Genomic DNA, 230,686 nt, shown 5'->3' on the forward strand with positions numbered 1-230,686 from the left:
AAGCCTATTAAAAAAGAATTGATTGGCAAAATATCATCAGTTAAGGCAGATGAATTGTATCTACTGGCATTTCATCGTTGGTTGAATTTGACCTATCAAAATGACAATTTTGCCAATCTATCCGCCAAAATCAATGGGCGATTATTTACAGGATTGGCATTGGGTCAAACGCTAGAAACAGGGGCGATGACACACCACACCTACGGTATGCCGATGATTGCAGGGTCTAGTATTAAAGGGGCAGTACGTCACTATACCGAGCAGTTATTTGCTGAGCGTGATGAAAATAACAATATCCATTACCGTGATGGTCAAATTGTTATTCAAGAGAACAAAAAGCACATTTTGGATATTTTGTTTGGTACAGATGACAGCAGCAATGCTGGGTATTTGATTTGGCATGATGCGTGGTGGATTGCTCCTGTTGATACTAAGATGAACCTATTGCAAGGTGAAAATGCCAGACCATTTATTGGCGAAATCGTAACCGTACATCATCAGGAATATTATCAAGGCAAAATGAAAGAAGCCTTAGATATTGAAAATCCCATTCCCAACCAACAAATCGCGATTCAAGGGGAGTTTTATTTTAGCATTGAAGGCGAACCACAATGGGCAAAATTTGCCAAAATGCTACTCACCAAAATGCTACAAGAGCAAGGCGTGGGAGCAAAAGGGAGTAATGGATATGGGTATTTTGAAATTGATGAAAAATTGAATGACGAGATGACCAAACGCTTTAATGCCATTAAACCTATGGATAAAAATGACCCATTGGCACATATTAAAAAAGAGATTTCTATATTGAGTGATGAGCAATTAACAGAAAGTTTAAGTAAGGATATTAATAAATTTCTTGAAAAGTTAGAATTGAAGAAAGGGGATGACGAGCATTGCCAAAGTCTAGTTAAATGTATATTAGCTGAAAAGGAAGAATTTGTTAAAAATTTGGCTGATGATACAGGTAAAAATGCTAAAAAGGCTTTTAAATTTATTGAAAAATATCGTTAAACAAGGTGTGTAAAAATGACAACATTAATTAGTTTTTTAGGCACGGGTCTAAAAGACCAAAATGGTAAAAGTCGGGGCTATCAAGAAACTACTTATCGGCTTGATGGTGTGGATTATCCCCAAAAATATGTCAGTATTTCTCTAATAAAAGCCATAAAGCCTAACAAGGTAATCCTGCTTGGCACGACAGGTAGTGTTTGGGACGTATTTTTGGAGAAAGGTGGCGATAGTGGCTTGGAGCAAGAATGGTTGTCTTTGAGCGAAAAAGTAGAAGAAGTCAGAGTAACTAAGCAGGATTTAGAACCATTTGAGCTATATTTGAGCGAGCAATATCAGGCACAAGTGAAATGTGTACTTATCCCGTATGCCAGAAAGTTAGCGGAACAAGTAGAAGTTTTGTCTGTCATAGCTGAGAATTTGGCGGATAATGAAAATGTAGTCTTAGATGTTACGCATGGTTTTCGCCATTTGCCTATGCTGGCATTGGTTGCATCTAGATTTTTAAAAACCATTAAAAATATCAGGTGGTGTTTCAAAAAGTATGCTGACATTAAATGAAGCCATTATTGATGTAAAAAAAGGTTAAGTCGAAAGCTTTAAAATGGTTTTCAATCTTTTTTGAAAAATTACAACTCCTTCTAAAACCGCGCCTAATTCGATGCCTTATTTTGCAATTATTACCTTCAATACCTACAGTAAAAAATTTACCAATACTTTGCTTGCAGTTTTTAAAAGCAGTTATGAAACTGTCCCAATGATCACTTGCAATTCGGGTGTAGTGAATACCTAATTGTTTAAGCTTTGCCTTCAATCGTTGAACTGTAGCTAAGTCTCTTTTACCCCAAACATAAGCAACAATCTCACCTGTTTCTCGATGGTAGGCGTAAATAAGCCATTGTTTATTATTTTTATTTCCCACAAAAGTCCAAAACTCATCAACTTCAAGAGACTCATAATGACTTTGTTTAGGCTGAATTTGGTAGGTCGATTCGGTTAAAGTACGTAAAACTTTACCGATACTGATTCGCTCAACTTCAGCGATATCTCGTATACCACTACCTCTGACCATCAACTGTAATATTTTTCGAGTAATGCCTGAATGACATCCTAGATAGCTCAGAGCATGGTCACCAATAAACTGACGTTTACAGTCTTTGCACTGATAGTTTTGTTTCCCATCTACTTTGATGCCATTTTTCTTTATACTGTCACTGAGGCAGGTTGGACATTTGATTTCTAGAGTTATTCGCATTTCTCTATTTTATCAAAATTCAACCTGCTTTGTTTCAGCATACTTTTTGAAACACCACCAAATATCAATGTACAAAATATTTATTATGGTGCATTTGATATGAAAGATGAAGACGGCACTTGTCCTATTATTGATGTCAATGGCATGTTGTCTATGTTGGATTGGATTGATGCACTCAATACTTTTGATAAGGACGGCGATTACGGCGTATTTTTTGAATTATTAGTTAAAGAAGGAATTGAGCAATCTAGTGCCGATTTATTAAGGCAAGCGTCTTTTTATGAAAGAACAACCAATGCCAGTAATGCCAAGCAAAAACTAGATACCATTTTTAAGGAGTTAAATGCGTTTGATGACTCACCATTGTTTAATTTATTTAAACCACAATTAACCAAAAGATTGCAATGGTTTAAAAAGAGCAATCGGGGTCTTAGAGAGCAAGAATTGGCAAAAGAATATTTAAATCGTAGAGATTACGTTCGTGCCGTTGTTTTTGCTATGGAAGGTATGATTTCAGCAAAAGTATTCTCGGAAAAGCAAGATGAAAACCGCTATGAAGACCGTGAAGAAGCAAGAAGCACACTAAGAGAGGCAGACGGTTTTAAATTTTTGTCTAATATTCGTAATGCTTTGGTTCATGGTTTGGGCAATCAAAATAAAGACATTAAAAGAGTCTTGGATAAAGAAAGCAGTATTCAGCAGAGTTTAAAAAAACGCTTCTCAAACCTACTAGATAACAAAAAATAAGCTTACATTCCCCACACTCCACTCAAAAAACGTCATAATATCCCATTATGACGTTTTTCACAGGATATTTTATGGCTACTTATTTTATTACTCGCCATATTGGTGCATTGGATTGGGCAGGTGCTAATGGTGTGCATTTTGATGTGCATTTGCCCCATTTGTTAGATTTTGATGAATTACGGTCAGGTGATGTCATCATCGGCACATTGCCTATCAATATTATCAGCCAAATCAACGATCTGGGCGTGCGTTACATTCATCTGTCATTAACCATACCGCCCCATTTGCGTGGTGTGGAGCTGACCGCCGAGCAGTTGGATGAGTGTCAGGCAGCCTTGGAAGAATTCCATGTCAAAAAACTGGCAAAAATCATCAATTAGGAAAAATCATGAACGAATTTGAACTGGCGTTTCATATTGATAAAATCGCCCAATTAAAATATTTGGGCAAATATGAAGAATTGCGAGCCTATATCTCAAAAACAACCCAATGACATAAAAGCCCAACTAAATATTTGGGCAAGTCAACTATTGTCTAGATTGCAGCAAGATGATATTAAGGATAAATTACCACTCGCCAACCAACATAGCATAGACGGCTGGCAGGCGTTTTATGGTCATGATTATCATCGGGCTCTCGACTCTTTAGGCAGGCGATGAATGAGCCAAACTGGCAACAGAGCGCCCTTGATAGTAGTTTGGGCATGGCAAAAGCCTATACCCGTACAGGGCATTGGCAGTTGGCAAAAGCGTGGTGCTTGTATTATTTGGCATTGGCTAGGCGGTTTTTATGTCATTTTGATGTAGCAAAGGGATATGGGGCGTTGGCAGAGATATTTTTACGAGCCAATACACCCAAAGAAGCGTTAGGCCGTTTTCAAATGGCGTATCATCTCATGCCACTACAAAGCGGGCAAAAGGCACGCCAATATAACTTTATGGCGTCAGCATTGTAGCGTCATGGTGAGTTTTTGCGAGCGTAAGCTTTGCTATATTCTAGTTACCAGGAGATTGAGCGGGCGTTGTCGTTAGAGCCTGAACTTGTGGAGTATCACGCAGGATGCTACATTCGCAAATGCGTTTTTGTTTTTTTGGCGCTGTTGTCAGATAGGGTGTTATTGCCGTTTGTGGATTTGAACGGTATCAATCAAACGTCCGCTGTGGGTCTAAAAACCATGCCAAGCGGTATATTGTGGGGGGGGTACACGGCATTCATAGCCCAAACCAAAATGACCTAAAAAAGGCAAGCGATGAATTTTATGAGGCGATGATGATTTTTGAGGGTCGGTTATTGTTTGAATATCTGTGGGCAAGCCGTCTGTATCAATATTGCCAAAAAATCCAAGGCGTGGATTATCAGGTATGTGATGAAACTATCAAAAAAGCCCAAGCGATATTTAACATAGAGCAAATCAATCCGCCTTACTCCTATCGTATTTGACCAAACGTGGCAAAAGGTAGAGTTACACAATCGAGGGTTTGTGCAATTACTGCAAGATGACTTGAATAAGCAAGCATTGATTAACGTATGGCAACAATTTGTTTATTTGACAAACAAAGGGCAAAATCATGAAATTTAATGATATAAATAACAAAACAATCATCGTAACAGGTGCTGGCGGTGGCATGGGTAGGACGTGCTGTGAATATCTAAGCGGTCTAGGGCTACACGTTTCGGCGATTGATTGCCAGGATGAGAGATTGCCATTGGTGGCAGATGACAAGACAAAAACCCTGTGTGTGGATTTATCTGATCATTCGTTGGTAGAGCAAGTGGAGCAAGCGTTGGCAGGTTTACCGCCTGTGTGGGGACTTGTCAATCTGGCAGGCATTTCGGTGGGCGATACGGTGGATAAATTGTCGCTTGATGATTGGCAGTTGTCTTTCGATGTCAATGTAACGTCTGCCCTGCGCCTAATTCAACTGGTCGCCCCGATGATGAAACGAGCTGGTGGGGGCAGCATCGTCAATGTCAGCTCGCCTGTCGGCTATATCGGTGCTAGAAAGCCAAGCTATGCCGCCAGCAAATCTGCCTTGCATGGCTTAACCGCAAGCTGCGCCAGAAATCTAGGGGTAGATAACATCCGTGTCAATCTGCTGCTACCAGGTACAACCATTACCGAGATGGCCAAAGATTGGAGCTTGGAGCGTCAAACATCCATTGCTAAAGAAAGTCTACTTGGTAGATTATGCACACCCCAAGAAACCGCCGAAGGGATTGCGTTTTTGTTAAGTGAGCATAGTCGCTATATGTCAGGGGCGATTTTGGACATGACTTGTGGCAGTATGTGGGGGCATTGATATGAATACACCGATTAAGGCGGTTATTTTTGGATTGGGCAATCAAGCGTTTGAACATTTGGATGCGAGTGTGGGTCATCAAGATGTTCAAATTATTGCAGGAATTGACGGTAATACTGACCGCCACAAAGAAGTGTGCGCGCGTTTTGGCGAGTTAAACTTACAGTGCTTTCAATCGCTTGATGAGTTAAAGGCGAGCGGATTGGCGTTTGATGCATTGATTTTGGCACTCCCCCACGATGTCTATGGCGGTATTTGGGCGGATATTTTGGCTTTGGGCAAACCCTTGTTAAAAGAAAAACCATTGGGGCGAGACTATCAAGAAGCCAAAACCTTTATGGATACTGCCCACAATGCTCATTGTGAATTACAAACTGCCATTCAACGCCGTCAGCACGCCAGCTATCAGTTTTTGGTTAAATTTTTACAAAAACATAAAATCAAAATCCAAGAGTTACACGCCCATTTGCATTTGGGTAAGGGATTGCAAGCTGCGATTGATAAGCCTGATTTAAAATGGCGCGGCGACCGCCAAAAAGCAGGTGGTGGGGCGCTGCTTGACGTTGTCTATCATTTGGTGCATTATATTGTCGGTGATTTTGATGTGGTATCTGCAACCATGTACAACGGCATGCAGGTGGATAACGGCATTGATATAGAAGACAGAAGTTGGCTGGTTGGGTGTAAGCCTGATGTGTGGATTATGCTTGATACATGGGTGAAGGGCGAGCCAAATGGCAGGGGCGGATTTACCAAATCTGAAGCGGTGGAGCTATTGACGGATAAGGGGCTTTTAAAGGCAAATCGTGAAGGCGTATGGCAAGACGGCGTACAGATTTTTGCGACCCAAAGCAAATGGCAAGATGCGATGAGAAGGCAGCTTACTGATTTTGCAAATAATATCCGCACCCAAAACTGGCATACAGACGTGATATGGCACCAGCTACCCGCCATGCGAACGATTGATAAAGCTTACTGGCTATCAAAAAGTTACTAGGGGCAAGTATGATTAATATCACCCGCTACCGTATCAGTTTTTGCGCTGATAATGACATACATTTGCAAAGCTATGCAGGTTCTGCACTACGTGGAATGTTTGGGCACGCCCTAAAATCTATGGCTTGCCCCACTGCCAATGGTAGATCTTGTCGTTGTCAGGGGGATTGTCTATACCGCACATTGTTTGACCCACCCCAAACCCACACGCATGACCGCAAGCAAGACACACCGCCACCTTTTATTGTAGAAGCCCACAGCTTGCCGCGCCATATCAAGGCAGGGCAGACGGCTTATTTTTATATGACGCTAATTGGCAAAGTCGCCCACAGCGAGCAGATGATGATAGAGCTGGCTTGGAGACGAGCTTTGTCGGTGGGATTTGACCAAAAAGACAAAACCAAAGCGACTGCCAAATTCATCGGCATGAGCAAATTTGACAGCCCTTTCGGTAGCCCTATCAAACCCATGCCGCCCACCGCGCTTATCCTAGACCTATTTACGCCCACGCGGATACAGCATCACGGCAAGCTCTTGAATTCACAGGATTTGGCCGTCTCACTATTTTGTCAGGCATTGATGCGCCGTTATGTGCAGTTATCGGCGGTATATGGAGATAAGCCAGATGATGATGAGCTTAAATCCGTTTATCAGGATATTGAGAATGTCACTGGTGAGTGTTATTTATCCTATCGGGCTTGGTCTCGCTTCTCTCATCGCCAACATCGGGTTATTCCTCAGGATGGTTTGGTGGGGCGGATTGAGCTGCACGGTGTGAGCGAGCGACTATACCATTATCTGCATTTAGGGCAGTGGCTGCATATCGGCAAGGGGACGGTGTTTGGGCTTGGACAGTACCAGCTAAGATAAGCTTACAAAACCCTAAAAATCTATAAGCACACGGCATAATACGCATCAAATTTAGATAACTTAAAAAGGTGTGTATTATGTCAAATCAAATCCAAAACACTCAAGCTGCTAACTTCACTTCTTTTCAGGGCTACTACGAGCAGTCGGTTCATGCGTATCAAAATAACCGCTCTCGTCTAACGTACAATGCATTTGTTAATAGAACGAATCGTGCTAAGCGTCCTTTGAGTTGCGATATTGAGACTCAGTTTTATACTGCCGCCTACGCCATGCAGCACTATCAAAGCATGATGGCTGCTCTTAATGAGCAAATCAGCATGGATGACTCTTCGCTACACCTAAATATCGTCGACTATGGTTGTGGTCAGGGTGTGGCGACGTTGGCAGTGCTTGATTTTATTGCCAAAAATGTCAGCTGTCACGTCAGCTTGAATGTCCACCTTTTGGAGCCATCTAACTTGGCGTTACAAAATGCCAGAGAGTTGATCGCTGCTCGTGCGGACGCGCTCGGCATGGATTTGACGTTAAGTGTTCAATGCGTGGAGATTGCCCAAGTGCATTTACCAAACCATATCAAGAGCAATGTCAGTACTACTTTGCATCTGTTTTCGAATGTGCTAGATGTGGTGGGCGTGCAAGTGAGTCTAGGCTCGGTGGTGCGTGAGATTCACGCCACGCAAGGTGAGAATATTGTCATCGCATCTGCTCCCAACTATTCGGACAGCTATAAGGGCTTTCGTCAGTTGTCTGCCTTGCTTGTGGGTAATGCCAATCCTACCATCTACGCTCGCACGGTGGAGCATTATTCTTATCGTGTTATTCAAAACCGCTGGCAAACCAGTACGGCACTATCCATTCATATGGCGCTAAGTGCCAACAATGATTATTACAATCATCAAGTGGCTTAATCTTATAAGGAAAATATCATGGATTTATTTTTTGATACACCTGCCCCAACAGATCTGATTACGAGTGGCAAATTCCAAGGCACGCCTTTTGACGCTCATCCCCACGATGATGGCAGGGGTATTGTCATTGACGTGCCTTATGGACGGCTATACTATGCGCCTGCTTATTTTGACAAGCAGGCGGCGGACGAGTTTGTGGATTATTTTTTAGCGTGTGATGGGGTTAATCATCATACTCACGACTGGCAAAACGAGCCAAATATCAATGAGATGCCCTTTACCAACATCCAATGGCACCAAGACACCATCAAAATGTACGGCAAAGAACATCGCCTGCCACGCATTTCGGCATGGTATGGCGACAGTGATAAACCCTATACTTACTCGGGCATTACCTTAGAGCCTAAGGCATGGACGGACAAACTATTGTCGTTAAACGATGAACTTGGCAAAATCTGCAAACGTCGTTTTAATAGCGTACTACTCAACTGGTATCGCACAGGGGACGACCACATCAGTTGGCATACCGATGCCGAGCGAGAACTGGGCAAAAACCCCATGATTGCGTCCGTTAATTTTGGCGAAAGCAGGCGATTCCTATTGCGTCTAACAGACGACCATGCCACCAAACTAGAAATCCCACTCCACCACGGCAGTGTGTTGGTCATGGCAGGTGAACTGCAGCACCATTGGCAACACAGCGTCCCAAAACAAGCCAAAATCAGAAATAGCCGTATCAACTTAACGTTTAGAAATATTGTATCATAGGAGGGGTGATGTCAGATTATTTGGTGGCGTATGATATCAAAGATGAGCGTATTCGTGGGCAGGTATGTCAGCTTCTAAAGAATCATAGCATAACCCATCAAAAATCTGCCTACGAGTGCCAGCTTTCACCACTTCAAAAGAAGCAATTGATCTTGGATGTCAATGACGTCATCGAGGATGATACTTTTTGTTTGTTTGTCATCAAGAGCAGCTATTGGAGTCATCAGTCAGTCAACCGTATTAGTATCGATGATGACTGGATGTACATCGGCTGATCAGGTTTGAGATGGAGTGCGACGATGATCAAAACACTTGTCATAGATCAAAAGGATGCTCACCTATACAGTGAACGTAATCGTCTCATGGTGTGTCATGAGAGTTTTGTGCATCCCATCAGCGTGTCATTCACTCAGATGGATTCATTGGTGATAGGGTGTGGTGTTACGATGAGTAGTACGCTACTGACCAAGCTCGCCAAGTGTGATATCACTGTTAGTGTGTTACCGACACATCGCACGGGGCAGGCGTGCCGTCTGATCGGCAATTTTAGGGGTAATGTATCAAGAAGAGTTCATCAGTATCAACTATGCCAGAGTGAAGCGCTTAGATTGGCATGGGCGACTCGCCTGATTCGTTTAAAGCTACGCCGTCAAGCACTGCTGTTGGTTAAGCTGTCTGGACACATATCGCTGTCGGAGGATGCTATGCTACAGGCAGTGATGGATAAGCTGATTCACAGTTATCAAGGCATAACACCGACCAGCCTTGACAGCCTGCGAGGAGTTGAGGGCAGCTCAGCGCAGCTATTTTTTGGCGCATATCGTAGATTTTTTGATCAAAAATGGCGATTCGTCACTCGTAACCGCAGACCGCCAAAAGACCCCATTAATGTTCTTTTGTCATTGGGTTATACACTCATGACGCAGCTTTATGAGCAGTCGCTCTATGCCATCGGGCTAGATCCGTTCTTGGGGATTCTGCATGACGAGACTTATGGGCGACAGTCATTGGCTTGTGATTTTGCCGAGATTGGGCGGGCGGACATTGAAGCGTGGGTTTGGCAATTGGTTCAAGATGAGGAATTTGACTTGGAGATGTTCGACTTCGACGGTGAGTATGCTTGTACCATGAATAAAGCAGGGCGAGCAGTGTTTTATCGCCATTGGGTAAAACTAAAACCAAAGTTGCAGCGTCAAGCCCATAGACATGCTCATATATTCTTAAAAAGACTAACCAAAACCCAAACCAAACTCATGTTTATGCAAGACTTAACCAAAAGCGGAGCGTAATCAGCCATGCCATACAAACAAAAGACACCTAAGAATTTTTTGATATGCTACGACATATCTTGCAAAAGACGTCTTGCCAAAGTCTATCGGCTTATTAGCAGCCATGCAATACCCATACAGCGTTCGGTGTATTTTGCCACGCTCAGGGCTGCCGATATGGACGCCATCATCGCACGACTAAAGACAATCATCACAAAGGAGGATGACGTTAAGATATATGAAACGGAATCATTAGAAAATGCACACATTCAAGGCAACCGCTCGCCAAACATACAGCTGTTCGGCGAGAATGGGGGTCAAATCATGTGGTAAAATGCTTGTGGATTGCGATGATTCTTGTTAAAATAACCGATAATTTGACGTTGGTCGACTATTTAATAACTTGGTTTTATATAAATAATCCTAATCGGTGTCAAATTTATAAGTTATTGTTTTTTAAGGATTTTTAATTATTTAGGCTTCCTTAATCTACATTAACTTTTATTAAACAATTTTTGAACAAAAATTTGATCTGCAAACGTTTGATTTTACTTGTTATTTTTAAATGAGTGCAGTTCAAAACCTTCCCTGTTATAAAAGGGATTAAGACGTATAGATACATTGCTAGTCCTATGTTAAGTTAGTTCAAAACCTTCCCTGTTATAAAAGGGATTAAGACACTGGCGGTGTAACTGCTTGCACTTGTTGCATAAGTTCAAAACCTTCCCTGTTATAAAAGGGATTAAGACAGCTGTAGCTGGTGCAATGTGGATTGCCATTGGTTCAAAACCTTCCCTGTTATAAAAGGGATTAAGACGTTATCTGGTAATACCCATGTATGGCTATCTAGGTTCAAAACCTTCCCTGTTATAAAAGGGATTAAGACGGTTGGAGTGGCACTCATCGCAAGCCCTGAGTTGTTCAAAACCTTCCCTGTTATAAAAGGGATTAAGACAATACTCCAAAGGGTAGCTCATCTTCGTCTAACGTTCAAAACCTTCCCTGTTATAAAAGGGATTAAGACTTATGGCGGTTATCGTCATTGGTTCGTTTGTGAGTTCAAAACCTTCCCTGTTATAAAAGGGATTAAGACTAGATTAGCCGAGCAAGCTGAACAAGCCATTTACGTTCAAAACCTTCCCTGTTATAAAAGGGATTAAGACTTACTAGCTAAGCCTTTAACTTCATCTGGAGAGTTCAAAACCTTCCCTGTTATAAAAGGGATTAAGACGATTATCAAGGCAATCAAGCCTACGAAACTAAGGTTCAAAACCTTCCCTGTTATAAAAGGGATTAAGACACCGCTTCAATCTCTGCTTCTGTTGGCTTGTGAGTTCAAAACCTTCCCTGTTATAAAAGGGATTAAGACACGTCAAATGTGACAGACTTACGAACAAGGTTTGTTCAAAACCTTCCCTGTTACAAAAGGGATTAAGACGTATTCACACGACCGTTTGCCAGCTCACTCATGTTCAAAACCTTCCCTGCTATAAAAGGGATTAAGAAATCTGTAGATTAAATACATATCTCCATCTAATACGTTCAAAACCTTCCCTGTTATAAAAGGGATTCGTGCTTGTCTGCAATTATTTATAGAACACCATTATTAACAAATCCCGCCCTAATCTTGAGATGGTTTATAAATCTCAGGGTTGGGGCGGGTATTTTGGCTGTTTAGGCTATCGGTGAACTGCATTTAGGCATGATAAACTCCTTAACCATTTTTTAAATAAATGTTGGTTATGAGAGATAATTTTTTGAATTTATGCCAAATTTCAGTTATTATAATTAAGAGTAAATTTAGGCGAAAATGCCTGTAAAATCAACGTCTAGGCACTTGATAATTGTTTGTATAATGATAACCACTATCAAGCACTTATGACCTCACATGGAGATAAAGCTATGTCGCAAATGCTAACTGAATACAGAGCCCACGTCGCTGAGCGTGAAGCGCTAGGTGTGCCACCACAGCCATTGACCGACGCACAGACAGCAGATCTGGTAGAACTACTAAAAAACCCACCAGCTGGCGAAGAAGAATATTTGGTTGATCTATTAGAGAATCGCGTACCAGCAGGTGTTGACCAAGCTGCCTACGTTAAAGCTGCTTTTTTGAACGCTATTGTTAAAGGTGAAGCAAATTCACCACTAATCACCAAAGAGCGCGCAGTATATCTACTAGGCACGATGCTTGGTGGTTATAACGTTGCGCCATTGGTTGACCTACTAGACAATGCTGAGCTTGGTGGATTGGCTGCCGAAGCACTTAAGAAGACTCTACTGGTATTCGATGCGTTCCATGACGTAGAAGAGAAAGCCAAAGCAGGCAACGCCAACGCCAAAGCAGTACTAGAATCATGGGCAGAAGGCGAGTGGTTCACCAGCCGCCCAGACGTGCCTAGCGAGATGACCATTACTGTATTTAAAGTAACTGGCGAGACCAACACAGACGACCTATCTCCAGCCCAAGATGCATGGAGCCGTCCTGACATTCCACTACATGCCAACGCCATGCTAAAAAATGCCAGAGACGGCATTAACCCAGAAAAAAATGGCGAAGTTGGTCCACTAAGCCAAATCAAAGACCTAATCGCTAAGGGTAATCCTGTTGCCTATGTGGGCGACGTTGTGGGTACAGGCTCTAGCCGTAAATCAGCGACTAACTCTGTGTTATGGTTCTTCGGTGACGACATTCCACACATCCCTAACAAGCGTGACGGCGGTGTGTGCCTAGGTGGCAAGATCGCTCCGATTTTCTTCAACACCATGGAAGATGCAGGTGCGCTACCTGTTGAGATCGATGTTGCTGACATGAACATGGGTGATGAAGTTACCCTAAAAATTGACCACGATACCGCAACTGTAACTGCATTCAAAAACGGTTCACAAATTGCTGAGTCTAAACTAAAAACTCCTGTACTATTAGACGAAGTGCGTGCTGGCGGTCGTATCAACCTAATCATCGGTCGTAACCTAACGGGTAAGGCGCGTGAAGCACTAGGTCTAGAGCCATCTACTCTATTCCGCACCCCAGATCAACCTGCTGACACAGGAAAGGGCTTTACTTTGGCTCAAAAAATGGTTGGTCGTGCATGTGGTCTGCCAGAAGGTCAAGGCATCCGTCCAGGCACCTACTGCGAGCCTAAGATGACTACTGTTGGTTCACAAGACACCACAGGTCCGATGACTCGTGACGAGCTAAAAGACTTGGCTTGCCTAGGCTTCTCATCTGACCTAGTGATGCAGTCGTTCTGTCACACCGCAGCTTATCCTAAGCCGATTGACGTGGTAACTCATCATACGCTACCTGATTTCATCATGAACCGTGGCGGTGTGTCTCTACGCCCAGGTGACGGCGTTATCCACTCATGGCTAAACCGCATGCTACTGCCTGATACTGTAGGTACCGGTGGCGACTCACACACTCGCTTCCCGATTGGTATTTCATTCCCAGCGGGTTCTGGTCTGGTGGCGTTCGCTGCTGCAACGGGTGTGATGCCACTTGACATGCCTGAGTCTGTACTTGTCAAGTTCAAAGGCAAAATGCAACCTGGCATCACGCTTCGTGACCTAGTACATGCTATCCCTTACTATGCAATCCAAGCAGGCGACTTGACTGTTGAGAAAAAGGGTAAGAAAAATATTTTCTCTGGCCGTATTCTAGAGATCGACCTAACCGAGATGGAAAACGACCTAACTGTTGAGCAGGCATTCGAATTGTCTGATGCATCTGCTGAGCGTTCAGCTGCTGGCTGTGCGATCACGGTATCAGAAGAGAAAGTGGCTGAATACCTGCGTTCTAACATCGTCATGCTAAAATGGATGATCGCCGAAGGCTATGGCGACGCTCGCACCCTAGCTCGTCGTGCTGAGAACATGCAAAAATGGTTAGACAACCCAAGCCTACTAAAAGCCGACGCTGATGCAGAATACACTAAAGTGTATGAGATCGATCTAGCCGACATCAAAGAGCCAATCCTATGCTGCCCGAACGACCCTGATGATGCCAAATTGCTATCAGAAGTTGCAGGCGATAAGATTGATGAAGTATTCATCGGTTCGTGCATGACCAACATCGGGCATTTCCGTGCCGCAGGTAAGCTTCTGTCTGAAGTACCAGCAGGTAGCCTAACCACTCGTCTGTGGATCGCGCCACCGACCAAAATGGACGAACGTCAGCTGATGGACGAAGGGTACTACAACACTTACGCCCAAGCAGGTGCACGTACCGAGATGCCAGGCTGTTCACTATGCATGGGTAACCAAGCTCGTATCGCTCCTAACTCTACAGCGGTATCGACTTCTACTCGTAACTTCCCGAACCGTCTAGGTCAAGGTGCAAATGTATACTTAGCTTCTGCTGAGCTTGCGTCTGTCGCTTCTGTACTTGGTAAATTGCCAAGCGTAGAAGAGTACATGGCGTATGCAGGTAAGCTTGAGTCTATGGAAGCTGAAGTTTATAACTACCTAAACTTCGACCAAATGGCTGAGTACACCGAGAAATCAGACAAAATCAGCGTAGCACAACTTGCCTAATCTGATTTGATTAAAAAAACACCGTCAAGCGATTGGCGGTGTTTTTATTTTAGTGTATTTTGAGCAACCTTTTTTAGATTTTGATCATAAAATCCTTGCCAAATTTTCCCTGTGTGTTATAATTTGCCACTTTTTTAATTTTAATGATTTTACATTTGTTTTAATTTTCAAAAGTATTGCCGTGCAAGCGGTTGAATTGCCTTATTTTATCTCCATAAAGACAGTAGGGTAATTGCTCTTGCAAAACTGGTGTGCAATGGATTTTTCTTAACTATCATTCCTAACTTCATTGAACCACACGCCGAACGTCGCCAAACCTTGTTAAACCCAAATTTTAGTTGATAAATTGGGTTTGGGTTTAGGGATGCAGTCATCAAATTTTCATATGTGATTGATAAGATTGAGATTGTATTCATAGGTTTTTCTTTTAACCCTTATCTGAGATGGTAATCCGATATGAGCGTTCATTTTGTAAATCATGCCCCAACAGCCCCCAAAGACGGTGCAACCAACGACTACTATTTGACTCGTCAAAACCAGATGGAGTCAAATGTCCGTAGCTACCCACGCAAACTCCCCCTAGCCATTGCCAAAGCACAAGGGTGCTGGGTTACTGACGTAGAAGGCAACGAATACCTTGACTGCCTAGCAGGAGCAGGTACGCTAGCCCTAGGACACAATCACCCTGCCACAATCAACGCCATTAAAGACGTGCTAGAAAGCGGTTTGCCACTGCACACCCTTGACATCACTACGCCAATCAAAGACGCATTCACCGAAAAATTGTTATCATTCTTTCCAAAAGATTTTGTCTTGCAGTTTTGCGGTCCAACAGGGGCTGACGGTACAGAAGCTGCCATCAAGCTTGCCAAAACCTACACAGGGCGTGATAATGTCATCGCATTCTCTGGCGGTTATCACGGCATGACGCACGGAGCGCTTGCCATGACAGGCAACTTATCCGCTAAAGAAAAAGTGGGCAATCTCATGGCAGGCGTGCAGTTTATGCCTTATCCACACGAATACCGTTGCCCACTGGGTCTGGGTGGTGAAGCGGGTGTGGACGCTTTAACTTATTATTTTGAAAACTTCATCGAAGATGTGGAAAGTGGTGTGGTAAAACCCGCTGCCGTTATCCTAGAAGCCATTCAGGGCGAAGGCGGTGTTGTCCCTGCGCCCAAAAAATGGCTACAAAAAATTCGTGAGGTTACTGCCAAACACGACATCGTGCTTATCCTAGATGAGGTGCAAGCAGGCTTTGCTCGCTCTGGCAAGATGTTCGCCTTTGAACACGCCGATATTGTCCCTGATGTGGTCGTTATGTCTAAGGCGGTGGGCGGTGGTTTACCCCTTGCCGTGCTTGCCATTAACAAAAAATTTGATGCGTGGTCGCCAGCAGGTCATACAGGTACTTTCCGTGGTAATCAGCTAGCCATGGCAGCAGGCTATAATGTTCTAGAACAAATCACCAACAATAACCTTGCCGAAAACTCACGCATCCAAGGTGAATTTTTGCGTGATGAACTGCGTAAAATTGCACAAGAATTCCCCTGTATCGGTCATGTGCGTGGACGTGGTCTGATGACTGGTATTGAGATTGTAGACGAGCGTAAGCCTGCCGACCATATGGGGTCATACCCTGCCGACAGTGAGCTTGCGGTCGCTATCCAAAAAGCGTGCTTTGACAATAAACTACTGCTAGAGCGTGGTGGTCGTGGCGGTACGGTGGTGCGTTTGCTGTGTCCAATCACCATCACTCGTGAAGAATGTCAGACGGTCATTGATCGCTTCAAAAAGGCGGTGGGTGAAGCGGTAAAAGCGGTTCGTAGCTAGGCGTTAATTGTAATTTAAAAATAAAGGCGTGCTAAATGGTACGCCTTTATTTTTTGCCAAAAATGGGCTTTATGTTTATCAAACAATTTGTTAGAATAAAAAATTTTACTTGACAATTGCTATGGAAAATCGCAAAATGAACCAACCAACCAACCAACCAACCAACCAACCAACCAACCAACCAACCAACCAACCAACCAACCAACCAACCAACCAACCAACCAACCAACCAACCAACCAACCAACCAACCAACCAACCAACCAACCAACCAACCAACCAACAGCCTAAAAACCGCCCATAATACCGAATTTTTTGGTGAAAAATTAGCCAAACTTCGTCAAATTCTGCCTGAAATTTTTAGCGAACACGCCCTAGACCTAGAAAAACTCAAAACCCTACTGGGCGACCACCTTGCTCAAAACGAGCGCTACGGCTTGAATTGGGCAGGCAAATCAACCGCCTATCAAGCCCTACAAGCCCCTACCAATAACACGCTTATGCCTTGTCCTGCCGAGAGCGTGGATTTTGATACCACACAAAACATTTTTATTGAAAGTGATAATTTAGAAGCTCTAAAAATATTACAAAAATCCTATGCAGGCAAAATCAAAATGATATACATTGACCCACCTTATAATACGGGCAATGATTTTATTTATCACGATGATTTTAGCCAAAGCAAAAAAGATTATGAAATTGCCACAGGCGATAGAAATATCAATGGCGAATTGTTAAAATCTTTTAAAAAGAATAGCAAAGACAATGGGCATTATCATTCTAATTGGCTTAATATGATGTTGCCAAGATTGCATTTGGCCCATACTTTACTTTCTGATGATGGCGTGATATTTATCAGTATTGATGATAATGAACAGGCTCAATTAAAATTATTATGTGATGAGATTTTTTCTGACGATAACTATGAACAATTAGTTTGGAAAAAGAAAGGTGGTGCAGGAAATACGGAAAAAGTATTAGGTTGTTTAACTGAATATATTTTATGTTATTTTAAAAATAAAAAAGCAGGTGTTTTAAACTATAGAGATATTGAGCGTAATTACAGATATAAAGATAATATTGGAGAATATAATCTTGAAGGTATGGAAAAAACCAATTCTGGCGGTTATGCAAGACCTACCATGCTATTTGATATTGTTAATCCTGAAACTGGTACTATATTTAAACCAAGTTCAGGCAAGCGGTGGACTATTGGCAAAGAAAGAGTTGAACAACTCATTTTAGAAAATAAACTTTATTTTGATGAAAGTAAGAATAAAGTTTATTATATTAAAAGAGCAGATGATTATGAGTTATCTGAAAATGTGTATTTAAATCTATTATTGGAACATGGAAGTTTATCTGTTGCAAAAGATGAAATTAGTGATTTAGGAATTGGTAGAGAATGTTTTGATACTCCAAAACCAACAATTCTTATCAAACATTTATTGGAAATAGCAAGTAACAAAAACTCTATTATCCTAGACTTTTTTGCAGGTTCGGCAACCACTGCCCATGCTGTCATGCAATTAAACGCAGAAGATAACGGCAATCGTCAATTTGTAATGGTGCAATTACCTGAACTCACCGATGAAAAATCTGAAGCCCATAAAGCAGGATTTAAAACCATTAGCGATATCTCCAAAGAACGCATTCGCCGTGCAGGAGCAAAAATCAAAGCTGAAAATCCCGATAAAATGCTAGATACAGGATTTAAGGTTTTTAAATTAAGTGATAGTAATTTTAAAGCGTGGCAAATTGACGATGACGATATTGCCAAGCAATTAGAAATGTATATTGACCCCCTAAAAGATAATGCCAATGAAATGAATGTTATCTATGAATTGCTATTAAAAATGGGATTAAAATTAACGGCGGATATTAAATTTGATAACGGCATTTATTGGCTAACTTGTAAAAATAAATCATACGCCATTGTACTAAATTCATTATCCCAAGATGAGTTTAACGCCATTATTGACAAAAAACCTGCCAAAACCGTTGTCCTAGACAAAGCATTTTTAAATGACAGCGAAAAATCCAATGTGATTTTGCAATTTAAAGATGCTGGACTAAATTTTGAAAGCATTTAATTATTGGGGGAATGGATGATGCAAATTCAATACGAACAGTTAGATTATCAAAAACAGGCGATTGACAGTATTGTGGATTTATTTCAGGGCGAAATCACACATCATCAAGATGATTTTAGCTTGTCGGATAAAGACAATATGCGTGTCATTGCCAATGAATTATCATTATCCAAAGATGATATTTTTGATAATTTAAAAAATATCCAAACGCAAAATCAGCTTTCTTTGTCTGATAAATTGGATAATTTGTATTTTAGTGTAGAAATGGAAACGGGTACAGGTAAAACTTTTGTTTATTTAAATACCATTTTTGAGCTTTATCAACGCTATGGCTGGCGAAAATTTATCATTGTTGTGCCAAGTGTCGCCATTCGTGAAGGTGTATTGCAGACTTTAAATAGCACAAAAGGATATTTTAAAGATGAATTTAATTCGCCGATTTATCATTATGGCGAATATAGCGGACGCAAAACAAACTTATTAAAACATTTTGCGACAAGTACACATATCGAAATTTTGGTGATGAATATTCAATCTTTTGAAAAAGAAAGCAATATCATCAATCAAGAACGAGAAAATGGCGTATTGATGGAGTTAATCCAAGCAACGAATCCAATCATTATTATTGACGAACCACAAAATATCAGCAGTGATAAACGAAAAAATGCCATTGATAATTTAAATCCATTATTCACGGTCGGTTATTCAGCAACGCATAAAGAAATTATCAATAAAGTATACAGCCTAAATCCTGTACAAGCATTTGAACAAGGATTGGTAAAACAAATCGTGGTCAATTCTGTGGTGTCGCAGGATAAAAATAATGCCTTTATTGAATTAAAAGAAGTCGTTAATAAAGGCGGATTAAAAGCCAAAATTATCATTGATATCAATGAAAATAAAGAATTAAAACGCAAATCAGTTACTATAAAAACAGGCGATGATTTGTATGAAAAATCAAAACAAAATCCCAATTATCAAGGATTTATTGTTAATGGTATTGATTTGGAAAACCAGATAGTTAGATTTTCTAATGGTATAGAAATTGCCCGTGGCGTCAATTTGGATTATCTTAAAGATGATATTATGAAACAGCAAATTCACGCCACGATTAAAGTACATTTACAGCGTGAAAAGCAGTTAAATCCATTAGGTATTAAAGTATTATCGCTATTTTTTATTGATAAGGTAGAAAACTATCGCACCAATGCACAAGGCGAAATCGGTAAATTTTATCATTGGTTTGAAGAATTGTATGAATTAGAAACCAAACAATCAGCAAGTGGCGTACATAGTGGCTATTTTAGCCAAGACAAAAAAGGCAATGCCAAAAATAGTAACGGCACAACCAAAGATGATAATGATGCTTATGAATTGATTATGAGGGATAAAGAGCGGTTATTGTCGCTTGATGAACCTGTACGCTTTATTTTTAGTCATTCAGCCTTAAAAGAAGGTTGGGATAATCCCAATGTTTTTCAGATTTGTACTTTAAATGAAACCACATCTACCATTAAAAAACGCCAAGAGCTAGGGCGTGGTCTAAGACTGTGTGTCAATCAAAATGGCGAGAGAGTTTATGATGAACAGGTTAATATTTTGACCGTGATTCCCAATGAAAGCTATGAGCAATTTGCCAGCAGTTTACAGCAGGAATATATCGATGATTGTGGTGTGAAATTTGAAAAAACGCATATTAAAAATGCCGAAAATGAACGCACGGTAACTTACCGTTTTGATGCGTTTACCGACCCACTATTTTTACAAATTTGGGAGCGTATCCGTCAAAAAACCAAATATCGTGTTGCATTTGATAGCGATGAATTGATTAAATTGGCAAGCCAAGCATTAAACAAAATGCCAACCATTGCCAAACCAAAAATTGAAATTAAAAAAGCACGACTCATTCAAAACAGTGAAATGGGTGTACAGACAGAAGAGGTTTATTCTGATTATCAGTATTTGAACAAAAAAATTGCCATACCTGATATTTTAAAGGCATTGCAAAATAAAACGGGATTGACTCGTCAAACTTTGGTAGAGATTTTAAGGCAATCTGGCAGAATTGATGAGATTAAAAATAACCCACAACGCTTTATTGAAATTGTGGCAGAACTCATTAATAATGAACTGTACGATTTGATGAAAAACGGCATTTATTATCAAAAATTAGATGAAATCTATGAACAAAATCTGTTTGAGACTTATCAAATTTATACCAATCAATACACTTTTGATGTGAATAAAATGGATAAAACCATTTATAATGGTGTGCTGGATTTGGATTCAATCACCGAACATCAATTCGCCACAGATTGTGAAAATTATGATGAGCAAGTAGATTTTTATTTTAAATTACCCAAAAAATTTAAAATCCCAACACCAATCGGTAATTATAATCCTGATTGGGCGATTGTCATCAATAAAAATAGCGAGCAGGTTTATTTTATTGCCGAAACCAAAAATACAGGCGATAAATCCATTCAAGATGGGGTGGTGGTTGATAAATTGAAGTGGGAAGAGCGGTTTAAAATTGCTTGTGCCAAACGATTTTTTGAAATAAATGATGAAGTAGGCTATCAAGTGGTGCAAAAGATTAATGAATTAACCGAAAATAATAAGGTATATTAAATGATGCAAATATGCTAAAATAAAGCATTTTTTACTTTTAGGATGTAGCCATGCTAACTCTTGAACAACATCGTCAAGCCTTACTTTGTAATGATAGCCAGTCCATAGCAGACTATGAACGTGCGATGACGGACGCTGTCAAAGCGGTAACGGCATGGCTTAAAAACGACAAAATGTACACAGGCGGTAGCATTAAAGAGTTACGCTCACAAATCGCCTTTAACCCTGCCAAAGATGGCTTGGGTGCGGATAAGGCGTTGGAGCGGTTGGTGGAGCTTTTTTTAAACAAAAGTTTAAAAGTTCATCATCCCCACTCGCTTGCTCATTTGCATTGCCCAACCATGGTAACATCGCAAATTGCTGAAGTGCTGATTAACGCCACCAACCAATCCATGGACTCGTGGGACCAGTCGCCAGCAGGCTCGCTGATGGAAGTACAGCTCATTGACTGGCTACGCCAAAAGGTCGGCTATGGGGCAGGGCAGGCAGGCGTGTTCACATCAGGAGGTACGCAGTCCAATTTGATGGGCGTGCTATTAGCAAGAGACTGGGCAATTGCGAAGCACTGGAAAAATGCAGACGGCAGAGAATGGTCGGTTCAACAAGACGGCATTCCAGCAGACGCCATGCAAGCAGTCAAAGTGATTTGCTCAGAGAATGCTCATTTTAGCGTGCAAAAAAACATGGCAATGATGGGCATGGGCTTTCAATCTGTCGTTACCGTGCCTGTGGACGATAATGCCAAGATGGATACAGATGCCCTTGCCAAAACCATGGCGGATTTAAAAGCAGATGGCAAAATCGTGGCGTGCGTGGTGGCAACAGCAGGGACAACGGACGCAGGGGCGATTGATGACATCAAGGCCATTCGCAAGCTGTGTGATGACTTTGGGGCGTGGCTGCATATTGATGCGGCATGGGGCGGAGCATTGATTTTATCCAATGAATACCGTGATATGCTTGACGGCATTGAGTTATCCGACTCGATCACGCTTGATTTTCATAAGCATTTTTTCCAAAGCATCTCATGCGGTGCGTTTTTATTAAAAGACGAACAAAACTACCGCTTTATGCACTATGAAGCAGAATATCTAAACTCAGCTTATGATGAAGAACACGGCGTGCCAAATTTGGTGTCAAAGTCTTTGCAGACCACTCGCCGATTTGATGCGTTAAAGCTGTGGATGACCATTGAAGCTCTGGGTGAAGAGTTGTATGGCTCAATGATTGACCATGGCGTGAAATTAACTCGTCAAGTGGCGGATTATATTAAAGCAACGGACGGTTTGGAGTTGCTTATTGAACCGCAATTTGCCAGCGTGCTGTTTCGTGTTGTGCCAAAAGAGTATCCAACGCATTTGATTGATAGTCTTAATCAAAATGTCGCAGATGAGCTGTTTGCTCGTGGTGAGGCAAATATTGGGGTAACTCGTGTGATTGACAAAAATCGTGATGTACAATCTTTAAAAATGACCACGCTTAGCCCCATTGCCACGCTTGACAATGTTCAAGCGTTGCTTACCCAAGTCTTACAAGAAGCAGAACGCATCAAAGACGACATCAAAAACGGCACTTACACGCCACCGATTGATTAAGTTGGTGAAGCGTATTCATATTGGCACAGGCGGATATGGCGACAATGATTTGATTGGAGTGCTGTATCCGCACAATGCACGGCCGAATGACTTTTTACATCATTATGCCAATCATTATGATTGTGTAGAAATAAACAGCAGTTTTCACGCACCCATTGGTCAAAAGACTGTGCAAGGTATGTTTGCCAAAGCTGATAAACGGCTAAAATTTTCGTTCAAACTACACCAAGATTTTAGCCATGCTCGTACTGCCACCGCCCAATCCGCCAAAAATTTTTTACACATTTTAACGCCTTTTAGCAAGCAGTTGGCTCCGCTGTTATTGCAATTCCCCCACAGCTTTGAACGAACCATCACCAATCGTCGGTATTTGGGCGAGATGGCAACATGGTTTGATGGACATCTGCTTGCCATAGAGTTTCGCCACCCCAGTTGGCATGTCGACCCTGTATTTGCCCATTTTGCCAAATCGCCCAATTTGATTTGGGTAAACGCTGATTATCCAAAAAATATCGGACTGCCAAACACGCCTTTTTGGGCGAATGCACGCACGGCGTATTATCGCCTACACGGCAACAATCCACGCTGGTGGGACGAAAAAACTGCCAAAGAGCGACACGATCATCGTTATAGCGATGATGAACTTAGTAAAATCGCCGATGAGATTTTTGCCAATAGGCAATACTTTGATGAATTGTTCATTTATTTTCAAAATACGACCAACGCCCATTCTTTTTATAATATCGTGATGTTAAAAGAAAAATTGGCACGGTTAGGTTTTGAAACAAAGCTGCCTTGTCTGAGGGGTCAGGGCAGCTTGTTTTAATCATTGGTCAGGTAGGGGTTGGGTGTCATTTTACCATCATAAAATCATTGATTTTGAAACCAATGATTGGCGCTGTTTTTGGCTTTTTCGATGTCGCTTGATGATAGGTTTAGGGCGAGCTGACCGATCTTGGCTTGAGCTTTACCGCGGATGTTATCGTCTAGCATACCGTCGCGGCTAGATAGGTCGTACCATTTGTAGGCATCAACAAGGTGCTGTTGTCTTTCGTCGATCATCGCTAGGGCGTAGCTTGCACGATTGTCACCTAGGTGTGCTGCGCTCTCTAGCCATTTACGACCAGTTGCCATGTCGGCCTTGACGCCTTCACCACGCAGATACATGATGCCAAGGTTTAGCTGTGCAGGAGCAATATTCTGTTCGGCGGCACGCGTGTACCAGTAGGCAGCGCGATTGGCGTCTTTTTGTACGCCTTCACCTTTTTGTAGGCGTTTGGCTAAGAAAAACTGTGCGTGATGATTGCCTTGAGAGGCTTGTGAAGTTAGGCTTGCGATGTCCATGGTCTCAAAGCGCGAAGTAGATGATGGGTTTTGTGCGCTTGCAAGCGTCGCTGATCCTAGAATGGTTGAAAGTAGGATAGCTTTTAGGACTTTCATGGTAACTCCACTGATTTTTTAAAACAAAAATGACTTAATGGATGATAAGTCATTAAAATGGGGCGCTCTAGATATTTAAGCATACCCGAACTATATTAACATCTTGATTAGATAAACTCAATCAAACAGATGTTACAAAATGGCAAATAAACTTACTAAATTGCATTTCTATGCTTACTAATTTTTTATTTTAGGTGCGCGCCACTCGAAACACCGCCACGTCCGCCAACAGGTTGGGGGCTTTTTTGACTATTTTATCACGAACAAAGGCAGGGATTTTGGGATTGGGGTTGTCCCATAGGGCGACCGTATCTAAAATGCGAATGTTGTTGTCGTGGCACAGTCGTTCAAAATCCTTAAAGGTGCAAAGATGAATGTTGGGGGTGTTGTACCATTGGTGGGGCAAGGTCTCACTCATCGGCATAATGCCTTTAATGCCAAGATAAATGCGGTTTTGCCAATAGGCGAAGTTTGGAAAAGTTACAATGCCAAATTTAGCGACTCTTAGCATATCGTTTAGCAAGGTTTCAGGATTTTTGACCGCTTGCAAGGCACGAGCCATCACCACGGTATCAAAACTGTTGTCGGAAAAGCGAGCCAAGCCGTCATTTAGGTCTTGCTCTACGATGTTTAGCCCTTTGGTAATGCCTTCATTGATTTTGTTAGGGTCAATCTCAATGCCATAGCCAAACACGCCCAGACGTTCTTGCAGATGAGCCAATAGTGTGCCGTCCCCACAGCCCAAATCTAGGACCTTTGAGTTGGGTTTTATCCATTTTTCGGCAAGTTGGTGGTCGATGTTGTTCATGAGTTTCCTTATTTTATTGTCTTGCCAATTGTGAAATCTCTTGGGGTGTGATGTCGCCTGTTTGTCGTTTGATGACAGGAGCGTTCAAAAAGCCCCGAACGGCAGTCGTATAACGGGGAATGTTAAACAAAAACGAATCATGCCCGTGCGGTGCGTCCACATTGACAAAGCTCACTCGCTTGTCGTTTGCAATTAAAGCGTCCACAATCTCAACCGACCGCTCAGGCGTGAACCGCCAATCGGTGGTAAACGAGACGATGAGAAATTGGCACTTGGTGCGAGCAAGCGTTTGTTTGAGAGCTTCTTTTTCGCCCAGCTCATCTTTCGTATAATCCCGTGTCGGGTCAAAATAATCCAGTGCTTTGGTCATGAGTAGGTAAGTATTGGCATCAAAATTTTTGCTAAACCGTTCGCCTTGATAACGCAAATAGCTTTCTACTTGAAATTCCACATCATAGCCGTACATGAATTTACCTGATTTTAAGTCCCGTCCGAACTTGGCTTTCATCGCCTCTTCGGTGATGTAGGTGATATGCCCCACCATACGAGCTAAAATCAGCCCACGTCTAGGATAAGTGCCGTGTTTGAGATACCAGCCGTCATGAAAATCGGGGTCGGATAGGATAGACTGGCGAGCGACTTCGTTAAAGGCGATGTTTTGGGCGGAGAGCTTGGGTGTGCTTGCGATGATGACGGCGCGTTCTAAGCGGTCGGGGTAGTCCACCGACCATTGCAACGCCTGCATACCGCCCATACTTCCACCGACAATGGCGTGCCATTTGGCAATCCCTAGGCGGTCTGATAGCATGACTTGGGTTTTTACCCAGTCTTTTATCGTGATGAGTGGAAAATCCGCCCCCCAAATCTCGCCTGTGGCAGGATTGATGGTGGTGGGGCCTGTGGAACCGTGGCATGAGCCGATGTTGTTTAGGCACACCACAAAAAATCGGCTCGTGTCTATCGCCTTGCCATTGCCAATCAGATTATCCCACCAACCTGCTTTGGTGTCGCTCTCACTGTGATAGCCTGCGGCGTGGTGTGAGCCTGATAGGGCGTGGCAGATTAAAATGGCGTTGGTTCTGTCGGCATTTAGCTCGCCATAAGTCTCGATGACTAAGTCAAATGACGGCAACACCCGCTTGCATTCTAAGGTCAATGGCTCATCAAAATGCAAGGTTTGGGGTGTTACGATACCGACTGATGCGGGGTCTAAAAGGGTGGGTGTGTTATTATCCTGTTCGCTCACGATCGTTCCGTTCATTGTTGTTTTTGTTAATAAAATAAATAGGTGCCAGCTAGTAACTGGCACCTATTTATTTTAGCATAATTTTGACAAAAATTCTTGTCGCTAAAATGCCAAACTCTCTACACCAGACTAACGATAATCCGTCAGATCCACCACCGTATCACAGTAATGCCGTGTCAAATCGTGGCTATGACTGACCATAACCAGTGTGCAGTTTTGGGTGCGACAGGCGTGCGTGAGTAAATCTAATGTGGTTTTTTGGGTAATGGGGTCTAGGCGGTTGGTAACTTCATCGGCAAACAGTAGCACAGGTTTCACCATCAAAGCTCGCATGATGGCAATGCGTTGAAGCTCGCCCCCTGAGACGCTCTCACTGGTGCGGTGCAGAAGGTCGGGGTGGAGCTGTAAGGCTTCCATGAGCGGGGCGATTTGGCTTTTATCAAGGTGATGACGTTTGACCACGTCATCGATGAGCGTGCCAAGCGTGATGTTTTGGGCGAAAGCGGACGGTGGGTCTTGGTAGAGTTTTAGCACTTGGTGGCGTTTGGGTTTGGTGTGCCATGTCATCACCCCTTTGGACGGGTTGATAAGCCCGCAAATGGCGTCCCCGAGCGAGCTTTTACCGATACCGCTATCGCCGATAAGTCCCACCACCTGCCCTGCATGGAGCGTGATGTTTAGCCCACTAAACAGCTCTTTGTTGCCACGACTGATGGCCACGTCTTTTAAGGTCAAAAGGGGCGTCTTAGCAGGCGTGATGTCCGCCTTTGTCCATGTGGCAGGGTTGGCACTCATCAGCTCTTTGGCGTAGTCGGATTTGGGATTTTGTAGGACATCGGTGGCTTGCCCTTGCTCTAAGAGCTTACCTTTTTTCATGACAATAAGCAGGTCGTTATCAGTGCTTAGACGGTTGGCGACTTCGATGTCATGCGTGATGGTCAAAAGGCAGCCGCCTTGTTTGGCGACTTGGCCAAGCATGTCCACGACAGCGATTTTATTGGTGTGGTCAAGCCCTTTGGTGGGTTCATCGGCGATAACCATGTACGCCCCACTCACGGTAGCAGACGCAAAGGATGCACGTTGTGCCATGCCCCCTGACAGCTCATGTGGATAGCAGTCTTTGGCGTGGACTAAGGAGAGTTGCTCTAAGGTGCGTAAGGTGGTGTCTTTGGCGGCAGAGTTATCGACTCGTTTGACAAAATGCAGACTCTCCCAAATCTGGCGAAACACCGTCATGGTGGGGTCAAGCGAACGCACTGGCTCTTGGGGGAGCATGGTCAAATCACGCCCCCACAGCTTGGCAAATTGATGTTCATCAAGCTCGCCTTGTCCGTCATGGAGCGTTTTGCCGTTGATGAGAATTTGTCCTTTGACCGTCAAGCCCTTAGGCAATGCCCCCATGACCGCTTGGGCAAGCAGGCTTTTGCCCGACCCTGTCTCACCTAAGATGGTTAAATTTTGCCCCTTTTTTATGCTAAGGCTAATGGGCTCGACTAAGGTAGCACCGTCTTTAGTGTGGACAGATAAGTTATTGATTTGAATTAAGATATCTTGTGATGATTGGGTGTTTTGCATGACTAGCCGTCCTGTTTGCCTGATAATAATTGAAAAGAAAGCACGAGTAAAAACACGGTAATAATCGGCAAAAAGAACACCAAAGGCGCTTCATAATAATAAGGAAATAGTTCGGTCATCATCAGACCCAGCTCGGCGGTCGGTGGTTTAAGACCGACATTGACAAAGCCAAGCGTGGCAAGGGCTAGCACCGCATTACCCGCCCCAAATGCTGAGAGTGTCCACATGACAGGGGCGAGCCGTGGCAGATAGTGGCGTTTGATGATGTACCACAGCCCCATGTCCATGAGTGTACTGGCTTGTACTTCGCTTGATTTGCGTAAGGTTAGGCTCATCGCACGGGTCATCTTAAAAAACTCCACCCACATGACAAGTGATACGCCCAGATACAGCGACCAAAAACTGTTGGGGGCGATAGACGCAAACAGTAGGATAAACAATAAACCAGGCAATGCCATGATACAATCACAGATAAAGTTAAAAAAGTTATCCAAAATCCCTCCAAAAATTCCCGCCAGCAAGCCAAACAGTAGCCCAAAGATGAGCGACACCCCCACCGAGCCAACAATGAGCGAAAAAGACAAGCGAATGGCGGACGCAAGGCGAGCCATCATATCACGCCCTAGATGGTCAGTACCAAAGGGGTGCTTGCCACTGGGGGCAGATAGGATAACATCTAGGTTTTGCAGTGCCATGTCATGGGGGCGTATGAGTGGACTACCATAGGCAAAGATGAGGAGTGCCGCCAAGATGCTAATTCCGATAAGCTGAGTGGGGGTTAGGTTTTTTAAGTATTTCATCATAATATTGGCAAATTGATAACGAAGTTTGGCAAGTACTGATAAGGCTTAGTGAGCTTGATAACGGGGGTCAATGTAGCGATTGATGACATCCAAGACAGCATTTAACACCACGAACAGCCCACCCATGACCAAAGCCGAGCCTTGTATCATTGGAATGTCTCGGGCGATGATGGCGTGAACTAGGGCGTGACCGATACCCGGCCATGCAAACAGGCTCTCCACAATGACCACGCCTTCGATGAGATAGATGAGCTGTACCCCATGATAGGCGACAATGGGAATGGCAATGTTACGCACGCCATGTCGTCTAAATGTCTGCCAAGGGCTTAGCCCCTTTAATTTGGCAAATTCATAAAATGTAGAGTCAAGCACTGCCACTGCCGCATTACGACTGACCCGAATGGAGACCGCCGACAGACCCAAGGCGAGTGTGAGAGCAGGCAGGATGTAGTTAATCGGCTTGCCGTAGCCGATGGCAGGTAGCCATTTTAAATGCACCGCAAAAATGGTGATGAGTAGCACGCCAATGATAAAGGCAGGGGCGGAGCGGAGCAAGGTGGCGATAAATAAGGTAAAACGGTCAAAGACCCCATTAGGTCGCAGGGCAGAGAGTATGCCTATCGGTGGGGCGATGATGAGTGAGATAATCAAAGCGACAAACGCCAGCGACAGCGTGTGCCCAAACTGGTGGGCTATCTCGTCCCACACGCTTGCCCCACTGACGAGCGAGTTTCCCAAATCTAAGCGGAGCAGGTCGCCAAACCATGCTATATACTGCTCATACCACTGCAAGTCAAGTCCCAGTTCGGCTCGCACTTGGTCGGCAGAGCTTGCGGTGACTTGGTCGTAGCCATAGCGAGAGCTTGCGATACGATACGCCATGTCGCCGGGCAGGCTTCGCATAAGAACAAAGGTCAAAGTGCCGACCGACCAGACGACCAAGAGCAGTTGGATAAGCCGTGATGTGAGTAGTTTTAGCATGATAATAATGATAAGCAAAATTGGGCTATTATAATTTTCATTGATGATGAAAGCAAATGTAATAACATAATATTTTTCTAAAATAGAAAACCCCACGCATGACATGGGGTTTGGTGTTTAGATTTGGGTGGGTGGAGTGTTGGGATTTGCAGGGGTAAAGACCTGTTCGTCCAAACGCTCCGTGCGACTTGCCAGACCGCATTTAAAGCAATAATGATTAAAGGTGCTTTTGCGAGTGGTGCAATTTGAACAATATTCAAACAAATGTATCCCAAAATGCGGACAAAAGTCCAAATTGGTGTTATTAAAATCGAGCGAGCGTTCACAGCTTGGACAAATGCCCTTGCCGATTTTGACGTGGGCTTCATCATAATCCATATGTTGTTGGTGTTCGTTGCTAGATAAGGCTTCTTCGACTCGTTTGCGTTCTAGATAGGGGCTCATCGCCCCAATGGCGTATTTGCCGATGACGACCGTTACGATAATCCCCATGCCATAGCGAACATAACCGCCATAGTTGGGTAGATATGGCACCAATTCCACAAAAAACACAAACAAGGCAAAAAATACAAAGCCTCACACAAACGGCCATGCGTTGGTATGGCGGTAGCGTTTAAACAGATAACCTGCCAACAACAGTGGCAAGGTAATCATCAAGCGACAAATAAATACCTGCAATTCGGTGCGGTTATTATGGCGGTTGTAGCCGTCCATAGCGTCCGCTTCCATGAGCATGATTTGGGTTTCGATGTTCTCTGCCGTCTGCCTAGTTGACGTTTTTCTATGGTGGACAGCTCACTTTGTAAGGCTTGTTCTTGGGCTTTTAGCTCATCAAGCTCGCTTGTGCGTTTGATGACTTCAGGATTTTGGTCAGATTGTTCGGTAACAGAACGAGTGCCAAGCCAGTTGTCAAAAGTCTCACGGGCGTTTGTGTTTTAACTTTGTTTTTGGGTTAGCTCATGGCTTTTTTGTTCCCATTCGTGAATGATGTCTTGCTCTTGTTGTTCGGCTTGGGTCAGCTCGTCTTTAGCTGGTCGCAGGCAGGACGGTCGGCGACAAAATCAGCTAATTCCACAGGGTCGGTACTAATCATCAGCAAATCCGCCACGATTTTACTCCCCAGCCCAATTAAAAAGCTGGCAAAAATTATCGCCACAATCCACAAAAGATATTAAACCATTTTTTCAGGTTGTCGCCCTGCGGTTTTGGCTTTGGGGGTGGGCTTGAATTTGGCTCTGCCTTTTTTGTTCACGCTTTACTCACTCATGACAAGCTCCAATGATGAAAAAAATGACGAGATGATCAGGGTGTTTGATGTTTTTTAAGTTGCAAGGGCAGGAATACAATTTACCCTTGATAGGTCAATCGCTGATATAAAGCTGAGAATGGGGCATCTTTAAAGAAATTTTAAACAAAATTTGCAACATTGACAATATAAAAAGACCGCATAACACGGTCTTTATGGACTTACCATTTAAGCTGATTTAGGTTGTATTTACGCTCAAAGGGGTCAAGAGTCAAGCCTTTTAGAGACTTGTGAGCGGACACACTTTGTTGGTAGTACACGACAGGGATAAGCGGACGCTCATCTGCCAAAATGGTGGCGACTTGTTTTTTGAGTTCATCTCGCTTGACATCATCGGCTGTGGTGGCGATGTCATGCAAGGCTTGGGTAAGCGCAGAGTTTTGGTAATTCATCACGCCCCAGTCGCTGCCTTGTGGGCTTAGGTCGGATTGTAGTGACGCCAATGGGTCTGGGGTGTTGCCGTAGTTACGAGCGTACAGAGCCATTTGCAGTGAGCCGTCTTGATGAGCCTTGGGAATCTCTGATGAGTTGGTGATATTAACTTGCAAATCCACACCGATTTTACGCCATTGGTCTTGTAAGGCGGTGGCGATAAGCGGTAACTCTGGGCGGTCGGAGAACGTGATGAGCGATATGGTAAAGGGCTTGCCGTCTTTTTGTAGCACGCCGTTCGCCCCTTCGGTAAAGCCATTGGCGAGCAGTTTGGCTTTAATGGCAGGATAATCAGGGGCGGATTTTGCCACGCCTGCCTGCCAACCGCCAAACATGGGCGGTAGTAGCTCATACGCTCCCGCATCGCCAATGCGTAGCACCGATTTGGCAATGGCTTCACGGTCTATGGCATCGGATAGGGCTTGACGAGTGGTCTTATCGGCAAAGAGCGGATTGGCGATGTTCATCTTAATGACAATGGTGCGAGCGAGCGTTTGGGTTGCCACTTGTAGGTCGCTGTTGTTTTGTAGGCGTTTTAGGCTGGCACTGTCTAGGGTGTACACCAAATGGTCATCGCCGCTCTCGACAAGCAGGGTGCGGGTCTCACTGCGAGAGTTGGCAAGGTAGTGAATGCGATTAATGTGGGCTTTTTGTCCCCAATAGTCGGCATAAGCGGACTGCTCAATCTTTTGTGGTGGCTCAACCTTATCCGCCTGATACGCGCCTGTGCCGATGATTTTGGTGGCTTGCCCTTTGTCATCAAAAGACGCAGGGGCTAGGATAATGGCGGTGGCGTGTGTCAAATAAGACGGTAGGGTGGTCAAAGGATCGGCAAGAGTGAATTCTACCGTTTTATCATCAACTGCCTTGATAAGCTCGATATTAGCACTTTCTAGGGCGGTGGGCTTGTTTAGGGCAAGCGTCAGGCTGTTTACCACTTCTTTGGCGGTCATCGGTGTGCCGTCATGGAATTTGACATCATCACGCAACGTAAACACCCATGTTTTGCCGTTGTCGGCTGTCTCCCATTTTTCGGCTAGGGCAGGGATAATCGCCCCTGCCTCGTCCACGTCTACCAAGGTTTCGCCAATACCCATACGCTGATAGACAAAGCCTGACGTGCTAGGGTCAGCATTGGTAATCTCCCAAGGGGTAACGACCGTGAGTGTCTTATCGCTCGTGGCAGGCGTGGCATTGTCTGTGGTGGTAGTTGCCTTGTCGTCATTGCCGCAGGCGGTCAAGCCGATGAGCGCGATGGCAAGGGCGGTGGGGCGTAGCCAAGCGTTGGTTTTCATAAAAACATCCTGTGAGAGTATAAAAAATTTGGCTTATGTTATTCTATAACAATATAAATTGCAAGCAGAATGTGATGCTACTTAACAATGCAAATAAGAATATTTTTTATCTATAAATTCTTTAATTGAGAAAATTAACTGCTATTTTTTGCCAAAAAATGCTAAACTAAGCCAAATTTTTAAATGATGAACATTCATGAAAACTGCCATTATTCTTGTGAACTTAGGTACGCCAGACGAGCCTACGCCTCAAGGTGTGCGCCGCTATTTGCGTGAGTTCTTGTCCGACACTCGTGTGATTGAGATTCCGCCATTCATTTGGCAAATCATCCTAAATCTATTCGTATTGACCACACGCCCCAAGCGAGTGGCTCATGCTTATGAGAGTGTGTGGACGGCAGACGGTTCGCCGCTGTTTGCAATCCTAAAACAGCAAGCCGCGTTACTACAAGACAAACTCATCGAAAATGGCACGCCAACCCCTGTGTTCCCTGCTACCACTTATGGTAATCCGAACATTAAGCATGTGATGAAGGAACTTCAAGATAAAGGCTATGATGACTTTATCATCTTCTCTCTTTATCCACAGTATTCGGCGACCACTACGGCAGCAGTATTTGATAAGGTGGCGGAATACTGCATGGATAAGCGCAACATGCCTGCCATTCAGTTCACACGCGATTATCATGATCATCCGCTATATATCAAGGCGCTTGCCGATAGCATTCGTAAGTTCTGGGCGGAGCATGGGCGAGCTGATAGACTATTAATGAGCTTTCATGGCATTCCTAAGCCTTATGCAGATAAGGGCGACCCCTATGCTGAGCAATGCCGTAAGACTGCCGTGCTGGTCGCCAGCGAGTTAGGATTGGGCGCTGATGAATGGGCGGTGAGTTTCCAGTCACGTTTCGGTGCGCAAGAGTGGCTTAAGCCCTATACCGATGAGCTGCTTGGTGAGTGGGGGGCTAAAGGGGTGTCTGTACAGGTGCTAAGTCCTGCTTTCTCGGCTGACTGCTTGGAGACCTTGGAAGAGCTCGCGGTGGAGAACCGTGATAACTTCATGAATGCAGGCGGCAAGTCTTATGAGTATATCCCTGCGCTGAACACCGATGCGCTACACATTGAGCTGATGGCGGATGTGGTCGGACGATATTTGTAATAAAGAAAACCTGCTAAATTTGGTAGGTTTTCTTTATTATACGTCGGAATTTAGGCGAATGGAGGGCAAATGCCAATCAAAGCGAATCGCCAGCATTCGAACCCCGAAGATGGTAACGAGTGTTAAGGTGTCTTGGATGACATCTGATGCGCCAATTTGCTCAAGTGCAAAATACAGCAAAGCGCCTGTGATGCTTGCGCTGATGTAGATTTCTTTTTGTAGAACGAGCGGAATCTCATTACAAATCATGTCGCGCATGATGCCGCCGGCGATGCTGGTTAAGACCGCCATCATCACAGCGATCATCGGATGTGCCCCGAGTGCAAGTCCGACTTTGAGCCCGATCACGCTAAATGCCGCCAACCCGATCGCATCGAAGAACTTGAGCGTCCAATCGATTTTTTGATAATAATTAAAAAATACCTGGCAAATAAGCGATGTCAATGTAATCACGATGACATAGTTCAAATCAGTCATCCAGAATAGCGGATGGCGATCGAGCATGACGTCACGAATCGTACCGCCACCGATGGCATTCACCATGGACACCAAGATACAACCAAAAAAATCAAACTTCTTATGCAGCGCCAGTGTCGTGCCTGCGATCGCACATGCCACCACGCCCACCATATCCAGCAGGTAAATCATAAAATCAGGCGTGATGTTCTCAAAGATAATATTCATCATGACTTAAGTCTGCACCTTGGCAAAGCCAAATAATCCCACCATGATCATCAATACCCCAATCATACTAATCAGCGACGGTGCTGATGCACCTAATAAAGCCATGCCACCTAAGATGGCAAATAGCACTTCGCTTGCTTGTGTGGCATCGATGGCGGCGATCTGTGGTTGTGGCTTTGCAGCGTGCTAACAGAAAAATACTCGTTGCGATCACACCTGCAAATAACGCCACCAAAAACGTATTAAATACTTGAGATGTACTTGGCAAATCTAGCTGTATGACAAAGCCGAGCACAAGCCATAGCGACAAAGAGCCTGTGGTCAGCAGCCATGCTTTATTTAAGGCGCTGCGCATGAGTGGCGATGTGATGCGTAGGATGGCTTGGGTGAGTGCGATGTGATGCGTGGGCTTAGTAGCACCATACCAGACCAGCTGATTACCCACAGGGAAGCAAAATCCTGCAATGAATGCTGGCAGTGCACTCATCAGCAATAAAGTGCTTGTGCTACTTGTCGTGTGGTTCGCTCCCTCACCAAGGTTGGCAATTAGAACACCGATGAATATCAGCAGACTTGTGCCAATGATGCGCTTGCTCAGACGCTCGCCAAATACAGCCAAGACAATCAAGCTTGCCACAGCGGTGAATTGAAGAGTCGCAGCGATGATCCAGCTGGGTGCGTGATCTGCACCAAAGCACAAAAATGCATAAAACCCACCAAAGCCAATGCCGCCTGCCACACACCAGAATTTCCAATAATCCATGAACAGCGCACTAAGACCAACCAAGGTCTTAACGCCGTCTTTTAGGGCGATGAGCGCGCTTAATATGAACCACATAAAGATGTAGCGACCACTTGCCGACCAGAACCAATGACCGTTTTGGCTTGCCATCAGTCCGTTAAGTACAAACATTGTACTAAAAAATAACCCTGCAAGCAGCCCAAGCAGTACCAAGCGAGCCATCATGGGCGATCAGTCGCTTAGCAATGATTTGATGAGTGCGTTTTGACGAGCTGTCTGCTGCGTTAGGGTTAGGCGCTGTGCTTTGATGATGGTTTGTAGATCGCCCAATGCGGTACTAAAGTCATCATTAATCACAACATAATCAAAGTGGTGGTAGTTCTTCATCTCAGTGACCGCACCCGCCAGACGTGTCTCGATGACATCTTTGCTGTCCTGCCCGCGATTAGACAATCGGCTGCGCAGCGCGTCACGACTTGGTGGCAAGATGAAGATCATCACAGCTTGCGGGGATTTTTCTTTGACTTGTAATGCGCCTTGCCAATCGATCTCTAAAATGACATCGATGCCCTGGTTAAGTAAATCATCTACAGCTTGCTTGCTTGTACCATAGTAATTACCAAAGACTTCAGCATATTCGAAAAAAGCACCTTTTTCGATCAGCTGCTCAAAAGCCGTCTTGTCAGTAAAATAATAATGCACGCCATCAGATTCAGCAGGTCGTGGCTGTCTGGTGGTGTGCGAGATGCTGACCTTTAGGTTGTCCGTAGTGGCAAGTAGCTCTTTGACGAGGCTGGTTTTGCCGGTGCCTGATGCGGCGGTGATGATGAATAATGTGCCTTGTACGCTCATGGGGTGCTCTTGATGAATAAAGAATAAAAACGATTATTATAACATAAGCCTAAAAAAGCCGCCTAATATTAATCTCATTAAAGGCGCGCCATCCAAAGCCTTAATTTTAACGACCAAAGTGGCGCGATGCCGGTAAAGCTTTGATGGATTTTACCGTCTTTTAGGATGACGAACGATGGCGTTACTTTGCCTTGCCAGTCCTGAAAAACCTGACCATCCAAGTCATTAATCACCATAAAATCAAGCTGTTTTTTGGTGAGATAATCTGCCAACTCGGCCGTGCTGTCCGATCGTGTGGCAACCGTAATCACAGGCGTGCCATTCTCGTGTAATGTCTCGACATTCGGCGTGGTGATGCGACAGATTGAGCACCATGTACCCCAAAAATACACCAATACAGGTGCATCATGACTTTGGGCGACGGCATCAATGATCTGACCTTGATTGGTCTGATAGCGAAGCTCTGGCGTGTCGGGCAGAGTGGGTGCGCGCCAAAGATTCACCGCCATATAGATGACGATGAAGATCAGTAAATATTTTAATGTGCTTAAGGTGATGTTTTTCATAATACAGAAATAAAAATGCCACCTAAAAAGATGGCATTTTGTGAGGATGAATTAAAGTTGTGCAATGATTTGATTAAATGTTGCACTTGGGCGCATCGCTTGGGTCAGTACGTCACGATCGGCTGAGTAGTAGCCTTTGGTGTCAATGGCTTTGCCTTGAACGCTGTTGAGTTCATTCACGATGGTGGCTTCATTTTCGGTCAATGCCTTGGCGATCGGTGCAAACTCAGCCGCCAACTGCGCATCGGTATTCTGCGCTGCCAACTCTTGCGCCCAGTAAGTTGCTAGATAGTAGTGGCTGCCACGGTTGTCAAGCTCGCCTGCTTTACGCTTAGGTGACTTGTCATTTAGTAGAAGCTTCTCTGTGGCGGCATCTAGTGCGTCAGCCAGTACTTGAGCTTTGGCGTTGCCAGTTTTTTGTGATAGGTGCTCAAGCGATACTGCCAATGCCAAGAATTCGCCTAGGCTGTCCCAACGTAGGTGGTTCTCTTCGTTGAACTGCTGAACGTGCTTAGGTGCAGAACCGCCTGCGCCAGTCTCGAACATGCCGCCGCCATTCATTAGCGGTACGATAGACAGCATCTTCGCTGAAGTGCCAAGCTCTAGAATTGGGAATAAGTCGGTCAGATAGTCACGCAATACGTTGCCAGTGACGCTGATGGTGTCTTGACCTGCTTTTAGGCGCTCTAGCGTGAAGCGAGTAGCATCAGCTGGCGCTAGAATGCGGATGTCTAGACCTTCAGTGTCAAGCTCAGCCAGATATGCATTAACTTTCTTGATAAGCTGAGCGTCGTGTGCACGGTTCTCATCCAACCAGAACACAGCAGGAGTGTCAGACAGACGAGCGCGGTTCACGGCAAGCTGTACCCAGTCTTTGATCGGAGCGTCTTTGGTTTGGCAGGCGCGCCAGATGTCGCCAGCTTGTACTTCGTGGCTTAGTAGAACGTTGCCAGTTTCATCGATCACTTCAACTTTACCGTCAGCAGGGATCTCAAAGGTCTTGTCGTGTGAGCCGTATTCTTCAGCTTTTTGGGCCATTAGACCAACGTTAGGTACAGTACCCATGGTAACAGGGTCGAATGCGCCGTGTTCTTTACAGAATGATACTACGGTCTCATATAGTGGCGCATAAGTGCTGTCAGGGATGACGATCTTGGTGTCTTGTAGTTCGCCATCACGGTTCCACATGCGACCTGAGGTACGGATCATCGCAGGGACAGATGCATCAATAATAACATCACTTGGTACGTGTAGGTTGGTGATGCCTTTGTTAGAATCAACCATGGCGATGCTAGGACCTTCAGAGTAAGACTTGGCGATCAGCGTCTCAACATCGGTGCGAGTCTGGGCATCTAGCTTATCTAGGTTGGCAAATAGGTTGCCTAGACCGTTGTTCACGTTCACGCCTGCTGCGCTTAGCTTGTCGCCGAATTTTTCGAAGACTGGTGCGAAGAATGCTTTAACCGCGTGACCGAAGATGATTGGGTCAGAGACTTTCATCATGGTAGCTTTCATGTGTAGGCTAAACAGCACGCCTTTGTCTTTAGCGTCTTTGATTTCACGCTCTAGGAAAGCTACTAAGGCGTTCTTGTTCAGTACGGTCGCGTCGAATACTTCGCCTTCTAGTAGTGCAACAGGCTTACGAAGTTCGCTGCGGTTGCTAGCGTTGTCGGTAAATACGATAGATACGCTGCATGCGGTCGGTGCGGTGAACGATTTTTCGTTATGGAAGAAATCATTGTCCGTCATCGTCGCTACGTGCGTCTTAGAGTCGGCAGTCCATGCACCCATAGAGTGTGGGAATTTCTTAGCGAAGTTTTTAACAGCTTTAGGTGCGCGGCGGTCAGAGTTACCTTCACGAAGTACAGGGTTTACCGCAGAGCCTTTAACGCGATCATAACGTGCTTGGATTTCTTTTTCTTCGTCGGTGGTTGCTTCGGTTGGGTAGTTTGGCACGTTATAGCCATCGCCCTGTAGCTCTTTGATGGTGGCCAGTAGCTGTGGTACAGAAGCTGAGATGTTAGGTAGTTTGATGACGTTGGCGTCAGGTTGTTTTACTAGCTCACCAAGCTCAGCCAATGCGTCAGCTGTGCGTTGTTCTTCGGTCAGATATTCTGGAAATTGTGACAAAATACGTGAGGCTAGAGAGATGTCGCTGGTTACAAATTCGATGTCAGCACTTTTAGTGAAGGCTTGTACGATAGGTAGTAGTGAATGGGTGGCTAGGGCAGGGGCTTCATCAGTATAGGTATAGATGATGGTGGATTTGCTCATAAAAACTCCGATGTTATTGTCTCATAAATAGGGTGAATGATTGATGCGCCCAATGTCACACATCATTCAATCGCTGCAAGCGGATGACTTGCAACTAAATCCATTTGTCGCGTAGCTATTATACCACCTTTGACGAATGTATAACTATATTGCTTGGATTATAAAACTGCTATTATCATTTATTTAAGAAATACTATCATTTAAATTCTCTATCATCATTCAGTTGTTTAGGGTTTTTGGATGTTTTCTAGTAAGCTTAGAAAACCTTTCATATAAGCCAGTTCCTGACTGTCGCTACGAATCGCGGCGTACAGTTGGCAGTACACGCCAGCGCCCAGTGGGCGGCTGACCACCCAGCCTTTCTTCTCGTATTCGCTTGCCACCCAGTCAGGTAGTGCCGCCACACCGCGTTCACTGGCGACCAGCTGTATGAGCATGGCAGTAAGTTCAGTTGTGCGGATTTGTTTTGGCATGACGCCATTAGGCTCTAAGAATTTAGCGATAATGTCTAGGCGTTTTTGTTCTACAGGATAGGCGATGAGAGTCTCATCGATGAGGTCCTTGGGTTCGATGGTGTTATGACTGGCGAGCAGATGTGAAGGCGAGAGCACCAGACGGCTTTCATAAGTAAATAGCGGCTCGTACAGGATGCCTTCAATGGGCAAATTGCTTGCGGTGATCAGTAAGTCAATATCACCATCAATGAGCATCTGATGTGGTTCAGGCTCAAACCCTGAGGTAAAGTCCAGCTCAACATCGCTGTATTCTTTACGATAAACGTTTAAAATTGGCATTAGCCAATCAAAACAGCTATGGCACTCACTGGCAAGCCTTAATTGCCCTGCTTGACCGTGCGCCAGTCGTTTGATGTCGGATTTGGTGCGGGCGACCTGCGGTAGAATGCTGCCGGCCAGCTGCAGTAAGAGTTTGCCTGCAGGCGTGAAGCTCACAGGGCGCGTGCGACGATTCACCAAAGATATGTCATAAAAACTTTCAAGTTCTTTGAGCTGATGAGAGATCGCCGATGCGGTCAGATTCAGCTCATCGGCGGTGGTCGCCAGCGAGCCATGACGAGCCAGCGTAGAGAGCATTTGTAGGTGACGGATTTCTAGCATGATAATCTTAACCTAGTGATTTAAAATTATTCAATATTTTAGCATAAGATTTAAAATTTTTTCATGTTAAAATGACGGTAGTTTGTGGTATCAAACCATTGCAAATTGTTCTTAAATTTTATTTAAAGATCATGGGGGTGGGTGAATAATGAACCGTTCAGATGAGACTTATAAGCGCATTCTTGACGCTGGGCGCGGGCTTGGCATGCGCTTCATGCGTTGATTATGTTTGGCGGTATTTGGGATGGTGTCAGGATATCTGACGAGGCGCTGGAATGCGATAAAATTAGAGCATGACGTGGATTTAACCAAGATTGATAAATTTGCAAAGCGACTGGAGTGGGTGATGCTGGCGATTGTTTTTGTGAGTGTTATTGTTAAGGCATTTAATACTTAATATCAAGTAGCTTGGTTGAGATTTAAGAGTTTATAATTTCCCCATAAAGAGCAAGGTTGCAAAAATCATCTGCAAACGAAAAACCCCAATGAATACCATTGGGGTTTTGTATGGATCAATAAAAATACCAAGGCAAAAACGGATAACCACCGTAGTAGCCATGCCCATAAGGGTGGTGAATGCGCTGACTCATCTCATATTGTTGAAGCCCCATCATGTTGGCATGGTGCAGCTCTTCTAAGTTATGATCGCAGACACCGGTCAATTCATAGCCACGCCTGCCCATCTCGTAGGCATTCGACTTCGTGCAGTAGCTTCTTAAACCGATTTGACGACCTTCTTCCCAAGCGGCTCGGTTTGGGCTGATGCCAGCTGCTTGGCAGATTTTTTGATGGCTTAGAATGCGTTGGGCGCTGTAGCCGTTTTGACCGTCTTTGATGCCGATATTCTGCCAGTCTGCACTTGCGCAGTCATTGACGTTGAACTGTGGCTGTTTGGTGGTGCAGCCTGTCATGGCGAGGGCTAGGACGAATGCAGATAGCAGTATTGGTTTTTTCATGATGTCACCTAAGGGTGGGATTATTTTGTTATTATAATACGATTTTTAAGGAAAATTGTATGATTATCTTAACAAAAAACCCTGCCAACTTGACAGGGTTTTTGGATGCGAAACATATTACACGTCTTCACGGTATTGAGGTACTGGCTTTTTGAAGCCGCCTGTCTTGATGCCTAGCCAGATAAAGCCAAGAAATGCCCAGAAGACACCCACACCAAAGGTGGTGCTGTCCACTTCTAGCCACATCAAGAAGATGCTGATAAAGCCAACCACAGGTACGATCACGTAGCTTAGGATTTGCTTAGGTGTCTCAACCATCTTATCACGCACCGCATAGCGGAAAATTACCGATAAGTTCACAAAGCTAAATGCAGTCAACGCACCGAAGCTGATTAGATTTACCACTGTCTCTAGGCTAATAAAGCCTGCGGTCAATGCCACGCCACCTGCGATCAGGATGTTGTTCACTGGAGTGAAGAATTTCGGGCTTAATTGACCAAAAATCTTATTGCTGATCACGCCGTCACGACCCATCACATACATCAGACGAGATACGCCAGCATGAGCTGAGATACCAGACGCCATTACTGTGATAATCGCAAAGCCCAGTACGATCGCTTGGAATGCCGAACCACCCACAAGTAGCAAGATCTCTGCTTGAGTCTCATCCACCGCTTCAAAGTACAGTTCAGGTCTACTTGGTAGGTAGGCTTGCATGAAGTAGCCGCTGATGATGAATACAATACCTGCGATCAGCGTTGTTAGAATCATTGCTTTTGGCAGGGTGTTTTTAACGTCTTTGGTCTCTTCAGCAAGGCTAGAAATCGAGTCAAAGCCTGTGAACGAGAAGCATAGAATGGTCGCACCTGTGATCAACGCACCAACGCTGGTCATCTCATCCCAAAATGGCTTCAAGCTCCACAGCTCATAGATGTCTTCAGGGCGAGTGTTGGCAGCGTACTGCGCCATTTGTAGCTTGCTATAGATCAAATAGGTGAATACAGCAATAACCACCAACTGCACCGCTACAATCCAGCTGTTAAAGTAGGCAACGGTCTTTGAGCCAAAAATATTGACGATGGTCATCAGACCTGTCAGACCAATTACCCAAACCCAATGGTTCACCGAAGGGAATAGAGCTTCAAGATATAGCACCGCCAAGATGATATTAACCATCGGCGAAAGCAGGTAGTCTAGCCAGCTTGACCAGCCAACCATAAAGCCCATTGATGGGTTGATTGCTTTTTGGGTATAGGTGTAGGCAGAACCTGAAGAAGGATACGCTCTGATCATGTGACCATAGCTGATGGACGTAAGCAAGATAGCAAACAGTGCAAAAATATAAGACATCGGCACATGACCACCACTGTCGCGAGATACCATACCAAAGGTATCAAGTAGTGTCATCGGCTGAATGTAGGCAAGACCAATAATGATGACGTGCCATAGACCAAGATTACGCTGCAACTTGGCAGCATTAGCAGGAACAGGTGAAATACTCAACGTATTATCCTCCAAAAGCGTGCGTAAACGCAAAAAAGAGAAAAGGCGTTAGGGTGCGTAATACTGTTTCAAACGTGCTAATGACAGATTGGGGCAATCTGATTTGGGCGTGTTTGAGATTTGATTAAGCTATCAACTCCAAGAATTTTTTACAAAATAAAACCCAAAAACGCCAATGTGGCAGATTTGGGATTTTTCAGATGAAAAATAGAAGCGCATTGTACCGCAAAAAAATAGCATTGTCAGCTGTTTTTGATAAAAATAAGCCACATTTGGCAACAATTTTGTAACTTGAGCCAGATTTTTGCTTATTTTAAATCCTTATTTTTACAAAGGTTTTACAATTTTTGGACATTTTAACCGATGAAGCTGATAGGATAATTTTAATCAACCACCTTTTAAGGTTAAGCTGCGACCGCCATCGATGGCGAGTATCTGACCTGTGATGTAGTCTGCGCCTGCCAAGAACGCCACAGCATTTGCGATGTCTTCGGGCGTGCCGATTTTACCGAGTGGCACAGAGTCGGTCAGGGCTTGTTTTGTGCTGTCATTTAATTCGCTGTTTTGGTTATCGTGAGGAAAAATGTTCACGCCTGGCGATACGCCATTGATGCGAATGTTGGGCGCAAGCTCAAGCGCAAGGCTTTGCACCATCATGTGGTGGGCAGCCTTTGCTATGTTATAAATCGGGTAGCCGACAAAGGGCTTATCGCGCGCATGAATGTCCAGCAGGCTGATGATGGCGCCGTGTTGCTTGGCAAGCTCATCTTTAAAAGTTAAGCTCAAAAAAAGCGGCGCTTTGGTGTTGGTCAAAAATAAATCATCCCAGTGCGACTGCCAAGTTGCATGATCGTCATTCAGTGAGGTCGAATAGAAGCTAGACGCGTTATTTACCAACAGATCCAGCCGCCCGAACAGTGATATGGCATCGTTGGTGAATTGATTCAGTAGAACACTGTCATTAACGATGCTAAGGTTGGCTTGGATGGTGTTGGCAGAATTTGGGCGGATGGCGTTTAACTCATCGAGAAGTGCTTTGGCAGCATCTTGACTGTGGTTGTGATGAATGATGACATCATAGCCCTGTGTGTGCAATGCCTGAGTGATTGCGCGCCCGATACGCTTGGCGCCACCTGTGATTAAGGCGACTTTAGATGAATTCATGAGTGCTTCCTTGTTGTATCTTCTAAATACTGATCTATATCATCTGCGAGCTGGATTTTTCTTAAGCGTGTCAGCTCATCACCGATTGCTTTGCCTTTTAGGTTGGGATTGACGTCATTAATGCCAATTTTATTGTAGATTTTGATGGCGTTTATCATGAAATCCATTGATATGTTGGTCTTATGAAGTGCATTTACTGTCTGTATCAATAGGCGTATCGTCTCATCATCTTTGTGCGCGCGTGTCTGCTCGATCAAAGACAGCAGGGTGTCTGCATCGATATTTGGCAGCTTTAGGATGTTGCCATGATGCGTAATGAACGCCTTGGCAAAGTTCTTGATGTGATTGGGCGTCATCAGGCGATTGGTGGTGTGTTGTAGTTTGTCCAAGGCATCAGGGTCGCCCAAAAATACCGACATGAGCAAGGCGAATTTGATTGTTAAAGACGCATCTGAATGGTATTCAAGTGCAGCAAAGGCGGATTCTCGTCGCGCTTTGTCTTGTAGGCTGTCAGACAGTTCTGGCAAGATGTGTTTTAAAATACCAAGCTCTAATAGCAGCTTAAAATACGCGTATCCGTGCTTCTCGCCTAAGGCGCGCGCAGATTCGCTCCATATGCGTTCGCGACTTAGGTGGTTTAGCTCGCCATCTTTGGCGATGCTTTGCATGAGTGCGGCGGTCTCATCTGCCACCACAAAGCCTATGTCATAAAAACGCGCATAAAACCGTGCTACCCTAAGCACCCTAAGCGGATCTTCGCTAAAGGCAGGCGAGATGTGGCGTAAGACTTTTTTGTCAAGATCGTCTTGCCCGCCATAAGGGTCTACAATCTGACCTGTCAATGCATCATCAAAAAGCGATCGCACAGGCATCGCCATTGCATTTATGGTAAGGTCTCGGCGCATGAGATCACCTTCTAGGCTGACGTTATTCGTGCTTACACTAAAGCCTTGATAACCGTGTCCGCTTTTTCTTTCGGTACGGGCTAGGGCATATTCAGCGTGGGTGATGGGGTGTAAGAATACAGGAAAATCTGCACCCACCTGCTCAAAGCCTTGCGCCAGCATCTGCTCAGCCGAACCGCCCACAACCACAAAATCCTTGTCTTTAATAGGGAGGTTTAGCAGGGTATCGCGCACCGCACCGCCTACCAGATAAATTTGCATCGATGAATCACCATTGAAATTTGTTTGATTGTACTGTTTTTTTGACACAAAAAAAAGACCCTGTGTGGCAAGGTCTTTTCGTCTATGGGTATGCTTAAGCTTGCATTTCTTGAACATCGTTCACAGTCAGTGCCGTCATGTTGACGATACGACGCGCGGTGGCTGATGGGGTAAGAATGTGTACAGGCTTGTCTGCGCCTAGTAGAATCGGACCCAGTGCGGCCGAACCTGTGGCAGTTTTTAGAAGGTTGAAAGCAATGTTTGCAGCATCTAACGTCGGTAGGATCAGCAGGTTCGCTGAACCTTGGAGTGAGCTAAATGGATAGCTTTGCTTACGCATGCGTTCATCCAATGCGATGTCACCGTGCATTTCGCCATCAAATTCAAAATCAACATTCATCTGAGTTAGGATGTCATGAACTTTACGCATCTTCACAGCAGATTCACGGTCTGACGTGCCGAAGTTTGAGTGTGACAGCAGGGCAACTTTTGGTGTGATGCCAAAGCGGCGCACGCTCTTGGCTGCCAAGACGGTCATCTCAGCCAACTCTTCTGCGGTTGGGTCGTCATTGATGTAGGTATCGGCGATGAATAGGTTGCGGTTTTGCATTAACACGGCGCTCATCGCGTAGAAGTTGCTGATGCCTTCTTTTTTGCCGATGACTTGGTTTAGGTATTTTAGATGCAGATGGTAGAAACCAAACGTACCACAAATTAGACCGTCAGCGTCACCAAGCTCTACCATCAACGATGCGATCAGTGTTGTCTTACGACGTACATCACGACGAGCCAGTTCTAGGCTGATGCCGTTGCGCTGGTTGGTAGTGTAGTGATGCTGACTGTACTCTTCGTAGCGTGGGTTGTTGTTCGGATCGATGATGGTGATGTTCTCACCGTCGATCAGACGCAGACCAAGTGCATTGATTTCTTGCTTAATAACCTCAGGACGACCAACAAGAATTGGCGTAGCGATCTTCTCATCAACCACAACTTGCACAGCGCGCAGTACGTTGATGTCTTCGCCTTCTGCATAGACGATGCGTTTTGGATTGCGTTTGGCCTTATTGAATACCGGCTTCATCGCAAGAGCAGTGTTGTACACGAATTCAGACAGCGTCTGACGATACGCATCGAAGTCTTTGATAGGCAGTGTCGCAACGCCTGTATCCATCGCCGCTTTTGCAACGGCAGGGGCGATCTCTAGGATTAGGTTTGGCTCTAGCGGACCAGGGATTAGGTACTCACGACCGAATGATTTGGCAGATTTGCCGTCATCTTCTAGTTCGGTAGATTCTGTGTGTGCCATGGCTGCGATGGCGTGCACGCAGGCAAGCTTCATCTCTTCGTTCACAACTGTTGCGCCTACATCTAGCGCACCGCGGAAGATGTACGGGAAGCAAAGTGCGTTATTTACTTGGTTTGGATAATCTGAACGACCTGTCGCCATGATCACGTCTGAACGTACCGCGTGGGCAAGCTCTGGCATGATCTCTGGGGTTGGGTTGGCTAGGGCGAAGATGATTGGATCTCGTGCCATCGAACGCACCATGTCTTGAGAGACGATGCCAGGACCTGACAGGCCTAAGAATACGTCTGCATTGACCATGACTTCTGCCAAAGTGACCTTATCTGTGTCGCGTGCGTAGCGTTGTTTTGATTCGTCCAGGTTCTCGCGGCTCGAGGTGATGACGCCTTTTGAGTCTAGTACGTAGATGTTTTCTTTGCGTACGCCCAAAGCGACTGCCAGATCAAGACATGAGATGGCTGCTGCGCCTGCCCCTGAACAGACCAGCGTGATGTCGCTGATGTTTTTACCGTTTAATTTTAGGGCGTTAAGTAGAGCAGCTGCTGAGATGATCGCTGTGCCATGTTGGTCGTCATGGAACACAGGGATGTTCATGCGGCTACGAAGTTCGCGCTCAATTTTAAAGCATTCTGGCGCCTTGATGTCTTCTAGGTTAATACCGCCAAAGGTTGGCTCTAGGCTTGCAACGGTCTCGATGAATTTATCTGGATCGTTTTCGTTGATTTCGATGTCAAAGACATCAATGCCTGCGAATTTCTTAAACAGTACGCCCTTACCTTCCATCACAGGTTTTGATGCCAGTGCGCCAATATTGCCCAAGCCAAGTACAGCGGTACCATTGGTGATGACGCCAACCAAGTTAGAGCGAGCGGTGTATTTAGCGGCAAGTTTTGGATCTTTTTCGATCTCAAGACATGGCACGGCGACGCCAGGAGAGTAGGCTAGAGCCAGGTCGCGCTGGTTGGCGATTTGTTTGGTTGGAGTGACAGAGATTTTACCTGGGCGAGGGTTTTCGTGATAATGCAGGGCGTTTTGTTCAAATTGTAAACGCTGAGCGTCAACGTCAGATTGAAATGCGGTATCTTGTGTTTTGTCCTGATTTGAGACATTTTGTTGGGACATGGAGTTTTCCTGATTTTTTGTGAAAATTAACGGGTTTATTCTAGCATGATTTTTGGGGTGGTGCCAGGTCTGATTGATGAGTGTTTTTTGTTAATAAATGAGAAAAAAGTTAAGAATTGAATGAAAAAACCACCTGTAAATGGTGGTTTTGGAGTATGGTGTTACTAGTCATTCAGTAAGTCTATCCCGCCACCCTCAGTGTTATATTCTGAGCATGTTATGGTCTTGGCTTTTTTATTAAATACTAAACTCACAGAGGAGTTTCCTAATAACATTTCATACCCAGTGGGGTTGGTCATATAAGTGTCAATTCTGTAACTTGAACTGGATTCACTATCAGAGTCAGTATAAGATAAATTTGTTTTGACGATTTTTTTCAGTAAATCTCCTTGGTGCTGATAAAAACCTCTTTTATTGAGTTTGTTCTTAATTTCAATCGTTTCTGCAGAGAAATAGTCCTCAATTTGATACTCATTGGGGCTCTGATCTTGATAAGCTAATCGGTTTTCTAGATTAAAAGCCGTGTGTATTTCTCTGTCGGCACCTATTTTGTAAGGTAGCACGTGAGTGGCCAATATTTTTTCTTCCACTCTAAAATCTATAGGATCTTCGCTTTCAAAATCAAAGTTTTCAAGGTTGTCATCGCTATAAAAGTATTGGTACTCTACTTCATTTACCCAGTAATGTTTTGTTCCTGCTTTTTCTGTTTTCCTGCCATCGCTAAGTGTAAAGGTAGGCAAAAGATCGAAAAATTTAGTGTTGGCAAACTCTATAGTAATGCCGGATCCATCTCCAACTGCCAAAGGAGGAGATATTTTTTTGATTGGATGTCCAAAAGCTACAGCATTTTTAAGGTTTAAATCCCCATACTGTGAAATGCTAGAAATACTCGACCTCAATGATTTTGGCAATCTTGGATAGCTAGGTTTTAAGGTAATTTCATTATAGGTGGGTTTGAACATGGTTTCTATAGCTCTAAAATCACAACTATTCTGCATCTCTTTCAAGTAAGGTGTCCAGTCAATAGGAGTAGCATTTGCGACTGTTGTTATTGTTGCTAGTGTGAGAAAGGGTAGTGTATTTTTTATCCACATGATATTTTATCCTTTTGAAAATGATTAGGTGCTTACACACCTATATCTTATGTTTTGTCTTAATTTGAGACATTTTGTTGGGACATGGAGTTTTCCTGATTTTTTGTGAAAATTAACGGGTTTATTCTAGCATGATTTTTGGGGTGGTGCTAGGTCTGATTGATGGCAAAAAGATGCCACTTGTCCAAGAAAGTAGCACATCAAAAATACAAAAATCAACGCATTCACCCCAGCTTTTGGCATGATGACAGTGATTGATGGGTTTGGCATGACAAAGCCGCCGTGTGTCAGACGCCATGATGCGTTTGTTCTTTTTTGAAAACCTCAGGCTTTAAAAAATCCCCCATCAGCACTAGGCCGTGGGGGTGATACAAGCGTGAACTGATAAGCTACGTGATTCGCAGCTGAATCAAAACAGATGCTTCATCGCCAGTTCTTCTTGACGAATACGAATAAAAAGCAGCACGCCATAGATGGGCAAGCCGATGAATAAAACCCACCAAGCCTGACAAAGCAGGGCGATGCCAATGAGTTCTGGTATGATGTTCAAAAAATAATTGGGGTGTTTGAAAGTGCGAAACAACCATGAGCGGTTGATGGTGTGATTGGGCAAAATGTAGACTTTGACCGTCCAAATCTCGCCAAGTGCCTTGATGATGAACCAAAGCACAAGCAAAGAAGCGCTTACCATCACTGCACCAACGGCAGAGATGACATTAAACTGTACGCCAGCGACGACAGCACTCACCAACGCAGAAAAATAATAAACGATGTGTGCAGTAGCAAGCAATTTGGAGTGGCGTTCACCAACTTGGGTTGCACCTTTTTTGATGAGAGCCTTTTCATGTTTGATGGAGATGTTCAAAAAATACAAACGAATGGCAAAAAAAATCACAAAAAATACCACGATGGCGGTCATGTTTCTTTCCTAATAAATAAAAAAGTAGAGGTGATGTGGGTATAAGTCTGGCTCATTCAGACCAGCGAAGGATAAATCAAGTGAGTAGGGCTGACGAATCAGACAGCTTGCAAAAGCTGGTGTGCCATCAGCACCCATCGTGAAAATCAGGCATTCATCATGCGAGCTGCTTTTAGGGCAAAATAAGTCAAAATGCCATCACAACCTGCACGCCTAAATCCCAGCAGGCTTTCTAAAATCACGCTATCAGCCAGCCAGCCGTTTTGAATGGCTGCCATGTGCATGGCGTATTCGCCAGAGACTTGATAGGCAAAAGTCGGTACACCGAAGTTGTCCTTGACCTCACGCACGACATCTAAATAGGGCTGACCAGGCTTGACCATCACCATGTCTGCCCCTTCACTGATGTCCAAAGCCACCTCGTGCAGAGCCTCGCTTCGATTGGCAGGGTTCATCTGATAGCCTTTTTTATGCCCTTTAAGATTGCCAGCACTGCCGACAGCATCACGGAATGGTCCATAATAAGCAGAAGCATATTTGGCAGAGTATGCCATGATGGCGGTGTTGTGATGACCCTCAGACTCCAGTGCCTCACGCATCGCACGAATGCGACCGTCCATCATGTCGCTTGGCGAGATTACATCTGCCCCTGCTGCTGCATGAGTCAGAGTTTGTTTGACCAAAGCTTCTATGGTCTCATCATTTAGCACATACCCTGTGGTGTCGATGATGCCGTCTTGACCGTGTGTGGTATAAGGGTCAAGGGCGACATCGGTCATGACAATCATATCAGGACAGGCGTCTTTAATCTTGCGAACGGCGCGCACAGCAAGCGTGTCTGAGTGATAGGCATTTTCGCCATTAGGGCTTTTTAATACAGGGTCAATCACAGGGAAAATATCCACCATGCGCACGCCCTCATTATATAGCTGCTTGACGTAATCTATGGTCAGATCAATCGACAATCGCTCAACGTCAGGCATGCTTTTGATGCTTTGGCGTTCGTTCTTGCCCTCGATCACGAACAGCGGCGCAATGAGATGACAAGGCTTTAGGTGTGTCTCAGCGACCATGTCTCGAATGCCATCAGACACGCGCAGGCGTCTCATGCGAGTCAGGGGGAATTGACGATTAAAGGTGTGATTTGACATGATGATTCTCAGTATTGTTATGTAATTATTTTTTGCTTATCTTATCAAAATTTTGACAAATAAAAAAGCCGACTTTTAGACGGCTTCTTATAATAATAGATTTAGAATTCAACTTCAGCGAACTGTAGGCATAATTTGCGATTTTGGGCTTTTGGATAGCTTGCTGTCCATGCGCGCACGCTATTTAGGGCACTGCGATAATTGCGCTGTGAATGCATTCGGCGCAGTGTGTCGTTTGGGCTGGCGGATGTTGGAATGAATGAGCGTAATTGTTGGTTATAAGCGCGGGTAAATGCAATGCGCTGATTGGCAGTCAGCATGGGCGGACAGATCTCAGACAACACCTGCACCAAAGCAAGCTCATAATGCGTCACCGCCAAATCCGGCTCAGATGACTGATAAGACGTGCCGTGAGTCGCCATGAAGCGTGGATTGGCGTGGGCAAAATTCATCACGCTCGCCAAAGCCATCATCATGCATATGATTGACTTCAAATTAAGATGAGTACGAACAACGCCGAATGAGCACGCGATGGATGGCGATGACAAGGCGTTTGAGACTTTAGTGATGACCATGCAAAAAATACGCTAAATTTAAGCTGCGTATATAATAAATCTTCACGCCAAAAAAGTCATATAAAATCCTTGGTGAAAGTGTTGTGTTATTGTTTATTTCCTCAAAAATTAGCAACACGAGTGTAAATTTGGTAATATTAACTTTAATAATTTATTGATAAATCATTGAAAGTTATGATTATTTTGTGATTTAAAAATAATCACCATGGCGACAATCTGTCTTATACGTTAACAGATGATTACAATTTGACAGATTTGACTTTATCTATAAGGTGCGATACGGACAATGCCTTGACAAGAATGGTGGCGACAAAAAACCAAAAATCCTTTATACTATTTGTTATTTTTACAACACCCTAAGAACAAGAGTCACAATGAGTCAAAACCGCCTAATCGACCCCAATCCAAAAAAAGACGACGCATTAGATCGTGCGATACGCCCTGCAACTTTGTCTGATTATATCGGACAACCTAAGGTTCGTGAGCAGATGGAGGTCTTTATTACGGCGGCCAGACAGCGCCAAGAAGCTCTTGATCATACGCTTATTTTTGGGCCGCCAGGGTTGGGTAAGACAACGCTTGCCAACATCATCGCGCGTGAAATGGGCGGTAATCTACGTTCAACATCAGGTCCTGTACTTGAGCGGGCTGGGGATCTGGCGGCGATGCTGACCAATCTTGAAGAAGGCGATGTGTTATTCATTGATGAAATTCATCGTCTAAGTCCTGTCATCGAAGAGATACTATACCCTGCGATGGAAGATTATCAGCTTGATATCATGATTGGAGAAGGCCCTGCCGCGCGTTCGATTAAGCTTGATTTACCGCCTTTTACTCTAGTGGCAGCGACCACGCGTGCAGGGCTGTTGACCGCGCCTTTGCGAGATCGATTTGGTATCGTGCAGCGACTTGAATTTTATAATGTGGCTGATTTGACGACCATTGTTGAGCGTGCGGCGAGACTGATGGGTATTGCCATGGACAAGGGTGGGGCGATCGAGGTGGCTCGGCGAAGTCGTGGCACGCCTCGTATCGCCAATCGTCTGCTGCGTCGTGTTCGCGACTATGCAGAGGTGAAGGGCGATGGTTTGGTAACCGAGTACATGGCAAGTTCAGCGCTAGACATGCTGTCAGTGGACAAGCAAGGACTTGATCATCTTGATAGACGCTATTTACTCATGCTAAAAGATCGCTTCGATGGCAGACCTGCGGGCGTGGAGGCGATTGCTGCGGCGATGGCAGAAGACAGAGGGACGCTAGAAGATGTGATCGAGCCTTATTTGATTCAGCAAGGCTACATTCAGCGCACACCAAAAGGGCGAATCTTACTTGATAAAGCACTGTCAATCGACATTCAAATGTAGTGATTTGTTAAAAATCTTTAAATTTTGATATAAAACTGATAAAAATCAAGCTAAAATATACCTATTTTACCCAACGATGACATGCCTATGAATGTAATGGCTAAGGTGTTGTCTGTATTTGTCCTAGGCGTATTGACGCTATCAGGCTGTGAATTAGACAACCCAACCCAAAAGCAACATGTCGCTGAGTCAATTTCTGCCAAGACTCAGCAATCATCTGCACAGCAATTTTGCAATAATCAGCTTATCATCGATAGCTATCATCAGCAGCGTTCAGACGTCCAAGTGCGAGGCTGTGGTGGTGTGGCAGCGATATTGCCTGATGACAATAAGGGTTCTCGCCATCAAAAGTTCATCGTCCGCCTAGAAGACAGCAAGCACACGGTGCTGATTGCGCATAATATCGACCTTGCACCGCGAGTGGCGAAGCTCAAAAAAGGCGATGACGTGGGGTTTTATGGTGAATATGAATACACCGATAAAGGCGGTGTGGTGCATTGGACGCATCATGATCCAGCGGGTCGTCATCAAGGTGGCTATATCGAACATCAAGGTGAGCGCTTTGAATAAGCGTAATCAAAGATTTTTTAAAACTAGGTATCATTATGAATACTCATATCTTTACAAAAACAGCGCTCGCAGCGACGCTATTGATTGCGATGAATGCGATTGCTAACGATGGTGTTGAAACCGTACTAACTGCCACGCCTGAAGTAGCGACAGAGGTTGTTGATGTTGCGGCGACCGACGTCATTGATGCGCCGATTAAGAGTCGTGTTGAGGGCGATTCTTTGTTTTATGAGTGTATGGCGGTGGTCAGTGGTGCGGCGCGTTTGGCGTGTTTTGATTCGATCGCTAAAGGCAACACGCCTGCCGTGCTTCAACAAAAACAACCAATCGCATTGGGTGAGACCATCCGTAGCATTACTGGTAAGCGCCAAGTGGTGTTCGCTGAGCCATTCGCCCAAGATACTGTTGAGCACACGACTGATAGCAATGCCAATGTAGCAATCAATGAAGCCGAAGTGCAGCGTCTGGCCAGCAAACATACACCGCTGTCACTAAGCTATGATTTGGACAAAAACAGTGAAGCAGGACTGTGGCGTGCACGCCCACATAACCCTGTGTATATCCTGCCGATGTATCTTCATGGCAAGCCAAACCGTCATCCTGGCACACCAACTCAAGAAACCTGGCATTATACACCTAATGAGCAGCGCGCCCTGGAGCTAAAATTCCAATTGTCATTAAAATCAAAAATGATGGAGGATGTCTTTGGGACGAATGCAGACCTATGGTTTGGCTATACCCACCTGGCGCACTGGCAGGTTTATAATGAGGATAATTCTCGCCCATTCCACGCCCATGACTATGAGCCAGAAGTATTTGTTACGCAGCCTGTATCGGCGGATCTGCCATTTGGTGGTCGTCTAAGAATGCTTGGTGGTGGCTTGGTGCATCACTCTAATGGCGAAGGGGAGCGGTTGTCACGCTCATGGAATCGTGCCTACATGATGGCAGGCATGGAATGGGGCAAGCTGACTGTCATGCCGCGTCTATGGGGTCGCATCCTAAAAGAGGGCAATGACGCGCAGCCTGACGACAACCCAGACATCCTAGATTACTACGGCTATGGCGATGTAAAATTCCTTTATCAACTGGATAATAAAAAAAACATCTCAGGCACAGCGCGCTACAACCCAAAAACAGGAAAAGGTGCGCTACAGCTAGACTACGTACATCCTATCGGTAAAGGCATCAGCGGCTATGTGCAGCTGTTCCAAGGTTATGGTCAGTCGCTGATCGACTACAACCACGAGGCCACATCGATCGGTGTGGGTGTGATGTTAAACGACTGGATGGGTCTATAAATAGGCGCCTAAATCACTCTGCGCGTACCACATTGGTGCGCGTACCTCCTTATTTTTTGGCAGTACAGGCGCAAAGATGGCATCGCCTTTGTGCCTTATGTCATGAACCTGTTTATTCTTATGTATGCCATGCATCTAAAGATGATCGCGCTAAGCTTGGTAGATTTAAACTGTTCAAAAGTATGGCTAATACCCACCTGTTGTGTGATACTTGCCATCAACTAATGACATGGCGACTGCCACCGGTTCGTCTAAAAGCATTAACTGGCGTCTCTGGCAATCCTTCATTTTTTCATTTATATTTTGCCACGTATTATCAATATCCTACCAATCAAGCGCTTAATCAATTTAAAGATCATGAGAGCCTCTCTGCGTTAATGATATTGATTCATGCGCTGCGCCAATTGCCAAAACCCGTGGGCTGTCATGCCAAGAACACCGCCATCGTTCCCATGCCGACCACCGATAAGCGCTTGGTCAAGCGTGGTTTTTATCCTGTGATGGTGCTCGCCAAATGGCTGGCGCACCATTGGGGGTTGTCGATCTGGCAGGGCTTGGGTCGTATCGCTGACAGTAATCGTCAGCGAGGTCTGAATCGGCAGGCGCGACTTGACAATATTCAAGATGCTTTTGTGTTAAATGATGCGCCGCCTGTCAGACAGCTGATATTATTTGATGACGTGGCGACCACGGGTACGACGATTCAAGCGGCTGCAGGTACAATCATGCGACATTCCCCAGATACAAGAATCATCGCAGTGTGTGCCGCACATGGCACGGCACAGATGTCGCTGCTACAGACCAAGGAGGGATGATGCGCGCGCAGAAGGGCTTTAGTCTAATTGAGGTGTTGGTGGCGCTATTGATTCTGTCTATGGTAGTACTTGGATTTTTGATGGTGCAAATGAAGTCGCTGCACCAGAGCCAGAGTGCTACCATGCGCGCACATGCGGTATCAGCGATGAGCGCTCAGGCAGAGTTGCTAAGAGGTGTGTCAGATGATGCTCGAGATGGGCACGAGCGACTGCTCAATCACTTAAACCAAGGCACAGGGATTGATCAGATGAACCATTATCAAAAATCCATCCTAGCGGTGAGCCTGCCATGTCATGTCAAGAGCTGTAGCGAAGAGATGTTTATTCGGCATCAAGGATTGCAGATCGCCAAGGCTGCCGCCGTGCACGGCATTCGCCTTAATATCTTACCATGCGATAATCAGCGATGTCTCATCGCAGCGTGGGGCGAGACACCTGCACGTATTGCCGCTGATGGTTGTATGAATGCAAACGGAAGCATCAACCCAGGTGCGACGTGCATGGCCATGGTGGTGTACTAGATGAAGCATGCGCGTGGATTTACCTTAATTGAGATGATGGTGACGCTATTCATTGGTGTGGTGATTGCATTGATGGCAGGGCAATTATACATATTAAGCATGCGCACAGCGATAAGCCAAGAGCGCGCTGCCGAAGAGATTAATCATCAGTCCTTTGTGCTGCCCAACATGATTAGTAATGTGCGCTTAGCTGGGTTGGGTATTGATGGCTCGGTGCTAGATCGTCCGAATCCTATGGGCGTGCTGATCGATGCAGATCAGCTTTCAAGACAAGAAACCCCTAACAACATCGACCGCTATCTGACAGGCGCATCTAGGGCAGGCCGACTCAATCGGATCAATATCCCATCTGAACAGCTTACCATCATCTATCGTGCACCGCAGGACATGTGGGACTGCGAGGGTGATATTGCGCTAGGTCCTAGACGTGTGCGTCTAAAGGGTGGCGAGATGGCGCAGGTGGATGGGCAAGTGGTGATAGAGCGGTATTTTGTGCAGGCAGATGATGGTGTGATGAATCTACGCTGTGATGCCGCTCGGTTTGCACCTGAGAGTATTAAGCGCGACAGCACAAGAGATCGTAAATTCTCCCAAAGTTCAACAAGCTACATTAATGCCATCATTGACTCTGATGCCAAAGATACCAAAAAGGCTAACGTCGTATACGGACTGGGCAGGCAAGGTGCAATCATGGCGAGTCATGTGGAGGGATTGTGGGTGCAATTGGGCGTCCAAATGCCCGACGGCATTCGCCTGATGACCATAGCAGATTATCAAAAATCAAAAATACAAGAACCGATTGTAACGATCAATCTGGCACTGCTGAGCCGTTCGGTAACGCCATTGTCTGATGGTGAGGCCCCAACACAATCGTTTGATGTATTTGGCACGATGGTTCATGTAAACGAGGGCGGCGCCAATTACGACAGACAGCTCCATCAGATAAGTATCGCCCTAAGAAATGTCAAGTATGCAGGAGATGCACCATGAGATATGGGTATCGCAGGCAAGAGGGCGGGTTTGTGCTGTTAATTGTACTGGTGGCGGTGCTGCTGGTTGTCGGTATCTCTGCGCTAGCCATTCGCCAAAGCCTTAATGATGCGCGATTGTCTTTTACCACAGGTAAAGCGAATGAGCTGTTTGTGGCGGCAGATGCGCCATTGGCGATGGTAAAAGATGGACAGATATTAACCGTCGATCAAGGCATGCTTGATAAGCTCATCTCTTACCATCAGAATCTACCAAACGATGACAACCTTGTGATTGCACATTTATGCTATGACCTAGCGTTAGGTCAGGGTAATTTTGTGCCATCTAGAATGGTGATAGCGCCTGCTTCCATGACATGCCAAGATAATCAAGTATTGCTTTGGCTGTCTTTGCGTGCAGATACGGGCGATGCGGATGATTTTAGTCATGTGCCATCAGGTGTGCCATTGGATGATTTGCAGATGGTGGATGGTGTTGATTTGACTAATTATCATCTTACGGTGCATGCGTTTGCAGCTGAGCGACAGATAGGTGCTAGCTGTACTGCCGAGCCGATACAAGTCAAGCGATGTCTTATAGATGAAGGTGTCATGCATCAGATGTTGGTGCAGGAGTTTTATTATGGTTATGAATAATCGTCTTGTTAAGGCTGTTTTGGCGGTCTTGATAATGATCTTTGGCATCTCAACGAGTTGGGCGCAGTTATTCACCCAAAGTGTATTGGCGGATGAATCCTGTCTGAGCGCTCCGTCGCTAACCAGTATGATGACGCATGACAATCATGCCTATATCACTACAGTGTATCCTACAAAATATGGTCCACAGGGCAATCTTCTAAAATATCGAACCCAATCAGGCGTTATTATGGATAGAAATAATCTACCCATTTATCGTAACGGATCCGTATTTTTGAGTGCTGACCTTTGGGCGGCAGGCGCGAACTTTGATCAATTTGGCGCTAAAGGCATGCTGTCGCGGCATAAGTCGGATGGTCATTTGTGGATGTCTGCTGATAAAAGTAGCAACAAGCTTATCAAGGTGTCCCCCAACAATGTCAATCTGCCAGCAGGCTATACAGATGATGAATTGCAACACATCAGGCGCGCTATCGGTATTGATTCGTCCACCGTACCGATTGGTGCGGTTATCTACCCGCCGAGCATTCATATGCCTACAGGTGTAATGATCTATGGTGATTCATTGGGCGTGCTGCGCATGGTGGATGCGTCGACAGGCGGGCAAATCATGGCGTACATGCCTCGCCGAATTCTTGGTGCGCAACTTGGTTTGGATGCGCAATGGTCGCTGCATGAGGTGCGCATGGATGGTAAAGCAAGACTGATTGCAATTGGTGGTTTTGGTCGGAGTGCCGCAGGAATGATGGCATTGGATGTAACTGATGTCACCAAAGGCGGTTCGCCCAAGGTGCTCTATGACATCGCACCAAATGCTAGCTTCGATCGTCTAAGCTATATTCATGCGCCCATTTCTTTGGGATATATTAAACAGACGGATCAGAGCCGTGCGGTATTTGTCTTTGGTGGCGGCGTGGATGGCTGCTATGAGAACAATGTAGCGAGTTGCCAAAAGTCTGCCGCGAATGGTGCCGTCATTTATGTTATCGATGCACTAACTGGCCAAAAAATAACCAAATGGCAAAATGACAGCTTGAATCTTCAAGACATGCGCCACAGCTTCGGCGGTGAGCTGACCTTGGTGGATCGACAGCGCGATGGTATGTTTGACCATGTCTATGCCGCAGATTTGGGCGGGCAAATTTTTCGTATTGATGTCGGTGCTGATTTTATGAATGCGCAAGCAGTGCGTATCTTTCATGCCAATAATAACAACTTGCCGATATTTGATAAAAATCGCACCCATTTTTATCAAAAACCCGTCGTCAGCATTTACCCCTCTGGCGATTACGCTGCACAAATGGACGCTAGGCGATTTGCGCTGATAACCATCGCTTCAAATGATCAAAGTATCGTAGATGGCAAGCCAAATCATGTTTATGGCATCTTTGATAAAGGATTGATCAATCGTAAGCGTTATTCTACCATCTCAAAAAATCAGCTCGAACCCATCAGTCCTGCAAGCGCACCATCACAAAGATCCATCGCACGTTCTGCAGGCTGGTATCATAAGCTTCAGATTAACGGCAATGATGCGGTGACTGTTATGGGCGGAGGGGTTGTTGTACCAACATCCAAACGCTCATCTAAGCGCGGCGTGCATGGTATGTATCAGTTAAGTGTGATTCAGCCTAAGACTTGCCCGTCTGACACGATAAGTCAGCTACAGACTTATTGTTTGCCATTTGGTGTGTGCTCGCGCGATACGTCGTTACTTTCCAATCAGAATGATGCACCAATCAATAATCAAAGTGCATTGATATCACCCATCATTCAAGGCGGTTGGACGGCAGGCGTGATGGTAAATGCCCATAGCGGCGTGATGTCTTGGCAGTTATTGCATCCAAGTGCGGATGATCGATTGAATATTGATGGCGTTAATATGAATGATTTTGATGAGTCCAATGCTGAGAATAACTCGCTTGCCATACAAATACTTCGCACCATTCGTCCGACACGTTGGTATGATGTACGAAATATAGGCGATAATTATTAAGAATAGATTTTTTGACTGGTTGAATTTTAAACAAAGGCTTATTGGGTTATAAAAAATATAATTTTCTGATAGCGATCGCGGTAGGCTTGAGTATTATGAACTTTGTATAGCTTATGTAAGTAATTTAGCTTTTGTTACCCGACTGCGTACAACAGTGGTTATAAATCATACAAAGCTATACAAAACTATACAAAACCATCAATAACATCGCTGGACAAATCCGCTGAAATCGTTTTAAATAAGCCCACAACAAACAACACGCTAAATGTAAGTTAAATGAGTTAGTCTTACATGGTTTGTATTTTAGGAGAAATCTATGAAAACCCTTAAACTATCAATGTTTGGTGCAGCTGTACTGCTATCAACCAGCGCGATGGCAAATATTGTGACCGATACTGGTGCAACTTTGGTGGATGGCACTAAGACATTCTTTAAAACTGCAACCAACCCTGCAGCAGTGAGCCTAGAAGTAGGTTCGTTAGGCTATGGTGCTAACATCGCTTGGGCTGCCAACGATCGCGTTGAACTGCAAGCAGGTTGGGCTGGTGGTAACATCGCAGAAGCCATCAACGATAACTTCGACGCTAATGGCGTAAACTACCAAGTAGAGACTGATTTTTCTAACCCATACTTAGGCGTACAGCTTCGCCCAGCGGCGAACTGGTTTACGGTTGGTGCAGGTGTGATTGTCCCTGATAACGAAATCAAAGTACGTGCTAACCCAAATAGCAATGGTACTTATCGTATCGGCGGCACTGATTATAACCAAGATGAAGTTGGCACTTTGGAAGGTACCCTTGAGCACCGCAATAAATTAGCGCCTTATTTGACCTTTGGCTTCCGTCCAAACATCGGCAATAACTGGGGTATATTTGGTGAAGTTGGAGCTACCTATCTAGGCAAAGCAGATGCTAATATCACTGCAAACGGAACAGGTCGTGCAGCTGATGTTAATGGTCAGAATGAGATGTCCGTTGATTCTTTGGCAGCTCAAGCAGAGCGTGACATCGAAGCTAAAGACTATGCAAACTGGTTCCCAATCGTAAAAGTTGGTGCAACTTACCGCTTCTAATCAGATTTCTGATAAAAAACAGCCCGTTTATTCGGGCTGTTTTTATTTTGATATTTTAGAAGTAAAAAGTACACTTCCGTAAAGTTAAATAAATAAGCCCAAGATATCTCTTGGACTTATTTATTGTTATTTTAACTTAGTAAGACAATTCAGCGCGGCGGTTCTGTGACCAATTAGCTTCACCAGTGCCCACAGCTACAGGGCGCTCTTCACCAAAGCTGACGATCTTAATGTGTGAAGGATTGACACCTTGAGCAGCTAGGTAAGCACGCACCGCAGCAGCGCGACGCTCGCCCAGTGAGATGTTATATTCACGTGAACCGCGCTCGTCAGTATGACCTGCGATCAGCACGCGAGCACCGCTATTGGCTTTCAAAAAGTCAGCTTGGGAGTTTAATGTTTGTGCGGCAGAAGCGCGGATGGCATCTGAGTCAAAGTCAAAATACACCACGCCTTGTAAGTTGGCAGCGACAGCTTTGATTTCATCGCTGTTATCAACAAGTTTGCCGCCATGATAGGCAGGACCAGTATAGCCTGAGATGCTGATAGGGGCAACGAGAACTTCTTGGCTTTTTGGCTTGCTGGCACAGCCTGCAGTTAGTGCAATGATGGCTGCGCCCAGTAGGGCTGCCTTAATCCGTGATGACATGGTAACTCCAATGTGAATGAATGTTTAAAGTGGTATGCTTATGATGACAAAGTTAAGAAAATTTTACAAGTGACTTTTTTGTGGTGGTTGGTGATTGGCATGGATTTGTATTGCTGTTAGGTGCTGATCTTAAAGATAAAATTGATCGTAGTGATTAATAAAATAATAACAATGAGGGCTTTTTTTGGTGTTGGATTTTTGGTAGTATGGTGGGATTTTGATGATGGAGTTTATGATGACTGACAACGCTTTGACCAAAGTTTATCTTAAAGATTATACGCCACCTGCTTATCAGGTGACGGCCATTAACCTTGACATTAAGCTGTATGATGATCATGCCACCGTGGATGCTCGCTTATCCGTAAAGCGTGAACATGATGGTAAGCTTGTACTATTGGGTCGCGGACTTGAGCTATTAGAGATATCAGTAGATGGTGCGCCATTGTCTGATGACCAATACAGTTTGGACGATGAGCAGCTGATTATCCATGAGTTGCCTGATGAGGCGATGATTGAGACTTCGGTAAAAATCTGGCCGCAGACCAATACCGAACTAGAAGGCTTGTATCAAGCGGGTACGGGCGATGAGGTGATGTTCGTCACACAGTGTGAGCCTGAGGGTTTTCGCAAAATTACCTTCTATCCTGACCGCCCTGATGTACTGGCTGAATTTACCACTCGCGTGGAGGCTGACAAAAAATACAAAACTTTACTTGCCAACGGAAACTTAATTGAAAGTGGTGAGCTGGGTGATCGTCATTATAGCATCTGGCACGATCCTACGCTAAAGCCAAGCTATCTGTTCGCCTGTGTGATCGCTAATCTTGAGGTCATGCAGGATCATTATACGACCAGTGAAGGTCGTGAAGTACTACTAGAAATCTATGCCACCAAGCATGATTTGGATAAGTGCCACATTGCCATGCAGGCACTTAAGGATTCGATGAAGTGGGATGAGGATAATTACGGCTGTGCGTATGATCTAGATCGCTATATGATTGTGGCGACAGGTCAGTTTAACATGGGTGCGATGGAGAATAAGGGCTTAAATATCTTTAATACATCATGCGTGCTTGCCAGTCCCGAGACGACCACGGATGAGCGAATTTTTCAGGTGAAGTCTGTCATTGCGCATGAATATTTTCATAACTGGACGGGTAATCGCGTGACGTGTCGTGATTGGTTTCAGCTTTGTCTCAAAGAGGGCTTGACTGTATTTCGAGATCAGAGTTTCTCGGGCGATTTTCGCTCAAAGGCTGTGCAGCGCATCGAAGATGTTGCTGTATTGCGCGCGCATCAGTTCGTTGAAGATGCAGGTCCATTATCGCACCCTGTGCGCCCCGAGAGCTTTGTGGAGATTAATAACTTCTACACCTTGACCATCTACGAAAAAGGCGCAGAGATTGTACGCATGATCGCGAATCTGCTGGGCAAGGATGAATATCGCCAAGGCACGGATGAGTACTTTCGTCGCCATGATGGGCAAGCAGTGACGATTGAGGATTTCTTATCAGCGCTATCAATCGGCGATGAAAGAGTGCTCGACTTTTTGGCTTGGTATCGTCAGCCTGGCACGCCCGAGGTGTCGGGTGGCTTTGTGGTGAATGACAGTCGTGTGATTGTCAATCTATCCCAAAAAACTCGCCATGTGGCTGGCTATGATGCACCTGTGGCATTACCAATCCCTGTGGATACAGCGATTTTTGATGGCAATACTGGTAAATTATTGGCGCAAAAAATGCTGTTATTGACCAAAGAGCGCGACAGTTTTGTCTTTGAAGACATTAACTTATCATCGGGTGCGCGTCCGATTGTCTCAGTGCTGCGCAATTTCTCTGCGCCTGTGAAGCTTGACTTTGAATATAGTGATGAAGATCTGGTGAAGTTGGTGGCTTTTGAGACCGAAGGGTTTAACCGTTGGCAGGCGCTGCAGACATTGGTCAATCGCCTATTGCTTGGCAAATCTGATAATGTATCACTACTAACCCAAACTCTGCCCAAGGTCATCCCTGAGCTTATGAAAACGGATGCCATGCTGGCGGCGCGTCTGTTTGACATACCAAGTGAGCAAGAGCTTGCGGCAGCTTACGAGTCGAATTATCAGCCGACACTCGTCAAGCAAAAACGCGACGCTCTTAAACAATCAATCGCGGCAAGCCTAAAAGACTTCGTTGGTGATTGGTATCAGGCACTACCTATTGAGACTTATCAAGATGAGCCTGAAGCGAGAGGACGTCGTCAACTAAGAAATGTCCTGCTAAACATCGCCCTAGCGGCAAGTGTGGCAGAGGCAGAAGACTGGGCGTATGCGCAGTATGACAATGCCAGCTGCATGAGTGAGCGCTTAGGCGCGCTGTCCGCGATGGTCGAATTTGATTTGGCGCGCAGTGATGATTATGTGGCTGATTTTTATGATCAATTTAGCGATGAAGATTTGGTGATTGATTCATGGTTTAGTGTGCAGGCGCGCGCTGACAGTCGTGATGTACGATTCATTAAGCAGCTCATGACCAGAGAGGATTATGATTGGAATACACCAAACCGAGTCCGTAGCACACTGCTGGGCTTAGCAGCCAAACCAACCCAACTATGGACAAAAGAAGGCATTGAGCTATTCTTGACCGCGATAGCATCACTGGATGCATTGAACCCAACATTGGCAGCGCGTATGGTGTCATCACTGTCGCGTTGGTACACGCTTGGCGAACCTGATAAGGCTATGGTAAAAGAAGCACTCACAAATCTGCAAAAATTCGTAAAATCTAAGAACGTTCTAGAGTCGCTGAGCAGCATCATTAATGCATGATAAGCCAGCGAGACTCATTTAAAATATACGGCAGGTCATTCTTGCCGTATATTTTTTGCTTATTGGTGAAGTTTCTTTTACAATGACATGGTTTACAGTAGAATGAATAACATAATGAAGCCGCCCATTTATTACCCCATCGCCATACGTCTTGCCATGCCGATTTACCGCCAGATGGTCAAAAAAAAATCACGCCATTTGCCGACTTTGGATAGAGAGTTGAATGAGCGTTTTGGCGAACATTATCAACCTGTGCCAAATAGTTCATCGCAAACTATTGTTGATAAGGCTGTGGATAAGTCTGGTTCGGATGCCATCAATCAAGACTTTTCAAGAGGTGTCATCTGGTGTCATGCGGTGAGTCTTGGCGAGCTAAACACCGCTTACCCACTATTAAAAAACCTAATAAATCAAGGGTTTAAACTATGGATTACGAGTACCACGCAGACGGGATTTAATCGTGTATCGCAGTTGTTCGCAGATAAGCTGGGCGTGGTAGTCAATCATAGCTTCGTGCCTGTGGATAACTTAGCTGTTGTGCAGAGATTCATCAATCATGTCTGTCCTGTGATGGCGATATTTATTGAGACTGAGCTGTGGGCGACGATGCTACATGAGCTAAGCCAGCAAGACATTCCTAGTGTCATGGTGAATGCACGACTGACCCAAAAATCCTATGAAGGCTATGCCAGATTCAGCAAATTAAGCCGTAGCATGATGGCAAACCTTAGCGCCATCATCGCCCAAGATGAAGAATCTGCTAAGAGATTCCGACAGCTTGGCGCATCGGATGATAAGGTTGTTGTGATTGACTCTTTAAAATGGTCTAGCTTTGGTCAGCTTGATGATAAGCATGACGAGCTGGCAGCCGAGGCGAACACTTGGCAGCTAAGTGATCATAAGGACGGGCGCAGACCCATATGGATCGCCGCCAGCACCCATGAAGGCGAGGAACGTTTGGTGCTACAGGTGTATCAGGAGCTGATGGCGATGAATGCATCAGCTTTGTTGATCTTGGTGCCTAGACATCCTGAGAGATTTGATGAAGTTGCGCGCCTGTGCGATGAGATGGGATTTAACACAAAAAGACGCTCAAAGAATGACACCATCCATTATGACACCCAAGTATATCTAGCGGATAGTATGGGCGAGCTGCTAGGGTGGTATCAGGTGGCTGATGTTGCGCTCGTGGCGGGGTCTTTGGTGGATAAAGGCGGACACAACCCAATCGAACCTGCGAGCCTTGGCAGGCCTGTGGTTATGGGTCGGTATACCAAGAACTGTGAGATATTGGTGCAAGAATTATCAGGTGTTGGCGCACTAGTACAGACGGATGATTCTGTGGATGATATTGCCAAAGCCTTAAGCAAATGGTTATTTGACAAGGACTTAGCGGTCAAGGCCGGTCAAACCGGCAGGGATCTTGTGATGGATAAGCAGCACGCCGCTGATAAGCAAGCTCAGGTTCTGCTTGACATATTGGCGGGTGTAAGGTGAATGTATTATTACTAAGTGCTCATGACATCGATGGTCAGACAGCTATGATGCAAGATGCCGTCCAAGTCGAACACATCAAGCACGTGCTAAATGCAGATGTTGGCGACACCTTAAAGATTGGCGAGTTGGGCGGACAGCTTGGTACGGGTGTGATTGACTTTATTGATGATAAAGTTGTGTTAAGGGAGGTGCGCCTTGATGCACCGCCTCCTACAAAGCTAGGTGTGACGCTCGTGCTTGCTTTGCCGCGTCCTAAGGTGCTAAGACGCCTAATCATGGACATGACCGCCATAGGTGTGAACCATATCGTGCTGGTGAACAGCTATCGAACCGATAAGAGCTATTGGGGGTCGCCATTATTGGCGCGCCTAGATGAATTTGTCCAAGAAGGGTTGCAGCAGGGTGTGGACACCATCGCACCGAAGATTACTCTAGCGAAGCGTTTTAAGCCCTTTGTGCAGGATGAATTACCCAGCCTGATACGAGATCGTGCGGTGGTGTGTCATCCTTATGCGGATGAGACCTTTTATGCATACAGTCAGGTGCATGGGTTACCAGACTTGATCGTCATCGGCGCTGAGGGCGGATTCATCCCTTATGAGATTGAGCTGTTGGCGTCGGTTGGTGTGACAGCGTTAGGGCTAGGACAGCGCATACTTCGCACCGAAAGCGCGGTCAATGCCGTGCTTGGTCGGTATCTGTCTTAGTAAATTTGGTGGCGATGATGTGCAGATATCGCCCCATTAGGCGAAATGGCAGCTGCGTTGAGTATTTCAGCTCCATCGCGATGACGTCGTCAGGGTTGTTCAGACCGCCGCGCTTTAAGGGTGCATAATCGGAAAACACGCGAATGCCAGAGCGTGCTTGCACATGATAATGGCGAGCGGATAGCCATGATTCAACGTCATCGCTACTGACAGGATTATTCGGGGTGAGAGACTTGTTGTCAGCGGGTTTTGGTTTGTCCAGCTGATAAAAATTACCCATCACCAAATTACGATAAATCAAACTGGCAGGATTATAAAAACACAAAGACAGCGCGCCACCATCCACCAAAAATTCATCAAAAAAATCCATGATCTGCTCAGGCTCCCCGAGCCACTCCAATACTGCATGGCATAAGATGAGGTCAAATTTCTCACCCTGAATGGCAGATGGCAGCTCTTGATAAGGACAGACGATAAAGCGAATGTCATTTAGGCCTTGGTCGGCAGAGCTTTGTTTGGCCTTATCGATCATGTTGGCAGAGATGTCATTGATCGTGCAGTGATGATGTTTGGCGAGATTTAGACTGATTTGGGCAAGTCCTGCGCCCACATCCAGTATTCTAAGCGGACGATTTAACGCGCCAGCCAGCGCACTTACCATTTGGTTGATGTCACGCTCAAGGACGGCAAGGCGGATCTGTCCTTTTAAACCGCCATAGACTTTTTTGGCGAAATGATCGGCGATGGGGTCAAAATTGCGATCAGAGTGGTGCAAATTGGTTGATTGAATTGTCATGATTTGGTAGTATTTTGTAGAAATGAATAAAAAATAATTGGATAACTGTTAAGCAGACATACTTTTGCTTTGTTGTTTGCTTAAAAAGTGACAATAGCTGTGATATAATGCCGACAATTTTGTTGGGCGATTGATGCGTTATTTTATCATAAAAATGCCAAGATGCTTGCAGACTTGCCCAACTCCATGCTTAAATTTAAAGATTCAGGTATTCTATGAAAACACTAAGCGCAGTAAAATATGCGGTGGGTGCCTCTGTGGTGGCGCTTGCTTTGACCGCTTGTACCAAAAATGAAGAATCAAACAACGCCCAAGAGGCGGACATCGTGGTGGCAGAGCCTGTCATCCAAGAGATTCAAGCGGTATGTGATGAGCCAAGCCTGCGCAATCGCTTGGTGGATTCATTGCAGGTTGGTCTGCTTGACAGCGCACTACTTGAAGTGCAAGGTTATGATGATGCGACACGCCTAGGACTTGAGCAGCAGGTTCGCCAAAAGCTCACTGGCGTTGACATCAATCTGCAGAATGTCACTGCATCGGGTGCGACGTGCCGTGCTGACGTGCATTTTACACTGCCAGCTCAAGACATCGCTTATGCCAACAGCGCATTCAAGAATAATGGTCTGACTGAGCTTGATGAGCAGGCGGCAGAAGCAGGTGCTGCATTGGTCGGTGGTAACCGCTTGATTGCCAAGGACTTTGCATATACCATCGAGGATAATAAAGCAGTCATAGGTACCGATAACGCGGTGCTAAGTCTGGTGGCTAAGACTTTGGTGGCGGCTGTTCATGGCATGGCAGATGAATCACACGCCAATGCACAAAATGCCCCAGCTGTACGCCTAGAGCCTGTCCAACCGATCGCTGCGCCACGCATCCAAGAGCGTGAAGAGACGACGCCAACAGCAAGACCTACCCAAACGGTTTATCAAGAACAGCCACAGCAGCGTCCAGCCCAAGCAGAGCCACGCACCCAATCTCGTCCTGAGCCACTACCACGCGCTCAAGCAGAAGCACCAAAGAAAGAGACGCCGCGCCCACAAAGAACCCAAGAGCAGGCACGTCCTAAGGCTGAACCAGCTGCACCGAGTCAAGTTGCACGACCACAGAAGCAAGCTGAGCCAGCTCCTGCACCTGCACCGGCTCAGCAGTCGGTTGCTGATGAGAATGTCGAACTGACAATCGTTGAGAGCAACGACACTTATTGATTTAGCAATGCCAAAAATCCCGAATAATATTCGGGATTTTTTATGGGTGTTTTTAAAATTGTCTTAATAATATGATAAAATGGCAGTTTGTCAAAACGTATTAGCACAACGGAATAATTTCATAGTGTCGAATTTGCCTAGGCAGATTCCTTTTGGAGAAAAAGATGCAAACTTTTAAACTGCAATTATCAGCCATTGCATTATCAGCTCTCGCTTTGGCTGGCTGCAATCAAGAAAAAACAACCGCCCAACCAGCCGAGGCGGACAAAACCACCCAAGACAACACCAAACAACCCAAAACCATCGCCATCTCTGCCATCGTTGAGCATCCTTCGTTGGATGATATTCGTCGTGGCATCGTCTCAGGCTTGGCGGATTTGGGCTATGAAGATGGTCAGAATCTAACCGTCAATTTCCAATCAGCTCAAGGCAACATGGCAACCGCAAGCCAAATCGCCAAGCAGTTCGCCTCCGAGAATCCTGATGCGATCGTCGCTATCTCTACGCCAACCGCGCAGAGTCTGGCCGCTGCCACTCAAACCATTCCTTTGATATATACTGCTGTGTCAGACCCTGTCGCGGCTAAGCTGATCGATAACAACAACGTCGCCACACAGGCGAATATCACAGGCCTATCAAGCCAGCTACCACTCGAGCCACAGATTGAGCTGTTCACTAAAGTTAAGCCTGATGCCAAGCGTATCGGCTATGTCTATAGCCCAGGTGAGGCGAATTCGGTCGCTCTAAAAGATCAATTGATCAAGATTCTGCCTAAGTATGGCATGAGCTTGGTGGACATTCCTGCCAACCGCTCTGCTGACGTGGCAAGTGCGACACGCGCATTAGATGGACGTGCTGATCTTATCTATACGTCTTTGGACAATAACGTCGCGTCAGCGATGGAAGCGATGGTGCAGGTGGCTAATGAGCTTGATTTGCCGATCATTGCGTCCGATGAATTCTCAGTACGTCGCGGCGCAACGGCTGCCTTGGGCGTGAATGACTTTGATTTTGGGGTGACGACCGCTAAGCTGGTCGCAGGCATCCTAGATGGAAAAAACCCAGCAGACATCACGCCTGAAGTCATGAACACACTAACACTGTACATCAGCCCAAAACATGCTGTCGATCAAGGCGTGACTCTTACCGATGAAGTTAAGAAAGACGCGATCGACGTGGATGCGACACCACGTTCACACTAAGACATCCATGAGCTGGCGGCGGATTGTAGGTTTTTTTAACAAATGTTCGTCGCCTTAGCTGCTTTACGAGTGATTTTGCTGATCGATGATTGAAATTTCGTGATATTTTGTTTATCATGAATCACTTTTTGGTTAACAGCCCAAGTGGGCAAAGCTATGGAGATGAAGATGTTCAACCCAAATCGTATTAATGGATTTTCTAAATTATTGGGCGTAACTTTATTAAGTGCGGCATTGTTTGGCTGCGGTAATGATGACAAGGCAGCTGCACCTGATGCCAAAGCAGATGCAAAAACTGTCGCCATTACTGCCATTGTTGAACATCCTGCCTTAGATGCGGTGCGTCAAGGTGCCATCGAAGAGCTTGGTGCGGCAGGTTATAAAGAAGGTGAGAACCTAACCATCAACTTCCAATCAGCCCAAGGTAACATGGCAACAGCAGGTCAGATCGCTAAGCAGTTCGTTGCGGATAATCCCGATGCCATCATTGCCATCGCTACACCATCAGCGCAAGCAGTTGTATCAGGCACGAGCGACATTCCTGTGATTTTCTCAGCGGTGACAGAGCCAGTTGAAGCCAAGCTTGTGCCAAAACTAGACGGTTCTGGCACGAACGTAACTGGCGCGTCAGACGTATTGCCACTTGAGCCACAAGTTGATCTGATCAAAGAACTACTGCCTAACGTTAAGAACATCGGCTTTGTATATAGCCCAGGTGAAGTCAACTCAACCGTAACTCTTAAAAACCTAAAAGCCATCACAAGCAATCAAGGCATTAACATCGTTGAAGCACCTGCCCAAAAATCAAGCGACGTCGCCATGGCAACCCAAAGTCTGGTGGGTAAAGTTGATGTGATCTACACCTCAACTGACAATAACGTCATCACCGCTTATGAAGCATTGGCTCAAGTTGCCAAAGAAGCTAAGATTCCACTTTTGTCATCTGAGCCAAGCACGGTTGAGCGTGGTGCTGCTGTGGCGCTGGGCGTAAACTATCTAGACCTAGGGCGTGAGACAGGTAAAATCACAGCGCGCATCCTAAAAGGTGAAAAAGCAGGCGACATCCCTGTATATGCAGCCCAAAAGCTAGATCTGTTCGTTAGCAAAAAATACGCAGCTGAACAAGGCGTCACCGTGCCACAATCTATCATTGATCGCGCGCAGAAAGTTGTTGAATAATATTTTTGTATGACGATGCGTGACATGATAGACAAGTCATTCGTGCATCTAATAAATTTAACATACAAAAATATGTCGTAAAATGGTAAAATATTGCACGTTTTTTAAAGAACACACGCCCGAAGACGCTCGTGGTGTGTGTTTTTATTTAGTTTAGGGGCGTTTTTATGTCGATGATTGCCTTTTTTGGGGCGTTAGAAAGTGGCTTGATTTATGCGCTGATGGCGCTTGGCGTGCTGATTTCTTTTCGAATTTTGGATTTTCCAGATTTGACCGCTGACGGCAGCTTTCCTTTGGGCGGCGCGGTGGCAGCGCTTGCCATCGTCTCGGGCATCAATCCTTGGATGGCTTGTATCCTAGGGATGTTTGCCGGTGCGGCAGCGGGAACAGTCACGGCATTATTAAACGTCAAATTAGGCATTTTGCATCTGTTGTCGGGCATCCTTGTGATGACGGCATTGTATTCGGTGAATTTGCGCATCATGGGCGCGCCAAACCTATCGCTCTTGGGTGAGCCGACCGTATTTGCGCCGTTCATCCAAGGCAGTAATGGCGTGTGGGTGCGAGTGCTTGTGGCGCTGGGTGTGGTGGTGATTGCTAAGCTGTTCTTGGATTGGTTCTTTAGCACCCAGACAGGTCTTGCCATGCGCGCCACAGGTTCTAACACCAAGATGGCACAAGCGCAAGGCATTAACACCTCATGGATGATCGTGCTTGGTATCGCGATCAGTAATGGCCTGATTGCGCTGTCGGGTGCGTTATTCGTACAGACTCAAGGCGGTGCCGATGTGTCGATTGGTATTGGTACGATCGTCATTGGTCTGGCTGCGGTCATCATTGGTGAGACTGTACTGACCGCGAAGCGTACTTTTTGGATTACCTTAGCAGTGATAATTGGTGCAGTGCTTTATAAGCTGTTCATTCAGATTGCATTATCTAGCCAGACACTGCGTAGCATTGGCTTTGGGCCACAAGATTTGAACCTTGTCACGGCATTGCTTGTGGTGATTGTGCTCATGTTGCCTAAGTTTCGTGCCAGACTGTTTGCAAAATTTGGCAAAAAATCAATCCAATAAATGAATGTTAACGGAGAAAATTCTTATGATGCAAGCAAGTGACTTACGTTTAACGTTCAATAAAGGCACACCGATTGAGAACCCAGCTTTGCGCGGTATTAGTTTAAACATCGCTGAGGGCGAGTTTGTGACCGTCATCGGCACCAACGGTGCAGGTAAATCCACCTTCTTAAATGCTGTGAGCGGGGCGATTCGCCCTGATAGTGGTTCTGTGGTGATCGATGGTGTTGATGTGACCAATCGACCAACACATAAGCGCAGCCATCTGGTTGCAAGAGTGTTCCAGGATCCAATGGCGGGTACGTGTGAAGCACTAACCATCGAAGAGAATATGGCGCTTGCCTTCAAACGTGGTAATCCTCGCACCCTAAAAGGCGCGCTAAATGGTCAGAACCGTGATATTTTCCGCGAAAAATTATCCGTGCTAAAGCTCGGTCTTGAGAATCGTCTGACCGACCGCATGGGCTTGTTATCAGGTGGTCAGCGTCAAGCGGTGAGCCTGCTAATGGCAAGCCTACAGCCTTCGAAGATTCTTCTTTTGGATGAGCACACCGCTGCACTTGACCCAAAGACAGCGGCTTTCGTGCTTGATTTGACTGATAAGATCGTCAATGACAACAAACTAACCACGATGATGGTAACTCACTCCATGCAACAGGCGCTGACTCATGGTACGCGCACAGTCATGCTGCACCAAGGTCAGGTCGTGCTTGACGTCTCAGGTGAAGAGCGTCGCGGCATGACGGTTCAGGATCTATTGGATATGTTTGAGCGCACGCGTGGTGAGAAAGTGGCGGATGATGCGCTATTGTTAGGATAAGCGAGCGATAAAAGGATTTTTATGAATAAGCGTTTTGCCAATGTGCTGTCTTTGACTTTGTTCTTTATTGGCGTGATGGCGATTGCAATTAGCATCACCCAGAATAATGGCTATGCCTATCATGCGTTCGCGCTGTGCGGGGTGCTGTCGGTGCTGGCTGATTTTATCAGCATCAAGACAGGTAATAAAATGGTGAATGCTAACCAAGGTCAAAAACGCTTCGTGCTAATCTTTCAGGCATTAGTGTGGGCGATCGGCTTGGCGCTGGTTTATCATTTTGAGCTTTTTCATCCGCACTGAGCGTGAAATGTGATGAGATTTTTCCAAGGATTAGGTTTGGTATTTGCCAAACCTAATTTTATTTTTATGATTAACATAGCCAAAAAATAGAGTAATTATGACGAATTGTTTTGAATGTGATGACAATCTCGTGCGTCTGTTGGTGACTTGTCAGGATCGTTCTGGCATCGTGCAGGCGGTATCGGGATTTTTGTATCATCATGGGGCGAATATCGTTTCATTGGATTAGCACACGACCGAAGCTTGTGGCGGTAAATATTTCATGCTTGTAGAGTTTCATTTAGAAGATTTGGCAAATAAAAAAGCCACATTGTCTTAGACTTTCGTGCGCACTGTCGCTGCGCCTTCCTATCAATAAAGACGACAAAGAATCAGCCTATGATAAGATCACTGAGGTGATGCAGGGTAATGATCTTTTGGTCTTGGCGCGTTATATGCAGATCCTAAGCTCAAAATTCGTCGATACTTGGGCGGGTAGAGTGATTAATATTCATCATTCGTTCTTACCTGCCTTTGTGGGCGCCAATCCAGATAAGCAAGCATTTGATAAAGGGGTGAAGCTCATCGGTGCTACCGCGCGCTATGTGACGAGCGAACTGGATAAAGGCCCCATCATTGAGCAGGGCGTGCAGCGTGTGAGCCATGCTTATAGTGTGCCTGAGCTTCGTGAGATCGGGCGTGATATCGAGCGTGATGTATTGGCGCGCGCTATCAGATGGCATCTAGAAGATCACATCATCGTCGATGGTAATAAGACTGTCGTATTCGACTAAAAGTACACAAAAAATAAACCTGCCAATGAGCAGGTTTATTTTTTAGTTAAATGTATTGATAAATCAATGAATTAACGGTTTGGGCCAAAAGCGGCCAGCTCTGGGTTGATGTCGGTCTTAGCAACGGTGTTAGCGTAGTTGCACAGGGTAGACAGTGCCACGCCCATGATGACATCTAGGACATTTTGGTCATTGTAGCCGGCTGATTTAAAGGCTTCTAGCTCTTCGTCAGAGACTTGACCACGTTTGTCGATAAGTTGCATGGTGAACTGGGCTAGGGCTTGGTATTTGGCGTTTTCGTCAATATTGGTGCGAGTACGCAGAGCTTCTACGACCTCAGGCGACATTTGTAGGCGAACTTCGGCGATCTTGGTGTGTCCTGCCACACAAAAATCACAGCCGTTATGAACAGCAGCGGTGATTTGGATGACTTCAATCTCTTCGTCAGTCAGCGAGTTTTTGCTGTTTAGTTTACTCACTTCTTGATACATTTCAAGGGCTTGCGGTGAGTTGGCAAGTACGCCGATAAGATTTGGAATAAAGCCGTTGGCTTTTTGTACCGCTTCAACACGCTCTTTGGCTTTTTCGGGGGCGGTATCAACGGTATGTAGGGCTAGACGAGTCATGTAGTTCTCCTAATTCATTGCTTCTTAACTTTGGCAGAAGCAATTCATGTTTTGAGTTGAGTTAAAGTAACAAAACCTATATGGGAATGGGTGTAAAAATTACAAGGGATTTTTAAAAATTTATAAATTTATATAAAAATCAATAGTTTATAGAAATTTTATGGTTTAGATAATTTTTTGTTATTGAAAATTTTGCATTTGTCAAGCATATATTTGACAAGCGGGAAAAACTTTTCCCAAATGCAAAAAATAAACGACAAAAGGTAAAACATGAATTTTGATAAACTCACCCAAAAAGCGCAAAAAACTCTGCAATCCGCCCAATCCCTAGCGGTGGGGCGTGATAATACAGCGATTTTTGCCATGCACGTATTGTCCGTCATGCTCCAAGATGAGAGCAATGTCACCATGCTAAGCCAAGCAGGGGCGGACATCAACAGGCTAAATCATGACACCGCCAAAAAATTAGACGATTTGGCGACCTTATCCACGCCCACAGGTCAAGCGAATCTTGCTCCTGATTTGGCACAGGTGCTAAACCTTGCCGATAAATTCGCCACCAAGGCAGGCGACAGCTTTGTGCCAAGCGAATGGGTGCTGTTCGCCCTAAGTCAGACAGGCGACACCAAAAAAGTCTTGACAGATGCAGGCGTAGATACCCAAAAATTACAAGCTATCATTAATCATATCCGTGGGGGAGATACCGTGAACACTCAAAATGCCGAAGACACCAGACACGCCCTAGAAAAATACACCGTCAATCTCACCGATAGAGCCCGTGACGGCAAACTTGACCCTGTCATCGGGCGGGACGATGAGATTCGCCGTACCGTGCAAGTTTTGTCAAGACGCACCAAAAACAACCCCGTTTTGATAGGCGAACCAGGGGTGGGTAAAACCGCCATTGTCGAAGGCTTGGCAAGCCGTATCGTCAATGGCGAAGTACCTGAAAGCCTAAAAAATAAAGAAGTGCTATCGCTTGACATGGGTTCGCTCATCGCAGGGGCGAAATATCATGGCGAGTTTGAAGAGCGTCTAAAAGGCGTGCTAAATGACCTTGCCAAACAAGACGGCAACATTATCCTATTTATTGACGAGCTACACACCATGGTGGGGGCAGGCAAGACCAGTGGGGCAATGGACGCAGGCAATATGCTAAAACCTGCCCTAGCCCGTGGCGAGTTACGCTGTGTGGGGGCGACAACCCTTGATGAATACCGCCAATACATTGAAAAAGACCCTGCCTTGGAGAGACGTTTTCAAAAGGTGCTGGTGGACGAGCCAAGCGTAGAGGATACCATTGCTATTTTGCGTGGGCTAAAAGAACGGTATGAGCTACATCACGGGGTCAAAATCCTTGATAGTGCCATCATCGCCGCCGCCAAAATGTCGCACCGCTACATCACTGACCGTAAGCTCCCTGATAAGGCGATTGATTTGATTGATGAAGCAGCGTCTCGCATAAAAATGGAGCTTGACAGCAAGCCTGAAAGTCTTGACAAGCTTGAAAGACGTATCATTCAATTAAAAATGCAGTTAGAAACTGTCAAAAAAGAAGACGATACAGGTAGCCTTGCACAGGTTAAGCAGTTGCAAACCCAAATTGACGAATTAACCAAAGAATACAATGACTTAGAAGAGATTTGGAAAAGCGAGAAAGCCCTAGTAGAAGGCACCAAGCACGCCCAAATTGAGCTTGATAAGGCACGCATTGCCCTAGAAAAAGCCCAACGTGAGAGCAACTGGGAGCAGGCAGGGCGTTTGCAATATGAGATTATTCCTAATTTGCAAAAACAGCTTGCCGATGAACAGCATGATGACACAGGCACGCCAAAGCTCCTAAGAAATAAGGTAACGGACAATGAGATTGCCGAAGTGGTGTCGCACGCCACAGGCATTCCTGTTGCCAAGATGCTCCAAGGCGAGCGTGATAAGATGCTTGGCATGGAGACGATTTTGCATGAGCGTGTGGTCGGTCAAGACGAAGCGGTCAAATCGGTTGCCAATGCCGTCCGCCGTAGCCGTGCAGGGCTGTCCGACCCCAACCGCCCAAGTGGCTCGTTCCTATTTTTAGGTCCGACAGGCGTGGGTAAAACCGAGCTTACCAAATCGCTTGCCAATTTCTTGTTTGATGACGAGACGGCCATGGTACGAATTGACATGAGCGAGTTTATGGAAAAGCACAGCGTGAGTCGTCTGGTGGGAGCTCCCCCCGGCTATGTTGGCTATGAAGAAGGGGGTGTTTTGACCGAAGCGGTTCGCCGTAAGCCGTATAGCGTGGTGCTATTTGACGAAGTAGAAAAAGCTCACCCTGATGTGTTTAATATCCTACTACAAGTCTTAGATGACGGGCGTTTGACCGACTCTCAGGGGCGTGTGGTGGACTTTAAAAACACCGTGATTATCATGACATCAAACCTTGGCAGTCATAAAATCTTTGACATGGCAGGGGGCGAGTACGAAGAGATAAAATCGGCGGTCATGGAGTCGGTGAACGCTCATTTTCGCCCCGAGTTTATCAACCGTATTGATGAGATCGTGGTCTTTCATCCGCTTGGGCAGTCGCAAATGGCAGGCATTGCGTCCATTCAGCTTGACCGCCTAAGAGCCAGACTAAAAGAGCGTGAGCTTGTTCTTGTCTTATCAGACGAAGCGATGAATGAGCTGGTGTCGGTGGGGTACGACCCTGTGTTTGGGGCAAGACCGCTCAAACGTGCCATTGTCCAAGAGATTGAAAATCCCCTTGCCCAAAAACTCCTAGCAGGTGAGTTTGTCGCAGGCGATACCATTTCGGTGGGGGTAGAAAATGGGGTATTGACGTTTGATAAGCTACGGTTAAATTAATCAACCTAACCAAAAAAGCAGACTTCACGGTCTGCTTTTTATTGGCTAATCAAGTGTCACTTCAAATATTATCGGGTAAAATTTCCCTGTGACATAGAAGCGATTACCCTCAATGTGGGCGATTCCGTTGAGCACGTCCATGTTTTGACGGTCGTGGTCGCTGATGTCGGCATTCGCCAATAGGTTGCTAACATCATAAAATTTAACGACTTTACCAGTATTAGGGTCGATCTTGGCGATCAGATTGCTTTGCCAGATATTGGCATAGATAAAGCCGTTGGCAAATTCAAGCTCGTTTAATTGCTCGATGTTCGCGCCTTGATGGCGGACGTTGATGCGTGATTTTATTTTAAAGGTTTTGGCGTCTCGTACTGTGATCATTGATGAGCCATTTGACATATAGATAATGTCTTGATCAGCGCGATAGGCGAGCCCCCAGCCCTCGCCCCCGTAATAGGCGGTATCTACGATGGCAAAATCATCAGCATCTCGTAAAAAAGCGACGTTCTCTCGCCAAGTTAATTGCCAAATCCCATAAGGGGTCTGCGTGATGCCTTCGCCAAAAAATGCCCGCGGCAGAGTGTCCTTGATGGTGTATTCGCCTGTTTTGACATTCAGAATGCCAATGCTGGACCGCCCATACAGCCCTGTCGCCAAGACTGCCCGATCATCGCCCATGTATTCAAACCCTTGCGTGAAGGCGGTCGGATCGCTTGGGTGTGTCTGTATTAATGTCAGCGAATGGGCGGCGCAAATGCTAAATATTAAGCTTAGAATTAAAATGGTGAAGTAAATTTTTGGCATGAGAATGGAGGTGGGATGTTTTTGGATAGTGTAGTGTATCTTTGATGTTTTCCCAACACTCCATCATAAAATGACTGAAAAAACCCAGCAAAAATACTTAACCGCTACATTAAAATACCTTATAATTATTGCTAGATATGTAACATTTAAAGGGGTGTGCGATGATTTATCTGATTTCTTTGGTGGTTTATGCGATTGTATTGACGGCGGGAATGTACATCGTAAGAAAGCATCCCTATCAGGTTGAGCGTTTGCTCGGGCGCATTTGTCTTGTTGGTTTTGTTTTACAGCTGCTGGTCAATTATGTGTTCTGGGGACAGGCAGCGAACTTTAACCCACTGTCTGGCTTTGTTAGCCCTGAGCGCAGTGCGGTGAATTTGATGTATTTGGCGCTGATCAGTATTTTTTGTTATGCAGCGCTGCTTGCTTTGTTGTTTAAGGCGAATGATTTTTATAATGACTGAATTGGCGTTTAGCCTTCAAAGTCTATTTTGGAGAGTTACAAACCAATACCAAACTTCACATAAAATTACACTAATTGACTGCTGCTTTTGATAAAGTGGATTTAGCGTGAATGATGCGCTGTACCAATCACAACTTTAACTCAAAAAGGGATTAAGTATGACCAATCAAAATCGCAACGAGCAATTAAAAACAATCAATGACATGGTAAAAGATGTGAAATTTGCCATGCTAACCACAGTAACTTCAGAGGGTCATTTGCACGCTTGCCCAATGACGACCAGCGATTTTAATTTAGAAACAAAGGAAATTTGGTTTATTGGTGATGCTAGAACCGAAACCGTTAAGGACATAAAAAATAACCCACAGGTCAACCTTGCCTATACATCAAATAATGCCAAGGATTATCTGTCAATTAATGGTAAAGCCCAGTTGATTAATGATCCTGTTAAGTTAGAAGAACTTTGGTCTGCGGTTTACAATGCATTTTTTGAAAACGGCAAAGAGGATAAGAATGTTCAATTGATTAAAGTTATTCCTAATGGCGCTCAATATTGGCTAAGTGGAAACGCCATTGTAAATATGTTCAAGATGACCGCAGCGGCAGTTGGCGGTGAAAAAATTGCTGATAGTTTGGGTGAAAATAGCTCAATTGAATTTTAATCGTAAGAGAAATACAAATTAAAAAACCACTCATTTTTGAGTGGTTTTTGTTGTTATTTTCCTAGTTTTAGAAGCTCTGGTACGTGCAGCAGTATGAGCTCGTTGTCATCAGCGACGTTGGGCGATCAGCTGCTTGAGAAGGGTAGGTTGTTGTCATTGCCAACGACGATATGCTCGCCATCGACGATGTCCACATTCTCGATGGTGAAGAATGGAAATTGGAAGCGACCTTGGCTGTGTGGTGTCTTGGCGATGCTGTTGGGATCTTTGATGTCTAATAAATCAATATAGCCTAATTTTTGGACGAAATTACCTGCATTAGTATCGTTGAATTTGATCAGATACACTCGCTTGAATTTGGGTAATTTGTCAAAGCAAGTCGTCTTGTCCGCGCCATCCTTGCAAGCGTACTCAATGACGCCTTCACCATCGTCACGCTCGATGACTAAGGCGCGCTCATCGTCAATCATGTTAAAATCACCAATGGCATGAGCGGCATCTTCTAGTGGGTAATACCACACCTTATCCGTCCACGACTGCGCCTGTGTGTCGAATTGTAGAATGTTCAGATATGGCTTTCCGTCTTTACTCTGGTATTCTTGACTTGCTGAGTCCCATAGCACGCCTTCGAGCATTGGGTATAGATATCTGCCATCGTTTGCCATGCCTTCATAGCCTTTGGAGCGCTTGACATTAAAGCTAACGGTGTCCTTTGGAGTGTTAGGCGTACGAACACTGTGATGGTCTGGCGAGATTAATGGTGTGTCGCCAAGCTTACTTTCAAACACTCCAAGCACTTTGCCTGTTAGATCCGCTTTAATCAGATAAGGGCCGAATTCATCACCAATCCATAAGGTATCGCCGATAATCTGAAAACTCTCTGGGTCAAAGTCAGCACCCGTCAAATAGCGACTCTGAGTGGTCTCGTTAGTGATGTGAAACGGGACTTTTTTGTCGAGGTCATGCAAGAAGATGGTTTGTTTTTTGTGGAATTGACCATCATTAAAATCAATGTCGTATTGTGACAAATGCAGCATAAAATCAGGCGAATTGGCTTTTGAGCCAGCACCATTATCCGTTAAAATCCAAAAAGTCCCATCTGGCATACGCTGAATGCCTGAATGACCTTGGATGGGCTGATCATCAAAAGGAAGGGCGACACCTGTCGGACGACCGGCGGATTTACCCATGATTGAGCCAAGCGCTTCGGTACGTGTAGCGGTGGTGTGTTTGCCGCTGTATCTGAGCGAATTGGGTGCATCTTTTGGTGCTTGTACGAAAGTTTGCGCAGGTTGTATGGCATGACCCGCCAAGATGGCTGGGACTTTGACTGTGGTGTCGGCATGAGCGAACGCGCTGCCAAGTAGCATTAAAGGAAGTAAACTGCGAGCAAATTTAAATCGATTCATAAAAAACCCATAATAAAAAGAAGGTGGCAAGATTATAAAAAGACAATGTGACCAAAATATGACCTAAGTTCTCAAACTTGCGCTAAATTCATTGAATAACCCAAAGGCTTTTAGTATGATGTATATTTTAAGCAGTAGATAATCATGACCGCCAAAACACCCGCTTATCTTCGCATCAAACAGGACATTCTGACCAGAATCCACGCAGGGGAGTGGGTTGTCGGCTCAGCCATCCCAACAGAGATGGTGCTGACGAAGGAGTTTGGTGTGGCGCGCATGACGGTGAATCGCGCCTTAAAGGAGCTGACTGATGAGCGAGTGCTTGAGCGTCGCCAAGGTTCAGGGACGTTCGTCGCGCAGCAAAAATTCAACCGAGCCTATGTCAATATCCGTAACATCGCTCATGACATTGAGCAGCAGGGCAAACGTTATACCGCCAAAGTCCTTTCTAAATCCATCATCTGCCATGCTGACATAGAATCCCACCTAAGATCGGCATTATTAAATGAATTTGCACTTATCTCCGATGGCTTGGATGGCGATCAGCCGGCAATCTTCGAGGTAAAGGTTCTACACTTAGCGGATGATACGCCTGTGCAGTATGAGGAGCGCTGGGTGAATGCTGAGCTTTTGCCTGAGTTTATTGAGCAGGATTTTAGTCAGGTGAACACGAGTGAATTTCTGATTGCTAATTTGCCGCTGGAATATGGCAGCTATACCATCAGTGCTGTCAATGCTGATGATCAGGTAGCGGCTGCTCTACAGATCCAGTCACATGATGCGGTGCTATTACTAGGTCGTAAGACGCACTCGCGTGGGCAGGTCGCTACGGTTGCGCAGCTGTGGCACGCAGGCGATCAGCATCAGTTTAGTGGGATGTTGTGATGATACTAAACAAAAGGCCAAACTTCTTAGTTTGGCTTTTTTGTTTTTATGCTGGTTAAGCGATTGCGCGTTTTGACATTTTGATATTCAGGCCAATCATCAGCACAACCACGACGACACCAATAAGGTCAGTCATGGTCTCAGGAATGATTAGGCAGAATGCACCTGCAGCCAGTACGATGCGCTGCCATGATGGCATATTGGTCTTAAAATAGCCTTCAACAGCGGCTGATAACGCCAATACACCAACGATCGAGGTCGCGGCCACAGTGGCAATGACGTGCCATGCAGGCATTGCAAATTCTTTGGCAGTAACTGCTGCGTCTGCCACATCGATCATCATCATGTTGGGGTTATACACGAACATGAATGGCACGATGAAGCCTGCTAGCGCAAGTTTCAATGACTGCCAACCTGTCTTCATCGGGTCGCCACCCGAGATGCCCGCACCTGCAAAGGCTGCCAGAGCGACAGGCGGAGTGATGTTAGCAAAGATGCCAAAGTAGAACACAAACATGTGAGCCACCAACACAGGCACATCAAAGCTTGCCAAAGCTGGCGCCGCCATCGTTGCAGTGATGATATAGGCAGGAATTGACGGTAGACCCATGCCAAGCACCATTGAGGCAAGCATGGTCAATAGCAATGTCAAAAATAGCGAACCTGCGCCCAGAGTTACGATCGATGATGTCATCACCGTGCCAAAGCTAGTTAGGTTAACCACACCAATAACGATGCCGACCACCGCACAGGCCGCCATGACAGACAGCGATTGTTTTGCGCCATCTACGAGTGCCGCCACGATGTCGGACAACCCCATGCGCGTCTCAGGGCGAAGCCAGCTGATGACAACCGTTGCGCCGATCGTGTAGGCAGCAGCATAGCCAACAGGCACATTGTTCGCCAGTAAATACACCAAAAAGGCGATAGGCAGCAGCATGTGACCGCGAGCTTTTAGCACTTCTTTGGCGCGTGGTAAGTCAGCTTTTGGGACGCCGCGCAGGTTGTTTTTACCTGCTCGAAAATGCACCTGAGCGATGACACCTAGATAATAAAGCAGTGCAGGTAGTACCGCCGCCAAGGCGATGGTGCTGTATTTGACACCTGTGGTCTCTGCCATGATGAAGGCAGCTGCGCCCATGATTGGCGGTAGGATCTGCCCGCCGACGGAAGCACTGGCCTCAACCGCGCCAGCAAAGTCCTTGCTATAGCCCACGCGCTTCATCAGCGGAATGGTGAATGCACCTGTACCGACAACGTTAGCAACCGCAGCGCCATTGATTGAGCCCATGAAGCCACTTGAGATGACCGCGACTTTTGCAGGACCGCCTTGCTTATGACCTGCCAAAGCAAGTGCCAAGTCATTAAACAGCTGCCCCATGCCAGAACGTGCTAAGAAAGCGCCGAACAAGATAAACAGAAAAATAAAAGTCACGGAGGCGCCGATGGCGGTCGAGTACAGACCTTCGGTTTTTAGGTATAATTGCCCAAAAATATCACCCAGATCATACGGTCTGGTCAGCAGTCGATTGGGCATAAAGTCCATGTGACTGACAAATGGATATGCCAAGAATATCAGTGCAAATGCCGGCAGAATCCAGCCGGTGATGCGTCTTGCGCTCTCTAATACGACAAGCACCGTGATGGCTGAGAATATAATGTCAAGCTGATTCGGTATGCCACCGCGCACGGTGACGATGTCTTGATATTGCCAAATCAAATAACCTGCCGTTGAAAATGATGCGATGAGCCACACCCAATCGATAAGCGTGACTTTATTACGCACTGATTTTTTGGTGGCAGGATAGATAAGAAAAATCAGACCCACGCCCACAGCGACGTGAACAGAGCGCTGAATCAGCTCAGGCAGGGGGTTAAAAGTGATATAAAGGTGAAAAATAGAATAAGCGATGGCGATGGCGGCGATGATGTAATTGGTGGTCTTGCTAAGACCATTACGCGTGACCGATTCACGATCGTATTTTTCTAGAATTTCTTGTGCATTCGCCTCAGGCGATGGCGTGTTGTTACTCATAAATAAAATCCAGTGACTGACTTACAATGCCATAAACTTGGCGTGATAAATGCTTGCCGATCAATTCAGTATCCAATTAACCATTCGTACCATTCGACATGGCCTTGCACTGTGGTAGGGTGATATATTGCCAAGCGGTTAGCTTCTTAGGGCGAATGTTCACCACGCTGCGATCCTCTACCATCTGATGAATTGGCACGATGGCGGAGTGTGCTTCTACAGCATCGCCCATGACAATCTCGCCTTGCATGTTATGCGATACAAGCCAATTAAGTTCATCCATGGGTAGATTGACGAGCTGCCCTAGATAGCCATCAGGTGCGCGTGTCGGTTCACCAAGATTGGGCGTACCTGCACCAAAGGTCTGTAGATAGGTTTTGGTTAAAATAAGATCAGGATAATGTAGTTGATATACTTCTTGCCAATACTGTTTTTCGACCGAGTGTCGCCATTTTAGACTAAAGGTGTCAGGCAGTTGGCAATGAATGGGCTGTGCATGAATCACAATGGTTGGCTTGATTGGCAGTGTTATGCCAATCGCCATTAAAGCAGCTGCCATCACGACAGCTGCTTTAATGTAATGAGTTGCCATAATCGATTAATGATTATTTAGCGACTTCATCATAGTAGCGTTTAGCACCTGGATGTAGCGGTGCAACAAGACCGTTTTGGGCGTTCTCAACGCTGATGTCGTTAGCAGCTTGGTGAGCGCTTTTTAGTGTCTCAAGGTTTTCAAAGAATGATTTGGTTAGCTTGTACACGTCGTCATCGCTCATGTCAGAGCGCACCACCAGAGCGTTCAAGATGGCTGCGGTCGGTATGTCAGCTTCGTTGCCATAAGTGCCTGCTGGGATGTCCATCGGGATAAAGAAAGTCTTGGTTTGAGCGATTTGTGCCAGTTTGTCGGCAGGAACGCTGACGATCTGTAAATCGAAGCCTTGTTCTAGCTCCATGAGTGATGAGTTTGGCAGACCACTGGTTAGGAATGCTGCATCCAGTTTGCCTGATTTTAGGCTGTCGGCAGCTTCTGCATAGCCCAGATAATCGACTTTGATGTCTTTATAAGTGATGCCAAAGCCTTCAAGTAGGGCGCGAGTTGCCACTTCAACGCCAGAGCCTTGAGCGCCAACTGCCACACGCTTGCCTTTTAGGTCTTCGATGGATGTGATGCCTGATGCGCCTGATGCTACGATTTGCACGTAGTTAGGATATAGGCTGGCAATTTGAGAGACGCCATCGATCTTGGTGGTGAAGCTATTTTGACCATTAATGGCATCGCTTAGCGCGTCGCTCATGACGAATGCCATCTCTAGTTTCTTTTGAGCCAGTAGGTTTAGGTTCTCAACTGAAGCGCCTGTGGTCTGGGTTTTGGCATTCACGCCAAAGGCTTTGGCATATTGTTCGGTCATCGCCGTACCAATGATGTTATAAGGACCAGATGCACCGCCTGTACCAACGGTTACGAATTTGGTTTCTAGCTTATCAGCAGCTGTGGCCGCAGCAGCATCACCTGCTTTCGTTTCGGCTTTATCGCCGCCACATGCAGTTAGTAGCGCAGCAGATAGACCAAGCGTCATTGCTAATGCCAAAGTTTTTAATGTCATTGCCATGGTGATTTCCTTTAAAAATCTCTAAAAATGAAGCCGTCGCCAAATGCGTCTCGGCACAGCATAAGATGCGCATAGGGCGCAAGTTAAAGTCGCAATTTAACTAAATTGAAATAATTTGTCAATATATCTTACGCATATGATTTTATTGATAATCAAAAAAATCGCCAAATCTCAACAAGATTCGTTCAAGTGATGAATCTTGTCGGAGCTTGGCGACTGCTTGGGTGTGTTAGGAGATTATCTTAAAATCGACTGTGCGTCTTTATTGATCTTATCGATCAGGGCGGTCGCTTGACTATTCTCGTGTCTGCGGTTATGAGCGTCTTGAGCTAAGGTTTGTACTTGGTCGTATAGATCTAGACAGACGAGCACTAGAAGCTCTTCGTTATTAGGGGCTTTGCCTTTGATCTCACGGCGGATGTCGCGAATTTTTTCATTCAACTTCTCAGCGGCTGCTTCAAGAGACTTTACTTCATTGACAGGGCAGATGATGCGATGCGGCGTGCCTGCGATGCTGATGTGAACAGGCTTAAATTCAGGTTGGTCTTTTACGATTAGCTCGCTTGGGTTTGTGTCTTGGATTTGGTCTGTCATGGCGATGTCCTTTTATTTGCTGTTATTTTAGTGTTGATTGTCGATGCGAGTTAGCCATTCTTGGATTATTTCGGCGCGCGAGATGGCAAGTGCATTTTTGTCTTTAAGTTCTCGGTTGTGCGTGTTAAGAGATTGATTTTGTTCAACCAATTCTTCAATCTGAGCCTGTAGGGCATTGCGAGACTGCTCAAGAGAATTGGCCCGATCTGTCTGTGAGTGTAGCTCTTGGGTGGTTTTCTCAAGGCGAAGCTGCAAATCGCTGATGATGGCAGGGCTGGTGTCATTGGCAAGCTTATGCTTTAGGTTGGCAAGCTCGGTTGCGGTGACGTTGTACTGCTTTTTCATCTCTAAAATGGTTTGTTCAAGCGCTTGAAGTTGTCTGATCATGGTATGTCCTTGTAAGTCATCGGAGCAATTTAAAAATATTTCTCCCATATTATCACGCCAGTGCACACAGCTGTCAAATTTTTCTTTTAATTGAGCGAATTTGCGTGAAATACGTCCAAAATCATCGTCCAGCCCTTGTGTTTTTTGAAAATGATGGCATAAATAGGGTTATTTTATCGGAGATGGCTATGAGTGATTTTTTGTCAGGTTGGGATGATTGGTCGGCAGCATTTGCTGATTGGTCTGATGTGTCGATCAGTGAGCTGCACGGCATCATGACGGGTGTCATGACAGCATGTCATGCGACCGATGAAGAGGGCTGGACTCGACTGCTAGAAGAACTTAGCTTTGCATTGCCAAATCAAAAGGCATTGGAGCTATTAACTGAGTATGGCGAGGATGTCAGCTTCGCCCTTAAAGACAAAGATGATGCCTATGCTTATGAGCCGCTGGTGCCAGATGATGAGCATGACCTGTATGAACGCGTGCTTGCCCTAAAAGATTGGGCGGGTGGCTATATTACAGGTATCGGTGTGACGGGTGTTAGCCTGACCGCCGAAGAGCGCGAAGTGATCAAAGATCTGTCGCAGATCGCCGCCATTCGCCTAGATGACGAAGAAGAGATTGAGGTGGGCGAGGAGATGTGGCTGCACCTGTTCGAGTTTGCGCGTATGGTGCCTGTCAGTTTATCCACCAAAAAACGCATTGATGTCATGAGCCTGCCCATCATCAAGGGGCTTGATATTAATGCAAAAACCGCCCAAGAAGTTGCCGCACAGAAGGATGGGGCGCTGTTCGTCGATGCAATGGCGAAAAAACAATAAGCCAAAGACCGTTATCAGCATGACAAAATGTGCTAAAATAGCCATTTTGTCAGCGTATCGCTCATTTTATGAAAGTCATTGATCTAAATATCGCCCATCCTGCTAACCTGCCACCCTTGGCGCTTACCATCGGCAACTACGATGGCGTGCATCAAGGACATCAGGCAATGCTTGGCGCACTTATCAAAGACGCACAACAAAAGGGTCTGGCATCTGCGGTGATGGTGTTTGAGCCGCAGCCTCGAGAGTTCTTTTGCCCTGATGATCCACCACCGCGCTTAACCAGCCTGCTTGAGAAAGCACAAATCATGACAGGCTTAGGTGTTGATTATCTGATCGTGGCGCGATTTGATGATGAGTTACGTCAGCTGTCAGCAGATGCCTTTGCTGAGCTTTTGCGTAAGCTGAACACCCAGCATCTGGTGCTTGGCGATGATTTTCGCTTTGGTCATGATCGCACGGGTGATACAGATTTTTTGATTCGGGCGGGGTTTAGCGTTGATCATCTATCAACGGTATCGAACGATGATGTTCGCATCAGCTCGACAGCGGTCAGAGAGGCATTGTCTGAGCAGAATCTTGCGCTGGCTAAGACATTGCTTGGGCGAGATTATGCGATCACAGGCGAGGTGGTTCATGGTGATAAAATTGGTCGAACGCTTGATTTTGCCACCGCGAATGTTAGTTTGAACCGCCTTAAGCCTGCCGTCAATGGCATCTATGGCGCGGATGTTTTTGCTTATAAAGAAGGCAAAGTGATTGATCTGTCCGCGCTTGGTGGTGTATTAGGCATGCAAGCGGGCAGTCTATTCGGTACGGTCAATGTCGGCACACGCCCAAGTGTCAATGGCTCAGATTATCGTCTTGAGGTGCACTTGCCTGATTTTAATGCTGATCTGTATGGCATGACCTTAAAAGTGGTGTTCTTAACCTATCTGCACGGCGAAAAAAAGTACGCCAATCTTGATGAGCTAAAAGCAGGCATCGCTAAAGATGTTGCGGATTTATTGGCTTGGCGCGCTCAGATTGTCTGATTAATCTATCATGCCAAAATAAAAGCACCTCTATTGGGTGCTTTTATTGAGCTTCATGTTGTACTTTGCATTAGTTTTGCATGTTGTCCGAGTGCAGGCGTGAATTTAGCTCATCAATTGGGCCTGTCCAAACCGCATCAAGCTTATACTCTTCTTTTAAGAAAGCGCGCTGCTGCTCTGTCCAAAATGGTGCTTCCACTAGTTTTACTTCTTCAGGTAGCTGATTGGCCTTGATGAAGGCGTCCACTGCTTCGTCAGAGCATTCTAGTCCTAATTGTTTGAATAGTTCGTTGATGTTGTATTCGATGTCACCTAGCATGATTTTCTCCTTGTTGGCTGTGTGATCTCGACAGGCTTTTTGCTTATCGATGGATTGATTGTAACACAGTTAAAAAATTTTATAAGGCTAAAATCTTGCTAGAGTGTACGGCTTTTGTAGGCGAGATTTTGGACAGATTAATCCAAAATCTCAACCAATTCACCTTCCACTAGATGCATGCTGATGGCGCGTGTCACGTGGATATTGACAAATTTGCCCAGCAGCTCATCACTGCCTTTGAAGATCACAGAGCGGGTGTTGTCTGCCGTACCATGAAGGTAGCCTTCGCGGCGGTTGGCGTGCTCTTCGACCAGTACGCGTACAGTCTGACCGACCATGGCGTACGTCTTGGCAAAGGTGGAGTCTTTGATGACTTCTTGGAAAGCGGCCAGTCGTGCTTTTTTGGTGTCTAGGCTGACATCATCAGGCAGATCTGATGCAGGCGTGCCAGGGCGCTTTGAGTAAATAAAGCTATAAGAATGATCAAAATCCAAATCTTTGGCAAGCTGCAGCGTGTCATTAAAATCTGCATCCGTCTCACCTGGAAAGCCGATAATAAAGTCGGAGGATAGGTGTAGGTCGGGACGGATCGCTTTTAATTTGCTGATTTGATTGATGTAAACATCGATGGTGTGGTTGCGCTTCATCGCTGCCAGCACGTTGTTTGAGCCGCTTTGGACAGGCAAATGCAAGTGTGAGACGAGCTTTGGCAGTGTCTTATAGGCATCGATGATATCATCGGTGAATTCAAGCGGGTGGCTGGTGGTGTAGCGAATGCGCTCAATGCCATCAATGTGCGAGACGTAGTGCAACAGCTCGCTGAAGCGGCAGATGCTGCCGTCGTCTTTCTCGCCGCGGTAGCCGTTCACGTTTTGACCCAGAAGGTTGATTTCGCGGACGCCTTGTTCGGCAAGGCTGTCAATCTCGGCAAGTACGTCATCTAACGGACGAGACAGCTCTTCGCCACGCGTATAGGGAACGACGCAGAATGAGCAGTATTTTGAGCAGCCTTCCATGATGGAGACGAATGCCTTATAGCCTTCGACACGTGGTTCTGGTAGGAAGTCGAATTTTTCGATGCTTGGGAACGACACATCCACGACACCGATGCGATTGCGTGGCACTTCATCGACTTGTTTGGTGGATTTATTATAAAGTTCTGGCAAGCGGTGTAGGGTCTGCGGACCAAATACCATGTCCACAAAAGGCGCGCGCTTTTGGATGTTGTCGCCTTCTTGGGATGCCACGCAGCCGCCCACGCCGATGATGAGGTCGGGATTTTTAAGTTTTAGTTTGCGCCAGCGACCCAGTTCGGAGAAGACTTTTTCTTGGGCTTTTTCGCGAATGGAGCAAGTGTTCATGATGAGCACATCTGCTTCATTGATGTCGTTGGTAACTAGCATGCCATGACTGTCGCCAAGCACATCACCCATTTTTTTGGAGTCGTATTCGTTCATCTGGCAGCCTTGCGTGACGATGTAGACTTTTTTTGGTGCATCGCTTGACTTGATGTCGCCAGAATTTGCCATGACTGACAACTCTTGGTGTTCTATGGTTTGGGTGGGTTTTTGATGTGCTTTGGGATTGAAGGTAGCAACGGTCATGGTTTTCTCCAAGGGATTGCTGACAAAAGGAATTTCAAAAAACTCATCATTATAACATGGGTTGGTGCATTGAGCGAATTTTTTGTCAAAAAACGCCCAAGATTTAGCTAAAAGCAGGGAATTTACAACTTTTATACAAGGTTGTTAGATGAATTTGTTAGGCTATGTTGCATTTGTCTGTTTTGCGATGTTCAAGGTGTTGAGTTTGGCGAGATGGATTGATTTTAAGACTTAAAGCAGATTGAAGAAGGGTGTTATGCCAAAATTTAGCAAAAATGGTCAAAAACTGGGGTTGTTATCGGCGCTGTGCGGAGCGATCTTAATGCAGGTGGCGTGTGCACAGGGCAATGCTGGTGATGGAAGTATTTATCAGTTTATCGATGCTGAACGCCAAAAATCAAGCCCCAACGCGATGCGCCAATACGAGCAAAGCATGCAAGGATCACTGTTTGCTGCCTACCCTGAATACTGGCGACTCAACTATAACCTATCTGCTCAAGATCCACAGACGGTGAATAACTTTGTCACCAAGCACCCCGGTCAGGTGATGAGTGAAAAACTGGTCGCTGACTATGCCGAGGTCAAGGCGCGTGAGAGTGATTATGCGTCAGTGCGCGCGGTCGCAGCCAATGTGGAGAATGCTGATGCGTCGGAGGCTTGTGCGATTGCATTGGGCTTTAACCAAAGTAGTGAGTCTTATCGCGCATTAGAACAAAAACCTAACGTCTGGCTAAACACCAACATTAAGCAATCACTGTGCGATAAGCTTGCCCATGAGATGGCAGCGAACCCACGCATCACGCGCACTGACCAGCATGAGCAGCTGATCCGAATGATGCGCATCGATCGTAGACAGCTGTCAAGTCGTCGAGCACCACTGGACAAAGTGAGCGAGATTTTAGATTTGTCATCACGATTGGGTCTGCCGATTTCTTTTGAGACGTTGCGCGGGGTTGCCAATAATCCAAACGGTTTCTTTGGGCAATTTAGCAGTCAAGGCTATAGCGATGTGAATCAGTATCTGTACATCTATGCCATCAGTCAGCTGGCGCATCGCTCATACAATGAAGCGATCATGCAGCTAAACTATGACATCAGCCAAGACAACAACCGCTCAACCAAGCTGCTGTCTGACATGGCGCGCCGTTATGCTTACCGTAGTATCGCTGTTAAGCGCATGAACATGAATACTGATGACGGCTTTAGCATGGATGCGGTGACTTGGTTTAGAAACAGCATGGGCGAGCCATTCAACCTAGAAGAAGCTGAAGACTATGCACAGGCGGCGATTTATTTTGGGCAATGGCAGGACGTGGTGTCAGCCATCACTCAGATGAGTGCCATCCATCAAGGTGAACGCATTTGGCAATACTGGCTGGCGCGCGGCTATGAACAAACCGGCAAACAAAACGACGCCCGTAAAATCTACCAAAGCCTAGCCACAGGTGTGGATTATTATGGACTGCTGGCAAAAGATAGATTGGGTCAGCAGCTAAGCCTATCTGAGATTGGCGGTAATGCACTGCCGAACATCAGCGCCCAAGACAGCGCACGCGTGATGAGGGATCCACACTTTGCGCGCGCATTCGTCATGATGAGCAATAATGTCAGCCCTGAGCATTCAGGGCGTGAGTGGAACTGGGCGGTCAAAAAAGCCCGCGATGCCAACGATAACACGCTGGCATTGGCTGCTGCCAAGCGCGCGCATGATCTAGGACTGTATCATCGTAGCATCTACGCCATCGACAACATGCCAAACCTAAGAGCTGCCGCGCTGTCTCACCCGATGCCTTATCAGAATAGCGTCATGTCATACAGTCGCAATGTCGGCATCGACCCTGCGTGGGCATATGGCATCATGCGCCAAGAAAGTCGTTTTCAACCGACGGCACGCTCAGGAGTGGGTGCAGGTGGCTTGATGCAAATCATGCCAGGTACTGCCAATCAAATTGCTCGCAGCATGGGTGAGTCATCAGGCAACATGAATCGCCCAGAGACGAATATTCGCTATGGTACCTGGTATCTCAATGATTTGGCAAATAAGTCTGGTGGGCAGATTACGGTGGCCACCGCAGGTTATAATGCTGGGTTGGGTGCGGCAAGAAAATGGTTGCCATCGCATGGTGCGATCAGTGCGGATCAATATGTTGAGGCGATTCCTTATTTTGAAACTCGTGATTATGTCAAGCATGTCATGGAAAATGCAACGATTTATAGTACGCTACTTGGCAACCCAATACCCATCAGTCAGCGCATGGGTACGGTATCGCCCAGATACTAGGCGAATCAGCATCGATAGTAAAACACCGTCTATCATAAGCAGTGTTTTTATTTATCCACCTGGGTCATTATTTTATGTGGTTTTTATTGGATGAATGTTTTATGATGGGTGTGTTTTAAGATATTGCTAGGGTTTATGAAAATTATAAAATACATGGTGGCGGCGATTGTATTGCTATTGGCATTGCTGGTCATGGCTGCCATAATAAGCTATCGACCGCTTCCACAGAATGATGCACGCACGCCATCCACGACGCTGCCCATGGATGAATCAAGCTTGCTTGTCCATCACATCATGCAAGAGACAAGTCAGCATCCTGATAAGACGGGTGTTTATCCTTTTGCTAATGGTCTTGATTCTTTTGTGGCGCGATTGTCCTTGGTGGAGACGGCAAAGCATTCGCTCGATATTCGTTACTATATCTGGAAGAATGACATCTCGGGCGCGCTGCTCACTCAGCGGATATTCGCGGCAGCCGATCGTGGGGTGCGCGTTCGAATACTGCTTGATGATAATAGCATGGCGGGCATGGATGGCGTGCTTAAGGCGCTGGATAATCATCCTAATATCGAGGTGAGGTTATTTAACCCATTTATGCATCGTCGTTTCCGCTGGATTGGGTTTTTGAATGATTTTGATCGGCTTAATCAGCGCATGCATAACAAATCATTCACCGCTGATAGCGCAATCTCGATCGTGGGTGGGCGCAATGTCGGCGATGAATATTTTGGTGCAGGCGATGGCATGATGTTCGCTGACATGGATGTGGCGGTGGTTGGTAAGGTGATGCCAGCGCTGAATGAGGATTTTGATCGTTATTGGGCGAGTGAGCGTGCTTATCCTGCCAATGCGATCATTCCAGATGACACCAAGCCCGCCGCCATCAGCGCCAAGCCGATCAATACACAAGCTACCAAGCAGTACATCGATAAGCTTAGACAGTCGGATTATACCAGCAAACTGATTCATCATACAATTGAATTTTATTGGACGGATGCCAGATTGATTAGTGATAATCCCATGCGTGCGGATGAGGACTGGGAGAATACTGTTACGTCTCAGATTACGCCTTATTTTCAAAAGGCTAATAGCACCTTGACTATTGTTTCACCTTATTTTGTGCCGACTGATGGCGGCGTGGTGTTGTTTAATAACATCGCCAGAGATACCGATGTTAAGATTCTTACCAATTCGCTCGCTGCCAACGATGTCGCTGCCGTGCATAGTGGCTACGCCAAATACCGAAAGCCGTTATTAAATGGCAACGTCGGTCTGTACGAACTTAAAACCGAAGCCGCGCCACTCATCCAAAAGAAAAACCAAGGCTTGGGCGGTAGCTATAGAGGTGGCAGTGGTTCGAGTCTTCATGCTAAGACTTTTATTGTCGATGAGCGTTATTTATTCGTCGGCTCGTACAATCTCGATCCGCGTTCTGCGATACACAACACTGAGATGGGGATTATTTTTGATGCACCAGAGATGGCAGCCGTCGCGGAGCGTCAAATTCGTGCGCGCTTGCCCGACATGGCATATCAGCTAAAGCTTGAACAGGATAAGCTTGCTTGGCATAGCCAAGATGGTCATGGTACTCACACTGTTTATTACCAAGATCCTGATACCAAGTGGCACAAGCGCTTTGCCGTGTGGCTCATGTCGTGGCTGCCGATTGAGACGCTGCTTTGATTGATGTAATAATCTTACGGTCAATGATGAGCGACATCAAGAACAGCACCTAAATAAGCGCGTTAATTTTATGGCAAAAAACTTTGTCAATGCCATCAAAAAGTGCTACACTAAGATGATTTTGTGATTTTTGAAATGGTTTTGAAGTTGCAAAATTACCAAAATTTTACTTCTGTATAAGGATAATATCATGAGCAAACAACCTGTCCGTGTTGCGGTAACTGGTGCCGCTGGTCAAATCGGTTATAGCCTACTGTTCCGTATTGCTTCAGGCGAGATGCTTGGCAAGGATCAACCTGTCATTCTACAACTACTAGAAATCCCGAACGAAAAAGCACAACAAGCTCTACAAGGCGTTATCATGGAGCTAGATGACTGCGCATTTCCACTGCTTCAAGACGTGATTGGTACTGACGATCCAAACGTGGCATTCAAAGATGCAGACTATGCCCTATTGGTAGGTGCGCGTCCTCGTGGTCCTGGCATGGAGCGTGCTGACCTACTTCAAGAAAACGCAAAAATCTTCACCGTTCAAGGTAAGGCACTAAACGACGTAGCTAGCCGTGACGTTAAAGTATTGGTGGTAGGTAACCCTGCAAACACCAACGCATACATCGCCATGAAGTCAGCGCCAGATCTACCTGCTAAGAACTTCACCGCAATGCTTCGCCTAGACCACAACCGTGCGCTAACTCAAGTAGCTAAGAAAACTGGCACTGCAGTTAAAGACATCAAAAACCTGACTGTATGGGGTAACCACAGCCCAACCATGTACGCAGACTATCGTTTTGCGACAGTCAATGGCGAATCTGTAAAAGACATGATCAACGACCAAGAGTGGAATGCTAACACTTTCCTACCTACCGTTGGTAAGCGTGGCGCAGCAATCATCGAAGCGCGCGGCCTGTCATCAGCAGCGTCAGCAGCGAACGCAGCCATCGACCACATGCGTGACTGGGCTCTAGGCTCAAACGGCGAGTGGGTAACCATGGGTATCCCATCTGACGGTTCATACGGTATCCCAGAAGGCGTAATGTTCGGCTTCCCTGTAACGACCGAAAATGGTGAATACAAAATCGTTCAAGGTCTTGAGATCGACGAATTCAGCCAAGAGCGTATCAACATCACGCTTAACGAGCTAGAAGAAGAGCGTTCAGCGATTGATCACCTATTTAACTAATCCTTGGATTGTTGAATCAAAAACACCCTTAATATTAAGGGTGTTTTTTTGTGGCTGCTATGATGGCGGCTTAATCTATTCTGCGTTTGGTATTTTTATTGAACTGTATGAATTCTAAGCTGAAATTTGTTGTGTTTTTCTGATTTTGGTGTGGTTTTGTGGGGGAAATTATGGCATTTTGGGTAAATTTTCGGTATGATAATGCGTTTAAATTGACAATTCGGATTTGCCATGAGTATTTTTGCCAACCATCAAGACAATCTAAAACTCTACAACACCATGACCGCCGATAAGCAAACCTTTGTTCCGCTAGAAGCGGGTAAGGTTGGCATGTATGTGTGCGGCATGACGGTGTATGATTATTGTCATATCGGTCATGCGCGCGTGATGGTGGCGTTTGACGTGATTTATCGACACTTGATGTCGCTTGGCTTTGATGTGAGTTATGTGCGCAACATCACTGACATTGATGATAAGATCATCTACCGCGCCAATGAAAATGGCGAGAGCATAAATCAGCTCACCGAGCGATTCATCAAAGCCATGCATGAGGATGCAGATGCCTTGGGCTGTCTGCGTCCGAACATTGAGCCTAAGGCGACCGAGCACATCAATGAGATGCAGAATATCATCAGTACTTTGATGGACAAAAATCATGCCTATACTAAGGGCGCCGATGTGTATTATGCGGTTGATAGTTTTAAGGATTATGGCAAGCTGTCCAAGCGAAATCTTGATCAGATGCAGGCGGGTAGCCGCGTGGACGTGGCAGATGATAAAGCCAATCCCTTTGACTTTGTGCTTTGGAAGCGCGCCAAAGCGGGCGAACCTGCGTGGGAAAGTCCTTGGGGTGATGGTCGCCCGGGTTGGCACATTGAATGCTCGGCGATGAGCGGCTGCTGCCTTGGTGAGACTTTTGACATTCATGGCGGTGGACATGATTTACAATTTCCCCACCATGAGAATGAAATCGCCCAGTCCGAAGCTTGCACAGGTAAGACCTACGCCAATCATTGGCTACATGTTGGTTTTATCAATGTCGATGGCGAGAAGATGAGTAAGTCTTTGGGGAATTTCTCAACCATTAAAGACGTGCTTGCCAAATTCCACGGCGAGACAGTGCGATTCTTTATCTTATCCAGTCATTATCGCAGTCAGGTCAATTTCTCTGATACGTCACTTACCGAGACCCATACTGCCATCAGCCGCCTATATCACGCCCTAAAATCAGCCGAGAGTGTGGGTGAGATTATCGTTGATGCCGATATCGTTCAAGCGGACTTCGCCAAAGCTTATGCTGATGAATTCGTGCAGGCGATGAATGATGACTTTAATACGCCTAAGGCGATCAGTACGCTATTCTCGGTGGCAGGCGAGATAAATAAAGCCATCAATGCGGGCGATAATGAAGCTGTCAGAAACTACGGCGTACTGCTTAAGACGCTGGCAAGCGGGCTTGGTCTGCTTGAGGTATCTGCCAATGAGTTCTTGCAAGCAAGCCTATCGGATGATGGTCTAAGTGCCGATGAGATCGAAGCATTAATCCAAGCGCGTGCTGATGCCAAGGCAAATAAAGACTTCGCCAGAGCGGACGCCATTCGTAATGAACTAAAAGACAAAGGCGTGGAATTAGAAGACAGTCGTGCAGGTACGACCTGGCGCCGAATCTAATGATTGCTTGAATAATAAAAAAAGAGCGCTGATGACGCTCTTTTTTTATTGAGTTGATTTATTCTTCTAGGCTTTCTAGGCGGATGCGCACCACAGGCTCGGTAACGGCATTTAGCCGTTCGATTTGCTTGATGGCTTCGTTCATTTGCTTTTCAAGCACTGGAAAGGTCAGGATAATGATTGGCACCAGTCCTGATTTATGAGCATCGCGCTGTAAGATTGCATCGATGTTAATGCCATTGTCACTTAGGATGCGTGTGGTGTCAGCAAGCACGCCAAGCTCGTCTTTAACCGTTAGGCGCAGATAGTAGCCAGAAGTCATCTCGTCGCTGGATAGGATGCGCGTATCTGATAGCTCCTCGGGGACGAATGCCAAGTGGGGCACGTCGCTTGGCGTGGCGGCGGTGATGACATAGATCAGATCCATCACGTCAGCCATGACTGCTGATGCGGTCGCACCTGCACCTGCACCATCGCCATAATACAGGGATTGACCCAGTGGATGAGCATCGACCATCACAGCATTTTTTACGCCATTCACGTTAGCTAGTAAGGTGCTGTCTGGGATAAGAGTGGGGTGTACACGTAGCTCAAAGCCATTTTCGCGGCGAATGGCGAAGCCTAGGTGCTTGATGCTATAACCAAGCTCTTTGGCGTACACCACGTCTTGTAGGCTGACCTTAGTGATGCCTTCGCAATATACTTTATCAAACTGAATCGGGATACCAAAAGCGATCGATGCCAGCAGTGATAATTTATGCGCAGCATCAACACCTTCAACGTCAAAAGTAGGATCAGCTTCAGCATAGCCTAGCGCTTGAGCTTCTGCCAAAACATCACCGAATTTGCGGTTTTTGGTTTGCATTTCGGTCATGATGAAGTTACCAGTGCCATTGATGATGCCAGCTAGCCAGTCGATTTTGTTAGCGGCCAATGCTTCACGGATAATTTTGATGATGGGGATGCCGCCTGCGACCGCCGCTTCATAGCGTACTTGTACGCCGTATTCTTCGGCTAAGGCGAAGATTTCATTGCCGTGCTTGGCAAGCAACGCCTTGTTGGCGGTAACGACGTGTTTTTTGTGGCGGATGGCGTGCATTATGACATCCTTGGCAACATCAGTGCCACCAATGACTTCAATGACGATGTCCACATCATCAGCCTCTGCGATGGCAAGCAGATCAGCGCTTTGTTTGATGTTACTATCAATGTCATCGCGATGACGGCGCGTGCCGACGTGAGTGATGTTGATGATGTGTCCGCTGCGGCGTGCCAGCTCATTGGTGTTATCTTTTAGAAGATTAACCACGCCAGTACCAACGGTACCCAGACCTAATACGGCAAGATTGATTGACTTATTCACGGTATCGTTTCTCAAAAGTTGTCAAGTTTGATTTTATAAGTTTAATAATAATCACAATCGGCGCCGATCGAATCATCCATTTCTTAATTAAAATTGGCGTTTATCGGCTGATGGATTGTATATAGGATAAAGAAGATTGCTTAACTTAGCATAACTTTATAAAACTTACCAACAATTTTTACGTGATTTTGTGAAAAATTTTATGAAAGTATTAAAAAGCAGTCACTACCTATCAGCGATGTTTGATTGCCAGCTTAGCGAGCTCATCAGCAGGTAGATACCCGCCGATTTGATAACCGGATTCGCTAAAGATCGCAGGCGTGCCACTCACACCAATTGCATGACCAAGCCCCATGTGTTTTGCCACAGGGTTGTCACAGGCGGGCGCAGTGATGTTTTGACCCTTTTTGGCGCGAGTGATGGCGTCTTTTTGATCCGCACTACACCAGATGGCCTCGGCTACGGGAACGAATCGCTCAGTTCTAGGCCATGCCAAATAACGAACCTCAACGCCCTGAGCTGTGATGTCATCGATCTCGCTGTGCAGCTTTTGGCAATAATGACAGCTTGGGTCGGTGAATGCATACACAGCAGCTTTGGTCTCGCCAACAGCAGGATAGATGATCATCTCATTCTTATCGACCGCTGATAACATCTCTTTGGCAATGGTAGATTGCATGGCGGTAGTGATATCAACTGGTTTTTCGCCGCCGACTTTGGCGATCTGACCTTGAATGATGTATTCGCCGTTGGCATCAACGAACATCGGCGGCGCTTCATCGAACATCACCCAGTACATATTGGGCATGTCGGTCGGCATGGCGGATTTAACGGTGAGGTTTACACCTGACGCTTGTAGGTTCTTTTGAAGGGCGCTGACCACAGCATCATCAGAGGGTAGGGCTGTGCTTGATGCGATGGTCGGCGTGGCTGTGTCGCTATTTGCCTTATTGTCGCATGCACTTAATACAGTTAAGCAGGCAAGGGCGCCAACCAAGCCAAATTTATTAAAAATACGGTTTGTAAAAATGCTCATTATAATGCCATTATATAACCAAATAAAATTTATTCATTATGCCAAAAATTACCTGCCTTTGCTAGCAAATTTTAGCAAGTTTGACAAATTAGCCAAAAATTACTTGCTTTTTTCTTAGAAATTTTGATACAATACGGCGTTATTTCATAACCTGCTTTCATTGAATGGCGGTCATTTTCCGTGATTCATCGCAGGGCAACCACCAAGGAAATAACCTATGCTACGCATTGCCTACGACGCTTTAACTTTTGATGACGTGCTACTCCTGCCTGCCTATTCAGAAGTGCTTCCAAAAGAAACAAAACTAACCACCCGACTTACTACTGACATCAACCTAAACTTACCAATCATTTCCGCTGCAATGGATACCGTGACTGAGTCTAAGATGGCGATTGCCATGGCGCAGCTTGGTGGTCTGGGCATCATCCACAAGAACATGGACATCGAGCATCAAGCCAGCCGTGTGCGTCACGTCAAGAAGTTCGAGGCGGGCACAGTGGCCGATCCTATCACAGTACATCCTGAGGCGACCGTGGGTGAGCTATTGCGCATCACTAAAGACCATAAAATCAGCGGCGTGCCTGTGGTAGAGCGTGGTACAGATCGCGTGGTGGGTATTGTGACGCATCGTGATTTGCGTTTTGAGACTAATTTAGATCAGCCAGTGGCGAATGTGATGACACCAAAAGACAAGCTGGTCACTGTCAAAGAAGGCACGCCACAAGAACAAATCAAAGCACTACTACACGAGCACCGCATCGAGAAAGTGGTGGTGATTGATGATGATTTTCGCCTAAAAGGTCTAATTACAGTTAATGACTTTACCAAAGCAGAAAATAATCCAAATGCATGCAAAGATGATAAAGGTCGTCTGCGTGTGGGTGCGGCAGTGGGCACGGGCGCAGATACCGAAGCACGAGTTGAGGCATTGGTTGGTGCGAATGTGGACGTGATCATCGTAGATACCGCTCATGGACACTCAAAAGGCGTTATCGATCGTGTGGCATGGATCAAGAAAAACTATCCAAACATCCAAGTAATCGGTGGCAATATCGCCACAGGCGATGCCGCACTTGCCCTGATGGATGCGGGTGCGAACGCAGTTAAAGTGGGTATCGGACCAGGCTCTATCTGTACCACCCGTATCATTGCAGGCATTGGCGTACCACAGATTAGCGCGATTGATAACGTTGCCAGCGCTCTTAAAGATCGCATTCCGCTAATCGCTGACGGCGGCATTCGCTTCTCAGGCGACATGGCAAAAGCTATCGCAGCAGGTGCTTCTTGCATTATGGTGGGTAGCCTTCTGGCAGGTACAGAAGAGGCACCGGGCGACGTTGAGCTGTTCCAAGGGCGTTACTACAAAGCATATCGTGGCATGGGTTCATTGGGCGCGATGAGCGGACAGAACGGCTCATCAGATCGCTATTTCCAAGATGCCAAAGATGGCGTTGAGAAGTTAGTGCCAGAGGGAATCGAGGGTCGCGTTCCTTATAAAGGCCCAGTGACTGGCATCATTAACCAGTTGGCGGGCGGTCTAAAATCATCAATGGGTTACACCGGCTGCCACACCATCGAAGAGATGCGTAAGAACACCACCTTTGTGAAAGTAACGTCTGCTGGTATGAAAGAATCACACGTGCATGATGTTCAAATCACTAAAGAAGCACCAAACTATCGCCAGAACTAAAAACAAAAAATCACTCGATGTCATCATCGGGTGATTTTTCTTGTATTTATAAAATGGCGCACCTAGCGGGAATCGAACCCACGACCTTCAGCTTCGGAGGCTGACACTCTATCCAACTGAGCTATAGGTGCAAAATTTTGGATGTATTTGGATTTTTCAAGCGCAAATTCTACCAAGTTTTTGTTAAAAATACCACCCGCTCACTCAAAAAGTAGCTTATTTTTAAAAATATTACCAAAATTTTACCGATTTATTGAGATATTACATAAAAATCGTGGCATTTTACTCTGCTTTTCCCTTATAATAGCAGGGAGAAAATTTTAATTCGTTGGGGTGTGTTCGCGAATTTGCCAAACTACCCAACATACCCAGAGTGCATATTGCTCAAGGCTAAGACGAGATGATGACAATGAAAAAAATTGTAATGTTATCTGCCGCCGCTACGTTGGCGATTTTTACCATGGCGACCCAAGCTCAAGAAGCTACCACGCCTGCAGCCGCAGAAGCTGCCGCTGAAACGAATCAACCTGCTACAGAAGCTGCTGCAGAGGCTGCACCTGCTGGCGAAGCCATCCCAGAAGACAGCGACCATGTCAAAAAACTAATCGCACTACACCCTAAACTAATCTCGCGTATCGCCCCTTATGGTAAGGTTTGCTTTGATGGTGAAGAATGTGACATCAACATCACCGTTCTAGCACCTGCTGTAGAAGGTGAGGCTCGCCCTGGTGATCAGCTCTATAAGGCAATCTGTGCTACCTGTCACGATGCTGGTCTCGTAGGTGCGCCAAAAGTTGGTAATGCTGGCGATTGGGGTTCTCGTATCGGTAAAGGTAAAGCGACTCTATACGATCACGCCATCAATGGCTTTGGTGCTATGCCAGCGCGTGGTGGTGCTGACATCTCTGATGACGAAGTTAAGAACGCTGTTGATTACATGATCGAGCAGTCTAGCTAACATCATTCGTCAATACCCATAAACATCGAATGGCTTAAATTCAATATTTGGGCTGTTTGGTGTTTTTGTGTTTTATTTTATTGATGTTGTTCATCGTTGGTCTTTAAAAATAACGCGATTAACCTTATTAACAGCTTTTTAAACGCAAAGAAAATTTAAAATGACAATGAATGAAATGCCTGCCCTAAAAGTCCGCAATCTAAAGAAAACCTATCCCAATGGCACTGCCGCCCTAAAAGGCGTGGATTTGACCGTGCCACAGGGTGAATTTTTTGCCTTGCTTGGGGCAAATGGAGCGGGCAAATCCACGATGATTGGCATCATCAGCTCATTATTTCCCCAAACAGACGGCACGGTGGAGATTTTTGGTGTGGATTTGCACAAAAATCCAAGCCTTGCTAAGTCTTATTTGGGCATTGTTCCCCAAGAATTTAATTTTAACCAATTTGAGAAATGCTTGGACATTCTTATCATTCAAGCAGGCTATTATGGCATAAAAAAGAAAGACGCCTTGCCACGAGCCGAATTTTTATTAAAAGAATTGGGGCTGTGGGATAAGAAAGATACAAAGGCTCGTTCGCTCTCTGGCGGTATGAAACGCCGTTTGATGATTGCCCGTGCTTTAATGCATCGCCCTAGACTTTTGATATTAGACGAGCCGACCGCAGGGGTGGATATTGAATTACGCCGTTCTATGTGGGATTTTATGGAGCGTATTAATAAAGATGAAGGCACAAGTATTATTTTGACGACCCATTATTTAGAAGAAGCCGAGCAGTTGTGTAAATACATCGCCATATTAAATCATGGTGAAATTTTAATTAACACCGAGATGAAATCATTGCTTACGCAGTTATCATTAGAAACTTTTGTTTTTGATTTAAAAGATGAATTAAAAAATACCCCAACTCTAAATAACATTAGCCATGTCACTTTGGTCGATAATAAAACTTTAGAAATCACGCTTAATAAAACCCAACATTTAAATAACGTATTTACGCAATTAAATCACCTAAATATCCAAATTGTCAGCATGAGAAATAAAGCCAATCGCCTAGAAGAATTATTTATGGGTGTGGTAGATAGCCATTTTCATAAAGGCAAAATGAAAGACGAGAATAAATTAAATAATGGGGAAAATCATGAATAATCAATTAACTGCCTTTAACACCCTATTATTTAAAGAAATCAAACGCATTGTTCGTATTTGGCCCCAAACCTTATTACCGCCTGTCATTACCATGACGCTGTATTTTGTGATATTCGGACAAATGATTGGCTCTCGTGTCGGAGAAATGGGCGGGGTCAGCTATATGCGGTTTATCGTGCCGGGTCTTATCATGATGTCAGTCATTACCAACAGTTATTCTAATGTCGTATCATCATTTTTTAGCACCAAATTTCATGGCAGTATTGATGAAATGCTGGTGTCGCCCATATCCAAGCACGCCATATTATTGGGTTATGTGGGTGGTGGCGTATTTCGTGGGCTTGCCATTGCGTTAATTGTCAGCATTGTGGCGTTATTTTTTACTCAATTAAGCATTAGTAATTTGCCAATCATGCTGATTACCATCATTGGCACGTCCGTATTATTTTCATTGGGCGGTTTTATCAATGGGGTGTTTGCCCGCTCGTTTGATGATATTTCTATTGTGCCAAGTTTTATTTTAACGCCTTTGACTTATTTGGGCGGGGTATTTTATTCGTTAGAAAACCTATCGCCATTTTGGCAAAATTTATCTCTACTTAACCCCATTGTTTATATGGTCAATGCCTTTCGTTATGGCATATTGGGGCATTCTGATGTCAATGTCGGTTATTCGTTATTGGCGATTTTGATATTTTGTGCGGTGTTTTATGGCGTGGCATATAAAATATTAAAAGACGGTAAAAGAATTCGGCTTTCTTAATTTAATATTAAATTTAAATTTGTAGGGGTGAATTGCAATTTGCCCAATAAAATCAAATAAAAGGCAAACATAAATGAGCATTCACGGCGTACTAGGCGAAAGCACCACTTATTCAAAAACCTATGACCCTACCATTTTATATCCCATATCTCGGCAAATCGGACGAGATGAGATTTTAAAAGACGTGGGATTTGATTTTAATAATTACCATCATGAATTAAAAAATGGCGTGGATATTTGGCAAGCCTTTGAATTGTCATGGCTAAATCCGATTGGCATTTCACAAGTGGCAATGGCTCGTTTTACCATTCCTGCCAATTCGCCAAATATCGTAGAATCCAAATCCTTAAAGCTATATCTAAATAGCTTAAACTTTACTAAATTTAGCAGTATTGATGAATTAAAAACCACTTTACAAAAAGATTTATCTGCTTGTGCGGGAGCGAATGTGGGCGTGGAAATCATTGGTCTAAACGATGATGGGCTAGATATTCATGCGCCGGTGGGCATCTGTATTGATGACGTTTTAGATAACACCAAAAAAGAAATTCCGCTGCTGGATGATATTGATAATACATTCTTGAAAAATGCCAAGAGGAGCGCGCTAACTCAGTATAAATTCTACTCTAATCTACTGCGGTCGAACTGCCCAGTGACCAATCAGCCTGACTGGGGGGCGTTGCAGATTGAGATTACCACCGAATATGAATTAGATTTTGGTGAGTTCTTAAAATACATTTTGTCATTTAGACAGCATAACGGCTTTCATGAACAGTGCGTCGAGCGGATATTTGCCGACTGTATGATTCATTATCGCCCTGTGTTCTTGAGAGTGCTTGCCAATTACACTCGTCGTGGTGGCATCGACATTAACCCTGTGCGCGTCTATCATCGTGATGTGGGCGAGGTTAAGCGTCTGGTGCGTCAGTAAGCTTAACTGTATAAATAAAAGAGCGGGCGTTCATGCCTGCTCTTTTATTTTCATTGTTAATAAATAAATAATAAAAAACAGCCCTTAAAATTAAGGGCTGTTTTTAGAATATTGGCACTCCATAGGGGATTCGAACCCCTGTTACCGCCGTGAAAGGGCGGTGTCCTAGGCCTCTAGACGAATGGAGCACAAGGACTGTAAAACTGATTTTATTCAAATCGCTTTACCAACTTTTGAACGCTTTCACCGTGTTTCTCAAAAGTGGCGCTATTATAGCAAATTATTTTTATCCGTCAAGCGATTATTTTTCAAAAATTTAAAATAATTTGTAAATATTTGATTTATATAAAAAAATTATTTTAAAAAATCAATCTTTGAAGTTGTTGAATTGCAGTGGCACGCCAAATGATTTTTCTTTTAGAAATGCCATGCAAGCTTGTAGATTGTCGCGCTTTTTGTCATTGACGCGAATCTTGTCGCCTTGAATGCTGGCTGATACTTTTAAATCGCTTTCTTTGATGGCTTTGCTGATCTTTTTGGCGGTGTCTGAGTCTAGTCCGTCTTTTAGATTGATGACTTGCTTGACGGTTTTGCCTGATTGGGCTTTATCTTGTGGGTCGAGGACTTGTAAATCGACGCCGCGCTTGATGAGCTGCTTTTCGAAGATGGCGTAAACGTTGTCTGATTGAAGCTCGTTATCGCAGGTGATGGTTACAGTTCTGGCTTTTTCGTTCAGCTCGACGGTGATGTCACTGCCTTTAAAGTCAAAGCGCGTGGCGATCTCTTTGTCGGTGTTGCCAATGGCATTACGCACTTCCTGAACGTTTAATTCTGATACGATGTCAAATGATGGCATGGTTACTCCTAGGGTTGGGTGGGTGCGCAGTTATCATCTGCGCTGATGTTATCTGTAGTGTCGTCGCTGCCTTTGATGGCCAGCATGGGCAATTCATTAAAAATCTTACAGAACAGCTCGGCAGTTTTTTGGGTGTCGTATAATGCAGAATGGGCATGATTGTTGTCAAATTCGATGCCCGCCATCACACAGGTTCGCGCCAACACGGTATGCCCATAAGCAAGGGCGGATAGACTTGCCGTGTCGAGCACGCTAAAGGCGTGAAATGGCGAGTGATTCTTTGAATTGGTGCGCGCGATGGCAGCATTCAAAAAACCCAAATCAAAATGCGCATTATGCCCGACCAGAATGCATTGACGGCATTCGTATTGTCTACGCACTTCTTTTAACGCCTTAAAGATGCGGCGCAGGGCGACTTTCTCATCCTCGCTGATCGCCTTTCGAAAGGGACTCTCAGGATTGATGCCGGTGAATTTGAGTGCGGCAGGCTCAAGATTCGCTCCGATGAACGGCTCGATGTGGGCGTTTAGTGGTTCGCCTTGGATGAGCTGACCTTGTTCATCCATTACAATGGGAATGCAGGCAATCTCAAGCAAGGCATCTGTCTGCGCATTAAAGCCTGCTGTCTCGACATCCACGACCACGGGCATAAAACCGCGAAAACGCTCCTTTAGGGTGATAGGCTTATCCGATGTCATCACGACACCTGTGTCCAAGCTAGGCTCTGACCTGCCATTAGTGGTGTTAAGGTCTTGCCGTCTAGGTAGTCGTAGGCTTCAGGGATGGTTTGTTCTTGCTTGATGAGTGTGATGGTGCTGGTATTGACAGGCAAGCCATAGAACTGAGCACCAAAGACGCTAGAGAAATTCTCAAGCTTATCAAGCGCGCCAACGCTTTCAAAGGCTGTTGCATATAACGGCAGGGCGTGTACGGCAGAATAACAGCCAGCACAGCCACAAGCATTCTCTTTGGTGTGAGTGGCATGCGGTGCTGAGTCTGTGCCTAAGAAGAATTTGGGGTTGCCACTGGTCGCTACTTCTAATAGGCGCTTTTGGTGGTCGGCACGTTTTAGGATAGGTAGGCAATAATAGTGCGGCTTAACACCACCAACCAGCAGATGATTACGGTTAAATAGCAGATGCTGCGGTGTAATGGTCGCACCGATGTGACTGCCCTGAGCCAAACAAAAATCGGCCGCATCAGCGGTTGTGATGTGCTCCATGACAATTTTTAGCTCGGGGAAGTTTTTGATAATAATCGACAGAATCTCATCCAAAAAACGCTTTTCACGATCGAAAATATCCACATCACTGTGCGTGACTTCGCCATGTACCAGCAGTGGGATGCCATGTTTTTGCATGGCTTCAAAGACTTCTGCGCGCCCTAGAATGTCGGTAACACCATCAGCTGAATTGGTGGTGGCGCCTGCTGGGTAGAGCTTAACAGCGCGTACTACACCGGAAGCCTTAGCGGCAGCGATCTCATCAGCTGTGGTGTGATCAGTGAGATATAGTACCATGCAGGGGTCGAAGCTCTGCTTGCGTTCGGCGCTGATGTTAGCATTGGCCAACGCGTCCAAGATACGTCCACGATAGGCGATCGCCTGCTCGGTCGTCTTGACAGGTGGGACGAGGTTTGGCATGCAGATGACGCGGTTAAAGCTCTGTGCGGCGTGTGTAACGGTGGTGCGCAGGGCGTCACCATCGCGCAGATGGATGTGCCAATCGTCTGGCTGAATCAGGGTGAGTGTGGTCATGATCTGGCTCGCTAAAGTATGATTTGACTATTTTAGCATGAAACGGGCATTTGCCAAAATGATTTCACGGCTTAGGTTGCTAACGTGAGCGCATGGCGTACTAGCGAAAATGCAATCGCCCACATGACGATGCCGATAAACGTGTCTAGCACTCGCCAAGTGGCAAACTTTTTGAATAATGGCGTAAGCAGTCTTGCGCCATAACCAAGCCCAAAGAACCAAGTCGCTGAAGCCAGCACTGCCCCGATGAGAAAGTAGTATTTGTCGCCCAAGCTAAGTGGGCTGGCAATGCTGCCTACCAGAACAAAGGTGTTGAGATAGACGTGTGGGGTTAATAATGTTCAAGCATGCGTGGTGGCAATGGTCTTGCCCAGTGCGTGGGTTTGACGCTGATCGTCTAATGCCAATGCGCTCGTGCCTTGATGGGCGGATTTGAAGGCACGAAAACCGCACCAAAATAAGAATGCAGCACCCATGAGACAAAGCATGAGCGTGGCAGTGTGACTTTGGCTAATCAGGCTTCCTAGACCAAGCATGCCCATGCTCATCAAAATAAAATCGCATAACAAACAAATCAAGCACACCCAAAAGACATACTGGCGCAATAAACCTTGCTTTAGTACACAGGTATTCTGAGCGCCGATCGCGACAATCAAACCAAACGAAACAAAAAACCTTTGCAAGGCAATAGAATTCATCATTTATTCAAAAATAGCACATGAAAAACACGCCCATTTGAGCGTGCTTTTGGTGAATATAAATGCTTACTTATTCTCAAGCTGTGGTACGGCATTGCCACCGCCCACGCCCAGAAGGCCGCTTTGGGTGTAGACGCCAAGCTTGTGACGAGTGTCAGCGATGTCAAGGTTGCGCATGGTTAATTGGCCGATGCGATCAAGCGGAGTGAATGCAGCATCTTCAACCTTCTCCATAGACAGACGTTCTGGCTCGTAAGTTAGGTTCTCTGATTTGGTGTTTAAGATGCTGTAGTCGTTGCCACGGCGTAGCTCTAGCGTGACTGTACCTGTGATGGCGCGCGCCACCCAGCGCTGAGCGGTCTCTCTTAGCATCAGGGCTTGAGAATCGAACCAGCGACCTTGGTACAGTAGGCGGCCTAGACGAAGACCGTTAATTCGGTATTGCTCGATGGTGTCTTCGTTATGGATGCCAGTCACCAGACGCTCATAAGCGATGTGCAATAGCGCCATGCCAGGGGCTTCATAGATGCCGCGAGATTTGGCTTCGATGATGCGGTTCTCGATCTGATCGGTCATACCCAGACCGTGACGGCCACCGATCTCGTTGGCTTTTAGGATAAGATCAACTGGGCTTTCGATGCGCTCGCCATTGATTGCCACAGGCGTGCCTTCTTCAAACGTGATGCTAACTTCTTCAGCATCAATCTTTACATTCTCATCCCAGTACGCCACGCCCATGATAGGCTCTACGATCTTGTGACTGACATTAAGAAACTCAAGGTCTTTGGCTTCGTGGGTCGCGCCCAGCATGTTAGAGTCGGTTGAGTAGGCTTTTTCTTTGCTCATCTTATAGTCAAAGCCATTGTCGATGAGGAATTGACTCATCTCAGCACGACCGCCCAGCTCATCGATGAATGTTTGGTCTAGCCAAGGCTTGTAGATTTTTAGTTCAGGGTTGGCCAGCAGACCGTAGCGATAGAAGCGCTCGATGTCATTGCCTTTATAGGTTGAGCCGTCACCCCAGATGTTCACGTCATCTTCACGCATGGCAGAGACGAGCATCGTACCAGTTACAGCGCGTCCCAGCGGTGTGGTGTTGAAGTAAGGCATGCCACCTGTGGTTACGTGGAATGCGCCGCACTGAATGGCAGCGATACCTTCTAGGGCGAGCTGTAGTCGGCAATCGACAAGGCGTGCCTTGACTGCGCCGTATTGCTCTGCTTTGGCAGGGATGGCGTTATAGTCGTCTTCGTCAGGCTGACCTAGGTTTGCGGTGTAGGCATAAGGTTCTGCGCCTTTTTGTTTCATCCATAGTAGGGCGGCAGAGGTATCAAGACCGCCAGAGAAGGCGATACCGACTTTCTTGCCGGTAGGTAGGTTTTGTAAGATGGTGGCGTTTGACATGAACATTCCTTAAAAAACTTAAAAATAAGAGCCAAATGAATCTCTAGGATTATAGCACTTTTGGGCATGGTTTGGCTGATTTGCCGAAAAATATTTTAATAGCATCATCAAAAATTCGCGCAAAATTTCCCCCAAAGCTTAAATTTTTTGATAAACTAACAATTTATAAAATATCCATCATTTTTTAATTTGATAACCCATGAGCCAAGCGACTTCCAAAGTTCATTTATTGATTGATACCGCCAATCAGACCCTTGATGTCTATGATGGCGATGAATTGATCAAGCAGTTTAGCGTATCCACCGCCAAAAATGGCACAGGTCAGCTTGAGAACACGGGCTGCACGCCGCTGGGCAGACACACCGTCGCCCAAAAAATCGGCGGCGAATATCCCATGAATGCCGTGTTCGTCGGTCGGGAATTTACGGGCGAGATCTATGATGATGAGCTAGGTCGTAAGAACCCAGATCATGACTGGATATTGAGCAGAATTCTGTGGCTTGATGGCTGTGAGGATGGCGTGAATAAGGGTGAGAATGCCGATGGCGTCTGCGATACTTTTTCGCGTTACATATATATCCATGGCACGCCCGATACCGAGCCGATGGGCAAGCCTATGTCGCATGGCTGCGTGCGTATGCGCAATGAGGATATCGTGTGGCTTTATAATGTGGTGGATGTCGGTACGGCGGTAAATATTGTATGAGTGACGTTAAATTGATGGATGATGTATTAAAATCATCAGGTATGGTTAAGGTGCTATCGGTGGCGATGTTGACGCTGCTGACCGCTTGTGCGAGTCTGTCAAATACTAAGCAGGCGAATAGCACAAATCTGATGTCTATACCTGATAAGCAGACGGGCGTGTACATCATATCGTACGATAAAGACAAAAAAGACAATCTCATGCAAGCCATCCACCATCATGCAGATGAGGTGCTATATGAGTACAAGAATTTGGGCAGTATGCTGGCGATTAAGATCAGTGCTGAAGATATGAATGGGCGCATTGATGACTACAAGCGGATCGATGGCGTCATTCAAATCACCAAAAGCCAAACGGTGTACACACAATGATTGACCGCCATCGGTCAAAATAATAAAAGGGTAAAGCGTGAATTTGCAAAAAGTTGATTTAAATTTATTGGTGTATTTGGATGTGCTGCTGCGTGAGAAGAACGTAACGCGCGCTGCTGAGCAGCTTGGCATCACACAACCTGCCATGAGTAATATCTTGCGTCGATTGCGTTCTTTGTTTAATGATCCTCTTCTAGTGCGTTCATCAGAGGGCATGACACCAACCGAGCGCGCAGGCGAGCTACAGCCGCGCATCAGAGAGATACTCTCGGATGTCAGTGCGCTATTAGAGCCGCGTACCGAGTTTCGTCCTTATAGCACCTCGCGCGTGTTTCGCATCATGACGAGCGATTACGCTGAGGCGACCTTGGTACCTAGACTGGTCAAGGCACTGCGTAGCGAAGCACCGAACGTAATTTTGGACTTTTTGACACCGTCGGATGTCTCTTATCGTGACATGGAGCAGGGGCGTGTGGACTTAGCGATTAACCGCTTTAACGAAATTCCCCAGAGCTTCCATCAGGTGCTGGTATGGCGCGATACGTTCAGCTGCCTGCTGTCAGCGGACAGCCCGTATGTGGGTCGATTTAACCTTAAAAATTATCTAAAGGCTCAGCACGTCTGGGTGTCTAAGACAGGCATGGGCGTGGGCTTTGGGGTGAATCCTGAGAAGTCGGGTGGTCTAGGTTCGATCGACCAAGCGCTACAAAGACTGGGTCAAAAACGCCAAATCAGCGTCTTCACCCGTCATTATCAGATGCCTGCGATGCTCGCTGCGAATAAGGATTTGATCGCTACTCTGCCCACGCGTGTCGCCAAGCTACAGGCGCATAATAACCCACAGATTGTGGTGAAAGAGCCGCCATTCTTCATCCCTGAATTTGAACTGACAATGGCGTGGTCGCCACTGCTACAGCATCATCCGGCGCACCGCTGGCTAAGACAGCTCATCCTACACGTCGCGCGCCAAGTCATCGCTGAAGAAGAAGCGGCATTACAATCCGCCAGACTCATCAAAAGCAGCACATAATCACAGTAATAATAAACCGCCCAAATCATCCATTTGGACGGTTTATTATTGACTTCTTAATGGTGTCATGCCAGCGCAATCCTAACAGGATTATTGATTTTGAGCAGGACGCAGATCGCGTTGATCAGGCAGGACTTGGCGCTCTTCATCGAAGCTATCAAGCGGTGAGAAAGCAACGTTCTTAGCAGGTAGCTTTTGAACATGAACGAGACGCCAGTTATGGATGCCATCGTTGCTTACCTGTAGATAGTATTTGGCAGGGGTTTCATCCAGCGTGACTTTGCCCTCATAGCGATTCTCGCCAACGTAGCGAATGCTTAGATCCTTATCCTTGGTACTGTCGGTGGCGTGCGAGATGCTGACAGCGAGCATCTTTGGATATTCTAATGGTGTACTATCGCGTAATTTACCCGATGACAGGGTGTCGCTAGGGTAGCGCAGCTCAAAGCTGACATTGTCACCATCGAAGCGCATGATACCAAAGATGCCTAAGTCATGCGCCAACTGGTCGCGCGTGGCATCTTGATAGAGCATCTTGCCATCCATATACCAATCATCACGCACAGTGCTGTCTTGAACTCGAATGGCATAGATAATGAAGAAAATACATATCACCACCACGAGTGCAGGCAGACCGATGACGAATATAGTCATGAAGGGGTTTTTGTACCAAGGTTCTTTTCGAGTATTGGTCATGAAATCAGGCTGTATGATAAATTTGACCAGTATTCTAGCATATTTTAGAGTGGGGCTAAAGGGCGGGGCACCCAAAATATACAAGATAAGCTGACAGTATGCACAAAAAAATTCCCAAAGCAGACTTTGGGAATTTTGGTTGATGTGCCATCTTATTTCTTGGGCTCGTAGATGAAGATATCTTGAGCGCTGGCACTGTATTTACCATCTTCGGTATATACGGTGATGGTAACAGGTGTGTTACCTGGCTTGATGACATTGGCATCACCAATGATGCTGACAGGCAGATCATAAGGTTCATTGGCTTGTAATGGCAGCCTGTCAAATCGTGAACGCAAGGTCATGCCAGCATGCTCACCATCCAGACGTACTCGGTACACCTGACGCTCGTCGGTCTTATTGACGATTTTTAGGACGTAGCTGTTCTCGACTTGACCGTTCTTGACCGTGCTTAACTGCTTACGATCATGGCGAATCTCCATCTCTAGCGGTGCACGACCTGTCGCAACCAGTATCGCAGCAGTGATGGCAGCACTTAGTACGAATATGTAAGCGAAGATACGCGGGCTGATGATTTTGGTCTTTTGCTTTTCAAGCAGTTGGCGTTCGGTGGTATAGCGAATCAGACCGCGCGGGTATCCGACCTTATCCATGATTTCATTACACGCATCCACACAGGCAGCACACTGGATACATTCTACTTGTAGACCGTCACGGATGTCGATGCCTGTTGGGCAAACCTGCACACACATGCTACAGTCCACACAGTCGCCATAGCCTGCTGGATGATCGCCACGCTTTCTGGCGCCACGAGGCTCACCGCGTTCATAGTCGTAGGAGACGAGTAGGGTGTCTTTGTCAAACATCACCGACTGAAAGCGACCATAAGGACACAGATGCACACACATGTGTTCACGCATGTAGCCAGCATTCGTCTGGGTAACGAAAGTGATGAGAATGAAAAACACCCATGTCATCTTACCCCAACCCATAAAGAACGGGGTTTGCCCATTGAAGAACAGATAATCCGTACCGACGATGAAAGCAATAAAGGTCAGCGCTGTCACCGCTGAGATCACACCCCAAACGGCGTGCACAGCCAGCGTCTTGATGATCTTCTGAGCGCCCCAAGGCTGCTTGTCGAACTTCATGCGCTTATTACGATCACCGATGATCCACTTCTCAACGTGCTGATACAGATGCACGTATATGGTCTGCGGACAGGCATAGCCACACCACACACGACCAGCATAGACGGTTACCATGAACAACGTCATCGCCGCAATGATGAACACAAAAGCGAAGAAATAAAAATCCTGCGGCATGAAAGTCGCCCCAAAGATATAAAACTTCGGCTCAATCACATCAAGCAGTATCGCCTGCCTGCCATTCCAGCGTAGCCAGGGAGCGACCAAAAACCCCACCAAGATGGCATACATGACCACCAGACGGATGCTTTGATATTTGCCCTTGGCAAAGCGTGGGTGGACACGATGCTTGGTGGCGTCCATGTCCTTAGAATGTGGAATGAGTTTCTCTGGTGGTGGACGCTGTTTTTTGGGTCGTTTTGGTGCTGGCTTGGACGTAGGATTCGCCTCATCTGCTGGCACGGTAGGCTTGGTTTGTGAGTCTGACATATAGACACCTTTTTTGGCTGGTTTGGCTGGTATGCCAAGCGATGACAGACCAGCTTATCTTAATCTATTATAACATCTTTTGATGACACAAAAACCAAAAAAGTCGCAAGCTTTAGCCCATCATCATAAGGCATCACCATGGATTTGGCAGTAGTCATTGTGTACACTTGTAAACATTTTGTTATTATATTACATAAAAATAACAATACATCTGGCATTGGGCGGATGAATTATAGTAGAATACGAAAGAATGAATCTTTATCATTATCATTTGTTGCAATAAGGTATTGACAATGTCCAGCAGACCAGTCATGCTGATCGCATCGCATATTTTACGCCTTAAAAAATCGCCACTATTGTTTATTTGTTTATTGCTCTGGCAGTAAGCGATAGGGTAATTTTTTGTGCGATTTGTCACTTGCTTTGTGATTTTTCCTATTGAAATCTGATTATGAAGGCTACAGTCATCATCCGATGATGTGGATATCGCCTGGATGCTTGCATCAATGAATCACTTCTTTAAAGCTGTGGTATTTCCCATGATGTAAAGCTTCTTTGTAAAATCTTAAGGTATTGTATATGAACAGTATATATAAAATTGTTTTTAATAAGGCAACCGGCACCTATCAGGCGGTCTGTGAATATGCTCGCTCTCAAGGCAAGGGTGCTGGCTCTCAAGGCAAGGGTGCTGGCGGTCAAGTCGGTTCTGTCGGATCGTCACGCTTTGATACGCTGACAGGCAAGGTTTTTGCATTCAGTGCTTTGGCTTTAGGGGTGTTTTTGGTAACTCATCCTGCCTTGGCAGAGATCACAGGGACAATGCCTGTTAGTGATCAAAATAATAAAAACTATTGCTATTTTGATACTAATTCAAAATCAGTCATATGCGGTAGTGGCGAAACCAAATCAACAGTAAAAGGTGTGGTTGTTCTTGGTGATGGAGCAAAAGCTGCCAACTATTTGGGTGGCGTGGCTATCGGAGAAAATGCCAAGACAGATTCATTGAGTAGTAACTCTGGACAGTTAAATCATGCAAACTACCGAAATCCTTATAGCTCTTTCAATGAGAAAGGTGTTGTAAAAGGGCCAGTTTCTAGGGACGGAAAGGCGATTTCGTCCTCAGGTGTGGCCGTGGGCAGAAATTCTTATGGTCAGGAGGCAGGCGTAGCGATAGGAGATAATGCTAGAGCGATTTCTGGTCAGAACAGGAGCTTTGGTGTTGCTATTGGTACAAATGCTTTATCCAGTGGTGGGGGTGTGGTAATTGGTGGTTTTGCGGAGGCAGTTGGTATCAACTCTGTTGCTTTTGGTCGCCAAGCTGTCGCAAAAGGTGGCTCTGCACAGGCGTATGGGGCTGCCTCATCAGCAGTGGGTGAAAAATCACTTGCTCTGGGCCATTCGGCAGAATCCATCGGTGCCAGATCAATTACCATTGGTGGATCATTAGGTAGGTCTACTGAAAGATACGATGGGACGACCAATACTAAGACTGAGGCGGAAGATTCAATTGCCATTGGTCCAATGGCTAGAACAACAGCGGATGCAAGATGGGCGATGGCACTAGGCGTTGAGTCAAGAGCGGAAAAGGCTGGCAGTGTGGCATTGGGCTCAGAATCGGTGGCCGATCGTGATCGTTTTACACAGCCTGTAGTTGCTACTCATACAGCAACTTTTACAGGTGGCCAAGTCTACACACCGATCAGTGATGCAGTCATCAGAGATGCTGAAGGCTTGGCAGACCAATTAAATCAGCATAAAGAAGACATCGTCGCAACAGTCAAAGGTAATAAGGGTGCGGTATCCGTGGGTAATGGCAAGAATACACGCCAAATCACCAACTTAGCCGCTGGCTCTGAAGATACCGATGCGGTGAATGTCGCACAGCTAAAATCATTAGCGGCCATGCCAATGATTTTCCAAGCGGATGAAAACGGACAAGTAGAACGCAAACTAGGCGAACGCTTGCCAGTTAAGGGTGCAACGAACGGCGGTATCATTACAAAAGCTGATTTGGCTACTAATGGACTGACCATTGAGGTTAAGCCCAATATGGCAAAAGGCATCAAGGTTGATGAAAATGGCGTTGGTATCAATGTCAATCAACAAGGTCCATTGACTGTCGATGATCAAGGTCTAAGCTTAAAAACCGATGGGGAGATCTTGGAGATTACTGGTGCAGAAGGCAACAAGAAACTGAGTGCCAAAGCACCCAAGTTCTTCGCTGACACAGGTGATGCCACGACGAAAGATAATGCCGTAGAGTTTGATGGCGAGAAAAATAAGCTGGGCGTAGTTGGTGGTCAAACCATCGTTGGTGGTCAGCAGGTTCAAAATGGCAAAAATATCGAAACCAAAATTGACAAAGCGAACAATAAGATCGAAGTCGCTCTAAAAACCGATGTGACCAATTTAACCAGCTTGCAGTTCGCTGATGGAAAGGGTATTCAGATTGGTGATAGTAATACTCAAGTAAACCACAATGAAAATGTAGTGATTGGTAAAGGTGCCGTAGCGAAATCCAGTTCTCAAGTTGGTTTGGGTTTGCGTAAAGCACCTGGTTTTGATGAAAAATTGACAGGTTCACCAACTGGTAAAAATCACATTGGTACTTATTATCAAATGATGCAAGGTGTCGCTGTTGGCGATCATGCCTATTCTGGAGATTCTTCAACTGCTGTCGGTGCTCGCTCTAAAGCTGAAGGAACTTACTCTGTCACAGTAGGAGCTAATGCCTTTACCAAGAATGAAGGTGGTGTTGCACTGGGTGCGGCCAGTTTTGTGACTGGAGCAAGTGGTGTGGCGATCGGTCGTGAGGCTGTTTCAACAGGTGCTTTTGCACAAGCCTTGGGTAGCGTGTCTTCTGCCACAGGTGAAAAATCCTTTGCGGTAGGGCATTCTGCCACGGCCAGCGGTAAGCGTGGTATTGCGATTGGTGCATCGTCGAATGGTTCAGACGGTATGAATAAACTGTATCAAAAAGATGCCAATCAAGGTGCACATGCCACTGCCGATGACACCATTGCTTTGGGTTCAAACAGTAAAGCCACTCAAGACAAAGCGATTGCCATTGGTCGTGCTGCACAAGCAACCGTAGCTGATGGCGTGGCTTTAGGTTCAGAATCGATGGCTGATCGTGCTGCCATTGATGCAAATGCAGTTCAGACGATCGATAGACAGATTGTCAATACTGCCACCAATCAAGTTTATACACCTCTACCTAATGACGCTCAGACCAATCCAGCCACTCAGCCTTTTAATCAGGCTATCAGACATACCGTCAAAGGCAATAAAAGTGCGGTATCCGTGGGTAATGGCACGAATACTCGTCAAATCACCAATGTCGCGGCAGGCTCTACTGACACCGATGCGGTGAATGTCGCACAGCTAAGAGCATTGGCAAATCTACCGATGACTTTTGAAGCTGATGAGGGCGGACAAGTAGAACGCAAACTGGGCGAGCGCTTGCCAGTTAAGGGCAAGGAAAATGGCGGTATCACCACCAGCACCAATCTAAAAACCAATGGCATTGACATTGCGGTAAAAGCAGGTGATGGCATTGAAGTTAATGCTACTGGTGTAAAAGTTAAGCCAAAAAATGACGGTGCGTTAACCGTCAATGAAAATGGCGTGGCGGTTAATGTCAATAACCAAAAAGGCATCGAGATTGGCACTGACAATAAACTTGCGGTGAAAGCCAATACCAACAAAGGCATCAAAGTTGATGACAATGGCATTGGCATCAACCTAAAAGCAGGTGACAATCCACTACACTTTGATGATCAAGGTGCCTTAACCTTCAATGCACAAAATGTGGTAGAACAAGCCCAATTGCCAGTGGTGTATACTGACAAAGCTGGTAATAAGCTGACTAAGGTGGGTGATGAATTCTATCAAGTGATTAATGGTGGAAGAGCTAGAGTTGCTACGCCAAAAGAACAAGTCATCGCCTCAATGAACAATGGCAATGGCGAAACCAAACAAGCCCCAATGACCTTGGCTAATGTTGCTCACAACATCACGCCTAAGACAGCTTTGGGTGATAACACGGTATTGTATTCAGATAAGCCCGTGGAATTGTCTGGTAAGACTTTAAGCAACGCAGCCACTGTGGGCGATGTACTAAACGCAGGCTTTAACCTAAAACAAAGAGGTAATAATAAAGACTTCGTCCAAGCCTTTGACACGCTAGACATCATTGATGGTGCTGGTACTACTGCACAAGTCACAACCGATGACAAGCATCAGGTCAATCAAATTACCTTCAATGTTAAAGCTGATCACCAAACAGGCATCAAAGTGACAGATGAAGGCGTTGGCATCAACATTGATGACAATGCTGGTCTTGAGTTTAAGCCAATGACCGACAAGTCAGCATCTAAGCTTGCGGTGAAAGCTGATGGCACCACCATCAAGGTTGAAAACAACACAGTCAAAGCCAAAACCACCAAGCTTCAACCAAATCAAACTGGTAAGATTAACACACCAGCTGATGGTGAAGGTAATGCCCTAGTCACCGCCAACACCGTTGCCAATGCCATCAACAACTCAGGCTTTACCCTTGCAACTTCACAAAGTGGTACAGGTCAAGCAGTTGGTGAGTCAGAGCTGATTAAGACAGGTGAAAAAGTCATCATTGATGCTGGCGATAACATGAGTGTTATTCAAGCAGGTGGTCGTGTTAGCATTGCAACCAAAGATGATGTTGTGTTCAAGCATGTGCTTGCTGATGACATCATGGCTAAAAACAGCCTAACTGTAGGTGATACTACAGATGGTAGAAAAGCCGTCAAAATCACAAGTACTGGTAAGGCAGGTAGTGAGAAAAACATCATCACTGGTCTAAGCGACACCTTACCACGCCAAGGGGGCACTGCGACACAACAGGCCATCTCTGCAGACTTGGACATCTCAAGTAAAGATGCTGATTCACTCAAACTGTCTCGTGCAGCCACTGTTGCAGATGCTCTATCAACAGGCTTTAACCTACAAGAAAATGGTAATTCTCGTGACTTCGTTCGTGCTTATGACACGGTCAACTTTGTTGATAGCGATTCGGTACAAACCAAAGTTGCAACTGACAAAGATGGTAAGATTAGCCGCATCAGCAATGAGATTAAGGTCAATCCAAACCAAGGTCTAGAAAGAACCCAAGCAGGTGTTGGCATTAAGCTTAAACCATCGGCTGGCAACCCATTGAATGTCAATGAGTACGGCTTGGGATTGGATTATGATGTTGACAAACTGGCTGTTAAAGACCAAATCTTGACGGTTAATACCACTGACTTGTTTGTGTCTGATGACCCAGACAATGAAGATGGCAATACTGGCAGAGTTCAACTTGATGATCCCGCCAAAGGCAAAGCATTGGTAACAGCACAAGGGGTGGCTGACGCCATCAATGAGTCAGGCTTCTTGTTAAAAGCAGAAGATGAAACCGTCAAACTGGTATCACCTGGCGACAGCGTTAACATCAAAGCAGAAAAAACCGACCAAGGTAATGGCAACATCCGTGTCTTTGAAAACAATGGCGACATTGTGATCGGCACAGCAGATGATGTGAACTTTAATACGGTGCAAGTTGAAGAAGAGCTCAAAGTTGGCGATGTGAAGATTGACCAAGACGGCATCAACGCAGGTAATAAGCAAATCACCAATGTTAAAGAGGGTGAAAAAGACACTGATGCGGTCAATGTCAAGCAGCTAAAAGACTCAGCAACCAAATACTTTGCTGATACTGACTTTGATGAGTCACAAACTGCTGCCACCAGCAAAGATAAAGCCAAAGCTGCCAAAGACAATGTGATTGGCATCAAAGGCGGTGTGACTGGCGATGAGGGGCAAGATGGCGCATCCAACATCACCACCAAGCTGATCTCTGACAAAAACACACTAGAAGTGACACTAAACCCAGTCCTAAAAGGATTAAAGAGCATCCAGTTTGCCAAAGATCAAGGCATCACCATGGGTGATACTCGTACGCTTGCTTCTAACCCAACTGCTACTGCCATCGGTCGTGGTGCCAACGCCACTGCCTTTGGTAGCCAGGCCTTTGGTCGTGATGCGATGGCAAGTGCTGATTATGCCAATGCTTTAGGTAATCGTGCGATTGCCACGGCACAAGGTGCCCAAGCGATGGGTGCGTTCAGCAGTGCAGACGCTGACTTTGCCCAAGCCTTAGGCATGGCTGCAATAGCAAATAAAGAGGGGGCCTTGGCACTGGGTGCAGCAGCAGAAGCTAAGACAACTGGCGGTGTGGCATTGGGCGCATTGTCTGTGGCAGATCGTGCGGCGATTGTTGGTGCAACCACAAGCCGAACAGCTAATGCAACCAATCAGGTGTACTCACCTACTCAAAACGAAGAGTTAAGCACAGCCATCACAGCCACCGTCAAAGGCAACCTAGGTGCGGTGTCTGTGGGTGATCAAGACAACACCCGTCAAATCACCAATGTCGCGGCAGGCTCTAGCGATACTGATGCTGCCAACATCGCACAGCTTAAAGCGGTGGCAGAATTGCCGTTTACCGTAGAAGCTGACCAAGGCGATAAAGCAACTGTTAAGTTGGGAGACAACCTACCTGTTAAAGGCAAAGCCAACAGCGGCATCACCACTTCTGTGAATGCTGATAAAAACGGCATTGACATTGCGGTAAAAGCAGGCAATGGCATTGAGGTTGATGCTACTGGTGTGAATGTCAAACCAAAAGATCAAGGTGCATTAACGGTTAACGCTGATGGCGTAGCGGTTAATGTCAATAATGAAAAAGGCATCGAGATTGACACTGACAATAAACTTGCGGTGAAAGCTGATACCACAAAAGGCATCAAAGTTGATGGCGATGGCATTGGCATCAACCTAAAAGCAGGTGATAACCCACTACACTTTGATGATCAAGGTGCCTTAACCTTCAATGCACAAAATGTGGTAGAACAAGCCCAATTGCCAGTGGTGTATACTGACAAAGCTGGTAATAAGCTGACTAAGGTGGGTGATGAATTCTATCAAGTGATTAATGGTGGAAGAGCTAGAGTTGCTACGCCAAAAGAACAAGTCATCGCCTCAATGAACAATGGCAATGGCGAAACCAAACAAGCCCCAATGACCTTGGCTAATGTTGCTCACAACATCACGCCTAAGACAGCTTTGGGTGATAACACGGTATTGTATTCAGATAAGCCCGTGGAATTGTCTGGTAAGACTTTAAGCAACGCAGCCACTGTGGGCGATGTACTAAACGCAGGCTTTAACCTAAAACAAAGAGGTAATAATAAAGACTTCGTCCAAGCCTTTGACACGCTAGACATCATTGATGGTGCTGGTACTACTGCACAAGTCACAACCGATGACAAGCATCAGGTCAATCAAATTACCTTCAATGTTAAAGCTGATCACCAAACAGGCATCAAAGTGACAGATGAAGGCGTTGGCATCAACATTGATGACAATGCTGGTCTTGAGTTTAAGCCAATGACCGACAAGTCAGCATCTAAGCTTGCGGTGAAAGCTGATGGCACTACCATCAAGGTTGAAAACAACACAGTCAAAGCCAAAACCACCGAGCTTCAACCAAATCAAACTGGTAAGATTAACACACCAGCTGATGGTGAAGGTGATGCCCTAGTCACTGCCCAAACCGTTGCTGATGTCATCAACGAATCAGGCTTTACCCTTGCAACTTCACAAAGTGGTACAGGTCAAGCAGTTGGTGAGTCAGAGCTGATTAAGACAGGTGAAAAAGTCATCATTGATGCTGGCGATAACATGAGTGTTATTCAAGCAGGTGGTCGTGTTAGCATTGCAACCAAAGATGATGTTGTGTTCAAGCATGTGCTTGCTGATGACATCATGGCTAAAAACAGCCTAACTGTAGGTGATACTACAGATGGTAGAAAAGCCGTCAAAATCACAAGTACTGGTAAGGCAGGTAGTGAGAAAAACATCATCACTGGTCTAAGCGACACCTTACCACGCCAAGGGGGCACTGCGACACAACAGGCCATCTCTGCAGACTTGGACATCTCAAGTAAAGATGCTGATTCACTCAAACTGTCTCGTGCAGCCACTGTTGCAGATGCTCTATCAACAGGCTTTAACCTACAAGAAAATGGTAATTCTCGTGACTTCGTTCGTGCTTATGACACGGTCAACTTTGTTGATAGCGATTCGGTACAAACCAAAGTTGCAACTGACAAAGATGGTAAGATTAGCCGCATCAGCAATGAGATTAAGGTCAATCCAAACCAAGGTCTAGAAAGAACCCAAGCAGGTGTTGGCATTAAGCTTAAACCATCGGCTGGCAACCCATTGAATGTCAATGAGTACGGCTTGGGATTGGATTATGATGTTGACAAACTGGCTGTTAAAGACCAAATCTTGACGGTTAATACCACTGACTTGTTTGTGTCTGATGACCCAGACAATGAAGATGGCAATACTGGCAGAGTTCAACTTGATGATCCCGCCAAAGGCAAAGCATTGGTAACAGCACAAGGGGTGGCTGACGCCATCAATGAGTCAGGCTTCTTGTTAAAAGCAGAAGATGAAACCGTCAAACTGGTATCACCTGGCGACAGCGTTAACATCAAAGCAGAAAAAACCGACCAAGGTAATGGCAACATCCGTGTCTTTGAAAACAATGGCGACATTGTGATCGGCACAGCAGATGATGTGAACTTTAATACGGTGCAAGTTGAAGAAGAGCTCAAAGTTGGCGATGTGAAGATTGACCAAGACGGCATCAACGCAGGTAATAAGCAAATCACCAATGTTAAAGAGGGTGAAAAAGACACTGATGCGGTCAATGTCAAGCAGCTAAAAGACTCAGCAACCAAATACTTTGCTGATACTGACTTTGATGAGTCACAAACTGCTGCCACCAGCAAAGATAAAGCCAAAGCTGCCAAAGACAATGTGATTGGCATCAAAGGCGGTGTGACTGGCGATGAGGGGCAAGATGGCGCATCCAACATCACCACCAAGCTGATCTCTGACAAAAACACACTAGAAGTGACACTAAACCCAGTCCTAAAAGGATTAAAGAGCATCCAGTTTGCCAAAGATCAAGGCATCACCATGGGTGATACTCGTACGCTTGCTTCTAACCCAACTGCTACTGCCATCGGTCGTGGTGCCAACGCCACTGCCTTTGGTAGCCAGGCCTTTGGTCGTGATGCGATGGCAAGTGCTGATTATGCCAATGCTTTAGGTAATCGTGCGATTGCCACGGCACAAGGTGCCCAAGCGATGGGTGCGTTCAGCAGTGCAGACGCTGACTTTGCCCAAGCCTTAGGCATGGCTGCAATAGCAAATAAAGAGGGGGCCTTGGCACTGGGTGCAGCAGCAGAAGCTAAGACAACTGGCGGTGTGGCATTGGGCGCATTGTCTGTGGCAGATCGTGCGGCGATTGTTGGTGCAACCACAAGCCGAACAGCTAATGCAACCAATCAGGTGTACTCACCTACTCAAAACGAAGAGTTAAGCACAGCCATCACAGCCACCGTCAAAGGCAACCTAGGTGCGGTGTCTGTGGGTGATCAAGACAACACCCGTCAAATCACCAATGTCGCGGCAGGCTCTACTGACACCGATGCGGTGAATGTCGCACAGCTAAGAGCATTGGCAAATCTACCGATGACTTTTGAAGCTGATGAGGGCGGACAAGTAGAACGCAAACTGGGCGAGCGCTTGCCAGTTAAGGGCAAGGAAAATGGCGGTATCACCACCAGCACCAATCTAAAAACCAATGGCATTGACATTGCGGTAAAAGCAGGTGATGGCATTGAAGTTAATGCTACTGGTGTAAAAGTTAAGCCAAAAAATGACGGTGCGTTAACCGTCAATGAAAATGGCGTGGCGGTTAATGTCAATAACCAAAAAGGCATCGAGATTGGCACTGACAATAAACTTGCGGTGAAAGCCAATACCAACAAAGGCATCAAAGTTGATGACAATGGCATTGGCATCAACCTAAAAGCAGGTGACAATCCACTACACTTTGATGATCAAGGTGCCTTAACCTTCAATGCACAAAATGTGGTAGAACAAGCCCAATTGCCAGTGGTGTATACTGACAAAGCAGGTAATAAGCTGACTAAGGTGGGTGATAGGTTCTATCAGGTTAATCCGTTAAACGGTAATCCAACACGCCAAGAAGTTGCACCAAATGAAGTGATCGCTTCAATGAACAACGGTTTAGGTCAAACTCAAAATGCCCCAATGACCTTGGCGAATGTTGCTCACAACATCACGCCCAACAAAGACTTGGGCAGTGAGGTGATTTCATACGCCAACAAACCAACCAGATTGCAAGAGAGCAACGCAGCCACTGTGGGCGATGTACTAAACGCAGGCTTTAACCTAAAACAAAGAGGTAATAATAAAGACTTCGTCCAAGCCTTTGACACGCTAGACATCATTGATGGTGCTGGTACTACTGCACAAGTCACAACCGATGACAAGCATCAGGTCAATCAAATTACCTTCAATGTTAAAGCTGATCACCAAACAGGCATCAAAGTGACAGATGAAGGCGTTGGCATCAACATTGATGACAATGCTGGTCTTGAGTTTAAGCCAATGACCGACAAGTCAGCATCTAAGCTTGCGGTGAAAGCTGATGGCACCACCATCAAGGTTGAAAACAACACAGTCAAAGCCAAAACCACCGAGCTTCAACCAAATCAAACTGGTAAGATTAACACACCAGCTGATGGTGAAGGTGATGCCCTAGTCACTGCCCAAACCGTTGCTGATGTCATCAACGAATCAGGCTTTACCCTTGCAACTTCACAAAGTGGTACAGGTCAAGCAGTTGGTGAGTCAGAGCTGATTAAGACAGGTGAAAAAGTCATCATTGATGCTGGCGATAACATGAGTGTTATTCAAGCAGGTGGTCGTGTTAGCATTGCAACCAAAGATGATGTTGTGTTCAAGCATGTGCTTGCTGATGACATCATGGCTAAAAACAGCCTAACTGTAGGTGATACTACAGATGGTAGAAAAGCCGTCAAAATCACAAGTACTGGTAAGGCAGGTAGTGAGAAAAACATCATCACTGGTCTAAGCGACACCTTACCACGCCAAGGGGGCACTGCGACACAACAGGCCATCTCTGCAGACTTGGACATCTCAAGTAAAGATGCTGATTCACTCAAACTGTCTCGTGCAGCCACTGTTGCAGATGCTCTATCAACAGGCTTTAACCTACAAGAAAATGGTAATTCTCGTGACTTCGTTCGTGCTTATGACACGGTCAACTTTGTTGATAGCGATTCGGTACAAACCAAAGTTGCAACTGACAAAGATGGTAAGATTAGCCGCATCAGCAATGAGATTAAGGTCAATCCAAACCAAGGTCTAGAAAGAACCCAAGCAGGTGTTGGCATTAAGCTTAAACCATCGGCTGGCAACCCATTGAATGTCAATGAGTACGGCTTGGGATTGGATTATGATGTTGACAAACTGGCTGTTAAAGACCAAATCTTGACGGTTAATACCACTGACTTGTTTGTGTCTGATGACCCAGACAATGAAGATGGCAATACTGGCAGAGTTCAACTTGATGATCCCGCCAAAGGCAAAGCATTGGTAACAGCACAAGGGGTGGCTGACGCCATCAATGAGTCAGGCTTCTTGTTAAAAGCAGAAGATGAAACCGTCAAACTGGTATCACCTGGCGACAGCGTTAACATCAAAGCAGAAAAAACCGACCAAGGTAATGGCAACATCCGTGTCTTTGAAAACAATGGCGACATTGTGATCGGCACAGCAGATGATGTGAACTTTAATACGGTGCAAGTTGAAGAAGAGCTCAAAGTTGGCGATGTGAAGATTGACCAAGACGGCATCAACGCAGGTAATAAGCAAATCACCAATGTTAAAGAGGGTGAAAAAGACACTGATGCGGTCAATGTCAAGCAGCTAAAAGACTCAGCAACCAAATACTTTGCTGATACTGACTTTGATGAGTCACAAACTGCTGCCACCAGCAAAGATAAAGCCAAAGCTGCCAAAGACAATGTGATTGGCATCAAAGGCGGTGTGACTGGCGATGAGGGGCAAGATGGCGCATCCAACATCACCACCAAGCTGATCTCTGACAAAAACACACTAGAAGTGACACTAAACCCAGTCCTAAAAGGATTAAAGAGCATCCAGTTTGCCAAAGATCAAGGCATCACCATGGGTGATACTCGTACGCTTGCTTCTAACCCAACTGCTACTGCCATCGGTCGTGGTGCCAACGCCACTGCCTTTGGTAGCCAGGCCTTTGGTCGTGATGCGATGGCAAGTGCTGATTATGCCAATGCTTTAGGTAATCGTGCGATTGCCACGGCACAAGGTGCCCAAGCGATGGGTGCGTTCAGCAGTGCAGACGCTGACTTTGCCCAAGCCTTAGGCATGGCTGCAATAGCAAATAAAGAGGGGGCCTTGGCACTGGGTGCAGCAGCAGAAGCTAAGACAACTGGCGGTGTGGCATTGGGCGCATTGTCTGTGGCAGATCGTGCGGCGATTGTTGGTGCAACCACAAGCCGAACAGCTAATGCAACCAATCAGGTGTACTCACCTACTCAAAACGAAGAGTTAAGCACAGCCATCACAGCCACCGTCAAAGGCAACCTAGGTGCGGTGTCTGTGGGTGATCAAGACAACACCCGTCAAATCACCAATGTCGCGGCAGGCTCTAGCGATACTGATGCTGCCAACATCGCACAGCTTAAAGCGGTGGCAGAATTGCCGTTTACCGTAGAAGCTGACCAAGGCGATAAAGCAACTGTTAAGTTGGGAGACAACCTACCTGTTAAAGGCAAAGCCAACAGCGGCATCACCACTTCTGTGAATGCTGATAAAAACGGCATTGACATTGCGGTAAAAGCAGGCAATGGCATTGAGGTTGATGCTACTGGTGTGAATGTCAAACCAAAAGATCAAGGTGCATTAACGGTTAACGCTGATGGCGTAGCGGTTAATGTCAATAATGAAAAAGGCATCGAGATTGACACTGACAATAAACTTGCGGTGAAAGCTGATACCACAAAAGGCATCAAAGTTGATGGCGATGGCATTGGCATCAACCTAAAAGCAGGTGACAATCCACTACACTTTGATGATCAAGGTGCCTTAACCTTCAATGCACAAAATGTGGTAGAACAAGCCCAATTACCAGTGGTCTATACAGACAAAGCAGGTAATAAGCTGACTAAGGTGGGTGATAGGTTCTATCAGGTTAATCCGTTAAACGGTAATCCAACACGCCAAGAAGTTGCACCAAATGAAGTGATCGCTTCAATGAACAACGGTTTAGGTCAAACTCAAAATGCCCCAATGACCTTGGCGAATGTTGCTCACAACATCACGCCCAACAAAGACTTGGGCAGTGAGGTGATTTCATACGCCAACAAACCAACCAGATTGCAAGAGAGCAACGCAGCCACTGTGGGCGATGTACTAAACGCAGGCTTTAACCTAAAACAAAGAGGTAATAATAAAGACTTCGTCCAAGCCTTTGACACGCTAGACATCATTGATGGTGCTGGTACTACTGCACAAGTCACAACCGATGACAAGCATCAGGTCAATCAAATTACCTTCAATGTTAAAGCTGATCACCAAACAGGCATCAAAGTGACAGATGAAGGCGTTGGCATCAACATTGATGACAATGCTGGTCTTGAGTTTAAGCCAATGACCGACAAGTCAGCATCTAAGCTTGCGGTGAAAGCTGATGGCACTACCATCAAGGTTGAAAACAACACAGTCAAAGCCAAAACCACCAAGCTTCAACCAAATCAAACTGGTAAGATTAACACACCAGCTGATGGTGAAGGTAATGCCCTAGTCACCGCCCAAACCGTTGCTGATGCCATCAACAACTCAGGCTTTACCCTTGCAACTTCACAAAGTGGTACAGGTCAAGCATCTGGTGAGTCAGAGCTGATTAAGACAGGTGAAAAAGTCATCATTGATGCTGGCGATAACATGAGTGTTATTCAAGCAGGTGGTCGTGTTAGCATTGCAACCAAAGATGATGTTGTGTTCAAGCATGTGCTTGCTGATGACATCATGGCTAAAAACAGCCTAACTGTAGGTGATACTACAGATGGTAGAAAAGCCGTCAAAATCACAAGTACTGGTAAGGCAGGTAGTGAGAAAAACATCATCACTGGTCTAAGCGACACCTTACCACGCCAAGGGGGCACTGCGACACAACAGGCCATCTCTGCAGACTTGGACATCTCAAGTAAAGATGCTGATTCACTCAAACTGTCTCGTGCAGCCACTGTTGCAGATGCTCTATCAACAGGCTTTAACCTACAAGAAAATGGTGTGGCCAAAGACTTTGTGAAAGCCTATGACACCATTGATTTTGTTGATGGACAGGGTACCAGAGTGATGGTTGACTCACCAGCAGGTGATAAGAAAAATACCATCAGAGTTGACCTCAACCTCGATCCAGCAAAAGGCCTGGAGATTAATCAAGAAAAAGGTGGCTTGTTGGGCATCAAGCTAAGAGATGAAGACAGCAATCCATTGTATGTGGATGAAAACGGTCTGACCGTATTGACCACCAATTTGGCGACCACTGCTGATGGTAAACTTGTCGAACCAGACACTGATGATGAAAATAGCTTGGTAAATGCCAAGTCAATAGTTGACGCCATCAATCACTCAGGTTTTGTTGCTAAAGCAAATGGCGATGCTGGCGAAGTGATTCATCCAGGCGATACGCTTGAATTGACAAATGGCAGAAATATTGAAATCAGTCGTGATGGGGGTAAATTTACCATCAATACAGCCAAAGATGCCATCTTCAACAGTTTGAGTGTTGGCGGAGAGTATGGCAATGTCATGATTGATGAACATGGTGTGCGTATGGGCGATGTACATATCGGTCCTACAGGCATTAATGCTGGTGATACTCGCATTACCAATGTGGCCGATGGGGTTGATCCAAGTGATGCGGTGAATGTCAGCCAGCTATTAAATGGCATGGCACAAAGTGCGGAGCATGTGACTTCTGAAGATGGTTCTATTTTTGTCCAGCAAAGCGTCAATCCATCGACCAAGGCAACAACCTTTGATCTGTCTGTCAATACAGATGATGTTACCATCACTAAAGGTGATGAGGGTAAAATTAAAGCCAAAACCACAACCTTAACGCCAAATGACAATGGTAAGATTAACACACCAGCTGATGGTGAAGCTTTGGTTACCGCCAAAACCGTTGCCAATGCCATCAACAATTCAGGCTTTACTGTCCAAGCTAATGGTAATAATGATAAGCTTGTAAAAGCTGGTGATAAAGTTAACTTTGTTAACGGTGACTTAACCACAGTAACATTGACGCCAGGTGAAAATGGCCAAGCAAATACCATTAAGGTTGATGTCAACGCCCAAGGCATTGTTGAAAATGCTCAATTGCCAGTGGTTTATACTGATAAGGCAGGCAATAAGCTGGCAAAAACTGCAGATGGCAAGTTTGTGCGTGTGAATCCATTGACAGGCAAACCACTAACCAATGGCAACAATGAGATTGATCCTAATGAGGTAATCGCATCATTAAATAATGGTAACAACTCTGTTCAAGAGCCAATGACGCTTAACAACTTAAAGCACAACATTCAGCCACAGCCAGTGCTGGATAATAAGTTGACTCATGCGAATAAGCCAGTGTTTGATGAACGCAGCTTAACCAATGCGGCTACTGTTGGTGATGTGTTAAATGCAGGCTTTAACTTGCGTCAAGATGGTACGGTCAAGGACTTTGTTCAGGCATTTGATGCGATCGACTTTGTTAAAGGCAATGCAACAAGTGTTGAGATTGAGACAAATGATGATCAAACCCAAAGCAAAGTTAAGATTAATATCAATACTGATGACAAAACCATTGAGGTCAAAGACGGTCAAGTATCAGCCAAAACCACCGAGCTTAACACCAACCCACAAGGTGATAATGAAGCTGGCAAGGTAACTGTTGAGGGTGATCAAGGCGATGCCCTAGTCACTGCCAATACCGTTGCCAACGCTATCAATAACTCTGGCTTTACCCTGGAGACTTCTCAAGATGGTAATGGGCAAGCAGTTGGTGATTCTGCACTGATCAAAGCTGGTGAAAAAGTAACCCTGGAAGCCGGTGATAACATTTCTGTCACACAAGCAGGTGGTAAAGTTCGCATCACCACCACTGATGATGTGGTCTTTAATAATGTCTCTGCTAAGCAAGGTGTGGTTGTGGGCGACACTACAGATGGTAGAACCGCCATCAAAATCACCAGTGAGGGCGAGACTGGTCGTGAGAAAAACATCATCACGGGGTTAAGTGATAACCTACCACGCCTAGGTATTGATGCCATACAGCAAGCCATTTCTCCAGATTTGGATATTTCAAGTGGTAAAGCTGATCCAAGTAAGCTGTCTCGTGCAGCCAATGTATCAGATGTACTAAGTACAGGCTTTAACCTACAAGCCAATGGCGAGGCCAAAGACTTCATCCGTGCGTATGATACGATCGACTTCGTTGATGGTGATTTCTCTAAAGTTGACATCAAGAATGATACCAACTCCAATAAGAGCACCATTAAGCTGAACATCAACGCCCAAGGCCTGGTTGAAAACGCTCAATTACCAGTAGTTTATACTGATAAGAAGGGTAATAAGCTTGTGAAGAAAGATGGTGCGTTCTATCAAGTTGCTCCAAACGGTGGCGCTTCTCGCATCAAGGTTGAGAACGACCAAGTCATCGCCTCAATGAACAATGGCAATGGCGAAACCAAACAAGCCCCAATGACCTTGGCAAATGTTGCTCACAACATCACCATCAAACCAACGATTGATGACAAACCAGCATTCCATTCGGACAAACCAAAAAATGCTGATGTCATCCAAAACAACGCTGCTACCGTAGGTGATGTACTAAACGCAGGCTTTAACCTAAAAGAAAGAGGTGTTGGCAAAGACTTCGTCCAAGCCTTTGACACGCTAGACATCATTGATGGTAATGGTACGACAGCTCGTGTCAACACAGATGAAGCCCGTCAATCAAGCACCATCACCTTTGATGTGAAGCCAAATCGCCAAAAAGGCATCATGGTTGATACAGATGGCGTTGGCATCAACATTGATGAAAACGCTGGTCTTGAGTTTAAGCAGGCAGCTGATAATTCAGCATCTAAGCTTGCTGTGAAAACTGATGGCACCACCATTAAGGTTGAAGGCAATGCGGTTAAAGCCAACACCACCGACCTAACCGTCAACACTGACATCAGTAACATTGACGCTGATGACCTGGGTGAGGTTAAGCTGGCTAAAGAAGATCAAGGCGATGCCCTAGTCACCGCCAAAACCGTTGCTGATGCCATCAACAACTCAGGCTTTGTATTGACTGTGGATAAAGCAGACGATGAGTCAGGTGAAGTTGAGGGTGATGAGCCATTCTTGGTATCTTCAGGTGAAAAGCTGGGCTTAAAAGCAGGTAAGAACATCAAGCTGACTCAGCAAGGTGGTCAGGTTACCTTTGCAACCAAAGATGACCTAGACCTAACAACAGCTGTATTTACCGACCAAGGCGGTAATAAAACAGGCGTTGGTGGCTCTGGTGTCTTCATCGTACCAAATGGTGTGGATGCTAAAACTCAGCCAAATGACATCGTTACCTTGACTGTCAACGGTCTAAACAACGGTGGCAACAGCATCACCAATGTCAAATCAAATCTGGTGGATAATGGAATTGCCACAGAAGTTCCAGCACAAAACCGTAAAGACAGCTTGGCTGGCAAGGTGAATAATGCTGCAACCGTAGGCGATGTATTAAATGCAGGTTGGAATTTACAGAACAATGGTCAGCCTGTTGATGTCATCAGCCATGCTGATTCAGTGAACTTCATCAATGGTCGTGGCACAACCGTTGTGACTGACAACGACCCAGCAACTGGCACAACCACCATCAAAGTGGACAGCCCAATCGCTTATGTAGGTGGCAATGAAGCTGACGCAACTGACACCGCCACCCCAAGCAATACAGTGAAATTGTACGGTAAAGATAACTCACCAGTACAAGTCACCAACATTGCCAGCGGTGTACGCGGTAAAGTTACTCCAACAGGTGACAATGGCAGCCAAACAGCCAAAGATGTGGCAAACGCGATCAAGACTGCGACTGGCGATACGCTGAACAATGCCGTGAATGTCGGTGATCTAAAAGACACCATCAATGACACCATCACGACAGTCTCTACCAATGCTTATGGTCTAAAAGACAAAGCAGGTAAAGAGTTTAAGCAAAGCCTAGGTACCACCGCTCAAATCACCGGTGATGACAACATCAACACCGAAGTGGTTGAAGTGACAAGTCAAGATGGCAAAAAAGGTCATGCCTTGAAAGTTAGCCTAAACCCAACGCTTGAAATCGGTGCCAAAGACGGCAAAGATGGTAAAGACGGTGTTGATGGCAAACTTGGCATCAATGGCAAAGACGGCTCAGCCATTGTCCTAAACGGCAAAGATGGCTCTATTGGTCTTAATGGCAAAGATGGCAAAGATGGCTTAACCTTCAAAGCTGCAGACGGTGCTCAAGGTGTTGATGGTAAAGATGGTGAGAATGGATTGCCAGGTAAAAATGGTCAAACTCGCATCGTGTACGAAACCAAAGACAAAGATGGCAGCACTAAGACCGAGGAAGTCGCTAGCCTAAATGACGGCTTGATCTTTACTGGTAACAATGGCGAGCTAAACCGTCATAAGCTTAACTCTGTGGTTAAGATTATCGGTGAAGGTGTTGATGCAACCGAATCTGGCAGATTTGACAGTGCAACAGGCAACATCAATGTCAAGGCAAATGGCACCGATGCGTTAGAAATTCAATTGTCAAAAGACATTGATCTGACCAAAGATGGCTCAATCACCATTGGTGATACCGTCCTAACAGACAATGGCCTAACCATTGACAATGGTCCTAGCGTCACCAAAGGAGGTATCAATGCTGGCGGTAAGAAAGTTACCAATGTTCAAGCAGGCACAGATGACACTGATGCAGTCAATGTCAAGCAGCTTAAAGACGCTCGTACGACGGTAACCTCTAGCGATAAGTCAATCAGTGTTGTTGACCTGAACGATGGTCAAGACGGTAAGAACCTTGCCTATGACATTAAGGTCGACAGTCAAGCATTGGTTGAATCTGCTCAATTACCAGTCGTCTACACTGATGTCTATGGTAACAGACTGTACAAACAACCAGATGGTACTTTCGCCACTAAAGATGGTAAAAAAGTCGACCCTGCTGATGTGATTGCTTCGATCAATAATGGTAAAGGCAGCACCACGCAGCCAACCAACTTGGCTAATGTTGCTGGTAACTTGACACCAACTTACAATGCAGGTGACATGATCGTCGGTCCTAATGGCAGATTGACCACCAATCCGATCTTTGATGCTACCAAAGAGCAGGCTGCACCACAAGGTCAACAGTTGGCTAACATCTACAACAACGCAGCTACCGTTGGTGATGTGCTAAATGCAGGCTTTAACCTACAAGCCAATGGCCAAGCAGCTGACTTTGTCAAAGCTTATGACACCGTCAACTTTGCTAACGGCACAGGCACAACAGTGGTTGTGGACAATACTGATGGCAAGACCTCTACCATCAAGGTTGATGTGAATGTGGATGATGAAACCATCACCACCAAGCAAGATCCAAAAGATCCTGCCAAGACTGTGATCGCAGCCAAAACCACCAAGCTTAACACCAACCCACAAGGTGGTAATGAAGCTGGTAAGGTAACTGTTGAGGGTGATCAAGGCAATGCCCTAGTCACCGCCAAAACCGTTGCTGATGCCATCAACAACTCAGGCTTTACCCTACAAGCCAACGGTCAAGATGGTAAGCTGGTCAAAGCAGGTGACACCATCAGCATCAATCAAGGTGACAACATCAATGTTACCCAAGATGAAAACGGTAACCTAACTGTTGCTACCAAGCAAGATGTGGCGTTTGAAACTGTGAAAGTGGGTGATACGCTACAAGTGGATAACCTACTTAAAGTCGGCGACATCAATATCACCCCTGAGGGCATCAATGCTGGCAATAAGAAAGTCACCAATGTTGCCGATGGTAACATCAGTGAAGGCAGTAAAGATGCGGTGAATGGTGGTCAAATCCATCAGCTTAAAGCTGACTTGACCAAAGGCATCAATGCCGCTAAGACTGAGGTTGAAGGTACAGGCTTTGCCAAAGTGACCTCAAAACAAGGCGATCAAGGTCAAACCATCTACACCGTTGATGTGGCCAAAGCCGCACCAGCAACTGTTGATGCCAAAGGCAAGCTTAGCATTGCAGAGACTGATGGCGATAAAGTCCTATCAGCAGCTGACACCATCAACGCCATCAACAACTCAGGCTTTACCCTACAAGCCAACGGTCAAGATGGTAAGCTGGTCAAAGCAGGTAACACCATCAGCATCAATCAAGGTGACAACATCAATGTTACCCAAGATGAAAACGGTAACCTAACTGTTGCTACCAAAGACAAAGTTGGCTTTAATGAAGTGAAAGTCGGTGATGTGATCATCAACCAAGATGGCATCAACGCTGGCAATAAGAAAGTCACCAATGTTGCCGATGGTACAGAGGATGGCGATGCAGTTAATGTCAGCCAGCTGAACAAAGCTAAGGCAGCAGCCACCACTGAGGTCAAAGCAGGTAACAATGTCAGCATCGACAGCACCAAAGGTGCTCAAGGTCAAGACATCTACACCATCAACGCCAAAGACCGTTCAGCGAAAGTCGTTGCTAAAGCTCAAGGTCTGATTGCTGTTGAACAAGGTGAAACAACGAGCATTGACGGTGCTGATACCACAAGCTTTGCCGTTGATCTCACCCAAGCAGCCAAAGATGACATTACCAAAGGTGTGAAAGCATTAGACAAGGTGGATAACCAAGGTCTGACCTTTAACACTGACAAGGGTGCTACCAACTCTCAAAAACTGGGCAGCACGCTAAATGTCAAGGGTGATAAGAACATCACCACTCAGGCACAAGGTGACACTGTTGAAGTCAAACTAAGCGATGACATCGCAGTCAACAGCATCACCACAGGTGACAGCAAACTTGACACAACAGGTCTGACCATCAACGCAGCAACACCTGCCAACACCATCAGCCTGACTGCTCAAGGCTTGAACAACGGTGGTCAACGCATCACCAATGTCGCCCCTGGTGTTGACATGACGGATGCGGTGAATGTGGGGCAGTTGCATGGAGCGGTTAATCAGATTGGTCAAAGAATTGAGATGATGGATAAGGGCTATCGTGCAGGCATTGCAGGCAACACGGCCATGATGAATATCCCTCAAGTCACACGCCCTGGTGCAAACCTTGTGGGTGTTGGCTTGGGTCATTATAAAGGTCAAAATGCCATTGCTGTGGGTTTTTCAAGTTCTAGCGACAATGACAATATCATCTTTAAAATCTCTGGCAGTGCCACGACCCAAGGTGATTACACCATTGGTTCAGGTCTAGGCTACCAATGGTAACCCCTAAACTCTAACAAAACTAAGCCGTCTTGTTGAGACGAGGCGGCTTTTCAAGTTGTTATTAATAGGAATTTATATGAAACATTCATTGTTCAAAGCTGCTATTATCACAGCCATCATAGCTGCGATATCTGCCTGTGCCACCAGTCCAACTCAAGTGACTGCTGAGGGTACGACAGACAATCCTGTTTGGCCAAAATGGGATTCTGTCACATTGCATAACAATCGTGGTACTTTCCCCAATCTTACCAGCCTAAGAGAAGTTAAGGCGGGCATGACCAAAGATCAGCTGTATCATTTGCTTGGTCGTCCCCATTATCATGAAGTTTGGCGTCCTCGTGAGTGGAATTATCTGTTTCATTTTCACACGCCAGGCATTGGTACTGATGGCGTTACCACTTGCCAATTTAAAGTGTTATTTGATAAAGACACTTTTACTCGCAGTTTCTTTTGGAATCCCATCGACCCTATTGATGCAGCTTGTCCAGCAGTATACCCAGAAGCACCACCACTACAGCCACAAATCATCATCAAGGAAGTGGCAGTACCTGTTGAAGTACCTGTTCAAGTGCCAGTTGAAGCACCTAAGGCACCACCAAAACCTCAAATCCAGCGTTATACTTTAAATGCTGATGCACTATTTGCATTTGACAAATACAAACTGTCAGACATGTTGCCAGGTGGTCGTCATGATCTTAACCAATTGGTTGAGTACTTAAATAAATTTGAGGAATTAAACGGCATCATCATCACAGGTCATACTGATAAACTGGGTTCAGATGCCTACAACCAAACGCTGTCAGAAAACCGTGCCAACACAGTTGTAGACTACTTGGTCAGCCAAGGCATACCAAGAAAGATCATCTATGCTCGTGGTGCAGGTGAAAAAGAGCCCATCCATCAATGCTCTGATAAGCTGCCAAGAAAACAGCTCATCACTTGCTTACAGCCAAATCGTCGTGTTACCGTTGATGTGGATGGTTATGGGATTGTAGAAAATCAATCACACTGATTCACTGTGATGCGTTAACATCAAACCGCACCCTAAAAGACCGCTGGCTTTTGGGGTGTTTTTTTATGTGATGGGTGAGTTGGTTGAGTAAATTTTTTTAGAGGTGGTTAAGGGTTTTTTAAAAAAATTGTTAGACTATTGAACAGGTATTTTATAAAATACCCATCATTTTTTAATGTGATGATTGTGATTGATGGGGTGAATGATGGCAAACATACATCTTTTGGTGGATACTTCCACGCAGTGCATGAGTGTTTTTGATGGCGATGGGGTGATTCATGTTTTTGAGATATCTACTGCTAAAAATGGCACAGGTCAGCTTGAAAATACAGGCTGTACGCCATTAGGTCATCATCAAATTGCCCAAAAAATCGGGGGCGACTGCCCCAAAAATGCTGTCTTTGTCGGACGGGTATTCACAGGGGAAATCTATGATGAGCAGTTGGGACTTAGCAATTCTGATAGAGACTGGATTTTGAGTCGTATTTTGTGGCTGGATGGTTGTGAGATGGGTGTGAATAAAGGTAACAATGCCGATGGGGTGTGTGATAGCTTGAGTCGCTACATCTATATTCACGGCACGCCAGATACAGAGCCGATGGGGGTGCCACGATCGCATGGCTGTGTGCGTATGCGTAATGATGATATTGTGCTGCTTTATGAGATGGTCAATGAAGGCACGCCTGTACTGATCGTCTGATGTGTTTGGGCATCACTGCCACCTTGAATATGGAGTAAACTGTGAATCTACAAAAAGTCGACCTGAATCTGTTGGTATATCTGGATGTGTTATTGCGTGAAAAAAATGTAACCCGTGCTGCCGAACAGCTGGGCATCACGCAGCCCGCCATGAGCAATATTTTGCGTCGCTTGCGTACTTTATTTAATGATCCATTGCTCATACGCTCTAGTGAAGGCATGACGCCGACAGAAAGGGCGGCTGAATTACAACCTCGCATTCGTGAAATACTCGCTGATATTGGCACAATGCTTGAACCACGCACTGAATTTCGCCCTTACAGCACTTCTAGAATGTTTCGCATCATGACAAGCGATTATGCTGAAGCGACACTGGTGCCAAAATTGGTGAAAGCCTTGCGGTCGGAAGCACCGAATGTGATTTTGGATTTTTTGACGCCATCGGATGTGTCCTATCGAGACATGGAGCAGGGGCGTGTGGATTTGGCAATCAATCGCTTTAATGAGATTCCTCAAAGTTTTCATCAAGTGCTGGTCTGGCGTGATACTTTTAGCTGCCTGCTGTCAGCGGACAGCCCCTATGTAGAGCGATTCAATCTTAAAAACTACCTAAAAGCACAACACGTTTGGGTGTCAAAGGCAGGCATGGGGGTGGGATTTGGGGTCAATCCTGAAAAGTCAGGTGGTCTGGGTGCCATCGATCAAGCACTGCAACGCCTTGGGCAAAAACGCCAAATCATGTGCCAGCTGATCACGAGTGGCATCTTGATAAAACGTTTTACCGTCCATGTACCAATCATCACGCACCGTACTGTCTTGAATGCGAATCGACCACACAATAAAAAACACACACCACCACCAACGCAGGCAATCCGACCACGAAGATGGTCATGAATGGGTTTTTATACCAAGGTTCTTTTTGGGGAGGGGTTGGTCATGGCGTGATGTCGTGTGGCTATATTTGGGCGTATTGTAGCACAGTTTGGGCATTAAGTCATGCCAAGCGTGTTTGATGACTTTCAACTCACATCTTGTTGATTTGGTTTTTTGGAATGGTGCTGGGTAAATGGGCTGAAAAATCAAGCTGTTAGTAAACTTGGCTGACATGAAACTGGCATTGTTCATGGAGCATCATTCATCATCTCGTCTTTGTTTTTCTAAGGTGGAGACTTTGCCCCTATTGACCCCTGCAACATAACCAAGCAATATCGCATACATCTGCTGGCACGGTAGGCTTGGTTTGTGATTCTGACATATAGACACCTTTTTTGGCTGGTTTGGCTGGTATGCCAAGCGATGACAGACCAGCTTATCTTATCTATTATAACATCTTTTGATGACACAAAAACCAAAAAAAGTCGCAAGCTTTACCCCATCATCATAAGGCATCACCATGGATTTGGCAGTAGTTATCGTGTACACTTGTAAACATTCTGTTATTATGTTACATAAAAATAACAATACATCTAGTACTTGGCAGATGACTTGTAGTAAAATATGCAAGAAACAATCTTTATCATTTGTTGCAATAAGGTATTGACAATGCCCATCAGACCAGTCATGCTGATCGCATCGCATCGCATCGCATCGCATCGCATCGCATCGCATCGCATCTTCATACCTAAAAACCACCCCATTGTTTATTGCTTTGGCAGTAAGCAATGGAGTGGTTTTTTGTACAATTTTTTATCGGCTTTATGATCTTCTCTTATGACCTGATCATGGGTGCCGCTACTGGTGTTTGTATTAATCAATCACTTCTTTACAGTCTGTACGCCAGCCTGTAAAGCTTTTTTCAACCCTTGAGGATTGTATATGAATAGTATATATAAAATTGTCTATAATAAGGCAACTGGCACCTATCAAGCGGTGGCCGAGTTTGCCAAGTCGCACACACGGGTGGGCGGCTCATCCGTCAATGGTGGCGTAAAGTCCACCAAATCAGTGGCATTTCGCCTGACCGTCATCGCCTCTGCATTGCTGATGACTGAGTCAGCGATGGCGGCTACAGTAATTTCTAATGGTCAGGTTGGACCTCATGGTGCCAACCGAAGTGATGTTAGAAATCTTCCAAACCATGCTAGCGTAAATTTGGACTGTTATGAGGGTGGTGGTAGTGCAATAGATCGAGGCAGAATGGGGAGTGCTGGTAGGGTAGGAGATAAGGTAAACATTGCTTCGATTGCCATTGGTGCTGGTATTGGCGATGATTTTGGTATTGCTTGCGCTCCGACAAACTCTGGTATTGCTATTGGTGCAGGTGCCAGTACTAGACCAGAAAATGCTGGAAATGTTAGAACATACAACCAGCAAGTCGCCTTAGGTCGCTTTGCTCGCGCTTCTGGCGACCAATCTGTCGCAGTAGGTGCAGATACTTGGGCTCAGGGTAACTCATCCATCGCTATTGGCGGTGATGATTTAGATAGGGTTTCTGGGAGCAATGCTGCTACACAATATACTAGACTATCCAAGGGTGATACCATCACAGCTGGCGACTATCGCAAAACCCATGCTAAAGGAGATGGCTCATCCGCGATTGGTGTGCAATCACAGGCACTGGGTGATTTGTCCCAAGCCTTTGGTATGCGTACCAAGGCAGAGGGGCTAGCTGCTGTATCCTTAGGTATCAGTACCCGAGCGGTCGGCGAGGGTGCGTTTGCAGGCGGTGTGAACTCTAAGGCCTGGACGAATAATAGCTTAGCAATAGGTACAGATGCTGAGGCTGGTCAGCAAGGTCAGAACACAAAAGTAGACGCCATCGCTCTTGGCCATTCAGCAAAAGCAAAAGGTCAAAACTCAGTCGTCATCGGCTCGAATAGTAACACCACCTCTCCTAACACCTATGTACTAGGTTCTAATGTTACCAATACCCACGCCAACTCCGTATTCCTAGGTGCCAGCTCAGCTTATACCGCTAAAAGTAGAGCAACAGATGGTGATGGAACTGTATCTGCAGCCAATATCAATAACATCACATACAATGGTTTTGCCGGATCCAAGCCATGGGGCGTGGTATCCGTTGGTGCACCAGGTGATGCCGGTGTTGATTATAATGGAAAAACCAAAGAACGCCGTATCCAAAATGTCGCAGCTGGTCTGATCAATGCTACCTCTACCGACGCCATCAATGGTAGCCAGCTATATCATATTGTTGATAGAGGTGGTTGGAAGCTACAAGCTAATGACACCCCAGTCAATGCTGGCTCTCATAATAACAATGTAAGATGGGGCGATACTGTCAATTTTAAAGCTGGTGAAGGCATTACAATACAGGGTTCTAATAATGGTGGTACTAGAACCATTACCATTAGCAGACAACCTGATGGTCAACAAGCTGGCCCTAGAATCACTAAACAGAATTTAGATGGCGATCGAGGCTATAAGCTCATCATTAATAACCCTGGCAGCCCACAAGAAGAGATAGAAATTCGCCATGGACGAGACGGTGCTCGTGGTCCAGCTGGTTTAGAAGGTCCACGCGGTGAAATTGGCCCAGAAGGTCCTCCAGGGCCAGCAGGTGCAGCAGGCCCAGCCGGTCCTCGTGGTCCAGCTGGTCCACAAGGCCCACGCGGTCACAAGGGTGAAAACGGCGATCCTGGTCCTGCCGGTGCAGCTGGTCCAGCTGGTCCTATCGGCCCTGTAGGTCCTCGTGGTCCTGCTGGTGCAAATGGTGAAAGAGGGGAGCAAGGTCCTCCAGGGCCAGCAGGTGCAGCAGGCCCAGCCGGTGCTCGTGGTGAACAAGGTCCAGAAGGTCCTCGCGGTGAAAAAGGTGATCCGGGTGCTCCTGGCGAACGCGGTGAGCGTGGTGAAACTGGTCCAGCCGGTCCAGCCGGTGAACGTGGCGATGTTGGTCCTGCTGGTCCAGCCGGTGCTCGTGGTGAACAAGGTCCAGAAGGTCCTCGCGGTGAAAAAGGTGATCCGGGTGCTCCTGGCGAACGCGGTGAGCGTGGTGAAACTGGTCCAGCCGGTCCAGCCGGTGCTCGTGGCGAAAGAGGTCCTGAGGGTGCTCAAGGTCCTAGAGGTGAGCAAGGCTTACCAGGCGAAAGAGGTCCAGTAGGCCCAGCAGGTCCTGCCGGTCCTAAAGGTGCTGACGGTGCCCCAGGTAAAGATGGTGAAGCTGGTGCTCAAGGTCCAATGGGTCCTGCTGGTCCAGCCGGTGCTCGTGGTGAACAAGGTCCAGAAGGTCCTCGCGGTGAAAAAGGTGATCCGGGTGCTCCTGGCGAACGCGGTGAGCGTGGTGAAACTGGTCCAGCCGGTCCAGCCGGTGCTCGTGGCGAAAGAGGTCCTGAGGGTGCTCAAGGTCCTAGAGGTGAGCAAGGCTTACCAGGCGAAAGAGGTCCAGCAGGTCAGGATGGTGCCCCAGGTGCCAAAGGCGACCGTGGTGAAACTGGTCCAGCAGGCCCACAAGGTCCTCGTGGCGACAAAGGTGAAACTGGCGATCGTGGTCCTAAGGGAGATCAAGGCGAACGCGGTCCTAAAGGCGACAAAGGTGAACCAGGTATCCAAGGTCCTAGAGGTGAGCAAGGCTTACCAGGCGAAAGAGGTCCAGCAGGTCAGGATGGTGCCCCAGGTGCCAAAGGCGACCGTGGTGAAACTGGTCCAGCAGGCCCACAAGGTCCTCGTGGCGACAAAGGTGAAACTGGCGATCGTGGTCCTAAGGGAGATCAAGGCGAACGCGGTCCTAAAGGCGACAAAGGTGAACCAGGTATCCAAGGTCCTAAAGGTGAGCAAGGCGAACCAGGACCAAACAAAGACATGTATGTCCATGTCAATACTGGTCAACCTGACCAAGGTCAAGGCACAGAAAATGAAAACAAAGGCAAAGTCGACGAAAAAGCCGGTGCAACAGGTGATAAGTCCGTCACAGCTGGTGTCAATGCCAAGGCCACAGCACCTGGTAGTGTTGCACTAGGCTCTGAGTCTAAGGCGGATCGTAATGCGATTAATGCAGTTGCGAAGACAGTTAGTCGTGAGCCAAACAAGGACCAAAACCAAGTTTATTCACCATTGACCGAAAATGTCAAAGTTGATCATCCGGAGACAAGCACATTAAATACCGCCATCACCGAAACCGTTAAAGGCAACCTAGGTGCGGTATCGGTAGGTAATGAAGGCAATACTCGCCAAATCATCAATGTTGCTGCAGGTTCTGCCGATACTGATGCGGTGAATGTCGCACAGCTAAAAGCATTGGCTGGCTTGCCAATCACTGTAGAAGCTAATGAAGGTGGTTCAGTGCCTGTCAAGCTTGGTGATCGTTTCCCTGTAAAAGGCAAAGAAAATGGCGGTATAGTCACGAGAACTGATATAGCCTCCAATGGTCTAACGCTTGAAGTTAAGCCTGACGGCACGAAAGGTGTTGAAGTCGGTGCCGGCGGTGTTGCCGTTAAGATCAACGATCAAAAAGGCGTTCAGTTTGGTAATGATGGCAAGATTGAAGTCAAGCCAAATGCCAATAAGGGCGTAGAGGTTACCGCTGAAGGTGTTGGTGTCAATATTGATGATCAGGCCGGTGTTAAGTTTAATGGCGGTAAGGTCGCTGTCAACCTAGCTCCAAACAAAGGTCTTGAGTTTGATGCTAATAATGGCCATGGCATTGCTGTCAAACCACATCACGGCATCACTGTTGACAACAATGGTGTAAGCGTTAAGCCAAAAACAAATGGCGGTGTTGAAGTTACTGCTGATGGTGTTGCTGTTAAGCCAAACAATGCCAAAGGTGTAACCGTTGATCAAGACGGCATTGGCATCAATGTCAATCCAGCAGGCCCATTAACTGTTGATGGACAAGGCCTAAACATCAATGTTGGTGATCAATTTACCATCGCAGATGCAAATGGCAAAAAGCAACTGCAAGCCAAGCCACGCTTATTTGAAGCGGATAAGGGCTATAATGGTGGTACGACAGAAGATGACAAAAAAGTCAGTCGCAATCTTGGCGATAGCTTAAAAATCAATGGTAAGCAAAATGCCGGCATTGAAACTTCTGTGAATGCTGCTAAAGATGGTATCGACATTGCTGTGAAAGCTGGTCATGGTATCGAAGTTGGCGCTGATGGCGTGAAAGTTAAGCCAAAAGCTGATGATGGCGCATTGACCGTTGATCAAAATGGTGTGTCTGTCAATGTTGACAATAAAGGTGTTAAAGTTGAAGGTAACCAACTTACTGTCAATCCAGATGAGTCTAAGGGTATTCAGGTAACTGATCAGGGTATCGGTATTAAGCTAAAACCAGATACTAATGGTGTTAAAAACCCATTGACTGTAAGTAATGAGGGTTTAAACCTTAATATCGATCCGAATACACTAGAAGTTGCAGGTGATAATGGTAACAAGCAGCTTAAAGTCAAAATCAAACCGCAAGGTGGTATCACTACTGAAGGTAATCAGGGTCTAAAAGTTGATGTTGACGGCTCAACCGTTCAGATTAAACCTGACGGTAAAGTTGCAGCTAAGACATTTGAACTGAAACCAAACACACAAACTGGCAAGATCGACGCACCAAATGGTGATAATGAAAACGCCTTGGTTACCGCTGGTAATGTCGCCAAAGCCATCAACGAAGCTGGCTTTATTGTGACTGCTTCGAAGAGCGACGGTGAGGTTGAAGGTGAAAAAGATCACTTGGTTAAGACCGGTGAAAAAGTTACCATTGACGCTGGCAAAAACATCAAGCTTAAGCAAGAAGATGGCAAGATCAGCATTGCTACCAAAGATCATGCGACCTTTAGCAGTGTTACCTCAGACATCGTCAAACTTGGTGATACTGGACCACAGTTGCGTAATGGTGATGATGGCTATAGCATCAAAGTAACGGCTAATGATGGTGAATCACCAATCAAGATCAGCAATGTAGCGAAAGGTGAACAAGACAACGACGCGGTCAATGTCAAACAGCTCACCGAAGCAAAAGCCAAGTACTATGCTGATGAAGACAGCACACCGCCAACTGATGGTGCAACTAATACCGCCACCAACAAAGAAAATGCCAAGGCACTTGATCAAGGCATCGTTGGTATCAAGGGTGGTAAGACAGGTGATAAGGCTGATGACAAAAACATCACCACCACCATCAACACCACTGAGGGTACGATCGAAGTCGCTCTAAACCCTGATGTTAAAGGCTTAAATAGCGTTCAATTTGCTGATAACAAAGGTATTCAAATCGGTGATGCTGATACGAGAGCTACCGATGAAACAGCAACGGCATTAGGTCGTGGTGCAATCGCAACTGATGTTGCCGCAACAGCATTAGGTACAGCTTCACAAGCTAAAGCGATTGGCGGTGTGGCATTGGGCACGCTCTCTGTGGCGGATCGTAATGCAATTCAGGTGCCAGTCACTAATAACCAAGTGGCAAATCCTGAACATAACGAAATCTACACGCCATTAACCAAGGCTGCTCAAGCTGACAGAACTACCCAGCCGCTCAATCAGGCGATTAAAGACACCGTCAAAGGCAACCTAGGTGCGGTATCGGTGGGTGATCAAGACAACACTCGCCAAATCATCAATGTCGCTGCAGGTTCCGCCGATACTGATGCGGTCAATGTCGCTCAGCTAAAAGCTGTGGCTGGCTTGCCGTTTACCGTAGAGGCTGACCAAGGCGGTAAAGCAACTGTTAAGTTGGGAGACAACCTACCTGTTAAAGGTAAAGAAAATGGTGGTATTACTACCAGCACCAACTTAAAGACCAATGGCATTGACATTGCGGTGAAAGCCAATAAAGCCCAAGGCATTGAGCTAACCCCAGGTGGTGTAGGCATTCACTTGCACAAAGACGCTAACAATCCATTGCAGTTTAACAAAGCGGATGGCGGTCTTGAGCTAAATATTGATGCCGATACTTTGGCTGTTGACAATGATACCAGTGTTTTAGGCGGTGATAAGAAGCTTAAAGTCAAATTGGCTGATAAAGGCGGTATCACTACTGAGGGTAATAATGGCTTAAAAGTTGATGTGGATGCCACAACCGTTCAAATCAATGAAGCTGGTAAGATATCAGCCAAAACCACAACCTTAACGCCAAATGACAATGGTAAGATTGACACACCAAATGGTGGTAATGAAAACGCTTTAGTTACTGCTGGTGATATTGCCAATGCCATCAACAACTCAGGCTTTACTGTCCAAGCTAATGGTAAAGATGGCAAGCTTGTCAAAGCTGGTGATAAAGTCAACTTTGTTAACGGTGACTTAACCACAGTAACATTGACGCCAGGTGAAAATGGCCAAAATAATATTAAGGTTGATGTCAACGCCCAAGGCATTGTTGAAAACGCCCAATTACCAGTAGTTTATACTGACAAAGCAGGTAATAAGCTGACCAAGGTAGGTGATGAATTCTATCAGCTGCTTGATAATGGACAAAGAGCTAGAGATAAGACACCAAAAGATCAAGTCATCGCCTCATTAAACAATGGTGCTAATAACACCAAACAAGCCCCAATGACCTTGGCGAATGTTCAAAGCAGCATTAACCTTAAACAGCCTTTGGGTAATGGTCCACAAGTAACTGCTGATAAACCAGCTGATTTTGACACCGTCAAAAATAATGCAGCGACCGTTGAAGATGTGATGAAAGTTGGCTTTAACCTGAAGAATAACAAGACAGATGTGGACTTTGTTCAAGCCTTTGACACCTTGAATGTTGTCGATGGCAAGGGCACCATGGCGATCGTTGAGACTGATGGTCAAGGTAAAGTTAGCACCATCAAAGTTGATGTGAAGGCCAAGCATAATGGTGGTTTATCTATTGATGATCGTGGCGTAAGTGTTGATGTGGATAATAAGACCATTCAACTTACCACTGACGGTAAAGTTGCAGCCAAAACCACCGAGCTTCAACCAAATCAAACTGGTAAGATTAACACACCAGCTGATGGTGAAGGTGATGCCCTAGTCACCGCCCAAACCGTTGCTGATGCCATCAACAACTCAGGCTTTACCCTTGCAACTTCACAAAGTGGTACAGGTCAAGCATCTGGTGAGTCAGAGCTGATTAAGACAGGTGAAAAAGTCATCATTGATGCTGGCGATAACATGAGTGTTATTCAAGCAGGTGGTCGTGTTAGCATTGCAACCAAAGATGATGTTGTGTTCAAGCATGTGCTTGCTGATGACATCATGGCTAAAAACAGCCTAACTGTAGGTGATACTACAGATGGTAGAAAAGCCGTCAAAATCACAAGTACTGGTAAGGCAGGTAGTGAGAAAAACATCATCACTGGTCTAAGCGACACCTTACCACGCCAAGGGGGCACTGCGACACAACAGGCCATCTCTGCAGACTTGGACATCTCAAGTAAAGATGCTGATTCACTCAAACTGTCTCGTGCAGCCACTGTTGCAGATGCTCTATCAACAGGCTTTAACCTACAAGAAAATGGTGTGGCCAAAGACTTTGTGAAAGCCTATGACACCATTGATTTTGTTGATGGACAGGGTACCAGAGTGATGGTTGACTCACCAGCAGGTGATAAGAAAAATACCATCAGAGTTGACCTCAACCTCGATCCAGCAAAAGGCCTGGAGATTAATCAAGAAAAAGGTGGCTTGTTGGGCATCAAGCTAAGAGATGAAGACAGCAATCCATTGTATGTGGATGAAAACGGTCTGACCGTATTGACCACCAATTTGGCGACCACTGCTGATGGTAAACTTGTCGAACCAGACACTGATGATGAAAATAGCTTGGTAAATGCCAAGTCAATAGTTGACGCCATCAATCACTCAGGTTTTGTTGCTAAAGCAAATGGCGATGCTGGCGAAGTGATTCATCCAGGCGATACGCTTGAATTGACAAATGGCAGAAATATTGAAATCAGTCGTGATGGGGGTAAATTTACCATCAATACAGCCAAAGATGCCATCTTCAACAGTTTGAGTGTTGGCGGAGAGTATGGCAATGTCATGATTGATGAACATGGTGTGCGTATGGGCGATGTACATATCGGTCCTACAGGCATTAATGCTGGTGATACTCGCATTACCAATGTGGCCGATGGGGTTGATCCAAGTGATGCGGTGAATGTCAGCCAGCTATTAAATGGCATGGCACAAAGTGCGGAGCATGTGACTTCTGAAGATGGTTCTATTTTTGTCCAGCAAAGCGTCAATCCATCGACCAAGGCAACAACCTTTGATCTGTCTGTCAATACAGATGATGTTACCATCACTAAAGGTGATGAGGGTAAAATTAAAGCCAAAACCACAACCTTAACGCCAAATGACAATGGTAAGATTAACACACCAGCTGATGGTGAAGCTTTGGTTACCGCCAAAACCGTTGCCAATGCCATCAACAATTCAGGCTTTACTGTCCAAGCTAATGGTAATAATGATAAGCTTGTAAAAGCTGGTGATAAAGTTAACTTTGTTAACGGTGACTTAACCACAGTAACATTGACGCCAGGTGAAAATGGCCAAGCAAATACCATTAAGGTTGATGTCAACGCCCAAGGCATTGTTGAAAATGCTCAATTGCCAGTGGTTTATACTGATAAGGCAGGCAATAAGCTGGCAAAAACTGCAGATGGCAAGTTTGTGCGTGTGAATCCATTGACAGGCAAACCACTAACCAATGGCAACAATGAGATTGATCCTAATGAGGTAATCGCATCATTAAATAATGGTAACAACTCTGTTCAAGAGCCAATGACGCTTAACAACTTAAAGCACAACATTCAGCCACAGCCAGTGCTGGATAATAAGTTGACTCATGCGAATAAGCCAGTGTTTGATGAACGCAGCTTAACCAATGCGGCTACTGTTGGTGATGTGTTAAATGCAGGCTTTAACTTGCGTCAAGATGGTACGGTCAAGGACTTTGTTCAGGCATTTGATGCGATCGACTTTGTTAAAGGCAATGCAACAAGTGTTGAGATTGAGACAAATGATGATCAAACCCAAAGCAAAGTTAAGATTAATATCAATACTGATGACAAAACCATTGAGGTCAAAGACGGTCAAGTATCAGCCAAAACCACCGAGCTTAACACCAACCCACAAGGTGATAATGAAGCTGGCAAGGTAACTGTTGAGGGTGATCAAGGCGATGCCCTAGTCACTGCCAATACCGTTGCCAACGCTATCAATAACTCTGGCTTTACCCTGGAGACTTCTCAAGATGGTAATGGGCAAGCAGTTGGTGATTCTGCACTGATCAAAGCTGGTGAAAAAGTAACCCTGGAAGCCGGTGATAACATTTCTGTCACACAAGCAGGTGGTAAAGTTCGCATCACCACCACTGATGATGTGGTCTTTAATAATGTCTCTGCTAAGCAAGGTGTGGTTGTGGGCGACACTACAGATGGTAGAACCGCCATCAAAATCACCAGTGAGGGCGAGACTGGTCGTGAGAAAAACATCATCACGGGGTTAAGTGATAACCTACCACGCCTAGGTATTGATGCCATACAGCAAGCCATTTCTCCAGATTTGGATATTTCAAGTGGTAAAGCTGATCCAAGTAAGCTGTCTCGTGCAGCCAATGTATCAGATGTACTAAGTACAGGCTTTAACCTACAAGCCAATGGCGAGGCCAAAGACTTCATCCGTGCGTATGATACGATCGACTTCGTTGATGGTGATTTCTCTAAAGTTGACATCAAGAATGATACCAACTCCAATAAGAGCACCATTAAGCTGAACATCAACGCCCAAGGCCTGGTTGAAAACGCTCAATTACCAGTAGTTTATACTGATAAGAAGGGTAATAAGCTTGTGAAGAAAGATGGTGCGTTCTATCAAGTTGCTCCAAACGGTGGCGCTTCTCGCATCAAGGTTGAGAACGACCAAGTCATCGCCTCAATGAACAATGGCAATGGCGAAACCAAACAAGCCCCAATGACCTTGGCAAATGTTGCTCACAACATCACCATCAAACCAACGATTGATGACAAACCAGCATTCCATTCGGACAAACCAAAAAATGCTGATGTCATCCAAAACAACGCTGCTACCGTAGGTGATGTACTAAACGCAGGCTTTAACCTAAAAGAAAGAGGTGTTGGCAAAGACTTCGTCCAAGCCTTTGACACGCTAGACATCATTGATGGTAATGGTACGACAGCTCGTGTCAACACAGATGAAGCCCGTCAATCAAGCACCATCACCTTTGATGTGAAGCCAAATCGCCAAAAAGGCATCATGGTTGATACAGATGGCGTTGGCATCAACATTGATGAAAACGCTGGTCTTGAGTTTAAGCAGGCAGCTGATAATTCAGCATCTAAGCTTGCTGTGAAAACTGATGGCACCACCATTAAGGTTGAAGGCAATGCGGTTAAAGCCAACACCACCGACCTAACCGTCAACACTGACATCAGTAACATTGACGCTGATGACCTGGGTGAGGTTAAGCTGGCTAAAGAAGATCAAGGCGATGCCCTAGTCACCGCCAAAACCGTTGCTGATGCCATCAACAACTCAGGCTTTGTATTGACTGTGGATAAAGCAGACGATGAGTCAGGTGAAGTTGAGGGTGATGAGCCATTCTTGGTATCTTCAGGTGAAAAGCTGGGCTTAAAAGCAGGTAAGAACATCAAGCTGACTCAGCAAGGTGGTCAGGTTACCTTTGCAACCAAAGATGACCTAGACCTAACAACAGCTGTATTTACCGACCAAGGCGGTAATAAAACAGGCGTTGGTGGCTCTGGTGTCTTCATCGTACCAAATGGTGTGGATGCTAAAACTCAGCCAAATGACATCGTTACCTTGACTGTCAACGGTCTAAACAACGGTGGCAACAGCATCACCAATGTCAAATCAAATCTGGTGGATAATGGAATTGCCACAGAAGTTCCAGCACAAAACCGTAAAGACAGCTTGGCTGGCAAGGTGAATAATGCTGCAACCGTAGGCGATGTATTAAATGCAGGTTGGAATTTACAGAACAATGGTCAGCCTGTTGATGTCATCAGCCATGCTGATTCAGTGAACTTCATCAATGGTCGTGGCACAACCGTTGTGACTGACAACGACCCAGCAACTGGCACAACCACCATCAAAGTGGACAGCCCAATCGCTTATGTAGGTGGCAATGAAGCTGACGCAACTGACACCGCCACCCCAAGCAATACAGTGAAATTGTACGGTAAAGATAACTCACCAGTACAAGTCACCAACATTGCCAGCGGTGTACGCGGTAAAGTTACTCCAACAGGTGACAATGGCAGCCAAACAGCCAAAGATGTGGCAAACGCGATCAAGACTGCGACTGGCGATACGCTGAACAATGCCGTGAATGTCGGTGATCTAAAAGACACCATCAATGACACCATCACGACAGTCTCTACCAATGCTTATGGTCTAAAAGACAAAGCAGGTAAAGAGTTTAAGCAAAGCCTAGGTACCACCGCTCAAATCACCGGTGATGACAACATCAACACCGAAGTGGTTGAAGTGACAAGTCAAGATGGCAAAAAAGGTCATGCCTTGAAAGTTAGCCTAAACCCAACGCTTGAAATCGGTGCCAAAGACGGCAAAGATGGTAAAGACGGTGTTGATGGCAAACTTGGCATCAATGGCAAAGACGGCTCAGCCATTGTCCTAAACGGCAAAGATGGCTCTATTGGTCTTAATGGCAAAGATGGCAAAGATGGCTTAACCTTCAAAGCTGCAGACGGTGCTCAAGGTGTTGATGGTAAAGATGGTGAGAATGGATTGCCAGGTAAAAATGGTCAAACTCGCATCGTGTACGAAACCAAAGACAAAGATGGCAGCACTAAGACCGAGGAAGTCGCTAGCCTAAATGACGGCTTGATCTTTACTGGTAACAATGGCGAGCTAAACCGTCATAAGCTTAACTCTGTGGTTAAGATTATCGGTGAAGGTGTTGATGCAACCGAATCTGGCAGATTTGACAGTGCAACAGGCAACATCAATGTCAAGGCAAATGGCACCGATGCGTTAGAAATTCAATTGTCAAAAGACATTGATCTGACCAAAGATGGCTCAATCACCATTGGTGATACCGTCCTAACAGACAATGGCCTAACCATTGACAATGGTCCTAGCGTCACCAAAGGAGGTATCAATGCTGGCGGTAAGAAAGTTACCAATGTTCAAGCAGGCACAGATGACACTGATGCAGTCAATGTCAAGCAGCTTAAAGACGCTCGTACGACGGTAACCTCTAGCGATAAGTCAATCAGTGTTGTTGACCTGAACGATGGTCAAGACGGTAAGAACCTTGCCTATGACATTAAGGTCGACAGTCAAGCATTGGTTGAATCTGCTCAATTACCAGTCGTCTACACTGATGTCTATGGTAACAGACTGTACAAACAACCAGATGGTACTTTCGCCACTAAAGATGGTAAAAAAGTCGACCCTGCTGATGTGATTGCTTCGATCAATAATGGTAAAGGCAGCACCACGCAGCCAACCAACTTGGCTAATGTTGCTGGTAACTTGACACCAACTTACAATGCAGGTGACATGATCGTCGGTCCTAATGGCAGATTGACCACCAATCCGATCTTTGATGCTACCAAAGAGCAGGCTGCACCACAAGGTCAACAGTTGGCTAACATCTACAACAACGCAGCTACCGTTGGTGATGTGCTAAATGCAGGCTTTAACCTACAAGCCAATGGCCAAGCAGCTGACTTTGTCAAAGCTTATGACACCGTCAACTTTGCTAACGGCACAGGCACAACAGTGGTTGTGGACAATACTGATGGCAAGACCTCTACCATCAAGGTTGATGTGAATGTGGATGATGAAACCATCACCACCAAGCAAGATCCAAAAGATCCTGCCAAGACTGTGATCGCAGCCAAAACCACCAAGCTTAACACCAACCCACAAGGTGGTAATGAAGCTGGTAAGGTAACTGTTGAGGGTGATCAAGGCAATGCCCTAGTCACCGCCAAAACCGTTGCTGATGCCATCAACAACTCAGGCTTTACCCTACAAGCCAACGGTCAAGATGGTAAGCTGGTCAAAGCAGGTGACACCATCAGCATCAATCAAGGTGACAACATCAATGTTACCCAAGATGAAAACGGTAACCTAACTGTTGCTACCAAGCAAGATGTGGCGTTTGAAACTGTGAAAGTGGGTGATACGCTACAAGTGGATAACCTACTTAAAGTCGGCGACATCAATATCACCCCTGAGGGCATCAATGCTGGCAATAAGAAAGTCACCAATGTTGCCGATGGTAACATCAGTGAAGGCAGTAAAGATGCGGTGAATGGTGGTCAAATCCATCAGCTTAAAGCTGACTTGACCAAAGGCATCAATGCCGCTAAGACTGAGGTTGAAGGTACAGGCTTTGCCAAAGTGACCTCAAAACAAGGCGATCAAGGTCAAACCATCTACACCGTTGATGTGGCCAAAGCCGCACCAGCAACTGTTGATGCCAAAGGCAAGCTTAGCATTGCAGAGACTGATGGCGATAAAGTCCTATCAGCAGCTGACACCATCAACGCCATCAACAACTCAGGCTTTACCCTACAAGCCAACGGTCAAGATGGTAAGCTGGTCAAAGCAGGTAACACCATCAGCATCAATCAAGGTGACAACATCAATGTTACCCAAGATGAAAACGGTAACCTAACTGTTGCTACCAAAGACAAAGTTGGCTTTAATGAAGTGAAAGTCGGTGATGTGATCATCAACCAAGATGGCATCAACGCTGGCAATAAGAAAGTCACCAATGTTGCCGATGGTACAGAGGATGGCGATGCAGTTAATGTCAGCCAGCTGAACAAAGCTAAGGCAGCAGCCACCACTGAGGTCAAAGCAGGTAACAATGTCAGCATCGACAGCACCAAAGGTGCTCAAGGTCAAGACATCTACACCATCAACGCCAAAGACCGTTCAGCGAAAGTCGTTGCTAAAGCTCAAGGTCTGATTGCTGTTGAACAAGGTGAAACAACGAGCATTGACGGTGCTGATACCACAAGCTTTGCCGTTGATCTCACCCAAGCAGCCAAAGATGACATTACCAAAGGTGTGAAAGCATTAGACAAGGTGGATAACCAAGGTCTGACCTTTAACACTGACAAGGGTGCTACCAACTCTCAAAAACTGGGCAGCACGCTAAATGTCAAGGGTGATAAGAACATCACCACTCAGGCACAAGGTGACACTGTTGAAGTCAAACTAAGCGATGACATCGCAGTCAACAGCATCACCACAGGTGACAGCAAACTTGACACAACAGGTCTGACCATCAACGCAGCAACACCTGCCAACACCATCAGCCTGACTGCTCAAGGCTTGAACAACGGTGGTCAACGCATCACCAATGTCGCCCCTGGTGTTGACATGACGGATGCGGTGAATGTGGGGCAGTTGATGGGAGCTACCAATCAATTGGCTGGTCGCATTGACGATGTCGCCAATCAGTCGAATGCTGGTGTGTCTTCTGCCATGGCAATGGCAGCACTGCCACAGGCTTACATTCCAGGTAAGTCAATGCTGACTGGTGGTATCGCCAGCTACAATGGTGAAGGTGCGGTAGCAGTTGGCTTCTCGAAGCTTTCTGACAATGGTCGCTGGGTACTGAAGGTATCTGGTTCTGCCGATACCAAAGGTAAAGCAGGCGGTTCGGTGGGTGCAGGTTTCCACTTCTAATCCATAACCAGCCAATAAATCCTACATCTTGGTTATCCAAGGTGTGGGATTTACCGGATTTTTCTAATTCACTTAATTTGCATTGGCGTATGCCAATTCAGGATTACAATATGAAAAAAATTACCGCACTAAGTGCGTTAACCGTTGCAATGTTTGCACTGACTGGCTGTATGGGTACTAAGCAAATCAGCCAAAATATCACGAGTGAGGGTACCATTGCCGCCGAAGACATCCATTTTCCAAAGCTTGATGATGCATGGCAAAAAGATGGGCAGTTTCCAAATCGTGAAAATCTGATGAAGATTCGCCCTGGCATTGCCAAAGATGAATTGTATCAATTGATTGGTCGTCCACACTTTAATGAATCTAGTCGTGCTCGTGAGTGGGACTATATCATGAAGTTTTATAAGGCTGATGACAGCGTTAAGGTATGTCAGTACAAAGTTATCTTTGATGAAAACTTCCGTGGTCAAGAGTTTTATTGGTTGCCAAAAGAGTGTGCTGCTTATGCCAAGCCGCCAAAAGCACCTCAGCCAATCATCAACAACCCAGCACCAATCATCATTAATACTCCAGCACCAGCGCCAGTAGCACCACCACCTGCACCAGTTGAAATCGTTAATGAGCGTATCAACCTAGAGGCGGATGCGTTGTTTAAGTTTGACAAGTATAAGCTAGAAGACATGTTGCCAGCAGGTCGTGCCAAACTTGACGAACTGGCTCGTCAGCTACTAGAGTGGGAAAAACGTGGTGAAAGCCGCATCCACTTAGTAGGTCACACTGACCGTCTAGGTAGCCACGAATACAACATGACGCTATCACAACGTCGTGCCGAGACTGTTCGTACTTACCTAATCTCACGCGGTGTGAACGCAGCGACCATATCTGCAGCGGGTGCAGGTAAACTGCAACAAATCCATCAGTGTTCTGACAACCAGCCACGTCAAGCATTGATCAACTGCTTGCAGCCAAACCGTCGCGTAGAAGTGAACGTTGCTGTATATGCCTTTACCCAAAAGGGCAGCACTCAGCAAATCAAAATGAACCAAGATTATCAGAACTTCAACCAAGCTCAATAATCGTACCTTTCAAACAACAAAAAAAACCGCTCATATGGGCGGTTTTTTTTGTTGCCTTATAAAATTATCAGTTAAATATTAGTTTATAAGTACTATTAGACTGATTTAGAATTTAGTAATAGCTAGAATTTGTTTGAATAAAGCTTTTTGCTCAGGGCTTGGCTTGGCAGATTGTAATGCCATGACTGCACTCATGTCGCCATCAACACGAATCTTGCCCACCATGAATGCTTCGATGGCAAGACTGGTATCGCCTGTCTTGATGGTATTGCTCAATGTGTCGCCATCGATGATAATGGTGCTGACTGCGTCATCGGTATGACCTTGATGGATTTTACCGCCTCTTAGGTGGAGTAGGGTAGGTGTGCCTTGTTCGACAGTGGCATTTAGAACCAGTGAGTCAAGTGAGGGCGGTAAATTAAGTTCGCCGGATTGTGCGTTAAGAGCTGCAACTTCGTCGAACCATGCTTGAGATAAAAATTGCGCCATAATATTCTCCTTGTGAATGGATGGGTAATTTGTGCATAAAGGCATTATAAATCAAAATTGAGTATAAAAGCAGTTAAATTAATGCAATTAAATAGGTTGATGTGAGATTTTTGAGGGATAGATGAGATATTATAATTATAAGCACTAGCAAAAGCGCGATTAAATTAGTTAATAAAGGTTAAGCATATCGTAAATCAACGTTCATTATTACGTCTAAAAGCAGTATTTTATTGTTTTAAATCATGTCAAAATGATGAAAATTTTGAAAAAATGCCAAATTATTGCCAAAAAATCCAAATATTTTTACAAAAGATGCGCTAAAAATTACATTTGTGTTGTATAATAAAAGATGAAAAGTACTGGTAATACCACATTATCAGTATGGAATTAATCTTTGTGGGTGGATTGAACATTCACTCAACGCAAGCTAAGCCACTCATCCGAGAAGCAAGCTAAACGCACACAGTGTTAAGATTTTCCATCTTTGTTGTGTTTTCCTTATAAAAATTAAGGATTTTTTGCTGTTACTCGCTCTGATCTGATGATATTTGTGGCACTTTGCGTTAAAATATACAGATATGAATCAAAAAGCGTCGATTTTATTGTTTATCGCAAATTAGACAGCCATGCTGACGCACTAGCCAAAACAATAAAACTCGCTAAATAAATCGGGCTGCACAGGAAAATATCCAATGAGTCTAAATAACACAGCAGTAGCCCAGAATGTTGACCATGAATATGAAATCACGATCGTGCGTTTCTTTACCATCATGGCGGTATTTTGGGGCATCGTTGGCATGACTGTGGGTGTGTTTATCGCATCTCAGTTAGCATGGCCAGCACTTAACTTTGATACATCTTGGTTGTCCTTTGGACGTTTAAGACCGTTACATACCAACGCGGTTATTTTCGCGTTTGGTGGTTCGGCTCTTTTTGCAACATCATATTACATCGTACAGCGCACTTGTAAGACACGTTTGTTCGCACCCTATTTGGCATGGTTTACTTTTTGGGGTTGGCAAGCGGTTATTGTGGCTGCGGTGATCACTTTGCCACTAGGCTTTACCTCTGCCAAAGAGTATGCTGAGCTTGAATGGCCGATTGATATTGCCATTGCTTTGGTATGGGTTTCCTATGCCATCGTGTTTTTTGGCACACTGATTAAGCGTCAGACTTCGCACATCTACGTAGCGAACTGGTTCTTTGCAGCGTTTATCATTACCATTGCACTACTTCACATCGTGAATAACCTTGCCATTCCAGTGGGGATGTTGAAATCATACTCGCTATATGGCGGTGCGACAGATGCCATGGTTCAGTGGTGGTATGGTCATAACGCGGTAGGTTTCTACTTGACAGCAGCATTCTTGGGTATGATGTATTATTTCATTCCTGTGCAAGTTGGTCGTCCTGTTTATTCTTATCGTCTGTCTATCGTTCACTTCTGGGCTCTGATCGCTTCATACATGTGGGCAGGTGGTCACCATCTACATTATTCAGCGCTACCTGACTGGACTCAGTCGTTGGGTATGGTGTTCTCGCTAATCCTATTCGCACCTTCTTGGGGTGGTATGATTAACGGGGTATTGACACTATCAGGCAGCTGGGACAAACTAAGAACTGATCCGATCATTCGTTTCTTAATTGTTGCATTGTCGTTCTATGCGATGAGTACTTTTGAAGGTCCAATGCTATCTATCAAAGCGGTGAACGCCATTAGTCACAATACTGACTGGACAGTTGGTCACGTTCACTCAGGCGCGTTAGGCTGGGTTGGTATGATTACCATTGGTTCTATTTATGTGCTATTGCCGCGTATCTGGAACAAGGCAAAAATGTACTCAACAAACCTAATCACCGTACACTTCTGGCTAGCAACCACTGGTACAGTTCTGTATATCGTTGCGTTATGGATTTCAGGTATCACTCAAGGTATGATGTGGCGTGCCACTAACCCAGACGGTACGTTGGCGTATGACTTCATCCAGACTGTTGTGGTATCACATTGGCCATTCGTGGTTCGTGCACTAGGTGGTGGTCTGTATGTTGCAGGTATGTTAGTTATGGCATACAACTGCTACAAAACCATCAAAATGCCTAGCATTCCAGAACCAATCGCTGAGCCAGATGAAGTAAATACTGGTCGTGATGAAGTGTTTGACAACGACACTGTCAAGGCTTAAGGGGGGAGAGTCATGTCAAATATCACTCACGAAATCGTCGAGAAAAACACGGGTTTACTCGTTATCTTTATTGTCATCGCGATTAGCTTTGCAACTTTGGTTGAGATTGTACCGCTAATCTTTGATGAGAACTCACCTGAAAAAGGTGGTGTGAATAAGCCTTTGCCGAACATGCGTCCTTGGACAGCGCTAGAGCTTGAAGGTCGTGATATCTATATTCGTGAAGGCTGCCATGTGTGCCATACTCAGATGGTGCGTCCACTTCGTGCAGAAGTTGAGCGTTACGGACCATATAGCCGTGCAGCGGAATCAACTTGGGACCACCCATTCCTATGGGGTTCTAAGCGTACTGGTCCAGATCTTGCCCGTGTTGGCGGTCGTTATTCAGACCAGTGGCACGTTGACCATTTGATCGATCCACGCTCTGTTGTGCCTGATTCGGTGATGCCTGCTTATCCTTGGCTTGCCAAGAATGAGGTTGATGGTGTTAAAGTGCAGCAAAAAATGCGTCTATTTAAAGACCGTTTTGGCTTGCCTTATACCGAAGAAGACATCGAAGCAGCGCCTGACCAAGTGCAAGGTGCGACCGAGCTTGATGCATTGGTTGCTTACTTGCAGCAGCTTGGTATCGCCATGCAGGGTCAACGCTAATGAACTGGGGCGTTTTGCATAGTATTGCGACTGTCGCGGCATTCGTCGCTTTTATTGGCATCGCATGGTGGGCATACTCACCAAAAAATAAGAAACGCTTTGAAGAAGACGCACAACTTGCGCTTGATGACAAGACGTTAAAGTCTTTGTCATCAAATGAGCGCACTAAGGATACACAATGAGCTTTTTTTGGGGTTCTTGGATTACTGTCCTGTCATTAGGCTGCTGGTTATTTATCTTCGGCGTGCTAATGTGGACACTAAAAACCAAACCTGTCTTAGAAGAAGATGAAACGACAGGACATTCATATGATGGTATTAGAGAGTATGATAAGCCATTGCCTAAATGGTGGCTTGTGATTTTCTTTGGTACTCTAATTTGGGGTTTGGGTTACTTTATCCTATTCCCGGCAATTCAGCCACATGCTTGGAAAGGCATTACAACGGTTGAAGTTGATGGTCAAGAAGTACCTTGGACATCAGAAAACGAGCTAAACAGCCAGCTACAAGCCAACAACAAGGTTTTCAATGAGAACTTTGAACAAGGCATTTTGGCGAATGCAGGCGCTTCTGAAGCAACTGCGGTACTAGCTAAACTAACCGAGCTTCAATCTCAGAAGAAAGGTGAGGCTGAACCATCAGCTGAACTACAAACTCAGATTGATGAGCAAGTTAAACTACTAGCACCATACGTGGATAAGCTAGCAGCTGACCCTGAAGCTCAAAAAATCGGTAACCGTCTCTTCCTACAAAACTGTGCCTTGTGCCACGGCTCGAACGCCAAAGGTTCTTTAGGCTATCCAGATTTGACGGATAATGATTGGCTGTATGGCGGTGAACCTGCTGACGTTCTATTGACGATTCATAACGGTCGTGTGGGTGCGATGGCAGCATGGCAAAAACAACTGGGTGAATCGGGTGTTCGTGCAGCTGCTGAATATGTACTTAGCATCTCAGGCAACCAAAATGGTTATGAGCTAGACAATGCACAAGTTGCTCAAGGTAAAGCACTGTTTGAGACCAACTGTGTACTATGTCACGGCCCTGATGCCAAAGGCATGACCAGCATGGGAGCACCTAACCTAACTGATGACATCTGGCTATTCGGTGGTGATCGTGAATCTATCCGCGAAACCATCCGTCATGGTCGCTCAGGTGTGATGCCAGAATGGCAAACTAAGCTAGGTAATGAGCGTATCATGCTACTTGCAGCTTACGTTCGTTCACTATCTCAAAACCCAACTGAATAATCAAATATTTTGTTGATTCAGCAAAAAGAGCCGAATATTCGGCTCTTTTTATTGTCCTATAGAGCGTATCAATAGATATAAAAAAGAACCGATCAATGTTCGGTTCTTTGATTATTAATTACCGTTAAGGTTTTTGGTTGTCGGCGTAAATTGCAGCCTGTAGCCAGATATTCGCTTGAATATAATCATGGATTTGGATGGCGGCGGTCTTATCGGTAGTTGGTGCGGCCATACGTACCACCAATGGCTGAGCATCAGGCTCGCGCAGAATCACAACATCAAATAGCGTGATATCTTTATTAAAGAACTTGGTGTGGCTGATGCCTAGCACTTGACCTTGACACCATGCTTCATCTTCTTGACCGAAAGTCTCACCAAACAGATAAATGCAGCTATGACCATAGTTAATCTCAACAGGTGCTAAAGACTCACCTTCTGCCAAATCTGTAGGCTGCCACGCAAGAATCTGCTCATCGATATTATCCGGTACTTCACCGCCGTTATTGCTAACGATGTCATTAAATGCACGGTGATAACGAATGGCATCAGGATCTTCAATGAGAATCGTCTCATTTTGATCGCTAGGTTCGATGTTATACGCCCATGCGCTAAAATTCACATAATAAGTCTTAGGTGTCTTATATTCTGTACGGTTGATTGCATATAGCTGATCAAAGGCATAGATGACAGCACCATCTGTTGTCTTCAAACGTAAAATAGCATCAGAGGTCGAGTCACAGCGGATGATGCGCTCGATGTGGCACTCAACGCCATATGGGCTATCTACAGCGGGAAAAGCATTAATGAATGCTTGAGGAGTGCCGTTTTCAAGCTTTAGGATTTGATTGATATGACAAGGTGTGCCATTGGCAATGAGTAGTTTATTATCCGATGGACGACTTTGAGTAAGGGCGCTTGGGATAGTGGCTGTCTCTAGCATCGATTGTAGCCAGTTTGGCACATCCTCTGCGATATTATTTGTCAAGATCGCCCAGTGATCGCCATGACCTGCGTTTTTATCGCAAGGCAAGTCAACCTTGGTTGGTGGTACTTCGTGCTTGTAAGTGTAGCGTATTTGATTCATGATTGTAGTCATATTCTAAAAAAATCTGCTACTTTAATAAGGGATTTAATAAAAAAATCAAGCCAAAATCACCAATCTTGCGAAATTTTGTGAAAATTTGTCAAAGCTTCTTAAAATCGCTGTCAAAACAGGGTAAATGGTGTAAACTATGGTGTTTATTTATTTTGAGAAATTGATATGTTTCGTCCTTTGGCTTTATTTATCGGATTAAGATATACCAGAGCTGAACGTAAAAACGGCTTTATTTCGTTTATTTCACTCATTTCAATGATAGGATTGACCTTGGGTGTGGCGGTGCTTATTACGGTGCTATCTGTGATGAATGGCTTTGATCGAGAGATTAAGAATCGAATACTTGGTATGATTCCACAAGCTTCTGTCATGTCTTATGAGATCATTCCAGACTGGCAGCAGCTGTCCACGCAGATCACAGAAAATGATAAGAACGTAAAGGCGACCGCGCCATTTATTCAGCTGCAAGGGATGCTTGCGGCGAATGGGCAGGTGTCAGGTGTGATGGTATCGGGCATCGAGCCAAGCCTTGAAAAGGACGTCTCAATCGTTGACGATTATATCACCCAAGGCAGCCTTGATAACCTTAAAGCTGGTGAGTTTGGTATTGTGCTTGGTGAGAGCATGACGCAGGCGATGGGCGTGGGTCTGGGTGATAAGGTGACTTTGGTATTGCCAGAAGCATCGCCATCAGCGGCGGGGGTGATTCCTAGATTTAAACGTTTTACGGTCGTGGGCACTTTTAGCATCAGTAAAGAAGTGGATGGGCTGATGGGCTTTGTGGCGATGCGTGACGCTGGCGTTATGCTAAGGTTGCCAGAGGGTGCGCAGGGCATTCGCATGCTGATGAATGATATTTTTAAAGCGCCGCAAGCCGCCAATCAAGCCGCCAGCCTCGACAGTGATAGGTTGTTCGCCAATGACTGGACGACCACGCATGGCAATCTGTTCGATGCGATTAAGATGGAGAAGTCTATCATTGGGCTGTTGTTGTTCTTGATCGTGATCGTGGCGGCGTTTAACATCGTCTCAAGTCTCATCATGCTGGTGACTGATAAGAAATCGGACATCGCGATTCTAAAGACTTTTGGGGCATCGCCGAAGCTGATCATGCAGGTGTTCATCGTTCAAGGGATGATAATTGGTGTAATTGGTACGGTGCTTGGTACGATTCTAGGCGTGACGCTGGCTCTGACGGTAAATGACATTGTGGTGTACATCAGCGAGCTGTTTGGTGTGTCGTTGATGACTTCAGGTGCTTATCCTGTGGATTTCTTGCCATCTTATATTAAAGTGTCAGATGTGGTTATTATTGTGGTTGCATCTTTCTTGCTTAGCTTTGCGATGACGATTTATCCTGCATTACGAGCTGCGCGCATTCAGCCTGCTCAGACATTGCGCTATGAATAAGGACGATGAGATGAGTGTAATTTTAGAAGCTAAAAACATCAGCAAGGTCTATGATGAGGGTAAAATCACAACGTCCGTACTGACCGGTCTAGACTTGACGATCAATGCTGGTGAGCGTGTTGCCATCGTGGGTAGTAGTGGTTCGGGCAAGAGTACGCTGCTACACTTGCTTGGCGGGCTTGACATGCCGACCACAGGCGATGTATGGATTAAAGGGCATTGCTTAAGCAAGCTCAATGAGACTGAGCGTGGTAACTTGCGTAATGAGTATCTTGGTTTTATTTATCAATTCCATCATCTGCTTGCTGAATTTACCGCTACTGAGAATGTCGCAATGCCGCTTCTGATGCGCAAAGACGTCTCCATCAGCGAGGCGAGGGATAAGGCAAACGCTTTACTTGATAAAGTTGGTCTGTCACATCGAACACATCATCGACCAAGCGAGCTGTCCGGTGGTGAGCGTCAACGTGTGGCGATTGCTCGTGCGCTTGTTACAAATCCTGCACTGATCTTGGCAGATGAACCTACGGGTAATCTGGATGATGATAATGCCCGTGCGGTGTTTGACTTGTTGTCTGAGCTTCAGCACAGCTTTGGAACAGCGCTTCTTATGGTGACTCATGACAGAAGCCTGGCAGCCATGGCGGACAGACAGCTTGAGATGCGAAGCGGTCAATGGGTTTAATTATTACCTGTAATGAAATAAAAAAAACGCCGATTAAGGCGTTTTTTATTGGGTCAATCAGATGGAGAAATCTTCTGGTTCATTGTCTTTGGCGTCACGTAGTTTATGACCTTTTTGGGTCTCAAAACGCGGTGCGCTGGCATTATAGCCAGGCCGTTTTTGCCAGCTGGCGACGATGCGATATTGTAATACAAAGTTAAATAACAGCCCCATCACGATGCTCGTGACAACACCACAGACGATAAGCCCTATGATGAAAGCCTTTAGAGAAAAAAGATGATTGGAGAAAGGATTAACCCCATGTCCTGTCATCCACAATGAGAAATCTGCAACGATCACGCCAACTGTGCGAGTGCCAATCATCGGCTCGCCAATCAAGAATGCACCCACAGAATAAGCCAGCCAAAACACAGGAATGGTGGTTAAGGGATTGGTAATCCAAGTCAGTGCCACAGCCATAGGGATATTTGCACGCAGTAGTAGGGCGCCAGCGATGGCAAGCGGCATCTGACCAGGCAGTGGAAAAAATGCGCATAGCACGCCAATACAAACCGCACGCGTGAGCGCACCGCGATTCATCTGCCAAAGGCGAGGGTCAGCCAAAAACGGCGCAAACCATCCGATAACTCGGCTTTCACGGAGCTTCTCGGGAGTTGGCAGCCATTTTTTTAGTTTCTGCTTGGGCATGTCTGTCCATGGAATGAAAAAAAGGAAATTATATCAAAAAAGCACACCATCATGAAGTGGCTTTTTATGTATATGGTGGCAAATCCCAAAACCACAATGATTATTTGGCAAAAATATCCATCCTAACTGCAAAGCCTGCCTAAGGTGTGATAAAATGCGCTGCATTATTTCACAAAATATCACAAAGAGTCAAAAAATGAACGATAAAGTACACATCAAGCATCCCAAGCCATCCAAAAAACCCACCAAAAAAGCCCTGATTTGGATTGATCTTGAGATGACAGGCTTGGATACTTTGAACGATGAGATCATCGAAATCGCCACCATCGTGACAGATGACAATCTGAACATCTTGGCAGAAGGACCTGTGGTTGCCATTAAGGTGTCCGATGTTGTTCTAAATGGCATGGATGACTGGAATAAGAAGCAACACGGTCAGTCAGGACTGATCGATCGCGTGCGTCGCAGCACGATGACCTTAGAGGATGCCGAGAATGTTACGCTGGAATTCTTGGCGAAGTGGTGTGATGAAGGGGTGTCACCGATGTGTGGTAATTCCATCTGTCAAGACCGTCGTTTCTTGGCGCGTCAGATGCCACGACTTGAGCGTTATTTCCATTATCGCAATCTGGATGTATCGAGTATCAAAGAGCTGTGCTATCGCTGGCGTCCCGATGTAGCAAGTGGCTACCAAAAAGGCGGTGCACACTTGGCGCTGGATGATATTCGTGATTCGATCCGTGAATTGCGCCATTATCGTGAACACTTTTTTAAATTGCTTGATTAAGCCATATAATTAAAAAACCGCTAATCGACAGCGGTTTTTGTTTTTATTACTTACCAATGTTGGTATATTTATCAAAGTTTTTGATGTAATCATCAAGGTTGTCCGAGAGCATTTGTTCATACTGGGCGGTGTAGAATTTGATGATGTCATCTTTTTCTTTTTCAAAGTCTGCGCCCTTGGTAAAGCCAATCGATGCCACAGAGGCGCTGTAACGGGCTGCAGCATATAGCAAAGATGAGCCAACTTGTCCTGCGTGCGACTGTGGCGACAGTTGGCTGTTAGCTAGGTTGATAAAGGCGTCAGCACGTTCATAGAATGCGGTCATTTGTGCGTTGAATTCTTCTGGGCTGATGCTTGGTTTGTTGTCTTGGGTTTGTTCAGTCATGTGAATGTCCAAATATTGTCAAATTTAAATAAAAAAGGGTGTCAAACACCCTTTATATTGCGATGATGTATAAAATTACAACCCTGCGTCAGCACGCAGTGCATCAGCGCGATCAGTTTTTTCCCAGGTGAACGCATGGTCTGAGCCAGTACGACCAAAATGCCCATAGCTTGCGGTGACTTCATACATAGGCTGTAGCAGATCTAGCATGCGAGTGATGCCATAAGGGCGCAAATCAAAATGCGCACGGATTAAGCGTTCGATCTCGTTATCGCTAATTTTACCTGTGTTAAAGGTGTTCACAGAGATTGAGGTTGGCTCAGCGACACCGATGGCATAAGATACCTGAACCTCACAGCGATTTGCCAAACCTGCCGCGACGATGTTCTTAGCAACATAGCGACCTGCATAGGCGGCGCTGCGATCGACCTTACTTGGGTCTTTACCACTAAAAGCACCGCCGCCATGGCGTGCCATGCCGCCATAAGTATCAACGATGATTTTGCGACCTGTCAGACCAGCATCGCCAACAGGGCCGCCGATGACGAATTTACCGGTTGGGTTGATGTGATAAAGCGTGTCTTTGTGCAGCAGTTCGCTTGGAATGACAGGCTTGATGATCTCTTCCATGACGGCTTCTTTGAGTGCATCATAGCTGATGTCTGGGTGATGCTGTGTTGATAATACCAATGCATCGACAGCCAGTGGCTTATGATTGGAGTCATAACGTAGGGTAATCTGAGCCTTAGCATCAGGGCGTAGCCAGTCTAATGTACCATCTTTGCGAAGCTGCGCTTGGCGCTCCATCAAGCGATGACTTAGCTGGATTGGCGCTGGCATCAGCACGTCTGTCTCATTGGTGGCATAGCCGAACATCAGACCCTGATCGCCTGCACCTTGGTCTTCTGGGCGTTGTCTGTCCACGCCTTGAGCGATCTCAGGGGATTGCTTGCCAATCATGTTAATAACCGCGCAGCTATTACCATCAAAGCCTAGATCGCTGTGATTGTAGCCAATCTTATTTACGGTGGCGCGTACGATGCTTTCAATGTCGATGTTCGCGTGAGTACTGATCTCGCCAGCTAACACCACGGCGCCAGTCTTGGTGAGGGTCTCACAAGCGACACGTGCGTCTTTGTCCTCGGTTAAGATGGCGTCAAGCAATGCGTCGGAGATTTGGTCTGCCATCTTATCAGGATGGCCTTCTGAGACAGATTCGGAGGTAAATACTGAATAATTCATAAAAATAAACTTATAAAGATAAAATTCATGCGAATTCTGGTGGCTTTTCTAGGCTTGACAGAATGGTCGTAATATAGCTTGACTGAACGCATAAAGGATGAGGTGAGTAGAAGGTAGGTAAGCCATGCGACTGATTAAATGCTCAAGAAAGCGAGCTTTATAAATCGCAGGCTGCTACAGATATTTGGCGGAAAATTATACGCTATTTTGGGATGAATTTCCAATGAATATTTTTCATGCTTAGTTGAAAAATATTGATTGTTAGGCTACTCGACTGTTGGCGGATTTTTTCATGAATAATACGACCATCAGTGCAAAGATTTGAACGACAACGATCATTGCCACCGTAAGCCCCCACGCGCCTTTGGCGTAAGCAATCGCACACGCCCATGCGCCGATACTGCCACCGCCGTAGTAGCCCATATAATATAGTCCTGAGGCGAGCGAGCGACCTTCGGTAACACGACTGCCGATGTAGCTGATGGTGGCTGCTTGTGTGATGAACACCCCTGATGACATGACGGTCAGCCCGACGATGATCAGCCATAACGGCGAGCTTAATGTGATAAACAGACCAATCATGGAGCAGATCACCGCGCCGATGATGACATTGGTCATGCCGAACTTGGCGATGAATTTGCCTGACAAAGGAGTGATGATCATGCCGATTAAGTATAAAGAGAAGATATTAGCAAGGTGAGAGGCGTTTAGATGATATGGCTCATCCGCCAAGTGTAAGTTAACAAAGGTAAAGCAGCCCACGAGCGAGAACAGGACGCAGCCGCCCAATAGGCAGGCACTCATCACCTGTAGGTTCTTGGTGTGTGATAATAATAAAGCAAGCGAGTGTTTAAAGTTATCGCTTTTGATGAAGTTTTTTGATGATGGTAGGGCTTTGAATGCCCACAACGCCCCGATGAGTGTGCAGACCGCCATGGCGCCATAGCCATGGCGCCAACCAATCAGTTCGTGCAGATGCCCTGCAAAGAACCGCCCGCTAAAGCCGCCAAGTACCGTCCCTGCCACATATAGACTCATCATCTGCGCCACATGACTGCTGTACTCTTCACTAACATAGGCGATTAGCACCACCGTAATACCTGGTACAGCCAGCCCCTGCAAGAATCGCCATATTGACAGCTCATCCACCGTACCGCTCAGACCAATCATGCCGGTCGGTATGGCGAGTAATAACAGCGAACCGACGATGAATATCTTTCGTCCAAAGGCATCGGACAGCATGCCCATGAATGGCGACATCAGCGCGATGGCCATCACTGTCGCCCCAACCGCCACACCAATAGCTACCTCGGATGCGACAAAATCCGCCATCAGTACAGGTAAGATCGCCTGCACCGAATACACCTGCAAAAATGCAAAAAACCCAATCATCGCAACGGTGAATTTCTCAATGAAAGTGGGCTGTCGAAGGGTGGTGGGCTGAGTATTCATCGTGTTCTGGGGTTAAAAGTGGATATTGTAGCATGATTTTTGGGGCTTGCCATGTGCTTTTGGTGTTGATTTGCATCAAATTATTGCCCACCATCAAAAGCTGATTGATGGATTTTAAAATAATCCTTTTGGTGCATCGACTTTAGGATGGACTGTGATACAATTTAGGCAGTTTTTTTTGAGAATGTATAGCAATGAGTGAAACCAATCAAACTTATGATGCCATGAGCAATAATAACTACGTCAATAACCATGTGCTAATCATTGGTGGCGGTCAAGTTGGGCTGTCTTTTGCGCTACTGTTGGCGTATCATGGTATTTATAGTACGCTCATCGAGCAGTTTAAATACCCGACCATCAGCCCGGATGATGATGTTGCTCGTTCTGAATATCTAGACAGTCGCAATACTGCGCTATCAAGACGTACGGTGCAGATTTACACTGAGATAGGGTTGTGGGAGAGCTTGCAGAGCCATGCCTGCCGAATCGATGGCGTGGAGATCAGTGAGCTTGGCAGTTTTGGGCGGGCAAAACTTGATAAGACTGCTGAAGGTGTGGAGAGCTTTGGGCAAGTGATGGAGAATGCTTGGCTGGGTCGTCAGCTGCTGCTGGCGGTGCAGGCGAGCGAATTCATCACGCTCATCGATGGCGCGAGCGTCACTGACATTCGCCAAGATGATAAGCTTGCGATGGTTGTGTTTAACCAAGATGGCAAAACCAAAGAGCTGTCTGCGCCCTTGGTCGTGGCGTGCGATGGGCGAGATTCTATCAGTCGTCAGATCCTCAAGGTTGGCGCAGATACACACGACTATGGTCAGGTAGGTATCGTTGGCGTGGCTCAGACTGATAAGCCACATGGTCACATCGGCATTGAGAAATTCTCCGCTGTCGGACCGTTGGCGGTACTGCCGCTAACAGATGGAAATGGCGATGGCATGGACGGCACAACACAAGGCTATCGCCGTTCGGTTGTCTTCATCTGCAAGGCGGGCGAAGAAGAGCGCTATCTTAATGACGATGCATATTTTATGAATACTTTGCAAGAAGTATTTGGCAGTGACGCGGGTCGCTTTGTGGCAGTGGGGCGCCGTGGCGCTTATCCGCTGAGCCGAGTATTGGCGCACAGACAGGTGGTCGGGCGCTGCGTCATCATGGGAAATGCAGCACACACCCTGCATCCTGTAGCAGGTCAAGGCTTTAATCTGTGCCTAAGAGATGTACACGCCTTGGCAAATATGCTTGCGCATGAGAAAAATCGCCATGCGGATTATGATTTTGGTAATTATGCCAATCTTCGTGCTTATGAGCAGGCGCGCCAAAAAGACCAAAAGCGTGTCATCAAGTTCTGTGATATGGTCGTTGGTAGCTTTACCCATCCTAATCCTGTGATGAAGCTCATGCGCAATGTGGGTTTGATCGCCTTTGATAAAGTGCCAGGAATCAAGCCTTTGGTGGCGACTTATGCCATGGGATTGAAATCTTAACGGATGCCATAAAATTTTTGTAAAAACTTAAAAAACGCTTGCAATCTTGTAAAAAACCGCTATAATACACGCCTACGGAAGCTTGGCAGAGCGGTTGAATGCACCGGTCTTGAAAACCGGCGTGGGTTTGTAGCCCACCGAGAGTTCGAATCTCTCAGCTTCCGCCATTATTCTTGATTTTATCCCTTTATGGGAAATACCGCTTAGGAAGCTTGGCAGAGCGGTTGAATGCACCGGTCTTGAAAACCGGCGTGGGTTTGTAGCCCACCGAGAGTTCGAATCTCTCAGCTTCCGCCATCACATGAAAACCATCTATCTTTTAGATGGTTTTTTTATTGCTTTAAATTGCCATAAAAAATTGTTCAAATGATAAATTTACGTTAGAATGAAAGAATTTCTAAGCAAGTAAGTCATTTATGTCCTTAATACGCCGCCGCAAACTCACCAAAAATCAAACCCGTCAAATTCAAAAAAACCAAGACACGCTCATCGATGATGGGACTCTCGTGTCGGGAGTGATTGTATCGCATTTTGGTAAGCAGCTCGATGTGCAGATCACTGATCTTCCCGATGTTTTGCCTGATTTTCCCCAAGATGCTACGCCGAATGCCTTGGAGATTGGTGATGTTTGGCGCTGTCATACGCGCACCAATTTACCGATGATGGCAGCAGGGGACTGTGTGAAATTCAGCGTGGATACGACCGCAGGCATGGGGCGAATTGAGGTGCTGTCTGAGCGACGTACGCTCATCGCCCGCCCTGATCGATATAATAAAGTTAAGCCCGTGGCAGCTAATGTTGAGACGCTTGCCATTGTATTTGCACCATTGCCTAAGCCTGCGACCAATCTAATCGATCGGTATCTGTTGGTGGCAAGACTAAGCGGTGTCAGACCGCTATTAGTGCTGAATAAGGCAGATCTCATGGATGACTTTGAGGAGGTTAGGCAGATTTATCAAGAATATCAAGCGATAGGTGGGCAGTACGACTTTGACGTGGTTCAGACGTCAAGTGTAAGTCATGACGGTCTGGATGAATTAAAGGCTCAGTTGGCAGATAAGCTAACCATCTTCGCAGGACAGTCCGGCGTGGGTAAATCCAGCCTGATCAATCAAATCCTACCCGATGCCAATCAATCCACCAATATCATCTCCATCGGCTCGCAGTTAGGTCAGCACACCACGACGACCAGCCGCCTACTGCCATTTGATAATGGCGACCTGGATAAAGGGGGCATCATCGACACGCCGGGCATTCGTGAATATGGCATCTGGCATCTGTCGGCGGATGATATCATGGCAGGCTTTGATGAATTGATCGCTTTAAATGGTTCATGCCAGTTCCGCGACTGTAATCACGTGCCAAATGCCAAAGGCTGTGCCCTCTGGCAGGCGGTGGCTGATGGTGAGATTCTTGGGCGGCGCGTTGAGAGTTTTAATGAGTTGGTGGCAGAAGCCAAAATAGGGGCGTTGTCCGCCAGAAATATGGCAAAATAAGTGCAATTTTATGTACTTATCGGTATAATAGAACTTTTGAGTTTTTAAAATTGGAGCGGACGTGGAACGTTGGTTTACATTCATGGGTAATCACCCGATTTTATTTGGTATTTTGGCGGTACTGATCATCGCGTTTTTTATGGTGGAGGGTAAGCGTAACGGCAGAAAAGTTCCGCCGAGCGAGCTGGGTCTGCTGGTGAATAACCATCGTGCACGCGTGATCGACATTCGTCCTGCCAATAAATTCGCAGCATCACACATCTCAGGTAGCCGAAACATTCCTTTTAATGAATTAAAAAACCACCTAGATGAGCTGCGCGCCATCGAAGAGCCTGTGATTTTTGTGTGCGATATTGGTATGCAATCGGGCGCTGCGGTAAGCCTAGTGGGTAAGCCAAACTTCATGCGACTGTCAGGCGGTATCCAAGGCTATCAGGCGGCAGGGCTTCCATTGGCTGTGGCAAAGGTAAAAAAATAACACTTTGGGCTTGAAAATGTATTTTTTAGCCCAATTGATAAAAATAAGAATTGGTTGTTTTGACCATTTTATCATCCATAACTGTTAATAAGTGAGTCCAATGACACAAGCAATCTTATACATCAAAGAAGAATGCCCGTACTGCCGCGCTGCGCTAAAGCTACTTGACGATAAAGGCGTGGATTACGTCTCTACAAGTGTGTACGACATGAGTAGTCAAGAGCGTGCAGAAGTGGCAGCCAAGACGAATAACTATCGCACCGTGCCGCAGATTTTTATCGGCGAGACATTCATCGGTGGCTTTGATCAGCTTAATAAGCTTAATCAAAGCGGTGAACTTGATGCGATGCTAAACAGCTAAGCTTTTTTTATTACTTTAACCAGATAATCATAGGAATTTAACATGACAGAACAAGCACAACCACAGCTAGGTCTTGAGCGTATCTACGTTAAGGACATCTCTTTTGAAGTGCCGACTGCAGACGTATTCACCAAAGAATGGCAGCCAGAGATGGACATCAGCCTAGCAACTGCATCGAACGACCTTGATGAAGATCACAAAGAAATCGTTCTGACAGTTAGTGTTACCGTGAAAAACGGTGGCAGCACAGCATACATCGCAGAAGTGCAGCAGGCGGGTATTTTCTTGCTACGCAACATTCCTGAGGAGGATTTGGCTCACTTGCAGCAAGCCTATTGCCCGAATATCCTATTCCCATATGCCCGTGAAGTGATCGGTGATCTGGTATCTCGTGGCAGCTTCCCTCAGCTACTGCTAGCACCTGTGAACTTCGATCAAGCTTATCTACAAGCTCAAGCAGAAGCAGAAGGTAACACCTAAGCCTCCGCTAGGATGAAAAATAAGCAGTCTTTTGGCTGCTTATTTTTTTGGAAATTAGTTATGTGAGAAGATTGTGGGTTTTCTTCTGGGTGTGCCGATCTCTTCTAGGGTGATCTGATCAGCGGTACGACAGTTCTCTTGTGGGTGAAAGATATCGCGCGCCAGAGCGGCAATCTCATAAATAGCGCGGCGCGAATGGATGAGATTATTCTTAGGGTCTCGCCATCGTAGCGGCATGAATAGCGGGGCGGGGTGTGGGGTGGTATCGACACCTGCGCGAGCGAATTGGCGTCTGGCACGCGCCATGTGATAGCGGTCAGTGACCAGATAGATGCTTTTTGGAAGCTCGTGATGATCAAGCAGCTTGGCGGTGAAGATGGCATTTTCGCAAGTGTTCATGCTGGCATTATCGCTGGCGATGACGGACTTTCTTAGACTGCTAAGATAGTCGTCAAACCAAGGCGACTCCACGCCACTTGTGATGATGGGCAGCCCTATGTCTTTGTGCAGTTGATAAGTGCTGTTAATGCGAGATTGGCTATAGTGATTTAAAATAATGCGTCCATTGTCTCGCGTCAGACCGCCACCCAGTACCGTGATGGCGATTGGCTCTTTTGGGCTGCTTAGTGTTACCCTACTAAAGGCATCTAAAAAAAATACACTAACATTGGCAAAAATTGGTGTAAATGGCAATGCAGCGACAATCAGTGCTGTCATTATCAAGTACAACACCATTCGCCATAGCTGGGTGAGAAATCTTCGCCAAGATTGCATGATAGCCTACTTTACCCACACAGGTTCGCGAACCAAAGTAACACCAAATTTGTCCTGCACGGTGCGCACGATAAAATCCTGAGTGGTGCGGATGTCATCCTGTGTGGCAGTATAAGGCGCATGATTGGTTAGTACGAGAGCTTGTTTTTGGTGTGTTAGGATGGGGGCGATGCCTTTGCCTTTTAATCCAGCTTTATCAATCAGCCAGCCTGCTGGCACTTTGATGACTTGATCGTCAATCGGATAGCTTGGTAGGTCGAGAAATTCAGCTTTTAGGACATTGAATTGCGCTATCGGGATGATAGGGTTTTGAAAGAATGAGCCGCAATTTGCCAGAACAGCAGGGCTGGGCAGTTTACTCTCTCGGATGGCAATCACTGCATGAAAGACATCGATAGGATGCGGTAGGTCTCGACTGTTTTTAGTGGCGAAATACTGCGCCATGACGGACAGATCACCATAGTTGGTTAGAGTTTTGCACTCGTCTTTATGAAGCTTAAATATCACATGACTGATAAGATAACGACCTTCGTTGTCCTTAAAAAAACTGTGTCGATAATCAAACTGACAAGCATCCGCCTCAAACTCATGTCTTTGACCATCAGTCAAATCATAAGCGATGACTTTAGTAATAAAATCAGAGACTTGCACGCCATAAGCGCCGATATTCTGCACAGGACAAGCACCCACCAGCCCTGGGATGAGTGCCAGATTCTCAAGTCCGTAATAGCCTTTATCTAAGCAGACTTGTATGAATTCGTGCCAATTCTCACCACAGGCGACCTCTAATGTGACGCTATCGGCGTTATCATCAAGGACTTTAATGTCTTTTATTCTAGGTAGCAGTACGAGCGCATTTAGCTCATTTGGCAAGATGACATTACTGCCAAATGACAGCACAAATAAGGGTAGGCTGTGCTGCGCCGCAAAATCAATGGCATGACGTATGTCGTCAGCCAGTGTGTCGCTACTATCTAGAATCATCGCATGGCGCGCGGTACAAGACAGCGCCATGGTGTTGTTGTGCGATAGGTCGTAATGATTGAGAATGTCAGCCATGATGATCGCCATCTCTCCACGTATCAATCCAGCGTCTGCTTGCCTGCTCAATATGCTCAAACATCGCATCAAAATCGCTCACGTCGCCATAATAAGGATCAGCGACTGCCTTATCATCGAACATCATGACTTTGGCGGTGGCATCGCTGGGTGCGATTTTAAGGAGATTGGTCAGATTACTCTCATCCATCGTAAAGATTACATCAAAATCATAAAAATCCTGCGCTGTAACTTGGCGGGCGCGCAGCATGGATAGATCGTAGTTTAAATTTTTACCCACTTGGATGGCCCTGCGATCAGGAGGATGACCAATGTGGTAGCTTGCTGTGCCTGCAGAATCAAAGCGAATGTCTAGCCTAGCATCGCGTGCAATGTGTGTCATCACCGCTTCAGCAGAAGGGCTTCGGCAGATGTTGCCAAGGCAGACAAAAAGGATGGAGGTTGGCTGCATAATTATTCGAATTCTTCGGTGTTAAATTGACCCATTTTAACATAAATTGCACTGAGAATGAGTGCGATTATTTGGACTATTTTTGGTGATGTCGTGAGATTTTAGCAATAATCTTCACCAAATGTACGACAAATAATCCCATAAAATGTACTTAAGATTATTGTTAAGACAACTAATTTTCTTGGAATTTCATCAAAATTAACCAAAGAGTGCATTTGTATTTCTTTTGAATTTAACTACCCAAGGGTAGCAACAACAAGGCAGATGATCCCAAGCATTAAGAAAGAATCTTATGAATCGTAAATCATTAACAACTGCTGCATTGAGTGCAACTGTATTATTAACTGCTTGCGCAAGCGGTCCTTATACTAACGACCCACAAGCACGTAACTTTGTTGTTGCCAGCACAATGGCAGGCGCAGCTATCAGCGCATTAAGCCGCAGCGATGGCGATCGTAAAGACATCGGTAAAGGTGCCGCAGTTGGCGCAGTGGTTGGCGCTGGTACAGGGTACGTTCTGGCTAAATAATCTAAAAGCTAGAAACAAAAAAACACCGTATTTATGCACGGTGTTCTTTGTTTTGGTATATTCAAATATGTTTAAATTACCAATTATTTTTAAATTTCTCAATGTCCCGACGTTGTTTTTTGTCGGGTTTGGTAGATGGTCTGGCAAGGTTTTGTAATTTGCGTTGCTCTGCAAAAAACTCTCGGGTAGCAATGCTCTCTTCCGTCTCATCGTACAGCGTTTGGGCGATGGTAGCACTGCCCCGATTGTCAGATAAGGCTTTGATGATTATCGTTTTTTGTTCTTGGATGCTGGCATGACCTTGGCGAATGGTTAGGGTGTCACCCACTTGTAGCTCTTTGCTTGTTTTGATTTTTTGACCATTCATGTGGACTTTTCCGCCTTCTATCGCTTCTTTGGCAAGGGTGCGAGTGCGAAAAAATCGTGCTGCCCACAGCCATTTGTCGGCACGGACTTTATTTAGGGTTTGGGGTTCTTTGTTGGTTTGGTTTTTCATGGGGTGTCCAGTATTTTTATAACATCAAAGGTTTCAAACAACAACCACATTTTATCATCAAATATCCCAAACCGCTCAAAAAATTCTTGATGAGCCGTTCGCCAAAAATCAAGCGACAAATCGCCTTCGCCTTCTTGACGTGCCAACTTTTCATCAACATCACAAAAGCGAATGATGAACTGGGCGGTGTTTTGGATAACACAGCGTGGGCGGTTTTGTCCGTCTGTGACGACTTGTAGGCTACCAACGGGATAAGCTGGCTTGTCCAAATGCCAATGTAGGGCGGTGCAAGTGGCTCGCTTTTTGCCGTCTATGACAAGCCCTACAAGTTCGTCTGCCATTTGGGGGCTGTCGCCAAATGACCAATGGGGCAGGGTGGTAATGTTTAAATTGTCGGTGCTCATATTGCCAAATTTGTCAAACATAAGTGCTTCCGATTTAAAAAATTGCCATTAGGACAACCCAATGGCAATCTTGAATTTGTCAATTACATCTTCTCAACCGTCTTAATACCGAGTAAATCCAACCCCGTTTTTAAGGTCTTAGCGGTCAAATCTGCCAATTGCAGACGGCTGTTTTTGGTGTCGTCATCTGCCGACAATATTGGGCAGGCTTCATAAAACGATGAAAAAATCCCAGCCAATTCATACAAATAGCCACACAACACATGGGGCGTACCGTCTTTGGCGACTTGGCGTAGGGCTTCTTCAAATTGTAGCAATTTGACCGCCAATGCTCGCTCTTTGTCGTCCGTGATGACAATCTCGCCTGTTAGCGTGTCAGAATTTACCCCTGCTTTGGCAAAAATAGAACGCACACGAGTATAGGCGTACTGCATATAAGGGGCGGTGTTGCCTTCAAAGTTTAACATACTGTCCCAGTCAAACACATAATCGGTCGTACGGTGCTTGGATAGGTCGGCATATTTGACCGCCCCAATGGCAACCGCATCAATGAGTGCCGTCCGCTCATCGGCCGTTACGTCTGGGTTTTTGCTTTCTATCAAGACGGTGGCACGGGCAACCGCTTCATCAAGCAGGTCAGCAAGTTTGACTGTACCGCCTGTGCGAGTTTTGAACGGTTTGCCGTCTTTGCCAAGCATCATGCCAAAATTGTGATGTTCTAATTTAAAGTTATCAGGCACAAATCCGCCAAGCCGTGCAATCGCCCACGCCTGTGCCATGTGTTGGGCTTGACGAGTGTCAGAATAGACAATGGCACGGTCAGCGTGCAAGGTGTGATAGCGATAGCTTGCGGCGGCGATGTCGGTGGTGGTGTACAAAAATCCGCCGTCTTTTTTCTGAATGATGATACCAAGTGGCTCGCCTTCTTTGTTTTTAAATTCAGGCAGATATACCACAGTCGCCCCTTCATCTTCTACCGCCACGCCTTTGTCTTTTAGGGTTTTGACGATGTCAGGGAGCATGGGGTTGTATAGACTCTCGCCCATGATGTCTTTATCGGTTAGGGTTACGTTTAGGCGTTCGTAACTGGCTTGGTTTTGGCTCATGGTGATGGCAACGAGTTTTTGCCACATGGCAAGGCAATATTCATCGCCACTTTGGAGTTTGACCACATAGCCACGAGCTTTTTCGGCAAAGGCTTCATCGTTATCATAAGTTGCTTTGGCATCACGATAAAAGGCTTCTAGGTCGGATAATTCCATATCGGACGCATTTTCATTTTGCATTTTTTCAAGGTAGGCGATGAGCATACCAAACTGCGTCCCCCAGTCGCCCACATGGTTGGCACGAATGACGGTGTCGCCCAAAAATTCAAGCACACGCACCGAGCTGTCGCCAATAATGGTAGAACGCAAATGTCCAACGTGCATTTCTTTGGCAACGTTTGGCGATGAATAGTCAATGACAACCGTCTCAGTGTGGTCGGACGTAATGCCCAAGCGGTCGGACGTGCGAGCGGTGTGGGCGGACTTGGCAAGAAATTCTTTGTCAAGAAAGATGTTGATAAAGCCCGGCCCTGCGATTTCTAATTTGTCGGCAATGCCGTCCAAGGCTTGGCTATTTGCCAGTTCATCAAGCACTTTTTGGGCAAATTCTCGTGGGTTTGTGCCAAGCTTTTTGGCGACGCTCATCATGCCATTGGCTTGGTAATCGCCAAACTGAGGCTTACCTGATTGCTTGATGACAGGGTCGGTGTCTTTGTCCGCCCCTGCGTTTATCATGGCGGTTTGTAGGTGGGTGTGAAGTAGGGATTGGATAGTCATGAGGGCTCTTACGAATGAATAAAATTAAACCGATTATTATACTAAAAATTTAGCGATTTGGGGGAAATCATCGATGAAAACAATCACAGGGTTTTTACCACGATGGTAAAAGTAAGATAAATTGGCTTGGTCGAAGAAGATAGGGGATTTTTCGGGTATTTGAACCGAATTTACCAAAAAACAACATTGTCATACAAAAACTGAAAAATAAATTACTTGTCATATAACTGTCATTTTTGGTTGTTAAACTTAACACCAGTAAGTTAGTGGCATCTCCTTAACACCCATGACGGGACAATTTTTCACAAGGTAATAACATGAAAGCAAACAAGTTCATCATCTCAGCACTATGCCTATCACTAGGCGCGATGACTCTAGCAGGTTGCCAAGATAAAGCAGCACCAGCAAAAGAAGGCGCAGAGCAAGCACCAGCGGCCGCAGCACCACAAGAAAACGCTACCGCTCCTGCAGCTGCAATTGATAAAGTTGCAATGAACGTAACAGGTGCAGGCGCATCATTCCCACAACCTATCTATGTACAATGGGCGCAAGGCTTCCTAGAAAAAGCAGGCGGTCAGGTTAACTATCAATCAATCGGTTCATCTGGCGGCGTGAAGCAGATCGTGGCTAAGACGGTTGATTTTGGTGCGACCGACTCGCCAATGAGCTCAGAAGAGCTTGATAAAGAAGGCTTGGTGCAGTTTCCAACTGTGATCGGTGGTGTTGTGCCAATCGTGAACATCGAAGGCATTGAAGCTGGCGCATTAAAGCTAACTGGCGACGTTCTGGCTCAAATCTATCTAGGCGACATCACTAAGTGGAACGACCCAAAAATCGCTGAGCTAAACCCAGACCTAACCCTACCTGATGAGAACATCGTGACCGTATTCCGTTCTGACGGTTCGGGCACAAGCTTCATCTTCACCAACTACCTAAGCCAAGTATCTACCAAGTGGAAAGACACTGTAGGCGCAGACAAGACAGTTAAGTGGCCAACCGCTCAAACTGGCACAGCAGGTAAAGGCAACGAAGGCGTGGCAACGTATGTAGGTCGTGTGAAGAACTCGATCGGCTATGTTGAATATGCATACGCAAAACAAAACAACATGGCGCATACCCAGCTTCAAAACGCAGCGGGTCAATTCGTTCAGCCATCACAAGAGACATTCGCGGCAGCAGCAGATGTTGATTGGTCAAACACCAAGGGCTTTAACCTAGTTCTAACCAACCAACCAAGCGACAACGCATGGCCACTGGCGTCAGCAACTTTCATCCTAGTTCACAAGAACCCAGCTAACCTAGACAACACCAAAGCCGCTCTGACTTTCTTTGATTGGGCATTTAAAGAAGGTGACGACATGGCAAAAGGTCTTGACTATGTGCCACTACCAGCGAACGTAAAAGATCTAGTTCGTAAAGAGTGGGAGCAAGTGGTTGGTCAAGATGGTAAACCACTATACGTAGTCAACTAAGCCTAAACAAGAAAAAACCATCGCTATGGTGGTTTTTTCTTTTATTTATGATTTTTCATTGAATATTGTGATGTACCTAAGCGTGATTGGAGACGCTTTTCATGGATAATGTCCTTGCCAAAAAATTAAAACGCGAGCAGCTGTACGATAAGGTATTTGTCGGCACGACTCGACTTTTCGCCACATTGGTTCTGCTTATTTTGGGTGGTATTTTGGTATCGCTCATCTACGGTGCTTGGCCCAGCATCCAAAAGTTCGGCTTTGACTTCTTAACGTCGAGCAACTGGGATGTTGTCGCTGGTGAATATGGCGCATTGGCACCGATTTATGGCACGATCTTGACATCCATCATCGCGCTGGGTATCGCCACACCTGTAAGCTTCGGTATTGCCATTTTCTTAACCGAGCTTTGCCCAAAATTCCTAAAAAAACCCCTAGGCATCTGTATTGAGCTACTGGCAGGTATTCCTTCGATTATTTATGGTATGTGGGGTCTATTCGTGTTCGCGCCGATCTTTGCAGACTATGTGCAGCCTGCACTTGCCAAGACCATCGGTCAGATTCCTGTACTTGATAAGTTCTTCTTGGGCGTACCGATGGGTATTGGTATCTTGGCAGCAGGTTTGATTTTGGCAATCATGATTATTCCATTCATCGCATCTGTCATGCGAGATGTCTTTGAGGTGACACCGCCCATGCTAAAAGAGTCTGCCTATGGATTGGGTGCAACCCGCTGGGAAGTGATCCGCAGTGTGGTACTGCCTTATACCAAGTCAGGTGTTGTCGGCGGCATCATTCTGGGTCTTGGACGTGCGCTGGGCGAGACGATGGCGGTGACATTCATCATCGGTAACACCTTCAACCTAAGCCTGGATTTGTTCGGCTCTGGCGTATCGATTACCTCAGCACTTGCCAACGAATTCGCCGAAGCGATCGACCCAATGCACGTATCATCGCTGCTGTTCTTAGGCTTGATCCTGTTCATCATTACATTCATCGTGCTGTGTATCTCAAAGCTTATGCTCATGAGAATGACCAAGAACGAAGGCCGATAAGCCAATCAAACCGTCAAATTGTAAATAAAAGGAAAAACCCATGCAAATCGAAGTCGCCAATAAACCAAAAGTTAACGTACCACGTCTAGATACACCACTGTTTCCTTCGGTGAATAAGACATCGGACAATGCCATCTACACACGCCGCCGCCTGATCAATAAAGGCTCGCTCTTATTCGCTTATGTGGCGATGGCGTTTGGCTTGTTCTGGCTTGGTTGGATTTTTTATACGCTATTTTATGAGGGTATCGCCGGACTTGGTGCGCATGTATTTAGCCTAGATACACCACCACCGGGCATGCAGGGCGGTCTGCGTAACGCCATCATCGGTAGTCTTATGATTACTGCCAGCGGTCTGCTTATCGGTACGCCGATTGGGATTTTGTGTGGTATTTATTTGGCTGAATTTGGACGTAATAGCAAGCTGGCTGCTGCCACACGCTTTATGAATGACGTGCTACTGTCCGCACCATCCATCGTGATCGGTCTATTTATCTATGGCCTCATCGTCGTGCCACAGGGTCGGTTCTCAGGTTTTGCAGGTTCTTTGGCATTATCACTGCTGGTGATTCCTGTTGTGGTGCGTACCACAGAGAACATGCTACGCCTTGTCCCGAATGCGCTTCGTGAAGCTGCCTTTGCACTAGGCACACCTAAATATAAGCTGGTCAGCATGGTTACTCTAAAAGCCGCCAAAGCAGGTGTGATGACCGGTGTGCTGCTTAGCCTTGCGCGTATCTCAGGTGAGACTGCACCGCTACTGTTCACAGCCTTGAATAACCAATTCTTCAGCACCGACATGTCATCACCGATGGCGAATTTGCCGAACGTGATTTATCAATTCGCCATGAGTCCTTATGCTGACTGGCACGCTCTGGCATGGACAGCGGCACTACTGATCGCATTGTCTGTATTGACGACGAACATCATCGCACGTGTCATGCAGTCTAAGTCACACTAATTTAAACCATTGTATTGAATTTTGAGAATAATCATGAACCTACCAACTTCTAATATCATCGCGCCATCAGTCCAAGCACCAAAGATCAGCGTGAAGGATTTTAACTTCTACTATGGCAAATTCCACGCGCTAAAGAACATCAACCTAGACATCCCTGCACATCAAGTAACAGCATTCATCGGTCCATCAGGCTGTGGTAAATCAACACTACTTCGTAGCTTCAACCGCATGTACGACCTGTATAATGAAAGCCACACCACAGGTAAGATTCTGCTTGATGGCAATGACATTCTGGGTGCTGATGTGGATGTAAACCTGCTGCGCGCCAAGGTGGGCATGGTGTTCCAAAAACCCACGCCATTCCCGATGTCAATCTATGACAATGTTGCTTTTGGGGTGAAATTATACGAAAAGCCAAGCAAAGCCGACATGGATGAGCGTGTTGAATGGGCGTTAAAAAAAGCCGCGCTATGGGCAGAAGTTAAGGACAAGTTAAAGCAGTCTGGCAACTCTCTGTCAGGTGGTCAGCAGCAGCGTCTATGCATCGCGCGTGCAGCAGCCTGCCGCCCTGAGGTACTACTGCTTGATGAGCCAACATCTGCACTAGACCCGATCTCTACAGGATTCATCGAAGAGCTGATCGGCGAGCTAAAGCATGACTATACCATCGCCATCGTCACCCATAACATGCAACAGGCGGCTCGTGTGTCTGATCAGACTGCATACATGTATCTGGGCGAGTTGATCGAGATCGGTGAGACGAACATGATGTTCACTCAGCCAAAAGTGCAGGCGACCCATGATTACATCACGGGTAAATTCGGCTAATACGCTCAAATTTTTTTGTTTCACATTTTGAGAAATTAATGGTACATTTGAGCTATTGAATGTACCATTTTTTCCAGAATTTTTTAGCATTGATATCAAGAAAAAAGGATATGTCATGCCAAGCATACTTGTCGTAGAAGATGAACTGTCTATCCAAAGACTGATTGAATTTGGTTTACAGCAGGCGGGATTTGAGGTGAATTTGGTCGAAAGTGCCGAAGATGCTAAGGCGGTCATTGATGATCGGCTTCCTGATGTGGTTCTGCTTGATTGGATGCTGCCGAAGATGTCTGGCGTGGACTTCGCCAAAGAGCTACGCATGAACGAGCGCACCAAGGATCTGCCCATCATCATGCTGACCGCGCGCGGCGAAGAGGCTGATAAGGAGCTTGGGCTTAATTTGGGTGCAGATGACTATGTTACTAAGCCATTTAGCCCACGAGAGCTGGTGGCGCGCATCAAGGCGCTACTGCGTCGCCGTGCACCGCAAAAGACAGACGACATCGTACAGGTTGGCAGATTGACCCTAAGCCCGCAGGAGCATCAAGTGAAAGTCGATGGCAAGGCGATTCATTTTGGTCCGACTGAGTTTAAACTCTTGCATTTCTTCATGACCCACACAGATCGCATCTATAGCCGCGGTGAGTTATTGGACTTGGTATGGGGCGATCATGTATTCATCGAAGAGCGTACGGTGGATGTGCACATTCGCAGGCTAAGACGCGAGCTTGAAGAGGTGGGGGTGGCACATTATATCCAAACGGTACGTGGCGTGGGTTATAGCTTTAATGACAAAGGTCAGGCCTGATGGTGCAGATGTTGGCGGTATTGGCACTTGCGCTGTTGTGCGGTGTGTTTGGCTTTTATGTGGTTGGTAATTATGCTGGGTTTATCTTTGCGATCATAGTGCTGGCAGCATGGGGCGTGTACCACAGCATTCATCTGCATCGATTGACTAAATGGCTCGACAACAGACGTCAAGCGATGCCAGAGGCGATCGGGTCGGGAGGCGGGCAGGGTGGTGTCTGGCAGGGCGTTTTTGACAAATTGTCCATCGAAGAGCGCAGCCGAACCAAGCGCAAACAACGACTAACAGATGCCATCCACCGCCTAAATCGTATGATGGCAGCCATTCCAAGCGCCGTACTCATCGTCAACGAGAAAGGCGGCATCGAATGGAAAAACGCCCGCGCTGATGAATATCTAGGGCTAAAGCCATCCAAGCTTTCATTAAAAGAACAGATTGATCATGAAGAATTTTCGTTATTTTTGGACAAAGCGATCGCACAAGGGGGGAGTGTGGACGACAAACTGACTTTGAATCAAAAAACCCTACTGATGAATTTGATTCCCATCGAGGCGAACGCCAACATGCTCATCGCGCATGATATCAGTGCCAGCGAGCAGCTCAATATCTCAAAAAATACTTTCATCGCTAACGTCTCACACGAGCTTAGAACGCCATTGACCGTCATTCAAGGCTTTCTTGAGACCTTGGCGGATAACGACCTTGATAAGCCGTTGCAGCGTGAGTTTATTGGACTGATGCAAAAAGAAAGCTCAAGAATGCTTGATTTGATCGAAGGTTTGCTTACTTTATCCCGCCTAGAGAACGACCAAAAAAGCCTAGAGCACGCCGAACCCATCAATCTATCCGAGCTGATCGAAGGCATCTGCCAAGACGCCAAAGCACTCAGCAGCAGCCATCACATCACCAGCGATATCGCGCCTGACGTGTGGGTATCAGGGGTGTACAAAGAGCTGTATAGTGTGTTTAGTAACCTTGTGTTCAATGCCATTCGCCACACTGACAACGGCACTGATGTCCATGTTCATTTGTCCGTGGGCGATGAGATTGAGTTTTTTGTGCAGGATAATGGCGAAGGGATTGATGCTGAGCATTTGGGACACTTAACCGAGCGATTCTATCGCGTGGATAAGGGCAGAAGTCGTAAGACGGGCGGTAGTGGGCTTGGGCTTGCCATTGCCAAACACGCCCTAGCACGTCATCAGGCGAGCCTAACCATTCAAAGCGAAGTGGGCGTGGGGAGCGTGTTTGGGGTAAAAATGCCAAAATCCGAGTCAGTCTAGGCGTTTGCCTGTTTCGTCTATATAAAATTCTTCGCCGTTTAGTTGCACTTTGGCTTTACCATTTTCAAAATACCCAGCATCATTATATTGAACAGGGATAACTACTTTACCTGTTTTATCAATAAAGCCCCATTTGCCGTTTTGTTTTACTTGTGCCAAGCCTTCTGAAAAATACCCAACATGGCCATATTGAACAGGGATAACCACTTTACCTGTGTTATCAATAAAACCCCATTGGCCGTTTTGGTTGACTTGTGCCAAGCCCTCTAAAAAAAACCAAGTTTCATCATATTGAACAGGGATAACCACTTTACCTGTTTTATCAATAAAGCCCCATTTGCCGTTTTGTTTTACTTGTGCCAAGCCTTCTGAAAAATACCCAACATAATCATATTGAAAAGGGATAACCACTTTACCTGTTTTGTCAATATATCCCCACTTGCCGTTTTGGTTGACTGTTGCCAAGCCTTCTAAAAAGCTCCCAACACCATCATATTGAACAGGGATAACTACTTTGCCTGTTTTATCAATAAGCCCCCATTTGCCGTTTTGTTCTACTTTTGCCAAGCCCTCTGAAAAGTCATAAGCATAATCATATTGAACAGGGATAACCACTTTACCTGTGTTATCAATAAAACCGTATTTGTCGTTTTGTTTGACTTTTGCCAAGCCTTCTAAAAAGCTCCAAGCATCATCATATTGAACAGGAACAACCACTTTACCTGTTTTATCAATAAAACCATATTTGCCGTTTCGTTTTACGGGTGCTAAGTCTTCTTTAAGGCAGTAAACTTCATCATATCCCGTTACCTGCGGTTTTTCACACGCTAAGGCAGATACTGATGATAAGGCTAGGGCGATGATAAGGGGTTTGGATAATGATTTCATAAATTTTCCCTTGGGTTGGGTGTTTGGTTTATTTTACAAAAATTCTTTGTAAGAATAAACTTTTTGACTGTTATGGATAATAAGAAACACGGCAACTAATTACCGTGTTACCGTGTTTTTTTGGGTTTATTTTAAAAACACCCCATAGCCAACATTATCCGTCAAATCTTCGCATTCATAGCCAATCTCGGTAAGTGCGTCCACGATTTGCCGACCGCTTGTGGGCGTGGCTTGTAGCCCCACCAAAATCCGCCCTTCCGCCGCTCCGTGATTGCGATAGTGGAATAAGGTTACGTTAAAATCCTGCCCCAATTTTTCAAGGAAATTTAACAACGCCCCTGGACGCTCGGGGAACATGACACGAAACAGACGTTCATCGGTCAGTCGCCCATGCCCGCCAATCAAATAGCGGATATGCGTTTTGGCAACTTCATCATCGGTTAGGTCATGAGCTTCGTATCCGCCCATATCTAGCATATCGACAATCGTGGCGCGCTCTTTTTGACCGTCTTTTAAGCCAATGCCGACAAACACCTGGGCGACATTGGGGCTGGTGGCATCTAGGCGATAGTTAAATTCGGTGATGTTTCGCCCCTGCAAACAGCGACAAAAATCCAAAAACGCCCCTGCCTGTTCGGGCAATTTTACCGTAAAAATCGCTTCTTTGTTCTCGCCAATCTCGGTGCGTTCGGCAATATAACGCAAGCGGTCAAAGTTCATATTCGCCCCTGAGACGATTGCCACGCAGTTCTTGCCAGTCAAGTCATGCTCTTTGATGTATTTTTTTAGCCCTGCCAACGCCAAAGCCCCAGACGGCTCAACGATGTGGCGGTTTTCTTCAAAGATGTCTTTCACGCTGGCACAAATTTCATCGTTATTGCACGTTATCACGTCATCGATGACCTTGCCTTGACCGTTTGATTTGGTTAGATTGGCGATGTCAAAAGGAATTTGTCCGATTTGAGCGACCGCCACCCCGTCTGCAAATAGGCTTACCTGTGGTAAGCGAGTGCGTTTGCCGTCCGCTAAGGCGACTTTTAGGCACGCCGCCCCTTCGGATTCCACCGCAATGATCTTGACGTGCGGGGCAGCTTCGCCTAAAAATGCCGACACGCCTGCCACCAAGCCACCACCGCCCACAGGCACAAAGACGTATTCCATGTCTCGCCAGTCTTGCGACAGCTCTAACGCCACCGTGCCTTGCCCTGCAATCACCAGCTCATCATCATAAGGGGCAATGTAGGTCATGCCGTCTGTCGTTGCCTTGTCTATGGCGAAGCGGTTGGCTTCATCAAAGCTGTCGCCATGCAAATGCACCGTGCCACCAAAGGCTTTAACGGCTTGCACCTTGATGTCGGGCGTGGTTTTTGGCATGACGATTAGGTTATTAAGTTTTAGGCGGTTTGCCGAGTAGGCAACCCCTTGGGCGTGGTTGCCAGCGGACGCACAGATGATGCCCTTGGCTTTTTGTTCGTCTGATAATTGGCTGATTTTATTGTATGCCCCACGCAGTTTAAAGCTAAACACAGGCTGTAAGTCTTCGCGTTTTAGGCGAATGTCGTTGTCAAAGCGTGCGGATAATTTGTCCGCCTGTTCAAGCGGGGTGCGAATGGCAACGTCATAGACGGTGGCGGTGATGATAGAACGGACGTAGTTAGATAGGGTGGTCATGAGTTTTCCTTGTCATAACGAATTTTTATAAAAATCATCAATGTAAAATCGCCCAAATCTGCATAAGCGGACTTGGGCGATGTTTTATGGGCAAGAAGTTTTGTGATTAAGCATCAAGCTGTGCCATGACGTCATCGCTAAAATTGACGTTGGTATAGACTTCTTGCACATCGTCTAAATCTTCTAGCATATCGATCATTTTTAGCACTTTTTGAGCGTCGTCGATGTTGTCGATATCAGCGGTGGTGCTTGGTGACATGGTAACTTCCATACTGTCAGCTTTTAGATCGGCTGCCAGTAAGGCATCCACCACAGCGCCGAAGTCATTAGGCTCTGTGATGACAAGCAGGCTTTCACCGTCATTCTCGATGTCGCTTGCGCCTGCTTCTAGGGCGACCTCCATGACCTTATCTTCTAATGATACATCACCAAAGACAATCTCGCCACGCTTAGAGAACAGATACGCCACTGAGCCTGATGTGCCTAGGTTGCCACCGTGTTTGCTAAACGCATGGCGAACTTCGCCCACCGTACGGTTTACGTTGTCGGTCATGGTCTCAACGATGACTGCCACACCGCCCACGCCATAGCCCTCATAGGTAATCTCTTGGACGTTGTCGCCTTCTCCGCCGCCTTGACCGCGCTCAATCGCACGCTTAATCACGTCTTTGGTCATGTTGGCGGCGTTGGCTTTTTCTAGCACGGCACGCAGGCGTGGGTTGTTGGCAGGGTCTGGGTCGCCACCTTTACTGGCAGATACGATTTCACGAATGATTTTGGTAAAGATTTTGCCTTTTGCGGCGTCTTGTTTAGCTTTACGATGTTTGATGTTTGCCCATTTACTATGACCTGCCATAGAATGCACCTTTTAAATGAAAATAATAAAATAGGTTATTATACAAGGTTTGGGCGAATTTGCCAATATTTGCTAGGGGCAATGTGTGCGATGATGCGTTTCTTGATATTCTGGCGAACTCATGTCAGGATAGCCTTGTGGTGTGCGTAGGGCCAGGATATGGCGTTGGCAATTTGGGTCGTAAGTCGGGTAGGTTTGGGGTGTTTGACGCTTATTTTCAGAAAAATCTGTCATGTTCATGCAAGCGGTCAGGACAAGGGGTAGCATTAAGATGATGATTCTCATGATGAATCAAATGTAAAAAGCCTAAAACGTATCAATCATAACAAGAATTTTGTAAAAATACTATCCCAAGCCCTAACTTTATTATAAAATACACCCATCTTTCTCTCATTCTATCTTGCATGAAAGCCCCTGTTTACAAAAAAAGCCTGCCCTTAAAAGAGAAAATCCACATCGTCATCGAAGGCACAGACACCCGAACAGGTAAGTTCTTTGATGTGGTACTGCTGATTGCTATTGCATTGTCGGTGGCGGTGGTCATGCTCGATAGTGTGTTGATTTTGCGACTGCAGTACGGTCAGCTGTTTTTTTATGCTGAATGGCTGTTTACTATTCTTTTCACCATTGAATACGCGATGCGATTGTATTCTGCGCCGAATCGCAAGCGTTATGCATTTAGCTTCTTTGGGATTATTGATTTGCTGGCATTATTACCAAGCTATCTAAGCTTGTTCTTCATGGGTACGCAGTATCTGCTTGTGGTGCGTATTCTGCGTATTTTGCGAATCTTTAGGGTGTTTAAATTACGATCATACATGCAGCAGGCGGGATTTTTGGCGGCGGCGTTTAAGACCAGTCAGCATAAGATCATCGTGTTTTTCTTGTCGTTGTTGTTGCTTGTGACGATTTTTGGTTCGGTCATGTATGTGGTTGAAGGTCCTGAGAATGGCTACACCAGTATTCCGTTGTCGATTTATTGGGCGGTTGTGAGTTTGACGACGGTGGGTTATGGTGACATCTCACCAAAAACCCCAGTCGGTCAGGCGATCGCATCGATGGTCATGATTACAGGTTATGCGATCATTGCCGTGCCGACGGGGATTTTTACCGCTGAGCTTACCCGAACCATGCGCCCACAGCTGCATCCCATCAGTTGCCCAAAATGCGGTAAATTCGGCCATGCATCCAACGCCAAGTTCTGCGACCGATGCGGGCATGATTTGCACGTCTAAATAGAGTTAACAAAATAAAAGCCAATCGCGATGGATTGGCTTTTTTTTATTGAGAAATGATTAGAATTCATAAGTGAGCGATAAGGCGTAGTTACGACCTGGCGAGGTGTATCTTTGCATACCATCGCCACTCACCATAGCATTGATATTTTTGGCACCCATAAAAGTTCTTAATGTTTCCCAACTATGGTATTTCTCATTGAAGATGTTATAAGCACCTGCCGAAACATTAAATCCATTGTTGAAGCGTTTGGTGCCATATAGATCAAATAGGGTATAGGATTTGCTGTATGGTAGGTAGTCGGAGACTGTAATAGTATTGTTTGGACCGTCAATTTTGGCATCATTTGCTTTCTTTGAACCAACATAACGTAAACGCCCATGAATATCATAGCCGTCGTCAGCAGCATGATAGTCAAAGCCGACGACACCATTTGCTGGCATATTAGCGATAAGATTTGTACCTCGACTGGTACTATCTTTGCTAATGGCATACTCGCCCATTAGTTGCAATGTGCCATTTAGTTTGGATATTTCAGAAATATCCCATGTGCCACCAATACGTCCGCCATAAGTCTTGGCAGAGTCTACATTATAATAATTAATGGTATCATAGCCAACGCCACCAAAATCTCTATTCTCAATTTTGATGTTAATAAAATCATTGTAATCTACATAGTATCCGCCTAGCTTAACGCCAAATGTATCAAACTCGCCTTTGAATTCTAATTCATGGTTTTTTGAAGTTTCGGGTTTAAGACCATGTATAAAGCCAGTCTCTTCACGTACACCCATCCCACTAAATGCACTATAAAGCTGAGTAACGGTTGGCATTAGAAATCCGGTGGAGTATTTGTAACTGGCTTTCCAATTATCATTAAACTGATACCCTAAGCCGATTTTATAAGTAACAGCATCTTCTTTGTAGGGGTGATTGTTTGTAAATGCTTGTTGGAATTTTTCTCGATAGGACTGAAAATCAGCTACTTGCGCATAACACGCAGCTAATTTAGCTGGATCGTAAAGCCATGAGCTAAAACCATAGGATTGATTACAGGTATCATTATTGCGTCCAGTATTGTTCTGTAACAATCCATAACCTGCATCTGGAAATCTGCTAAATAATGATTTTTGATAATCTGTAAATTCTGGCTTGTATTTATAATTATCATATCTTACACCAAGTTGTGCATCTAATTTGTCATTTAGTCGAACATCATCAGAGACTACAAATGAAAAAATATTACGCTCTATGTTAGGTGTATAGACAAATGTGTCATTGGCAAGACTATCAGAGCCATTGCACATCCATTTGCTACTACCTGGACAAGCGTTTTTATTTTGGGGTGTTGCCGAATGGTCCTTGTTAGTATACTGAAAGACAGTGCTAAATTTATGTGAGCCAAATTCATCAAAGTCGATTGGGAGAAAATCGGTGCTCAAACGAAACTGTTTGGTAGTGTCAGATGTTGGGCGGTGTTCTGAGGTGTAGGCATCATTTGAGTCAACCAAACCAGTAAGCCAACTTGTAAAGCGCACATCAGTATGAGCAATTCCTTTTACTTTTTGGTGAGCAAATTCAATGTTTGTTTCATCTATCAATTGGCTATATTTGGGTAGATAGCGATAATTAATACCATAACTTTCCATATTTGCTTTGTCATGAGACATGCGACGTTGGCTTTTTAATGTGCCTTTGGTGATGGCATAACTGTGGTCTTTTCGACTAAGATAATTGCCAAATATACCAAAGCGATGTTCGTCATTCACATGATAGTATATTTTAGCCAAAAGATTGTCGCTTTTATAATCGCTCGGGTCGGGTAATATCCCACTTGTTCCTACTTCATTACTAGGAAAATTGTAATCAATAGCCAATTTATCAGAATTATGTTCTTCCATGCGATGATTTTTGAGTTCATGACCTTCACGGCGAACATAATTAACCAGTCCTTCTAGGTGTTTGGTACTGGCTGCCAGACCAACAGCTGCCATATTTTCTTCACTTTTACTCGCATAGCCAATTTTGGCATACCCACCAAAATTATTGCCATTTCTAATAAGATCGGAGGGCTCTTTTGAGGTGTAAGTAACGGCACCTCCTAGCGAGCCATTACCTGAGGTAAGAGAGTCTGCCCCTGTCTGAATGCTAATGTTTCTCATAATTTCAGGATCAATTGCAAGGCGACCGCTATACATATAACCGTAAGGCATATATATCTGATTGACTTCTAATTCAGGTAAAGCCATGCCATCTACGCTCATGGATACTCGGTTTTCATCCACGCCACGAATAGCAAAACCCTTGCTACCAAAACGACCTGTTTCAGCAACTGCCACTTCGGGGTTGTAGCGTACTAAATCACGATTATCTTGCACAATCTGCTCATCAAGCTCACGGCGTGTGACGATCTTCTCGCCAACTTTTTCTCTGGGTTTGACATTTACGGTGACATTTAGAGCATCTAGCGTGACTTTAGGTTCGTTAGTATCTTGAGCGGTCGATTGGGTGCTATAAGCCATCATTGCAGGAATGATGAGCGCCAGCAGCACTTTATTGGTTTTTGGAAAGGGTGCGTGTTGTGCCATGCGGTTTTCCTTGGTTGAATATAAATAAAGTTGAACAAAGACTGTCCAAAGCGTAGCAATGTTAACAATTTATTACAATAATGTAATTTATGGGGAATTATAACCGAGTCATTTTATTAGGTAAATAATAATCTATTTTATTTGGCTATAATTTTCAATTAAATAATATCATCATTAATAAATAATAGGTTGAAAAAGGGTATAATGCTGATTCTTGGATTGGTATTGATGTGATTTATGAACTTTCAGAATTTATTAATAAAAGCACCCGTCACCTTGTTGTTGATTGTGATTTTTGTGGGGTTTGCCTTATACCAGCTCACCCAAGGTGTTAGCATGGATAATCCTAGCACGAGTGATTTGTTGCGCTTTGGGGCGAATTTTTTGCCGTTGTCGCTCACGCATGAGCCTTGGCGTATGATTTCTAGTGTCTTTTTACATATTGGGATCATTCATCTGCTTTTTAATGGTTTTGCGGTGTACTATTTTGGACAAGTTACAGAACAGATCATTGGTAAGTGGCAGTTTTTGATGTTGTTCTTGTTGTCAGCGTTGGGTGGTAATTTGCTAAATCTATTCATCACTTGGCAGGATGTACAAGCAGGTGAATCGGTGGGGCTGTCAGCAGGCGCGTCGGGCGGCATCATGGGACTTGGTGCATTCTTATTGGTACTGGCGGTGATGCATGCGCCGACGATGTTCGTCTTGAACACCAAAAACCTATTCGTCGTGATGGCGATTAACCTTCTGATGGGGTTTGCACTGCCGGGCATTGACAATGCAGCGCATATTGGCGGCGCATTGGTTGGGGCGCTGTTTGGGATGGTGGTGTCATTGGTGTTGAAATCTAAGCTGTCGCGCGCATGGTTTTGGAAGATGTCAATGGTTGTAGCGGTAGTCTTTGGCGTGGTTTGGTGGCAGCTACATACTCAGGTTTTGGCGCTAATAGCCTAAGATAAGACCATTAGATTGCTCTTTTGAAATGTAAATACCAAGTGGTTTTGACATCAGACAGGATGGCAAAATTCCCATAAGCCCATCTCACCATCATCAAGCACTGCCCCGATAACTGCCGTTACTTGATTGCTATTAAGTCGCCAGTCACCAAGAACGACTCTTTTTTTACCATCAATGTGATGCACGGCTGGCCGATGCGTGTGCCCATGCATCAGAATGTCGCATGTAGCTAGGGCGTTGTGAGTTGCATTGTCATTCACGTCCATGATGACGGCAGTTTTTTGGGATTTGTCGTTTTGGGATTTTTGTTTGATGTTTTGAGCGAGCTGCCTGCGTTTGGTCAGTGGCTGCTTTAGGATTAGCCAAGAGACGATGGGGTTTTGGATGATTTTGCGGTAGCGTTGATAGGCTTTGTCATCGGTACACATGCGATCACCATGTTCTAGGCGCAATCTTGATGCGTTGGATAAAGTTAAAAAATAAGGTTCTTTAATCAGTGTGCCACCTAGGACATCGCACAGACCTTGGCGTATCATAAAGTCGCGATTGCCGTGCATGACGTAAATGGCGGTCTTGTGGGATAGCTTCTTTAACTGATTTAAAATGAACGTAAGCCAATGCTCAGACTTCTGGGCATCAGATAAACTTAAATAATCATCATCACCAATCCAGCTATCCAGCCAATCCCCTAGGATATAGAGTGTCTGCAGATTTGGCAGGGCCATCAACTCCTGTAATAGTGCCAAAAACGCCTGATTCAGCATTGCGGTGTCGGCAGATAAATGCAAGTCGCTCACAAATACCATGTGGATGTCATGAGGCTTGGTGGTTAGAAGATGGTTGAAATCTTGCATGGCGAATCAGCGTTTGAATTTATGAGTGATGAAAATCACAAAAAGGGCGAAAAACTATTCCGCCCTTTGTGGTGTTTGCTTTGGGTTATTTTGAGATAACTTTGGCAGAGTTGATGACGATTGGCGTGCTAGGTACGTCTGAATGGTAGCCATAGCGACCTGTTGCCACACCTTTAATTTGATTAACCACATCCATGCCGTCGGTTACTTTACCGAATACTGCATAACCCCAGCCTTGTGGTGTTGGGCTTGAGTAGTTTAGGAAGTCGTTGTTTTTAACGTTAATAAAGAACTGAGCGGTTGCAGAATGTGGGTCTTGGGTACGAGCCATGGCGATGGTGCCGATGTCGTTTTTTAGACCGTTGTCAGCTTCGTTCTTGATCGGTGTGCCGGTGCGTTTTTCGTTCATGTCCGCATCCATGCCGCCGCCTTGAATCATAAAGCCATCAATCACACGGTGGAAAATTGTACCGTCGTAATGACCGCTTTCAACGTAGTCGATGAAGTTGGCAACGGTGACAGGGGCTTTTTCGGCGTTTAGTTCGATGACGATGGCGCCGTGAGTGGTGTCAAATTGTACAACAGGCATATCCATGATTATTCCTTACAATAAAATAAAAAGTTAAGTATCAAAAATGATGGCCAAATTATAGCATACCCTTAATCAAATCCCAATCAAAAGCCAAAAAAATTACATAACCCACCCGCGCTATTAAGCCATCATTAATCTGCGTAAAACTTACGCAAAAATAGGGATGCGGCTTGCCAAGTGGGAAATTGAACCCAAAGTCATACCTATGCTACAATGCCCCAAAATCATAAATCACCTATAAGAATAATGCCAAATCTAAAAAGCTGCTTAAGCTTCATGTTACCTACATTATTACTGGCCGGCTGCGCAAGTATCGATTCATCAGACCGACAAGTTCGGCGTGCACAATTGTGGCAGTCGCCATCAGTCAGCTTTCCTAATCATACCAGTAAAGCTGAGCGAATTCGCGCCATCGCCATCAGAGAGCATCAAGCATGGGGTGAGCCTTTTATTACCGCTCAGGGACACATCGCCAAGTATAACCATTATGAATCACAGAATGCTCGATTGACAGATGGGGTTTATGCGTGGGAGCGGGTGACAGCCTATTGGCGCGACAGCGGTGCTCTGCCGCGGTTAGACAGGTCTTTTAATTATCAAAACTGTAATAAGTTGGATACGAGTCACAATTCAAACACGAATATCTGCCGAGCCTTTGCCAGTGATGTGGCATGGTCGGCAGCGTTCATCTCCTATGTGATGGCGCAGGCGGGTATTGAAGATTTTTATGTGTCGCCGCGCCATTATGATTATATGTATCGTGCGTGGCAACAAAAGGGCAGTTATCACGCTAAGAATCCTAAGCAGACAGTGCCCAAGGTCGGGGACATGCTGTGCTATGTGCGTGGCGGTTCATCGCTGTCTAGCCATGAGGCACTGACCGACCATATGGCGAATCAATCTGGAGGATTGCCTACGCACTGCGACATCGTCACGCAGATTGATCAGTCTAAGGCAGAAGCATGGCTGATCGGTGGCAATGTGCTGCACGCCGTCATGCTAAGAAAGCTGCCCATCGATGACGATGGTCGTTTTGCCTTGCCCAAATACCAAGGGGAGTGCAATCCACAAAGTGAGCAAAAGTGTAATCTCAATCAACAAAATTGGCTGATGTTATTACAGCTGCAGCCTTAAATCTGAAGCATGCCTTGAAGTGCTTATAAAAATTCTACAATTTGTTTTTGTGGAATTTTTTATTGTCATAAACTGTGTTAAAATAGCATGATTTATGCTAATTTTGGGCGACGAATTGCCCTTAAAAATAACTGAAAAAAGGTAATCCATGACCGACATCACCACTGAGAAGAATGATTTTATTCGTCAGATTATTCGTGACGACTTGGCGAGCGGCAAGCACGACAGCATCGTTACTCGCTTTCCACCAGAGCCGAATGGTTATCTGCACATCGGGCACGTCAAATCCATCTGCCTAAACTTTGGCGTGGCAAAAGAGTTTGACGGCTTGTGCAATCTTCGCTTTGATGACACCAACCCAACCGCTGAGAAGCAGGATTATGTGGACAGCATCAAGGCGGACGTTGAGTGGCTTGGCTTTAAATGGGCGGGCGATGTGCGCTATGCGTCTCATTATTTTGACCAGCTGCATGCATGGGCGATTCAGCTCATCAAGCAAGGCGATGCTTATGTAGACTTTCAGACGCCTGATGAGATTCGTGAGCATCGCGGTGGCTTTGGCAAGCCGTCTGTCGAATCGCCACAGCGAAATGCGACCATCGAAGAGAACTTGGTGCACTTTGATGACATGAAAAATGGCAAATACAAAGAAGGTCAAGCCGTACTTCGTGCCAAGATTGACATGAATCATGCCAACATGAACATGAGAGATCCTGTCATCTATCGTGTCATGCACGCTCACCATCATCAGGCGGGAGACAAGTGGTGCATCTACCCGATGTACGATTATGCTCATCCGCTGTCAGATGCGATCGAGAACATCACGCATTCGCTGTGCACGCTTGAGTTTGAAGATCATCGCCCGTTTTATGATTGGGTGGTTGAGAAAGTTGGCTTTGAAGTGCCACCACGCCAATATGAATTTAGCCGTCTAAACCTAGATCACACCCTAACTTCTAAGCGTAAACTTAAACGCTTAGTGGACATGGGCGTCGTCTCAGGCTGGGATGATCCGCGCATGCCAACCGTGGCTGGTATGAGACGTCGCGGTTATCCTGCTGAGGGTTTGCGTGATTTTTGTGAGCGCATTGGCGTATCTAAAGCAGATGGCGTCGTTGATTTTCGTCAGTTGGAATTTAGTGTGCGTAGCACGCTCGAGAATACTACCGCACGTGGCATGGCGGTGCTAAGACCATTAAAAGTCACCATTGCTAATTTTGATGAGGCGGTGGCAGACTTTGAAACTCTTAAAAAAGATACTGTTAAGGCGCGTCTGGACGATGACGTCCTGTGGCTAACTCAGCCTAAGCATCCAAATGTTGATATGGGCAATCGTGAAATTCCATTCACCAAGACCATTTACATTGATCAGACCGATTTTGAAGTGAATCCACCGGCAGGCTACAAGCGACTGTCGCCAGAGAACCGTGAAATCCGCCTACGTAACAGCTACATCCTAAAAGTAGAGGACCACATCACCGATGATAATGGTGATGTGGTCGAGTTGATCGCCACCATCGATCCTAAGACGCTGGGTAATAATCCTGAGGGACGCAAGGTCAAAGGTGTGATTCACTGGGTGTCAGCAATTCACGGTGTGGATGCAGTGGTGCGCCTGTATGAGCATCTATTATTAGAAGATGATGAGATCAATCAAGATGCTACCTTGCACGAAAAAGACATGCTTGATGCGGATACAGATGCTGATACACTATGGATTAAGCAGCACCTAAATCCTAATTCGATCACGACCTATCAAGCGGTGGTTGAGCCATCTTTGGCAGAAGTGTCAGGCGGTGAGAGATTCCAGTTTGAACGTGAAAGCTACTTTGTGGCGGACATTGTCGAGACGACCAAAGAGCTGCCTGTATTTAACCAGATCGTTGGCTTAAAAGACAGCTTTTGATATTAGCCAACCAACCAAACCGCATGTTTATCGTGCGGTTTTTTATTTGTATTTAAAAATAAAATCCCCAACCATCAATCAATTAATGCGTAAAATCCCCGAATATGATAAAGTAGTCAGTTAAAATAAACAAAAATAACAGAGTGATTATATGAAGATCTTATTAGCCAATCCACGCGGTTTTTGTGCCGGCGTGGATAGAGCCATCGCCATTGTTAATGAGGCATTGCGCCGCTTTAATCCGCCCATTTATGTGCGTCATGAAGTGGTTCATAATAAATTCGTGGTTGAAGATCTTGCCAACCGCGGGGCGATATTCGTTGAAGAGCTTGATGAAGTGCCTGATGGCGCGATTGTGATTTTTTCGGCGCATGGCGTATCTAAGGCAGTTGAGGACGAGGCAGCTCGACGTAATTTGACTGTATTTGATGCCACTTGCCCCTTGGTGACCAAAGTTCATATCGAGGTGGGTAAATTTGCCAAAGAAGGCATGGATGCGATTTTGATCGGGCATGCAGGACATCCTGAAGTTGAAGGGACGATGGGGCGATTTGATACGACCTTTGGCGGGCGCATTTATCTGGTTGAGGATGCTGATGATGTTGCGAATTTAGATTTTGAAGAAGACAAGAAGCTTGCTTTCGTTACTCAGACCACGCTGTCGATGGATGATACGGCTGTGGTGATTGATGCATTAAAGGATAAATTCCCACAAATCAACGCCCCGCGTAAGGACGACATCTGCTACGCCACCCAGAACCGTCAGGATGCGGTAAAGTCGTTGGCGGCAAACTGTGACATCGTTCTGGTGGTCGGGTCGCCAAATTCTTCTAATTCTAACCGCCTAAGAGAGCTTGCCAAGCGACTGGGTGCTAAGGCTTATCTTATTGATAACGCCAGCCAAATGGATCGTTCATGGTTTGATGGTGTGGTATGTGTGGGTGTAACGGCAGGCGCATCAGCCCCTGAAGTGCTTATCCAAGAAGTGCTAGACACCCTGCAATCATGGGGCGCCCAAAGCCCAGAAGAGATCAGTGGCATCGAAGAGAATGTTACATTTAGCCTGCCAAAATCCTTGCGTGCGTGATTGGTCTGGATTTAAGAATCAAAACAAAGAAGAATTACAATGACAAAGCTTAATTTATCACTGCGCTACACAGGTGAGATTGATGATGAACTGGTTCAGGCGTTCGGTTCTGTGACTTTGGCGCGTGTGCTGCTCGCTCGTGGCATTCACGATGAGGCACAGCTAGATACTTCGGTAGGACAGCTGTTGCCTGCATCTGACTTAACAGGACTTGATGAGGCAGCGACCTTAATCAGTCAAGCGATCGATGAGCAAAAGCGTATTTTGATCGTAGGTGACTTTGATTGTGATGGTGCAACTTCAACAGCGCTCATGGTTCGCTGCCTAAAAGAGATGGGTGCTGATGTGAATTTCTTGGTGCCTGATCGATTTAAATTTGGTTATGGATTGACACCAGAGATTGTCAGCTATGGCGCAGAGGAATTTAACCCAGAGGTTATCATCACTGTGGATAATGGCATCTCAAGCCATGACGGTGTCATGCGCGCCGATGAGCTTGGCATCCAAGTCATCATCACAGATCACCATCTGACCACCAAGCCATCTCCGAGTGCCGCCGCTGTCGTGAATCCTAACCAACAAGGCTGTAATTTTGGCAGTAAATCCCTGGTCGGCGTGGGTGTGGCATTCTATGTCATGGGTCGTGTGGCGCGCATCCGCCGTGAAGCAGGGCTATCAACGACAAGTGTCGCCAAGTATCTAGACCTTGTGGCGCTGGGTACGGTGGCGGATGTTGGAACATTGGATCAGAACAACCGCATCTTAGTGACGCATGGGGTAAATGCCATCCGTAGTGGACGTGCTTGTCATGGGGTGCTTGCGATATTAGAGCAGTCGGGTCGCGACCATGAGAAAATCAGTAGCGATGACTTGGGTTTTGCCATTGCTCCCCGCATTAATGCTGCAGGGCGTATGGATAACATGCGCACAGGCGTTGAATGCTTATTGGCGGATGATTGGAGCCGAGCGCATACGCTGGCGTTGGAGCTGAATAAATTGAATCACTCGCGCCGCGCCATCGAGACGCAAATGCGAGATGAAGCGAACGACATCATTCATGAGTTGCACCTTAGCTCTGCAGAAGAGATCAGCCTGCCGCGCGCCATCATTCTATACCAAGACAACTGGCATCAGGGGGTTATTGGCATCGTCGCAGGCAGAATTAAGGAGTGCCTGTATCGTCCGACCATCGTATTCGCTCCAGCAGATGCCCAAAAAACTGACGACGATGACTACATCAAAGGTTCAGCCAGATCCATCGCTGGCGTGCACATTCGTGATGCCATTGAGGCGGTGGCGATCGCACATCCGCACTTGATCACGCATTTTGGTGGGCATGCCATGGCGGCAGGACTTACGATTAAAAAGCGGCATTTTGATGAATTCATGCAGGAGTTCTTGATGGTGATGGATGAATTTGATGAGTTGATATTTAACGAAGAGCATTTCACAGATGGCGAACTGCTGCCCGAGGACTTTAGCCTAAGATTTGTATCAGAATTAAAGAGCGTCAGCGTTTGGGGTAACGGCTTTGCACCGCCTAGCTTTGATGGTGAATTTGAGGTGTTAAACTTCCGTGTGATGAAGGATAAGCACCTAAAACTAACCCTTCGCCTACGTCAGGTTCAGTATCCCATTGATGCCATTTGGTTTAATTATGATGCGGACAAATGGGATTATCGCGCCAGTCATGTGCACATCTTATTCGCCTTGGAGATTAACGAATGGCAGGGCAATCAGAGCCTACAACTGGTCATCAAAGATTTGGCAGTAAGCCAAATTGCACCGATGATGTCGCCGTATTAAGAATAAAAAGCGCGTTCAAATGAATGCGCTTTTTTATTTGGTTAATAGTTGAACCGCAATTTATTCATTATGAATATCAGTAACTAAGGTCGGTGACTTGACAATTACAACGAATGATTTAATAGATATAAAAAGAAAGCCCTTCTCGTTATGAGAAGGACTTCTTGGAATATGGCTCCCCAACCTGGGCTCGAACCAGGGACACACGGATTAACAGTCCGATGCTCTACCAACTGAGCTATTGGGGAATGGTGGGTCGTGCAGGATTCGAACCTGCGACCAATTGATTAAAAGTCAACTGCTCTACCAACTGAGCTAACGACCCAATTTGTGTTGCGTATTATACTAGATAATTTCAACTTTGCAAGTATTTTTTTAAATATTTTTAAAACTAACTTGCTATTAGGATAATGGTGGGTCGTGCAGGATTCGAACCTGCGACCAATTGATTAAAAGTCAACTGCTCTACCAACTGAGCTAACGACCCTTATCGCTAATGTGGTGCGTATTATACAGTATATTTAGATGTTTGCAAGTGGTTTTTTATATTTTTTATAAAAAATCGCAAACCTTTAAGTTTGCGATTTTATTGAGTGATTAATTATGTGCCAACGCATCCACAGGGTTGAGCCTTGACGCGTTACGGGCGGGCAAAAAGCCAAGCACAATGCTGATAAGCGTTGAGCAGATAAAGGCAACCACGATAGATAACGGTGAGTAAATCACACCCACGCTGTCGCCCCCCCCAAATTTATTGACAAGACTGCCTACATCAAAGGCAAGTAAAATCCCTAAGACACCGCCCCAAGCCCAAGCCCCACGATAGACACCACAGAGTCGATACCGATGATAATCCCAAGCATGGTTAAAAGCGTTCGCATTTTATGCCTTTCATGGCATAGATAGACATTTTAAAGGCTTCTTTTAGGCGGTCTATCACGCCAAATAGGGTGTTTTTGAGCCAAAGGTATTTTTGCTTGTGGCGGTGTTTTGAGTATTGTGATTATTATCTTGCTGTTCTTGATTTTTGGCATTATCAGTATAATAATCGGCGATGATATGCCCGTCCTTTAACTCAATCACCCGCTCGGCTTGGTTTGCCAAACTCGGGTCGTGCGTTACCATGATGATGGTGTGTCCGTCATCTTTTAGGCGGTGCAAGATGTTCATCACTTCCTTGCCAGAGCCACTATCCAACGCCCCTGTCGGCTCGTCTGCTAGGATAATGTCGCCCATTCATCAAAGCCCTTGCGATAGAGACACGCTGTTGCTGACCGCCTGAGAGCTGATTGGGGCGGTTGGTGGTTTTCTCGCCTAGGCCTAATTTGTAAAATAACCCCCGTTATTTACAGTATTTAAGGTAAAATACTGCAAATGAACATACACAAAAACACAAGACTGCTTCCCCACCATGGGAAGCCATTTGGATTGCTTACTATAAGAACAAGCAATCAGTGACTTCACTGGCACTCGAGTACAAAGTATCAAGACCTACCATTTACAAGGTCTTAAAACTTGCTCGCATTAAACTCCTTAAGCCTCAAACCAGTACCAATAATCGCTTTAAACAAGCCAAGTATGGCATTAAACGCTTGGCTAAGGTTGAAAAATCCATTCAAGACAAACTCAAAAGGCAAGCCAAGCGATACAACAAGTCCTATTTTGGTGAGATGGTTCATGTAGATGCCAAACGCTTACCTTTACTTAAAGGACAAAGTACAAACAGTCCTAGAGAATATCTGTTTGTTGCCGTAGATGACTATTCTTGTGAACTGTATGCTGCCATACTGCCTGACAAAACAGCCTTTGGTGCAGCACAGTTTCTGGTAGAGCAAGTGATAGAACCTTGTCCTTACCAAATTGATGTTATTTACTCTGACAATGGCACTGAATTTAAAGGCACAACACAGCATGAATTTGTCAAAGTATGTTATGATAACCACATCAACCAAAAATTTACCAAAGTAGGCAGACCACAAACCAATGGCAAAGCTGAACAGGAGATACGAACATTAATAGAGCTTTGGCATCATCAACATGAGTTTGTCAGCAGTGAACATAGAAAGCAAGAATTAACCAGATTTCTTAATTTCTACAACACTGTTAGACCACATTCATCTTTAACCAAAAAAGATGAGATTACAGGAAAAACTTTGACTTTTACGCCTTATGAATGGTTAGAGTTTTATTTTAGGCAGAGTGTAAATAACGGGTGGGTTTTTTACAGATTAGCAACTATGCTATACTACAAATATGGATTATTCATTGCTCATTTTGTTTAGTATATGAATCCTAATACGACCAAGATTTTAATACAGACGCAACATAAGGAAAAAACAATGAACCAACAAAGTACTTTAACGCTTGCAGGCATTCCTGAAACGATGCTGATTACATTGTGGGCAAAAGCGATTGAAAGCCAGCACAAAAACCCCATCATCAAAGACGAAAAAGCCTCAGAGCTTATTCAACAAATTGATTATGATTTTAACAAATTTAAACGGTCAGCATTTTCACAAGTTGGTATTGCCACACGAGCAAAACTAATTGATGATGAGACACTTGCCTTTATTAACAAACATTCGCAGGCAATTATTATTCAAATTGGTGCAGGTCTGGATACCAGATTTTATCGGCTTGGTTGTCCAAGCCATATTGTTTGGTATGATATTGATGTGTCAATGGCTATGGCTTATAGAAGCAAACTAATCGCACCCCAAGACAATGTGCATATGCTTGATTTTTCAATGCTTGATAAAGAATGGGTGGCGTATATTCAAAATAAAGATTTGCCAATTTTGGTGATTGTTGAGGGCGTGCTGATGTATTTTGATGAAAGTAAGGTGCGTCAATTTTTTGATTTGTTATGTGATAATTTTAATCATCTTGAAGTTGTTTTTGATATGTTGTATTATAAAGGTGTCGGTAATGTCAAAAAAACCGATGCCGTCTCAAAAACAAAAGACCAACCTGAATATCTTTGGTCAATGTTAAATAGTCGGGATATTGAACACTGGCATCACAAAATTCATTTTGTCAAAGAATACCATATGAGCGATTATTATGGTAATCGCTGTCCCTTTCCTTTTAATTTATTATATAAATTGCCTTATTTTTATAAAAACTTTAATCAAAGAGTTGTCAAATTGGAGCTATATTAACTATACCCAAACAACCTAATTGATGGCGGCTTGCTGACTCTTGATGGTGGTCTTGGCATTCTCCACGTCGTCGATGGCATTTTGCACATTGGCGCGTGCTGCTGCGACATTCGCCTCGGCAACCTCAACGGGAGCCTTGGCGTCATCATAGTCTTGGCGACTGACTGCATCAATCTCAACCAATTCTGCCAATCTATCAAAGGCTTTTTTTGGCCTTATTAAGCTCGCTGATGCGCGTCTCTAGTGCGGCATTGCTGCTGTCAATCGTACCGTGGCTGGAAGTCAGATTGCTCTGAGCTTGAGCTAGGCGACGTTAGCCTGATTGAGATTCGCCTCGACATTGGGGACGGTGTTTTTTTTGTTGTACTTGGTTAATTTGGGTGATCAGGTCGCCTTTTTTTTGACTTCATCACCCACGTCCACGTACAGCTTGACAATTCGCCCTGATGCCTGAGCCCCCACATCCACGCTTTGAATGGGATTGACCTTGCCTGACGCCATGACCGTGTTTTCAATGTCGCCCATCACCGCATCGGCAGTCAGATAGGGCGCGGTGCGGCTTCTTTGGGTTTAAAGAAATAATAAAGCGCAAGAGCGATCAAGGCAAGCAAGATAACGATGATTGACAACTTGGCGTACTTGGTAAATTTGGGTTTGGCGACTGTGTTCATAATCACCTGCGGACAATGATTAAAGGGCAAATAGGATTAAAATATCGATGAAATATAAAAATATTTTGGCAAAAATTTAAAAATGATAAAAGCGACTTATGATATCAATGTCATCTGTGTATAGTATAGGTCAAACCAGTATCTTTGTGCGTATTTTTTTAATTTTGTGTTACGGCGTTGTAAGCTGGTTAGACCCCATTGGTGTACCGCACAGTGACAAAACCAACTGCTGCAACAGGTACCATACATTGGCATCATTAACACCTTTGATGGTCGTATCTATGTCATAAATGGCGCTTAGCCAAGATTGGCTTGTTAAGGTTGGTGAGCGTCTGGCAGCGTTCGTGTAGCTTGATATTTTATTGCGCCAGATTCCTAGGTTGCTTGGGTTTTTGCCTGCTTGGATTTGTAGGATGAGGCGCGCATCTTTGGCGAGTGCCCATAGGACAATGCTTGGCGCAATGTCGGTATTTTTTAGATGATTGAGAATTTGTAGGGCTTTTGGGGTGTTGCCTGCCAGTACGGTGTCGGATAAGTCAAAGACGCTAAATTCCGCACCGTCCACAAGGCAGGTTGTGAGCATGTCGATGTCAATGATAGCATTCGGGTATAGTAATGACAATCGCCAAAGATTTTGATGGGCGGTAAGTAGGTTATGCTCGGTATGCGTCATGAGCATCTGCCAAGCGTCGGCATTTAGGGTAACGCCAATATGACGCGCTTGCATCCTAAGCAGCTCGCCGCGCATCCTTTCATCGTAAATGTTGCCATCGATGATGAGTCCAAGTTGGTCGAACAGCTTGATGGCTTTGGTGCTGAGTGATTTTTTGTCTTGTTTTGGGGTTTGCCACAGTAGATGATGCAGTGTGTCTGGCGCAATACGAGCCAGAGCATCAAGAGTGTCTTTGTCGGGCTTATGGTTGCCAGAGACGATGATTGCGCTGGCATCACCGAACAGGCTTAAGCTGTCAAGTTCAGCGATGACATTTGTCCAAGATTTGGCTGAGGTCAGCTCGATGCGTTTGATGGTCTGTTCGTTTGCTTGCCAGATGGGGCGACAAGCATCAATGATCCACTGACTAATCAGCGGCTCATCTGAATGAATGAGCCAAAAGCCTTGAATGGGCTGACTGCTTGCAGGGTCCGCACCCCGAAGCTGCTCATACAGAGGTATAAAACGCTGCTGCATTATCAGAGTTTGGCTTTGGCGTAATACTGTTCAGCGATACGCTGAGCCAAGTGATCGTAGAGCCGCGTTTTGGTTTTCTCACCTTGTTGATCGACGGTAACGACACTGGCCTCATTGTATTGATAGCTTTGCTCAACTTGAACAGGCGCGCGATGAGTCTGACCGCCGATGGTGTAACTAACATCTGCCATCATCACCAAGCGAACCTCGGTTAAGGTACCAACCAATTCGTAACGACGCAGACGAAGATTGTCTACTTTGACGGTGTTGACGGCAGTCGCTTGCTCTGATACACCTAATAGCTGTAAGCGCTTAACCAAAGGACGCTTTAACCCTAGTGCAAATTGGTTATCTTCTAAGATTAGCTGAGTGCTAAGGTTGGTAGGGGCAACCACAACAGCTGTACGATCGCTGCCGCGTAGGGCAAAGCCACAAGCACTTAGGCTTGTCGCTGCTGCTACCACAAATGCTAGTGCAAGGGCTTTTTTCATGTTGATTCCTATTTATCAATCAGCCTGCAACCACGAAGCTGACCAGTTTATTTGGTACGACGATGGCTTTTTTGATCTCACCCGTCAAGAATTTATCAACGCCATCGACAGCTTTGGCAAGGCCGATAAGTGTGTCATTATCCAAGCCTGTCGCTACATCCATCTTGCCGCGAACTTTGCCATTTACCTGAACGACCATGGTAATGGTGTCATTGGCAAGGGCTTCTTTGTCAAGGCTGGGGAAGCTGATGGCACGACTATCAAAGCCGAACTGTTCTAGCAGATACTCACCAGCATGAGGCGCATACAGAGCCAGCATCGACAGTAGGGTAACGATGGATTCGTGACGTGCTGCCAAGTCGTTGGTGTCATTCACATCGAAGCTGCCAATCTCATTAGCAAGCTCCATGAGAGATGAGACAGGCGTGTTTAGCGCCAGATGCTCGCCCAGACTGACATCGATCTTGGCGATGGTCTCGTGCGTCTTACGGCGTAGGTCTTTAGCAGCTTTGGTTAGTGTATTCTTATCGATTGCAAGGTTGTTATTACCATCGATGGCGGCTAGGTGCTCATTGGTGATGCGCCATACTTTTTTGACGAAGTTGTGCGGGCCTTTTAGTGCTGAATCTGACCACTCTAGTGTCTGATCGGCAGGTGCGGTAAATAGCGTGTATAGACGGACGGTGTCAGCCCCATATTGCTCGATGATCTCTTGTGGGTCAACGCCGTTGTTCTTCGATTTTGACATCTTCTCGATCTTACCAATCACGACAGGCTGACCGTCGGCGATTAGGGTCGCTTCACCATTCTCGACATTAACCTCGTGTGGGAAATAGTAAGTCGTCGAACCGTCCGCATTCTCACGATAGAAAGTTCCTGCCAGAACCATACCCTGAGCCAGTAGGTTGGCAAATGGCTCGTCGCCACCGACCAGACCCTCGTCACGCATGACCTTATGGAAGAAGCGAGCGTATAATAAGTGTAGCACTGCATGCTCAACACCGCCCACATACTGATCTACGGCAAGCCATTTGTCTGCGCCTGCACGACCCACCATCTGCGTGTCGTCATGTGGTGTGGTGAAGCGCTGAGCATACCAGCTACTCTCTACGAAGGTATCAAAGGTATCTGTCTCGCGCTCGGCAGGCTGTCCGCATTTTGGGCAGGTGCAGTCGATGAATTCTGGCATGGATTTAAGTGGGTTGCCACGTCCGTCAGGCACGACATCAGTCGGTAATACGACAGGCAGATCGGCTTCATCGACAGGAACAGTGCCGCAGTATTCGCAGTTGATCATCGGAATTGGGCAGCCCCAATAACGCTGACGAGACACACCCCAGTCACGCAGACGATACTGAGTGGTGATTTTGCCTTTGTCGCCTAGAATCTGTGCGATCTTAGCGGTGGCGTCATCTTTATTAAGACCATCTAGCTCGCCTGAATTAATGCACACACCGCCTTTGTCGCCATACCATTCTTGCCAGTTCTTATTATCATAAGCCTGTCCGCCCACGTCGATCACTTGGCGGATGGGTAGGTTGTATTTATTGGCAAATTCAAAGTCACGTTCATCGTGGGCGGGTACTGCCATGACTGCGCCCGAACCATAGCTCATCAGTACGTAGTTGGCAACCCAGACAGGCACACTTTGACCTGTAATGGGGTGGATTGCAACCAAGCCTGTATCCATGCCGACTTTCTCGGCTTTGGCAAGGTCTGCTTCTGCGACTGAGCCTTGTTTGCATTCTGCGCAGAACTGGGCGACCGCTTCGTTGTGACGGGCGGCATATTGAGCCAATGGGTGCTCGGCTGCAACTGCAAGGTAAGTCACGCCCATGATGGTGTCAGGGCGGGTGGTGAACACGTTGAGCTTGTCGGTTTGACCATCGATCTCATAAGCGAATTCCAGCTCCATGCCGTGGCTTTTGCCGATCCAGTTTTGTTGCATGGACAGGACTTGCCTTGGCCATTTGTTTTCTAACAGTTTTAAATCGTCAAGCAGTTCGTCAGCATAATCGGTGATTTTGAAGTAGTACATTGGGATGTCGCGTTTTTCAACGATTGCGCCAGAGCGCCATCCACGACCGTCTACGACTTGCTCATTGGCAAGGACGGTGTTGTCCACAGGATCCCAGTTTACGGTAGATAACTTCTTATAAACCAAGCCTTTTTTGTAAAGCTGTAAAAATAACCATTGTTCCCACTTGTAATATTCTGGGTTGCAGGTGGCGAATTCACGAGACCAATCGATAGACAGACCCAAGGCGTTTAATTGGGTGCGCATGTGATTGATGTTGGATATCGTCCATGCATAAGGAGCGACACCGTTGTCGATGGCCGCGTTCTCGGCAGGTAAACCAAACGCATCCCAGCCCATCGGTTGCATGACGTCATAGCCCTTTTGGCGGTAGTAGCGAGACAATACGTCTGTGATGGCGTAGTTACGCACGTGCCCCATGTGTAGCTTACCACTTGGGTAGGGGAACATGGATAGCATATAGCGGGTGGGTTTGCCGTTGTCGTTATTATCCGTGTGGTAGCGGTTTTCGGCTTGCCATTTGGCTTGTTGGGTGCTTTCTAAGGTATGAAAATCGTAGTCTTTTAAGGGCTGATTGGTTGTCATAATTGGCTCATGAAATAAAGATGAACATAGAAAATTTAACATACTATTATAGCTGATTTTTGCTATAATTTGCTAATATTTTGTAAAGCGAGACACCCCCATGACGACCATTTACGGCATAAAAAACTGTAACACCATGAAAAAAGCCTTTGATTTTTTAAATCAAAACAGCATAGCGCATGAATTTTTTGATTATAAAAAGTCGGTACTAAGCCAAGATGACTTCACCAAATTTGTGACAACCTTTGGCGAGAAAGTCATCAACAAGCAAGGCACAACTTACCGCAAGCTAGATGATACCACCAAAACGGTACTAACCAGTGGCGATGTGTCCGCCATGTATGAGATAGTCAAGGACAACCTTAGTGTGCTAAAACGTCCAATAGTAGTGGGCGATGACGTGGCACTTATCGGCTTTGATGAGAGCGAGTGGAGCGGGGTGTTTTGGGTGTGATGTTTATTTATATTAGATAAACTTTGTTCTAAATAAAAGCTTGGCTATTGGACGAATAAACCCCTTATCATCCGATGTAAAACTGCATAAATTTTATGAGATTCTGAATTTTAATAAAATTCGGGCAATTTAACATCATTATCGCCCAACCTTATTGCTTACTCGCACTCTCTTTATTTCCTATCTGCCTTGGCTTTACCATCTCACTAGTTGTCTTTTTTCTAATGGTCTATTCCAAAACGGCTTAAACACTTTTTTATAAAATAGAGTGGCGACAATTAGCCCCAAAGCAAACGCCCACAAACTTGTCAACCACAAGATAAATTCTAAGAAATACAGCCAGCCTGTGCCGATACTCTGGACAAAGCGATGACCAAAATTCGCCCGCTCGTCTTTGGCGATATATGCCTTGGTATCAGGCATAACCGATTCAAAAATTTGCGGATTTTGATAAAAAGCAAGTGTTATCGTGCTAAATGCCACTTGCTCGGCAAGAGCCTTACGGTCAAGCTCGGCAAGGGTTTGGCGGTATTTTGAATCCGTCATCTCGCCCACATGGGTGGACTTGTCCGCCAAATCGTCTGTTTTGGTGGCGTCAAGCTCGCCCAGTTTGGCTTGGCGTTCGGCTTCTATCTGGGCGTGTAGGGCGTTACGTTGTAAGTCTAGGGCGACATCGGTGGCGTTAAATTCTTGACCGTCCAAAAACACTACTTGCCCTTGCACCCCCTTTAAAAACTCGCCCACATTTACCTTGGGGATGCGCACAGCCATCATGCCATGACGCACAAAATGGGTCAGTACCTTTAACTGCTCGCCCCAATCGGGTAGCGGTGCGTGTCGGTGGTGTTGTTATAAATCTTGGACGTTTGGATATATCCGCCCGTTTGTAGGGTTGGGCTTTCTAACTGATCTTTGGTGGCAGCCACATCTTTGACGGCAAAATTTACGTCCGCCTTGATGATAAAGGCTTTGTTTGCCAAATGAGCCTGCTCGCCTTGGGTGGTGGCTTGACTGTCAAGGGTAGGATTGTCAGGGTTTGATTTGTCAGATTTACCACTTGCGTCCATACTGGCAACGTCTGCCTTATCCACACTTGCCACATCAGAGCTTGCCGACTGATGAGACATCTCGCCGTCATGGGGCTCAGATCAGGCGGACAATAGAGCGATAAAGACGATAAGGGCAAGGGATTTTTGCATGGGGACTTCCAAACGGTTTTGGAGTAATTAAAAGATTATATTGTTAGAATCAATAAAAAAGACGGTGCTAGACCGCCTTTAAAATTTTAACCATTGATTTCTCTTAAAATCTGCGTACCCACACCTTCTTCGGTAAAGATTTCAAGCAAACAAGCGTGTGGCACTCGCCCGTCCACGATGGTCGCACTTCTAAGCCCTGCTTTGACCGCATCCAATGCCCCTGCGATTTTGGGTATCATGCCCCCGCTGATGGTGCCATCAGCGATGAGATTATCCACGTCTGTAGGCGATAGACTGGTCAGGATATTGCCACTTTTATCTAGCACGCCTTTGATGTTGGTTAGCAGAAGTAGGCGTTCGGCATTTAAAAACTGGGCCACACGGCTTGCCACTAGGTCGGCGTTGATATTATAAGTCTCGCCATTTTCGTCCACACCTAGTGGAGCGATGACGGGGATAAAGTCGCTATGGATTAGCATATTGATGACATCTGTATTGACGTGGGCGACTTCACCGACAAAGCCCAAATCAATGGGGCTACCATCTTTATCCGTCATGGCAAGTTTGGCGGCGGTGATGAGATTGGCATCTTTACCTGTCAGACCAATTGCTTTGCCACCATGTTTGTTAATGAGATTGACGATAGATTTGTTTACGCTACCGCCCAGCACCATCTCTACCACGTTCATCGTGTTTTTGTCGGTAACTCGCATGCCGTCTATGCGGTCAGACTCACGTCCAAGCTCATTCATGAGATTATCCACCTGCGGACCTCCGCCATGCACGACCACAGGATGAATGCCGACCGTTTTTAGTAAGACGATATCTCGGGCAAAAGAACTTTCTAACACAGGGTCGGTCATGGCATTACCGCCATATTTAACGACAATGAGCTTATCTTTATAACGCTGGATATAAGGCAGGGCGGTCGTGATGACCTCGCTTGTGTGTTTGGCTTCGTCTAGGGTTAGGGATTTGTGGTTTGGGGCTTTGTATTGCATGGCATTTTCCTTTCAAACAGTTGTAAAAATTTATCAATTACCAATAAAATCAATCACTCAATCCCAGAGCTACCAAACCCACTTGTCCCACGTTCGCTGTCATCGCTAAATTCATCGACAATCTCAAAACTTGGACGTACCACAGGTACCACCATATATTGAGCCATGCGTTCGGCAGGATTTAGGGTAAAATCGCTATCGCCTCTGTTCCACACTGACACCATCAGCTCACCTTGATAGTCAGCATCAATCAGACCAACAAGATTACCAAGCACAATGCCATGCTTATGCCCAAGTCCTGAACGTGGCAAAATAATCCCTGCAAAATTAGGGTCTTTGATATAAATTGCCATGCCTGTACCGATGAGTTTGGTCTCGCCCGCTTTGATAACCACAGGTTCATCAATGCACGCTCTTAGGTCTATGCCTGCCGAGCCGTCTGTGGCACGAGTGGGCAGGGGGAAATTGGGGTCAGAGCCGATTTTGGGGTTTAGGAGTTTGACTTGTACAGATTGCATGGCACGTCCTTTAGATGAATTATTGGTAAATCATAAACCAAGGATTATAACCGATTTTACAGATTTTCAAAAATAAATCCTGCGATGTGCAGGATTTAAATTCATTCACTCCAATGATACTCAAAAGTCTCGCCAGCCATCCGATCAAGGTGGTCGGTGATGACGAAGCGAAGTCGTTCTTCATCATAAGGGCGTTCTGGGCTGTCGGTGCTTTCGTTGCGAATATATTCAATATGAAGTTCGTTGTCGGTTGGTGTAAAGGTAACGTCTGCGCCAGCCATGTTCACAAAATAGCCCATGTCGGTCTCAGTGACAGTAACTTTGTGCTTAAAATGATTGGTAAGGCGCTTGGCAATGCGGGTGGCTTGGTTGGTTTGAATGGTGGTTTTTGGCATATGATGCTCCTTGTAAATTATCAGTGATGATAATAAGTCTTATTCTGCGCCTAGGCAAGCATAAATTTGGCACATAATTGTAAAAAATCCTTACGCATCATTTGGCGATTTGGCGTCTTTGCGTTACAATTGGTATTATTTTGGCTGAGGCTTGCTGTGTTATTGCGTCCGATTTTGATTGTGTTTTTGTGTTTGTTTCTGGGTCAAGTAATCGTTGAGGGACTGGGCTTGCCACTGCCTGCCAGCATCATTGGACTTTTATTGCTGTTCATGGCATTACAATCAAGGATTGTTAAGCTAGATGCGATGCAAAAGCTTGCCAAGATCATGCTTGATCATCTTGTGCTGCTTGTGATTCCTGCGTGTATTTCTATCATGCAGTACTTGGATGTCATCGCTGATGATTTGTGGATTTTATTGACTGCGACCATCGTAAGCACGCTGCTCGTGTTAATCAGTACCGCCAAGAGTTACGAGTGGCTAAGAAGACGACAAAAGCACTCTTTAAAAGGATCTAAGTGATGTCAGTATCCATCATTGAGCAGCTATCCTTGTTAAAGAGCAGCCCGTTTTTGTTGTTATTTGTGCTGATCGGTGCGTTTGAGCTTAGCCTGTGGCTGCGCCAAACTTTAAAACAACCCTTGATTAATCCTACCTTATTAACTACGGTGGCGGTAATTTTGTTTTTAAAATTATCCGATGTGTCGTGGGAGGTTTTTAATCAGGCAAGTGGTTATTTGAGTTTTTGGTTGCAGCCTGTGGTGGTGTGCATGGCGGTGCCGCTTTATGTGCAGTGGCAAAAAATACGTGCTCAATGGCTGCCCATCATGGTATCTCAGCTTATCGGTTCTGTGGTGGGTATTGTCTCGGGGGTTGGGCTGGTGCGACTGCTGGGAGGTGCTGAAGATAGCATGATTGCCATTGCAGCCAAGTCTGTCACCATGCCGATCGCCATCGAAGTGACGGATGTGCTTGGTGGTGTGGTGGGCATCAGTGCGGCGACGGTATTGGTTGCAGGCGTGACAGGGCAAGTGATGGGTGTGTATGTCCTGCATCAAATGCGTGCTCGCCGATCTATGGCTCAAGGTCTATCGCTGGGCACAGCATCCCATGCGCTAGGTACAGCCAGAGCAATGCAAATGGGATCGCGTCATGTGGCCTATGCGACCGTTGGGCTGATATTAAATGGCATTTTAACTGCATTCTTGGCGCCTGTGATTGTCCCATTTTTGTTACCCTAAATTAATACACAAAAAAGCACCGCCATATGACGGTGCTTTTTTGCCGATCGAATTTATGTTGATTGGATCAGTTAGGCAGCTTTTGTAGCGACGCGATACGATCATCTAAGGTTGGGTGGCTGCGGAACAGATTGGCAATGCTAAAGCCAGTTGATTGCCCGCTTGAGATGGCGAATGCTTTCATCGATTCAGGCATCTGATCGGGACGAGCTTCAGCAGGGCGAAGGGCGTTCAGCGCAGCGATCATGTTGTCACGACCCGCTAGGCGTGCACCCATCTCATCAGCGCGGTATTCACGTAGGCGAGAGAACCACATCACGATGGTGCTGGCCAAGATGCCAAGCAGGATATCCATCACCATACTCGTCACAAAATACGCAATACCAGGGCTGTCGCTCTCATTCTTAAAGATTGCTCTGTCCACAAAATTACCGATAATACGTGCAAAGAACATCACAAAGGCGTTCACCACACCTTGAATCAGGGCAAGTGTTACCATGTCGCCATTAGCAACGTGACCGATCTCGTGAGCCAGTACCGCTTCGACTTCTTCGGCGGTCATGGTGTGTAGCAGACCTGTAGAGACAGCGACCAGTGCGCTGTTCTTGTTCCAGCCGGTAGCAAAGGCGTTCGGCTGCGCATTATCAAAAATACCCACTTCAGGCATGCCAATACCGACCGCTTTAGCTTGTTTGGCGACGGTATCGACAAGCCATTGCTCTGTACCGTTGCGTGGCGTCTCAATGACGACGGTTCCGGTGGATTTCTTTGCCATCCATTTTGACAAAAACAGCGAAATGATTGAGCCTACCATGCCATAGACTAGACACATCACGGCCAAACTTGCATAGTTAAGACCGTTCGAGCCATGCACACCGCCCAAGCCAAATACGCTGGACAAAATACCAAAAACGATGCTAAATACGACCAAAACCGCTATGTTGGTTAATAAAAATAAACCAATTCGCATCATGGGCTAGTTTTCCTTTTAAAAATAAATCTTCTGATAAGTTAAATATGTTAATTCAAAATCAGATTTTCATTAAAAAATCTGATTGATGGTATTATAAGGGTAAATTGGGAAAATTAAAGAGATTTTGAGCCCGATGCACAAAAAATAACAAAATCATCATATCTGCATCAGGTTTGTTTAATCATACCGCAGTCGGGTGACTGGCGGTATGTTATTAGATTAGTTGCTATTAACCGTGGTGTAAGTCTTATTCACGTAGACACGGCCTGCCACCTGAGAGAGTGTTGGTGTCTGCGGCGTGCTATCACTATCGGCATGAATGGCAGCTGGCGTCGGTGAGGTGTTCGTCTGAGGCGCTGTATTCATCGCAAGCTGATAACTGCTGCCACGCATGAGGTTGGTGTCATTAACATATAATGTCTGATAGCGACTATTGACCTTGCGCACGTAATTTCTGGTCTCTTTAAATGGAGGAGTGCCACCATAACGTCTGACGTTAGCATGACCTGCGTTATATGCTGCGATGATGTGATCTCGGTTTGAGAATCGTTGCGACAGCCAGGCGATGTACTTGACCCCACCCTCGATATTCTGAGCAGGATCCCAGACATTCATCACGCCCATGTCTCTGGCAGTGCCAGGCATGAGCTGCATCAGACCTTGTGCGCCTGCTGGAGAGCGGGCATAAGGATTGAATGATGATTCGGTGTGTATAATGGCTTTGACCAGCGCAGGATCAACGCCGTGACGCTCAGCAGAAGCGCGAATCATTGAGTCATAGCTGCCGCTGTTACTGATGCCAGAGCTTGCATAAGTGCTTGCGTTGGTGCCACCAAAAGCACTGCTACTGTAGTTTACGCTGCTGGCCTGAGTGAATTTGTTCACGCCGCTTGAGTTTGGTTTGATGACAGTGAGGAGTTTATTATCCACATCAGCCGCCATGGAAGATGAGGCTGATAATAATACGCCTACCAAAGTCAAAGGTAATAAGCTAATTTTCTTCATAAAGTTTAAGAATCGCAAAAATTGCGCGCATTATAGCACATACCGAATAAAGACACGATTCGTTATTTTGTTAGCGCTTGGTAAAGAATTGGGCGAATTATTGCTTAAAGATTGATAATATTACTAGTCATCATGCACACAAAATAAGGGCGCTATTGCCCTTATTTTGATTGAAAGATGGTTAAGGTCTTGGGAATTATGCGCCATATGAGACGAAACGGTCTTCAATCGGTGCATATTCTTTCTCACCAGCAGGTGCGCCGATGCCGCCAAATACGAGCTGTGCGCGAAGCTTCCAGTTGCTTGGGATGTTCCAAGTTTTAGCGACAGCATCGTCAATCACAGGGTTGTAATGTTGAAGGTTGGCGCCCACTTGTAGGGTGGCTAATGTGGTCCATAGCGCATACTGGATCATGGCGTTGGCGTGATCTGCCCAGATTGGGAAGTTCTCGGCGTAAGCAGGGAACTGTGCTTGTAAGCCTTCAATGACACTCATATCTTCAAACAGGAGTACCGTACCAGCAGCAGCCTTGAACATGTTTAACTTGCTCTTGGTGGGTGCAAAGTTCTCAGCAGGCACGATGGTGCTTAACGCCTCGATGGTTAGATCCCATAGCTTGTCGTGTTCTTGTCCATGCAAGACGACCAGACGACTCGACTGTGAATTAAATGATGATGGCGTGTGCAGTACCGCATGCTTTACAATGTCATTGATCTGTTGGGTGCTGACAGGTAGGTCTTTATTTAGTATATAAATAGAACGACGGAGTTCAGCGGCTTGTTGTAGAGTCTTGTAAGTCATGTGACAATCCTGTGATTGAATTTATTTGGTGGTGTCATTATAATCGATAGCCATGAGAAAACAATGGTGATTTTGTTGATGGATTATTTCTTAGTAAGAAATAATCTAAAAGCATGTTATAATTTAAGAAATTATTAATCTTTTAAATTTATGGATACTTTAACCAGCATTCGCGTGTTTCATCAAGTGGTGCAAAATGGCAGCTTCACTAAAGCAGCCGATGCGCTTGATATTTCGGTGGCGATGGCAAGTAAGCACATTGCACATCTAGAGCGTACACTTGGCGCAAAACTCCTACATCGCAATAGTCGCAACATCCACCTTACTGAGGCGGGCGAGCATTATCATCAAGAATCTTTGCATGCCATGGAGGTGCTTGATAACGCAAAGCAGGTCGCCACAGGGGCATCCACGCATCCGCAAGGTGAGCTAAAAATCACCATGCCTAGATGGTTTGCCAACCCTAAGGTGGCTGGATTCTTGGCAGAATTTCAACAACGATACCCAGATATTGTGCTTAATCTGTCGCTGTCGAATCAGCTGGTGGATCTGGTGGCAGAAGGGTTTGATTTGGCGCTGCGTTTAACTCATGAGCCTAAGCCATCTTTGATCACAAGACCATTGACGATGATGGATTTTTATTTGGTGGCAAGCCCTGATTATCTGTCTAGGCACGGCACGCCCACGACGCCCGATGAGCTCAACGAGCATCAGGCAATCTTGCCAACTTATGTCAAAATGGACAGCCTGACCATCACTCATAAGTTAAATAAAACCAAGCACACCATCAAGCCTACTGCAATCATAGTCAGTAACGACACTCCGATGAATACAGAGCTTGCCCTTGAAGGCGTAGGGATAGGCTATGCACCTGATTGGCTTGTGGAGTGTGACTTAGCGGCAGGTAGATTGGTGCGATTATTGCCTGATTATGATGTGCTGTCGGTGACCTTATACGCGGTGTATATGGATCGAGCTTTTTTGAGTGCAAAGGTACGTGCTTTTATTGATTTTTGGGTGGAGAAGTGCCAAAAGGAGTCTTGATCCAGCATCAAAAAAGACGCCAATCACGGCGTCTTTTTTGGTTTTTTGAAGTATTTAAATTATTCAAAAATTTCAACATGAGCAGCGGCGCGCATTTCTTGAATCCAATCTTCTTCGGCTTGAGGTGCGATACGGCTAAAAATCATCTCACGGGCAGCATTTTTGCGATATTGATCAGTCACGTCACGCGTGCGCTCATTATCAACCTTTAGGATATGCCAACCGAATTGAGAGCGGAACGGTATTGAGTAGTCGCCTTTTTCGGTGTTTTTCATAACGTTTTCAAATTCAGGCACCATCTGATCTTCGCCGACCCAGCCTAGGCTGCCACGTTGCTGCGCTGACCCTAAATCATCTGAATAAGTGGCAGCCAGGTTGGCAAAATCAGCGCCTTGTTGAAGTTCGTTGTACAGGGCGTTGATTTTTTGCTCTGCCATGGCGGCATTTTGGGTGTCGTCCACACGTGCTAGGATGTGGCTTGTTTGCCATTCTGGAATCAGCACGCGAGCATTGTCATTTTTGGCGACCAGTTTTACCACATCGATACCAGCCTCGGTTACGATGGGCTGTGTGACGCTGCCAGCTGATAGATTGGTGATTTGGGCGGCGATGTGGGCAGGTAGGGCGCTTTGATTAATCATGCCAGTGTCTGCACCTTGCGGCTGTGGCTCATAGTCCTTAACTTTATCAAGCGCGGCATTTAGTGAGTCGCCATTTTGTAGATTGGTGGTGATTTGTTCAGCGACAGATTGCGCACGAGCTTTGTCTTTGGTGTTAGCGTCCGCCTTATAAGGCACGCGAATGTGAATCAGGTGGTATTGCGTCTGTGAGATGCTAGCTGCATCAGGCGAGTTCAAGAAAGCTTCAACTTCTTGATCGGTGATGTTAACACGTGTCAATACTTGGTGCTGCCACAACGCGCCAATCGCAGCATCCTCAATGAGCTGCTTACGCAGAGCAACATAGCTACCAGCTTGCTTGCTGTCTAGCGAGGACTGTAGCGCCGCTAGAGAGTCTAGACCTTGCGAGCGAGCGATTTGTAGCATTTGGCGGTTAATGACAGCTTCGTTAGTGGTAACGCCAGCGCGTTTAATGATACCAAGCTGGATCTTACGTGTGATTAAGCCGTCTAGTGCAGCGCGCTGGATCTGTGCAGGCGTGGCATTGATGTTGTTGGCTTGGTATTCGGCAGCCAGTGCAGCACTTGCAGCGATGAGTTCGCTTTTTAGGATGATTTCATCATTGACGGCGGCGATGATGCCATCCGTGCTCTGCAAAATACTAATATTAGCGCTAGCAATAACGGATGAGCCTAGAGCGCTTACGGCAAGTAGGCCCATGAATAATGGGCGAATTAAAAATTTGCCTTGCATATCAATTCCTTGGGAAATTTGTTTTGTTAATAAAAAATCTCATTAAGTGTAGCATTTGCCACACACATCGTCAAATGTGAGTGCATAAATGTTAAGCGCTGTGCAAAATTTTACCAAACCGACAGCTAACACAAAATAGTGTAACGATTTGGCAATACCATCAATAGGCGCGTTGCCATGCATTTTGGATGTTTTCATAACCTAATACTTTATCGTTCATGAGGTTATTTAGGCGTCCGCCGCTGGTAATGCCATTTAGGCGAATCTCTGCCATGATGGCGTTGTTGGCATCATCATCAGGTTTTAGGCTGTTGCGATAACGGCGCGCATAGACAGATAACCCATAGCAGCAGTCTTCATAATTAATGCCTACCAGCGCATCTAGTAAGCGGTCGTTACGATGGTCGTATTGTGCTTGACCAAGCAGACGCCAGCGGTTATTAATCGGGAAAATGGCAGCTGCGGTATAGGCTTGCAGCGGAAGTTGAACAAGTGCTTTGTTTTCTTTGCGGTTGATCACGCCAAAGCTATACAGGCTTTGCTCATTTGGCTGATAACGAATTTGGGCGGTGACGTGATTGAGGTCATAGTCATGAGAGAATGAACCATCTGCATTGACCCATAGGCTGTTCAGTGGCTGCGTGCTTGCTTTCCAAGCCAGACCCGAGCTGTTTTCGCTATAGGCTTGACTGTTATCGATGCCGACATTCAGATCATCTAAATAAAACTGCTGCGATAATCCGCCATCAAAACGTGTCAAGCCATCTTTGTCGATATAACGATAGCTCAGCGCAGGTGTAATCGCGTGCAAATCTTGAATGCGGTCGTAGCCCAAAAACCATGAATCAGACAGCAGCTGATCGTAGCTCATGGCTGAGAATGCAGTTTCAAAGTTTGGAATATTGCTCTGATCTTTATGGGGGGTGTAGTTGTATTTTAGGCGTGGTGATAATACCTGATAGCCGCCTAATGACTCATCAAACCACCCAAATGGCGAGCCTGATTTTTCAAAGAATGCTGCAGTATCTAGCCCGATCTGTGGCGCAAATACTGAATATGAGCCTTCTTTTTCGCTAAGATTCTGAACCGCCAGACTGTCTTCGTCATAAGAGGCGTATAGGTGATTTAGGCTGACCTTTGGCGTGAAATAACCCCATGAGCGCAGCATCGGATAGCTTGCTGAGATTTGGTTGTACATACGCACACCGCTTTTTTCGGTTTCAGAATTATCCTTGATGGATTTTTTGAAATAGGCAGTGTTGTGAATGCCGGTCACATCCACGCGGTCTAATGAGCTTGGAATATTGAATCGCTCACCAAGCGCATCGATTGATTTGGGTAGAGAGTAGCTCACAGCAAGCTGCGGCAGGCGAGAATATGGCTTATCCTTGTCTTGGATTGGCGTGCCATCGTTATTGGTGCCATCAAGCGTCTGGAAGGTCTCAGCTTTTAGGTCGGCAGTCAAATGCTCGTTATAGTAATTAACACCGATGCGTCGTGATAGATTCAAAGGATTGTTTTTTAGACCCAGCGTGTCAAAATCGTTGGGGTATTTGCTGTCCGATACATGGCGATAGGTCGCATAAGCCGATAAGTTTTTGAGGGCTTTTGAGTGCCATTCATGGTCATAAAATAGATGATAACGATCTTCATCGTTGTATTTACGATCGCTTGGTAGGTAGCCACCATCAATGATGCCTGAGCCGTACTTTTCGGTCAAGTAGCGAAACTCCGCTTCAAGCATCGGGTTTTTATTCGTGAATACCGTCGGGCTTAAGGTTAAATCATAATTCGGCGCAAGATTCATGTAGTAAGGCGTCGCCACCTCAAAGCCATCAGAGGAGCCAAAGCCTGCGCGCGGCAACAAGAAGCCGCTACCGCGACGATCATCGATAGGGAAATTAAAATACGGCAAATAAAAAACAGGCACGTCTTTAATTTTTAATGTGCTGTTCTTCGCGATGCCGCGCCCTGTATCGCTGTTAATCTCAATGCTGTCAGCATCCAGATGCCATTTGCGCTCGGTGGGTGGACATGTGGTGAACATCACGTCATTCATGTGGTATTCACTGTCGCTGACTTTTTTCATTTCTTTGGCGTGCCCGTGCACACCGATGGTCGTGCTGGCAAAGGCGACGTCCTGCGCATTAGCGGTTTGGGTTTGGGCGTTATAGTCTAATTCGCCAGCCACGCCAATGATGCCTACGCCCGCACCTTTATTTTGTTTGTCGGTATTTGACTCTTGGGCGTTTAGGATGTTGGCAGGATTATCCCCAAAAACAACTTGGCCACTGGCTTTCGATTCGCCAGTTTTTGGGTTAAAGGTAATCTTATCGGCAAGTACTTGCTGATCATTTTGCTCTAGGATGACGTTACCTGACAGTTCAGCGTATTCATCGTTATCATAATAACCATAATCCGCCTGAGCGTAGTAAGTGCCATCGTTGTTCTTGGTTTGGTCTGCTTGGGCTTGGAGTGAATTTGCTGATGATTGCGCTTCTACGTCGTCAGGAAGCATTGCATCAGATGTCGCTACATCATCCAAAAAGTCCACGGTGTCATCATAATGATTGTCCGATTCTGTGTTTGCACCCAGCTGTTCAGCGAGCGTTTGGCTTTGGCGGCTTTGACTTGGGTGTATCCATACGCCCTGACAGCGCGCATTTCCGCTAGGTTTGGCGTGATAATAGCTTGCCAATCTCTCTAAGCTTTTGCTTGGTTGGCTGGCGGTTTCTTGGCTGTTTTGGATGGATTGGGCGGATTCAATGTTTTGTGCGAGCGCGCCCATGGGTAATAAACTTGCCCCAAATAACGCCATACGAACGCTCATCATCAGACGTGCTTTTGCGTGGGTGGAGTGCGTAGGGGTGAGTTTGATTGATTTCACAGCCAATAACCTTGTTTGATCTTTTTGGTAAATGTTTGCTATTTTACACTATTTTTTAATAAAAATTGCAAGATTTTATAATCATGTTGGATTCTGTTTGATGATTTTATTTGTCGTCAAATTACGCATGCTCCTGTGAAACGTGGTAAAATTTGCGATAATTTTCTTTTTTTTGATATTTTAAGGAATCAACATGACAGCACGCCATGATGAGATGATGGCTTTTTTGAATGCTAACCTAAGCATGGGTTTTCGTGTGGAGAGCTTGGCGGGCGATGCCAGCTTCCGCCGTTATCATCGTATCTATATGAACGCCGGTGAGGGTGTGTACACCACTTATCTACTCATGGATGCACCGCCTGATAAAGAAAGCGTGGTCGAATTCGTGAATGTCGCTGAGATCATGACCAGTGCTGTCAATGTGCCTGATATTATTGCACGTGACATTGAGCGAGGGTTTTTGCTGTTACAAGATTTTGGTACGGTGGAATTTGCACATCTCATTCGTGACGATGCGGACAATTTTAATGCATATTATACCAAGGCATTGCAAACTTTAGCGGACTTGCAGACTTTACCTACCGATGTTAATTTGCCTGCTTACAGTGACGAGAAGCTGTGGGCTGAGATGGATTTATTCACCGAGTGGTTCCTGCCTTATGTGGGTGTGTCTTTGACAGAAGATGCAAAGAGCATGTGGCAGACATTTAAAGATGATCTTATTGAGCAAATCAAACTGCAGCCAAAAGTCGTCGTCCACCGTGACTATCACAGTCGCAATCTCATGGCGGATAAAGGCAGTGATGCGCTTGGCGTGATTGACTTTCAAGATGCGGCCATCGGTGCGTACAGTTATGATTTGGTGAGTCTGGTGCGCGATGCTTATGTTGATTTTCATGAGACTTGGGTTAATGCTAGGATTGGCGAATTTCACGCCATCAAAGCGCTAAATATTAATTTGGATGACTTTACCAGAGACGTGAACATCATGGGCGTACAGCGCCATCTAAAAGTGCTTGGCATTTTTATTCGCCTCTTAGAACGCGATGGTAAACATCGATATCTAGAGGATATCCCAAAAGTGATGAAAGACTTGAATGCTGAGCTAGAATGGCTACAATCCCATGGTGAGCAGAGCATCGAGCCATTTTATGCGTGGCTAAAAGCGCATGTCTTGCCATCTTATCATGCTAATTTTAACTAAAAATACAAACACTAAAGGCGATATTTCGCCTTTTTTCAAGCGCATCTATATTAAGAAGAAGTACCCATGATCACTCAAGCAATGATTCTAGCAGCGGGCAAGGGCACACGCATGCGTCCCTTAACGCTAACCACGCCTAAGCCACTTGTGCCTGTTGCGGGCAAGCCTTTGATTGTTTGGCATATTGAGCGTCTGCGTGCATCAGGCATTACTGACATCGCGATTAACGTTGGCTATTTGGGAGAGATCATCATTGGTACATTGAGTCAGATGAGTCTTGGGGTGAATCTACACATCTCCAACGAGAGTGTGCTAACCGAGCCGCTAGAGACCGCAGGGGGCATCAAACAAGCCTTGGCGAATGGTTATCTGCGCGATGAGCCCTTCATTCTGGTGAATGGCGATGTTTGGAGTGAGTATGATTTTAAGCGTTTGACAGATGTCGCACTTGGCGATCGCTTAGGGCATTTGGTATTAACGGTGAATCCCGATCACAACCCAGAGGGTGATTTTGCATTAGATGGCGACAAAGCGACCCTAAAGAGCGAATCTCTGCCCAATCACACTTTTGCAGGGTTGAGTGTGTTATCACCCAAACTCATTGAATCTGTAACCGCAGGCGAGATAGCGCCACTTGCACCATTTCTAAAAAATGCCATGCTAGAAGGGCGCATCACTGGCGAGCTGATGCAGGATAAGTGGGTTGATGTGGGCACGATGGAGCGACTCGCTCAAGTCAACGAATATGTCCATCAAAACTATTCACTGTAAAATAATCAATAAAATCATAAATTTATAAATTATTTTACATTTTTATGAAAAAAGTGTTTGACACTACGCCAGAAATCTATATAATACGCACCACAACGAACGAACACGGTAACGTAAAAACAGCTAAGCCTGTTAAGTTCTACTAAGTTCAGCAGTTCCTAGAACATGGGCGGTTAGCTCAGTTGGTAGAGCGTCTGCCTTACAAGCAGAGGGTCAGCGGTTCGAATCCGTTACCGCCCACCATGTTCGCAGCGGTAGTTCAGTTGGTTAGAATACCGGCCTGTCACGCCGGGGGTCGCGGGTTCGAGTCCCGTCCGCTGCGCCATTTTTATAGTGTAACTCTTGTAGTTATCACTTTTTCCCCAAGTCCCCCCTGTCTTGGGGTTTTTTTTGTCCAAAATTTCTATTAAACTATTTCCTTTTATTTAAATGGTGGCAAGCCATGGATCAAAAGGCAGCAACTTTAATCGGCATGACATCCATCGTCTTATGGACGTCGATGGTGGGCTTGATCAAGCAGGTATCGTCATTGCTGGGTGTGTCGCTCGGTGTTGCACTCGTCTATACTGTTAGCGCATTACTGCTATTGCTTATTTTTAAGATTCTCAAGATTCATCAAGCATCAAAGATTTTCTTATGGGTATCCGCCGCACTGTTCGTATCATATGAGCTTTGCTTTTCGTTTGTTGTAGCATATGCTCGCACAGAGACGTAGGCGATCGAGGTTAGCATCTTAAACTATCGGCCGTGCTTGATGATTATCGCGCTGTATCTCGTCTTGACAGCGCTGATGATGTGGCTGAAATACATACTGTTTGATCGTAGTGTGCCAGATGAGATAAGTCCGATGTCTATCCTGTATGTGCTGGCGACAGGTGCTGCGATTGGTCTTAGCTGTGGCGCTTAGAATTTTGGTATCTTAAAAGCAAATGCAACGGCGATGGTGGTTGCATCGTATTTTACGCCTGTACTGTCTTCTGTGATCGCGGCGATATTGTTGGGTGTGTCGCTCTCGTCGTCGTTTTGGCTGGGGTGTGGCATTGGTATCAAGCGGCTCGTTGGTCTGCTATTTGACGACCAGCAACTTAATAAGGCTCAAAAAATAATCACTCATGCAATAAAATAAGGGGTCATAGCCCCTTATTTTTTATGCTTATTAGTCTAGCGTCGCCCCTGCTGCCATGCTATCAGGCAGTATTACAACGGTCAACTGTCCATCTTTTTCAGCTGATAAAATCATGCCCTCACTGATACCAAATTTCATCTTGCGTGGGGCAAGGTTGGTTACACAAATCACCGTTTTACCTTGTAACTCTTCTGGTTTGTAAAACTTAGCAATGCCGCTAAATACATTACGAGTTTGCTTTTCGCCTTGTTCATCAGTATCGCCCACATCAAGGGTAAATTGCAGTAATTTATCCGCCCCTTCAACGTGATTGCATTCAAGCACTTTGGCGACTTTCATCTCAACTTTGGCAAAATCATCAATGCCGATAAAGGTGTTTTGGTCGGTGGTTTCCACAGGCTTACTCTCTTTTTTAGATTTTTGGGCTTTTTTGGTGTCGGTGGGTTGTAGGTTCTCTTTTGAATCATCAACCATGGCTTGCACTTTTTTGGGGTCAATGCGTTGCAAAAGGGGCTTAAACTCATTGATAGAATGCGTTAGGATATGAAAGCGTTCATCAAAATTCATGCTCTCCACGTTCAAAAATTCTTTGGACTGCTCTGTCAGCTTTGGTAGTACAGGCGACAGATAGACCATGATTTTGTGAAATAGGTTTAGCCCCACAGAGCAGATGTCTTGGACATCCTTACTGTTCGGGTTTTCTTTGGCAACCGCCCACGGTTTTTTGTCGTCAATGTACTGATTGGCAAGGTCGGCAAGTGCCATAATCTCACGAATGGCGGTGCTAAATTCACGGCTTTCGTAGTGCTTGATGATACTGTCGCCAGCTTGGATAAATTTGTTTACCAATTCAGGCTCGGCGCAGGCAGCGGACAATTTATTATCAAATTGGGTGTTGATAAATTTAGCACAACGACTGGCGATGTTCACGACTTTACCGACAAGGTCGGAGTTGACTTTGGTGATGAAATCATCAAGATTTAAATCACTGTCTTCTACTTTATCAGACAATTTGGACGCAAAATAATAACGCAAATATTCAGGATTTAGGTGGTTTAGGTATGTTTCGGCTTTGATGAATGTGCCACGAGATTTGCTCATTTTTTCGCCATTGACGGTCAAAAAGCCATTGACAAATAGGCTCGTGGGCGTGCGATAATTCGCCCCTGTGAGCATGGCAGGCCAAAATAAGGCGTGGAAATAGACGATGTCTTTGCCAATAAAATGATACACTTCGGCGGTGCTGTCGGGACTCCAATAATCATCAAATGACACATCAGGGCGGTGAGCGGTCAAGTAGTTTTCAAAACTTGCCATATAGCCAATCGGAGCGTCCACCCACACATAAAAATATTTGTCGTCCGTGTCAGGGATTTTAAAGCCAAAATACGGAGCGTCTCGGCTGATGTCCCAGTCGACAAGCCCAGCCTCAAACCATTCGTCCAATTTGTTGGCGATAGAAACAGGCAGTCGTCCGTCATCTCGTGTCCATTTTTGCAAAAATTCGGTGAAGTTTGGCAATTTAAAAAAGTAATGGTCGGACGTTTTTTCCACAGGCGTTGCACCGCTTAGGGTGGAGCGCGGATTGATAAGTTCGGTGGCGTTGTAGGTTGTGCCACACACTTCGCATGAGTCGCCATATTGGTCGTCCGCTTTGCATTTGGGGCAGGTGCCTTTGATAAAGCGGTCGGATAGGAACATTTGTTTTTCAGGGTCGAATAGCTGAGTTACGGGCTTGATGGCAATGTTGCCTGCCTTATGATTGGCAAGGTAAATCGCTTCGCTGTGCTTGCGGTTGGTCTTGCTATGCGTGCTGTCGTAGTGGTCAAAAGACACGCCAAAGCCAGCGAAATCTCGTTCGTGCTCTACTTGCACGCCTTTGATTTGCTCTTCGGGCGTGATACCGTTTGCTTCGGCACGGAGCATAATCGCCGTTCCGTGAGCGTCATCGGCACAGACATAAATCACGTCATGCCCCATAGACCGCATGGCACGCACCCAAATATCGGCTTGGATATAGCCCAAAAGGTGCCCCATGTGGATAGAGCCGTTGGCGTAGGGTAGGGCGTTGGTAACAAGAATTTGGCGTTTGGCTGTCATGATGTACCTTATAAAGTTATATAATAAAATGGTTAATTCTACCGTAAATTGCCCACAAAATCACGTAAAAAAATCAAGCCAAGGAGTGCTTGGCTTGATCTAAAGGAGATTGAGTTTAATCAACGAATTTTAGACCTGAATGCGTCGGTGGCTCTGGGTCTGGTGTTGTGATGTTGGCATATTCGCTAGGGTCAAAGAAGAATCCTTCGCTGGGGTCTTCCTTGGCATAGATGCCAAGCACGGCCGCCATCGGGATCCAAACATCTTGGGATACCCCACCAAAACGCGCTGCAAAAGAAATGGACTCATTATCGATGTGTAGGTCTTTGGTTGCTTGATAAGATGCTGCCAACACCAGACGACCTTCTTGGGCATAATCAAGTGGTGCAACCACGTCGCCATGCGTGGCATCAATCATGAGATAAGCGGTCAATTCGTTATCCTCAAGCCATTCGTGCATCGCTCGAATCAGGTAAGGGCGTTTTGGTGTGAAAGTCATGATGGCTCCGTCAGTTGATTTAAAGAGGTGATGTTAAATGAGTTGGTCTGATTTATCCAAAAAGTTTGGACGGCTCGTTAGGCTGTTTTTAAAACTTGGGCGTGAAAACAACCGATCTTGGTAGGCTAACAGCGGCTTGCACAGCGTGCTTGGCAGCTCAATACCCATGCTCGGTAATCGCCAAAGTAAGGGGGCTAAGATGACATCGCACCACCCAAAGCTTTCGGACAAAAAATACTCATGCTTGACAAAAATGGGCGATAGGGTAGTCAAAGAGTCTGACAGCGATTTTTTGGCGATGAGGGCGGTTTGTGGGTTGAAGCTGTCTGGGTGAGTCAATAGCGTTCTACCCAGCGTCAGCCAGTCGGTCTGTAATCGCCATGCTAACTGCCTAACCATCGCCCGCTCTTTGGGCGTGTCGGGTAATAGTTTGCCTGCGCCGTGCCGCTCTTCTAGGTATTCAAAGATGGTATTGAGTTCATAAAGCGTGAGGTCTCGTCCCACCAAGATGGGAAGGGTGGCGTAAGGATTAAGCTCGACAAGCTCGTCTGGGCGCTCGTCCTTGACCAAGGCAAGCTCGTAGGACAGTTGTTTTTCTTCCAATAGTAATCGTATCACATGGCTGTCATAGCCATCATCGCCATACAGGATGAATTGTGTCGGTAGAAGGTGAGAAAAGTCCGCCATACCATCAGGTAATATTATTAAATGAGTCTTAGTTTAGCAAATTTTTCTGCTCGTGTGTGGATTTTTCTGTAATTTTCTCAGTGAATGCCAAAAATCATTTATAAAAAATACCGACCAGTTGGTATGTTTTTTTGAGTATGGTGATTCGATGTTCTGCTGATGTATTCAAAAAAAATAAAGACTGGACTGCATGATGGAGTCCAGTCTTTTTAAGTTGTGTTTAGTGCTAATTCTGGCAGGATTTCTGACAGCACTTAGCACAGGGTGAATGGTGTGAGGTTGAATTAAAACTTCATCTCAAAGCCCAGTGCAGCGCCTTGATTGTCGTAATTATCACGCCATTGACCTTGATAGCTTAAAGACAGCGTACTGTTGGCGGTGGGATGATATGAAATACCAAGCCCTGCACCAGTGATGGTCTTACCAACCTCATGACCTAGCACGCCAAAGCGCTGACCTTCAAAGCCTGCGAATGTGGCGCTGATGTCGCTACGGCGATCGCCATTATCCAAACCTACTGATGCCACTCCTGTGATGGCAAGTCGAGGTGTAATATTGGCAGATCCACGTACGCCGACTGTGCTGATTAGGCTTTCATAGGTGGCTTTATCTACGGTCAAACCATAAGCACCTGCACCCGTCTCGGTATAGCCATCTGATTTAGCCTGAATAAAGTCGATTTTGGCAAAGGGGGTGATGTGGCGTTCTGCCGTGCCGATTTGATGAGTCACGCCAAGACTTGCTGTGATGACATCAGCATCATAATTAGAATGAGCGATTTGATTGTTAATAATATGACGCTTGCCCTCAATACTGGCAACGCCTGCGCCAATATGAGCACGGGCAGCGGTTTTACCTGATGCACCTGCGACTGTATTGGCATAAATGTACGCCATCTTGGTATCGATATCGGCATGATGATTGACAAAGCCTTGGCTATCCACATCATTTTGGCTGTATGCCAAAGCCAGACCGATATTGCCCCGATCAACCCGAGTGTCTGCGCCGACGATGACGCCCGCTTCACGACTGTCAAAGCCCGTCAGACCGCTGGCGTGCTGGTCAAGATTGCTTTCATTACCGATGACTTTTACCCAAACGGTCTTTTTCGGGTCAAAATCTCTGGTGGAGAGGATGCTGCCAAATGCGCTACCGCTGTCCGCCACAATACGATTGACCGAACCAGATAGTAGTGGCTGCAAGTTGATGACCAGATTGGCAAGATCAGCTTGACCATAATTGATGGTGTCAGCAATGAGACTGTCCGCCAAGTCATTGGCATTGCCCGAGACTCTGTCTGCCACTGCACGATCTAAAATTTGTGCTAAATTTTGCATAGAATGTTGGGTTTGGCTATTGACAGCATTTTCAAAAGTGCCGATAATCCGCGGTTGCGGCTCAGGTTGCGGCTCAGGTTGCGGCTCAGGTTGCGGCTCAGGTTGCGGCTCAGGTTGCGGCTCAGGTTGCGGCTCAGGTTGCGGCTCAGGTTGCGGCTCAGGTTGCGGCTCAGGTTGCGGCTCAGGTTTGGTGTCTTGTGCCTTTAATTTTAGATGCACTTTATTAGCATCAGAGTAGTCCGCTTCAAAATCCACAAGTGGACTATTGTCATCTAGGCTGGCAAATTGACCGTTTAGCGTACCTGCTGATACCACATCACGCCAAACGCTGTCTTTGGTGGTGTTTGCGATAAGTTCTTCGGCATACACTTTTAGATTGCCCTTGCTGATGTCGGCAGTGCCTGTTACGACAAGTTTGCCATGTTCGTTTATGGTATCTAGTACGCCATCTTCATTCCAGTCCAGTATCCCAATGACCAGATTTTCACCATTCATGGTGTAATTGCCATTGATTTTTAGTACACCTTGTGTAACAGCAATGTCCCCTGTGAACTTTTTAGAATCTTCATTGATTTCAAGCGTGCCCGCACCCGACTTCCAAAAACCAGCTGAATCATCGGGGTTGTTTATATTAATGGCACCAACATGACCTGTCAAAACCGCATTGGGATTAATAGCGACATTTGTACCCGACTGTACATTTGCTGTTTCAAAATAAACACCCTTATTGCCAAGCTCAATTTTATTGTCTTTGGTAAAATTGGCAAATAGGTTGGGCTGATCGGTGGTAATACCAATCTCTGCCCCATTGATATAAATCTCAGACAGCCTAGAGCCGGCATTGCGGCTGATTTGGTTGGTATACAGCCCTGTCAGATAGTCATCGGTATTTTCTGCTTCGAGGCGAAGTGTGCCGCTGCCTGTGTTGCCAACAATAACTTCTTTGGTAACAAGCGTGCTGTCTTTTAGGTTGAGTGTGCCTGTGCCACCCTGTGTCCCAGCTGTACCGCCATCGCTACCACCACCAACATAAACCGCACCTGCTCTAACGTTCCCAACATGATGAAGTGATGTTTTATCCAAAGTTAGCGAACCTGTGCCACCATTGGCAATGATTAATTCATTATCAATTTGGAAATTGGAATCACCTCCCTTGATGACCACATCGGCTTGCGAGCCATCAAAAATTCCTAAATTCATGTCCTTAACGCTCATATTGTTATTTTCAAAATTAACATTTCCTTTTGAGCCTGCCATTTGTCCAACAATTAAGCTCTTTTGAATGCGATAAGTGTCACTGCTGCTGTTTAAGTTTGCATTACCCGTTGTGGCAATGACGGCAGATTGTGCCAATATCGCACTATTCACACTCACAACATCAGCAGTCGAGCCTTGACCGTCCGCTAAAATATAACTGTCGCTGAGATTAAGTTTGCTGCTAGTCAGTTTAGCAACACCATCACCATAAACACCTGCAGCCATGGAATCAGCATCTATACTAGCATTATTGGCATTAAGTGTGCCCGTGGCTTTATCGCCACGACCAATCAACAACTGATCAGCCTTAATATTTGCTTCATCACTAAGCGTTAGTGTGCCTTTTGCACCTGCTTGCTCGCCAACATTGATGATTGTAGCTGACAGCAATGTATCTTGCCCTATAAGTTCAACCGTAGCAGTACTATTATCTATACTAGCAATACTCACAATGCCAGAAGCGGTAATTTTTGCACCATTTCTACCAATCAGTTTGGCAGTATTAGATGGCGTCAATCCCAAGGCTAAAATGCCGCTTTTATTTGCTAGGCTAGCATTATCAATAACAACCGTTGCGTTTTGTCCGGCAGAAATCGCAATGTCATTGTTGCTTTCAACAACAGCTTGATTTGATATGGTGGCATTGGTATCATCACCGTTACCAAATACTAACTGCCCTTTAATGGTTGCTTTAGTATTGGGGTTGCTGATAAGTACCTCGCCATCAAAAGCTCTGTTGCCCTCAATGGTATGCGTTTGCCCGTCTGTGAATTCAATATTTGCCCCAAAGCTAGTTCCACTTACAACAAGCGAACTTGCCAACGCCAACGCCTTAACCGACTTAGTTTTGCCTTTTGCTTTGGCAAACTCCGACACACATTGATACACGCCTGTGGCATGATTAAAGATAACTCGGTAGCTTTTGTTCATAACAAAATCCTTAATATTTGTAAAATAATGAAACCATATGTTAATATAGATATTATCATAATATCAAAAGAAAAAAAATGATTTTGTCTTAAAAAATCAAGAGAAAAGTCTGTTTTTTTTCTGACTGCATTTTGCAAGAATGGCATCAATATTGGATGCACCTAAATGCCCGTTGAAAATATCTTTTTTTATGACTAAAAGGGTGGTAATTATCTTAAAATAACAAAAAAAGCCAGTGTATTCACACTGGCTTTATAATCGCTCGGGATTATTTTACATCTTTCCAGAATTCTTTGTTGAGTAGATATACTGGAATCAGTAGGACAAGCAAGAATAAAATCACGAACGCGCCATAGATTTTACGATCATGACGGACAGGCTCTGCCATCCATGCCATGAAGTTCACAAGGTCACCAACACGTGCTTTGTATTCTTCTTCACCAAGCTCTTGCTGTAGGTTATGAAGAACGTGTGGCATTGCTGCATTAGCAAGTACTAGGTTGTTCGCACCCCAAGGGCGACTTGGATCTTCGTAGAATGATAGTAAGTAAGTATATACCCAATCATCACCACGCAGACGAGTCTCTAAAGATAGGTCTGGAGGTGCGGCACCGAACCAAGCGCCTTGTAGTTCAGGATCGATGTTCGCAGTAACGTGATCACCGATCTGATCTGATGTTACCATCAAATACTTCTCAACAAGCTCTGGCGGCACGTCCAAATCCTGTGCGATACGAGAGTGACGTACGTACTGGGCTGAGTGACAGCCCACGCAGTAGTTCATGAACATGGCAGCACCACGTTGTAGTGAACCTTTGTTTGTAAGATCGATCGGAGCTTTGCTACATTCTAGAGTGGTGCTTGTACCATCAGCTTCGGTATATGTACCACAGCCGTGACCACCTGCAGCCATTGCGCTAGGGCTTGCCACCAAAGAAGCGCCCGCCAGCAGTAGACCTGCGCCTAGTGTTTTTAGGTTAAATGCTTTCATTAGTGACCTCCCGTAACACGTTCTGGTGGTTGTTTGCATTTTTCGATAGACGTGTAGAACGGCATCAGAAGGAAATACAAGAAGTATAGAATGGTGCAAATACGACCAACGATGGTAGAAGTTGGGGTAGATGCTGTACCACCTAGGTAGCCTAGAATTAGGAAACTTACCACGAAGATTGCTAGGGCGATTTTCGATAGAATGCCTTTATAGCGAATCGAGCGTACTGGTGAGCGGTCAAGCCAAGGCAACACGAACAACACGGCAATCGCTGCACCCATTGCGATAACACCACCTAGCTTACTAGGAACGGCACGCAAGATTGCATAGAATGGCATGTAGTACCATACAGGTGCGATGTGCTCAGGCGTCTTAAGAGCGTTCGCAACTTCAAAGTTTGGTTTCTCTAGGAAGTAACCACCACCTTCAGGTGCGAAGAATA

The 230,686-nt window shown here is 45.8% G+C and carries 186 protein-coding genes, 9 tRNA genes, 8 pseudogenes and 1 CRISPR repeat array (2 of these 204 only partly in view); of the genes and pseudogenes, 103 read left to right on the top strand and 100 right to left on the bottom strand.

All coding sequences use genetic code 11. The features are described 5' to 3' along the window. Together cmr6 and csx2 are read left to right on the top strand one after the other, a co-directional pair. Positions 1 to 1,011, top strand: the 3' portion of a protein-coding gene (gene cmr6 / locus AAX10_RS02180) for a type III-B CRISPR module RAMP protein Cmr6 (RefSeq protein WP_080946983.1). It extends 111 nt beyond the left edge of the window; 1,011 of the gene's 1,122 nt are visible here — the last part of the coding sequence; its start codon lies off the left edge, out of view; its stop codon occupies positions 1,009 to 1,011. A 15-nt stretch (positions 1,012 to 1,026) separates the two neighbouring features. Continuing rightward, the gene (csx2, locus tag AAX10_RS02185) at positions 1,027 to 1,569 is read left to right on the top strand and encodes a TIGR02221 family CRISPR-associated protein (protein ID WP_080946984.1); all 543 of its coding nucleotides are present in this window, start codon (positions 1,027 to 1,029) and stop codon (positions 1,567 to 1,569) included. Here the strand turns inward: csx2 and AAX10_RS02190 are convergent. Beyond that, positions 1,562 to 2,263: an IS1-like element ISPa14 family transposase gene (locus AAX10_RS02190; protein WP_015586042.1), complete on the bottom strand. Its 702-nt coding sequence runs from the start codon at positions 2,261 to 2,263 to the stop codon at positions 1,562 to 1,564. The genes csx2 and AAX10_RS02190 overlap by 8 nt on opposite strands. Before the next feature lie 99 nt (positions 2,264 to 2,362). On the opposite strand from AAX10_RS02190, the gene AAX10_RS02195 reads away from it, so the two are divergent. The 14 genes from AAX10_RS02195 to AAX10_RS02260 all read left to right on the top strand — a co-directional run bounded on the left by AAX10_RS02195 (position 2,363) and on the right by AAX10_RS02260 (position 16,489). After that, positions 2,363 to 3,010, top strand: coding sequence for a hypothetical protein (locus AAX10_RS02195; protein ID WP_420812461.1), 648 nt, complete (start codon positions 2,363 to 2,365; stop codon positions 3,008 to 3,010). 71 nt (positions 3,011 to 3,081) lie between these two features. After that, a complete protein-coding gene (gene csx16, locus AAX10_RS02200; RefSeq protein WP_036366572.1) occupies positions 3,082 to 3,390 on the top strand; it encodes a CRISPR-associated protein Csx16 in 309 nt (102 codons plus the stop codon). A 275-nt stretch (positions 3,391 to 3,665) separates the two neighbouring features. Further along, positions 3,666 to 3,965: a hypothetical protein gene (locus tag AAX10_RS02205; RefSeq protein ID WP_036366573.1), complete on the top strand. Its 300-nt coding sequence runs from the start codon at positions 3,666 to 3,668 to the stop codon at positions 3,963 to 3,965. A gap of 236 nt (positions 3,966 to 4,201) precedes the next feature. Beyond that, the gene (locus AAX10_RS02210; RefSeq protein ID WP_036366576.1) at positions 4,202 to 4,450 is read left to right on the top strand and encodes a hypothetical protein; all 249 of its coding nucleotides are present in this window, start codon (positions 4,202 to 4,204) and stop codon (positions 4,448 to 4,450) included. 128 nt (positions 4,451 to 4,578) lie between these two features. Then, positions 4,579 to 5,310 (top strand): SDR family NAD(P)-dependent oxidoreductase, encoded by a 732-nt coding sequence (locus AAX10_RS02215; protein WP_052585396.1) that lies wholly within the window; start codon positions 4,579 to 4,581, stop codon positions 5,308 to 5,310. Position 5,311: 1 nt separating this feature from the next. After that, on the top strand, positions 5,312 to 6,307 hold the full coding sequence (locus AAX10_RS02220) for a Gfo/Idh/MocA family protein (RefSeq protein ID WP_036366578.1): 996 nt from the start codon (positions 5,312 to 5,314) through the stop codon (positions 6,305 to 6,307). An 8-nt stretch (positions 6,308 to 6,315) separates the two neighbouring features. Further along, positions 6,316 to 7,176, top strand: coding sequence for a CRISPR system precrRNA processing endoribonuclease RAMP protein Cas6 (gene cas6, locus AAX10_RS02225; RefSeq protein ID WP_036366579.1), 861 nt, complete (start codon positions 6,316 to 6,318; stop codon positions 7,174 to 7,176). A gap of 77 nt (positions 7,177 to 7,253) precedes the next feature. Next, positions 7,254 to 8,084 carry a hypothetical protein gene (locus AAX10_RS02230; RefSeq protein ID WP_046699711.1) on the top strand — a complete coding sequence of 277 codons (831 nt, stop codon included), beginning with the start codon at positions 7,254 to 7,256 and terminating at the stop codon, positions 8,082 to 8,084. An 18-nt stretch (positions 8,085 to 8,102) separates the two neighbouring features. Then, positions 8,103 to 8,852, top strand: coding sequence for an alpha-ketoglutarate-dependent dioxygenase AlkB family protein (locus AAX10_RS02235; protein ID WP_080946986.1), 750 nt, complete (start codon positions 8,103 to 8,105; stop codon positions 8,850 to 8,852). An 8-nt stretch (positions 8,853 to 8,860) separates the two neighbouring features. Further along, positions 8,861 to 9,127, top strand: a complete 267-nt coding sequence (cas2, locus tag AAX10_RS02240; protein ID WP_046699712.1) for a CRISPR-associated endonuclease Cas2 — start codon at positions 8,861 to 8,863, stop codon at positions 9,125 to 9,127. A 24-nt stretch (positions 9,128 to 9,151) separates the two neighbouring features. Next, complete coding sequence (cas1, locus tag AAX10_RS02245; protein WP_080946987.1) at positions 9,152 to 10,141, top strand: CRISPR-associated endonuclease Cas1; 990 nt, start codon at positions 9,152 to 9,154, stop codon at positions 10,139 to 10,141. 6 nt (positions 10,142 to 10,147) lie between these two features. Further along, complete coding sequence (cas2, locus tag AAX10_RS02250; RefSeq protein ID WP_080702241.1) at positions 10,148 to 10,453, top strand: CRISPR-associated endonuclease Cas2; 306 nt, start codon at positions 10,148 to 10,150, stop codon at positions 10,451 to 10,453. A 241-nt stretch (positions 10,454 to 10,694) separates the two neighbouring features. Then, positions 10,695 to 11,696: direct repeats of the CRISPR family, unit length 36 nt; unit sequence GTTCAAAACCTTCCCTGTTATAAAAGGGATTAAGAC. A gap of 335 nt (positions 11,697 to 12,031) precedes the next feature. Further along, complete coding sequence (locus AAX10_RS02255) at positions 12,032 to 14,656, top strand: bifunctional aconitate hydratase 2/2-methylisocitrate dehydratase (RefSeq protein ID WP_046700562.1); 2,625 nt, start codon at positions 12,032 to 12,034, stop codon at positions 14,654 to 14,656. A gap of 456 nt (positions 14,657 to 15,112) precedes the next feature. After that, positions 15,113 to 16,489: a diaminobutyrate--2-oxoglutarate transaminase gene (locus AAX10_RS02260; RefSeq protein WP_046699713.1), complete on the top strand. Its 1,377-nt coding sequence runs from the start codon at positions 15,113 to 15,115 to the stop codon at positions 16,487 to 16,489. Positions 16,490 to 16,535: 46 nt separating this feature from the next. Here AAX10_RS02260 and AAX10_RS10580 read toward each other — a convergent pair whose 3' ends face one another. Beyond that, on the bottom strand, positions 16,536 to 16,766 hold the full coding sequence (locus tag AAX10_RS10580) for a hypothetical protein (RefSeq protein ID WP_420812462.1): 231 nt from the start codon (positions 16,764 to 16,766) through the stop codon (positions 16,536 to 16,538). Positions 16,767 to 17,008: 242 nt separating this feature from the next. On the opposite strand from AAX10_RS10580, the gene AAX10_RS02265 reads away from it, so the two are divergent. Genes AAX10_RS02265 through AAX10_RS02280 form a run of 4 tightly spaced genes read left to right on the top strand, consistent with a single transcriptional unit; the run spans position 17,009 to position 23,632 of the window. Continuing rightward, positions 17,009 to 18,580 (top strand): site-specific DNA-methyltransferase, encoded by a 1,572-nt coding sequence (locus tag AAX10_RS02265; protein ID WP_046700563.1) that lies wholly within the window; start codon positions 17,009 to 17,011, stop codon positions 18,578 to 18,580. An 18-nt stretch (positions 18,581 to 18,598) separates the two neighbouring features. Beyond that, positions 18,599 to 21,211 carry a restriction endonuclease gene (locus AAX10_RS02270; protein ID WP_046700564.1) on the top strand — a complete coding sequence of 871 codons (2,613 nt, stop codon included), beginning with the start codon at positions 18,599 to 18,601 and terminating at the stop codon, positions 21,209 to 21,211. A gap of 50 nt (positions 21,212 to 21,261) precedes the next feature. Further along, complete coding sequence (locus AAX10_RS02275; RefSeq protein ID WP_046699714.1) at positions 21,262 to 22,806, top strand: pyridoxal phosphate-dependent decarboxylase family protein; 1,545 nt, start codon at positions 21,262 to 21,264, stop codon at positions 22,804 to 22,806. Between the two features lie 4 nt (positions 22,807 to 22,810). Continuing rightward, positions 22,811 to 23,632 (top strand): DUF72 domain-containing protein, encoded by an 822-nt coding sequence (locus tag AAX10_RS02280; RefSeq protein ID WP_046700565.1) that lies wholly within the window; start codon positions 22,811 to 22,813, stop codon positions 23,630 to 23,632. A gap of 44 nt (positions 23,633 to 23,676) precedes the next feature. On the opposite strand, the gene AAX10_RS02285 is transcribed toward AAX10_RS02280, so the two are convergent. The 10 genes from AAX10_RS02285 to AAX10_RS02320 all read right to left on the bottom strand — a co-directional run bounded on the left by AAX10_RS02285 (position 23,677) and on the right by AAX10_RS02320 (position 32,692). Continuing rightward, positions 23,677 to 24,246: a tetratricopeptide repeat protein gene (locus AAX10_RS02285; RefSeq protein ID WP_046699715.1), complete on the bottom strand. Its 570-nt coding sequence runs from the start codon at positions 24,244 to 24,246 to the stop codon at positions 23,677 to 23,679. 190 nt (positions 24,247 to 24,436) lie between these two features. Beyond that, on the bottom strand, positions 24,437 to 25,054 hold the full coding sequence (gene metW, locus AAX10_RS02290; RefSeq protein WP_036364449.1) for a methionine biosynthesis protein MetW: 618 nt from the start codon (positions 25,052 to 25,054) through the stop codon (positions 24,437 to 24,439). Between the two features lie 13 nt (positions 25,055 to 25,067). Beyond that, positions 25,068 to 26,315 carry a homoserine O-succinyltransferase MetX gene (metX, locus tag AAX10_RS02295; protein WP_046699716.1) on the bottom strand — a complete coding sequence of 416 codons (1,248 nt, stop codon included), beginning with the start codon at positions 26,313 to 26,315 and terminating at the stop codon, positions 25,068 to 25,070. Positions 26,316 to 26,429: 114 nt separating this feature from the next. After that, positions 26,430 to 27,875, bottom strand: coding sequence for an ABC transporter ATP-binding protein (locus AAX10_RS02300; protein ID WP_046699717.1), 1,446 nt, complete (start codon positions 27,873 to 27,875; stop codon positions 26,430 to 26,432). 2 nt (positions 27,876 to 27,877) lie between these two features. Beyond that, a complete protein-coding gene (locus tag AAX10_RS02305) occupies positions 27,878 to 28,678 on the bottom strand; it encodes an ABC transporter permease (RefSeq protein ID WP_226997801.1) in 801 nt (266 codons plus the stop codon). Positions 28,679 to 28,723: 45 nt separating this feature from the next. After that, entirely contained in the window at positions 28,724 to 29,659 is a 936-nt protein-coding gene (locus AAX10_RS02310) for an ABC transporter permease (RefSeq protein ID WP_046700567.1), read from the bottom strand. Between the two features lie 117 nt (positions 29,660 to 29,776). Next, on the bottom strand, positions 29,777 to 30,202 hold the full coding sequence (locus AAX10_RS10150; RefSeq protein ID WP_193550992.1) for a hypothetical protein: 426 nt from the start codon (positions 30,200 to 30,202) through the stop codon (positions 29,777 to 29,779). A gap of 33 nt (positions 30,203 to 30,235) precedes the next feature. After that, on the bottom strand, positions 30,236 to 30,394 hold the full coding sequence (locus AAX10_RS10155) for a hypothetical protein (protein ID WP_187648939.1): 159 nt from the start codon (positions 30,392 to 30,394) through the stop codon (positions 30,236 to 30,238). 280 nt (positions 30,395 to 30,674) lie between these two features. Continuing rightward, positions 30,675 to 30,815 (bottom strand): hypothetical protein, encoded by a 141-nt coding sequence (locus AAX10_RS10160; protein WP_187648940.1) that lies wholly within the window; start codon positions 30,813 to 30,815, stop codon positions 30,675 to 30,677. A 311-nt stretch (positions 30,816 to 31,126) separates the two neighbouring features. Continuing rightward, complete coding sequence (locus AAX10_RS02320) at positions 31,127 to 32,692, bottom strand: ABC transporter substrate-binding protein (protein WP_046699718.1); 1,566 nt, start codon at positions 32,690 to 32,692, stop codon at positions 31,127 to 31,129. 196 nt (positions 32,693 to 32,888) lie between these two features. Here AAX10_RS02320 and hemH point away from each other — a divergent pair, with 196 nt between their 5' ends. Beyond that, a complete protein-coding gene (hemH, locus tag AAX10_RS02325; protein WP_036364461.1) occupies positions 32,889 to 33,851 on the top strand; it encodes a ferrochelatase in 963 nt (320 codons plus the stop codon). Positions 33,852 to 33,887: 36 nt separating this feature from the next. Here the strand turns inward: hemH and AAX10_RS02330 are convergent, their stop codons facing one another. The 16 genes and pseudogenes from AAX10_RS02330 to AAX10_RS02400 form a co-directional block, all read right to left on the bottom strand. Continuing rightward, positions 33,888 to 34,538: a trimeric intracellular cation channel family protein gene (locus AAX10_RS02330; protein WP_149038832.1), complete on the bottom strand. Its 651-nt coding sequence runs from the start codon at positions 34,536 to 34,538 to the stop codon at positions 33,888 to 33,890. Between the two features lie 3 nt (positions 34,539 to 34,541). Next, a pseudogene (locus AAX10_RS02335) lies at positions 34,542 to 35,502 on the bottom strand (multidrug resistance efflux transporter family protein). Between the two features lie 6 nt (positions 35,503 to 35,508). After that, on the bottom strand, positions 35,509 to 36,129 hold the full coding sequence (gene gmk, locus AAX10_RS02340; RefSeq protein WP_046699719.1) for a guanylate kinase: 621 nt from the start codon (positions 36,127 to 36,129) through the stop codon (positions 35,509 to 35,511). Between the two features lie 77 nt (positions 36,130 to 36,206). Next, positions 36,207 to 36,695 (bottom strand): protein disulfide oxidoreductase, encoded by a 489-nt coding sequence (locus tag AAX10_RS02345; RefSeq protein ID WP_046699720.1) that lies wholly within the window; start codon positions 36,693 to 36,695, stop codon positions 36,207 to 36,209. Positions 36,696 to 36,746: 51 nt separating this feature from the next. Then, a complete protein-coding gene (locus AAX10_RS02350) occupies positions 36,747 to 38,969 on the bottom strand; it encodes an NADP-dependent isocitrate dehydrogenase (protein ID WP_036364471.1) in 2,223 nt (740 codons plus the stop codon). A gap of 227 nt (positions 38,970 to 39,196) precedes the next feature. After that, positions 39,197 to 40,084, bottom strand: a complete 888-nt coding sequence (locus tag AAX10_RS02355) for a LysR family transcriptional regulator (protein WP_046697895.1) — start codon at positions 40,082 to 40,084, stop codon at positions 39,197 to 39,199. Positions 40,085 to 40,596: 512 nt separating this feature from the next. Further along, the gene (locus AAX10_RS02360; RefSeq protein WP_080946990.1) at positions 40,597 to 41,040 is read right to left on the bottom strand and encodes a DUF2799 domain-containing protein; all 444 of its coding nucleotides are present in this window, start codon (positions 41,038 to 41,040) and stop codon (positions 40,597 to 40,599) included. Positions 41,041 to 41,157: 117 nt separating this feature from the next. After that, positions 41,158 to 42,543 (bottom strand): APC family permease, encoded by a 1,386-nt coding sequence (locus tag AAX10_RS02365; RefSeq protein WP_046697896.1) that lies wholly within the window; start codon positions 42,541 to 42,543, stop codon positions 41,158 to 41,160. A 387-nt stretch (positions 42,544 to 42,930) separates the two neighbouring features. Further along, the gene (locus AAX10_RS02370) at positions 42,931 to 43,707 is read right to left on the bottom strand and encodes a pteridine reductase (RefSeq protein ID WP_046699721.1); all 777 of its coding nucleotides are present in this window, start codon (positions 43,705 to 43,707) and stop codon (positions 42,931 to 42,933) included. Next, positions 43,704 to 44,873 (bottom strand): tRNA nucleotidyltransferase/poly(A) polymerase-related protein, encoded by a 1,170-nt coding sequence (locus AAX10_RS02375; RefSeq protein WP_046700569.1) that lies wholly within the window; start codon positions 44,871 to 44,873, stop codon positions 43,704 to 43,706. The genes AAX10_RS02370 and AAX10_RS02375 overlap by 4 nt, the downstream gene beginning before the upstream one ends. A 94-nt stretch (positions 44,874 to 44,967) precedes the next feature. Beyond that, on the bottom strand, positions 44,968 to 47,301 hold the full coding sequence (locus tag AAX10_RS02380) for an NADP-dependent malic enzyme (RefSeq protein ID WP_046699722.1): 2,334 nt from the start codon (positions 47,299 to 47,301) through the stop codon (positions 44,968 to 44,970). 164 nt (positions 47,302 to 47,465) lie between these two features. Further along, positions 47,466 to 48,395 carry a hypothetical protein gene (locus AAX10_RS02385; protein ID WP_046699723.1) on the bottom strand — a complete coding sequence of 310 codons (930 nt, stop codon included), beginning with the start codon at positions 48,393 to 48,395 and terminating at the stop codon, positions 47,466 to 47,468. Positions 48,396 to 48,516: 121 nt separating this feature from the next. After that, the gene (locus tag AAX10_RS10025) at positions 48,517 to 48,693 is read right to left on the bottom strand and encodes a hypothetical protein (protein ID WP_158580284.1); all 177 of its coding nucleotides are present in this window, start codon (positions 48,691 to 48,693) and stop codon (positions 48,517 to 48,519) included. Between the two features lie 111 nt (positions 48,694 to 48,804). Continuing rightward, a complete protein-coding gene (locus AAX10_RS02390) occupies positions 48,805 to 49,314 on the bottom strand; it encodes an isoprenylcysteine carboxyl methyltransferase family protein (protein WP_046699724.1) in 510 nt (169 codons plus the stop codon). Between the two features lie 146 nt (positions 49,315 to 49,460). Continuing rightward, a complete protein-coding gene (gene hemB / locus AAX10_RS02395; protein WP_036364495.1) occupies positions 49,461 to 50,465 on the bottom strand; it encodes a porphobilinogen synthase in 1,005 nt (334 codons plus the stop codon). Positions 50,466 to 50,566: 101 nt separating this feature from the next. Then, a complete protein-coding gene (locus AAX10_RS02400; RefSeq protein WP_149038833.1) occupies positions 50,567 to 51,040 on the bottom strand; it encodes an MCR_0457 family protein in 474 nt (157 codons plus the stop codon). Between the two features lie 374 nt (positions 51,041 to 51,414). Between AAX10_RS02400 and ruvB the strand changes: the two genes are divergently transcribed. The 9 genes from ruvB to AAX10_RS02445 all read left to right on the top strand — a co-directional run bounded on the left by ruvB (position 51,415) and on the right by AAX10_RS02445 (position 60,304). Further along, positions 51,415 to 52,404 (top strand): Holliday junction branch migration DNA helicase RuvB, encoded by a 990-nt coding sequence (ruvB, locus tag AAX10_RS02405; protein WP_046699725.1) that lies wholly within the window; start codon positions 51,415 to 51,417, stop codon positions 52,402 to 52,404. A gap of 87 nt (positions 52,405 to 52,491) precedes the next feature. Then, entirely contained in the window at positions 52,492 to 52,974 is a 483-nt protein-coding gene (locus tag AAX10_RS02410) for a DUF3465 domain-containing protein (protein ID WP_420812463.1), read from the top strand. Positions 52,975 to 53,009: 35 nt separating this feature from the next. Then, a complete protein-coding gene (locus tag AAX10_RS02415; protein WP_080946993.1) occupies positions 53,010 to 54,275 on the top strand; it encodes a phospholipase A in 1,266 nt (421 codons plus the stop codon). Positions 54,276 to 54,457: 182 nt separating this feature from the next. Continuing rightward, complete coding sequence (locus AAX10_RS02420) at positions 54,458 to 55,090, top strand: ComF family protein (protein WP_149038834.1); 633 nt, start codon at positions 54,458 to 54,460, stop codon at positions 55,088 to 55,090. Then, positions 55,090 to 55,611, top strand: coding sequence for a type IV pilus modification PilV family protein (locus AAX10_RS02425; RefSeq protein WP_046699726.1), 522 nt, complete (start codon positions 55,090 to 55,092; stop codon positions 55,609 to 55,611). The genes AAX10_RS02420 and AAX10_RS02425 overlap by 1 nt, the downstream gene beginning before the upstream one ends. Next, on the top strand, positions 55,612 to 56,601 hold the full coding sequence (locus AAX10_RS02430; RefSeq protein ID WP_046699727.1) for a PilW family protein: 990 nt from the start codon (positions 55,612 to 55,614) through the stop codon (positions 56,599 to 56,601). Continuing rightward, complete coding sequence (locus AAX10_RS02435) at positions 56,598 to 57,236, top strand: hypothetical protein (RefSeq protein WP_046699728.1); 639 nt, start codon at positions 56,598 to 56,600, stop codon at positions 57,234 to 57,236. Before AAX10_RS02430 ends, AAX10_RS02435 begins: the two co-directional genes overlap by 4 nt. Then, entirely contained in the window at positions 57,223 to 59,232 is a 2,010-nt protein-coding gene (locus AAX10_RS02440; protein ID WP_046699729.1) for a PilC/PilY family type IV pilus protein, read from the top strand. Before AAX10_RS02435 ends, AAX10_RS02440 begins: the two co-directional genes overlap by 14 nt. Positions 59,233 to 59,548: 316 nt before the next feature. Then, on the top strand, positions 59,549 to 60,304 hold the full coding sequence (locus AAX10_RS02445; RefSeq protein WP_046699730.1) for a hypothetical protein: 756 nt from the start codon (positions 59,549 to 59,551) through the stop codon (positions 60,302 to 60,304). A 136-nt stretch (positions 60,305 to 60,440) separates the two neighbouring features. Here AAX10_RS02445 and pal read toward each other — a convergent pair whose 3' ends face one another. Continuing rightward, on the bottom strand, positions 60,441 to 60,953 hold the full coding sequence (gene pal / locus AAX10_RS02450; protein WP_046699731.1) for a peptidoglycan-associated lipoprotein Pal: 513 nt from the start codon (positions 60,951 to 60,953) through the stop codon (positions 60,441 to 60,443). A 235-nt stretch (positions 60,954 to 61,188) separates the two neighbouring features. Between pal and pepN the strand changes: the two genes are divergently transcribed. The 3 genes from pepN to AAX10_RS02465 all read left to right on the top strand — a co-directional run bounded on the left by pepN (position 61,189) and on the right by AAX10_RS02465 (position 65,963). After that, positions 61,189 to 63,759, top strand: a complete 2,571-nt coding sequence (pepN, locus tag AAX10_RS02455; protein WP_226997802.1) for an aminopeptidase N — start codon at positions 61,189 to 61,191, stop codon at positions 63,757 to 63,759. A gap of 102 nt (positions 63,760 to 63,861) precedes the next feature. Next, positions 63,862 to 65,256 (top strand): 3-deoxy-D-manno-octulosonic acid transferase, encoded by a 1,395-nt coding sequence (locus tag AAX10_RS02460; protein WP_080946997.1) that lies wholly within the window; start codon positions 63,862 to 63,864, stop codon positions 65,254 to 65,256. After that, complete coding sequence (locus AAX10_RS02465; RefSeq protein ID WP_046699734.1) at positions 65,253 to 65,963, top strand: 16S rRNA (uracil(1498)-N(3))-methyltransferase; 711 nt, start codon at positions 65,253 to 65,255, stop codon at positions 65,961 to 65,963. The genes AAX10_RS02460 and AAX10_RS02465 overlap by 4 nt, the downstream gene beginning before the upstream one ends. Here AAX10_RS02465 and AAX10_RS02470 read toward each other — a convergent pair. Next, complete coding sequence (locus AAX10_RS02470; RefSeq protein WP_046699735.1) at positions 65,932 to 66,759, bottom strand: methyltransferase domain-containing protein; 828 nt, start codon at positions 66,757 to 66,759, stop codon at positions 65,932 to 65,934. The two genes, AAX10_RS02465 and AAX10_RS02470, sit on opposite strands and share 32 nt — an antisense overlap. Positions 66,760 to 66,974: 215 nt before the next feature. Between AAX10_RS02470 and AAX10_RS02475 the strand changes: the two genes are divergently transcribed. The 7 genes and pseudogenes from AAX10_RS02475 (at position 66,975) to AAX10_RS02505 (ending at position 73,317) form a co-directional block, all read left to right on the top strand. Then, the gene (locus AAX10_RS02475) at positions 66,975 to 67,967 is read left to right on the top strand and encodes a hypothetical protein (protein ID WP_080946998.1); all 993 of its coding nucleotides are present in this window, start codon (positions 66,975 to 66,977) and stop codon (positions 67,965 to 67,967) included. Between the two features lie 164 nt (positions 67,968 to 68,131). Beyond that, on the top strand, positions 68,132 to 69,169 hold the full coding sequence (locus tag AAX10_RS02480) for an ABC transporter substrate-binding protein (RefSeq protein WP_046699736.1): 1,038 nt from the start codon (positions 68,132 to 68,134) through the stop codon (positions 69,167 to 69,169). A 168-nt stretch (positions 69,170 to 69,337) separates the two neighbouring features. Next, positions 69,338 to 70,348 carry an ABC transporter substrate-binding protein gene (locus tag AAX10_RS02485; protein ID WP_046699737.1) on the top strand — a complete coding sequence of 337 codons (1,011 nt, stop codon included), beginning with the start codon at positions 69,338 to 69,340 and terminating at the stop codon, positions 70,346 to 70,348. 167 nt (positions 70,349 to 70,515) lie between these two features. Next, positions 70,516 to 71,424, top strand: coding sequence for an ABC transporter permease (locus AAX10_RS02490; protein ID WP_046697912.1), 909 nt, complete (start codon positions 70,516 to 70,518; stop codon positions 71,422 to 71,424). 25 nt (positions 71,425 to 71,449) lie between these two features. Next, positions 71,450 to 72,244, top strand: coding sequence for an ABC transporter ATP-binding protein (locus AAX10_RS02495; RefSeq protein ID WP_046699738.1), 795 nt, complete (start codon positions 71,450 to 71,452; stop codon positions 72,242 to 72,244). A gap of 21 nt (positions 72,245 to 72,265) precedes the next feature. Beyond that, positions 72,266 to 72,544, top strand: a complete 279-nt coding sequence (locus tag AAX10_RS02500; protein WP_036364537.1) for a hypothetical protein — start codon at positions 72,266 to 72,268, stop codon at positions 72,542 to 72,544. A gap of 97 nt (positions 72,545 to 72,641) precedes the next feature. Then, positions 72,642 to 73,317: pseudogene (locus tag AAX10_RS02505) on the top strand (formyltetrahydrofolate deformylase). A 71-nt stretch (positions 73,318 to 73,388) separates the two neighbouring features. On the opposite strand, the gene AAX10_RS02510 reads toward AAX10_RS02505, so the two are convergent. Beyond that, positions 73,389 to 73,943 (bottom strand): carboxymuconolactone decarboxylase family protein, encoded by a 555-nt coding sequence (locus AAX10_RS02510; protein WP_046699739.1) that lies wholly within the window; start codon positions 73,941 to 73,943, stop codon positions 73,389 to 73,391. 270 nt (positions 73,944 to 74,213) lie between these two features. On the opposite strand from AAX10_RS02510, the gene clpB reads away from it, so the two are divergent. Beyond that, positions 74,214 to 76,787, top strand: a complete 2,574-nt coding sequence (gene clpB, locus AAX10_RS02515) for an ATP-dependent chaperone ClpB (RefSeq protein ID WP_046699740.1) — start codon at positions 74,214 to 74,216, stop codon at positions 76,785 to 76,787. A 45-nt stretch (positions 76,788 to 76,832) separates the two neighbouring features. On the opposite strand, the gene AAX10_RS02520 is transcribed toward clpB, so the two are convergent. Beyond that, complete coding sequence (locus AAX10_RS02520; RefSeq protein ID WP_046699741.1) at positions 76,833 to 77,591, bottom strand: glutaminyl-peptide cyclotransferase; 759 nt, start codon at positions 77,589 to 77,591, stop codon at positions 76,833 to 76,835. A gap of 161 nt (positions 77,592 to 77,752) precedes the next feature. Here AAX10_RS02520 and AAX10_RS02525 point away from each other — a divergent pair, with 161 nt between their 5' ends. Together AAX10_RS02525 and AAX10_RS02530 are read left to right on the top strand one after the other, a co-directional pair. Further along, on the top strand, positions 77,753 to 78,055 hold the full coding sequence (locus tag AAX10_RS02525; RefSeq protein ID WP_046699742.1) for a hypothetical protein: 303 nt from the start codon (positions 77,753 to 77,755) through the stop codon (positions 78,053 to 78,055). Between the two features lie 157 nt (positions 78,056 to 78,212). Beyond that, positions 78,213 to 78,716 (top strand): pyridoxamine 5'-phosphate oxidase family protein, encoded by a 504-nt coding sequence (locus tag AAX10_RS02530; protein WP_046699743.1) that lies wholly within the window; start codon positions 78,213 to 78,215, stop codon positions 78,714 to 78,716. Between the two features lie 125 nt (positions 78,717 to 78,841). Here AAX10_RS02530 and AAX10_RS02535 read toward each other — a convergent pair whose 3' ends face one another. Beyond that, a complete protein-coding gene (locus AAX10_RS02535; RefSeq protein ID WP_080946999.1) occupies positions 78,842 to 80,125 on the bottom strand; it encodes an esterase-like activity of phytase family protein in 1,284 nt (427 codons plus the stop codon). A gap of 144 nt (positions 80,126 to 80,269) precedes the next feature. Here AAX10_RS02535 and AAX10_RS02540 point away from each other — a divergent pair, with 144 nt between their 5' ends. Continuing rightward, positions 80,270 to 81,010 carry a UTRA domain-containing protein gene (locus AAX10_RS02540; protein WP_046699744.1) on the top strand — a complete coding sequence of 247 codons (741 nt, stop codon included), beginning with the start codon at positions 80,270 to 80,272 and terminating at the stop codon, positions 81,008 to 81,010. A 55-nt stretch (positions 81,011 to 81,065) separates the two neighbouring features. On the opposite strand, the gene AAX10_RS02545 is transcribed toward AAX10_RS02540, so the two are convergent. The 5 genes from AAX10_RS02545 to AAX10_RS02565 all read right to left on the bottom strand — a co-directional run bounded on the left by AAX10_RS02545 (position 81,066) and on the right by AAX10_RS02565 (position 85,636). After that, positions 81,066 to 83,045: a TRAP transporter permease gene (locus AAX10_RS02545; protein ID WP_046699745.1), complete on the bottom strand. Its 1,980-nt coding sequence runs from the start codon at positions 83,043 to 83,045 to the stop codon at positions 81,066 to 81,068. Between the two features lie 76 nt (positions 83,046 to 83,121). Beyond that, positions 83,122 to 83,637 carry a DUF1850 domain-containing protein gene (locus AAX10_RS02550; protein WP_080947000.1) on the bottom strand — a complete coding sequence of 172 codons (516 nt, stop codon included), beginning with the start codon at positions 83,635 to 83,637 and terminating at the stop codon, positions 83,122 to 83,124. Positions 83,638 to 83,650: 13 nt separating this feature from the next. Beyond that, positions 83,651 to 84,655: a TAXI family TRAP transporter solute-binding subunit gene (locus AAX10_RS02555; RefSeq protein WP_420812464.1), complete on the bottom strand. Its 1,005-nt coding sequence runs from the start codon at positions 84,653 to 84,655 to the stop codon at positions 83,651 to 83,653. A gap of 237 nt (positions 84,656 to 84,892) precedes the next feature. After that, on the bottom strand, positions 84,893 to 85,249 hold the full coding sequence (locus tag AAX10_RS02560) for a cell division protein ZapA (RefSeq protein ID WP_036364561.1): 357 nt from the start codon (positions 85,247 to 85,249) through the stop codon (positions 84,893 to 84,895). 27 nt (positions 85,250 to 85,276) lie between these two features. Then, positions 85,277 to 85,636 carry a hypothetical protein gene (locus tag AAX10_RS02565; protein WP_036364564.1) on the bottom strand — a complete coding sequence of 120 codons (360 nt, stop codon included), beginning with the start codon at positions 85,634 to 85,636 and terminating at the stop codon, positions 85,277 to 85,279. Between the two features lie 188 nt (positions 85,637 to 85,824). Here AAX10_RS02565 and AAX10_RS02570 point away from each other — a divergent pair, with 188 nt between their 5' ends. Both AAX10_RS02570 and ribF read left to right on the top strand, forming a co-directional pair. Further along, positions 85,825 to 86,460 (top strand): UPF0149 family protein, encoded by a 636-nt coding sequence (locus tag AAX10_RS02570; protein ID WP_046699746.1) that lies wholly within the window; start codon positions 85,825 to 85,827, stop codon positions 86,458 to 86,460. 68 nt (positions 86,461 to 86,528) lie between these two features. Next, on the top strand, positions 86,529 to 87,494 hold the full coding sequence (ribF, locus tag AAX10_RS02575; protein ID WP_046699747.1) for a bifunctional riboflavin kinase/FAD synthetase: 966 nt from the start codon (positions 86,529 to 86,531) through the stop codon (positions 87,492 to 87,494). A gap of 70 nt (positions 87,495 to 87,564) precedes the next feature. Here the strand turns inward: ribF and AAX10_RS02580 are convergent, their stop codons facing one another. Together AAX10_RS02580 and miaB are read right to left on the bottom strand one after the other, a co-directional pair. After that, complete coding sequence (locus AAX10_RS02580) at positions 87,565 to 87,813, bottom strand: DUF2789 family protein (protein ID WP_046697922.1); 249 nt, start codon at positions 87,811 to 87,813, stop codon at positions 87,565 to 87,567. 137 nt (positions 87,814 to 87,950) lie between these two features. After that, positions 87,951 to 89,417: a tRNA (N6-isopentenyl adenosine(37)-C2)-methylthiotransferase MiaB gene (gene miaB / locus AAX10_RS02585; RefSeq protein WP_046699748.1), complete on the bottom strand. Its 1,467-nt coding sequence runs from the start codon at positions 89,415 to 89,417 to the stop codon at positions 87,951 to 87,953. Between the two features lie 256 nt (positions 89,418 to 89,673). On the opposite strand from miaB, the gene AAX10_RS02590 reads away from it, so the two are divergent. From AAX10_RS02590 to cysS, 4 genes are all read left to right on the top strand, one after another. Next, the gene (locus tag AAX10_RS02590) at positions 89,674 to 91,698 is read left to right on the top strand and encodes a lytic transglycosylase domain-containing protein (protein ID WP_046699749.1); all 2,025 of its coding nucleotides are present in this window, start codon (positions 89,674 to 89,676) and stop codon (positions 91,696 to 91,698) included. 135 nt (positions 91,699 to 91,833) lie between these two features. Beyond that, positions 91,834 to 93,381 carry a phospholipase D family protein gene (locus AAX10_RS02595; RefSeq protein ID WP_046699750.1) on the top strand — a complete coding sequence of 516 codons (1,548 nt, stop codon included), beginning with the start codon at positions 91,834 to 91,836 and terminating at the stop codon, positions 93,379 to 93,381. A 190-nt stretch (positions 93,382 to 93,571) separates the two neighbouring features. After that, a complete protein-coding gene (locus tag AAX10_RS02600) occupies positions 93,572 to 94,561 on the top strand; it encodes a malate dehydrogenase (protein WP_046699751.1) in 990 nt (329 codons plus the stop codon). Positions 94,562 to 94,792: 231 nt separating this feature from the next. Then, positions 94,793 to 96,232, top strand: coding sequence for a cysteine--tRNA ligase (gene cysS / locus AAX10_RS02605; RefSeq protein WP_046699752.1), 1,440 nt, complete (start codon positions 94,793 to 94,795; stop codon positions 96,230 to 96,232). A 58-nt stretch (positions 96,233 to 96,290) separates the two neighbouring features. Here the strand turns inward: cysS and AAX10_RS02610 are convergent, their stop codons facing one another. Together AAX10_RS02610 and AAX10_RS02615 are read right to left on the bottom strand one after the other, a co-directional pair. Beyond that, entirely contained in the window at positions 96,291 to 97,595 is a 1,305-nt protein-coding gene (locus AAX10_RS02610; protein WP_046699753.1) for a homoserine dehydrogenase, read from the bottom strand. Positions 97,596 to 97,827: 232 nt separating this feature from the next. Next, positions 97,828 to 98,631 carry a thioredoxin fold domain-containing protein gene (locus AAX10_RS02615; RefSeq protein ID WP_149038836.1) on the bottom strand — a complete coding sequence of 268 codons (804 nt, stop codon included), beginning with the start codon at positions 98,629 to 98,631 and terminating at the stop codon, positions 97,828 to 97,830. A 217-nt stretch (positions 98,632 to 98,848) separates the two neighbouring features. On the opposite strand from AAX10_RS02615, the gene guaB reads away from it, so the two are divergent. Then, positions 98,849 to 100,321 (top strand): IMP dehydrogenase, encoded by a 1,473-nt coding sequence (gene guaB / locus AAX10_RS02620; RefSeq protein WP_046699755.1) that lies wholly within the window; start codon positions 98,849 to 98,851, stop codon positions 100,319 to 100,321. Positions 100,322 to 100,375: 54 nt separating this feature from the next. Here guaB and AAX10_RS02625 read toward each other — a convergent pair. After that, positions 100,376 to 100,452 (bottom strand) — tRNA-Arg (locus tag AAX10_RS02625). A gap of 269 nt (positions 100,453 to 100,721) precedes the next feature. Here AAX10_RS02625 and AAX10_RS02630 point away from each other — a divergent pair. The 4 genes from AAX10_RS02630 to queF all read left to right on the top strand — a co-directional run bounded on the left by AAX10_RS02630 (position 100,722) and on the right by queF (position 104,123). Next, positions 100,722 to 101,279 (top strand): c-type cytochrome, encoded by a 558-nt coding sequence (locus AAX10_RS02630; RefSeq protein ID WP_036364987.1) that lies wholly within the window; start codon positions 100,722 to 100,724, stop codon positions 101,277 to 101,279. 166 nt (positions 101,280 to 101,445) lie between these two features. Next, a complete protein-coding gene (locus tag AAX10_RS02635; RefSeq protein WP_193550993.1) occupies positions 101,446 to 102,429 on the top strand; it encodes an ABC transporter ATP-binding protein in 984 nt (327 codons plus the stop codon). After that, on the top strand, positions 102,422 to 103,192 hold the full coding sequence (locus AAX10_RS02640; RefSeq protein ID WP_046699757.1) for an ABC transporter permease: 771 nt from the start codon (positions 102,422 to 102,424) through the stop codon (positions 103,190 to 103,192). The genes AAX10_RS02635 and AAX10_RS02640 overlap by 8 nt, the downstream gene beginning before the upstream one ends. A gap of 73 nt (positions 103,193 to 103,265) precedes the next feature. After that, positions 103,266 to 104,123, top strand: a complete 858-nt coding sequence (gene queF / locus AAX10_RS02645; RefSeq protein ID WP_036364998.1) for an NADPH-dependent 7-cyano-7-deazaguanine reductase QueF — start codon at positions 103,266 to 103,268, stop codon at positions 104,121 to 104,123. A 112-nt stretch (positions 104,124 to 104,235) separates the two neighbouring features. On the opposite strand, the gene AAX10_RS02650 is transcribed toward queF, so the two are convergent. The 6 genes and pseudogenes from AAX10_RS02650 to argG all read right to left on the bottom strand — a co-directional run bounded on the left by AAX10_RS02650 (position 104,236) and on the right by argG (position 108,837). Continuing rightward, a tRNA-Glu gene (locus tag AAX10_RS02650) sits at positions 104,236 to 104,311 on the bottom strand. Positions 104,312 to 104,490: 179 nt separating this feature from the next. Continuing rightward, positions 104,491 to 104,979 (bottom strand): YajQ family cyclic di-GMP-binding protein, encoded by a 489-nt coding sequence (locus AAX10_RS02655; RefSeq protein ID WP_036365001.1) that lies wholly within the window; start codon positions 104,977 to 104,979, stop codon positions 104,491 to 104,493. 8 nt (positions 104,980 to 104,987) lie between these two features. Next, the gene (gene rnt / locus AAX10_RS02660; RefSeq protein ID WP_046699758.1) at positions 104,988 to 105,677 is read right to left on the bottom strand and encodes a ribonuclease T; all 690 of its coding nucleotides are present in this window, start codon (positions 105,675 to 105,677) and stop codon (positions 104,988 to 104,990) included. Then, positions 105,677 to 106,738 carry a dihydroorotase gene (gene pyrC, locus AAX10_RS02665; protein WP_080947001.1) on the bottom strand — a complete coding sequence of 354 codons (1,062 nt, stop codon included), beginning with the start codon at positions 106,736 to 106,738 and terminating at the stop codon, positions 105,677 to 105,679. The genes rnt and pyrC overlap by 1 nt, the downstream gene beginning before the upstream one ends. Before the next feature lie 68 nt (positions 106,739 to 106,806). Next, positions 106,807 to 107,436, bottom strand: a pseudogene (locus AAX10_RS02670) (LysE/ArgO family amino acid transporter). A 63-nt stretch (positions 107,437 to 107,499) separates the two neighbouring features. Beyond that, positions 107,500 to 108,837: an argininosuccinate synthase gene (gene argG / locus AAX10_RS02675; protein WP_046697937.1), complete on the bottom strand. Its 1,338-nt coding sequence runs from the start codon at positions 108,835 to 108,837 to the stop codon at positions 107,500 to 107,502. Positions 108,838 to 109,036: 199 nt separating this feature from the next. Here argG and AAX10_RS02680 point away from each other — a divergent pair, with 199 nt between their 5' ends. Genes AAX10_RS02680 through AAX10_RS02690 form a run of 3 tightly spaced genes read left to right on the top strand, consistent with a single transcriptional unit; the run spans position 109,037 to position 110,944 of the window. Beyond that, a complete protein-coding gene (locus tag AAX10_RS02680; RefSeq protein WP_046699760.1) occupies positions 109,037 to 109,543 on the top strand; it encodes a L,D-transpeptidase in 507 nt (168 codons plus the stop codon). After that, complete coding sequence (locus AAX10_RS02685) at positions 109,540 to 109,914, top strand: hypothetical protein (RefSeq protein ID WP_046699761.1); 375 nt, start codon at positions 109,540 to 109,542, stop codon at positions 109,912 to 109,914. Before AAX10_RS02680 ends, AAX10_RS02685 begins: the two co-directional genes overlap by 4 nt. Before the next feature lie 37 nt (positions 109,915 to 109,951). Beyond that, the gene (locus AAX10_RS02690) at positions 109,952 to 110,944 is read left to right on the top strand and encodes a LysR family transcriptional regulator (RefSeq protein ID WP_046697940.1); all 993 of its coding nucleotides are present in this window, start codon (positions 109,952 to 109,954) and stop codon (positions 110,942 to 110,944) included. A gap of 90 nt (positions 110,945 to 111,034) precedes the next feature. Here the strand turns inward: AAX10_RS02690 and AAX10_RS02695 are convergent, their stop codons facing one another. Both AAX10_RS02695 and ccoG read right to left on the bottom strand, forming a co-directional pair. Further along, positions 111,035 to 111,640, bottom strand: coding sequence for a FixH family protein (locus AAX10_RS02695; protein ID WP_046699762.1), 606 nt, complete (start codon positions 111,638 to 111,640; stop codon positions 111,035 to 111,037). A 152-nt stretch (positions 111,641 to 111,792) separates the two neighbouring features. Further along, complete coding sequence (gene ccoG, locus AAX10_RS02700) at positions 111,793 to 113,151, bottom strand: cytochrome c oxidase accessory protein CcoG (RefSeq protein ID WP_046700576.1); 1,359 nt, start codon at positions 113,149 to 113,151, stop codon at positions 111,793 to 111,795. A 705-nt stretch (positions 113,152 to 113,856) separates the two neighbouring features. On the opposite strand from ccoG, the gene AAX10_RS02705 reads away from it, so the two are divergent. The 4 genes and pseudogenes from AAX10_RS02705 to AAX10_RS02720 all read left to right on the top strand — a co-directional run. Beyond that, positions 113,857 to 134,802 carry a YadA-like family protein gene (locus AAX10_RS02705; RefSeq protein WP_149038837.1) on the top strand — a complete coding sequence of 6,982 codons (20,946 nt, stop codon included), beginning with the start codon at positions 113,857 to 113,859 and terminating at the stop codon, positions 134,800 to 134,802. Positions 134,803 to 134,878: 76 nt separating this feature from the next. Continuing rightward, positions 134,879 to 135,814 carry an OmpA family protein gene (locus tag AAX10_RS02710; RefSeq protein WP_149038838.1) on the top strand — a complete coding sequence of 312 codons (936 nt, stop codon included), beginning with the start codon at positions 134,879 to 134,881 and terminating at the stop codon, positions 135,812 to 135,814. A gap of 202 nt (positions 135,815 to 136,016) precedes the next feature. Continuing rightward, a complete protein-coding gene (locus AAX10_RS02715; protein WP_217429517.1) occupies positions 136,017 to 136,514 on the top strand; it encodes a L,D-transpeptidase in 498 nt (165 codons plus the stop codon). 41 nt (positions 136,515 to 136,555) lie between these two features. Further along, positions 136,556 to 137,251, top strand: a pseudogene (locus AAX10_RS02720) (LysR family transcriptional regulator); the annotation flags it as partial. Here AAX10_RS02720 and AAX10_RS02725 read toward each other — a convergent pair. Both AAX10_RS02725 and AAX10_RS10030 read right to left on the bottom strand, forming a co-directional pair. After that, positions 137,246 to 137,405 (bottom strand): annotated as a pseudogene (locus tag AAX10_RS02725) (FixH family protein); the annotation flags it as partial. The pseudogenes AAX10_RS02720 and AAX10_RS02725 overlap by 6 nt on opposite strands. 574 nt (positions 137,406 to 137,979) lie before the next feature. After that, positions 137,980 to 138,150, bottom strand: coding sequence for a hypothetical protein (locus tag AAX10_RS10030; RefSeq protein ID WP_158580288.1), 171 nt, complete (start codon positions 138,148 to 138,150; stop codon positions 137,980 to 137,982). A 178-nt stretch (positions 138,151 to 138,328) separates the two neighbouring features. Between AAX10_RS10030 and AAX10_RS10035 the strand changes: the two genes are divergently transcribed. Next, positions 138,329 to 153,103 (top strand): YadA-like family protein, encoded by a 14,775-nt coding sequence (locus AAX10_RS10035; RefSeq protein WP_158580290.1) that lies wholly within the window; start codon positions 138,329 to 138,331, stop codon positions 153,101 to 153,103. Positions 153,104 to 153,213: 110 nt separating this feature from the next. Then, positions 153,214 to 154,182, top strand: coding sequence for an OmpA family protein (locus AAX10_RS02775; RefSeq protein WP_080947003.1), 969 nt, complete (start codon positions 153,214 to 153,216; stop codon positions 154,180 to 154,182). 105 nt (positions 154,183 to 154,287) lie between these two features. Here AAX10_RS02775 and AAX10_RS02780 read toward each other — a convergent pair whose 3' ends face one another. Continuing rightward, complete coding sequence (locus AAX10_RS02780) at positions 154,288 to 154,671, bottom strand: hypothetical protein (RefSeq protein WP_046699764.1); 384 nt, start codon at positions 154,669 to 154,671, stop codon at positions 154,288 to 154,290. Between the two features lie 692 nt (positions 154,672 to 155,363). Here AAX10_RS02780 and ccoN point away from each other — a divergent pair. The 4 genes from ccoN to ccoP are packed head-to-tail and all read left to right on the top strand — an operon-like array spanning position 155,364 to position 158,754. Then, positions 155,364 to 156,854: a cytochrome-c oxidase, cbb3-type subunit I gene (ccoN, locus tag AAX10_RS02785; protein ID WP_046699765.1), complete on the top strand. Its 1,491-nt coding sequence runs from the start codon at positions 155,364 to 155,366 to the stop codon at positions 156,852 to 156,854. 12 nt (positions 156,855 to 156,866) lie between these two features. After that, entirely contained in the window at positions 156,867 to 157,505 is a 639-nt protein-coding gene (gene ccoO / locus AAX10_RS02790) for a cytochrome-c oxidase, cbb3-type subunit II (RefSeq protein WP_046696887.1), read from the top strand. Then, a complete protein-coding gene (locus tag AAX10_RS02795; protein WP_046697947.1) occupies positions 157,505 to 157,687 on the top strand; it encodes a cbb3-type cytochrome oxidase subunit 3 in 183 nt (60 codons plus the stop codon). Before ccoO ends, AAX10_RS02795 begins: the two co-directional genes overlap by 1 nt. Further along, positions 157,684 to 158,754, top strand: a complete 1,071-nt coding sequence (gene ccoP / locus AAX10_RS02800; RefSeq protein WP_046699766.1) for a cytochrome-c oxidase, cbb3-type subunit III — start codon at positions 157,684 to 157,686, stop codon at positions 158,752 to 158,754. Before AAX10_RS02795 ends, ccoP begins: the two co-directional genes overlap by 4 nt. Before the next feature lie 124 nt (positions 158,755 to 158,878). On the opposite strand, the gene AAX10_RS02805 is transcribed toward ccoP, so the two are convergent. After that, positions 158,879 to 159,841: a hypothetical protein gene (locus AAX10_RS02805; protein ID WP_046700578.1), complete on the bottom strand. Its 963-nt coding sequence runs from the start codon at positions 159,839 to 159,841 to the stop codon at positions 158,879 to 158,881. Positions 159,842 to 160,015: 174 nt separating this feature from the next. Here AAX10_RS02805 and AAX10_RS02810 point away from each other — a divergent pair, with 174 nt between their 5' ends. Together AAX10_RS02810 and lolD are read left to right on the top strand one after the other, a co-directional pair. Beyond that, positions 160,016 to 161,260 (top strand): lipoprotein-releasing ABC transporter permease subunit, encoded by a 1,245-nt coding sequence (locus tag AAX10_RS02810; protein WP_046699767.1) that lies wholly within the window; start codon positions 160,016 to 160,018, stop codon positions 161,258 to 161,260. Between the two features lie 10 nt (positions 161,261 to 161,270). Then, positions 161,271 to 161,945, top strand: a complete 675-nt coding sequence (gene lolD, locus AAX10_RS02815; RefSeq protein WP_046699768.1) for a lipoprotein-releasing ABC transporter ATP-binding protein LolD — start codon at positions 161,271 to 161,273, stop codon at positions 161,943 to 161,945. A gap of 57 nt (positions 161,946 to 162,002) precedes the next feature. Here the strand turns inward: lolD and AAX10_RS02820 are convergent, their stop codons facing one another. Beyond that, a complete protein-coding gene (locus AAX10_RS02820) occupies positions 162,003 to 162,632 on the bottom strand; it encodes a DUF2062 domain-containing protein (RefSeq protein ID WP_046699769.1) in 630 nt (209 codons plus the stop codon). A 196-nt stretch (positions 162,633 to 162,828) separates the two neighbouring features. On the opposite strand from AAX10_RS02820, the gene orn reads away from it, so the two are divergent. Next, positions 162,829 to 163,419 carry an oligoribonuclease gene (orn, locus tag AAX10_RS02825; protein WP_036365068.1) on the top strand — a complete coding sequence of 197 codons (591 nt, stop codon included), beginning with the start codon at positions 162,829 to 162,831 and terminating at the stop codon, positions 163,417 to 163,419. A 46-nt stretch (positions 163,420 to 163,465) separates the two neighbouring features. On the opposite strand, the gene AAX10_RS02830 is transcribed toward orn, so the two are convergent. The 3 genes from AAX10_RS02830 to AAX10_RS02840 form a co-directional block, all read right to left on the bottom strand. Continuing rightward, the gene (locus AAX10_RS02830) at positions 163,466 to 163,804 is read right to left on the bottom strand and encodes a DUF3144 domain-containing protein (RefSeq protein WP_036365071.1); all 339 of its coding nucleotides are present in this window, start codon (positions 163,802 to 163,804) and stop codon (positions 163,466 to 163,468) included. Between the two features lie 75 nt (positions 163,805 to 163,879). Further along, positions 163,880 to 165,046: a methionine adenosyltransferase gene (metK, locus tag AAX10_RS02835; RefSeq protein ID WP_046699770.1), complete on the bottom strand. Its 1,167-nt coding sequence runs from the start codon at positions 165,044 to 165,046 to the stop codon at positions 163,880 to 163,882. Between the two features lie 261 nt (positions 165,047 to 165,307). Beyond that, positions 165,308 to 166,498: an MFS transporter gene (locus tag AAX10_RS02840; protein ID WP_149038840.1), complete on the bottom strand. Its 1,191-nt coding sequence runs from the start codon at positions 166,496 to 166,498 to the stop codon at positions 165,308 to 165,310. Positions 166,499 to 166,692: 194 nt separating this feature from the next. Here AAX10_RS02840 and AAX10_RS02845 point away from each other — a divergent pair, with 194 nt between their 5' ends. The 7 genes from AAX10_RS02845 to secB all read left to right on the top strand — a co-directional run bounded on the left by AAX10_RS02845 (position 166,693) and on the right by secB (position 170,797). Next, positions 166,693 to 167,982: an FAD-dependent monooxygenase gene (locus AAX10_RS02845; RefSeq protein WP_046699772.1), complete on the top strand. Its 1,290-nt coding sequence runs from the start codon at positions 166,693 to 166,695 to the stop codon at positions 167,980 to 167,982. A gap of 76 nt (positions 167,983 to 168,058) precedes the next feature. Continuing rightward, positions 168,059 to 168,149, top strand: a tRNA-Ser gene (locus AAX10_RS02850). Between the two features lie 39 nt (positions 168,150 to 168,188). Then, positions 168,189 to 168,279, top strand: a tRNA-Ser gene (locus AAX10_RS02855). A gap of 119 nt (positions 168,280 to 168,398) precedes the next feature. Continuing rightward, on the top strand, positions 168,399 to 169,478 hold the full coding sequence (gene rsgA, locus AAX10_RS02860) for a ribosome small subunit-dependent GTPase A (RefSeq protein WP_046699773.1): 1,080 nt from the start codon (positions 168,399 to 168,401) through the stop codon (positions 169,476 to 169,478). 61 nt (positions 169,479 to 169,539) lie between these two features. Continuing rightward, positions 169,540 to 169,956: a rhodanese-like domain-containing protein gene (locus AAX10_RS02865; RefSeq protein ID WP_036365083.1), complete on the top strand. Its 417-nt coding sequence runs from the start codon at positions 169,540 to 169,542 to the stop codon at positions 169,954 to 169,956. A 100-nt stretch (positions 169,957 to 170,056) separates the two neighbouring features. Beyond that, positions 170,057 to 170,317: a glutaredoxin domain-containing protein gene (locus tag AAX10_RS02870; RefSeq protein ID WP_036365087.1), complete on the top strand. Its 261-nt coding sequence runs from the start codon at positions 170,057 to 170,059 to the stop codon at positions 170,315 to 170,317. Between the two features lie 42 nt (positions 170,318 to 170,359). After that, positions 170,360 to 170,797, top strand: a complete 438-nt coding sequence (secB, locus tag AAX10_RS02875) for a protein-export chaperone SecB (RefSeq protein ID WP_036365091.1) — start codon at positions 170,360 to 170,362, stop codon at positions 170,795 to 170,797. Between the two features lie 54 nt (positions 170,798 to 170,851). Here the strand turns inward: secB and AAX10_RS02880 are convergent, their stop codons facing one another. From AAX10_RS02880 to AAX10_RS02890, 3 genes are read right to left on the bottom strand one after another with little or no spacing between them, the layout of a single operon-like run. Further along, positions 170,852 to 171,571: a YdcF family protein gene (locus AAX10_RS02880; protein ID WP_046699774.1), complete on the bottom strand. Its 720-nt coding sequence runs from the start codon at positions 171,569 to 171,571 to the stop codon at positions 170,852 to 170,854. Between the two features lie 6 nt (positions 171,572 to 171,577). Next, positions 171,578 to 172,630 carry a UDP-N-acetylmuramate dehydrogenase gene (gene murB, locus AAX10_RS02885; RefSeq protein ID WP_046698898.1) on the bottom strand — a complete coding sequence of 351 codons (1,053 nt, stop codon included), beginning with the start codon at positions 172,628 to 172,630 and terminating at the stop codon, positions 171,578 to 171,580. Then, a complete protein-coding gene (locus tag AAX10_RS02890; protein WP_046699775.1) occupies positions 172,623 to 173,081 on the bottom strand; it encodes a low molecular weight protein-tyrosine-phosphatase in 459 nt (152 codons plus the stop codon). Before AAX10_RS02890 ends, murB begins: the two co-directional genes overlap by 8 nt. A gap of 292 nt (positions 173,082 to 173,373) precedes the next feature. Here AAX10_RS02890 and AAX10_RS02895 point away from each other — a divergent pair, with 292 nt between their 5' ends. After that, positions 173,374 to 173,610 carry a hypothetical protein gene (locus AAX10_RS02895; protein WP_046699776.1) on the top strand — a complete coding sequence of 79 codons (237 nt, stop codon included), beginning with the start codon at positions 173,374 to 173,376 and terminating at the stop codon, positions 173,608 to 173,610. A gap of 76 nt (positions 173,611 to 173,686) precedes the next feature. Here the strand turns inward: AAX10_RS02895 and AAX10_RS02900 are convergent, their stop codons facing one another. The 3 genes from AAX10_RS02900 to argS form a co-directional block, all read right to left on the bottom strand. Beyond that, positions 173,687 to 174,106, bottom strand: coding sequence for an RNA-binding S4 domain-containing protein (locus AAX10_RS02900; RefSeq protein ID WP_046699777.1), 420 nt, complete (start codon positions 174,104 to 174,106; stop codon positions 173,687 to 173,689). Continuing rightward, a complete protein-coding gene (locus AAX10_RS02905) occupies positions 174,103 to 174,531 on the bottom strand; it encodes an ASCH domain-containing protein (RefSeq protein ID WP_226997803.1) in 429 nt (142 codons plus the stop codon). The genes AAX10_RS02900 and AAX10_RS02905 overlap by 4 nt, the downstream gene beginning before the upstream one ends. A gap of 62 nt (positions 174,532 to 174,593) precedes the next feature. Next, positions 174,594 to 176,333 carry an arginine--tRNA ligase gene (argS, locus tag AAX10_RS02910; protein ID WP_046699778.1) on the bottom strand — a complete coding sequence of 580 codons (1,740 nt, stop codon included), beginning with the start codon at positions 176,331 to 176,333 and terminating at the stop codon, positions 174,594 to 174,596. Positions 176,334 to 176,650: 317 nt separating this feature from the next. On the opposite strand from argS, the gene pstS reads away from it, so the two are divergent. From pstS to phoR, 6 genes are all read left to right on the top strand, one after another. Then, the gene (gene pstS, locus AAX10_RS02915) at positions 176,651 to 177,805 is read left to right on the top strand and encodes a phosphate ABC transporter substrate-binding protein PstS (protein ID WP_036365106.1); all 1,155 of its coding nucleotides are present in this window, start codon (positions 176,651 to 176,653) and stop codon (positions 177,803 to 177,805) included. Between the two features lie 101 nt (positions 177,806 to 177,906). Continuing rightward, a complete protein-coding gene (pstC, locus tag AAX10_RS02920; protein WP_036365110.1) occupies positions 177,907 to 178,860 on the top strand; it encodes a phosphate ABC transporter permease subunit PstC in 954 nt (317 codons plus the stop codon). A 40-nt stretch (positions 178,861 to 178,900) separates the two neighbouring features. Further along, complete coding sequence (gene pstA / locus AAX10_RS02925) at positions 178,901 to 179,821, top strand: phosphate ABC transporter permease PstA (protein WP_080702200.1); 921 nt, start codon at positions 178,901 to 178,903, stop codon at positions 179,819 to 179,821. Positions 179,822 to 179,854: 33 nt separating this feature from the next. Beyond that, on the top strand, positions 179,855 to 180,649 hold the full coding sequence (pstB, locus tag AAX10_RS02930) for a phosphate ABC transporter ATP-binding protein PstB (RefSeq protein WP_046699779.1): 795 nt from the start codon (positions 179,855 to 179,857) through the stop codon (positions 180,647 to 180,649). 115 nt (positions 180,650 to 180,764) lie between these two features. Further along, the gene (gene phoB, locus AAX10_RS02935) at positions 180,765 to 181,457 is read left to right on the top strand and encodes a phosphate regulon transcriptional regulator PhoB (protein ID WP_036365114.1); all 693 of its coding nucleotides are present in this window, start codon (positions 180,765 to 180,767) and stop codon (positions 181,455 to 181,457) included. Continuing rightward, the gene (phoR, locus tag AAX10_RS02940; protein WP_036365117.1) at positions 181,457 to 182,740 is read left to right on the top strand and encodes a phosphate regulon sensor histidine kinase PhoR; all 1,284 of its coding nucleotides are present in this window, start codon (positions 181,457 to 181,459) and stop codon (positions 182,738 to 182,740) included. The genes phoB and phoR overlap by 1 nt, the downstream gene beginning before the upstream one ends. On the opposite strand, the gene AAX10_RS02945 is transcribed toward phoR, so the two are convergent. From AAX10_RS02945 to AAX10_RS02960, 4 genes are all read right to left on the bottom strand, one after another. Then, positions 182,732 to 183,628: a WG repeat-containing protein gene (locus tag AAX10_RS02945; RefSeq protein WP_046699780.1), complete on the bottom strand. Its 897-nt coding sequence runs from the start codon at positions 183,626 to 183,628 to the stop codon at positions 182,732 to 182,734. The genes phoR and AAX10_RS02945 overlap by 9 nt on opposite strands. 126 nt (positions 183,629 to 183,754) lie before the next feature. Next, a complete protein-coding gene (gene ilvA / locus AAX10_RS02950; protein ID WP_036365124.1) occupies positions 183,755 to 185,299 on the bottom strand; it encodes a threonine ammonia-lyase, biosynthetic in 1,545 nt (514 codons plus the stop codon). Positions 185,300 to 185,405: 106 nt separating this feature from the next. Continuing rightward, positions 185,406 to 186,155: a YebC/PmpR family DNA-binding transcriptional regulator gene (locus AAX10_RS02955; protein WP_036365127.1), complete on the bottom strand. Its 750-nt coding sequence runs from the start codon at positions 186,153 to 186,155 to the stop codon at positions 185,406 to 185,408. Positions 186,156 to 186,227: 72 nt separating this feature from the next. Beyond that, a complete protein-coding gene (locus tag AAX10_RS02960) occupies positions 186,228 to 186,440 on the bottom strand; it encodes a hypothetical protein (RefSeq protein ID WP_149038842.1) in 213 nt (70 codons plus the stop codon). 119 nt (positions 186,441 to 186,559) lie between these two features. Here AAX10_RS02960 and AAX10_RS02965 point away from each other — a divergent pair, with 119 nt between their 5' ends. Then, entirely contained in the window at positions 186,560 to 187,390 is an 831-nt protein-coding gene (locus AAX10_RS02965; RefSeq protein WP_036365132.1) for an ion transporter, read from the top strand. Positions 187,391 to 187,450: 60 nt separating this feature from the next. Here the strand turns inward: AAX10_RS02965 and AAX10_RS02970 are convergent, their stop codons facing one another. Further along, positions 187,451 to 189,979, bottom strand: coding sequence for a TonB-dependent hemoglobin/transferrin/lactoferrin family receptor (locus AAX10_RS02970; RefSeq protein ID WP_046699781.1), 2,529 nt, complete (start codon positions 189,977 to 189,979; stop codon positions 187,451 to 187,453). 237 nt (positions 189,980 to 190,216) lie between these two features. On the opposite strand from AAX10_RS02970, the gene AAX10_RS02975 reads away from it, so the two are divergent. Continuing rightward, a complete protein-coding gene (locus AAX10_RS02975; RefSeq protein ID WP_046699782.1) occupies positions 190,217 to 190,933 on the top strand; it encodes a rhomboid family intramembrane serine protease in 717 nt (238 codons plus the stop codon). A 53-nt stretch (positions 190,934 to 190,986) separates the two neighbouring features. Here the strand turns inward: AAX10_RS02975 and AAX10_RS02980 are convergent, their stop codons facing one another. Continuing rightward, positions 190,987 to 191,790 (bottom strand): UDP-2,3-diacylglucosamine diphosphatase, encoded by an 804-nt coding sequence (locus AAX10_RS02980; RefSeq protein ID WP_046699783.1) that lies wholly within the window; start codon positions 191,788 to 191,790, stop codon positions 190,987 to 190,989. A gap of 85 nt (positions 191,791 to 191,875) precedes the next feature. Beyond that, positions 191,876 to 192,385 (bottom strand): peptidylprolyl isomerase, encoded by a 510-nt coding sequence (locus tag AAX10_RS02985; RefSeq protein ID WP_036365146.1) that lies wholly within the window; start codon positions 192,383 to 192,385, stop codon positions 191,876 to 191,878. A 273-nt stretch (positions 192,386 to 192,658) separates the two neighbouring features. Here AAX10_RS02985 and AAX10_RS02990 point away from each other — a divergent pair, with 273 nt between their 5' ends. From AAX10_RS02990 to recJ, 4 genes are all read left to right on the top strand, one after another. Continuing rightward, positions 192,659 to 193,516, top strand: a complete 858-nt coding sequence (locus AAX10_RS02990) for a DUF2272 domain-containing protein (RefSeq protein WP_158580292.1) — start codon at positions 192,659 to 192,661, stop codon at positions 193,514 to 193,516. 148 nt (positions 193,517 to 193,664) lie between these two features. Beyond that, on the top strand, positions 193,665 to 195,422 hold the full coding sequence (locus AAX10_RS02995; protein ID WP_046699784.1) for a glutamine--tRNA ligase/YqeY domain fusion protein: 1,758 nt from the start codon (positions 193,665 to 193,667) through the stop codon (positions 195,420 to 195,422). Between the two features lie 151 nt (positions 195,423 to 195,573). Then, on the top strand, positions 195,574 to 196,509 hold the full coding sequence (ispH, locus tag AAX10_RS03000) for a 4-hydroxy-3-methylbut-2-enyl diphosphate reductase (RefSeq protein ID WP_046699785.1): 936 nt from the start codon (positions 195,574 to 195,576) through the stop codon (positions 196,507 to 196,509). 39 nt (positions 196,510 to 196,548) lie between these two features. After that, on the top strand, positions 196,549 to 198,315 hold the full coding sequence (recJ, locus tag AAX10_RS03005; RefSeq protein WP_046699786.1) for a single-stranded-DNA-specific exonuclease RecJ: 1,767 nt from the start codon (positions 196,549 to 196,551) through the stop codon (positions 198,313 to 198,315). A 172-nt stretch (positions 198,316 to 198,487) separates the two neighbouring features. On the opposite strand, the gene AAX10_RS03010 is transcribed toward recJ, so the two are convergent. The 5 genes and pseudogenes from AAX10_RS03010 to AAX10_RS10585 all read right to left on the bottom strand — a co-directional run. Next, a tRNA-Asn gene (locus AAX10_RS03010) sits at positions 198,488 to 198,563 on the bottom strand. Position 198,564: 1 nt separating this feature from the next. Then, a tRNA-Lys gene (locus tag AAX10_RS03015) sits at positions 198,565 to 198,640 on the bottom strand. Positions 198,641 to 198,726: 86 nt separating this feature from the next. Next, positions 198,727 to 198,802, bottom strand: a tRNA-Lys gene (locus tag AAX10_RS03020). Between the two features lie 110 nt (positions 198,803 to 198,912). Continuing rightward, positions 198,913 to 199,119: pseudogene (locus AAX10_RS10255) on the bottom strand (macrolide ABC transporter permease/ATP-binding protein MacB); the annotation flags it as partial. Further along, positions 199,116 to 199,651, bottom strand: a pseudogene (locus AAX10_RS10585) (ATP-binding cassette domain-containing protein); the annotation flags it as partial. The pseudogenes AAX10_RS10585 and AAX10_RS10255, both read right to left, overlap by 4 nt. 118 nt (positions 199,652 to 199,769) lie before the next feature. Between AAX10_RS10585 and AAX10_RS03030 the strand changes: the two are divergent. Both AAX10_RS03030 and AAX10_RS03035 read left to right on the top strand, forming a co-directional pair. Next, positions 199,770 to 200,597 carry an integrase core domain-containing protein gene (locus AAX10_RS03030; protein WP_226997804.1) on the top strand — a complete coding sequence of 276 codons (828 nt, stop codon included), beginning with the start codon at positions 199,770 to 199,772 and terminating at the stop codon, positions 200,595 to 200,597. Between the two features lie 57 nt (positions 200,598 to 200,654). After that, positions 200,655 to 201,476 carry a class I SAM-dependent methyltransferase gene (locus tag AAX10_RS03035; protein ID WP_046699788.1) on the top strand — a complete coding sequence of 274 codons (822 nt, stop codon included), beginning with the start codon at positions 200,655 to 200,657 and terminating at the stop codon, positions 201,474 to 201,476. Between the two features lie 15 nt (positions 201,477 to 201,491). Here the strand turns inward: AAX10_RS03035 and AAX10_RS10040 are convergent. The 6 genes and pseudogenes from AAX10_RS10040 to leuS form a co-directional block, all read right to left on the bottom strand. After that, positions 201,492 to 201,701 (bottom strand): annotated as a pseudogene (locus AAX10_RS10040) (hypothetical protein); the annotation flags it as partial. A gap of 159 nt (positions 201,702 to 201,860) precedes the next feature. Beyond that, on the bottom strand, positions 201,861 to 202,001 hold the full coding sequence (locus AAX10_RS10045; protein ID WP_158580296.1) for a hypothetical protein: 141 nt from the start codon (positions 201,999 to 202,001) through the stop codon (positions 201,861 to 201,863). A gap of 14 nt (positions 202,002 to 202,015) precedes the next feature. Next, a complete protein-coding gene (locus tag AAX10_RS10475) occupies positions 202,016 to 202,147 on the bottom strand; it encodes a hypothetical protein (protein ID WP_267284330.1) in 132 nt (43 codons plus the stop codon). A 169-nt stretch (positions 202,148 to 202,316) separates the two neighbouring features. Next, positions 202,317 to 203,336, bottom strand: a complete 1,020-nt coding sequence (gene holA / locus AAX10_RS03040; RefSeq protein WP_046699789.1) for a DNA polymerase III subunit delta — start codon at positions 203,334 to 203,336, stop codon at positions 202,317 to 202,319. Positions 203,337 to 203,338: 2 nt separating this feature from the next. After that, positions 203,339 to 203,827 carry an LPS-assembly lipoprotein LptE gene (locus AAX10_RS03045; RefSeq protein ID WP_046697969.1) on the bottom strand — a complete coding sequence of 163 codons (489 nt, stop codon included), beginning with the start codon at positions 203,825 to 203,827 and terminating at the stop codon, positions 203,339 to 203,341. Positions 203,828 to 203,846: 19 nt separating this feature from the next. Then, on the bottom strand, positions 203,847 to 206,450 hold the full coding sequence (leuS, locus tag AAX10_RS03050; protein WP_046699790.1) for a leucine--tRNA ligase: 2,604 nt from the start codon (positions 206,448 to 206,450) through the stop codon (positions 203,847 to 203,849). Positions 206,451 to 206,550: 100 nt separating this feature from the next. Here leuS and AAX10_RS03055 point away from each other — a divergent pair, with 100 nt between their 5' ends. Beyond that, the gene (locus AAX10_RS03055) at positions 206,551 to 206,904 is read left to right on the top strand and encodes a Spx/MgsR family RNA polymerase-binding regulatory protein (RefSeq protein WP_046699791.1); all 354 of its coding nucleotides are present in this window, start codon (positions 206,551 to 206,553) and stop codon (positions 206,902 to 206,904) included. A gap of 195 nt (positions 206,905 to 207,099) precedes the next feature. Here the strand turns inward: AAX10_RS03055 and AAX10_RS03060 are convergent, their stop codons facing one another. From AAX10_RS03060 to AAX10_RS03080, 5 genes are all read right to left on the bottom strand, one after another. After that, the gene (locus AAX10_RS03060) at positions 207,100 to 207,678 is read right to left on the bottom strand and encodes a DUF4349 domain-containing protein (RefSeq protein ID WP_046699792.1); all 579 of its coding nucleotides are present in this window, start codon (positions 207,676 to 207,678) and stop codon (positions 207,100 to 207,102) included. A 29-nt stretch (positions 207,679 to 207,707) separates the two neighbouring features. Then, entirely contained in the window at positions 207,708 to 208,031 is a 324-nt protein-coding gene (locus AAX10_RS03065; RefSeq protein ID WP_046699793.1) for a DUF4349 domain-containing protein, read from the bottom strand. 158 nt (positions 208,032 to 208,189) lie between these two features. Next, on the bottom strand, positions 208,190 to 209,104 hold the full coding sequence (gene argB, locus AAX10_RS03070; protein ID WP_046699794.1) for an acetylglutamate kinase: 915 nt from the start codon (positions 209,102 to 209,104) through the stop codon (positions 208,190 to 208,192). Between the two features lie 53 nt (positions 209,105 to 209,157). Continuing rightward, the gene (gene dut / locus AAX10_RS03075; RefSeq protein ID WP_046699795.1) at positions 209,158 to 209,622 is read right to left on the bottom strand and encodes a dUTP diphosphatase; all 465 of its coding nucleotides are present in this window, start codon (positions 209,620 to 209,622) and stop codon (positions 209,158 to 209,160) included. Between the two features lie 101 nt (positions 209,623 to 209,723). After that, the gene (locus tag AAX10_RS03080) at positions 209,724 to 210,017 is read right to left on the bottom strand and encodes a DUF2218 domain-containing protein (RefSeq protein ID WP_046699796.1); all 294 of its coding nucleotides are present in this window, start codon (positions 210,015 to 210,017) and stop codon (positions 209,724 to 209,726) included. Between the two features lie 66 nt (positions 210,018 to 210,083). On the opposite strand from AAX10_RS03080, the gene AAX10_RS03085 reads away from it, so the two are divergent. Together AAX10_RS03085 and AAX10_RS03090 are read left to right on the top strand one after the other, a co-directional pair. After that, positions 210,084 to 210,539, top strand: a complete 456-nt coding sequence (locus AAX10_RS03085; protein ID WP_226997805.1) for a CidA/LrgA family protein — start codon at positions 210,084 to 210,086, stop codon at positions 210,537 to 210,539. Next, the gene (locus AAX10_RS03090; protein ID WP_046699797.1) at positions 210,539 to 211,258 is read left to right on the top strand and encodes an LrgB family protein; all 720 of its coding nucleotides are present in this window, start codon (positions 210,539 to 210,541) and stop codon (positions 211,256 to 211,258) included. The genes AAX10_RS03085 and AAX10_RS03090 overlap by 1 nt, the downstream gene beginning before the upstream one ends. Positions 211,259 to 211,325: 67 nt before the next feature. Here AAX10_RS03090 and htpX read toward each other — a convergent pair whose 3' ends face one another. The 3 genes from htpX to AAX10_RS03105 form a co-directional block, all read right to left on the bottom strand. Next, positions 211,326 to 212,231: a protease HtpX gene (gene htpX / locus AAX10_RS03095; RefSeq protein ID WP_036365191.1), complete on the bottom strand. Its 906-nt coding sequence runs from the start codon at positions 212,229 to 212,231 to the stop codon at positions 211,326 to 211,328. Between the two features lie 219 nt (positions 212,232 to 212,450). Further along, positions 212,451 to 213,236 carry a lytic transglycosylase domain-containing protein gene (locus tag AAX10_RS03100; protein ID WP_080947005.1) on the bottom strand — a complete coding sequence of 262 codons (786 nt, stop codon included), beginning with the start codon at positions 213,234 to 213,236 and terminating at the stop codon, positions 212,451 to 212,453. A 196-nt stretch (positions 213,237 to 213,432) separates the two neighbouring features. Next, a complete protein-coding gene (locus AAX10_RS03105) occupies positions 213,433 to 214,038 on the bottom strand; it encodes a nitroreductase family protein (RefSeq protein WP_046699798.1) in 606 nt (201 codons plus the stop codon). Between the two features lie 150 nt (positions 214,039 to 214,188). Between AAX10_RS03105 and AAX10_RS03110 the strand changes: the two genes are divergently transcribed. Next, the gene (locus tag AAX10_RS03110) at positions 214,189 to 215,082 is read left to right on the top strand and encodes a LysR family transcriptional regulator (protein WP_046699799.1); all 894 of its coding nucleotides are present in this window, start codon (positions 214,189 to 214,191) and stop codon (positions 215,080 to 215,082) included. A gap of 59 nt (positions 215,083 to 215,141) precedes the next feature. On the opposite strand, the gene AAX10_RS03115 is transcribed toward AAX10_RS03110, so the two are convergent. Next, positions 215,142 to 216,455, bottom strand: a complete 1,314-nt coding sequence (locus AAX10_RS03115) for a peptidylprolyl isomerase (RefSeq protein WP_046699800.1) — start codon at positions 216,453 to 216,455, stop codon at positions 215,142 to 215,144. A gap of 160 nt (positions 216,456 to 216,615) precedes the next feature. Then, entirely contained in the window at positions 216,616 to 219,342 is a 2,727-nt protein-coding gene (locus AAX10_RS03120) for an LPS-assembly protein LptD (RefSeq protein ID WP_226997806.1), read from the bottom strand. A gap of 193 nt (positions 219,343 to 219,535) precedes the next feature. On the opposite strand from AAX10_RS03120, the gene AAX10_RS03125 reads away from it, so the two are divergent. The 6 genes from AAX10_RS03125 (at position 219,536) to AAX10_RS10050 (ending at position 222,224) form a co-directional block, all read left to right on the top strand. Beyond that, on the top strand, positions 219,536 to 220,546 hold the full coding sequence (locus AAX10_RS03125) for an aminoglycoside phosphotransferase family protein (RefSeq protein WP_046699802.1): 1,011 nt from the start codon (positions 219,536 to 219,538) through the stop codon (positions 220,544 to 220,546). 66 nt (positions 220,547 to 220,612) lie between these two features. Continuing rightward, entirely contained in the window at positions 220,613 to 221,317 is a 705-nt protein-coding gene (locus tag AAX10_RS03130) for a nucleotidyltransferase family protein (RefSeq protein WP_046699803.1), read from the top strand. Positions 221,318 to 221,484: 167 nt separating this feature from the next. Continuing rightward, positions 221,485 to 221,560, top strand: a tRNA-Val gene (locus AAX10_RS03135). A gap of 5 nt (positions 221,561 to 221,565) precedes the next feature. Continuing rightward, a tRNA-Asp gene (locus AAX10_RS03140) sits at positions 221,566 to 221,642 on the top strand. A gap of 117 nt (positions 221,643 to 221,759) precedes the next feature. Continuing rightward, positions 221,760 to 222,032: a drug/metabolite transporter permease gene (locus tag AAX10_RS03145; RefSeq protein ID WP_036365210.1), complete on the top strand. Its 273-nt coding sequence runs from the start codon at positions 221,760 to 221,762 to the stop codon at positions 222,030 to 222,032. A gap of 36 nt (positions 222,033 to 222,068) precedes the next feature. After that, complete coding sequence (locus AAX10_RS10050) at positions 222,069 to 222,224, top strand: hypothetical protein (protein WP_158580297.1); 156 nt, start codon at positions 222,069 to 222,071, stop codon at positions 222,222 to 222,224. On the opposite strand, the gene AAX10_RS10055 is transcribed toward AAX10_RS10050, so the two are convergent. From AAX10_RS10055 to AAX10_RS03175, 7 genes are all read right to left on the bottom strand, one after another. Then, the gene (locus tag AAX10_RS10055) at positions 222,221 to 222,358 is read right to left on the bottom strand and encodes a hypothetical protein (RefSeq protein WP_158580298.1); all 138 of its coding nucleotides are present in this window, start codon (positions 222,356 to 222,358) and stop codon (positions 222,221 to 222,223) included. The two genes, AAX10_RS10050 and AAX10_RS10055, sit on opposite strands and share 4 nt — an antisense overlap. Before the next feature lie 115 nt (positions 222,359 to 222,473). Further along, on the bottom strand, positions 222,474 to 224,543 hold the full coding sequence (gene metG, locus AAX10_RS03150; protein ID WP_046699804.1) for a methionine--tRNA ligase: 2,070 nt from the start codon (positions 224,541 to 224,543) through the stop codon (positions 222,474 to 222,476). 115 nt (positions 224,544 to 224,658) lie between these two features. Further along, positions 224,659 to 225,042, bottom strand: coding sequence for a stringent starvation protein B (locus AAX10_RS03155; RefSeq protein ID WP_036365218.1), 384 nt, complete (start codon positions 225,040 to 225,042; stop codon positions 224,659 to 224,661). A 33-nt stretch (positions 225,043 to 225,075) separates the two neighbouring features. Continuing rightward, positions 225,076 to 225,729: a glutathione S-transferase N-terminal domain-containing protein gene (locus tag AAX10_RS03160; RefSeq protein ID WP_046699805.1), complete on the bottom strand. Its 654-nt coding sequence runs from the start codon at positions 225,727 to 225,729 to the stop codon at positions 225,076 to 225,078. Positions 225,730 to 226,013: 284 nt separating this feature from the next. After that, positions 226,014 to 229,253: an autotransporter domain-containing protein gene (locus AAX10_RS03165; protein ID WP_046699806.1), complete on the bottom strand. Its 3,240-nt coding sequence runs from the start codon at positions 229,251 to 229,253 to the stop codon at positions 226,014 to 226,016. A 268-nt stretch (positions 229,254 to 229,521) separates the two neighbouring features. Next, positions 229,522 to 230,244: a cytochrome c1 gene (locus AAX10_RS03170; protein WP_046699807.1), complete on the bottom strand. Its 723-nt coding sequence runs from the start codon at positions 230,242 to 230,244 to the stop codon at positions 229,522 to 229,524. After that, positions 230,244 to 230,686, bottom strand: the 3' end of a protein-coding gene (locus AAX10_RS03175) for a cytochrome b (protein ID WP_173944188.1). The gene runs 763 nt beyond the window's last position; 443 of the gene's 1,206 nt are visible here — the last part of the coding sequence; its start codon lies off the right edge, out of view; it ends in the stop codon at positions 230,244 to 230,246. The genes AAX10_RS03170 and AAX10_RS03175 overlap by 1 nt, the downstream gene beginning before the upstream one ends.

This window comes from Moraxella bovoculi, assembly GCF_000988745.2.
GTDB lineage: Bacteria > Pseudomonadota > Gammaproteobacteria > Pseudomonadales > Moraxellaceae > Moraxella > Moraxella bovoculi.

Bases quoted from the DNA above. Each gene is read 5' to 3' on its own strand.
- AAX10_RS02260 (WP_046699713.1), top strand. From the start codon at position 15,113: ATGAGCGTTCATTTTGTAAATCATGCCCCAACAGCCCCCAAAGACGGT.
- AAX10_RS02470 (WP_046699735.1), bottom strand. From the start codon at position 66,759: ATGACAATTCAATCAACCAATTTGCACCACTCTGATCGCAATTTTGAC.
- AAX10_RS02475 (WP_080946998.1), top strand. From the start codon at position 66,975: ATGAAAACACTAAGCGCAGTAAAATATGCGGTGGGTGCCTCTGTGGTG.
- AAX10_RS02555 (WP_420812464.1), bottom strand. From the start codon at position 84,655: ATGGCAATGACATTAAAAACTTTGGCATTAGCAATGACGCTTGGTCTA.
- AAX10_RS02535 (WP_080946999.1), bottom strand. From the start codon at position 80,125: ATGAATCGATTTAAATTTGCTCGCAGTTTACTTCCTTTAATGCTACTT.
- secB (WP_036365091.1), top strand. From the start codon at position 170,360: ATGACAGAACAAGCACAACCACAGCTAGGTCTTGAGCGTATCTACGTT.
- AAX10_RS02270 (WP_046700564.1), top strand. From the start codon at position 18,599: ATGCAAATTCAATACGAACAGTTAGATTATCAAAAACAGGCGATTGAC.
- pstA (WP_080702200.1), top strand. From the start codon at position 178,901: ATGCAAATCGAAGTCGCCAATAAACCAAAAGTTAACGTACCACGTCTA.
- argG (WP_046697937.1), bottom strand. From the start codon at position 108,837: ATGTCAAACGCCACCATCTTACAAAACCTACCTACCGGCAAGAAAGTC.
- AAX10_RS02435 (WP_046699728.1), top strand. From the start codon at position 56,598: ATGAGATATGGGTATCGCAGGCAAGAGGGCGGGTTTGTGCTGTTAATT.
- AAX10_RS10055 (WP_158580298.1), bottom strand. From the start codon at position 222,358: ATGCCACACCCCAGCCAAAACGACGACGAGAGCGACACACCCAACAAT.
- AAX10_RS02355 (WP_046697895.1), bottom strand. From the start codon at position 40,084: ATGCTAGAAATCCGTCACCTACAAATGCTCTCTACGCTGGCTCGTCAT.
- AAX10_RS02460 (WP_080946997.1), top strand. From the start codon at position 63,862: ATGAATAACATAATGAAGCCGCCCATTTATTACCCCATCGCCATACGT.
- hemB (WP_036364495.1), bottom strand. From the start codon at position 50,465: ATGTCAAATCACACCTTTAATCGTCAATTCCCCCTGACTCGCATGAGA.
- AAX10_RS02350 (WP_036364471.1), bottom strand. From the start codon at position 38,969: ATGAGCAAATCCACCATCATCTATACCTATACTGATGAAGCCCCTGCC.
- orn (WP_036365068.1), top strand. From the start codon at position 162,829: ATGAACGATAAAGTACACATCAAGCATCCCAAGCCATCCAAAAAACCC.
- AAX10_RS03105 (WP_046699798.1), bottom strand. From the start codon at position 214,038: ATGACTTACAAGACTCTACAACAAGCCGCTGAACTCCGTCGTTCTATT.
- AAX10_RS03145 (WP_036365210.1), top strand. From the start codon at position 221,760: ATGGATCAAAAGGCAGCAACTTTAATCGGCATGACATCCATCGTCTTA.
- AAX10_RS02490 (WP_046697912.1), top strand. From the start codon at position 70,516: ATGTCGATGATTGCCTTTTTTGGGGCGTTAGAAAGTGGCTTGATTTAT.
- leuS (WP_046699790.1), bottom strand. From the start codon at position 206,450: ATGACAACCAATCAGCCCTTAAAAGACTACGATTTTCATACCTTAGAA.
- AAX10_RS10025 (WP_158580284.1), bottom strand. From the start codon at position 48,693: ATGGCGTCTGACACACGGCGGCTTTGTCATGCCAAACCCATCAATCAC.
- AAX10_RS02685 (WP_046699761.1), top strand. From the start codon at position 109,540: ATGAGTGACGTTAAATTGATGGATGATGTATTAAAATCATCAGGTATG.
- rsgA (WP_046699773.1), top strand. From the start codon at position 168,399: ATGTCCTTAATACGCCGCCGCAAACTCACCAAAAATCAAACCCGTCAA.
- AAX10_RS02705 (WP_149038837.1), top strand. From the start codon at position 113,857: ATGAACAGTATATATAAAATTGTTTTTAATAAGGCAACCGGCACCTAT.
- AAX10_RS02830 (WP_036365071.1), bottom strand. From the start codon at position 163,804: ATGACTGAACAAACCCAAGACAACAAACCAAGCATCAGCCCAGAAGAA.
- AAX10_RS03115 (WP_046699800.1), bottom strand. From the start codon at position 216,455: ATGCAAGGCAAATTTTTAATTCGCCCATTATTCATGGGCCTACTTGCC.
- AAX10_RS03170 (WP_046699807.1), bottom strand. From the start codon at position 230,244: ATGAAAGCATTTAACCTAAAAACACTAGGCGCAGGTCTACTGCTGGCG.
- AAX10_RS02630 (WP_036364987.1), top strand. From the start codon at position 100,722: ATGATGACAATGAAAAAAATTGTAATGTTATCTGCCGCCGCTACGTTG.
- AAX10_RS02275 (WP_046699714.1), top strand. From the start codon at position 21,262: ATGCTAACTCTTGAACAACATCGTCAAGCCTTACTTTGTAATGATAGC.
- holA (WP_046699789.1), bottom strand. From the start codon at position 203,336: ATGCAGCAGCGTTTTATACCTCTGTATGAGCAGCTTCGGGGTGCGGAC.
- AAX10_RS03060 (WP_046699792.1), bottom strand. From the start codon at position 207,678: ATGATGGCTGTGCGCATCCCCAAGGTAAATGTGGGCGAGTTTTTAAAG.
- AAX10_RS02890 (WP_046699775.1), bottom strand. From the start codon at position 173,081: ATGCAGCCAACCTCCATCCTTTTTGTCTGCCTTGGCAACATCTGCCGA.
- AAX10_RS03100 (WP_080947005.1), bottom strand. From the start codon at position 213,236: ATGAAGAAAATTAGCTTATTACCTTTGACTTTGGTAGGCGTATTATTA.
- AAX10_RS02965 (WP_036365132.1), top strand. From the start codon at position 186,560: ATGAAAGCCCCTGTTTACAAAAAAAGCCTGCCCTTAAAAGAGAAAATC.
- AAX10_RS03160 (WP_046699805.1), bottom strand. From the start codon at position 225,729: ATGGCGGACTTTTCTCACCTTCTACCGACACAATTCATCCTGTATGGC.
- AAX10_RS02205 (WP_036366573.1), top strand. From the start codon at position 3,666: ATGAATGAGCCAAACTGGCAACAGAGCGCCCTTGATAGTAGTTTGGGC.
- AAX10_RS02945 (WP_046699780.1), bottom strand. From the start codon at position 183,628: ATGAAATCATTATCCAAACCCCTTATCATCGCCCTAGCCTTATCATCA.
- pstC (WP_036365110.1), top strand. From the start codon at position 177,907: ATGGATAATGTCCTTGCCAAAAAATTAAAACGCGAGCAGCTGTACGAT.
- AAX10_RS10155 (WP_187648939.1), bottom strand. From the start codon at position 30,394: ATGCTCATGGAAGCGGACGCTATGGACGGCTACAACCGCCATAATAAC.
- metG (WP_046699804.1), bottom strand. From the start codon at position 224,543: ATGACAGCCAAACGCCAAATTCTTGTTACCAACGCCCTACCCTACGCC.
- pal (WP_046699731.1), bottom strand. From the start codon at position 60,953: ATGTCATCACGGATTAAGGCAGCCCTACTGGGCGCAGCCATCATTGCA.
- AAX10_RS02710 (WP_149038838.1), top strand. From the start codon at position 134,879: ATGAAACATTCATTGTTCAAAGCTGCTATTATCACAGCCATCATAGCT.
- recJ (WP_046699786.1), top strand. From the start codon at position 196,549: ATGACAAAGCTTAATTTATCACTGCGCTACACAGGTGAGATTGATGAT.
- pstS (WP_036365106.1), top strand. From the start codon at position 176,651: ATGAAAGCAAACAAGTTCATCATCTCAGCACTATGCCTATCACTAGGC.
- AAX10_RS02640 (WP_046699757.1), top strand. From the start codon at position 102,422: ATGAATAATCAATTAACTGCCTTTAACACCCTATTATTTAAAGAAATC.
- argB (WP_046699794.1), bottom strand. From the start codon at position 209,104: ATGCAATACAAAGCCCCAAACCACAAATCCCTAACCCTAGACGAAGCC.
- AAX10_RS02345 (WP_046699720.1), bottom strand. From the start codon at position 36,695: ATGAAAAACATCACCTTAAGCACATTAAAATATTTACTGATCTTCATC.
- AAX10_RS02975 (WP_046699782.1), top strand. From the start codon at position 190,217: ATGAACTTTCAGAATTTATTAATAAAAGCACCCGTCACCTTGTTGTTG.
- AAX10_RS02300 (WP_046699717.1), bottom strand. From the start codon at position 27,875: ATGCAAAACACCCAATCATCACAAGATATCTTAATTCAAATCAATAAC.
- AAX10_RS02195 (WP_420812461.1), top strand. From the start codon at position 2,363: ATGAAAGATGAAGACGGCACTTGTCCTATTATTGATGTCAATGGCATG.
- AAX10_RS02775 (WP_080947003.1), top strand. From the start codon at position 153,214: ATGAAAAAAATTACCGCACTAAGTGCGTTAACCGTTGCAATGTTTGCA.
- AAX10_RS03125 (WP_046699802.1), top strand. From the start codon at position 219,536: ATGACAGCACGCCATGATGAGATGATGGCTTTTTTGAATGCTAACCTA.
- AAX10_RS02560 (WP_036364561.1), bottom strand. From the start codon at position 85,249: ATGACAGACCAAATCCAAGACACAAACCCAAGCGAGCTAATCGTAAAA.
- AAX10_RS02360 (WP_080946990.1), bottom strand. From the start codon at position 41,040: ATGAAAAAACCAATACTGCTATCTGCATTCGTCCTAGCCCTCGCCATG.
- AAX10_RS02550 (WP_080947000.1), bottom strand. From the start codon at position 83,637: ATGGCAACTCATTACATTAAAGCAGCTGTCGTGATGGCAGCTGCTTTA.
- AAX10_RS03155 (WP_036365218.1), bottom strand. From the start codon at position 225,042: ATGACTTTCACACCAAAACGCCCTTACCTGATTCGAGCGATGCACGAA.
- AAX10_RS02495 (WP_046699738.1), top strand. From the start codon at position 71,450: ATGATGCAAGCAAGTGACTTACGTTTAACGTTCAATAAAGGCACACCG.
- AAX10_RS02215 (WP_052585396.1), top strand. From the start codon at position 4,579: ATGAAATTTAATGATATAAATAACAAAACAATCATCGTAACAGGTGCT.
- AAX10_RS02310 (WP_046700567.1), bottom strand. From the start codon at position 29,659: ATGCTAAAACTACTCACATCACGGCTTATCCAACTGCTCTTGGTCGTC.
- AAX10_RS02330 (WP_149038832.1), bottom strand. From the start codon at position 34,538: ATGATGAATATTATCTTTGAGAACATCACGCCTGATTTTATGATTTAC.
- rnt (WP_046699758.1), bottom strand. From the start codon at position 105,677: ATGACATCGGATAAGCCTATCACCCTAAAGGAGCGTTTTCGCGGTTTT.
- AAX10_RS02905 (WP_226997803.1), bottom strand. From the start codon at position 174,531: ATGTTTGACAAATTTGGCAATATGAGCACCGACAATTTAAACATTACC.
- metX (WP_046699716.1), bottom strand. From the start codon at position 26,315: ATGAACGGAACGATCGTGAGCGAACAGGATAATAACACACCCACCCTT.
- AAX10_RS02900 (WP_046699777.1), bottom strand. From the start codon at position 174,106: ATGAAAAACCAAACCAACAAAGAACCCCAAACCCTAAATAAAGTCCGT.
- AAX10_RS02715 (WP_217429517.1), top strand. From the start codon at position 136,017: ATGATGGCAAACATACATCTTTTGGTGGATACTTCCACGCAGTGCATG.
- AAX10_RS02415 (WP_080946993.1), top strand. From the start codon at position 53,010: ATGAATACTCATATCTTTACAAAAACAGCGCTCGCAGCGACGCTATTG.
- AAX10_RS03165 (WP_046699806.1), bottom strand. From the start codon at position 229,253: ATGAACAAAAGCTACCGAGTTATCTTTAATCATGCCACAGGCGTGTAT.
- csx16 (WP_036366572.1), top strand. From the start codon at position 3,082: ATGGCTACTTATTTTATTACTCGCCATATTGGTGCATTGGATTGGGCA.
- AAX10_RS03080 (WP_046699796.1), bottom strand. From the start codon at position 210,017: ATGCCAAAAACCACCATTCAAACCAACCAAGCCACCCGCATTGCCAAG.
- AAX10_RS02385 (WP_046699723.1), bottom strand. From the start codon at position 48,395: ATGTGGATAAAAAATACACTACCCTTTCTCACACTAGCAACAATAACA.
- AAX10_RS10475 (WP_267284330.1), bottom strand. From the start codon at position 202,147: ATGAACACAGTCGCCAAACCCAAATTTACCAAGTACGCCAAGTTGTCA.
- AAX10_RS02615 (WP_149038836.1), bottom strand. From the start codon at position 98,631: ATGAGCATTTTTACAAACCGTATTTTTAATAAATTTGGCTTGGTTGGC.
- ribF (WP_046699747.1), top strand. From the start codon at position 86,529: ATGAAAGTCATTGATCTAAATATCGCCCATCCTGCTAACCTGCCACCC.
- AAX10_RS02795 (WP_046697947.1), top strand. From the start codon at position 157,505: ATGAACTGGGGCGTTTTGCATAGTATTGCGACTGTCGCGGCATTCGTC.
- AAX10_RS02520 (WP_046699741.1), bottom strand. From the start codon at position 77,591: ATGCCAAAAATTTACTTCACCATTTTAATTCTAAGCTTAATATTTAGC.
- AAX10_RS02695 (WP_046699762.1), bottom strand. From the start codon at position 111,640: ATGACCAATACTCGAAAAGAACCTTGGTACAAAAACCCCTTCATGACT.
- AAX10_RS02545 (WP_046699745.1), bottom strand. From the start codon at position 83,045: ATGAGTAACAACACGCCATCGCCTGAGGCGAATGCACAAGAAATTCTA.
- clpB (WP_046699740.1), top strand. From the start codon at position 74,214: ATGAATTTTGATAAACTCACCCAAAAAGCGCAAAAAACTCTGCAATCC.
- AAX10_RS02400 (WP_149038833.1), bottom strand. From the start codon at position 51,040: ATGGTCATCACTAAAGTCTCAAACGCCTTGTCATCGCCATCCATCGCG.
- AAX10_RS02880 (WP_046699774.1), bottom strand. From the start codon at position 171,571: ATGCAATCTTGGCGAAGATTTCTCACCCAGCTATGGCGAATGGTGTTG.
- AAX10_RS02440 (WP_046699729.1), top strand. From the start codon at position 57,223: ATGGTTATGAATAATCGTCTTGTTAAGGCTGTTTTGGCGGTCTTGATA.
- AAX10_RS02220 (WP_036366578.1), top strand. From the start codon at position 5,312: ATGAATACACCGATTAAGGCGGTTATTTTTGGATTGGGCAATCAAGCG.
- AAX10_RS02420 (WP_149038834.1), top strand. From the start codon at position 54,458: ATGGCTAATACCCACCTGTTGTGTGATACTTGCCATCAACTAATGACA.
- AAX10_RS02895 (WP_046699776.1), top strand. From the start codon at position 173,374: ATGAATCGTAAATCATTAACAACTGCTGCATTGAGTGCAACTGTATTA.
- cas6 (WP_036366579.1), top strand. From the start codon at position 6,316: ATGATTAATATCACCCGCTACCGTATCAGTTTTTGCGCTGATAATGAC.
- csx2 (WP_080946984.1), top strand. From the start codon at position 1,027: ATGACAACATTAATTAGTTTTTTAGGCACGGGTCTAAAAGACCAAAAT.
- AAX10_RS02845 (WP_046699772.1), top strand. From the start codon at position 166,693: ATGAGTGAAACCAATCAAACTTATGATGCCATGAGCAATAATAACTAC.
- AAX10_RS02445 (WP_046699730.1), top strand. From the start codon at position 59,549: ATGAAAACCCTTAAACTATCAATGTTTGGTGCAGCTGTACTGCTATCA.
- AAX10_RS02480 (WP_046699736.1), top strand. From the start codon at position 68,132: ATGCAAACTTTTAAACTGCAATTATCAGCCATTGCATTATCAGCTCTC.
- ilvA (WP_036365124.1), bottom strand. From the start codon at position 185,299: ATGACCACCCTATCTAACTACGTCCGTTCTATCATCACCGCCACCGTC.
- AAX10_RS03035 (WP_046699788.1), top strand. From the start codon at position 200,655: ATGAACCAACAAAGTACTTTAACGCTTGCAGGCATTCCTGAAACGATG.
- AAX10_RS02500 (WP_036364537.1), top strand. From the start codon at position 72,266: ATGAATAAGCGTTTTGCCAATGTGCTGTCTTTGACTTTGTTCTTTATT.
- AAX10_RS03055 (WP_046699791.1), top strand. From the start codon at position 206,551: ATGACGACCATTTACGGCATAAAAAACTGTAACACCATGAAAAAAGCC.
- lolD (WP_046699768.1), top strand. From the start codon at position 161,271: ATGAGTGTAATTTTAGAAGCTAAAAACATCAGCAAGGTCTATGATGAG.
- AAX10_RS02230 (WP_046699711.1), top strand. From the start codon at position 7,254: ATGTCAAATCAAATCCAAAACACTCAAGCTGCTAACTTCACTTCTTTT.
- AAX10_RS02980 (WP_046699783.1), bottom strand. From the start codon at position 191,790: ATGCAAGATTTCAACCATCTTCTAACCACCAAGCCTCATGACATCCAC.
- AAX10_RS02255 (WP_046700562.1), top strand. From the start codon at position 12,032: ATGCTAACTGAATACAGAGCCCACGTCGCTGAGCGTGAAGCGCTAGGT.
- AAX10_RS02570 (WP_046699746.1), top strand. From the start codon at position 85,825: ATGAGTGATTTTTTGTCAGGTTGGGATGATTGGTCGGCAGCATTTGCT.
- AAX10_RS02595 (WP_046699750.1), top strand. From the start codon at position 91,834: ATGAAAATTATAAAATACATGGTGGCGGCGATTGTATTGCTATTGGCA.
- ccoN (WP_046699765.1), top strand. From the start codon at position 155,364: ATGAGTCTAAATAACACAGCAGTAGCCCAGAATGTTGACCATGAATAT.
- gmk (WP_046699719.1), bottom strand. From the start codon at position 36,129: ATGAGCGTACAAGGCACATTATTCATCATCACCGCCGCATCAGGCACC.
- AAX10_RS02995 (WP_046699784.1), top strand. From the start codon at position 193,665: ATGACCGACATCACCACTGAGAAGAATGATTTTATTCGTCAGATTATT.
- AAX10_RS02600 (WP_046699751.1), top strand. From the start codon at position 93,572: ATGAGCAAACAACCTGTCCGTGTTGCGGTAACTGGTGCCGCTGGTCAA.
- AAX10_RS02635 (WP_193550993.1), top strand. From the start codon at position 101,446: ATGAATGAAATGCCTGCCCTAAAAGTCCGCAATCTAAAGAAAACCTAT.
- AAX10_RS02590 (WP_046699749.1), top strand. From the start codon at position 89,674: ATGCCAAAATTTAGCAAAAATGGTCAAAAACTGGGGTTGTTATCGGCG.
- AAX10_RS03110 (WP_046699799.1), top strand. From the start codon at position 214,189: ATGGATACTTTAACCAGCATTCGCGTGTTTCATCAAGTGGTGCAAAAT.
- AAX10_RS02510 (WP_046699739.1), bottom strand. From the start codon at position 73,943: ATGACTCGTCTAGCCCTACATACCGTTGATACCGCCCCCGAAAAAGCC.
- AAX10_RS02370 (WP_046699721.1), bottom strand. From the start codon at position 43,707: ATGAATTCATCTAAAGTCGCCTTAATCACAGGTGGCGCCAAGCGTATC.
- AAX10_RS03090 (WP_046699797.1), top strand. From the start codon at position 210,539: ATGTCAGTATCCATCATTGAGCAGCTATCCTTGTTAAAGAGCAGCCCG.
- ccoG (WP_046700576.1), bottom strand. From the start codon at position 113,151: ATGGACGCCACCAAGCATCGTGTCCACCCACGCTTTGCCAAGGGCAAA.
- cas1 (WP_080946987.1), top strand. From the start codon at position 9,152: ATGATCAAAACACTTGTCATAGATCAAAAGGATGCTCACCTATACAGT.
- AAX10_RS02840 (WP_149038840.1), bottom strand. From the start codon at position 166,498: ATGAATACTCAGCCCACCACCCTTCGACAGCCCACTTTCATTGAGAAA.
- htpX (WP_036365191.1), bottom strand. From the start codon at position 212,231: ATGATGCGAATTGGTTTATTTTTATTAACCAACATAGCGGTTTTGGTC.
- AAX10_RS02780 (WP_046699764.1), bottom strand. From the start codon at position 154,671: ATGGCGCAATTTTTATCTCAAGCATGGTTCGACGAAGTTGCAGCTCTT.
- cas2 (WP_080702241.1), top strand. From the start codon at position 10,148: ATGCCATACAAACAAAAGACACCTAAGAATTTTTTGATATGCTACGAC.
- miaB (WP_046699748.1), bottom strand. From the start codon at position 89,417: ATGACCGTTGCTACCTTCAATCCCAAAGCACATCAAAAACCCACCCAA.
- ispH (WP_046699785.1), top strand. From the start codon at position 195,574: ATGAAGATCTTATTAGCCAATCCACGCGGTTTTTGTGCCGGCGTGGAT.
- guaB (WP_046699755.1), top strand. From the start codon at position 98,849: ATGCTACGCATTGCCTACGACGCTTTAACTTTTGATGACGTGCTACTC.
- AAX10_RS02990 (WP_158580292.1), top strand. From the start codon at position 192,659: ATGTTACCTACATTATTACTGGCCGGCTGCGCAAGTATCGATTCATCA.
- queF (WP_036364998.1), top strand. From the start codon at position 103,266: ATGAGCATTCACGGCGTACTAGGCGAAAGCACCACTTATTCAAAAACC.
- AAX10_RS02870 (WP_036365087.1), top strand. From the start codon at position 170,057: ATGACACAAGCAATCTTATACATCAAAGAAGAATGCCCGTACTGCCGC.
- AAX10_RS10035 (WP_158580290.1), top strand. From the start codon at position 138,329: ATGAATAGTATATATAAAATTGTCTATAATAAGGCAACTGGCACCTAT.
- metK (WP_046699770.1), bottom strand. From the start codon at position 165,046: ATGAATTATTCAGTATTTACCTCCGAATCTGTCTCAGAAGGCCATCCT.
- phoR (WP_036365117.1), top strand. From the start codon at position 181,457: ATGGTGCAGATGTTGGCGGTATTGGCACTTGCGCTGTTGTGCGGTGTG.
- AAX10_RS02525 (WP_046699742.1), top strand. From the start codon at position 77,753: ATGATTTATCTGATTTCTTTGGTGGTTTATGCGATTGTATTGACGGCG.
- phoB (WP_036365114.1), top strand. From the start codon at position 180,765: ATGCCAAGCATACTTGTCGTAGAAGATGAACTGTCTATCCAAAGACTG.
- AAX10_RS02985 (WP_036365146.1), bottom strand. From the start codon at position 192,385: ATGGATATGCCTGTTGTACAATTTGACACCACTCACGGCGCCATCGTC.
- ruvB (WP_046699725.1), top strand. From the start codon at position 51,415: ATGAGTCAAAACCGCCTAATCGACCCCAATCCAAAAAAAGACGACGCA.
- AAX10_RS02580 (WP_046697922.1), bottom strand. From the start codon at position 87,813: ATGCTAGGTGACATCGAATACAACATCAACGAACTATTCAAACAATTA.
- AAX10_RS02970 (WP_046699781.1), bottom strand. From the start codon at position 189,979: ATGGCACAACACGCACCCTTTCCAAAAACCAATAAAGTGCTGCTGGCG.
- AAX10_RS02820 (WP_046699769.1), bottom strand. From the start codon at position 162,632: ATGCCCAAGCAGAAACTAAAAAAATGGCTGCCAACTCCCGAGAAGCTC.
- AAX10_RS02960 (WP_149038842.1), bottom strand. From the start codon at position 186,440: ATGAGAATCATCATCTTAATGCTACCCCTTGTCCTGACCGCTTGCATG.
- AAX10_RS02430 (WP_046699727.1), top strand. From the start codon at position 55,612: ATGAAGCATGCGCGTGGATTTACCTTAATTGAGATGATGGTGACGCTA.
- cas2 (WP_046699712.1), top strand. From the start codon at position 8,861: ATGTCAGATTATTTGGTGGCGTATGATATCAAAGATGAGCGTATTCGT.
- dut (WP_046699795.1), bottom strand. From the start codon at position 209,622: ATGCAATCTGTACAAGTCAAACTCCTAAACCCCAAAATCGGCTCTGAC.
- AAX10_RS02410 (WP_420812463.1), top strand. From the start codon at position 52,492: ATGAATGTAATGGCTAAGGTGTTGTCTGTATTTGTCCTAGGCGTATTG.
- ccoO (WP_046696887.1), top strand. From the start codon at position 156,867: ATGTCAAATATCACTCACGAAATCGTCGAGAAAAACACGGGTTTACTC.
- AAX10_RS10045 (WP_158580296.1), bottom strand. From the start codon at position 202,001: ATGGGCGACATTGAAAACACGGTCATGGCGTCAGGCAAGGTCAATCCC.
- AAX10_RS02530 (WP_046699743.1), top strand. From the start codon at position 78,213: ATGACCAATCAAAATCGCAACGAGCAATTAAAAACAATCAATGACATG.
- argS (WP_046699778.1), bottom strand. From the start codon at position 176,333: ATGACTATCCAATCCCTACTTCACACCCACCTACAAACCGCCATGATA.
- AAX10_RS10030 (WP_158580288.1), bottom strand. From the start codon at position 138,150: ATGGGGTGGTTTTTAGGTATGAAGATGCGATGCGATGCGATGCGATGC.
- cysS (WP_046699752.1), top strand. From the start codon at position 94,793: ATGAGTATTTTTGCCAACCATCAAGACAATCTAAAACTCTACAACACC.
- AAX10_RS02810 (WP_046699767.1), top strand. From the start codon at position 160,016: ATGTTTCGTCCTTTGGCTTTATTTATCGGATTAAGATATACCAGAGCT.
- AAX10_RS02285 (WP_046699715.1), bottom strand. From the start codon at position 24,246: ATGAAAGTCCTAAAAGCTATCCTACTTTCAACCATTCTAGGATCAGCG.
- AAX10_RS02190 (WP_015586042.1), bottom strand. From the start codon at position 2,263: ATGCGAATAACTCTAGAAATCAAATGTCCAACCTGCCTCAGTGACAGT.
- AAX10_RS02680 (WP_046699760.1), top strand. From the start codon at position 109,037: ATGAGCCAAGCGACTTCCAAAGTTCATTTATTGATTGATACCGCCAAT.
- AAX10_RS03045 (WP_046697969.1), bottom strand. From the start codon at position 203,827: ATGAAAAAAGCCCTTGCACTAGCATTTGTGGTAGCAGCAGCGACAAGC.
- pstB (WP_046699779.1), top strand. From the start codon at position 179,855: ATGAACCTACCAACTTCTAATATCATCGCGCCATCAGTCCAAGCACCA.
- AAX10_RS02540 (WP_046699744.1), top strand. From the start codon at position 80,270: ATGACCGCCAAAACACCCGCTTATCTTCGCATCAAACAGGACATTCTG.
- AAX10_RS03065 (WP_046699793.1), bottom strand. From the start codon at position 208,031: ATGTCTCATCAGTCGGCAAGCTCTGATGTGGCAAGTGTGGATAAGGCA.
- AAX10_RS02955 (WP_036365127.1), bottom strand. From the start codon at position 186,155: ATGGCAGGTCATAGTAAATGGGCAAACATCAAACATCGTAAAGCTAAA.
- AAX10_RS03130 (WP_046699803.1), top strand. From the start codon at position 220,613: ATGATCACTCAAGCAATGATTCTAGCAGCGGGCAAGGGCACACGCATG.
- AAX10_RS02305 (WP_226997801.1), bottom strand. From the start codon at position 28,678: ATGATGAAATACTTAAAAAACCTAACCCCCACTCAGCTTATCGGAATT.
- AAX10_RS02235 (WP_080946986.1), top strand. From the start codon at position 8,103: ATGGATTTATTTTTTGATACACCTGCCCCAACAGATCTGATTACGAGT.
- AAX10_RS02390 (WP_046699724.1), bottom strand. From the start codon at position 49,314: ATGACCGCCATCGTGGTATTTTTTGTGATTTTTTTTGCCATTCGTTTG.
- murB (WP_046698898.1), bottom strand. From the start codon at position 172,630: ATGGCTGACATTCTCAATCATTACGACCTATCGCACAACAACACCATG.
- AAX10_RS02380 (WP_046699722.1), bottom strand. From the start codon at position 47,301: ATGTCCCAACAAAATGTCTCAAATCAGGACAAAACACAAGATACCGCA.
- hemH (WP_036364461.1), top strand. From the start codon at position 32,889: ATGAAAACTGCCATTATTCTTGTGAACTTAGGTACGCCAGACGAGCCT.
- AAX10_RS02320 (WP_046699718.1), bottom strand. From the start codon at position 32,692: ATGAAAACCAACGCTTGGCTACGCCCCACCGCCCTTGCCATCGCGCTC.
- AAX10_RS02375 (WP_046700569.1), bottom strand. From the start codon at position 44,873: ATGCAAATTTATCTGGTAGGCGGTGCGGTGCGCGATACCCTGCTAAAC.
- pepN (WP_226997802.1), top strand. From the start codon at position 61,189: ATGACTGACAACGCTTTGACCAAAGTTTATCTTAAAGATTATACGCCA.
- AAX10_RS02565 (WP_036364564.1), bottom strand. From the start codon at position 85,636: ATGATCAGACAACTTCAAGCGCTTGAACAAACCATTTTAGAGATGAAA.
- AAX10_RS02485 (WP_046699737.1), top strand. From the start codon at position 69,338: ATGTTCAACCCAAATCGTATTAATGGATTTTCTAAATTATTGGGCGTA.
- ccoP (WP_046699766.1), top strand. From the start codon at position 157,684: ATGAGCTTTTTTTGGGGTTCTTGGATTACTGTCCTGTCATTAGGCTGC.
- metW (WP_036364449.1), bottom strand. From the start codon at position 25,054: ATGAACAACATCGACCACCAACTTGCCGAAAAATGGATAAAACCCAAC.
- AAX10_RS02425 (WP_046699726.1), top strand. From the start codon at position 55,090: ATGCGCGCGCAGAAGGGCTTTAGTCTAATTGAGGTGTTGGTGGCGCTA.
- AAX10_RS02655 (WP_036365001.1), bottom strand. From the start codon at position 104,979: ATGCCATCATTTGACATCGTATCAGAATTAAACGTTCAGGAAGTGCGT.